Source organism: Streptomyces sp. NPDC002698, assembly GCF_042888945.1.
GTDB lineage: Bacteria > Actinomycetota > Actinomycetes > Streptomycetales > Streptomycetaceae > Streptomyces.
In genome coordinates, this window is record NZ_JBIAQM010000002.1 from 200,405 (window position 1) to 426,649 (window position 226,245).

Consider the following 226,245-nt stretch of genomic DNA (forward strand, 5'->3'; position numbering starts at 1 on the left):
GCCCCCCCCCGCCCCGGCGCGCCCCCCCGCGCCCCCCCCGCGGGCCCCCCCCCCGCCCGCCCCCCCCCCCCCCCCCCCCCCCCCCCCCCCCCCCCCCGGCCCGGGGCACTCCCACCCACCCACCGTCCCTTTAATGTCATTTACTGCATTGCGCCCTATATTGGGTCTGTGATCAGGCGGCTGGACCTACTCGACACCGCTGACGACGGCATCACGGAAAGCGAGGTCTTCCGGCTCGCCCTTCAGCACTCCATCGCGGAGCTGGGCTGCGTCGGCGGGGCCGTCTACCTGCGGGGCCCCATGTCGGCCCTGCGTCTGGTGTCCTCCACCGGACTGCCGTCGTCGGTCACGCGCGCATGGGAGATCGTCGACCAGGACGGGCCCACGGCGACCGCCCGGGCCGTACGCTCCGGTGAGCGCGTGTGGGTGGCCGCGCTCCCCGCCGACATGGCCGAACCCAGCGCGCCGCTGCTGTCGCGGTCCGGCTGGTTCTCCGTACCTCTGGCCTACGAGGGCCGTGTCATCGGTGCGATCACCTGTCTCACCGGTGACAACGAGGAGCCCACGTCCGAGCAGTGGACGTTCCTCACCTCGGTGGCCGAATGGACCACGAACCGGCTGAAGAAGATGCCGGCGCCCGAGCGCCTGCACACCGACCTCGACGCCACCCCGGTCGGCTCCTGGGAGTGGGACGTGCGCACCGGCGAGCTGATGTGGGACCAGGTGGCCATGGAGGTCTACCAGACCGAGCCGGGGGACTTCGTGCCCGGTGTCGAGACCTGGATGAAGGTGGTGCACCCCGACGACCTCGCGACCACCCTGGCCGCCGTCGAACGCACCATCCGCACCCACGCGCCGTTCGAGGCCGAGTACCGGGTCCGGCGCGGCGACGGGGGCTACACCTGGACCCGCGCGTCCGGTCACGTCGTGCTCGACGACGAGGGCCAGGTCGTGCGCGTCGTCGGCAAGGGCTGGGCGAGCGACGCCGCGCGCTCCAACCGGGACACGCTCAGCCGTGCCCTGCGGCACATGAGCGACGCCTTCCTGTCCGTGGACGACGACTGGCGGATCACCTTCGCCAACCTGGAGGCGGAGCGCATTCTCGGTTCGGCCGACGAGCAGCTCTTCGGCCGGAACCTGTGGCACCTGCCCGCCCTGCGCCATGTGCCCGACCTGGAGGAGCGGTACCGGCGCGGCGCCGCGCAGTCCACGGCGGCCGGCTTCGACATCGCGCTGGCCGACACCGGACGCCGTTACGACCTGCGGATCGTCCCCGTCCCCGGCGGCCTCACGGTGTACTTCACCGATGTCACCGATCGCCGGCGTCGTGAGGCCGAGGAGGCGGCGGCGGTCCGAGCGGCCGCCGAGCGCGCGAGCCGGACGGCGGAACTGACCACACAGCTCGCGGCGGCGACCACCTCCGAGGACGTGGTGACGGCCGTCGCCCAGCGCGTCCTGCCCCCGTTCGGCGCCCAGGGCCTGCTCGTCCTCGTCCTCGAGGACCAGAGGCTGGTGCACATCGGATCCGTCGGCTATCCGGGCTCCTTCCTTCAGCGGATGCACGGAGCCCACGGCAGGGACCTGTCGGACGCCGATCCCGCCGGGCAGGCGATCCTGACCGGCGAACCCCGCTTCTACTCGTCGCGCGAGGAATGGGCCACGGCCTTCCCCGACTCCGGCGGCCTGCCCACGACCGACAAGCAGGCCTGGGCGTTCCTCCCTCTGACGGCCTCCGGCCACACCTTCGGCGTGTGCGTCATCGCCTTCGACACCGCCCGGCACCTCACGGCCGAGGAACGCACGCTCCTCATCACCATCAGCGCCCTCGTGGCGCACGCGCTGGAGCGGGCCCGGCTCTACGAGGCCGAGCTCACCCGCTCCGAGGAACTCCAGCAGGCGCTGCTGCCCCGTGAGCTCCCCACCGTGCCCGAGGCGACCGTGACGGCGCGCTATCTGCCGGCCGGGGAGACCTCCGACGTGGGCGGGGACTGGTACGACCTGATCCCGCTGTCCGCGGGGCAGGTCGCCCTGGTCGTCGGTGACGTGATGGGCCACGGGCTGTCCGAGGCCGCGACCATGGGGCGCCTGCGCACCGCGCTGCACACGCTCGCGGCCCTGGAACTGCCTCCCGACGAGATCATGGGCCACCTCAACGACATCGTGGGCGGCCTCGGCGAGCACGCGTACGCGACCTGCCTGTACGCGCTGTACGACTCCACCGACGGATCGTGCACCATGGTGCGGGCGGGCCATCCGCCGCCGCTCGTCGTCCGGCCGGACGGAAGCGCCGACTTCCCCGAGGTCGCCGTCAACCCTCCCCTGGGCGCCGCGTTCCCGCCGTTCGAGACGACACAGCTGCAACTGCCGGCGGAGAGCCTCCTGGTCCTCTACACCGACGGGCTCGTGGAGTCACCGCAGCGGGAGATCGACCAGGGCATGGCCCAGCTCGCCGGTCTGCTCGGGGGTGAAGCCGGTTCCCCCGATCTGGAGGTCCTGTGCGACTCCGTGACCGCGGGGCTGCTCCCGGGTGGGCCCACGGCCGACGACGCCGCCCTGCTGATCGCGCGCCTGCACCACGTGGCCGACCGGCAGGTGGCTTCCTGGGCGCTGCCGGAGGGCCCGGAGGCCGCGGGCGAGGCCCGTCGCCATGTACGGGAGCAGCTCGCCCGATGGCATCTGGACGACCTGGTCATGACGACGGAACTGCTGGCCAGCGAGCTCGTCGGGAACGTCATCCGGCACGCCGGCGGCCCCATCGGTCTCCGCCTCCTGTGCAGCGGAACGCTCGTCTGCGAGGTGTCCGACGCGAGTCTGACGATGCCCCGTATCCGGCGTGCCACGGACACCGACGAGGGGGGCCGCGGGCTCCAGCTCGTCAACGCCCTCTGCGAGCGCTGGGGCAGCCGCTACACCCCGGAGGGCAAGGCCATCTGGACCGAGCAGGCCCTTCCCGACGCGGCGGAAGCGCCCGGCGAAGATCCGGATCAGGACTCCTCGAGCCGGTCGTGACGCCCGGAAAGCCCCCGCGGGCAGCGTATCGACCACGCCACGGGGGCACTACGGGGAGACTGCTGATCCGACGTCAGCTGCGCGCGAAGTCCAGCAGGTCGGCGTTGAACACCTCGGCGAACTTCGGCACCATGGCCAGGCCGTGGGGAGCGCCCGGGTACACCTTGTAGACCGCGTCCTTGACGAGCTTCGAGGACTTGTCCCCGGAGGCCACGATGGGAACGATCTGGTCGTCGTCGCCGTGCACGATGAGGGTGGGGACGTCGATCTTCTTGAGGTCCTCGGTGAGATCGGTCTCGGAGAACGCCTTGACGCAGTCGTAGGCGCCCTTGATGCCCACGGTCATCCCCCACAGCCAGAACTCGTCGCGCGTTCCCTGGGTGACGGTCGATCCGTCACGGTTGGCGCCGTAGAACGCGGCGCTGAGGTCCTTGTAGTACTGCGACCGGTCGGTCTCGACGCCCTTGCGGATCTCGTCGAACACCTCGACCGGCAGGCCCTCGGGGTTCTCCGCCGTCTTGAGCATGAGAGGCGGGATCGCGCCGACGAGGACCGCCTTGGCCACCCTGCCGGTGCCGTGCCGGCCGATGTAGCGGGTGACCTCGCCGCCGCCGGTCGAATGGCCGACCAGGATGACGTCCCGGAGGTCGAGTGCTTCGATGACCGCCGCCAGGTCGTCGGCGTAGGTGTCGAGGTCGTTGCCGTCCCAGGGCTGGCCGGAGCGTCCACCACCGCGGCGGTCGTGGGCGACGGCCCGGAAGCCGTTGTCCACCATCACCTTCATCTGGGCGTCCCAGGCGTCCGCGGTGAGCGGCCAGCCGTGCGAGAAGACGACCGGCTGACCGGATCCCCAGTCCTTGTAGAAGATCTGCGTGCCGTCCTTGGCGGTGGCGAAGGGCATGTACGGGTCCTCTCGAATCTGGTCCGGATCCCGGCGCTTCGCGCGCCGTCGGCGACCTCTCGGGTCCTGCCGACGATGCCGTCGGCCGCGCACGCCGTCGGGCACGTACACCGTCGGCCTCGTACGCTGTCCGCCCGTGCGACGGGGAGATCGGCAGCACGAATCGACCGGAATGAGTACGTTGTCCACCTCACACTAGCCCAGGTGCCACGCGGCGTCGCGGCGGGCGGACACCGCATCCGGGCCCTCGTGCGCCGCCGTCACGGACGCGGGTCCTCTCGCCGTCAGGTCGCGGGGCCACCCTCTCCCGGTCCGCCCTGCCCGAAGAGGCCGCGGGCCACCACGCCCCGGGTGGAGAAGGTGACGGGTTCGCCCGGCGGGAAGTCTCCCGGCGGGATCCCGGGGTGGTGTCCGTCGCGGGGTGACGGCTGCCCGGAGCGGGGACCGAGGGCCAGTCGGGAGACGATGCGGTAGCGGTCCCCGCGGTAGATCGAGTGGACGTACTCCACCGGCCGGCCCGAGGCGTCCGAGGTGAGGCGTTCGAACAGCAGGGCCGGGGACAGCTCCGGCACGTCGAGCAGACCCGCCTCGTCGCGGGTCAGGACCGTGGGCTCGATCGACTGGACCGCCTCGCTGACCTGGATCCCGTGCCGTTCGCCGAGGTGTTCGTACAGGTCGCCGTTCTCCAGTTCGTCACTGGTCAGGTCGGGCACGAGGCCGGCGGGGACGTGCAGGTACTCGATGGCCATGGGCGAGCCGTCGACGAGGCGGAGCCGTGCCACGTACCGGATGTCGGCAGCTGGAGAGACGCGCAGCCTGCGGCCCACCCGGGCACCGGCGGACACCGTGCTGAACTCCAGGAGCCTGCTGGTCCAGGTGCCCGCGGCCCGGGGCAGGCTGAACGTCCGCCGGTCCGGGACGAGTTCCTGCGTGATCTTCTCGGCGGCCACGAACATGCCCCGTCCGTGCTCACGCACCAAAAGCCCGGCCAGCACGAGTTGGTCCACGGCCGCCCGCAAGGTGGGGCGGGACACCCCGAGTTGCGCGCAGAGCGTGCGCTCGGAGGGGATGGCGTCGCCGGGACGGCGTTCCTCGATGAGTTCGAGGATCGTGTCCCGGACCCTTTCCCGCTTGAGTACCGCGCGGGAGGCGGCGGAGTCGATCTCCATGCGGGACCCTCTCTCGTCGTCGGTGCCGGCCAACTGGTATGGCCCCTGACCCTAACTGGTCCGCCGATTGCCGTGAATCGGTTCCGGCCCGCTTGACCCAACGGTGACGCGCGCTGCCACCTCCAGCCAACTTCCCTTGAATGCAAGGGGGTTGACGGACGCATTGGTCTATGCCACTTTTCAGGCGACGTCAACTGGTAAGGCCGATCGGTCAACTGGTCAAGCACGGCATGTCTCCACGTGTTCCTGAGCACCCCCACCTCCCGCGCCCCGCGGGGGCCCACCGGAAGGAACTCACATGAGAAACCGCCCGTCCACAGGCCGCCGCCGCGTGGCCCTCGCCCTGTCGGCCCTCCTGGGCGGCACCGCCCTGGTGGCCGTTCCGATGTCCGCTCCCGCCGCCGCGGCCGGAGGCCTCGCCGTCCAGTACCGCACCAGCGCGAGCGGTGCCACCGCCGACCAGAGCGAGCCCTGGTTCAAGGTGCGCAACACCGGTTCGGCGTCGGTGCAGTTGAGCCAGGTGAGGATCCGCTACTACTTCAAGGCGGACTCGGCGGGCGCCGCCTACCGCTTCGCCTGTTCCTGGGCCGTCAAGGGATGCGCGAACGTCACCGGCACGTTCGGCACCCTGGCCCACCCCACCGGAACCGCGGACAGGTACCTGGAGATCGGCTTCACCTCCACGGCCGGCGCGCTGGCTCCGGGCGCCGACACCGGTGACATGCAACTGCGCTTCTACCAGTCCACCTGGCAGTCCGTGAACCAGGCGGACGACTACTCCTTCAACGGGGCGCAGACCTCGTACGCGGACTGGAACAAGGTCACCGCCCAGCTCGCCGGAACCACCGTGTGGGGCACGGCGCCCGCGGGCAACGACCCAACGGATCCGACCGACCCCACCGATCCGACCGACCCGCCCGGCGGCGGCCAGGCGCTGTTCGACGACTTCACCTACTCGTCGTACACCGACCCCGCGATCTCCGCGCACGGCTGGAACGTCCGCTCGAACTCCGGCGGTCCCGGGGTTCCCGGCGCGACCTGGGATCCCTCCAAGGTGACGTTCCCCGTCGTGTCGGGCAACACGGTGATGAACCTCCAGACGTCGACCTCGGGCACCGCCGAGTCCACCCGGCAGACCGAGGTCGTCTCCAGGAGCACGAAGTTCAAGAACGGCACCTACGCGGCGCGGGTGAGGTTCGCCGACGCTCCCGAGTCCGGCCCCGACGGCGACCACCTGGTGCAGACGTTCTTCACCATCAACGACCTCACGGCGCCGATGGCCGACGACTACGCCGAGTACGACTTCGAGTACCTGCCCAACGGCGGCTGGGGCGAGACGGGCAACATCCTGTACACGACCTCCTGGGAAACGTACAACCCCGACCCCTGGCAGGCCGTCAACCAGCACACCGAGGCCCGCCGGAGCTATGCCGGCTGGCACGACCTGGTCCTCACGATCGACAGCGGCAGCATCAAGTACTACATCGACGGACAGCTCTTCGGCACCCACGACGCCCAGTACCTGCCCGAGCGGCCGATGTCGATCAACTTCAACCAGTGGCTGATCGACCTCGCCGGGCAGACCTCGACCGGGGCGCGCGCGTACAACGAGCAGGTCGACTACGTCCTGCACGTCAAGGACCAGGTCCTCACCCCGGCCCAGGTCGCCTCGAAGGTGGCCGCCTACCGCGGTGCCGGAACCGCGTTCGTGGACGAGGTACCGGCTCCCTGACACGGCCGGTCCGAAGGGCCTGCCGGCGAGCGCGCGGGCGCTCGCCGGCAGAGAGGTTCACACGGCGGGTGCGCCGACCGCAACCGGTCAGCCGCGGTGGCCCGCTCCCCGGCCCAGCCCGGCCAGCACCGCGCGCGCCATGGCCTCCTGGCCCTTGGCGTTGGGGTGGGCCGGAGCCGCGGGCGAGGTCGGGCGCAGCGGCTCGATCCAGCGGTCGGCGGGCGCCTTGCACATGTCGTGGCCCACGGTGGGCCTGTAGGTGTCCACGTACTCGGCCCGGTTCAGGAAGGCCACCGTGCGGAGCATCAGGTTGAGCCGCTTGCCGGTGTCGCGCAGATAGGGGAAGTCCTTCGCGGCGAAGGGCACCGTCGGGTAGCAGCCGCTGCCGTCGTCGGGCAGGAGGTCGGGGTAGCCGACGACGACCACGCGGGCGTGCGGCGCCCTGGCGTGTATCTCACGCAGCACCCGGGCGACCTTGGGAGCCGTCCGGAGGATGTTCACGGTGAGCTGGTCGTAACCCGCGGCGCCGTAGTACTGCTGACAGGGGTTGCCCGCGAGGTCCTTCGAACCGAGCCCGGCGCAGGTGGAGATGATCGGGCCGAAGCCCATGTCGTTGCCGCCGATCTGCAGGGTCACCAGGTCGGTGCCGTGCTTCACCGCGTCGAGCTGGGGTCCGTTGGTCCCCTGTGCCTTCCACATCTCGTCGGTCTTCGCGCCGCCGCAGCTGACGTCCGTGAAGGAGGCGACCTTGCGGGCGGCCGCGGTGATCGAGGGGTAGTTGTGGTCGGAGCGCGCGCAGTTCGCGTCGACCTGCTGAGGGATCAGGGGCCCGGAGGTGTACGAGTCGCCGAGCGCGACGTAGTCCACGCCATGGGCCGTGTGCCCTTCGCCCGCTTCGGCGGGGGCCGCCGCCGCGACGCCCGCGACGAGCGCGCAGCTGCTCAGCGCGGCCCCCAGCGCCAGTGCGCCCCGTCGCCCGGGACCGGCGTTTTCCGGACGCGTGTGATCGTTCATCGTGCCCCTCCCCTGAAGCCATGACAGCCTGCTGAACGGGTACCGGCGTCCCGCGGCGCACGGGTTTCGCGGCGCCGCGGCAGGCCGGACGGCTCCTGCCCGGCAGACCCAACCTGGTCTGTATACCGGCCGGTAGGCCGCCGGAACAGGGGTTGATCGCCCTCCACTTGTCCAACTCTCGTCCCCCGCGCACCGGTTCACCGTGCGTGCGTACGCTCGATGAGCACGGGGTGACGTTGGGCGACGGATCGCGCCGGATCGGGCGCGGTCCCGCGTGGCCTACGTCGTGGGTTCCTGCCGCGCGGACGCGCCGGGGGCGGCGTCGCCGAACCGGATGGTGAAGTCGTCCAGGGCCAGGCTGAGCAGGGGCGCGCGGCGGCCCAACTCCCCCAGCGGGCCGCCTTCTCGCCCGCTCCAGCGGGCCCGTGCCGTTCGGACGGCGGAACGCGACCGGACGGAGCTGGTCTTCAGCGTGCCGTCGAGGGTCTGCGTGACGCGGTAGGTGAGGGGCCAGCGGCCCGGCAGCCGGCGGCCGGGTTCGAAGGACGCGGTGGCCAGGACACCCTTGTCCGTCGACGCGCCGGCCCGGACGCCGGCGGTCCGGTCGATGTCGAAGTCCGCCATCTCCTTGGGGATGCCCCACAGTTCCCTGCCGCCGGCCATCGAGGCGGCGCTGTCCACCCAGATGTCGGTGACGCAGACCCGCGGGCGGCGGCCGTCCCGTACGAGGACGGCCCGGAGCAGTTCGTTGTAGTGCAGGACGCTGTCGTTCTCGTAGACGACCCAGGCGGCGCCGACCGCGCCGCGCCCGGCGACGGTGACCGGCCGGGTGCCGTCCGCCACCGGGGGCAGTTCGCGGGCCGGCACCAGCCACAGCGACAGGTACATCTGGCCCGCCAGGTGCCAGGGTTCCTCGGGGTAGGGCGTCACGGGGTGTCCTTTCCGGTGGGGGGTTCCAGCGACAGTGCCGCCGGTGCGCCCGTGGGCACGGCGGGGTTCCTCGGCGGTACCGGCCGCACCCGGCGGTAGGGCAGACCGGGTTCGGGCCGGGGGTCCGCCTCCCCCTGGTTGGGCCACAGGGCGACGGCCCGCTCGGCCAGGGCGGTGATGGTGAGGGAGGGGTTCACGCCGAGGTTCGCCGAGATCGTGGAGCCGTCGATGACGTGCAGACCCGGATGCCCGTGCAGCCGGTGGTAGGGGTCGACGACACCGGTCCCGGGGTTCTCGCCGACGGTGCATCCGCCGATGAGGTGTCCGGTGGTGGGGATGTCGAACAGATCGCCCCAGGTGCCGCAGGCCTGGCCGCCGATGCGCTCGGCCGCCGTGCGGGCCGCCCGGTGTCCGGCGGGTATCCAGGACGGGTTGGGCGTGCCCTCGCCGGGGCGGCTGGTCAGCCGCTTGCGCCCGGTCAAGGTGCGGCGGAGGTACGTCGTCACGGAGTTGTCGAGGGTCTGCATGACCAGCAGGACGACGGTCTGCTGGGACCAGCGGCGCGGGTTGTGCAGGCCGGGCAGGTCGCGCAGGCTGCGTGCCATCGCGGCCAGTCCGGTGAGCAGCCGGGAGCGGCCGCGGACGGGGTCGACGAGCACGGCGCCGAGCAGCCCGAGCAGATTGCTCCCGCGGCCGTAGCGGACGGCTTCGACGTGCGTGTTCTCGTCGAGGTGGACGGAGGAGGTGATGGCGACGCCACGGCTGAAGTCGGTGGCCTTGTCCCTGGCCCTGACACCGAGGATCGCCTCGGAGTTGGTGCGGGTCAGCCGGCCGAGGCGGGGCGACACCCGTGGCAGCGAGCCGCTCTCCCGCAGCCGGTGCAGCAGCCGCTGGGTGCCGAGGGCGCCTGCCGCGAAGACGACGTGCCGGGCGGTCAGGGTCCGTACACGGCGGCGCGGTCCCGCTCCGGTGCGTACCGAGGTGACGGCCCAGCCCTCGCCGCGCGGGGTGACGTCGGTGACCGTGCGCAGGGCCAGCACCTCGGCGCCGGCGCGTTCGGCCAGGCCCAGGTAGTTCTTGGGCAGGGTGTTCTTCGCGTTGTGCCGGCAGCCCGTCATGCAGGCGCCGCAGTGCAGACAGGCGTTGCGGTCCGGCCCCGCCCCGCCGAACCAGGGGTCCGCGACGCGGGCGCCGGGTGCCGTGCCGGGCGGCCCGAAGTACACGCCGACCGGCACGGTCCTGAAGGTGTCCGCGCGGCCGAGGTCGTCCGCGGTGTCCTTGAGGAGCCGGTCGGCTTCGGTGAACAAGGGGTTGTCGGTGACGCCGAGCATGCGGCGGGCCTGGGCGTAGTAGGGCGCGAGTTCGCCGCGCCAGTCGGTGATGGCCGCCCACGGGGAGCCCTCGTAGAAGGCCTCGGGCGGCTCGTAGAGCGTGTTGGCGTAGCCGAGGGAGCCGCCGCCGACGCCCGCGCCGGTGAGGACGAGGACGTCGCCGAGCAGGGTCATGCGCAGGATGCCCGTGCAGCCGAGGCGAGGGGCGAAGAGGTAGTCGCGCACATGCCAGGAGGTTCGGGGGAAGTCGGCGTCGGCGAAGCGGCGTCCCGCCTCCAGGATCCCGACGCGGTACCCCTTCTCGGTGAGGCGCAGCGCGGTGACGCTGCCACCGAATCCGGAGCCGATGACGAGTACGTCGTAGTCGGGTGTGTCCATCAGGGCCCCTTCGGTACGAAGTCGGCGAGGACCGGGCCGATCAGGCGGGCGATGTTCGCCCGGCGGACTTCCGGGTGTTCGCCCGCGAGGCGCACCGGCCCTTCGAGGCCCAGGGTGTGGGCCGCGAGCGCGAGGTGCGGCAGGAGGACGAGCAGCAGGGACAGCAGGGCGTCGACGTCGGCCCCCTTGCGCAGGTCGCCGGTCTCGACCGCCCGCTCGACCAGGGGGCGCAGACCGGCGAGGTACATGTCCTGCACCGGGGCGCGTACGGCGTTGCGGACGGCCGGGTCGAGCTCCATGTTGGTGGCCGCGGTGACCCCTCGTTCCAGCGGGTGGCCGGCGAAGTAGTCGAACCACGCCTCCAGGGCGTCGGTGAGATGGCGGGAGAACTCCGTGGAGCCGTCGTATCCGTCGAGCCAGGGCCGCATGGCGGCGTAGACGCGCAGGGAGGTCTGCTCGGCCACGTAGGCGAACAGGTCGAGCTTGCCCTCGAAGTACTGGAACAGCGAGCCCTTGGCCACGCCGGCCTCGCGGGCGATGACGTTGAGGCTTCCGGTGGAGTAGCCGTGGGTGCCGAACTCGTCCATCGCGGCGACCAGGACCCGTTCGCGCCGTACGGGTGACAACCGGGTCCAGGTGGAAGTGGGCATGCGTGCTCCTGCGTATGACCGGGCGGTCATGTGACCGCCCGGTCATCGTGGGCGCGGCGGACGCGCCCTGTCAACGAGTCCGGCAGGAAAGGGAGTCGACGGGCAAGGATCGCGGCGGCCGGCACCGCCGGGCCGCCGCACGCCCGAACTCCCGCTCACGTCGGGGTCATTGACACGGCGGCCCGACGGACAGCAGCCTGTGACCGGCCGGTCATGTGACCGGGTGGTCACCGGCGTGGGTTCAGGAAGGGGCGGACATGGACAGGGTCTGTGTGATCGGGGCGGGCTCGTCCGGGATAGCCGCCTGCCAGGTGCTGGCGGAGCGCGGGATCGCGTACGACTGCTACGAGACCGGCTCGGAGGTCGGCGGCAACTGGCGTTACCTGAACGACAACGGGATGTCGTCCGCCTACCGCTCGCTGCACATCAACACCTCGCGCCAGATCATGGAGTACGCGAGCTTCCCCATGCCGGAGGACTGTCCGGTCTACCCCAGCCACTTCCACATCGCCCGGTACTTCGACAGCTTCGTGGACCACTTCGGGCTGCGGACCTCGATCGCCTTCCGCACCGAGGTGGTGCGCGCCGAACCCCTGCCCGGCGGAAAGTGGCGCGTCACGACCCGCCGTCCGGACTCGGGTGAGACCGCCGAACGGGTCTACGGTGCCGTCCTCGTCGCCAACGGTCACCACTGGAAGGCCCGTTGGCCCCGGCCGTCCCTTCCGGGAGCCGAGGAGTTCACCGGCTCGCAGACGCACTCGCACGACTACCGGACACCGGAGCCCTTCGCCGACAAGCGCGTCCTCGTCCTCGGCATCGGCAACTCGGCCTGCGACATCGCGGTGGAGACCTCACGGGTGTCCCGGCGTACGGTCCTCGCCATGCGCCGCGGTGCGCACATCCTGCCCAAGTACCTCTTCGGCGTGCCCACCGACCACCTCACCGGCTCCTGGCTGTCACGGGCTCCGCTGTCCGTCCAGGAGCAAGGCCTGCGGCTCCTGCTGCGGCTCAGCCGGGGCCGGCTGGAGGACTACGGGCTGCCGACGCCCCGGCACCGCGTGCTGGGCGCCCATCCCACCATCTCCGACGACCTGCTCTCGCGCCTCGGCCACGGCGACCTCACGGTGAGACCCGCTCCCGTGCGGCTGGAGGGCGACCGGGTGACGTTCGAGGACGGAAGCGAGGAGGTGATCGACGCGATCGTCTACTGCACGGGCTACGACATCGCGTTCCCGTTCCTCGAGGACGAGGTGATCGATCCGTCCGACAACGACATCGAGCTCTACCACCGGGTGGTCGCGCCGGACCGTCCCGGCCTCTACTTCATCGGACTGGTCCAGCCCCTCGGCGCGATCATGCCGCTCGCGGAGGCGCAGGCGCACTGGGTGGCCGATCTTCTTCAGGGCCGCTGCGCGCTGCCCGGACCCGAGCGGATGCGCCAGGAGGCCGGCGCGTACCGCGCGAGGCTGGCACACCGCTACGTCACCTCGACCCGGCACACCATCCAGGTGGACGCGCAGGCCTATCTCCGGGAACTGCGGACGGAACGGCGCAGGGGCGCGGCCCGGGTCCGACGGGGGGCCACCAGCCGCTGAGAGCGCCACGCGCCACGCGCCACGCGCCGAGCAGTCCACAACCCCGCCCCGCCCGACGAGACATCGTCGACGCACGCCCACACCCCGACCCCACCCCGCGTGATCCAGATCACGTGACATCGGTGCATAGCGGGGCGCCCCCCAGCGTCTTTCCCCAGGTGTACGAGCCGGCAAGTGCGGGGACGGTGCGGATGGAACAGGCAAGAGCCGAAGGGACCGACGGCTTCGACGGGTTCGTCGCGGCCCGTTGGTCGGCGTTGTTCCACCTCGCGCGCCTGCTCTGCGCCGGCGACCGGCACCGCGCCGAGGATCTGCTCCAGGAGGCCCTGGTCAAACTCTGGTTCGCCTGGCCGAAGGTGGCCGACGGGGCGCCCGAGGCGTACGTACGGAAGGTCCTGGCCCGCGCCGCCGCCCGCTCCGCACGGCGGCGGTGGTGGGGCGAACGCCCCGTGGAGGCGCTGCCGGACGTCGCGCACACCGGCGACGAGTCCGCGGCCGTGGTGGAGCGCTCGCGCCTCGAAGCGGCCCTCGCCCAACTGCCGCCCCGGCAAAGGGCGGCCGTGGTGCTGCGCTACTACCAGGACCTGCCCGAGAAACAGGTCGCGGAGGTCCTGGGCTGCCCGCTGGGCACCGCCCGTTCCCACGCGTCACGCGGTGTGGCGCGACTGCGCCAGATCCTGGCGGATGTCATCGAGCCGGTGGGGTGAAGAGAAGAATGGATCAATTCGAGCGGGAGTTGGCGCGGATGATGCGCGACGCCCAGGAACACACCCCCTTCGAGCCCGCACAGCAGAACAGCCTCCGGGAGGGCGTCCGCGTCCGCCGCCGGATCCGCGCGGCGCAGAAGGCGGCGAGCTGCGTCCTGGCCGCCGCCGGGATCTGCGTCGGCATCTTCCTGCTGCCGCACGCCCCGGACCGCGACCGCCCCCTGGGTCCCGTGCCGCGGCCCACGATCACCCCCACCTCCCCGCACGTCACCCCGTCACCGACCCCGTCGTCCGGCGGGACACCCAGCGAGTCGGCCACCGGCACGGCCGGGAACACCCCCGGGACCTCCGGTCCTCCCGAGACGCCCACCACGACGGAGAGTTCGACCTCGGTCGCCTCCGAACCCGGCGACACGGCCACAGCCACGACCCGCGCGCCCGCCACCCAACCGGCGACGCCGAGCCAGACCCCGACGTCCTCGCCGCCTCCGTCGCACCTCGAACCCTCGTCGTCGGCCGAGACGAACACCGGCTAGGCCCCGGCACCGGTCCCGCCGGCGCCGTCACCGGCCGCACAACCCCCCATTCACACCCCCGTCGACGCGGTTCGGCCGCGAGCACCTCCGGCCTGCCTCACGACAGCGCACAGAACAGGACACACCATGACGAAGGTATTGCGGTCCGCGCCCACGGGCTTCCAGGACTCCGCGGATTCCGAAGGCCGCGATTCCGAAGGCCGCGAGAACGTGGAGGACTTCGGGGAACACGACAGCGGGCCGCCCCGGGAGCGACGGCCGGGCGAGCGAAGGTCCCCGGAAGGGCTTCCTCCCGACCGCACGCCCGCCGGCCGTGTGCTCGTGGACCGCCTGCCCGTCCGGCTTCCCCTGCCGGCGGACCACACCGAACCCGTTCTCGACGTGGTCGTCCCCGTGTTCAACGAGGAGACCGACCTGGAACCGAGCGTGCGTCGCCTGCACGCCCATCTGCGCGAGACGTTCCCGTACCCGTTCCGCATCACCGTCGCCGACAACGCGAGCACCGACGCCACCCCGCGGATAGCCGCCCGGCTGGCCGCCGACCTGCCCGAGACGACGTGGATACGCCTGGACGAGAAGGGGCGCGGCCGGGCTCTGCGCGCCGCGTGGTCGGGCTCGAACGCGCCGGTGCTCGCCTATCTGGACGTCGACCTGTCCACCGAGCTGAACGCGCTCCTGCCGCTCGTCGCCCCGCTGATATCCGGGCACTCCGACATCGCCATCGGCACCCGGCTGGCCCGCGGCTCCCGGGTGACGCGCGGCCCCCGACGAGAGATCATCTCCCGTTGCTACAACGCCCTGCTGCGCTCCGCCCTCGCCGTCGGCTTCTCCGACGCGCAGTGCGGCTTCAAGGCCGTCCGCCGCGATGTCGCCGAGCGCCTGCTGCCGCTGGTCGAGGACTCGGGCTGGTTCTTCGACACCGAGCTGCTGGTGATCGCCGAGCGCGCCGGGCTGCGGATCCACGAGGTACCCGTCGACTGGGTGGACGACCCCGACAGCCGGGTCGATCTGCTCTCGACCGCCGTCGCCGACCTGCGGGGCATCGCGAGGATCGGCCGTGCGCTGGCCCGCGGCACGCTGCCCATGGCGCGGCTCGGGCGCGCCTCCGAGAGCGCGCCGCGGACCTCCCTGACGGCTCAGCTGCTGCGGTTCGGCGCCGTGGGCGCGGTCAGCACGATCGGGTACGTCCTCCTGTACGCGGCTCTGCGCCCGATGACGGGCCCTCAGGCCGCCAACGCCTGGGCGCTGCTGGTCTGCGCCGTCGCCAACACGGCCGCCAACCGCCGGCTCACCTTCGGGCTGCACGGCAGGGGCGGAGCACTGCGCCACCAGGCCAAGGGGCTGGCCGTCTTCGGTCTCGGACTCGCGCTCACCAGCGGCTCACTGGCCGCGCTGCACCACTGGACGCACACACCAGGACGCTCCACCGAGATCGTGGTCCTCGTCACCGCCAACCTGGCGGCGACACTGCTGCGGTTCCTGCTCCTGCGCACCTGGGTGTTCGCCACCGCCGCCCGGGGCGACGGCACGGGAAGCGGGCCACGATGAACGGGCCCGGTCTCACGGCCACCCCGGCACCCCAGGGCGACAGGCCCCGGAACACGGTCCGCTGGCCCACGATCACACGGCCGGAGGGAGCGGACCCGGACAGTACGGCCCCGGACAGTACGGCCCCGGACGGCACGAGCCGGGGCGGTACCGACCCGGACGGCGGCCTCGCCCTGCGGCAACGGCTGTGCCGCGCGGCGAGGCGGCACGGTCCGGTCCTCGCCCTGTACGGCACGATGAAGCTCGTCGGCTTCTGCGTCTTCATGTACCTGCTCGACTCCTCCGGCGACTTCCGCCGGAAGAACCCCCGCTTCGGGGGCGGCGCCCACGCCTGGGACGTCCTGGCCACCTGGGACGGCTGGTGGTACCAGCAGATCGCCGCGCACGGCTACCACCCCGCCCTCGTACCGGTGCGCGGCGCCACCGGCCTGATCACCCTCGAAGGCAACTCCGCCGCGTTCTTCCCTCTGTACCCCGCCCTGATGCGCCTGGTCTCCTCCTGCACCGGGCTCGGTCTGCTCGGCGCGGGCCTGGTGGTCTCCGTCGCCGCCTCCTTCGTGGCCGCCCTGGCCATCTACGCCGTGACCGCCCACGTCAGCGGCCGGCGCGCCGGGCTGGCCGCCGCGGGGCTGTGGGCCGTGTGGCCCGGATCCGGTGTGGAGTGGTCCGGCTACTCGGAGTCCCTCTACGTCGCCCTCGCCGCCTGGGCCTGCTACGCCGTCATGCGCCGCAACTGGCTCACCGCGGGCCTGTTGACCTGCGCCGCGGGCCTCACCCGGCCGACGGCCACCGCACTGATCGGGGCACTCGCCCTCGTCGCGCTCGTGGACCTGGTCCGGCACCGGCGCGCGCTGCGCCGACCGGGCGACCGCCCCGCCCCGAAATGGGCACGGCCCCGGGGCGCGGTCCTGCGCCCGGTGACGGCCGTCCTGATCGCCCCTGTCGGTCTGGCCGGCTACCTCGGCTGGGTGGGACACCGGATGGGCGACTACGGCGGGTACTTCACGCTCCAGGACAAGGCCTGGGCCCACTCGTTCGACTACGGCCGGCACACCGTCAAGGTGCTCTCGTCCCTGATGGTCGGCCACTACGACTACCTCTTCGCCTACCCCCACGAAGACGTCATCGCCGCCGGCACCGTCCTGCTGGCCCTGATCAGCCTGCCCCTGCTGTTCCGGCTGCGCCCGCCGCTCGTGCTGACCGTCAGCACCCTGCTGACCATGGCACTCGTCCTGGGCAGCCAGCAGATCTTCGGCAACGTGTCCCGCTACCTGCTCCCGGCCTTCCCGCTCCTCATCCCCTGCGCCACCGCCATGCGCCGGCTCAGCCTTCCGGTCCTGTGCGCGATCCTCACGATCGCGGCACTCGCCTCGGGCTCCTACGCCGGGTACGTCCTGTTCGAGGTCGGCATCCCATGACGGAACGTGCCCCGCACCGGATCCTCGGCGCGGGGCACGTTCCCGCCGTGGCGGGTGTCAGGCGTTCTTGGGCGCCGCCTGCTGCACGACCTCGAACGACCAGACCGAGGACCCGCTCGCGGCGGGCTTCGGACGGTCGCCGCCGCCCTGGTGGGCCGCCTTCATGGGGCCCTCCATCCACGCCTGGAACGATGCCTCGTCACGCCAGCGCGTGTACACCAGGTAGTCGTCGGTGCCCTCGACGGGGCGGAGCAGCTCGAACCACTCGAAGCCGTCGGAGCTCTCCACGGCGCCGGCACGCGAGGAGAAGCGCTTCTCGAGGGTTTCCCGCTGTTCAGCGGGGACGGTCAGCACGTTGATCTTGACTACGCTCATGCCTCCATCCTGCCGCACCGCGAACGGCGCACGGCTCGGGGGCCGCCCGATGCCCCCGCCCGGACGGCCCCCTCGCTCCGGTTCCGGCTCAGCCGGCGGTGAGGAGCTGGAGCGTGTCGATGACGCGGTTGGAGAAGCCCCACTCGTTGTCGTACCAGGCGACCACCTTGATGTGGCGGCCGTCGACGCGGGTGAGGGCCGAGTCGAAGATCGACGAGGCCGGGTTGCCCGTGATGTCGGACGAGACGAGCGCGTCCTCCGAGTATTCGAGGACACCGGCGAGCGGGCCCTCGGCCGCGGCACGGTAGGCCGCGAGGACCTCGTCACGGGTCACGTCGCGGGCCACGGTGGTGTTGAGCTCGACGATCGAGCCCACCGGCACCGGCACCCGGATCGAGTCGCCCGACAGCTTGCCGTCGAGGTTCGGCAGCACCAGGCCGATCGCCTTGGCGGCACCGGTCGTGGTCGGCACGATGTTGACGGCGGCGGCACGGGCCCGCCGGGCGTCACGGTGCGGGCCGTCCTGAAGGTTCTGCTCCTGGGTGTACGCGTGCACCGTCGTCATGAAGCCGTGCTCGATGCCGGCGAGGTCGTCGAGCACGGCGGCCAGCGGGGCGAGCGCGTTGGTCGTGCACGACGCGTTCGAGACGATCGTGTGCAGGGCCGGGTCGTAGGCGTCGTTGTTGACACCGAAGGCGAGCGTCACATCGGCGCCCTCCGCCGGCGCGCTGACGAGCACCTTCCTCGCACCGGCGTCGAGGTGCGCCCCGGCCGCCTTGGCCGAGGTGAAACGACCGGTGGCCTCCAGGACGACGTCGACGGCGAGCTCGGCCCAGGGCAGCTGCGCCGGTTCACGCTCGGCCAGCACCTTGATGCGCTTGCCGTCCACGACAAGGGTGTCCCCGTCGACGGTCACCGGGCGGCCGAGCCGGCCCGACGTCGAGTCGTAGGCGAGCAGCCGCGCGAGGGCGGCGGGCTCCGTCAGATCGTTCACCGCGACGACTTCCAGGTCCGTGTCGCGTTCCAGCAACGCGCGCAGAACGTTGCGTCCGATGCGGCCAAATCCATTGATGGCGATACGAGTCATGAGTGATGTCCCTTCGGCTCCCTTCCAGGTTCGCGCGCCGTGCGGGGCGGTGACAGCGGCGAGATCGCCATGGTCCGCAAGGATCGCGCCAGCCCGCCGCGGTCGGTCCGCGGCGGCCTATTCGCCCTGGGTGAAGGTGCGCCGGTACTCACTCGGGGAGGTGCCGAGGATCCGGTGGAAGTGCAGCCGCAGGTTGGCGCCGGTGCCGAGGCCCACGCCCGCGGCGATCTGCTCGACGCTCCATTGCGAACGCTCCAGGAGTTCGCGGGCCATGTCGATGCGGGCCCGCATGACCCATTGCATCGGCGTGTACCCGGTGTCCTGCGCGAAGCGCCGCGAGAAGGTGCGCGGCGAGACGGCCGCGTGCTGGGCGAGCGTCTCCAGGGAAAGGGGTTCGCCGAGCCGGTGCAGTGCCCATTCGCGGGTGGCGGCGAACCGTTCGCCCAGCGGTTCGGGGACGCTGCGCGGGACGTACTGCGCCTGTCCGCCGCTGCGGTAGGGGGCCGCGACCAGCCGGCGGGCCGCGTGGTTCGACGCGGCCACTCCGAGGTCGCCGCGCAGGATGTGGAGGCACAGGTCGATCCCGGAGGCGGCGCCGGCCGACGTGAGCACACTCCCCTCGTCGACGAACAGGACGTTCTCGTCGACGTCGATGAGCGGGTGTTTCGCCGCGAGCGCCCGTGTGTAGTGCCAGTGCGTCGTGGCCCGCCTGCCGTCGAGCAGCCCGGTGGCGGCGAGCGCGAACGCGCCCGTCGAGATGGCCGCGAGCCGGGCGCCCCGCTCATGGGCCTCGATCAGCGCGTCGACGACGGCGGGCGGCGGGTCCTCGCGGTCCGGGGACCGGTAGCCGGGGACGAAGACGAGTTCGGCCCACGCGAGTTGTTCGAGGCCGTGGGCGACGTGGTACGACAGGCCGTCGCCGCCGGTCACGAGGCCGGGTTCCGCGCCGCACACCCTCACCTCGTACGGCATGCTCGCCCGGGTTGTGAACACCTGTGCGGCAATACCGACATCGAGTGGTTTGGCGCCCTCGAGGACGAGAACGGCGACGCGACGCAAGGGGGATGCCGGCACGGTGAAGAGGGTACGCGAGCGGGCGGATCCTTCCTGTTCGACGTGCTCGCGCGGACCGTCCACGCGGACCGTTCACGCGGGGCCCTTCGCACCGGCCGTTCGCGCGGACCGTTCGCACCGGCCGTTCACGCGGGACCGTTCGCGCGCAGGCTCCTCCAGCACCCCTTCTCACACCCGTACGTGATGCCCCGGCACCACAACCGGCGTAGGTCCGGCGCGACGGTCCCGGAGTCCCCGCGCGCGGCCGACGACCGCCGGCAGGACCGGTGGGCCGCCGGGATTGCCCTCACGAGCGCGGAGCTGCGGCTTTCCGTCTCCGTGGCTCGGTACCGCTTCGGCAACCCCCTTCACAGGAGGCACACACGTCGTGCGAGGATGCGGCTCCGGTATCGAATACCGGTGTAGAGGGGATCCCCATTGAAATCAAGGAAACTGAGCCGTAAGCGGCAACGCGCAACCATAGTCACCGCGGCGGCCGCCTCGGTCGTCGCCGGCGCGGCCCTGCTGCCCAACTGGTCCGCGGGCGCCGCGAGTGTCAACGCCGACCCCAAGGTGGACGCGGCCACCAAGGCGACCTTCCAGCGCCTGGCGGACGCGGTCTTCACCGACCGCACCGACGCCCTGGTGGGCGACGACGGAACGAAGCGGAAGACGTCCCGGTTCTCCGGCGAGGTCCGCCTGTCCTCGGCCCAGTCGCGTGCCGAGAAGTCCGCGCTGACGAAGCTGGAGAGCCGCAAGGCCCGTCTGGCGGAGCTCGGCGAGAAGTACCGTTCGGCCAACACCACGGTGTCGCTGGACCGTACGCGGGTGAAGGGCCGTAACGCCACGGTCGACGTCACCGAGACGACGACGCTGGCCTACGACAAGGCCACGGGCACCGAGCCGAAGACCACCGGCTTCGAGGCGCACCACACGCTGACGTTCAAGGCCGACCGCAAGGGCGACTGGCAGCTCACGGGCGTCCAGGACACGGACGACGGGGTCGCGGTCAACCAGGTCGAGGCCACGACGTTCGTCGCCACGCCCATGACCGGTGACAGCACGCCGCCCTCGGCGACCCGTGCCGCCATCACGAAGCCGGCGCCGGCCAAGCCGAAGAACTTCACGGCTTCCGGCTACGACTACAAGGCCATGGCCGCGTACGCCGCGAAGTACTGGAAGAACTACAACCCGGCGTACCCGAACTTCAACGGGGAGGGCGCCGGCGGGGACTGCACGAACTTCGTCAGCCAGGCCCTGAAGGCGGGCGGCTGGAAGCACGCTCCCGGTTACGTGTACGACTTCCACAAGTGGTTCGGCAACGCCGACATCCAGTCGGACTCGTTCGTCGGCGTCAACGAGTTCTCGTGGTTCGCCCTGTCCTCGAAGCGGACGACGAACCTCGCGAACGTCTATCAGGCCGACATCGGTGACGTCGTCCAGATGGACTTCAACAAGGACGGGTCCAAGGACCACACGATGATCGTCACGTACCGCAGCCCGCAGGGTGTGCCGTACCTGTCGTACCACTCCACCAACACCTACAACCGGTCGTTGGCGAGCATCATCGCGTCGTACCCGAACGCCGCGTACTACGCCTACCGCACCTGAGCGGTCGCGTTCCCGGGGCGGGAGTCCGGCACCACGTGCCGGGCTCCCGCCCTTTGCGTTCGGCGGGTGTCACACAGGGCGGTCCGGTCCGGTCAGAGCCAGGTGGTCCCCAGCCGGACGGCCGCCGCCGCGGCGGCCAGCAGGGCGATGTTGAGTCCGATCAGCCGTGCCTCGCCGCGCGAGAGGTGGAGGGATATCCCGCCTGCCTGGATCAGGACGAGACCCGTCGCGGCGGCGACGGCGAGCCAGGGCGCGATCCCGGTGAGCGGCGGCAGGACCAGGCCCGCCGCGCCGAGGACCTCCAGCGTCCCGATGAGCCTCACCACCGGCATGGGCACACGGTCGACCCATCCCATCATCGGCCGCAACTGCTCCTGGCTCCGCAGGATCTTGATGCCTCCGGCATAGAGGTAGAAGGCCGCCAGCAGCGCTGCGACGATCCAGTAGGCGACGTTCATGGGGCCCCTCACAATGGTTACCAGGCGTAAGTTGCCCCATGATGAGTGACCGTCGGGGGGCCTGCAAAAGGCACATGGATGTGCGCTACCCACAGGGAGCTGTCGTGTCGCAGTACGAGCGCACCTGCATGATCCGCGGTGACGGCGGTCGGACGATCCGCACCGTCCTCGACCGGATCTGCGACAAGTGGACGCTGCTGATCGTGACGACCCTCGAACGGGGCCGGCTGCGCTTCACGGAGCTGCAGCGGCAGATTCCCGGCATCTCGCAGCGGATGCTGACGCTGACCCTGCGGAACCTGGAGCGCGACGGCCTGGTGTCGAGGACGGTGCACGCGGAGGTCCCGCCCCGCGTCGAGTACGCGCTGACCCCCACCGGAGAGAGCCTCATTCCGCCTGCCCTCGCGCTGGCCGGCTGGGCGATCGAGCACATCGGCGAGATCGAGGCCAGCAGGGCCGCTTACGGGGACGGGGCGGGGTGACGCCGGTGGGGGCCGGGGACGGCGCGGCCGGAATCAGCGCTGGAAGGCGGCCCCCAGCTGTGCGCCCTTCTCGGGCGCGGCGAGGGTGTGCGGTCCGTAACTCACCGATCCGGTCGCGGTGATGCCAGAGGCCGTACCCGCGAAGACCCAGACGCCCCCGGAACCGGTGTTCTCCTTCGGCGCCGACACGACCACGTGGCCGCCGACGACGGCGGTGCGGCCGCCGAACGCGTCGCCGTTCTCCGCCGTGCCGGGCACCCCGGCCGTGTTCTGGCTGAAGACCTGGACCGCGCTGCCCGAAAGGCCTGTCCGGCTCCCGCGCAGGACGGCGAAGGTGCCGGCGTCGGTGCGTCCGGCGTGGTCCTCGCCGGGCACCCCGGTGACGACGTCGGCGTATCCGTCACCGGTGACGTCGCCGACGGAGACGTCGGTGCCGAAGCGGTCGCCGCTCTCCCCCGTGCCGGGGACTCCGGGAGTGTCCTGGCCGATCAGGGTGGCCCGCGCCGCGAATCCGTCCGGCGTGCCCCGCACCACGCCGACGAGCCCGCCGCCGGCGGCGGTACTGCGGCCGAAGACGACGTCCTGGTGTCCGTCGTGGTCGACGTCCCCGAGGGCGATGCTGTCCGCGGACACGGTGTCGGCGGCGGCGATGAGCGGGCCCGCCACGAGGCCGTCCGGGGTGCCCCGCAGCAGTTGCAGGCGGGGCGGCGGGACCGCTCCTCCGTCGTCGGAGTCCCACGATCCGCCGCTGACGACGAGGTCGGTCCTGCCGTCGCCGTCCACGTCGCCCGCCGCCATCGCGTAGACACGGACGTCCAGGTCCACGAGGGGGCCGGTACGGGCCGGGACACCGGTGCGGCTGATGGGCCCGTACCGCGTCTCGTACGCCGTCGCGAGGTCCAGATGGCCGTCCCCGTCGAAGTCACCGGCCCGGGTCGCCGCCCGTCCCTCGCCGACGACGGCGGCGGCGACGAGCCCGCCCACGCTGCCCCACAGCACGGTCCGCCGTCCGGCGTCACGGACGCCGCCGACGTCCTCGCCGGGAGATCCGACGACGAGGTCGGTGTAACCGTCACCGTCCAGGTCCGCCGCGGTGAGGTCGCTGCCGAAGCGGTCACCGGCCTCCGCCGTACCGGGAATTCCGTAGCGGTTCTGGCTGATCACCTGGCGCTTGACGCCGTCGGGGCCCTGGCCCATGCCGTAGACGACGGTGAAGTATCCCGCGCCGGCCCGGCCGTTTACGGTGCCGCCGGGGGCGCCGATCGCCACGTCGGGGTATCCGTCACCGTCGAAGTCGGCCCGCGCCGACCCCGGTGCGGCGGCGGTCGGGGCGCCCGAGGGGGCGTTCCCCGGGGAGGCCACGACGGGGGCGGCGCCCGTGGCGGACAGGACGACAGCGGCCGCTGCGGCCACTGGCAGGCGGAGCTTTCGCGAGGACAAGGCAGACCCCTTAAGGACGGTAGATCGCGCGACGGGCGTCCCGACGCCCGGTGTCCCACAAGACCCGCGCATGGCGCCAATGGTTGTACGCCGTCCCGTCACCCGGGATTCACCGTGACGCGACCGTCCGGTGGCGCTCCCCGCCTCGGTGGGTGCGGGCACCCCGATGGGCGCGGGCAGCCCGGGCGGGGCGCGGAGCGCTCGCACGCACCCGGCACACCCTGACGCGGGATTGCTCAGCCATTCAACGACTTGGCATTGTTCACCATTTCGTCGGCCCTCTTCCGCGCCGGGACGCCCGGCCCTCGGGAGAAACATCCTGCGGCTTCAATACGCGCGGGGACGCGCCGACCCTCACAACCGGAGGACGTGGGGTGCAATAACTCGCCAAGTTCTCCTGCTCCGTTGACGTGCCAAACAGTGGCTAAATATCATCGTTCTGAAGTTCGGTTAGAGGTCGATTGATCTGCAAGTCTCGCAATCCGGGTCGATCCGGCCCCTTGCCGTGACAATCGAACGTCACTGCTCAAACGGGGGAATCGTGGTATCAGTGATCGAGGTTGCCGGACCTTATCCGGTGCGTTCAATTTCGGGAGAATTACCGGAAGACAAACACAGGTATGTCCGTCCATCGATCTGCGGGCAGGTCGCAGGCAGCAGCTTTTTCGCGGCGAGGGGCATTCCGTGTTGTTTTTCTCCGTGCTAGGCCATGTCGAAGTACGGGCCCGTGACCGGGTGTTCCAGCTCGCCGGCGCCATGCAGCAGCAGTTGCTCGCGGCGCTTCTCGTCTCAAGAGGAGAACTCGTCACCGTCGACTCACTCATTCTCGAACTGTGGGGCGGCGAACCGCCGTCCAAGGTGCAGAACGCGCTCCAGGCACAGGTGAGCCGGGTCCGCAGGAGTCTGGCGCTGCTCGAACCCGAACGGCCCGGATCACGGGTGATCACAACACCCTCGGGCTATCTGTTCTCGGTCACCAGGCAGGAACTCGACGCACATGTCTTCATGGACACCGTCGACCGTGTCCGTCGCACCGCCGCGGGCGGTACCTCGGCAGACCCGGACCAGGACATCCGTGAACTGCGCAGGGCCCTGTCCTTCTGGAGCGGCCCGGTGTTCGGCGGTCTTCGCGTCGGACCGCTGTGCCAGGCCGTCGCGGCCCGGTACGTGGAGGCCAGGAACGCGGCACTCACCCTGCTCTTCGAGCTGGAGCTGAGGACCGGCCCGCCCGACCGCATCCTTCCGGAGCTCGCCGAGGCGTACGAACAGAACCCCACGAACGAGAAGCTCTGCATGCTCCTCATGGGGGCGCTCTACCGCTGCGGGCGCCAGCGCGACGCGCTCGACGTCTACCGGAAGTGCCGGCGCACCCTGGTCGACGACCTGGGAGTCGAGCCCACGCCCACGCTGCGCCGGTACGAGAAGGCCATCCTCACCCACGACCCCGAACTGCTCCGCGAACCCGTGGGACACGGCGGCCGGATGGGGATGTGAGCCACACCGCGTCACGGCGGCGTCGCCGTGACGCGCAGACGTGAACAGGCCTGATCGAAACGGTGGAGCACGAGGTCCGCCACCTCCGGGGCGTCGCCGAGAGCCGGTGCGACGACATCCGCCTGTGCGGCACCCCGCACGATGCGGTCGGCCAGGAACCCGGGGGCGAGGACGTACGAGGCGACGGCCACCCGGGCACAGCCGGAGGCACGCAGCCGGCGTACGGCCCAGGCCGTACCGGACGCGGCCGGGCGGGAACCACCCCCGGCCGGCGCCTCGTCGGGGGGCAGGGAGGCGAACGCGGGCCGCACGGCGCACCAACCGGTGTGCCGCCACTCCCGCGCGATGTCCGCGATCACCGCGTTCGCCTCCGGATCGGAGGTCCCCGCCGAGGCCAGCACGACCCCGGTCGAGGACGCGTCGCCGGGCGTCAGCCCGGCCTCGTACAGTCGGCGTTCCAGGGCCCGCGACAGCAGCGGCGCGGGCCCGAGGACGCCGGCCCGCTCGACCCGCAGCTCCGGCGGTGCCTGTCGCAGCAGCGCCGGGATGTCCGCCCTGGCGTGGACGGCACGGCTCAGCAGCAGGGGTACGGCGACGACCTCACGGACCGCCTCCCGTCGCCGTGACTCCGCGCGCCGTACGTCCGCCGCCAGCTCCGCCAGTACCCCGGGCACCGAGGGGACCGTGAAGTCCAGGAACCCGATCTCCACCCGCAGTCGCGGCCGCCGCGCGCGCACCCGCCGTACCAGAGCACGCAGTGTCCCGGCGTGCCGGGGATCGCGGCTGCCGTGCGCGACGGCGAGCAGCACCGGTGGCATCGGTGTCACCCCGCCCGCTCGGCCAGGCCGCGGCTGCGCAGGACGCGCCGCTCCAGCGGGGAGAAGACCAGCACATCGATGCCGATGCCGACGAGCAGGATGAGAATGATGGTGGCCAGCACTCCCGGCATGTCGCTGTAGGTGCGGAAGTTCTCCAGCAACTGACCGAGCCCGGTGCCGAGATCGGGTGAGCTGGCGATGAGTTCGGCCGCCATCAAGGAGCGCCAGGCGAACGCCCAGCCCTGTTTGAGCCCGGCGAGGAAGCCGGGGAGCGCGGCGGGCAGCAGCACATGCCGGACCGAGGCCAGCCCGGTGGCACCGACGACCCGGCCCGCGCGCAGATACAGCGGCGGGGTCTGGTCGACGCCCGCGACCAGGCCGTTGGCGATGGAGGGCACCGCGCCGAGCAGGACGACCGCGTACACGGTCGTGTCGGTGAGCCCGAACCAGATCATCGCGGCCGGCACCCAGGCCACCGACGGCAGTGACTGGAGCCCGGACAGGATCGGCCCGATCGCCGCCCGGACGGCTCTGATCCGCGCGACCGCCAGGCCCAGTGGTGTCCCGATGACGATCGACATGCAGAAGCCGAACGCGCCGCGGGAGACGCTCGTCCACACATAGCCGAAAAGGGTGCCCTCCAGCCACATCCGCCGGATGGACCGGGCCACGTCGAGCGGTCCGGGCAGGACGTGATCGGGCTTCAGGTCCATGGCCGCGGCGAGCTGCCACGCGCCGACGATCAGTACGACGGTGCACAAAGGCGGCAGCACGACGGCCAGGAGGCGGCCCGCGAAGGACGTCCGGGCCGCGGCGGCGGGCCTCTCCAGCGCGTCGAGTCCGGCTTCCAGCCCGGCCAGATCGCTCGTGTCCTCGGTGTCACTGCCTGCCATGGCGGCGGATCTCCCCTCGCAGTTCCTCGGTGATCTCCACGGAGAGTTCGGCGACGGCGGCGTCCTCGATGCGGCGCGGCTGCGGGATGTCCACGGTCCATTCGCGGGCGATGCGCCCGGGGCGGGAGGTGAGCAGGACGACGCGCTGGGCGAGCCGCACGGCCTCGCGGACGTTGTGGGTGACGAAGAGGACGGACAGTCCCGTCTCCGCCCAGACGCGGGTCAGTTCGTCGTGCAGGACGTCCCGGGTGATCGCGTCCAGTGCCGCGAACGGCTCGTCCATGAGCAGCAGCCGGCTGTCCTGGGCGAGTGCCCGGGCGAGTGCCACGCGCTGGCGCATACCGCCGGACAGCTCGTGCACCCGCTTGCCGTACGCGCCCTTCAGCCGGACGAGTTCGAGCAGCCGCTCCGTCTCGGGGCGGCGCTCCGCCCTGGTCATCCCCCGCATGCGCAGCGCCAGTTCGATGTTCCTGCCCGCGGTCAGCCAGGGGAACAGGGCGTGTTCCTGGAACATCAGGGCCGGGCGTCCGCCGGGCACGTCGATCGTCCCGAGGGTCGGCTCGTCGAGCCCCGCGACGAGGTTGAGGAGCGTCGACTTGCCGCACCCGGAGGCGCCCAGCAGGGTGACGAACTCGCCGGTCGCCACGTCGAGGGTGATGTCGTCCAGCACGGGCCGGTCCGCCGGCCGGCCGAACGACTTCGAGACCCGGTCCAGCCGCGCGGCGGGCGGCGTCGCGTCCCGGGCGGATTCGGGGGTCCGTCGGACGAGATGGGTGGCCATGACTGTCGCCTTCCGGTCAGTCGGCGCCGAGGCCGGCGTCGTCGACCGCGGGCCGTCCCGCGGCTTGGAGGGCCTTGTTGAGAGGCCGGAGGTCGTAGATGCGGTCGAGCAGCGGGTCCTGGAGCAGACCGGCCGCGACCGCGTGGGCGGCCTCGTCGCGCAGGGTCGCGGCGAGCGGGTCGTCGAGGATCTGGACGTGGGCGAAGGCCATGTCCAGGACCTTCGGCGGCAGTCGGGTGCCGGAGTCGGCCCGCAGTTTCCGGTCGACGGAGGCCTTCGCCTGCCGGGGATGGGCGTTGATCCAGGCATTGGTCCGTACGGAGCCGCGCAGCAGGGCCTCGACGACATCCGGGTGCTTCTTCAGGAACCGCTGGGACACGATCATGTTCGTGATGACGAACCGGCCGTCCTTCCACAGCTTCCTCTCGTCCACCAGGACCTTGCCGCCGGCCGCGACCAGCCGGGCCGCCGTGGGCTCGGGCACCCAGGCCCCGTCGAGATCACCGCGCTCGAAGAGGGCGGGGATCTCCTTGTTGTCGACGCGCTGGACCTTCACGTCACCCCGCCCGCTCCTGGCGTCGACCTTGTAGCCCTGGCGCGCGAGGTAGTCGAGGAGGGCGACGTCCTGGGTGTTGCCGAGCTGCGGTGAGGCGATCGTCCTGCCCTTCAGCGCGGCCGGGGAACCGATCTTCCGCGGATTCACCACCAGGGAGACACCGCCCGAGGCGGAGCCCGAAATGATGCGCAGGTTGGTCCCGTCGGACTTCGTGTAGCCGTTGACGGCGGGCGAGGGGCCGATCCAGCCGACGTCGATCGCGCCTCCGTTCAGCGCCTCGATCTCGGCCGGGCCGGCGTTGAACGCCTGTGTCCGGATCTTCGTCCCGCCCAACTCCTTCTGGAAGAAGCCCTCTTGCAGGCCGACCAGGGCCGTGGCGTGCGTGATGTTGGGGAAGTATCCGATCCGTACCTGGTCCACTCCGCCGGTCTTCGCTCCGGTGGCGAGGACGGCCGGCCGGCCCGTGTCCTTGGCCTGGGACCCGTAGCCGCAGCCCGCGGCGGCGAGCACGGAGAGTACGGAGAGCACGACGACCGGGTGCCGTCGTCCGGCGGAGCGGGTGGCGAGAGGGGCTGGCACGGCGATTCCCTTTCCTCACAGGCCTGTTGAGCTCGTCGGAGGGCGGTGCGGTGGTGTCGTGGAGTCCGGCCCCGCCATGCCTGCGGTGAGGGTGGTGCCGTCGGCGGGGTCGATGAGGATGAAGGCGCCGGTGCGGCGGGAGTCGGCGTAGGAGTCCAGGGGCAGCGGTTCGGCGGTGCGGATCTTGACGCGGCCGATGTCGTTGGCGGCCAGCCGGCCCGGGTGCGGGTGCAGCGAGAGGTCGTCCAGGGTGAGGCGGGAGGGGATGTCCTTGACGATGGCCTTGACGGTGCGGGTGCCGTGCTTGAGCAGCACCCGGTGGCCGACGGTGAGCGGTTCGTCGGCGACGTGGCAGACGGTCGCCTCGACGTCCTGGGTGGTCGGCGGCGCGTCCTTGCTGGGCACCAGCAGGTCACCGCGGGAGACGTCGATGTCGTCGGCCAGCAGCACGGTCACCGACTGGGTGGTCCAGGCCGCGTCGACCGGCGTGCCGAGCAGGTCGATGCCGGAGATGGTGGTGGTGCGTCCGGAGGGCAGGACGGTCACCCGCTCGCCGACGCGGAAGGTTCCGGCGGCGATCTGCCCGGCGTAGCCGCGGTAGTCGGGGTGCTCGGCGCTCTGCGGGCGGATCACGTACTGCACGGGCAGCCGGGCGTGGCAGTGTGCCAGGTCGTGGCTGACCGGGACGCTCTCCAGGTGTTCCAGGACGGTGGGGCCGCCGTACCAGTCCATGTTGGCCGAGGGTTCCACCACGTTGTCGCCGGCGAGCGCGGAGATCGGGATCGCGGTGATCTCGGGGACGCCCAGCTCGGAGGCGTAGGCGGTGAACTCCTCGGCGATCGCGGCGAAGACGGACTCCTCGTACGCGACGAGGTCCATCTTGTTGACGGCGAGGACCACGTGCGGGACGCGCAGCAGGGCGGCGACGGCGGCGTGCCGGCGGGTCTGCTCGATGACGCCGTTGCGGGCGTCGACGAGGACGACGGCCAGGTCGGCGGTGGAGGCGCCGGTGACCATGTTGCGGGTGTACTGCACGTGGCCGGGGGTGTCGGCCAGGATGAAGCGGCGCCGGGCGGTGGCGAAGTAGCGGTAGGCGACGTCGATGGTGATGCCCTGCTCGCGTTCGGCGCGCAGGCCGTCGGTGAGCAGGGCCAGGTCGGGGGTGTCCTGGCCGCGGTTGCGCGAGGCGTGCTCGACGGCCTCCAGCTGGTCGGTGAGGATCGACTTGGAGTCGTGCAGCAGGCGTCCCACCAGGGTGGACTTGCCGTCGTCGACGGAGCCGGCGGTCGCGAAGCGCAGCAGGGTGGTGGCCGTCAGCTGTTCGACCGACAAAGGCTCGGTGGGTTCGGTGGTGCTGGTCATGTCTAGAAGTACCCCTCGCGCTTGCGGTCTTCCATCGCGGCCTCGGACATCTTGTCGTCGGCGCGGGTCGCGCCCCGCTCGGTGAGCCGGGACGCGGCGATCTCGGTGATCACCTGCTCCAGCGTGGTCGCCTCGGAGTCGACGGCGCCGGTGCAGGACATGTCACCCACCGTCCGGTAGCGGACGAGGCGCTTCTCGACCGTCTCGCCGTCCTTCGGGCCGCCCCACTCGCCGGCGGTCAGCCACATGCCCGAGCGCTGGAAGACCTCGCGCTCGTGCGCGAAGTAGATGTCGGGCAGTTCGATGCCCTCGCGGGCGATGTACTGCCACACGTCCAGCTCGGTCCAGTTCGACAGCGGGAACACGCGGACGTGCTCGCCGGGCGCGTGGCGGCCGTTGTAGAGGTTCCACAGCTCCGGGCGCTGGCGGCGCGGGTCCCACTGCGAGAACTCGTCCCGCAGCGAGAACACCCGCTCCTTGGCCCGCGCCTTCTCCTCGTCCCGCCGGCCCCCGCCGAACACCGCGTCGAACCGCTCCGAGGAGATCTTCTCGGTCAGCGGCAGCGTCTGCAGCGGATTACGCGTCCCGTCCGGGCGCTCCTTGAGGACACCGCGGTCGATGTAGTCCTGCACCGAGGCCACGTGCAGCCGCAGCCCGTGCCGCTCCACCGTCCGGTCCCGGTAGTCGAGGACCTCGGGGAAGTTGTGCCCGGTGTCCACGTGCAGCAGCGTGAAGGGCACCGCCGCCGGGGCGAACGCCTTCAGCGCCAGATGCAGCATCACGATCGAGTCCTTGCCACCGGAGAACAGGATCACCGGCCGCTCGAACTCCCCCGCCACCTCACGGAAGATGTGCACGGCCTCCGACTCCAACGCGTCCAAGTGGGAGAGGGACAAGGTCATTTCAGCGGCGGGCGCGCTCACACCGGCCCCCGTTCCACGAGCAGGGTGTGAACCACGGCGGTGGACTCCCTCACGGTCTGCGCGGGCGACCCGGTCCGAAGGCCGGGCGACTCGGGCGCCTCGTACGCGGCGGGGGCCGTCATTCGTGCAGCCCGCACTCGGTCTTCGCGCGGCCCGCCCAGCGGCCGGCGCGCGCGTCCTCGCCCTCCAGCACCCGGCGGGTGCACGGCGCGCAGCCGACGGAGGCGTAGCCGTCCATCAGCAACGGGTTGGTCAGGACCCCGTGTTCGGCGACGTACGCGTCCACGTCGTCCTGCGTCCAGCGGGCGATCGGCGAGACCTTCACCTTGCGGCGCTTCTCGTCCCAGCCGACGACCGGGGTGTTCGCCCGGGTCGGGGACTCGTCACGGCGCAGCCCGGTCGCCCAGGCGCGGTAGCCGGTCAGGCCCTCCTCCAGCGGCTGGACCTTGCGGAGCTTGCAGCACAGGTCCGGGTCGCGGTCGTGGAGCCGCGGTCCGTGCTCGGCGTCCTGCTCGGCCACGCTCCGACGCGGGGTCAGCGTGATGACGTTGACGTCCATCACCGCCTCGACCGCGTCCCGGGTGCCGATCGTCTCCGGGAAGTGATAGCCCGTGTCGAGGAACACCACGTCCACACCGGGCCGGACACGCGACGCGAGATGGGCGACCACCGCGTCCTCCATCGAGGAGGTCACACAGAACCCGTCGCCGAAGGTGTCCACCGCCCAGCGCAGGATCTCCGGCGCGGACGCGTCCTCCAGCTCGCGCTCCGCCCACGAGGCGAGCAGCCGGAGCTCGGTGGACCGGCCCGTGTCAGCGCCCTTCATGTGCGGCTCCCTGGCCGACGCCCAGCGCCACGAGGCCGAGCAGCCGGAGGAACGAAAAGCTGAACGCGCGCTCGCAAGCGCCGCATTTCCAGGTGTCATGCCCCTCACCGGCCCTGAAGAGCCCTTTGTACTCGCAGTACGGGCAGGGGTGGAGCAACTCGCGTTCATTCATCGATTTCTCCTGTCCGGAAGCACTTTGACAAAGGGTCTTTCGGCGGCGGTAAACAACCGAAGAGAAAATTCCCTTTTCCGGAGTTCGGCAGTGCCGGTCACCCTAGCAACGGCCGCGGATGGGCCACTGACACGGCGCTGATATGTTCCGGATTCCGGCCCCGCAAGCGCCGTGTCAGCGCCCGGTCAGTGGTGTTTGAGATAGTCGCGGATGGATTTCGCGGTCCGCTGCGGGATCACAGGCAGCGAACCTTGATGATCCGGAGAAATCTCTTGCCCAGAGCCCCTCGGTCCGGGGCCATTGCGCATGCCTGCGACCGGGGGACCCGAACCGCAAGTTCCAGAAGAGGGGCATTGCACGATGAGACTATCCAGGCTCCGAAGAACAGGGTTCCCACGGCGTATGTCCGTGGTTCTCCTGACCTTGGGACTGACCACCGCCCTGCTCAGCGGAGCCGGTCAGGCATCACCGGAGGCCGCCAAGTCGTGGACCTCCCGGTTCACCGCGTCCAACGGAACCACCTACACCGCCACCAACAACCTCCTCCCCGCGGCGGGCGGACACGGGCGTGAGTGGCTGCTCGCCTGGGCGGGGCCGGCGGACCACACGACGCCCGACTTCCTCACCGTCATCGACGCGACGCCCGACTCACCGCACTACGGGGAGGTCGTCAACACGGTGACGATGGGGCCGGGCAAGGGCAACGAGCCGCATCACATGCAGTACCTCTGGCACAAGGGCGCCCGGCTGTTCGCGGGCGGCATCCTCACCGACACGACGTTCGTGTTCGACACGAAGGCCCTGCCGGCCGTGAAGCTCGTCGGCGTGAACGTCCCCACGGACACCCCGTGCGGCACGCTGCCGGACGCCTACCAGGTGCTGCGCGACGGCACCGCGTACGGCACGTACATGGGCGGACCCAACGTCACGGGGCCGTGCACGTACACCAACGGTGAGGTGCGTGAGGGCAACGGTGCCGCCGGGTCGCCCGGCGAGATCGTCTACTTCGGCAAGGACGGGAAGACCGTCTCCGAGATCCCCGCGGCCGTCAAGGGCGGCGAGGACCCGGTCCAGTGCGGCAACGTACCGGTGCTGACGGAGGCGAGCTGCGCCAACCCGCACGGCATCGCGGTCCGCGAGGACATGAACATCATGGTCGCCAGTGACTTCGTCGAGGCACGCAACTTCGTGACTCCCGAGGTCGAACTGCGTGAGGACCTCGCCCGGCAGACGGTCCGCGTCTGGGACATCAGCAACCGGGCCGACCCGAAGCTGAAGTCCGTGTCCAAGGTGGCGGACGGCCCCAGGGCCGCCCAGGAGTCGGATCCGATCTTCGGCGAGTCCCGGGTCCTCATGGAGACGGCGCTGCCCAACAAGCGCGGCCACAAGGGCGCGTTCGTGTCCTCGATGACCGGCGGCGCCGTCTACTACACGCCGGACATCACGTCCTCCAGGCCGAAGTGGAAGGAGGTGCTGGACGACACGACGCCGTACCAGACCTTCGCCCCCGACGGCTCGGTGACCGGTGGCGGCGACAACTCGAGCTGGCTGGCGGTCAGTCCGGACGACCGCTACCTGTTCCACACGGTGATGGGCGCGTCGAGGCCCTACGGGAAGCCGCTGGACCGGACGACCGGCATGGTCTACGTGCTGGACATCCGGAAGCTGCTCGCGTCGGGCGACGACCCGCGGTGCTCCGTCGACACCCTCGACGAGGCCTACAAGGGCGGCACGGAGAGCGACTGTCCCGGCCTGGTCGGCACCGTCCCGATCCGGGACACGACCGACGGCGGTCCTCACTGGGGCGCGATGGACAACTTCACGAAGGGGAGGGACGGCGACTACCGCGAGGCCACTCACGTCAAGCGGATCGCCACCGCCGACTACTTCCTGGCCGGCGCCTTCGGCGGCGACGGCGACCACCGGGTGTGCATGTTCGATCTCGGCGGGACGGCGGGCATCTCCCTGGACAAGCGGTTCCGTGACGAGGTCACCGGCGACCCCTGCGTCAGCTTCAACCGGAAGTCGTGGCCGCACGGCGACACCGGTGACGCCCGGCCCCACGGTGTGCTGTTCGTCGTGAGCGACGGCGCACTGCGGTGAGCAACACCTTCTCGATCCAGTTGTCCGCGGCGGCCGGCGGCCGCCGCGGGCACCTGGCCCAAGCCGCACAGGACTTCCGGCCGTTGTACGGCGTCCTGCTGGGCGCGCTCGTCCTGACCTGCGGGATCGGCCTGATCATGCTGCAACTGCGGTACGGGCGGATGCGGCGGCGGCGTACCGTGCTCGCGTCCTTCGCCGTCATCGTGATCACCTCGGTCCTGGTGGGCATGACGGTGTCGCACGACGCGGGACGGTCCGAAGCCGGCACGCCGGGCGTACCCCTGCTGCGTACCGCCGAGGCGGGGGCGCAGCGTGTACCGGTCCTCGTCGTTCCGAACCGTCCCGGGTTCAACCTGGTGGGCATCGCCGCGGACAGCGCCTCCGCCGGCACCGATCCCGCGCGGCTCACCGCCGGCCGACGGTACAGCGGTTCCGAGCGGACCTGGGTGGGAGTCACCCTGAAGTCCGGTGACCAGCGGCTGCATCTCTCCGTGAACGGTGCCCCGGCCTCGCTGGACGTCGACACCGGCCACGAGCCGTCCGCCGCGTCCGCCGCCCTGCGCGGCACGGACGGCCCCGAGTGCGCGTCCGCCGCCCTGGGCGCCCTGCTCGCCGGCAGCGCACGGCCCTGGTCCTCCTGTCCCGCCGACCGTCTCGGCACCGCCGACGCCGGGATGCTGCGGTCCACCGTGCGCTTCCTGGCGGCGCGCGGGGCACGGACCGTCGCCCTGCGCGCGGACGGCTCACCCCGTGACCGGGCCGCCGCGGCCGTGGTCCGCGAGGCCGCGGCCCGCGAGAAGGTCACCGTGGTGGCACCCGGCGAGGGTGCGGCTCCGCTGATCGTGGTCACGGGCTGGGCGGCCGCCGAGGCCCAGGTCAAGGAGGTCGGGACGGGCCGGGTCAAGGCCGAGGGCACCTACCTGGCCCCCTGGCTGCTCTCGCCGCCCGTGCTCGGTCCCAGCGCGGGCCAGATCATCCCGCTGCGCTACGACCCGCGGGGCCCCGCCGCCGAGCGCTATCTGTCGGCGCTGTCGAGGCGGTTCCCCGGCGAGGTGCCCAGCGCCGCCGGTTACGAGGCCTGGCAGCGGCAGTTGGGCGGCGACTTCGCCCCGGCCCTGATGTACGCGGCGGCCGAGGTGTACATCCCGGGCATGCCCGCGCACGAGCACCGGGGCGCGGACTGGCTCACCAGCGGAATGATCACCGCGGTCTCGGGACCGCTGAGACAGCCCGAGTCATGACGATCCGAGGCCGGCCCGCGATCCGCGGCCGGCAAGAGGCCGGAGAAGGGCAGCACACCATGACGGACACGGCGTCGGCGTCGCCCCCGCCGCGGGCGGGGCGCGAGGGCTCGCGCGACGAGGGCCAGTGGGCCCACGGGCGGCGCGAGCCCCTCAACAAGAACGAGGAGATCAAGAAGGACGAGGACCCGCTGCGGGTGCGGGAGCGCGTCGAGCGGGTCTACGCGCATCACGGCTTCGCCTCCATCGACCCTGACGATCTGCGCTCCCGCCTGCGCTGGTGGGGGCTGTACACCCAGCGCCGCCCCGGCATCGACGGCGGGCGCACGGCCGTCCTCGCCCCGGAGGAGCTGGAGGACGCGTACTTCATGCTCCGCGTCCGCATCGACGGCGGGCGCCTCGATCTGCGCCAGCTCCGCGCCGTCGCGGACATCTCGGTCCGCTGGGCCCGGGGCACCGCGGACATCACCGACCGGCAGAACATCCAGCTGCACTGGGTGCGTATCGAGGACGTCCCCGAGATCTGGCGCCGGCTCGAGGAGGTGGGGCTGTCGACCACCGAGGCGTGCGGTGACTGCCCGCGCGTCGTCGTCGGCAGCCCGGTCGCGGGAGTCTCGGCGGACGAACTCCTCGACGCCACCCCGGCGATCGAGGAGATCACCGCCCGCTGGATCGGCGACCCCACGCTGTCCAACCTGCCGCGCAAGTACAAGACGGCGGTGAGCTGGCTCCCCGACGTACCGTACGAGATCAACGATCTGGCGTTCCTCGGCAGCGTCCACCCCGATCACGGGCCGGGGTTCGACCCCTGGGTGGGCGGCGGCCTGTCCACCTCCCCGCGGCTCGCCGAGCGGCTGGGCGCCTGGGTGGCGCTGGAGGACGTGCCCGAGGTGTGGGTGGCCGTGACCCGGCTGTTCCGGGACTACGGCTATCGCAGGCTGCGCGGCCGCGCGCGGCTGAAGTACCTGGTGGCCGACTGGGGCGTGGAGCGGTTCCGCAAGGTGCTGGAGGACGAGTACCTGAACCGTCCGCTTCTCGACGGCCCGGCCCCGGTGCTGCCGGCCGCTCCCCTCGACCACATCGGGGTCCACCGGCAGCGCGACGGACGGTACTTCGTGGGTGCCGCCCCTGTGGCCGGACGGCTCTCCGGCGACGCGCTGGCCCGCCTCGCGGACCTCGCCGAGGCCCACGGCTCGGCACGGGTGCGGCTCACCCCGTACCAGAAGATCGTGGTGCTCGACGTGGCCGATCCGGCTCCGCTCGTCGAGGCGTTGCGCGCCGTCGGTCTGGAGGCGGAGCCGTCCTCCTGGCGGCGCGACACCATGGCCTGCACCGGCATCGAGTACTGCAAGCTGGCGATCGTCGAGACCAAGGAGCGCGCGGCCGTTCTGATCGGCGAACTCGAACGACGGCTCGCCGGTGAGGTGTTGGACATCAAGGTCAACGTGAACGGCTGCCCCAACTCCTGCGCGCGGACCCAGGTCGCCGACATCGGGCTCAAGGGACAGCTCGTGACCGGCGCCGACGGCACCCAGACCGAGGGATTCCAGGTGCACCTCGGCGGGGGCCTCGCCCTGCGGGAGGGGGCGGACGGCCGCTTCGGCAAGAAGCTGCGCGGCCTGAAGACCACGGCGGCCGAACTGCCCGACTACGTCGAGCGCGTGACCCGCGCCTATCTGGCGGGCCGGAAGAGCGCGGCGGAGACATTCGCCGAGTGGACGGCACGCGCCGGAGAGGACGAACTGAAGTAGACGGGTTTTCAGGTGTTCGCCTCGGCATCCGGTCGGGGTGAACACCGAAAGGCCAGGAACCGCACCTGAAGAATCCCAACTCTTGCACAGAGAAAGGACGGGCCGTGCGGATCGAACTGCTGGGACCGCTGGAAATCATCGACGAGGACGACATCCGCTTCCGCATACCGGGCGAGAAACTGCGCACCATTGTCGCGGCGCTCGCCCTGGCCGGAGGAAAGGTCGTCTCCCGGGACGAACTGATCGACGAACTCTGGGCGGAGAGGCCCCCCAGGGACGCGGTGAACTCGCTTCAGGGGCACATCGCGCGGCTGCGGCGCATTCTCGTGACCCGGATCGGCAGGGAACATCTGCGCGGGGTCGTGCAGACCACGCCCGCCGGCTACCGGCTCCAGCTCCCCGCCGACCACATCGACGCCCTGCGCTTCACCGCCCTCGTGGAATCCGCGGCACCGCTCCTCGAAGAGGACCCCGGAGCGGTCATCCGGACGCTGAACAGCGCCCTCGCCCTGTGGCGGGGGCCCGCCCTGTTCGACACCGGTCAGGGGATGATCTGCCGCATGGCCTACACCCACCTGGAGGAGAGCCGGCTGATCGCGCACGAGCGCAAGATCGACGCGCAGCTCGATCTCGGTCTCCACCAGGCGGTCATCCCCGAGGCCGAGCGCCTCCACATGCGCTATCCCCTGCGCGAGCACTTCTGCCGGCAGCTGATGGCCGCGCTGTGCCGCTCGGGCCGTCAGGGAGAGGCGATCAACGTGTACAGCCGTACCCGTCAGCGCCTTGTGCGGGAACTGGGCATCGAACCCTCCCCCCAGCTCAGGAGGGTCTTCCGCGAGATCCTCTCCCAGACCTGACCTCCGGTTCACCTCCGGTTCCGTGGACTGCCGAGCATGGCGGGTGCCCGGCCTCAGGCCCGGCCGAGGACCAGTACCGCGTTCTGGCCGCCGAACCCGAACGAGGTGCTCACCGCCAGCTCGCCCGTCAGATCACGGGGCCCCTTGGCCACGACGTCGATCTCGACCTCCGGATCCAGGCTCTGCAGGTTCGCGGTGGGCGGCACGAGCCGGTGTTCGAGGGTGAGCGCGGTGACGGCGGCCTCGATGGCGCCGGCCGCCCCCAGCGAGTGGCCCACCACGCCCTTGACGGACGTGACCGCGGGACGGTCTCCGAACACCCGGCGCAGCGTCCGGGCCTCCGTCACGTCGTTGAGGGGGGTGGACGTGCCATGGGCGTTGACGTGACCGATCTCGTCGGCGCCGACTCCCGCGTCCGCCAGGGCCGTACGGAGCGCCAGTTCGGCGCCGCGGCCCTCCGGATCGGGGGCCGTCGCGTGGTGGGCGTCGGCGCTGGCTCCGTATCCGCTGATCACCGCGTGCACCGACCCGCCGCGTGCCCGGGCGTCCTCCGGGCGTTCCAGGACGAGTACGGTCGCTCCCTCGGCGGGTACGAAACCGTCCCGGTCCACGTCGAAGGGGCGTGAGGCGTTCGCCGGTGCGTCGCGGCGGGCGGAGAGGGCGCCCATCTGGCTGAACCCGGAGACGATCGAGGGGATCAGGCAGGCCTCGGTCCCGCCGGTGATGACGATGTCGCAGGCGCCCGAGCGCAGCAGCTCGCGTGCCGTGCCGATGGCGGTGGTGCCCGAGGCGCAGGCCGTGGCGGTCACCAGGTTGGGGCCCCTGGCCCCGCACTCCATGGCGATGTAGCCGGCCGTCATGTTCACCGCGAGCATCGGGATCAGCATCGGGGAGACCTGGTCGAAGCCCTGGTCGAGCAGCACGTGGTGCTGCTTCTCCCAGGTGGCCGCTCCCCCGATGCCGCTGCCGATGACCACGCCGACCCGGGCGCCGTCCCATGCGGCCGTGTCCAGGCCCGAGTCGGCCAGTGCCTCGGCCGCGGCGGCCAGCGCGAGCTGGCTGCTCCGGTCCAGGCGCAGCGCCTTGCGCCGGCCCAGCGCCTTCGCGGGGTCGAAGGCGGGCACATGGCAGGCGAAGGCGGCGCGGGTGCCCGCGAGGGCGGGCACCTCGCTCGCTTCCGTCGTCTCGCCCCGCAGGATGCGCGTCCAGGAGGCGTGGGTGCCGATGCCCGCCGCGGTCACCATGCCGATCCCGGTGACCGCGGCGGAGAACGGCGGCCTGGCGTCCGGCATCAGCCCGTCACTCCCGACGCCTCGGCCAGCTTCCGCTCCAGCATCTCCGTCGCGTCGGCCACCGTGGCGTCCAGTTCCAGGTCGTCGTCCTTGACCGGGACGCCGAACTCCTGCTGGGCGGCGAGGCCGAGTTCGACCAGGGCCAGCGAGTCCACTTCGAGCTTGCGGAAGCTCACGTCGGGCGCGATCTCGTCGGCTTCCAGGCCGCAGACCCGTACCAGCAGGGCGACCAGACGATCGCTGGTGTCACTCATGGGATGTCTCTCCTCGGTTGTTCGTCGCGTAGTGCGAGTCGCGGTGTGCGGGACGGTCGGTGGTGTACGGGTGGCGCGGATCAGTACGCCTCGACGGCCGGCCAGCGGAGCGTGCAGGCGCCCCAGGTCAGCCCGCCGCCGAACGCGGTCATGAGCACCCGGTGGCCGGGGCGCAGGGTGCCGCTCGCGACGGCGTCGGCCAGGGCCAGCGGCACGGAGGCGGCGGAGGTGTTGCCGACGCGGTCGAGATGGATCGCGCAGCGCTCCCGGTCCAGGCCCATCCAGTCGGCCAGGGCGTGCATGATCCGTACGTTGGCCTGGTGGGCGACGAGCAGGTCGACGTCCTTCACCGTCCAGCCCGCGTCGTGCAGGGCCTGTTCGGAGGACTCGGCCATGGATTCCACGGCGTGCCGGAACACCGCCTGGCCGGCCATCCTGAAGTAGGGGTCGCCCTGCCCGGCCGTGGCCGGCCGCAGCGGGTCGCGGGAGCCCCCGGAGGGCACCTGGATCAGGTGGTCCGCCGATCCGTCGGAGCCCAGCCGGACCGGGCCGAGCGCGCCCGGTTCGTCCGGCCGGCCCGCCCGCAGGACGACCGCTCCGGCACCGTCGCCGAAGATGGCCCGGGTGGAGCGGTCCGCCGGGTCGAGGATGCGGGAGAACGCGTCCGCGCCGATGACCAGGACGGAGTCGGCCGATCCGGCGGCGATGAACCCGGCCGCGGTGGCCAGCCCGTAGAGGAAGCCCGTGCAGACGGCGGCCACGTCGAACGCCGGTACGGGGCCCAGTCCGAGCCGGGCGGCGACGCGCGGGGCGGTCGCCGGAAGGGGATGGTCGGGGGTCGCCGTGGCCAGTACCACCGCGTCCACCGCGATGTCCGAAGCGGACTTCAGGGCCCGTGCCCCGGCCTCGACGGCGAGGTCCGAGGTGGCGAGGCCGTCGTCGAGGATGTGCCGGGCGCCGATGCCGGTGCGGGTGCGGATCCAGTCGTCCGAGGTGTCGAGTTCCCGGGCGAGTTCGTCGTTGGTGACCGCCCTGGGCGGCAGCCAGGATCCGAGCCCGCACACGACCGCGGCCCGTGGGGTCACAGGGCTTCCTCCAGGCCCATGTACGCCAGTCGCGCGCGCTGCATCTTGTCGGCCCACTCGTGCGCCGTCCCGGCCCGCTCCTCGGCCGTGGTGTCGATCAGCCGGCGTCCGGGCCAGACCTCGTAGTCGCCGACGAGGTCGCCGTGCCGCTCCAGACCCTGCTGGAACAGCTCCTCGCGGCGCATCACGAGGTCCTGCGAGGGCAGCTTCTCCCACAGGCCGTAGCCCTCCTGGATCAGTTCCAGGATCCGCGGCTTGTCCTCGGGGTGGCGCAGCAGGTGTTCGCGGGCGATGGAGCTGCCGACGGTGAGGTGGCGGATCTCGTCGATGCCGGCGCCGCGCTCGATGTCGGCGGCGGCCGGGTCGAACATCCGCCACTTGCGCTCGCTGAGTTCCGCGGAGGGTGCGAGCACGCCTTCGACGAGCACCGTGAGGATCACGACGCCGCCGATGAAGTCCCGCCGGTCGCGCAGGGCGCGCAGGCCGAACTCCTCCAGGGGTACGAGGACGCGCTCGCTGTCGGCGGCGGCCAGCCGGTCGATCGCCGTCCACAGGTCGGCCTCGGCGACGCCGAGCGACAGCAGGTGACGGCGGAAGACCATGGCGTGCCGTGCCTCGTCGAGGAGTTGGGTCGAGTAGAACTCCAGCGAGGCGTTGTCGGGGGCGAGCGCCACCATGGAGGCGATGGCTCGGGTGGCCTTCTCCTCCGCGATGGACCGGAAGGCCAGTTCCTGGCTGAGCGCGCTGTTCAGGGGGCCGGGCTCGGACATCACCGGCAACGGGCGTACGTCGTCGGCGTGGCCGAGGGTGTGACCGCGCAGGGTGCCCTGCGGGACGGAGCGCAACCAGTAGCGCAGGTCGCAGGAGTCCGCGGTCAGTTCCAGGTTCATGGCGCCGTCGACGAGCGACGGGGCGTGCTCCCAGTCGGCTTCGGAGGGTGTGGTGGACACGGTCATCGATCCCTTTCCACGGACAGCGGTCGGATGGCGGCACGGCCGGGTCGCAGCTCGTCGGCGAAGTTGACCAGAGGAGTCCCGGCGCCCTGCGAGCCCCGCGACACACCGGCGAAGACGACCCGGTGGTCGCCGACGGCGGTGCTGCGGACGATGTGGCACTCCAGCCAGGCGACGGCGTCCTTGAGCCGGGGCACCCCGTGCGAGCTGAGGCCCGCCCAGGTCTCGGCGGGGAGCTGGGCCAGGCCGCGTTCACGCTTCTTCGAGGCGAAGTGGTCGGCGAGGAAAGCCTGTCCGGCGGCGAGCCCGTTGACGACGAAGCCGTCGTGCGCCAGGAGGGTGCGCAGGCCCCTGCTGTCCTCCCGCAGGGCCACGGAGATGATCGGCGGCTCCATCGAGGCGAGCGCCACCGTGCTCACCGTGACCCCTTCGACGGTCTCGGGGCCGCCGCAGGTCAGCACCGCGACACCGGTCGCCAGCCGGCGGACCGTGGACCGCGTCTGCTGCGTCCCCGCCGGGCCGCCGCGGCGCTCGGCGGCGAGGGCCTCCCTCATGAGGTCCTCGCATCCAGGTGGGCGGCCACCGGGGCCGGCCGTGCGCCCCGGCCCTCGAACTCGGCGCGGAAGCGAAGGTATCCGGGGTCCTCGACCGGCTCGAAGGGCAGCCTGAAACTCTTGAGGAAGTTCCCGAACAGCGCCCGGTCGCCGAAGAGGTGGATCGGCAGGGCGAGCAGCGCCCACTCGGCGCCGAACGCCCAGATCCACACCAGGGCCACCAGACCTTCGGTGACGAGGCTGTGCATCACGTTGTAGAGCACGTAGTAGACCTTGGAGATGTCCTTGGTCGTACTGCGGTGGTAGGCGATCGCGCCGGGGATGTAGCCGATCAGGTCGATGTAGAGGAACAGGCCGATGAAGACCGGCCAGGAGACGTCCCCGAGGTGGGTGAGGAACAGCACGCTGCTCACCGCCAGGCCCAGGGCGTACTCGGCGCGGTGCAGCTTCGAGGTGGCCGGCGTCTCGAAGAGGTTCTTGGCGTCCATCAGCGCGCTCCTCCCGCAGCGGCGGCCGCTTCCAGGACCGCGGCGAGCGCCTTGGCGACGGCCTCGTCGCCGATCACCTCGGCGTTCGGGAACAGTCCCCGGACCACGCGGGCGATGGTCTCCTTGAACACCCGCTCCGCGACCGGGTCGAGGATCCCCGCGAGCGAGGGGATGCCGAAGTCGAACGCGGTGTCGAAGGCGATCCGGCAGCCGTCGCCGTCGGCGGTGATGGCCCAGGTTCCGGAGAACTCCTCGAAGTCGCCCTCGGTCTGGGCGAACTCGATGGTCAGGCCCGCCGCGTCGAGCCGGTCGGTCTCCGTCCAGCGCAGGATGCCGTTGCGGAAGTACACCTCCCAGTCGCTGGACTCGTGCGTGCCGCTCGTCCGGCGGACCGTCACGGACCGTACGACGTCGACGAGATCCGGGTACGCCGCGAAGTCCTTGACCCGGGCGAAGGCGGCCTGGGGAGTCACCCCCGGCACGCCGAGGGTCACATGAGCACTACGCATGGCCGGTGCCACCTTCCGATGAGATTGCGTACGCGGAGGCCTGCCTGCCGCACGCGCGGTCGAAGGCCTCGTACAGGAAGCCGATGTCGGAGCGGGACAGCACGGCCGGCGGGGTGAGCCGCAGGACGTGGTCCGAGTTGAGCGAGTGGTTGGCGATGACGCCCTGTTCCGCCAGCTCGATCAGGAGGTCCCCGGCCGCGCCGGGCCGGGCGAACTCGAAGCCCAGCAGCAGGCCCCGGCCGCGCACCTCGCGCAGGCCGTCGCCGTAGTGTCCGCGGGCGATCTCCCCGAGCCCGACGAGCAGTTCGTCGCCGAGAACCCGGGCCCGTTCGACGAGTCCGTCCTCGTGGAGCGCGGCGAGCGCGCCCCGGGCCGCCGCCATCGCCAGCGGTGCCCCCGAGAAGGTGGAGGTGTGGAGGTAGGGGTCCCGGTCGAAGACCGCGAAGGCCGCCGGGGTGGCGACCACCGCCGAGACCGGGACGATCCCGCCGCTGAGCCCTTTGCCCACGAGCAGCGCGTCCGGGGTGAGCCCCTCCCGGTCGGCGCCCCACCAGGCGCCGAGCCGGCCGAGTCCGGTCTGCACCTCGTCGAGCACGAAGAACGCCCCGTGCAGGCGGCACAGTTCCTGTACCCGGGTGAGATAGCCGTCCGGCGGGAGGACCACGCCGGCCTCGCCCTGGACGGGTTCGACCACGACACAGCAGTCGCCCGGGTGGCGGAGCAGTACCTGCTCCAGGGCCGTGGCATCGCCGTACGGGACGTGCTCGACGTCCGGCAGCAAGGGACGGAAGGGCTCGCGGAAGACGTCACGGCCGGTCAGGCTGAGGGCGCCCATGGTCTTGCCGTGGTAGCCGCCCACGGTGGCGACGAGGTGCCGTCTGCCCTGGGTGCGGGCCATTTTGATCGCGCACTCGACGGCCTCGGCGCCCGAGCCCGCGAAGTGCACCCGCTCCAGGCCGGGCGGGGAGACCTCCACCAGTGCCTCGGCGGCCAGCGCGGCCTGCGGTTCGAGGAACACCCGGGTCGCGACGGGGTGCCGGTTCAGCTGCTCGGACACGTACCGCACCACCGTGGGGTGCCTGGCTCCCGTCAACAGCACTCCGTAGCCACCGCAGTTGAGGAACCGGCGGCCCTCGGCGGTGAACACCCAGGCGCCGAGCGACTCGGTCTCGATGTGCCCGCCGAACATCTCGCCCAGGACGGCCCGGCCCTTGTTGAGACGGCGCCGGTAGAGCCGGCCGAGTTCTTCACGGGTCAGGGGTGACGGTGCCGGGGCGGTCGGCGAGGGTGACGTCGCGGGTGTGGCGGAGGCCGGGGTGAGGGTCATCGCGGGCCTCACGCGATCCGCAGCGGCTTGCCGGCCAGGTGCTCCAGGAGCGGTCCCGCGATGCTCGACCTGGACGGCGGGTGGAAGGAAAGACCGTGCGAGGCCGCCGCGAGGTAGGCCACGTCCGGCGAGCCGATGAACGCCATCCCGCCGAGCAGTTCGACGGCCTGGTGCACCGACTCCGCCAGGGCGTCCTGCGCCGCGTACCGCGCGATGAGGGACTTCGCGAGCGCCTCGTCGCCGGTCTCCTCCTGCTCGATCATCCGCGCCATGCCCTCCAGCAGCAGCGCCGCGCTCTCCAGCCGGCACTGCAGCCGGGCCCGCTCGGAGTCGCTGCCCCGGCCGCGCTCCACGACGCGTTCGCAGAGGGCGCTCGCCATCCCGAGATACGAGCCGGAGATGAGCAGTTCGAACCAGATGAAGCCGACCGTCTGGAGGCTGTCCATGGCGCCCGGCTCGGCGTCCTCGGTCCGCATGAGCTGCTGCTCGCTGATGAACACGTCCTCCAGCCGGAGTTCGTCGCTCTCCGCGCCCGCGAGGACCGGGTTCCCCCAGAAGGGGTGCACGCTCAGACCCTCGACGCCCTTGGGGACCAGCAGGACGGCCGAGTTGTCGTCACCGGGCACGGCCACACTCGCGGTGAGCAGGTCCATCGAGTGCGACAGACTGCACGGCTTCTTCGCGCCGTTGATCCGGTAGCCGCCCTCGACGACCGTGGCCCGCATCGAGGGGGTCAGGATGCCCTGTCCGGTGCGGCCCTCCGCGAAGCCGGAGGCCACCAGCAGGTTCTGTTCCGCGATGCCCTCCAGCAGGGCCCACTCCGCGCCACTGGCCTGCAGACTCTCGGCCAGCGTGAACAGGGTGGCCACGGAGAAGTGGTGCATGGTCGTGGCGACCGCGAGCGACGGCGCGGCCGCGCCCAGGGCACGGGTGACCTGAAGCGCCTCCCGGGGACCCGCGCCGGAGCCGGCGTAGGTCTTGGGGATGACCAGCTGGGGTCCTCCGTGGCCGCGGAACAGCGCGATGGCGGGAGAGTCCGGGGACTCCAGTTCGCTCAGCGGGAACTCGTCCAGTTCGGCGAGCAGTCCGGGCATGAATTTCTCGCACGTCTCGCGCGCGGCATCCAGTGGGCGCATGGCAGCTCTCTCGTAGTGCGCGGACGGGGTGTTCAGGGCTCTCGCCGGTCCATGGCGCGCCAGGCGCCGAAGACCGCGTCGCGGGGACGGGATCCGGTGCTGACGCTGAGCCCCTGGACGTGCGAGGTGCGCAGGATCGGGTAGTTGGCCTCGCCGAAGACACCTCCGGTCAGGCCCGTACCGCCGTGCGTCGGCAGATAGGGCAGGAATCCGATGTGCGAGTCGTTGACCTTCAGGATTCCGCCGACGGTGATGCGGGTGACGAATTCGTCGACGACGGCCTTGTCGCCGGCCCATACGGAATTCCTCAGGCCGTAGGCGTTCGTGTTGACGAACTCGACGAAGCTGTCCATGAGTTCGGCGTCCGGGGCGGGGGCCGCGACCACGACCGGGATCAGCGGGAAGAACGTCTCGTCGCGTACGGCGTCGATCTCCCGGGCGTCCTTCAGACCGCGGACCACCACCACCGTCGGCTCAAGGAAGATGCCCGCCGCGTCGCGGGTCTCGTCGATCTGCATGGCGTGCCCGCCGCAGGCGATCTCCGCGCCGTTCTCGACGGCGTCCCGCAGACAGGAGAAGAACTTCTCGTTCCGCAGGACCGGGGTGAGGAGGACGTCCTCCTCCCAGGCGTATCCGGGACGGATGTGGCCGGCCAGGCGGACGATGTTCGCGATGAGCCGATCGGCGACTTCCGGGTGCACCAGCACCTGGTTCGGGATCATGCAGAGCTGTCCGGAACCGAAGAAGCTTTCCGTGATCGCCTCCGCCGCCAGTTCGAGATCGGCGTCCTTCCACACCACCACGGCGTCGTTCCCGGCCAGTTCGAGAATGGGCTTCTTGCCGGCGGTGACGCACTTCTCCTCGAAGGTGATGCCGTTCTCGCTGCTCCCGAAATACATGATGTCGTCGACCTTCGGGCTCCGCAGCCAGGCGGCGAGCATGGGCGCGGGGTCGCCGCACACCACGTTCAGCGTGCCGGGCGGGGCGCCGATCTCCTCCAGCGCCGGGATCACGATCTCGTGCAGGACGTACATCGCCCCGAGCGGGGCGCTGCGCGGCGCGCGGACCACCAGCGCGTTGCCCGCCATGATCGCGGTGGCGCCCAGCAGGGTGCTGGACAGCGGCGCGTTCTGCGGCGGGTTGAGACACACCACGCCGTCCGGGAGCCTGCGCACCGCCAGTTGCCGGTCGCCCTGCCGGAACTCCTGGAGCATCTGCGACCGGTAGAAACCCAGGGACTGCGGCCCGAAGCAGTCGAGCATGCCCGACACCTGCCAGCGGGCCAGCGGCAGCGGATGCCCCTCCTCCACCAGCACGTCGACGATCTCCTGGGCGCGCTCCACGATGCGCCGGTGGATCTGACGGCCCAGCCCGGTGAGCCGCACGTCGAGCGGGAACGCCGCCCAGCGCGGCGCGGCCCCGGCGGCGGCCTCCACGGCCGCCTCGACGGTGGCGCGGTCGGCCTTGGCCACCTTGGCGACGATGCTGCCGGGCAGTTCGGCCGGCTCCGCCAGCCCGCGCTCCAGCTTCCGTTTGAGGCTCAGGCTCGCGAACGCGTCGTCGAGCAACGCGTCGGCGCCGACGACATAGACCCACTCGCCGCCGTCCAGGCATTCTCCGTTCACATAGGACCGGTACGTACGCAACCGGCGTGCGGGCATCCCGCCGCGCCGCCGGCCGGCCGGAGCGGACAACTGAACGCTGGTCACCCCAGGTCCCCCGCCTTCTGTAGAGCGACTTCGATTCGTCGGCAACCTTCGCCAAGACCTCTGAGAAAGAGCTGAGACGGGTCTGAGACGGCTGTTTCAGCCGGCTTCACGACCCCGCTGAAAGAGTCCGTGCGTTCCTGTAGGTCTCTGGAGGGCGGTGCGGTGAATCGATCACGGACACGGCGGACGGCGACGCCCGCGGCGGACGCGAACGGCGATGTTCTCCCCGGGTTGCTGTCGGCCGTGGAGAAGCACGCCGACAATCCGAGCGCGTTCCTCGCGCTCAACGAGGGGAACCAGTACTTCCGTGAGGACGGCGGCGACGGTTTCGTCGTCTACCGGCGTTCCGGCCGCCATCTCGTCCAGTTCGGCGGGGTGTTCGCCGCTCCTGGACAACGGGCTTCCCTCCTGCGCGCCTTCCGCTCCTTCGCGCGCGAACAGCGCTGCACGATCGTCGGGATCCAGTTGCAGCGTGAGGACGTCGACCTGTTCCGCGAAGAGGGTTTCACCGTCAACCAGGTGGGCTCGTCGTACTCCCTCGACCTCTCCGCGTTCAGCCTGCGCGGATCGAAGTTCGTGAAACTGCGCAACAAGATCTCGCGTGCGCGGCGCAGCGGTCTGACGGTCGCCGAGACGGACTGGGAGACGTGCGCGCGAAACATCGAGCGGATCGACAAGGCCTGGCTGCGTTCCAAGGGGCGGCACGTCAAGGAGATCGAGTTCCTGGTGGGCCAGCTCGGCGGCCCCGCGCAGAAGCACCGCCGGCTCTTCGTCGGCACGCTGGACTCCGGGCCGGTCTCGTACATCTCGTACAGTCCCGCCCACGGCAGCAGGCCCGGCTGGCTGCACGACCTCAGCAGGCGGCTGCCGGACGCCCCGCCGGGAGTGATGGAGGCCGTCAACCTGCACGCGACGGAGACCTTCGTCAAGGAGGGCGCGGACTGGCTGCACTTCGGCTTCACCCCGTTCACCGGCCTCGACCCGCGGCACGAGCCGGCCGGGGCGAGCAGGCTGACGGGCCGGTTCATGCGGCTGCTCGCCGAGCACGGTCACGCGGTCTACCCGGCCTCGACCCAGCTCGCGTACAAGGAGAAGTGGGGCCCGCAGGTGGTGCTGCCCGAATATCTGGCCTTCGAGCGCGGCGCCAGCTTCGGGGCCATCTGGCAGGTCCTGCGGGTCACCAAATCGGTGTGAGGCGGAGACAGCATCATGAAAGCCGTACGACAGGCCGTACGACGCGAAAGTGCTGGACGGACGCCCGAATTCAGGGAGTACGGTGTGCACTCGCCGAACCACGGAGTGCGACACACGGGGGAAAACATGGGCACGGAGACGGCGCTGCGGCGCGAGAACGACGATCAACACTGTCTGAGCACCGCGCAGGCGGAGGAGTTACTGACGGGGGCGCCCTGGCGGCGCTTCCTGGTGATCGGCGACGAGGTCGCCGACGGACGGGGTGAGCCCGCGGAGGGCTACGGCCACGACGGCTGGGCGCATCGGGTGGCGGCCTGCCTGCGCCGGGTCCAGCCCGGCCTCGCGTATCTCAACCTCGGGAGGAAGGGCCGGCTCGCGGCGGAGATACGGTCGCGGCAACTGGGCCTCGTCCTGGAGTTCAAGCCGGATCTGACGGCGCTGACGTGCTGCGGCGCGGAACTGGTGCGCGATCCGTTCGACGCCGACAGCGTGGAGGCGGAGTTCGACCGGGTCGTCGCACCGCTGCGCGACAGCGGGGGCGATGTGCTGCTGGTGAACTGGTTCGACATCACCCGCTTCGGCCCCCGGCCGAGCGAGGAGGCCGAGCGTCTGCGGCTCCGGCTGCGCGAACTGGCCGAGCGCAAGCAGGCGGTGGCCCTCCGGCACGGAGCGATCTATGTGAACCTCGCCGAGCATCCGGCGGCCGCGGACCGGGATGTGTACGGCGCCGACGGCAGCGCCCCCACCATGCGTGGCCATGCCATCGCCGCCGCCTCGGTGATCCAGGGGCTCGGCGCCCATCTCACCGGCGCCGCGGACGAGTGCCGGTGAGTCTTCGGCCGGTTCCACCGGAGGGAGACACGCGGTACCGGGTCCGACGGACGGGAGGGTTCTCCCACCCGGCCCCACCAGCGGGGAGGTTCTCCCACCCGGTCCGCCGGGCGGGAGTGCCTTCAGGCCTTGGTGACGGAAGAGGCGATGGAGGAGAAGAGCTGGCGGAACTGGCGCAGCGTGGCTTCGAGCAGTTCGTCCGCGTCACCGTCGGCGTGGGCCAGCGCGACCGCGCTCTCGCAGGCGGCGCCGTGCACCATCGAGGCGACGGCGGTCACGTCGGCGCGGGGACGGTCCCTGCCGAGGAGCTGACCGAGACCGTAGGCGATCATGCGCCGGCAGTCCGAGCGGATCGCCCGCATCTCCGCCCAGCCCAGTGCCCCCGGCGCGTCGATGAGGGTGATCCGCTGCGTGCTCGGCTCCATCGACATGACCAGGAATTCGCGCATGCCCTCGTACAGACCGTCCCAGGGGTCCTCGTGGAGGGTGAACGTCTGCGCGATCGCGCTCGACAGCCGGTTCTCCTCCGCCTCGTAGACGGCGCGGAACAGGTCCCGCTTGTTCTTGAAGTGGTGGTAGAGCGCGCCCTTGCTCGCCCCGATCTCCTCACAGATCGCGTCGAGCGAGGTAGCGGTGTACCCGTCTCTGGCGAAGAGCTTACGAGCGGCGGAGAGGAGTTCGTTCGTCGTCGTCCGCGAACGCTCCTCCTGCGACCGGCGCACTCGCTGCTGACTGCCCATGGATCCGACCCGCCCTCCTGACCCCCCGACAACACCCACCGTTCGATCTTAGCGCTCCCCCTCGTACCAAGAGTTCACCGAACCTGGATCTCATAGACATACCATCGGTTGGAATGTAACATCACGGCCGCAGGGCGCCAACCCCGAGTCCAGGCCCGCGGCATGTCCCCAGCCCCTCTGGCCGTATCCGGCAAGGAGGTCATCAGCCATGCACAGCCCCGCACTTCCCGGCGTGGAGGTCCCCGCGGACCGGTGGGAACTGCTGCTTCCGCACCGTGAGCGCATCCACCGGCTCGCGCGGTCCCGCCTGTCCGGGGACCAGGAGGCCGAGGACTGCGCGCAGGAGGCCCTGATCCGCGCGGCGACCTTCCGCGACCTGGACGAGAGCCGGGTCGGCCCCTTCCTCACCACGGTGACGCTGCGGCTCTGCACCGACATCCACCGCCGCGACGAACGCGCCCGCCGGCTGCTGCGGGGCCCCTGGGCCGAGGTCATGGCGAGCCCGGAGGAGCTGATCTGCGCGGCCCAGGAGGAGGCCTGGGCGCTGGAGCAGGTCGACCGGCTCGCCGGGCGGGAGCACCAGGTGATCGTGGCCCGCCTCAACGGGATCAGCACCCGCGAGTTCGCCAGCCGGCGCGGTATCTCCCTCAAGGCGGCCGAGAGCGCCTTCACCAAGGCGCGGGCCAGGCTGCGCCGTTGGTACGAGGAGGCGCTGACGGGCTGAGGTGGCGGCGGGGACGGGCCCGGGCGGACGCGCCGCCCGGCCGCGGCCCGGGCGCCGCCGCCTCGCGCGGCTCACGACGGAGGACCGGATCACGGCGGAGGACCGGATCACGACAGGCGGGACGGCGGAGCAGTGGACACACACCGGGAGACAGACACCACCACAGCTCGCCGCCGTTCCACGCCGCGGTACCGGCCGTCGGACCACAAGGCGCCCCGTCACGGGCGGACAGCCCTCCGGACGCCCTGCCACGAGCCGACGGACCCCGCCGGGCCCCACCACGACTCGACGGACCCCGCCGGGCCCGACCGGGAGCCGGCCGGGCCGGCGGCGCTCGGCCTCGCGCCGGCCGAGTGCGCCACGCCCGGCCATGAGCCGGGAAGCCGTGTTCCGATGGACCCCCGTCCGCGGAGCCGTGTCCCGGCCGACCCCGGGAACCGTCGCCCGCGAGGCGGCCGGGGCCGGGGCCCGAACAGCCCCGGCCGCTCTCCCGCTCATGCGGTCGTCCGCTCCAGCGCCGCGTTCAGCAGCTTCGTGACCTCCTGGGCGGAGGCCGACTCCAGGGCGGCCAGCGCGTCCGCCGTGTCCGCGCTCCCCCCGGTGCCGAGGAACTTCTCGCGCACCAGGGCGGCGGCCGGGGGTCCGCCCACCGCCCCCACGGGGATGTCCACCCGCCGGCTCACCGAGCGGCCGTCGCGGAAGTCGACGGTCACGCGGGCGCCCGTCACCTTCCGCGCGGACCGGAAGTCCTCGCTCGGCGGCTCCAGTTCGCCCACCAGGTCCACGAGCCACTGCCCGTCGCCCTTCAGCCGCGCGCCGAAGGGCCGCAGCCACTCGGCGGCCCGGGGACCGGCCTGCCGGAGCGCCTCCCCGAAGGGAACCTCGCTGTGGAACAGGTCGTAGGTCATCGCGTCGTCGAGACGCGTGCTCACCAGGTCGGCGAGCCGCCACCGCTCCTCGTCCGCGACCCCGGGCGCGGCGAAGTCGCCGGTGGTCAGATCACCGGTGAGCAGGACGGTCGCCAGCAGGTACGGCAGGGCGAAGACGAGCGCGCTCACCGGCGAGTCGGCGCCCCGCAGATGCGCCCCCGCCTGGGCGTCCACCAGCACCGTGTACAGCGAGGTGTCCACGGTGATCCCGGTGACGTCCCGTGCCCGGACGGGCCCCAGCTCCCGGTGGAGTTCGAGTCCGCAGTCGACCGCCGCGTCCATGCCGGGACCGCCGGGGTGCACCTTGAACGACGTCGTGTGGGTGTGCCAGCGGCGCCCGAGCCCGGCGGTCACCGCTCCGGGCAGCGGTACGGCCGCGAAGCGGGACAGGAATCCCTCCGGATGCTCCAGGATCTCCCGGCTGCCCTCGAAGCCGGCCGCCGCGGCGTCGCACGCGTCCAGTCCGACGGACACGGGCGTCGAGGCGCTGAAGACCTTGGCGTCGCCGCCGAGGAACCCGATCGGCACGGTACGCGGCGGCAGCCCCAGGCCGAGACCGAGCGCGTCGGCCCAGCGCCGCGCGGGGGCGTTCTCACCGCGCAGCCGCCCCGCGACGGCGCCGACGACATGGGTGAAGGTGGCGCTCTGGCCGCGGAAGGGCCCCAGGGTGGCCGAGGCGGTGACGCGCGCGGCGCACTCGTTGGCCACGATCACCGAGGTCAGCAGAGCGCGCCCGTCCAGCTCCTGGCTCTGCGCGTACGCCATGGGCACGGCCACCGTCGAGTTGGACAGGTGCCCGGCGAACGCGGTGTCGTCGAAGTGCAGCCACGATCCGAGACCGGCGAGCACGAAGGCCGCGCGCCGGGGGTCGGGCTGCAACGGCGGTCCGAAGGCCTCGGCCAGTTTCCGGCCCAGGGGATGGGTCGCGCCGATGCGCATGGCCGCGCACTGGGACAGTATCTGCAGTTTCGCTATGTCCACGACATCCGGCGGTATGTCCTCGAACCGCAGGGCGTGGGCCCATTCCGCGAGTTCTTCGGTGAGGGTCATCGGTCTCCTTCACGGCGGCCGTTTCACGAATCGGCACCCATGGCGGCCCTCATGCGCCGCCCTGCTTCTTTCTGGTTACGCCGCGAGGGCCGGGAACCCTCGCAAACGACGGGAATATCCGGGCCCGGAAAACGGAACGCCCTCTTACTCAGGGGCGCGCCGGAGTGGACGCGTAAGACATTCGGCACGCGAACCGTCCTCGCTCGCCGGCTTCTTGCCGCGCCTGCCACGAGCCGGATTCCCGGAAAGGAATCACCATGCTGACACCGCACCAGCCCACCCGAATGCAATCGGGTCTGCCCAGCGACACCGCGTATCTCACCGCGCGCGCCCGCGCCGCCGACGCGGTCGTCGAACCCGCGCGCCGGCTGCTCGACGACCGCTTCGCCTCGCTGTTCGTCACCGAGCCCCCGCTCCCCCGGACGTCCGAGGAGGCGCTCGCGCGGCTGACCGCGATGGACTCGGCGCACGGCGGTTTCATCGCCGAGATCCTGCTGCGCCAGCGGTTCTTCGAGGACCAGCTGATACGCGCGGTCGCCACCGGCATCCGCCAGGTGGTGCTGCTCGGCGCGGGCTACGACACCACCGCGCTGCGGATGCCCGGCTACGACCGGCTGCGCTACTTCGAGGTGGACCACCCGGCCACGCAGCGCGCCAAGCTGGAGACGCTGGTGGAGGCGGCGGTCGACGCCCCGTCGGTCACGTACGTACCCGTCGACTTCGAGGCCGGCGACTCCCTCGCGAAAGCCCTCGACGGCGCGGGTTTCCAGCCCGGCAGCCCCTGTGTCGTGGGCTGGCTGGGCGTCACCTTCTTCCTGCGCCGCGACGCCTTCGAGCGCACCCTGCACCACCTCACGGACCTGTGCGCGCCGGGCAGCAGCCTCGTCTTCGACTACATGGACGAGAGCGTCATCGACGGCACCACCCCCTACGAGGGCGCCCTGTCGATGGCCCGCAAGGTGGGCGCGCAGGGCGAGCCGTACGTCACCGGCCTGACTCCGGAGGCGGCCTCCGAGGCCGTGCGCGAGGCGGGCTTCTGGCCCACCGAGGAGGTACGGGTCCCCGAGCTCGTACGGCGCTACGGAGGCGCCGACCCCTACTGCAAGGACGACGACTTCATGGGCCTGATCGCGGCCGAACGCGCCGCGCAGGAGAACGGAGATGCAGCATGACCACGACCGAAGGACCCACCGCCGAGCAGACCGACGCGCACGTCCTGTCCCCCGAGGACGCCGACCGGTTGCTGAAGGGCGCCCCCTGGACCCGCTTCGCGGTCATCGGGGACAGCCTCGCCGAAGGGCTCGGGGAGTCCTCGCCCGGCTACACGGACCTGCCCTGGGCGGAGCGGGTCCTGGAGGCTCTGCGGCGGGTCGGCCCCGGCGTGGAGTACCTGAACCTGGGGGTGCGCCATCTCAAGGCGGCCGAGGTGCGCTCGGGACAGCTCAAGGAGGCGCTGGACTTCCGGCCCGACCTCGCCTCGGTGGTGTGCGGCGGCAACGACATGCTCGCCCGTGACTTCTCGGCGGGCGCGGTGGAGGCCGAACTCGACGCGATGGTGAGGCCGTTGCGCGAGGGCGGCGCCGACGTCTTCGTCTTCACCATCCAGGACATCACCAAGGTCTTCCCCGAACAGCTCGGCGGCGGAGGCCTGAGCGGACGCATCGAGATCTTCAACGACCAGGTGCGCAAGGTCGCCGACCGGCACGGCGCCCTGGTCATCGACATGTGGGCCCACCCCACCAGCGGCTCCCGGAGCGTCTTCAGCGCGGACATGCTGCACGCCTCGATGCGCGGCCACGCCGTCCTGGCGTCAGCGGTGTTCGAGCGGCTCGGAGCGCATCTGGCGGCGCGGCCGGGCAACTGAGAGGGCCGTGTCAGAGAGATCTCAGAACGCCCTGGCACCTTGGAGACGTGCACCGGACCGCGAGCCTTCGAGGCAAGCGCTTCGGTGCACGAGGAGAGATTCCCGTAGCGGCCCAACGGGGATCCGGGAAGCATCCCGGATCGGGGCGTGAACGTCCTCGCAGGTTCGAATCCTGCTCTCTCCGCCACTCCGTGTCAGGTTCCGGACGTCTGCCCGTCGAGATACCAGGAGAGTAGGCATGCAGCCAGGCCGGTGGGCGGACTCCGGTGTACTGATCACCAATCCTGCCGCCGGGGCGGGACGTGCGGACGTCGTCGACGCCGGCACCCTGGCCCGGCGGTGCGCGGAACTGGTCGGGGACCTGACGGCGATCGGCACCCGCGACCGCGGTCACGCCGAGGAGATCGCCGGCAAGGCCGTGGCCGACGGGGCCGACGTGGTGATCGTGGCCGGCGGCGACGGCACCACCCGCGAGGTGGCCTCGGGGCTCGTCCGCGCCCGGCTGGAACGGCCCGGGGCGGCCCTGCCCGCGCTGTTCTGTGTACCGGCCGGTACCGCCAACTCCTTCTACCGCGAGCTCTGGTCGGACCTCCCGTGGCAGCGGACGCTGACCGAGGCGCTGTCCGGGGCCGCCCGCCGGGTGCGGCACATCGACATGGCCCACATCCAGGAGAGCGACACCTACGCCCTGCTCGGCACGGGCACCGGTGTCGTCGCGGAGGTCCTCGCGACGGCGAACCGCCTCACCGGCCTGGCGGGCCGCGACCGCTACCGGCAGGCGGTGGCCGATGTCGTGGCGGCGCACACCCCGTACCCCACACGGATCACGGTGGACGGCGAGATGGTGCACGAAGGCACCGTCCAGCTCACCAACATCGGCGGCGGCCGGTACCGCGCCGGGCAGTTCAGGCTGATGCCGCACTCCGTGCTCGACGACGGACTGCTCGACCTGTGCGTCTTCGACGGCACCTGCGACCTGATCGAACTGCTGAACCTGACCCGTGAGGGACGGCACGTCGAACGCCCCGGGGTGATCTACACCCGGGGCCGGCACTTCGTCGTGGAGCGCACCGACGGCGCGCCCCTGTCCCTGGAGTACGACGGTGAGATGGCCACCGGGGAGCGGGCCCGCTGCACAGTGGGCCTCCTGGCCGGCGTCCTGCCGTTTCTCGCACCGCCGCACCGGGCGTGAGCCAGGAAGGCGCGGCGGTCCCCGGATACCGAGGAGAACCCCATGCACGGCGCCGAGCGCACCGCCGACGACCGGTGGGTGCTGCCCACGGCCGGCGACACCTACTTCACCTGGAACTACGACGAGGGCCGCGACCGGCTGCTGAGCCTGTACCAGAAGGGCAAGGACAAGCAGTGGGACAGCACGGCGCGCATCGCGTGGGAGACCGAGGTCGACCCCTACGACGCGCTCGGCACTCCGGAGAACACGCTCGCCCTGTACGGCTCCCGGCAGTACGCGAAACTCAACGAACGCGAGCGGCAGGAAATGCGCCGGCACATGGCGTCCTGGGAATTCAGCCAGTTCCTGCACGGTGAACAGGGGGCGATGATCTGCTCGGCGCGGATCGTCGAATCGGTTCCCGATATGGATTCGAAGTTCTACGCCTCGACCCAGGTGATGGACGAGGCGAGGCACGCCGAGATCTTCTCCCGTTTCCTGAAGGAGAAGATCGGCATGGAGTACCCGATCAACTCTCATTTGCAGAGCCTGCTCGGCGATTCGCTCTCGGACTCGCGCTGGGACATGCCGTACCTCGGAATGCAGGTGCTGATCGAGGGGCTGGCGCTGGCCGCCTTCGGAATTCTGCGGGACAAGACGAACAAGCCGCTGCCGAAGCAGATCCTCGCGTACGTCATGCAGGACGAGGCCCGGCACGTCGCCTTCGGGCGGCTCGCCCTGCGGGACTACTACGCGCAGCTGACCTCCAAGGAGAGGGCGGAGCGCGAGGAGTTCGTCGTCGAGGGCTGTTACCTCATGCGGGACCGCTTCCGGATGCAGGAGGTCTGGGAGAACCTCGGCTTCGACATGGCCGAGTGCATGGAGTACATGGACAAGGGCCCCCGCATGCAGGCGTTCCGCTCACGTCTGTTCACCCGGATCGTCCCCTGTGTGAAGGACATCGGGCTGTGGGGGCCGGCGGTCAAGAAGGCCTACGCGGACATGGGTGTCCTCGACATGGCCAAGAGCGATCTGCTCGCCCTGATGGCCTCGGACGAGGCGCAGGCCGAACTGCTGGACCGGGAGCGCCGTGAGCAGCGCGAGCGTGAGGACCGCGAACTGGCCGACCGTGTCGCCGAGGTGGACGCGGCCGTCGCGGCGGGGGCAGACGACTCGCCGGACACCGGGAGTACGCCGGGGACCGGCCGGACGGCGTGAGGTGAAGGGCACGCCCGGGGAGATGTGCGACGAGTCGGCTGCGCTCGGTGACAACCCGATTGACGGCTGAGCACTCACACAGATACATTCCAACCATCGGTATGTTGGAGGTGTTAAGCGATGAGCGCTGGGCCCGCTGAAGCGGCGGCCAAGCGGGGGTACATGCCCCTGCTGCTCCTCGCGTCGAGTGCGACGTTCCTGGCCGTCCTCGACGTGACGATCGTCAATCTGGCCATCCCAGATCTGCACAAGGACTTCGAGGGTTCCGCCCTGGCGGACCTGTCCTGGGTGATCACCGTGTACGCCACGGTGTTCGCCGCCCTGCTGGCGCCGGCGGGCCGACTCGCGGACGTGATCGGCCGGCGTTCCCTGTTCACCGCGGGGATCGCCGTCTTCACCGCGATGTCCCTGATGTGCGCGCTGGCTCCGAATCTCCCCGTCCTGCTGACCGCCCGGGCCTTCCAGGGCGCCGGAGCCGCCGCGATGATCCCGGCGTCTCTCGCCATCGTCCTGATGGACACACCGCCCGAGGAACGCCGGGCCGCGATCGGCAAGTGGAGCGCGGCCTCCGCGTTCGCCGCCGCGGTGGGCCCGTCGATCGGCGGAGTCCTGGTCGACACCCTCGGCTGGCGGTCGCTGTTCCTGATCAACGTGCCGTTCGGTCTGCTGCTCCTGCTCCGCGCGCACATCATTCCCCGGACTTCCCGTCCGGAGGGCAGCAGGGTTCCGGACCTGATCGGGACCGTCCTGCTCGGGCTCGGCATCGGCCTGCTCAGCCTCGGCATCTCCAAGGGCGGGGACTGGGGCTGGGGTGACGCGTCGACGGTGGGCTGCCTGGCCGGAGGCGTCGTCGCCATGGCGATCACCCTGCTGCGCTCGCGGACCCACGAGGCCCCAGCCGTGGAGACCGGCCTCTGGCGCAGCCGGACCTTCGCCCTGGCGAACCTGTCCGTCTTCTTCTACGGCGCCTGCCTGTTCGCCTGGCTCCTGGTCGGCGTCCTGTACGTCACCTCGGTCTGGCACTGGTCGGAACTGAAGGCCGGCCTCGCGGTGACCCCCGGCGCCTTCGCGGCGACGCTGGTGGCCCTGTACTCGGGCAGGATCCAGACGAAGTACGGCCCGCGAGCCGTCGTGGTGGCCGGCGCGGTCGTCCTCGCGGGCACCGGCTTCTTCCTCGCCTTCACCCTGCCCGACGAGCCGAACTTCCTCGGCTACTGGCTGCCCACCGGCATCCTGGCGGGCGCGGGCATGGGCGCGATCACCACGGGCACGTCGACCGCCGCCGCGCTCTCGGTCTCCCCGCTGCGCTTCGCGGCGGCGACCGGGCTCAACCAGACGGCCCGGCAGGTCGGCGGCGCCTTCGGTATCGCGACGCTGGCCACGCTGCTCAGCAAGGCGAGCACCGACGCGTCCGACTACGGGCACGTCCTGCTCTTCTGCTCCATCGTCACCGCCCTGTCCGGGCTCGCGGGCCTGGGGCTCGTCATCAAGGCTCCGCCCGCCGCGCCCCAGACGCAGGCCGCCCAGAGCGCCACGGCCGATGCCACACAGCCGGCCGAGGCGAAGCCGGGCACCCACTGACCCCCGAGGGGCGGCGCACACCGGTCACCGCCCCTCGGGTCGCCGTCCATCCGATCCCGGCACACATAAAACCGACGGAAGGTACGCAAGAAATGCCCATCAAGACCAGTGAAGCTCTCTACACCGCAGTCGCCACCGCCGAGGGCGGGCGAGAGGGCCGTGTCTCCACTGAGGACGGCAAGCTCGACATCGTCGTCAGCCAGCCCAAGGAACTGGGCGGCACGGGCGGCGGCACCAACCCCGAACAGCTCTTCGCCGCCTGTTACAGCGCGTGTTTCCACGCCTCGATCGGGATCATCGCCCAGATGCAGAAGATCGACATCACCGGTTCCAGCGTGACGGCCCGCGTCGGCATCGGCCGCAACGACGCCGGATTCGGCATCGTCGCCGAGCTCACCGCCCACATCCCCTCGGTCGACGAGGCCACCGCCAAGACCCTGGTGGAGAAGGCCGACGAGATCTGCCCCTACTCCAAGGTGACCCGGGGCGACATCGAGGTCACGATCAAGACGGCCTGACCCGCGCGACGAGGACCCCGCCCCGGCGCGACTCCCGGCGGCGGGGTCTTCGCCCGTCCCGGCCCCTCCCGCCCCGGACGTCCGACGACCCCGGCCACGGCAGGCCGAAGGCGCCGCGTGGGACGGGTTCCGGAAGCGGCCGGGACCCGTCCCACGCGCCGGTGCGGGCCGCGTCAGGCGCCGACGTACGCCGCCAGGTGTTCGCCGGTGAGGGTGGAGCGGGCGGCGACGAGGTCGGCCGGGGTGCCCTCGAACACGAGCCTGCCGCCGTCGTGGCCGGCTCCGGGGCCGAGGTCGATGATCCAGTCGGCGTGTGCCATGACCGCCTGGTGGTGCTCGACGACGATGACCGACTTGCCCGAGTCGACGAGCCGGTCGAGCAGTCCGAGCAACTGCTCGACGTCGGCCAGGTGCAGGCCGGTGGTCGGCTCGTCGAGGACGTACACACCGCCCTTGTCGGCCATGTGCGTGGCGAGCTTGAGGCGCTGCCGCTCGCCGCCGGACAGGGTCGTGAGCGGCTGGCCGAGGGTGAGATAGCCGAGTCCGACGTCGGCGAGCCGAGCCAGGATCCGCTGCGCGGCCGGCGTGTGCGCCTCCCCGACGCCGAAGAACTCCACGGCCTCGTCCACCGACATCGCGAGGACCTCGCTGATGTCACGGCCGCCGAGGTGGTACTCCAGGACCGAGGCGTCGAACCGCTTGCCCTCGCAGTCCTCACAGGTGGTGGCGACTCCGGCCATCATGGCGAGGTCCGTGTAGATGACACCGGCGCCGTTGCAGGTGGGGCAGGCGCCCTCGGAGTTGGCGCTGAACAGCGCCGGCTTCACGTCGTTGGCCTTCGCGAAGGCCTTGCGGATCGGGTCGAGCAGACCGGTGTACGTCGCCGGGTTGCTCCGCCGGGAACCGCGGATCGGCGCCTGGTCGACCGACACCACGCCCTCGCCGGCCGGGATGGACCCGTGCACGAGCGAGCTCTTGCCGGAGCCCGCGACCCCGGTGACGACGACGAGCACTCCGAGCGGGATGTCGACGTCCACGTCCCGCAGGTTGTTCGCCGACGCGCCGCGGATCCGGAGCGTGCCGCTGGGCTCGCGCGATGTCTCCTTGACCTGGGCCCGGTCGTCGAAGTGGCGGCCGGTGACGGTGCCGCCCTTCCGCAGTTCCTCCACGGTGCCCTCGAAGCAGACGGAGCCGCCGCCCGTACCGGCTCCGGGGCCGAGGTCGACGACGTGGTCGGCGATCACGATGGTCTCCGGCTTGTGCTCCACGACGAGCACGGTGTTCCCCTTGTCCCGCAGCCGCAGCAGGAGGTCGTTCATCCGCTGGATGTCATGGGGGTGCAGACCGGCGGTGGGCTCGTCGAAGACGTAGGTGACGTCGGTGAGCGAGGAGCCGAGGTGGCGGATCATCTTGACGCGCTGCGCCTCTCCGCCGGACAGCGTGCCCGCCGGGCGGTCCAGCGCGAGGTAGCCGAGGCCGATCTCCACGAACGAGTCGAGGGTCTGCCCGAGCGCGGAGAGCAGGGGCGCGACCGAGGGCTCGTCGAGACCGCGGACCCATGCGGCCAGATCGCTGATCTGCATCGCGCAGGCGTCGGCGATGCTGATCCGCTCGATCTTCGACGAACGGGCGCCCTCGCTGAGCCTGGTGCCCTCGCACTCGGGGCAGGCGGTGAAGGTGACGGCCCGGTCCACGAACGCCCGGATGTGCGGCTGCATCGCCTCCTTGTCCTTGGAGAGCATCGACTTCTGGATCCGCGGGACCAGCCCTTCGTACGTCATGTTGATGCCCGCGATCTTCATGCGGGTCGGCTCGTGGTGGAGGAAGTCGTGGAGTTCCTTCTTCGTGTACTTGCTGATCGGCTTGGCCGGGTCGACGAAGCCCGACTCCTTGTAGAGGCGCATGTTCCAGCCGTCCGAGCCGTAGCCGGGGATGGTGATCGCGCCCTCGTCGAGGGACTTGGAGTCGTCGTAGAGCTGGGTGAGGTCGATGTCGGAGACCGCGCCCCGGCCCTCGCAGCGCGGACACATGCCACCGGTGCGGTTGAAGGTCGCCTTCACCGCCTTCTTGGCACCGCGCTCCACCGTGATGGCACCGCTCGCGCTGACCGAGGGGACGTTGAACGCGTACGCGCTGGGCGGCCCGATGTGCGGCTCACCGAGCCTGCTGAACAGGATGCGCAGCATCGCGTTGGCGTCGGTGGCGGTACCGACCGTGGACCGGGGGTCGGCGCCCATCCGCTGCTGGTCGACGATGATCGCGGTGGTCAGACCTTCGAGGACGTCGACCTCGGGCCGCGCGAGCGTGGGCATGAAACCCTGCACGAAGCTGCTGTAGGTCTCGTTGATCAGCCGCTGCGACTCGGCGGCGATCGTGTCGAACACCAGGGAGCTCTTGCCCGAGCCGGACACGCCGGTGAACACCGTCAGCCGGCGCTTCGGGATCTCGATGCTGACGTCCTTGAGATTGTTCTCGCGCGCGCCGAGCACACGGATCAGATCGTGGCTGTCGGCACCATGCGGCGCGGACGACCGCGGGTCCGTCCTCGTGGCCTTGCTCATCGTGTCTCCATCTGTCGGGCGGGGCCGCCTTCGCGGTCTCCGCCGGCATCGCCTGCCTCGATCCAACCAGCTTCGCGCGGCACGCCGGGTCCACCTTCGCCGACTCCGTCCACGCGGACGCGGGCACCGTCCACGGCGTACGTCGTCGGCGGTGCCGGCCACGTGAGGTGACGGCCTCCACGCGCCACGCTAGGCGAGGCGGGACCCTCGTCGCTTCTCGAATCCTGACCGGTCGGGCAGGCGGTCGTCTGGGGAAGTTCCGGGTCCGGGGCGAGAATCGGAGGGTGACCATGCCTTCCGACACGTCGCCCATGTCCGGCCGGACGCAGTGCGGCAACCGCGCTCGCAGTCCGCTGCACGCGTTCCTGCGGACGGAGACCGGCAGTGCCGCCGTGCTGCTCGCCGCCGCCCTGCTGGCGCTGGCCTGGGCCAACATCGGTCCTGACACGTACGAGACGGTGTGGAGCACGGAGCTGTCGATCCGCGTCGGGTCGGGCGGAGTGTCGATGGACCTGCGCGAGTGGGTGAACAGCGGACTGATGACGCTGTTCTTCTTCGTCGTCGGTCTGGAGGCGCGGCGCGAGTTCGACCTGGGCGAGTTGCGCGAGCGGCGCCGGGTCACCCTGCCGCTCCTGGCGGGACTCTGCGGCATGGTCGTCCCCGTCGTCGTGTACCTGGCCATCACCTCGGGCCATGGCTCGGCGGCGCACGGCTGGGGTGCCGCCATGTCGACGGACACCGCCTTCGCCCTGGGCATGCTCGCCGTCTTCGGCTCCCGTCTGCCCGGCACCCTCCGGGTCTTCATGCTCACCATCGCCGTCGTGGACGACTTCCTGGCCCTGGCCATCGTCGTCTTCGCCTACAGCGACACCATCAAGGTGCCCGCGCTGCTGACGGCGCTCGCCCTGTTCGCGGTCGTCCTGCTGCTGCGGCGCACGATCGGCGCCCGGGTTCCGTCCCTGTACGGCGTGCTGGGCGTGGCGATCTGGGTGGCGCTCCTGAAGTCGGGCGTCGACCCCGTGGTGACGGGGCTCGCGATGGGCCTGCTGACCTACGCGTACGCGGCCGAGCGCGGCGATCTGGAGCACGCCAGCCGGCTGTTCCGGCGTTTTCGCGAACAGCCGACGCCGGAGCTGGAGCGCACGGTGCGCCGTGGTCTCGCCTCGACGCTCTCGCCGAACGAGCGGCTCCAGCAGATGTTCCATCCCTGGACCAGCTACGTGATCGTGCCGCTCTTCGCCCTGGCCAACGCCGGGATCACCCTGGGCGCCGGTCAGCTGGCCGACGCCTTCACCTCGCCGGTCACCCTCGGCATCTTCTTCGGCTACCTGCTCGGCAAGCCCGTCGGCATCATCGGCGGCACCTGGCTCACCACGCGCGCCGGCCGGGGACGCCTTCACCCGCCCGTGGGCTGGGGCGCCATCACCGCGGGCGGCACCCTGGCCGGCGTGGGCTTCACCGTGGCGCTGCTGATCGCGTCGCTGGCCTTCGACGGCGACCGGCTGGAGCAGGCGAAGATCGGCATTCTGGCCGCGGTCGCGGGCTCGTTCCTCCTCACCTGGGTCGTCACCCTGGTGATCGGCAGGCTCACCGCGCGCTCGCGCGCGCAGGCCCTCCTCGGCACCGGCCAGACGATCGTCGATCTGAGCGAGCCCGTCGACGTGGAGCGCGACCATGTGCGCGGGCCCCTCGACGCGCCGGTGACGCTCGTGGAGTACGGGGACTTCGAGTGTCCCTACTGCGGTCTGGCCGAGTCCGTGGTGCGCGAACTGCTCTCCGACTTCGGGGACGTCCGCTATGTGTGGCGCCATCTGCCGCTCACCGATGTGCACCCCAACGCCCAGCTCGCCGCGCAGGCCGCCGAGGCCGCGGCCCGCCAGAACCGCTACTGGGAGATGCACGACCTCCTCATGGGACACCAGGGCGACCTGGGGCCGAAGGACCTGTTCCGGTACGCCGCCCGGCTCGGCCTCGACAGCGGCCGCTTCCGCGAGGACCTGAGGGGCGGAGCGGGCGCGGCCCGGGTGGCCATGGACGTCGAGTCGGCCGATCTCAGCGGTGTCTCGGGCACGCCGACGTTCTTCGTCAACGGCCGCCGTCACTACGGCGCCTACGACATCGCCTCCTTGACGGCGGCCGTGCGCGCCGCCCGCCAGCGGACGACGCTCACCGGAGCGGGCCAGGAGAACTGAGGGCCGCCGGACCCGGTTCAGGCCGCGCGGGCTCGCAGGCGGCGCAGCATGCGGGCGTCCTCGAAGCCCACGGCGCGGGCGGCGGCGTCGAGGGTGGCGCCGTGGCTGATGAGGTGCTCGGCGCGCTCCAGACGCAGGGACTGCTGGTAGCGCAGCGGTGTGAGGCCCTGCGTCGCACGGGCGAAGAGGCGGGTGAGGGTGCGTTCGCTGACGCCGACGGCCGCGGCCAGTTCGGGCAGGGGCACCGGCCGGTCGAAGCGGGCGTCGAGCAGGTCCTGGGCGCGGTGGACGGTGTCGTCGAGGTGGGACCGGTGCCGGAGCATCGCGCTGGCCTGGGGTTCGTGGCCGTTGCGCCGCGCGTAGACCACCATGTCCCGGGCCACCTGCGCGCCGACCGCCGGGCCGTGCCGGGTGGCGATCAGGTGCAGGGCGAGATCGATCCCGCTGGCGATGCCCGCCGATGTGACGACCCGGTCGTCCTCCGTGTAGAGGACGTCACGGACGACGGCAGCCCGTGGGTAGCGGCGGGCGAGTTCGTCCTGGACGTCGTGGTGGGTGGTGCAGCGTCGTCCGTCGAGCAGTCCGGCCCGGCCGAGCGCGTCGGCTCCCGCGCAGACACTGGCCACGGTGCCGCCGCGCGCATGGTGGTCCCGCAGGACCCGCAGGGCCGCCTCACCGATGGAAGGGCCGTCGCCGAGGGTGAGCGCGCGCCAGCCGGGCACGACGATCAGGTCCTCGGGGCCGAGTTCGGGCCAGTCGGGCGTGGTCACCAGCGGCAGCCCCTGGGCGGTGACGATCCGCGGCCCCTCGGCGACGTAGCCGAGGGTGTAGGGGTGCCCGAAGTCGCCGGCCGTGGAGAAGACCTGCGCGGGGCCGGCCAGGTCCAGCAGATGGACTCCGGGCACCAGGAAGAAGACGATGTGGCTCACGATCCGGTCATCATGCCCGAGACGCGGCGGCGGTCTCCAGCTCGTCGACGGTGGCAATGGTGGCGAAGCGTCCGGCCAGGGCGTACTCGGTGCGCCTGATGACGTCCTCGGCGCCGAGGGTGCGGGGGTCCGCGAGGAGTTCCGCCACGCTCTGCCCGGCGGGGGCGTCGCGGTGCGGGACGGGGTTGGTGGCGGTGGCGTCGGAGACGAAGGTGACCTGGTAGCCGAGGTCACTGGCGAGGCGGGTGGTGGTCTCCACGCACTGTTCGGTCCGGATGCCGCAGACCGTGAGCTCGCGGACACCGCGCTCGGTGAGGAGTTGCTGGAGGTTGGTGGTGGTGAAGGCGTTGTGCGAGGTCTTGTGGATCAGCGGCTCCCCGTCCTGGCGCTCGAGCTCGTCCATCAGCCGGACATGGCCGAGGGCGGGGTCGAAGACGTCGCCGCTGCCGGGCTCCGTGTGCAGCACCCACACCACCGTGTCGCCGGCCCGGCGGGCGAGCCGGACGAGCCGGTCCACCTGGTCGGTGATCTTCGGGTTGGAGATGGTGTCCCACAGGGGGTGGGCGCGGAAGGATTCCTGGACGTCGATGACGATCAGTGCTCGGGTCATGTCCCCACTCTGACCGGGGCGCGCGCCACGGGGACAGGCCTTATCGGGTCCGGGAGCGGACCGATCCGGTCACGTCCGGCGCCGGCCGGGGACGGGCCGAAAGACGGCTCCTCGATCCCGGCCGTCATGCGTGTCCCCCTGTTCCGGCGCCGAACGACGGGCACATGAACACGGGGGCGCCACACATGTACATGGGGACAGACATGAACACTGCACACCGGACAGACATGAACGTGCGAGAACAGTGAGACATGAACACGGAAGAACAAGGGACATGAACACGGAAGAGCTCGGGACATGAACACGGGAGGGCATGGGACATGGTTCCCGTGCCGCACCGGGCCCGGCGCCTGTCGTGGTTCCGGCCGCCCGGAGTCGGGCAGCCGGAAACCACGACAGGGCGATCACCCGCGTGACGCTCGCTCGGCGGCCTCGGCGGCCTCGGCGACGCGCTTGATGTGCGCGAGGCGCCGGTCCCAGTCGGCGGCGAGGGCGGACATCCACCGGGCGGTGGCGTTCAGCGCGGCCGGCCGTACCGCGTACCGCACCTCCCGCCCCACCCGGCTCCCGGTGACGAGCCCTGCGGCGTCCAGCACGGCGAGGTGCTTGACCACCGCCTGCCGCGAAACGGGCAGTTCCTCGGCCAGTCTCGTGGCCGTGACCTCACCCCTGGCCGCCAGCAGGTCGAGCACTTGACGCCGCGTCGGGTCGGCCAGCGCGGCGAGGACGCTGTCGACCTCCTCGGCCTCGCCTCGTTCCTCGGTCACACCGACGGCTGGGCGGCGCGCTTCTTGAACGCGTCCAGGACCTGGGGCCAGCCGTCGCTGTTGTCCTCGTGGGCCTTGTGCCGCAGTTCGGCGGAGCCGGCCAGCGCCGCGAAGCCGCTCTCGACGACCCGCAGGCGCGTGCTCGCACCCTCCGGGATCAGAGTGAACTCGACCAGCGTGCTGTTGCCGTCGCTCAGCGGGTCCCCGGGGAAGGCGCTGGTCCAGCGGTAGGCGACGTACGTGGGCGGCTCGACCTTCTCCACCCGCACCGGGAACTCGCCGTACCGGGCGTTCTTGACCACGGTCGACTCGCCCGCCCTGCCCTCCGTGGTGGGCAGGCTCTCCTCGTCGGCGACCCAGAACCCGGGCACGGCCACCAGCGGCCAGACCCGCTCCAGGGGCGCTTCGATCAGGGTTTCGCGTTCGATCCGGTCCTCGGACATGAGGGACTCCTTCACAGCGGCCAATGACGCAACTCCAGGGTTGCACGTCCCATCCTTCATCGCAACCCTGCGGTTGCACGTCAGGAACGGGGTGCGGGTGGAGGAAGGCGGGGTGCGCGAGGTGCCAATGGGATCCGACCAGGACACCCCTAACCCCAAGTAACACATCCAGCCATAGTCGGCCATGGTGGTCGCAGGCATGAAACATGACCCCCCAACTCCCCCGAGTTAATTGATTGTTGGGGTCATAGCTCTATGCAAGGAGGGTCGCGATGCCGATCATTCGTGTCATGAACCTGCAGCCCGACGGGCGGGTCGCAGCCTCATGGAGGTGTTGGGATGCACCAAAGACTCGCCACCGGCTTCGCCGCCTCGGCCATGGCCCTCGTGGCCGTCACGGCGACCGCTACAGCCGCTAGCGCCGCCCCGGCCGACAAGCCCCAAGTCCTGTCCAGCTGGACCCAGACCAGCGCGTCGAGCTACAACACCTGGGTCGCCGCACGCGCCAACCAGTCGGCCTGGTCGGCGTACGCCTTCGACTGGTCCACCGACTACTGCTCCACGTCACCGGACAACCCGTTCGGCTTCCCCTTCGCCACTTCATGTGCCCGCCACGACTTCGGCTATCGCAACTACAAGGCCGCCGGCGCCTTCGATGCCAACAAGTCCCGTCTCGACAGCGCCTTCTACGAAGACCTCAAGCGGGTCTGCGCCGCATACAGTGGAGCCACGAAGACCAGTTGCAACAGCACGGCCTGGACCTACTACCAGGCCGTCAAGGCCCTCGGCTGACCCTCCGCCCACCCACCGGGAGCCTCGACAGCGCGCAGACACACTTGCCATGTGTCCGCCCGCACCTCGGTGTGATTCGAACCAACCGCGCTCCGACCGGACATCAATGACGGGCTGTCAGCTCCCAGCCCATCACGGCGGGCGCTGTTTCCCGGTCCGCAGTCGGACCCGACCCACCCGCCCCGCACCCACCAGCCGTGCCTCCGTTACCTTGTGTCCACAGGACCGTAGGGGGAACACATCATGGCTGCAGGGATACGGGGCGGGTGGCGAGGGGCGGTGTACGTGGCCTTGTCGGCCGTCGTGGCGACGGGCTGCTCGACCACCGCCGACGAGAGTCCGAAGGCGGGCACGAGCGCGACGTCCACGGACCAGGCTTCCGGTGCCACCGGTACAACGGCCAAGAGCGGTGCCACACTCGGTCCCGCGGGCTCGGCCTGCGAACTGCCGGTCAGCTTCGACACGGCCGAGGACTGGAAGCCGCAGTCCGTCGACGCGGCGGCACAGGCCCCGACCGGAACGGACGGGACCGGGGACGTCACGGACACGCTGCTCCGGCAGGGACCGGTCACCCTCGTCTGCGAGATCGACGCCAAGCCCGCCGGGAACATCGGCTACCTCCGGGTCTGGACCGGGAAACCGGGCGCCGACGACGCCGCCACCGTGCTCAAGGCCTTCGTGGCCGCCGAGCACGGCGCGGGCAAGGCGGTCTACCGCACGTTCGACGCGGACGGCCTGTCCGGCGCCGAGGTGGAGTACGTCTACACCAGTGAGGCCTTCCAGGAGTCGAAGAAGGAGTCCGCCTTCGCCGTCACCACCGATGACGGCCCGGTCGTCGTGCACCTCGGCGGACTGGACACGGCGGAGCACACAGAGATGCTTCCCGCGTACCGGCTCGCCCGGCGGACGCTGCGCACCACCTGACCTCCGCGAGCGATCCGGCCTCCCCGAGCGACCGGGCGACGAACCGCCACCCGCCTCACAGGACCGGCCGCCACGCGGGCACCGCACGGGCGGATCGTCCGTGAGGCGGTTTCGACCGACCGGACCCAGAATGAGTGGGACGGCCTCGTGAACCCGGCCGTCGAGCCGTCCCGGGGCAGCCGGATCGTGACCGTTGGCCTTGCGGTCTCCGCCCCTTGAGGCTCGGGACTTGCGAGCGCGCGGGTGGTCGAACGATGAAGACGGACGAACCGGAAGCCACGGCCGACGAGAGCAGAGCGTCACGCGGGGCGAGTCGTGCTCCCGCCCCGCCCGCGGACCCTGTCACGACAGCGGCCCCGGCGGCTCCCGAGGACGCCCGCCCGGACGAGGCGGTCGCCCTCCGTCGTCTGGCCACGAGCCTGAAGGCCGCGTACCCCTCGGTGGACCCGTCCGTCGTGGACCAGGGGGTCGCGACGGCCCGCGGGTCCTTCCGGCAGGCGAAGGTCAGGACGTACGTCCCCATTCTGGTCGAGCGCCGGGTCCGCGCGCTGCTCGCCGGCCTCACCGCGGAAGAGGCCGCCCCCGATCCGGCTGCCGTCGGCGACACGGGTGCCGGGGGGCCGGGGACGGCCGGGACGGTGAAGCGGTCCGCCGAGAGCCCGCGGCACCCTCCCCTGCTGGGCCGGCTGATACCCGCCAGGCTGCGGCCCGCGCCCGCCTCCGCGACCGACCTGGGCGGTGCCGGTGAGGGCCCATGACCGCGCGGTACTCACCGTGACAGGAGAAGAGGCGGGTCGTCATGACGGATGCCAGGGCCGAACGCGTCGCGAGGCTCATCGAGCCGCTGCGGGTCGAGCCGGGGTCACGGGTGAACCTGGGCGAGGACTTCGACCCCCGGTACAAGGGCGGCCTGAAGAAGAAGCAGGGGGTGGATCTGCTGCGCACGGGCGTGTCACTGCTCGCCGAGTACCAGGAACGGCTGGCGGCCCAGGACACGTACGGCGTCCTGTTGTGTCTTCAGGCACTCGACGCCGGGGGCAAGGACGGCACGATCCGGCACGTCATGAGCGGGGTGAACCCGCAGGGCGTCAAGGTGAGCAGCTTCAAACAGCCCTCCGCCGAGGAGCTCGACCACGACTACCTGTGGCGGTACGCGGCCAGGCTGCCCGCCCGCGGCGACATCGCGATCTTCAACCGTTCGCACTACGAGGAGGTCCTCGTCGTCCGGGTCCATCCGGAGGTCCTCGACCGGCAGCGGCTGCCGGCGGACGCGCGCGGACCGGACATCTGGGACCGCCGCTACCGGGCCGTCAACGACTGGGAGCGCTACCTCACCGACAACGGGTTCAAGGTCGTGAAGATCTTCCTGAACCTGTCCAAGGAGGAACAGCGCACCCGTTTCATGAAGCGGCTCGACCTGCCGGAGCGGAACTGGAAGTTCTCCGCCGCCGACGTCCGGGAGCGCCGACGGTGGGACGAGTACCAGCGGGCGTTCTCCGAGATGCTCTCGCGGACCAGTACGCCGTGGGCGCCCTGGTACGTCGTCCCGGCGGACCGGAAGTGGTTCGCGCGCATCTGCACGGCGGCGGTACTGGTTCACACGCTCATGGACATCGACCCCGCTTACCCGGTGGTCGGCAAGGAGGCCCGCAAGGATCTCCGGGCCGCGAGGCGGGAACTGGAGGCCGACGCTCCCAAGGGTGCGCCGGCCGATCCGTACGCGGCCCGCCACCCGGTTCCCGGGGCGGGCGGGGGACAGCGACGTGACGGCCGTGGCGCGAAGGGGCGGCACGCATCCGGCGCGGACTCGCGGACCGGGAAGCACAAGCGGAAGTAGGTCCCTGACTTTCCCGAGGCGGGGACAGGGCCAGGACGGCGGGGACAGGGCCAGGACAGGGACGGCGGACCGGATCCAGATCGGAGTGCTGAGATGGCGATGCAGTCGAGCGGCCCGAAGGCTCCGGAGCGCGTCGCTCCGGAGCTCTGGTACGCGCGTGATCCACAGGACGTCGCGTCGGCTTTCGGCGTCGACCCCACGTCCGGACTCACCGCCGCCCGGGTCACCGAACTGCTGGCCGAGAACGGGCCGAACACGCTGCCGGAGGAGAAGCCGAAGCCGGCGTGGCGGCGGTTCGTCGAGCAGTACCGCAGCTATATGCAGGTCGTCCTCCTGGTGGCCGCGGTCGTCTCGCTGGCGATCGCCGAGTGGAGCACCGCGATCCTGCTCGTGCTGCTGACCCTGCTGAACGCGGTCGTGGGCCTGCGTCAGGAGGGGAAGGCCGAGAGCGCGATGAACGCGCTCCAGTCCATGCTCACGGCGACGGCCCGGGTGAGGCGTGACGGGAGCGAGTCGGAGATCCCGGCGGAGCAGGTGGTCGTCGGCGATGTCCTGCACATCTCCGCCGGGGACCAGGTTCCGGCGGACGGGCGGATCATCGAGGCGCACGCGCTCCAGATCGACGAGTCGGCCCTCACCGGTGAGAGCGTCCCCGCGTCGAAGGACGCCACGACCCTGCCGAAGATCCTGCTGGGGCCGGGGGATCAGTCGAACATGGCGTTCATGCACACCCCGGTCACCCACGGCAGCGGTCTCGTGATCGTGACCGGGACGGGTGAGGGCACCGAGCTCGGAAAGATCTCGGAGATGCTGTCGGCGACCGAGAGGGAGGAGGCGCCGCTCACCAAGGAACTCGACACGCTGACGCTGTGGATCACGGCCGCCGCGGGCCTGACCATGATCGTGATGTTCGCGCTCGGGTACCGCCGCGACCAGGCGTGGGACGCCCTGTTCGTCAGCGCGGTCTCGCTGGCCATCGCCGCCATTCCCGAGGCCCTGCCCACGGTGACCCAGGCGATCCTGTCCGTCGGCAGCCTCAGTCTGGCGAAGCGCAACGCGATCGTGAAAGAGCTGCCGTCCGTCGAGACCCTGGCGTTCACGTCGGCGATCAACTCGGACAAGACCGGCACCCTGACCATGAACCAGATGACGGCGGTGGAGGTGGTGACGCCCACCGACCGCTACACCGTCTCGGGCACGGGTTACGGCCTCGAAGGCAGGATCCACCATGCCGCGGGCTCCTCCGCGGGCATCGAGGAGGCGATCCTCCCGTACCTCGTGGCGAACGACGGCAAGCTGGTGGACGGCGAGGTCGTGGGCGATCCCACCGAGGGCGCGTTCCTGGTGCTGGCCCACAAGGCCGGGCTGGACATCGAGGCCACCCGCGAGCGGCTCCCCCGGCTCGCCACGCTGCCCTTCGACCCCGGCTACAAGCTCATGGCCACCTTCAACTCCACGGTGGACCCGTCCGGGCGTCCGGTGGTGCGCTGCTTCGTCAAGGGCGCGGCTCCGGCGGTGCAGGCCCGCGCGACGACCGCGCTGTCGGGCGGCGCGACCGTCCCGTGGGACGCCGAGCTCAGCCGGCGCGCCGACGAACAGGGCGAGCGCATGGGCGGGGAGGGGCGCCGGGTGATGGCGGCGGCGACCCGGGATCTGGACCCGGCCGAGTTCGATCCGGACGGGGACCTGCTCGGGTACGTCATCGGGCTGCGGATGACGAGTCTGGTCGGGATGGTCGACCCGCCGCGTGAGGAGTCCAAGGCCGCCGTGGCCAGCGCCCAGGCGGCCCACATCCGGGTCCGCATGGTGACCGGGGACGACGTCACCACGGGAGCCGCCATCGCCCGGCAGCTCGGCATTCCCGGCGAGGCCGTCCTCGGAGCCGACTTCGCCGCGCTGCCGGAGAGCGAGCGGCTGGCCCGTATCGACGGCATCGGTGTGGTGGGACGGGTCGCGCCCGAACACAAGGTGCTGCTCGCGGACACGCTCAAGAAGAAGGGCGCCGTCGTCGCGATGACCGGCGACGGGGTCAACGACGCCCCCGCCATCAAGGCCGCCGACATCGGCATCGCCATGGGCAGCGGCACCGACGTGGCGAAGAACGCGGCGCGGATGATCCTGTCCGACGACAACTTCACGACGATCGTCTACGCGGTGGAACAGGGCCGCAAGCTCTACGACAACCTCACCAAGTACATCCGCTTCGTGCTGCTGTTGCTGGTCACGTTCGTCCTGACCTTCCTCGGGGCGACCATCTTCAACATCGCGGCCGGTGAACCCTTCACCCCGCCGCAGGTGCTGTGGATCCACTTCGTGGTCAACGCCTCGTTCGGCTTCGCGCTGGGCTTCGACAAGGAGAGCGCGGGGCTCATGCGGCGCAGGCCGCGTCCCCGGGGCGAGTCGGTGCTGACCCGGCCCGTGATGGTGACGGTCGGGCTCAGCGGGCTGGCGATCACCCTGATCCTGCTCGGGCTGATCAAGCTGGGCGAATCCCGTTACGACAGCGTCGGCATCGGCAGTTCGATCGCGTTCACGGCGTTCGCGCTGTGCCTGATCGTGGCCGCGTTCGAATGCCGCAGCGAGACGGATTCGGTGCTGACGCCGAGCACTTTCGACAGCAAGCAGATGAACTGGACGGCGCTCGCGCAGTTCGTCCTCGCGGTCGCGGTGACGCAGATGGACGGGTTCCGCCGCATCCTCGGCACCACGGAGATCGACCTGCGGCAGTTCGGCTGGGCCCTGTTGTCCGCCGTCGCGTTCCTGGTCGTGTGGGAGGTGGGTAAGCTCCTGGCCCGCAGGGCACGGGCCACCGGCTGACCACGCGGGCCCCTGCCCATGACCCCGTCGGCGCGATCCGAAGGACTGGCCCGTGTCGAAGCACCACGGCATCCCGAGCGGAGGGTGGCGCCCTCCTGTGCCGGCGCTGCCCGGCCTCCCTGTGCTCAGGCACTACCGGCGGAGCTGGCTGCGCGGAGACCTGCTGGCCGGGGTGACGGTCGCGGCCTATCTGGTGCCGCAGGTGATGGCGTACGCCAGCGTCGCCGGGCTGCCGCCCGTCGTCGGTCTGTGGGCGATCCTGCCCGCCATCGTGCTGTACGCCCTCGTGGGTTCGTCCCGGCTCCTGTCGGTGGGGCCCGAGTCGACGACGGCGCTGATGACCGCGACCGTCGTGGGGCCGCTCGCCGGCGGCGATCCGGAGCGGTACGCGGTGCTGGCCTCGGCGCTCGCCGTCACCGTGGGGCTGATGTGTGTGGTGGCGTGGGCGGCGCGGCTGGGCTTCGTGGCCGATCTGCTCTCCCGGCCGGTGCTGATCGGGTATCTGGCGGGCGTGGCACTGATCATGATGGTGGATCAGCTCACGAAGCTGACCGGTGTGCCGACGGACGGTTCGGAGTTCTTCCCGAAACTGGCCTCCTTCCTCGGGAACCTGGACGAGGTCCATCCCGCCACGGTGATTCTCAGCGCGGCGACGCTGGTCGTCCTCTACCTGGCCACGCGTTTCCGCTGGCGCGTCCCCGGGCCGCTGCTGGTCCTGGTCGCCGGTACGGCCGTGGTCGCGGCCTTCGGCCTCGCGGACCACGGCCTCGCGGTGATCGGGGAGATCCCGGCCGGACTCCCCCGCCCGGACCTCCCCCCGCTCGACACCCTGCCCCAACTGCTGCTGCCCGCGGTCGGCGTCCTGCTCGTCGGGTACACCGACTTCATCCTCACCGCGCGCGCCTTCACGACCGACGACGGCGGTACGGCGATGGACGCGAACCAGGAACTGCTGGCCCTGGGCGCCGCGAACCTCGGCGCGGGCACCCTCCAGGGGTTCCCGGTGAGCAGCAGCGCCAGCCGTACGGCCCTCGCGCAGTCCGCGGGCGGGCGCACCCAGGTGTACGGGCTCACGGCCGGGCTCCTCGTGCTGGCCGTGCTGTTGTTCCTGAGTCCCCTGCTCACGGACACGCCCACGGCCGTCCTCGGCGCGCTGGTCGTCTACGCCGCGATCCGGATGATCGACCTGGCGGGCTTCCGGCGGCTGGCGGGCTTCCGGCTCCGGGAGCTCCTGCTGGCCCTCGGCTGTCTCGTCGGCGTCCTCGCTCTCGACATCCTCTACGGGGTGCTGGTGGCCGTGGGTCTGTCGGTGGCCGAGCTGCTGAGCCGGGTGGCACGCCCGCACGACGCGGTCCAGGGGCTGGTACCGGGCCTCGCGGGCATGCACGACGTCGACGACTTCCCGGACGCCCGGGTGATCCCGGGTCTGGTGGTCTACCGCTACGACTCCCCGCTGTTCTTCGCCAACGCGGAGGACTTCCGGCGCAGCGCCCTCGCCGCGGTGGCCGAACAGGAGGTCCCCGTCAGGTGGTTCGTCCTCAACGCGGAGGCCAACGTGGAGGTGGACATCACCGCCCTGGACTCGGTGGACGAGCTGCGCCGGGAACTCGGGGACCGGGGCGTCGAGTTCGCGATGGCCCGGGTCAAGCAGGATCTGCGGGACGATCTGGACGCCTACGGGCTGAGCGCGTCCGTCGGCGAGGAGCGGATCTTCCCCACCCTGCCCACGGCGGTCGCCGCCTACCGTTCCTGGTGCCGCGACCACGGCGTCGATCCGGGCGACGAGGACGCCGACCCCCAGCCCTAGGGCGCGTCCGCAAAGTCGCGCCTGCCCGGCGACGCCTGGCACGCCCTCCGGGCGGACGACGCGACTTTGTGGACACGCCCTAGGGGCTGTCGTTCGGAATGCGGCGGGAATCCTCAGGGGATCTCCTGTTCGGCCCAGATGATCTTTCCGTCCGCCGTGTAACGGGCGCCCCAGCGATGGGAGAGCTGGGCCACCAGGAACAGGCCCCGGCCGCCCTCGTCCGTGCTCCGGGCGTGTCTGAGCCGTGGGGCGGTGCTGCTGGCGTCGGAGACCTCGCAGGTCAGCCGGGTGTCGCAGAGCAGCCGTAGCCGGATGGGCGGTACGGCGTAGCGGATCGCGTTGGTGACGAGCTCGCTCACGATGAGTTCGGTGGTCATGGTCAGTTCCCCGAGGCCCCATGTCTCGATGACGTGGGTGGCGCGGGCCCGCATCTCGGAGACGGCGGCCGGGTCCACCGGCACCTCCCACGAGACGACGTGGTCGTCCCCCAGGGAGCGGGTGCGGGCCAGGAGCAGGGCGATGTCATCGGGCTGCGGTACGGGCACGAGCTGCCGTACCGCGGCCGAGCACAGCGCTTCGAGGTCGGGATCGGGCCGGGCGAGCAGCTCTCCCAGCTGCGCCATGCCGAGTTCCATGTCGTAGTGCGCTCCCGCCACGAGGCCGTCGGTGAAGAGGCCGATCAGGCTGTTCTCCTCGAGCTCGATCTCCCGGCTCTCGAAGGCCATCCCGCCGAGGCCGAGCGGTGGACCCGCGGGCAGTTCGGGGTAGGAGACGCGCCCGTCGGGGGCGACAAAGACAGGGGGCGGGTGTCCGGCCCTGGCCATCGTGCAGCGCCTGGTGACGGGATCGTAGACGGCGTACAGGCAGGTCGCTCCGAGGAAGGACGCGGTGGTGCTCCGGTCCGCGTCCTGTTCGGTGGTGGTCAGGTCGGCCCGCTGTTCCTGGCCGCGCTCCTCGCTGAGCCGGAGCACGAGGTCGTCGAGGTGCGCCAGCAGTTCGTCGGGGGGCAGTTCCATGTCGGCGAGGGTCTGCACCGCGGTACGCAGCCGGCCCATGGTGGCCGCCGCGGTGATGCCGTGGCCGACCACGTCGCCGACGACCAGGCCGACCCGGGCCCCGGACAGCGGGATGACGTCGAACCAGTCGCCGCCGACGCCGCCGCTCGGGTCCGCCGGCAGATAGGAGGAGGCCACCTCCAGGGCTGTCCCCCCTGACAGGGCGTGGGGCAGCAGACTGCGCTGGAGGGTGACCGCCGCCGTGTGTTCGCGGGTGTAGCGGCGGGCGTTGTCGACGCACAGCGCCGCGCGCGCCACCACCTCGCGTGCCAGCAGGACGTCGTCGGGCTGGAACGAGACCGGGTTGAGCGAGCGCAGGAACGTGGTGAGTCCGAGGGCGGTGTTGCGCGCCCGCATCGGCACGGAGATGAGGGAGTGCAGCCCGTACCGGCGGATGCTGGCCGCCCTCTCGGGCTCCTCGGCGATCCACAGGTCGTCGTCCGGGTCGAGGACCTGGATGAGGACGGGCTCGCCGTTGGTGAGCAGGTGCACGTCGTGGGGCGGCGGCAGGAAGTCCGCCCGGTCGCCGATCCGGGCCACGGCCTCCGGGCACCCCTCCCGCACCGAACTCATGCCCGCGCGCCGCATCATCGGCTTGGCGGGTGCGGGTCCCGCGTCCGACAGCCAGGCTCCGTGGCCCTCGGTGCTGAGGACGGATTCCAGCAGGTCGACGATGACGAAGTCCGCGAACCGCGGAACGGCGAAGTCGGCGATCTCCTGGGCCGTCCGCATGACGTCGAGGGTCCCGCCGATGGTGGTCCCGGCTTCGTTGACGAGCGACAGGATCTGCCGGGCGTTCCATCGGTCGGTGACGTCCAGGACCGTGTAGCACACGCCGGTGTAGGACTTGTCGACGCCGACCAGCGGGAAGAAGGAGGAGGAGTAGGCGTGCCGGCGGTGCGGGTCGGCCCAGCTCCATCCCAGGTACTCGTAGTCGATCATCGGCTCGCCGGTCGCCAGGACCTTGCGCATCAGTCCCTCGATGGTCTCCGCCTGGAGGCCGGGCAGCAGTTCGGTCAGCCGGCGTCCGAGCCGCTGCTCGCGGGGCACACCGCCGAGGTGTTCCAGGGTGTCGTTCATCCAGACGTAGCGCAGTTGCAGATCGAGCACCGCCATGCCGACCGGCGAGCGGGTCAGGAACCCGTCGAGGAAGGCCGGGCCCACCGTCCACGGCCGTCTGCGGTCCCGTGCCGAGATCAGGAAGCACTCGCTCCCGCCCATGCGGAACGACGCGGAGACGCGCAGGTCGGCGTCGACGCGCCGGCCGTCGCGGTGCCACAGGGGGATGTGTCCGCTCCAGCCCATTCCGCCGCGGCAGCGCTCGGCGACCGCCGCCACCCGCGAGGGGTCCCTGGGCATCGCGAGCAGACGCGCGGCCGGTGAGCCGACCATCTCGGCCGCCGGACGGCCGAGAAGGGCCTCGGCCCCCCTGGTCCAGGCCGTCACCAGCCCCTCGCCGGACACCACCGCCGCCGCGTCGGAGGACGCGTCAAGGGGATCGCCCGGTCCTTGGGACACGGGCGCGTCGGAACCTTCCTGCGAAGAAACCATGAAGCTCTCATCCTCTACACGACCATGTTCCTGCTTGTCCGCCGGATGTGCAGGCCCACCGGACGATCACCCCCCGGCACGGCACCGCACGGCACCGACCCCTCATCCTGAACATGCCAATGGGCGCTCTGGAGTGGGCAAGGCCGGGGGCAGGGCGCAGCATGGAAGGGCCGGAACCGGCACACACGTGCCCGGCGGCGGCCACGGAGCCCGGCACATCGCGCCGGCCGGTGGAGGAGGGTCAGGGATGACAGCCGAGTCCACGCAGTCCGACAGTGCGGGCGGTCTCGAACCCGCACGGTCCCGGCCGACCGGCCTGCTGGACGTCCTCAACGTGGGCGCACTGGTCCTCGACGCCGACGGGCGCATCGTGTTCTGGACCCCGCAGGCCGAGGAGCTCATCGGGTACTCGGCGGAGGAGGCCCTCGGCAAGTACGCGGCGCGCCTGATCATCCACCCCGAGCACATGCAGTCCGTGACCGAACTGTTCGCCGATGTCCTGGAGACGGGACGCAGTTGGGCGGGCGCGTTCCCCATCCGGCACAAGGACGGCAGCACCCGCCTCATGGAGTTCCGCAACATGCGGCTCCTGGACGATCTCGGGGACGTCTACGCCCTGGGCATCGCGGCCGACCACACGTTGCTCCAGCGCGTCGAGACCGACCTGGCCCTGTGCGAGCAGCTGATCAGCCAGTCACCCATCGGACTGGCCCTGATGGACCCCGACCTGCGGTATCTCATGGTCAACCCGGCGCTGGAACGGATCGACGGCATCCCCGCCGAGGACCATGTCGGCCGTCATCTGCGGGAGACACTGCCGTTCCCGGACGTGGACACCGTCGAGTCCGCACTGCGTCAGGTGCTCACCACCGGCACACCGCTGCTCGACCAGTACCACGTGGGCCGCCCGCCCGCCGATCCCGACCACGAACACGCCTGGTCCCTCTCCTTCTACCGGCTGGAGGACCCGGGCGGACGCATCCTGGGCGCGGCCGCCTCGGTCGTCGACGTCACCGAACGCCATCGCGCGGCCGCCGAGGCCGACCGCGCGCGGCGTCGTCTCGCGCTCGTCGCCAGCGCCTCCACCCGTGTCGGCACCACCCTGGAGGTGGAGCAGACCGCCCGCGAACTGGCCGACATCGCCGCCCCCGAACTGGCCGACGTGGTCGCCGTGGACGTTCTCGACTCCGTCCTGGCCTGCCGCCGCAAGCGCAGGCCGGACAACGGCCCGGAGTTCTTCCGCGCCCTGGCCCTCAAGGCCTCGCACCCCACCGTCGCCCTGCGCGCCGCCGACCCTCCCGGCGACCTGGCCACGTACGAGGGTGACCGCCTGGTGACCCTGTGCGTCCACACCGGCAGGCCGGTCCTGGTGCGGCACGTCGGCGAGCACGATCTGCCGCGCATCGCCCGCGACGCCGAGGGCACGGCCCTGCTGGCGCAGGCCGGTGTCCACTCGTACCTCGCGGTTCCGCTGATCGCGCACGGCGAGGTGCTCGGCGCCCTCGATCTCAAGCGCACCCGCAATCCGCTCCCCTTCGACGAGGACGACGTGGTGCTCGCCGGTGAGCTGGCCACCCGCGCCGCCGTGGCCATCGACAACGCCCGCTGGTTCCAGAGCGTGCGCAACACGGCCGTCACGCTCCAGCGCAGCCTGCTGCCCCAGCATCCACCCCGGCTCACCGGTCTGGAGGTCGCGTCCCGCTATCAGCCGGCGCAGGCCACCAGCGAGGTCGGCGGCGACTGGTACGACGTGATACCGCTGGCCGACGACCGGACCGCGCTGGTCGTGGGCGACGTCATGGGCAACGGAATCGACGCCGCCGCCACCATGGGCCGGCTGCGCACCGCCACCTGCGCGTACGCCGACCTCGACCTCGACCCCGGCGATGTGCTCCAGCACCTCGACAAGATCACGTGCGATCTGGAGCACTACATCGTGACGTGCATCTACGCCGTGTACGACCCCCACAGCGGGCAGTGCCGCATCGCCAACGCCGGGCACATGCCGCCCGCGCTGGTGCGTTCCGCCGCCGCCCCCGAACTGCTGGACCTGCCCCCGGGCGCCCCCCTCGGTGTCGGTGGCATCTCCTTCGGGACCACCACGGTCGAACTCGGCCCGGACGATCTGCTCGTCCTCTACACGGACGGTCTCGTGGAGACCAGGCTGCATCCCATCGACGACCGCCTGAACGTCCTTCTCTCCTTCCTCGACGAGGCGGACCGGCCGCTGGAGGAGATCTGCGACCTGCTCCTGTACGGACTGCGCAACTCCGACGACCACGACGACGTCGCCCTGCTCGTCGCCCGCGCGAAGTAGCCCGGCGAAGCAGCCCGTGCGAAGCGGCCCTACCCCTTGTCCGTGTCCTTGGAGTGCCGGCGGGAGGAGACCTGCTCGCGCGTGGTGTGCCACCGTGACCGGGCCTGTTCGACCACGCTGTCCCACTCGCGGCGGACCTCGTCGTCGGAGGGACGGTCGCCCGCGCGGATCCGGACGAGTTCATCGCGCATCTCGTGCCCGAGGGCCGCCGACGCGACGATGACGAACATCGCGGCGAAGAGCGCCGAGATCATCGCGAACACGGCGCCCACCGCCCCGTAGCGTGCGGCGTAGGAGTTGAACAGGCGCGGCAGGTACACGGTCGCGCCCACCGAGTAGAGCGCGGTCGCCACGCCCGCCGTGACACCGAAGGGCAGAAGATCGCGCCAGGGGATCCGCTTCGCGGACAGCGCCCAGCCGCTCCAGACGAGGAAGGCGACGCTCACCGGGATCTCGCACACCGAGGCCACCACGCCCAGCTTGCTCCCCCCGAGAACCGCGTGCATCCACCCGGTGACGGCCGCGTAGCCGGCGAGCCCGAGGATCCACCACAGGCCGTTCCTCGTGTTGCGGACACTCAGCGGGGGCAGTTCCCAGGTCTGCTCGAACAGCCGCTGCGAGGCGCGGGCGAAGCTCAGTACGGAGATGATCAGGAACAGGCTCCCGAAGACACCCACGCTCGCGCCCGCGCTCTCGGCGGGGGCCAGGAGCGACTTGACCGCCGCGGCGCCCTGACCGGTGAGGCCGTAGCGCTGGATGATCCGGTCGGCGGCGTCGTAGTCCGAGAAACTGCTCAGCACGGCGCCGATGAGAATAGTGAGGGGGATGAGCGCGGTGAGCGCGCTGGACGCCAGGGCCATCGAGCGGTCGAAGCCCACGATCTTCTGGAACCGGCTGACGACGCGCAGCGCGAACGCGGGACGCAGCCAGAACGTCAGCAACCTGACGAGGCGCTCGCGATTGATCCCCGCCGTCCTGTCCTCCATGTCATCAGGCCCGGTATGGCGCTGCGAGCGTAACGGACGGCCGTCGCGGGCGGGACGGCCGACACGGCCCGCCGTCCGCGTCCGGGCCGGGCGGCCCGTGCGGAGCCACCCGGCCGGCCGTCCCCCGCGGCCGGCAGGCGTTCGACGCGCTCACTCCTCCTCGGACAGGGCGATCTCCGCCCAGATCGTCTTCCCGCGGGACTCGGGCCGGGTTCCCCAGCGCCGGCTGACCTGCCAGGTGAGGTAGAGGCCCCGGCCGCCCTCGTCGACCTCCTCGGCGTGCCGGAGGTGCGGCACGGTGCTGCTGTCGTCGGTCACCTCGCAGGCGACCGCGGATCCGTCGAGAATGAGGCGCACGGAGATGGGACCGTCCGAGTACCGGACCGCGTTGGTGACGAGTTCGCTGACCACCAGGGTGACGGTGAAGGCGTACTGCTCCAGCCCCCAGTCCGCCAGCGCGCGCTCGGCGCGGGAGCGTGCCTCGCCGGCGGACGTGGGGTGGTTGGGCAGCGTCCACGAGGCGACCTGGTCCGGTCCCAGACCCCGGGTACGCGCCAGCAGCAGGACGGCGTCGTTCTCCATCTCCTCCGGTGCCAGCTTGTAGAGCACCTCGTCGCAGACCTCCTGAAGCGGCCGGTCGACCGGCTGCAGCGCGTCGCCGACACGCTCCAGTTGTTCCTGCGGGTCGTCCGAGACGGCACGCAGCATGGCGGTGTTGGACAGCAGGACGACGCTGCCCTCGGCGAGTTCGAACTCGGCGCTGCCGTACTTCGCCAGACCACGGCCCAGCGGCGGCCCGGCGGGCGCCACGGCGTATTCGACGGTCCCGTCGGGCAGCGCGAGCACCGGAGGCGGATGCCCCGCACTGGCGACCGAGCAGCGGCGGGTCACCGGGCTGTAGACGAGGTACAGGCAGGTGGTGTCCTGGCGCGCGTCGTCCAGTGCGGCGTCCGGACGCCGCGGCCGCTCTCCATGCAGCCGGGTCACCAGGGCGTGCAGCCGTTCCAGGACCTCTTCGGGAGCCAGGTCGAGGACGGCCAGGGCGCTGATCGCGGCCCGCACCTCGCCCATGGTGGCGGCCGCCTCCAGGCCCCTGCCCACCGTGTCGCCGGTCACCAGCGCCACCCGCGAACCGGACAGCGGGATCACGTCGAACCAGTCGCCGCCCGCGCCCAGCGGGCAGTAGCTGTAGGCGGTCTCGACCGCGTCGTGGCCGAGGACCCGGGCCGGCCGCAGACTGAGCTGCAGGACACGCCCGGCCGAACGCTCCCGTGCGTACAGCCGGGCGTTGTCCAGGCACAGGGCCACCCGGTCGGCGAGTTCGGCGGCCAGCGCGAGGTCGCCGTCGTCGAAGGCGTGCGGGGTGCGGTCCCGGTAGCAGTGGGCCAGCCCGATCACGGAGCCGCGGGCGACGAGCGGCAGCACGAGCAGCGAATGCGCCCCCGCCTCGGTGAGACGCCGCCCCCGCACCGGCTCCCTGCCCATCCAGTCCGCGTCCGGGGTCAGCCGCTGGACGGCGCGTGGCCGGAGGTCGGACAGGCACTGCACGAAGGGCGTCGCCACGGACAGGCCGATCACCTCGCCGATCGAGGGCAGGTACCGCTCGGCGTCCAGGGCGGAGGAACGACGGCTCGTGCACCGCAGGGCCCCGTACTCGAAGAGCGTGCCCGGAGCGCCGGCCTCGCCCCGCAGGACGGAGTCCAGGACCTCGACCACGACCGTGTCGGCCAGCGCGGGAACCATCTCGTCGGCGAACTCCTGCGCCGTACGGAAGATGTCCAGCGTCGTGCCGATGCGCCCGCCCGCCCGCTCCAGCAGGGCCAGTCGCGCCGCCGCCCGCTTGCGCTCGGTGATGTCCACCACCGCCGTCGCCAGCCCCAGGACCGCGCCCGTGGCGTCCTCCAGCCGGAAGCACGAGACCGACAGCACGATCTCGGCCTGGTCGGGACTCAGATGGCCGTGCACCTCCACGTCCAGCGAGGGCACACCCGTCTCCAGCACCTCGAGCAGCGTCGACTCGTAGTTTCCGGTGTAGAAGTCACCGGCCCACTCTCTCGGGTGGCGCCCCAGCGCCTCTTCCAGGGCGAACGCCTTGACGTAGCGGGCCGCCGTGTTGAAGCGCACCAGACGAAGCTGTGTGTCGAGGACGTGCAGACCCACGGTCGACTCGGAGAAGAGCGCGCCGAGAACGGCCTTGTCCAGCTCCGCGTCCGGCCGGCCATGTCCGTCCAGCGATGCACCCATGACACTTCCGTAGACCGTTGACCACCTATACATTCCGTTTTGTCAGAGTTCCACCATATTCGCTCACCGGCGACGCGCGACCGGAGCGCCGGTGCGGCCCCGCGGTCCCCCGTCCGCCCGCTCGGCCGCCGCGCTCAGTTCCCGCCCGCCTCCGGGTCCCCGCCCTCGGCCCCGGCCCCGGCCCCGGCCCCGGCCCCGGCCCCGGACGAGCGGTACACGAACGTCGGAAAGTCCTGCCCGGTCGCTCGGGTCCAGGCGGAGACGACCGCGTCCGGGTGTTCCGCGCGGGCGTCGGCGAACGCGGTGACACAGCGGGCGTGGACGTCCGTCCGGCCGGTGCGGCGGGTGAGCGAGAGCAGGGCGCGCAGCGCCGCGACGGCGTCGTCGGCCCGGCCCTCGGCCAGATGGGCGCGGGCCTCCTCGCCGAGCGCCAGGGCGAGACCTGAACGGGCGGCGGCCAGGGAGGCCGCGTACCGGCCGGTCTCGGCACCCGCCGCCTCGTCGGCGAGGATGGACTCCGACTCCGCGTAGCAGGCGACGGCCGCCCCGTGGTCGCCGGCGCGGCGGAGGGCACGGCCGAGCACCCGTAGACGGCGGGCCGTCACGGCGTGGTGGGCCGGCCGGTCCGACTCGGCCGGACGGCGTGTGAGAGCGACCGCCTCCCGTGCGGCCCCGACCGCGCCGCCGAGGTCTCCGTCGTCCAGTCGCAGCCGGCTCAAGTCCTCCAATGCACGCGCGAGTTGCGGCTCGTGCGCCATCGGGTCGAACTCCGCCGCACGCCGGTGCGCGGCCACGGCGCGTTCACCGGCCCGGACCGCTTCACCGCGGTCGCCCGCCGCCGTGTGGCAGGCGGCCAGCCGCTCCAGACAGACGGCGAGGAGGGAGTCGTGGGTGTCCGGCCGTTCGGCGACGAGCGTGGCACACAGGTCGACCGCCTCCCGTCGGCGGTTCAACTCCGTGTCCCGGTGCCCGAGTTCACCGAGCCGGTCGGCAAGGCAGTCCAGCGCCAGGATGAGCAGGGGTTCACCCGCCGTCCGGTCCCGGTCCGCCAGGGTCCGCGCTTCGGCCACGGACTCCTCCGCGGTCGTGCGCGCGGCGGACCGGTCCCCGGTGGCCGCCAGGCAACGGGCCAGGTCCGCGAAGAGCCTCACCCGCAGCGGCCGTACGACCTCGGGCGCGACCCGCAGCATGACCGGGTCGGCGGCGTCCCGGGCCTCCCTGCCGACGGACAGCGCCTCCTCGTGCCGGCCCAGTGCCACCAGCCCCGCGGTGAGTTCGCACAGCACGCGTACACGCACCAGGATCGCGTGGCTCACCTCGCGCAACGACATGTCCCGCAGCAGCCCGGCGCACTCCTCGTAGGCGGCCACGGACTCCTCCGTGCGGTTCAGGGCCGCCAGCACCAGGGCGTAGGTGCGCAACGCGCCCGGCAGGGTGCCCAGGGTCCGGTCCCGTCGGGTGAGGACGAGGCGGCGGTAGGCGGCCACGCACTCCCCCGCCGAGACCAGCGCGTCGTCCGGTCGCGCCAGGCCGAACTGCGCCTGTGCCAGGAGGTGCAGACGCAGGGCCCGCTGCGCCGGCGACCACCGGGCGCCCGGTACGGCCGAGGACGCGTCCAGCACCGTGCACGCCTGCTCGCAGCGGTTGACGAGCACCAGCGTGTAGGCGTGCCAGACCAGACTGCGCGCCAGCAGGTCACGGTCGCGCGGGCGGGCGCCCTTGCTCTCGGCCAGCGCCCGGTACACGGCCGTCGCCTCCTCGGCCCAGGCCAGCCGACGCCACGGCGGGGGCGGCCGCAGCAGCACCCAGCCGGGGACCACGCAGCGCGTCAGCGCGGCGCCGAGCAGCCGCCGCCCCGCACCGGGACCGAGCCGGGCCGCCGCGCGCGGCAACGGCAGCAGTACACGCACCAGCCCCATCGGCGCCCCCTTCCGGGATCCTCGTCCAAAGGACGGCCGGGCACCCGTATAGGTTGCCCGGAGAGCGCGGACACAGGCTGTCGCTCCGGTGGGAACACAGCTCCGATCCCCCATGCTTACGGAGGCTGTCGCCGCTCGGTCGCCGGTGGGGCGACCGGTGGTCCGGGGCGACAGCCTCCGTTCGCGGACTACTTCAGACCGTAGGCGCGGATCACCTCCTGGGTGATGCGGTTGCCCGCGTCGTCCCAGCCCTCGGCCTTCAGCGAGACGTAGCCGTGGTGCGGGGCGTCGTAGCAGGCCGTCCAGGTACCGGACCTGCCGGTGGCCTTGACCGGCTTCCACGTGGTGCCGTCGTCGTACGACACCGACAGCGTGGCGCCCTGGATCTTCCCGGCACCCGCCGCGCCCTCGAGGTGGTGCGGGATCAGGCGCAGCGCCTGCGGCCCGCCCCGCACCCTCGCCGGCTCCGGTCCCGTCAGGAGCCGGCGGCCGAGCCCGCCGGCTCCGTGGGGGCGGGAGCGGACGTGCTGATCCCGCCGGTCGAGCCCGGCTCCGGGGTCTCCGCGGAGCTGCTGTCGGGCGAGAACACCGCCACGCCCACGAGCACCGCCAGCAGGAAGACCACGGCTCCGGCGGCCGCGCCCACGACTCTTCGCCGGTCGGCGAGGAGTTCGCCGACCCCCGAGCGCGGGCGTCGGCGCGACCGGTGCCCGCCGCCCGCGGTGTCCCTCAGCACCGACGGCAGGGCGTACGTGGTCGCGGGGCCCGTGGCCCTGACGGCCTGCCGGTGGCGCCCCGGCTCCGGCATCACCGCCGGGAGCGGCTCGGCACGCCCCTGCCAGGAGCCCGAGCCGTACCAGGCGGCCGCCTCCAGCGCGGTGGGCCGGTCCTCGGGCTGCTTCGCGAGCAGGCCGAGCAGATGGTTCTCGAAGGCGGGCGGCAGATCGGCGCCGAGCTCGCGCGGCGGGGTGGGGGCGGTGTCGAGATGGTGGTGGAGGACCGCGACAGGGCTGCCCGCCTGGAACGGAGGCCGTCCGGTGAGGAGCTGGTACAGGACACAGCCCAGCGAGTACATGTCGGAGGGCGGCCCGGCGGTCTTGCCCAGGGCCCGTTCGGGGGCCAGGTACAGGCTGGTGCCGACGATCTGCCCGGTCGCGGTCAGACCGCCCGCCGGATCGTCCATGAAGCGGGCGATCCCGAAGTCGCCGATCTTGACACTTCCCTCGGCGTCCAGGAGCAGGTTGCCCGGCTTGATGTCCCGGTGCACGATGCCCTGCTGATGCGCGGCGGCCAGCCCCGCGGCGGCCTCGGCCGCGATCCGCGCGACCCGGTCGGCGGGAAGCCTCCCGGCGTCGGTGAGGACACCGGCGAGACTGTCGCCCTCGACCAGCTCCATCACGAGGAACAGCCGGTTCTCATAGGCCCCGAAGTCCAGAACACCCACCACGTGGCGATGGTTGAGCAGGCCCGCGGTCTGGGCCTCCAGACGGAACCGGGCCGCGGCCGTCGGGTCGGCGTCCTGGGAGAGAAGCAGTTTCACGGCCACGGACCGGCCGATCATCTCGTCGTGGGCCCGCCACACCTCCCCCATCGCACCCCGCCCGAGAGTGGCCTGCAGCCGATACCGCCCCGCTATCAGCACTTGTGCTTCATCCTCACGCCGTTGGGATTCCGTCGATCGCCACAGGTCGATTCCCTACCGAGCATGAGTGATCATCGGGGCGCCGCAGCAGGTTGAGCCTACTGCCAACACGAGGGTGATCAGACGCTGTTCACCCTCGGCCTCAAGATCACGGAGAACCGTTCGGTGCGCCACCGGACACTGACGGAAAGTGACTCCGAGAACCGCTCCAGGGGCGGGCCGGCGACGACCCGGGAAGCAGCCCCGGCGGGCGGACGCACGGAAGCCCCGCGCTTCGGACCGCCCCGGGCAAGCGGTCCGCGCATTGGTATGGACCTGGTGAGGACCTCCCACTACCCTCGTTCACGCAACTCTGAGAGCGCTCTCTCCTGCCCTTCGCCCCACTCACCGACCATCGGATCGACGAAAGGCAACTCCCGTGAGACGCACCACAGTTCTGCGTACCGCCTTATCCGCCGGCCTGCTCGTCAGCGCCGCGACGCTCGGACTCACCCAGGCCGCGGCCGACGAGGCCCCCCTCACCGCCACGACATCCCGGGCACCCGCCTCCTCGGCCCTCGTCTCGGCCATGCAGCACGACCTCGGACTCACCGAGCGGCAGGCGACCGCCCGACTCGCCCAGGAAACCGCCGCACGTGGCGTCGAGGCCACCGCCAAGCGCGTGGCCGGCGCCGCCTACGGCGGCTCCTGGTTCGACGCGAAGAGCGGCAAGCTCGTCGTGGCCGTCACCGAAGCCGCGTCCCGGGACGCCGTGGAGGCGACCGGCGCGCGCGTCACCCTCGTCGAACACAGCCAACGGCAGCTCGACGCCACCATGGCCCGCATCGACGCGCTCCACGCACCGGCCGGCGTGGGCAGTTGGCACGTCGACCCCCGGGCCGGCTCCGTCGTCGTCGACGTGGTGTCCGCGCACAAGGATGACAACGATGTCCGGTCCTTCGTCGCCCGCGCCCGGGCGGCCGGTCCCGTCGTCGTGCGGCAGACGGACAAGGCTCCGAGGACGTTCGCGGCCGGCACGGTGGGCGGTGACCCCTACTACACCGGCAACGTCCGCTGCTCCATAGGCTTCTCCGTGTACGGCGGCTTCGTCACCGCCGGGCACTGCGCCCAGCCGGGCGCCTCCGTCCGCGGCTGGGACGGCAGCTACATCGGCAACTTCCAGGGCTCCTCGTTCCCGGACAACGACTACGCCTGGGTCAACGTGGGCAGCGGGTGGTGGACGGTACCCGTCGTCCTCGGCTGGGGCACCGTGTCCGACCAGCTCGTCCGCGGCTCGGGCGAGGCGCCCGTCGGAGCGTCGATCTGCCGCTCCGGCTCGACCTCCCACTGGCACTGCGGCACCGTCCTCGCGAAGAACGAGACCGTCAACTACAGCCAGGGCGCGGTGCGCCAGATGACCAAGACGAGCGTCTGCGCCGAACCCGGCGACTCGGGCGGCTCGTTCATCAGCGGCGACCAGGCACAGGGCGTCACCTCCGGCGGCTGGGGCAACTGCAGCAGCGGAGGCGAGACCTGGTACCAGCCCGTGAACGAGATCCTGAACCGCTACGGGCTCAGGCTGCACATGGCCTGACCCGACCGCACCGGCCCGCTCGTCCGCCGAGCGGGCCGGTGCACCCGCGAGTCGTCCGGGACGCGCGGTGCGGCGCGTCGGCCTTCGGCCCCGGCCCCGGCTTCGGGCTTCGGGCTTCCGGCTTCCGGCTTCCGGCTTCCGGCTTCCGGCTTCCGGCCTCCGGCCGAGCGGGGCCGGAGGCCTGCCGGTGACGGCGTGCCCGCGTCGCCGCGACGGCGGCAGCCGTGCACCATGGGCGGGTACCTCTCCCAGCTTCGGAAGGGCTCCTCGTGATCAGCATCCCGGGCCGCACGGCCCACGACGGTACGAAGGTCCCGGCTGTCGGCCTCGGCACCTGGCCGATGGACGACGCGCAGGCCGAGGAAGCGGTGAGCCGCGCGCTCGGCATGGGCTACCGGCTCGTCGACACGGCGGCCAACTACCGCAACGAGACCGGCACCGGACGGGGCGTCGCCCGCTCCGGCGTCCCTCGTGAGGAGATCGTCGTCACCACAAAACTGCCGGGCAGGCACCACGGTTACAAGGAGACACTCGCCTCCTTCGAGGAGTCACGGGTCCGCCTCGGACTCTCCTACGTCGATCTCTACCTCATCCACTGGCCCCTGCCCCGCGTCGACAAGTACGTGGACTCCTGGAAGGCGATGATCGAGCTCCGCGCGGCGGGCCTGGTGCGGGCGATCGGTGTCTCGAACTTCACGGCCGAACATCTCGGCCGGCTGGAGGCGGAGACCGGAGTGGTGCCCGCGGTGAACCAGATCGAACTCCATCCCCTGCTTCCCCAGGACGAGTTGCGCGCCTTCCATGACGACAAGGGCATCATCACGGAGAGCTGGAGTCCCCTGGGCCGTGGCTCCGCCCTCCTGGACGACCCCGTGCTCGGGAAGATCGCCGAGACCCACGGTGTGACGCCCGGGCAGGTCGTGCTGCGCTGGCACACACAGCTCGGAGCGGTGCCCATCCCCAAGTCCGCCGACCCCGGGCGCCAGCGGGAGAACCTCGACATCTTCGGGTTCGAGCTGACTCCCGCCGAGATGACGGCCGTCGGCGACCGTCCGCACCGGCGCCTCGGCGGCGACCCCACGACACACGAGGAGTTCTAGAAGGCGCGAGGCTCCGCGAATCAGGGCCGCCTCAACACCTTGATGCCTCAAGGCCTCAAGGGCCCAAGCCCCTCAACGCCTCAACACCTCAACACCTCAACGGTTCAGTGGCAGTTGAGCGCTCGCACCGCGCGCCGGCCGGAGCCCCGGGTCCAGAGGACCCGGGTCCGGCCGGCGCGCGGGCCGGCGGCGGGCTACGTCGCGTCGCGCACCGTGCCGGTGAACTCCGGCCCGTCGTACCGCGTGCCGTTCTCCTCGTCGTAGACCCGCAGCCGCAGCCGTACCGTCTCCGCGGGCTCGGTCACCGTGTCCGCGACGACGGGAATGGTGATCTCGGTGCTCGTCCGGCCGGGCGGAACGTCGGGGTACAGGAAGAGTCCGCTCAGCCGGGACAGGGGCCGTGACGGCAGTGGTGCCTCGCCGGTGTTGTTCCGCAGCCACTGGGGATCGACGTCGGTGGTGGACAGTTCGGCGCCCGAGGCGACGGGCAGGACGACGACGTCGGCCGCGATCTCCACGTCGGCCGCCGCGGAGAGGGACATCCGCCAGGTCAGTCTCCCGCCCTCGACGGCACTGGCGGCGGCCGGGGTCACCTCGACGGTGGGCACCGGATCGTCGTTCAACGCGGTCACACCCCCCCGGTAGGCACCGGTCACGGCACCGTGGACCGCCTTCACGAAGATGTCGTGGGACACGTCGTAGCCGTAGCGCGCGTTGCCCCGGACCTCGACCGGCACCTCGGGGCTCTCGCCGCCGGGCCGTACGGTCACCTCGCGCGACGTGGTCCGGCCCGTGTCCGGATCGGCGACGAACAGCCGGACCGTGCCCTTCCCCTGCCCGGTGACCTTCACCGGCACGTGGTAGGTCCGCACGCCCGACTCGCCCTCCGCGACGCTCAGCCGGCCGATGTCGACGCGTACCAGGTCCGCCGCCCGGACCGCGGGGGTTCCGCCGCGCCATCCCCACGCGTCGATGAGCCACGCCTGTCCGGAGCCGGTGCGCGGGACGATCTCCAGGGACTTCACCCGGTGCGGATCGACCCCCGCGCGGAGTGCGGCGGCCAGCGGCAGCCTGACCTCCTGAGCCCAGAAGGAGGCGGTTCGGTCGGTTCCGGGCAGACCGTCGAGACGGACCCGCCCCAGGGTCGCCCGGTGGCCGGAGGTGTCGGTCAGGGCGATGTCGAACCGGGCGTCCCTGGTGTTCGGCGGAACGATCAGACGCAGCGCCAGATCCCGGGAGCCGGCGATCGAGACCGGCCGCGCCGAACCGACCCGGACCGCGTGACCGGCGGACGTCCATCGCAGTGCCACGGCACGCCGGCCCGGCTCCTGCGACGGCGCCCAGGTGGCGAAGTGCGGCGAGACACCGCTCCGGCCGGAGCCGAGGCAGGCCGCCGACACGGACTCGGTCACCTCCTCGCACAGCCTGCCGCCGTCGACGGAGACCTGTCCGTCCGGCAGGAACGCCGGAGTCCGGCGTCCGCCGACCGCGTGGGTGAGAACCCGGACGGGACCGGCGGAGGGCGCGCGCCGCCCCGAACCGTCGAGCAGCGGCCGTACACGGTCGTCACCGGCGACGAACAGCCGCGCGGCGGCGGCGATGTACGTCGCGCCGGCGGTCTGCTGCTGACGTGCCGTCAGTCTCGTGGCGGTGCCGGGCGAGCACACCCGGTCGCGCTCGTCCCCGTTCCAGAAGTCGTCCTCCGCCGGTGCCTGGGCCTGGCCCGGGGTCCACTCGGTGTTGAAGAAGTTGTGGTTGGCGCCGACCATGTAGACGGCGCTGTGCAGAGCGGCGCCGCGGCTGACTCCGCGTGTCGCGTCCACGTACATCTCGCCCTGGAGGTCGGACACATCGCCGTCGCAGCCGGGCAGGATCGTCGCGGAGGGGACGTCGGGCGCCGGGTTCTGCCCGAAGATCGTGGGGCCGATGAGGACGGTGCCGCGGATGCGCCAGCGCACCGGCCCGTGATAGCCGTCCTGGTCGGCCGGGGCTCCGTACAGGCTGTCCATGGCTGCCCGGTTCACGCCCTCGCCGCCGCGCGAGTGGCCGACCAGCAGGACACGTGACAGGTCCGCCGGAGCCGCCCGCCGTACGACCGGGGGCGCGGAGGCCGGGTCCGCGGACCAGCCCGCCCACCGGGCCAGGTGCTGCCGCACCAGCGACGACCGGGCCTGCGCGCCGCCGTCCTCCGCCGCGTAGTCCTGTCCGTTGACGCCGTTGGCGGCGATGGACACGGTCACGTATCCCTGCGAGGCCAGCAGCTTCTGGTCGGCGAGGTAACCCCGGTAGCTCGGGATGGGCCTGCTGCCCGCCGGGCAGGGCCATTCGCCACCCGGGTCGTGGCCACGGCCGTAGCAGGTGGCGTGGCGGCCGTGCAGGAACAGGGCCAGCGGCCGGTGTCCCGGGGCGTTCGTGGGCGCGACCACCACGGCGCGCATCTCCACGCGCTCGGCCAGGCCGGGCAGGCGGACCGAGGGGAGCTTGTAGTCACCGGTGGCCGTCCGGTACGAGCCCGGCCTGCCGGGGTCGACGGCGTTCACCGGCAGCCGGGTCGACGGCCGGTCCGACAGCCCGGACGGTTTTCCGGGCTCCTTCGGCCCGAGGGACCGGTTCCGCCCGGCGCCCACCGCGTCCAGGCGCCGTTCGCCGGTCCGTGCCTGGAGGCCGGACGGCTTCCCCAACCGTGCCGCACCCAGCGCGAGCCGGAAGGAACGGCCGTCCGGCGCGCCGACGGGACGGCCGAGGAAGCGGTCCCCGGAATAGAACGCGACGCCCGAGTCGCTCATGGGCACCGGCCCGGCCGAGCGCCAGACCAGCTGTCGCGCCGCTCCCCCTCCGGTGAGGCTCCACCCGGCGGGAAGTCCGCCGTCGGCGTCCTCGGCCGAGGCCGGTCCCACGGACCGCGCGGAGCCGGCGGTGTCGTACTGCGCCTGGGTCGATCCTGGCGATCCCGCGACCGCTGCGAGCAACACCGCAGCGATGACCCCTATTCGCCGGACACGGAACAAGGTTCTTCTCCTCCTGGTCGGCATGCGCCCCCGTCGCCACGTCGGTCCCGAAGGGCTCCCCCGTCCCACGAGGACGGAGGAGGAGGCCGGGGGGTTGCCTCGCGCCGGCGTGTTCTTCCTTCTCAACTCCCTTACGGCGAAGCCGATTCGAGCATTCCGGCGAGACGGAGGGTGCGCGTGGCGCTCTCTTTCGCGGCCACGCGTGCGGGCCCCGGCGCCGGGGATCGGCGCCGGGGCCCGCACGGGCAGGTCAGGGCTGGAGGGGCATCGTCCAGCAGTTGGAGAAGGCGTGCTTGCCGGAGAGACGGTCGGTCAGCCAGGAGATGGCGTCGCCCTGGTCGGTGAGGAGGGGCGCGACGTGGTTGAGGAGCAGTCCGTCGCCGAGGTTCGGCAGGACGATGGCGTCGTACGTGATGTCGGCGCCCTTGCGGCACCAGTCGACGGCGAGTTGACGGGCCTGGGCGTGCGGAACGATGTCGTCCTGGACGCCGGTGACCAGGCGTACCGGACTGGTCGGCTTGAGATTGCCGATGCGCTGGTCGGCGAGCGTGGCCTGGAGGGCCGGTGTGCTCGCGACGAGGTCGCTGACGGAGCGGCCGTCCGTCGTCCAGGAGGTGCTCTTCTTGAACGCGTATCCGAGGATCGCGTCGCCGACGCACATCGTGGAGAGGTCGTTCAGCGCGGCTTTCCCGGCGGCGTTGATGTGGGCGTCCGCGAAGTCCTGGAGATCGGGGTCGGACTGGAGGAAGCCGTTGAGGGACCAGCCCAGGGCGCCGGCGAGGGCGCTGCCGTCGATGCCCTTGATCACCTCGGTGAGGTTGGCGGGCGGTGCGCCGGCGTAGGTGCCGGCCAGGGTGATGTCCGGGGCGTAGGAGGGCTGGAGTTCGGCCGCCGACGCGCTGGCACCGCCGCCCTGGCTGTAGCCGAAGAGGCCGACGGGTGAGGCGGAGGTGACCGAGGTTCCGGCCAGCGCGCGGGCCGCGCGGACGGCGTCGAGCAGCGCGTGGCCGCCGTCGAGGCGGTCGACGTACGTGTGGAGCCGGTCGGTCGCGCCCAGCCCGACGTAGTCGGTGACGACCACCGCCACACCGGAGGCCAGGAGCCGGTAGATCGAGAGGTCTTCGTAACCGACCGAAACCGTCTCGTCGTTCAGGCTGATCGGGTGTTCGAGACCCATGGAGGCCGCGCACTGGTCGCCCTGGCCCATGGTGCCGGGGGCCACGGCCACCAGGGGGCGCGGACCGTCGCCCTTCCAGCGGGCCGAGGGCTCGATGTAGGCGCCGGTCACGGCGACGGGCCGTCCGTTGGAGTCGGTCGACTTGTACATCAGGCGGGTCGCGGTACCGGGGAGCGGACCGTCGAGGCCGGGCAGGCTGAGCGCGAGGGGGAGGGGTTCGCTGCGGATCAGGGCGCCGTTGGCCGCGGGGAGGTTCGCGGGCGGCGTGTAGAACGCGGGGATGGTCACGCCACGGGACACCACGTCGCCGGTGCCGGCTGCCGCCGCGGGGATCGCCTGGACGCTCAGACAGGCGAGTACCGCGAGTGCGGTGGCGAGGAGGCGGCCTCGGTTCCGTGCGACGGGCCCGGGGCGTGTGGAGGGCAGATCCCGTTCCGGACGTCGGCCGGACACCGGACGCGGCTGATGGGTGCTGTGGGGTCGTTCCATGCGGCTCACTCCCTGCTTCGTCAAAACGTGGGGGTCGTGCGGGCGGCCGACGGCGTCAATGGCGTGACGCCGGGTGTGGCTGGGGAGCCGGCCGGGGGCCGTCACCGCGGGACTGCCGGTGACGGTCACGGGTCGGTGAGGGGGGGGGAAGAGCGGTGCCGGGATGCGGAGTCGGGCAGGACGGGACCCCGCCCGGCCGCATCGCGGAGGTGGACAGGACGAAGACACCGTCGACGCGCCGTCGGCCGGGCGGCGCGTGGTGCGGCGTCCACCCGCACGTCGTCCGACGTGCGGGTGGGGCGGCGGGGCTCGGGGGTCGTGTTCGGCGGAGCCCGGGGGCTCGTGGCTGCGGCTCCGCCGTTCCGTACTGTGTCCCGCTGTCCCGTGCCGCCCTGTTCCTGTATCGGTTCCCGGCAGCGGCGGACGTCGAAGTCCCGTTCGACGTCCGCTAGTTACTCCCGAGTCACATCAGGAGAGTAGGAGTGGATGTCACTCAGTGACAAGATGTCTGCGTGCGCCATTTCCGAACGGCTCGCTATGCTGCCTCCGGTCGGACGGACAGGGATGGTGGGGCGACGGTGCGCGAAGCGGCACCCGCAGACCGGGCCACGAAGGCCGCGGCGGCCGCGCGGCCGTCACTGGGCGAACGGCGCAAGGAGGCTCTTCGTCTGGACATAGCCCGTGAGGCCGTGCGCCTGTTCGTCTCCCAGGGCGTCACGAACACCACGGGTGACCAGATCGCGGAGGCGGTGGGCGTCTCGACCCGCACACTGTGGCGCCACTTCCCGACCAAGGAGAGCTGCGTACGCCCGTTACTGACGGCGGGACTCGACGCGGCGACGGATCAACTGCGGCACTGGCCGCCGGAGACCGGCCTGCTGGACTTCCTCACCCGCTCCTGCCGCCACGGGACACTGCCGTCCGCCGACCCCGCGGTGCTCGACCTGATCCGCATGACCCCCACCGAGCCGGCGCTGCGCGCCGTCTGGCTCCAGGCCCATGACGACGCGCTGCCCGTCCTCACCGAAGTCCTCGCCCGGCGTTCCGGCGGGAGCACCGACGATCTGCGGGTCAAGGTGCACGCGGCCACCGTCAACGGCGCGCTGCGCGCGGCGGCGGAGGACTTCGCCGTACGTTTCGCCGACGAGGCGCGGGCCTCGGAGGAGGACCTCGCCGCGTGCATGCACGCCGCACTCCGCGCGGCGTCGGAGGGCCTGCCGTACTGACGCCGTCAACGGCCCGTCGGGACCCACCAGTTGGAGCCCCGGGCCGCGGGCGAACGGCCCGCGAACCGTCCGCGAGCCGCAGGCGAGCCGTGCGGGAACGACGGCCGGGTAAAGAGTTCACCTGGTCTAGTCCAAAGGTCCATTTGGTCTAGTCCAACATATTGACGTGATCGCGACAGGGCCCGGAAGCTGGGGACTCCCCCACCCCTCTGGAGGCACAGTGAGACGTCTTCGCGCATGTCTGGGCGCGGCTGCCGCCGTGAGCCTGGCCGCGGTCGGCACGACCGCTCTCGTCGCGGGCAGCGCCTCGGGCGCGACCACCGCGCTCGGCAACCGGTGGTACGCCGCCGCCCCCTACCTGATGCCGCTGGACAACGACCCGCCGGACGCGGGCGCCATCATGGACGCGACCGGCCTCAAGGCCTTCCAGCTCGCCTTCATCCTCGCTCCCAACGGTGGTGGCTGCACGCCGACTTGGGACGGAACGGCCGCGGTGTCCTCGGACACCGCCGTGCAGTCGGTCATCAACACCATCCGCGCCAAGGGCGGCGACGTCTCCGTCTCGATCGGCGGTTACGGCGGCACCAAGCTCGGCCAGGCCTGCTCGGACCCGGCCGCCACCGCCGCCGCGTACCAGCAGGTCATCACCAAGTACGGGCTGCACGCGATCGACTTCGACCTCGAGGAGCCGGAGTACGAGAACACGGCGGCCGTCAGGAACGAGATCGGCGCCGCCAAGATCCTCCAGCAGAACAACCCGGGTCTGTACGTGTCGGTCACCACGGCCGGAACGGCTGACGGAACCGGCTGGTTCGGCAAGCAGATGCTGCTGGAGGCGAAGGCGCAGGGCTTCACCCCGAACAACTTCTCCATCATGCCGTTCGACGGCGGCTTCAACGGCGCCACGGCCCAGACCGGCGCGCTCGCCAACTTCAACACGATCCTCCAGTCGACCTTCGGCTGGGACCAGGCGACCGCCTACGCCCACGAGGGTTTCTCCGGCATGAACGGGCGCAGTGACACCGGCGAGTACTTCCCCCAGGCCGACTTCCAGACGGTGCTGGACTTCGCCACGAGCCACAGGATGGACCGCTTCACCTTCTGGTCCCTCAACCGCGACCGTCAGTGCTCCCCCGCCGACAACGGCGGTCGTACGTCGGGCACTTGCTCCAGCGTGGCCCAGAACTCCTGGGACTTCGCGAAGTACTCGGTGAAGTTCGCCGGCGCGACCCCGCCCACCGGTACCCCGACGCCCACCCCGCCCCCGACTCCCACGCCGCCGAGCAGCGCCTGCAAGACGGCCTGGAACCCGGCCACGGTCTACACCGCCGGCAACGAGGCTTCGTACGACAACCACAACTGGAAGGCCAAGTGGTGGACCCAGAACGAGGCGCCGACCGGCGCCGAGTGGGGTCCGTGGCAGGACGAGGGCGCCTGCTGACCACCTGACCGGCTCCGGACGGGCTCCGGACGGGACGCCCCCACGGGCGCCCCGTCCGGCTCCGCCGGCCCTCGGCCCGCCGCAGGGCCGTACCCCTGAGGGGACGGCGTCACCCGGGATCCGGGCGGCTCCGTCCCCTCATCGCGTGACCCCGGGGCCGGCACGCAGTGCCTCCCTCATCGCCTTCGCGGTGGCCGCCGGGTCGTAGCCCTCGGGCACGCCCGGGACCAGGACGATGTCCCCTTCGATGTGCCGCGAGCGCAGCGGGGCGATGTCCCGGTACGCGGGTGAGTCCCACCAGGCGCGCGCCTCGGTCATGCCGGGGAAGCCGATCACGACGACGTGGCCGGGCCAGCCGCCCTCCACCACCTCGTGCCGCGTGGCGTGCACGAGGAAGCGGCCGCCGTACGGTTCGAAGGTGGCGCCGATCCGCTCGATGTACTCGGCGATCTCCGGGTGCGGTGCGGCTTCCCGCAGGTGGGCTATGGCGTACGCGGTCATGGCATCCCTTCCGGCCGTTCGGGCTCCGTACGCGGACGACCTTGCCAGGCGCGCGGGAGGGCGTCGATTACCCGGGAGGTAAGCGGTGACTCAGGCCGCGTGGCCGGGCCGCGTGAAATCCCCTGCCCCATCAGACCCCGCTCCTGGGGGCGAATGCCCTCTTTGCCCTCGGATTCCCGTCGGCCACGCGCGTTCTCCCTGTTCAGGGTCTTGTAGCTGCCGCCGATGCCTGGTCTTCTGTACGCCCGGTGGGCAAATGGCGCCTCGCCTCATCACGGTCTGCCCGCGGCCCGGGTGAGGAGGGGCCGGCAGGAGAGGCGAACGACGTGGACTCGGTGGCTGGGCAGGACGTGCGGAGGCAACTGCCCGAGGGACTGGGTGCGGCGCTGCACGAGACCGCCGAGGACATCGCCGCGCTGCTGCGGGCCGACGCGGACATGGAACGCCGGATCCCCGGGGCCACGTGGAGTGTCGGCGAGGCGGCCGCACATCTGGCGCTGGCCAACGAGCTGATGGCCCAGCTCGCGGCGGGACACGCGCGCCCCTACGGGGACGGCACCCCGCAGAGCCTCGCCGGGGCCAACGAACGGTCGCTGGCGGAGTTCGGGGAGCGGCGGGCCGAACCCCTCGCGGCGATGATCGTCGAACACGCCGACGCCTGTGCCGCGTCACTGGGCGAAGGCGTCCTGGAGGGCCCCGTGGTCACTCCGCTGGGCCCGATGAGTCCGGCGGAACTCGGGTCGTACCTGCTCACGCACATGCTCGGCCACGGCTACGACCTCGCCCGCGCGCTGGGGCGGCCGCACATGCTCGACCGGGCCCGGGTGGAGCTGACCCTGCCGTTCCTGCTCACGGCGATGCCGCGGGTGACCGAACCGCGCAACACCGCCGGCATGAACGCCCGGTACGTCATACGGCTGTGGGGCGGCGGCGCGTTCGGCGTGACACTGGCCGACGGCGTGGTGGCCGTCGACGAGCGGCCGCCGGCGGGACCGGACTGCACCATCTCCATCGAGCCGGTCACCTTCCTCCTGATGGCCCTCGGCCGCCAGGGCCAGGTGAGCCCCCTTCTCCGCGGCCGCATCCTCGTCCGTGGCCGCAAGCCCTGGCTCGCGCCCCGCTTCCCCGGCCTCTTCACCGCGCCCTGAGCGCACCGCCCCCGCACGGGCCCGCTCTCCGCGGTCCTCCCGCGGGGGTCAGCCGAGCCTGCGGTCGAGGTTGAAGGCGGCGCTGATGAGGGCGAGGTGGGTGAAGGCCTGGGGGAAGTTGCCGCTCTGTTCGCCGGTGTGGCCGATCTCCTCCGCGTAGAGGCCGAGGTGGTTGGCGTAGGTGAGCATCTTCTCGAAGGCGAGCCGGGCCTCGTCGAGACGGCCCGCTCTGGTGAGTGCCTCCACGTACCAGAACGAGCAGATCGAGAAGGTGCCTTCCTCGCCCTGGAGACCGTCGGGGCTCGTCTGCGGGTCGTAGCGGTAGACCAGGGAGTCGGAGACCAGGTCCTCGCCCAGGGCGTCGAGGGTGGCGAGCCATTTGGGGTCGGTGGGGGAGATGAACTTCCCGAGCGGCATCATCAGCAGTGACGCGTCGAGGATGTCGCTGTTCTCGCACTGGGTGAAGGCGTTGCGCCTGGTGGACCAGCCCTGGCTCATGATCCGCTGGTAGATCGTGTCGCGGGCTTCGCCCCAGCGCAGCACGTCGGCGGGCAGGCCACGGTGCCGGGCCAGCCGCATGGCACGTTCGATGGCCACCCAGCACATGACGCGGGAGTAGAGGAAGGGCTTACGGCCTCCGCGGGTCTCCCACACTCCCTCGTCGGGCTGGTCCCAGTTCGCGCACACCCAGTCGACCAGCCCGCGGATGTTGTCCCAGTGCGCGCTGGACAGGGGCTGCCCCCACTTGTCGTAGAGGTAGAGGCAGTCGACGAGGGCGCCGTAGATGTCGAGCTGGAGCTGGCCGACGGCGCCGTTGCCGATCCGTACGGGCGCGGACCCGCGATAGCCCTCGAGGTGGGTCAGCTCGCGTTCGGGCAGGTCACGACGACCGTCGATGCCGTACATGATCTGCAGCGGGCCCTCCGGGCCGATGTCCTCCGGTATACCGGTCTGGACGTGTTCGGACAGGAAACCCATGAAGGCCTCGGCCTCGTCGGTGAAGCCCAGGCGCAGCATCGCGTACACACAGAACGCGGCGTCGCGGATCCACACGTAGCGGTAGTCCCAGTTGCGCTCACCGCCGATCCGCTCGGGCAGGCTGGTGGTCGGCGCGGCGATGATGGCGCCGGTGGGGGCGTACGTGAGCAGTTTCAGTGTGAGGGCGGAACGGTGCACCATCTCCCGCCACCTGCCCCGGTAGCGGGACTGCGACAGCCAGTGCCGCCAGTAGCGCACGGTGGCCTTGAAGTCCCGCTCGGCCTCCGTCACGGCGCAGAACCGCGGAGCCACCTCGTCGGTGATCCGGTCGAGGGCGAAGACCGCGGACTCGCCCTCGCGCAGCTTGAACAGCGACCACACGTCCTGCCCCGCGGCCTCGACCGGCACCGTGGCCGTCAGGGCCAGCTTGAGCGCGGGTGTGGTGAAGACGGCCTGGCCGGAGTCGACGTGCACGGTGTGCGGGACCGTCCCGTAGGCGAAACGGGGGGCGACGCGCGCGCGAAAGGGCAGGGTGCCGCGGACGCACACCACACGGCGGATCAGGCGGTGCCGGCCGGCCTCGCGCGAGTCGTCGACGACCGGCATGAAGTCCTGGATCTCCCCGACCCCGTCGTCCGCGAAGAACCGGGTGATCAGCACATTCGTGTCGGGGAAGTAGAACTGCTTCGTCCGTGCCGGAACGTCCGCGGCGAGTTCGAAGCGGCCGCCCCGGTCGGCGTCCAGGATCGAGGCGAAGACGCTGGGCGCGTCGAAGCGTTCGCAGCAGTACCAGTCGATGGTGCCGTCGGTGCCGACCAGCGCCGCGCTGCGCAGGTCGCCGATCAGGCCGTGGTCGGCGATCGGCAGGTAGCGGGGGGTGCCCGTGCCGTACGGGCCACCGGGCGCGCCATGGGTCCCGCCGTCGGCTCCGACCCCGGAGTTCATGTCCGCCGTACTGGCCATACCGGCCTCCTCTGGGCCGTCACCCGAGCCTCCCCCTCCGCTCCAGGCTAACGAGTCGTCCGCGTTCGGGGGTTTTCCCGGGTGTTCACGGGGGCTCGCGCGGGTTCAGTGCAGGACGACCTTGGCGGCGACGATGATCAGGCCGAGGGCCAGGTTGACGAAGCCCTCGGCGACGACCAGCCCGCGCGAGGCGCCGGCGCGGACGGCTCCGAGGCACGCCCACATGATCTGCTGGGCCACGGCGATGCCCAGGGCGATCCACAGGCCCGTGCCCACGCTCGTCCCGAAGACGGCGCTGAGGGCCACGGCGACGGCGGGAAGGGTGGCCGCCTCGACGATGGACCACTCGTGCGTGCCGATCCGGCGGATCTGGCGCAGCGACCAGCGCTGGCCGACGATGCGTTCCCCGGCGATCTGCGCGTAGACATGCGTCGCCCAGAACACCAGGCCGGTGACCACCAGCAGCACGACGGCCTCGAGCCGCGGGTACTCCCCCGTCGTTCCGGCCGTGGCCACCACGGAGGCGGCCAGGATGGAGCCGTAGATGGCGCCCGCGTAGTCGGTCCGCTGGTGTTCCGGCCGGTACGCGCCATCCCCGCGCTCGGGCGGAACGCTGGAGCCACTCACCCGTTCACGATAGGCGGCGGGCCGGGGCCACGCCCGGCGGGCGGGGCCGTCCGGGCGGGCTCCGGCGGACTCTCGCCGTACGCGGTGCGGGGGGCGACAGGGAAAAGGCCAGGCTCAGCCGCCGTCACCGCGCCGCCGGGCGCCGGACGGGCGGAAACACGCCGTGACCGTCTTCCCGTGCCGCTGGCATTTCATGTCCCACTCGTCGGCGAGCATCCGCACGATGCCCACCCCGCGGCCGGACAGCGCTCCCGGCTCCGGGTCACGCTGGAGCGGCGGTGTGGAGTCCTCGTCGTGGACACTCACGTGCAGGCAGTCGCCGTCCCAGGTGAGGACGAGACGCGCGTCGCTCCGGGCGTGGATGTGGGCGTTGGTGAGCAGCTCGGACACCGTCAGCACGACGGCGTCCACCGTCTCGGGCTCCTCCGCCGTCCACGCCAGGGACTCCAGGTGCGCACGGGTCCAGCGCCGTCCGGCGCTCACCCCTCCGGAGACCGGGAACGAGTGCGCCCAGCCCATCGCCTTGACCGCCATGACGCGACCTCGCTTCCGTCGGTGTCGTCCGTGCCCCTCGTACGGGTCGTGTACCCACGGGACATGCGTACAGTCGGCACCGTCACCGATCGCCTCGGCACATCCCGGCGGCCCTCCGCGCCCGCCCCGCCGAGGAGTTCGGGCAGGGCACTCATGTGCCCGGAACGGAGCCCGGACGGCACGGAGGGAGTCGGTCCCGCGGAACGGCCCGAACTCCCCTTTGGGGCGAACCCGCACGCGAAAGGAACAACGGGCCAACACTGTCCGTACTATCTGTAAGCCGGGGCATACGCACCACGTGCGGTCGCCCAGCCATGCAGCCCGGTCGACACCAACACGCCCTGCCCCACGGCACCTTCCCGGTGTGTTCATGTGCGACCGCGCGTCGAAGAGAGGTCCCATCGTGCCCGACACCAAGACTCCCACCGAACTGACATCGCAGTACACGGCCCAGGTGGTCGCCGACCTGGAGCGCAACGCCAAGGAACAGGAGCGCATCGGCGGGGAAATGGAGGCGCTTCAGGAGCAGTTGAACGCCCTGCGCCACGACCACGCCGTCCTGACCAACCTGCATCAGGCGCTGGGGGCCACCACCGCGCCCGTCGAGACCGGCCCCGAGCCGACGGCGGCGACCTCGGTGCCCCGCCAGAAGACTCCCGGCAAGTCCGCCGAGGGCAAGCGCGCACGGACCAGGAAGGCCGGCGGCGCGAAGGCCACGACGGCGCGGACGTCCGCGGCCAAAAAGCCCGCGGCCGAGGCCGCCTCCACGCAGCCCACCCTCATCGAACTCATCCGCCGCTATCTCACGGAGCAGCGGGAACCGCGCTCCGCCGCCGAGGTCTCCACGGCACTGGGCCAGACCCACCCCGAGCGTCGCATCCAGACCAATGTCGTCCGGACCACCCTGGAGAACCTCGTGGCCAAGAGCCACGCGCACCGCGCCAAGCAGGGCACTTCCGTGTTCTACACGGCCGTCGACACCGAAGAGCCGTCGCCCGGCACGGACCAGCCGGCGAAGGCGGAGGCGAAGGTCAAGGCAGAGGCGAAGACGGACAGCGCCTGAACGGATCGACCCCGGTTCGCCGTGCGGGACCCGCGCGTCCACCCGGCCTCCCGGGCCCTGCGGGCGAACGGCCGGGCGCTCGCGAGGACCCTCGGCGTGTGTCCCGCGCGACCACGCGTCCCACCCCTTGACGCGCCCTCTCCCGAAGGCGGTCCCCGCCGCCGCGAGGACCTGACGAGGTTCCGCGGGAGCCGGTGAAGTCCGGTGCCGCGGCCGCGGCGTTCACGCCGCGGCCCGCCGCCGTCCGGCGCACGGGTCAGGCCGTCACCTTGGCGATGAACGCCGCGAGGTTCGCCACGGTCCGCCGGATCTTCTCCTCCAGCGTCAGCGACTCGTGCATCCGCCCTCCGGCGCCCGCGTCCCGCTTGCCCCGCACATACAGCGAACAGGCGAGGTCGCTGCAGATGTAGGCACCGACCGAGTTGCCCTGCTGCCCGGCCTTACCCGCCTTGGGCGCGACCATCAGGGAGACGCCTCCGGTGTGGGTGGTCACACACATCGAGCACATACTGCGCCGCAACTGCCCCACCGTCGCGCCGGGGCAGCGCAGCACGATGCCCTTCAGGCCGTCACCCGACTCGGCCACGACGTAGGCGCGGTCGGGTGCCTGGGGGTCCCGCCAGCCGAGGTAGTCCAGGTCGTCCCAGGGCCGTTCCGCCAGGTCGCGCGGGACGGAGAGGCGCTTCGCCTCACCCTTGCTGCAGTTCACGAACGCGGTGCGGATCTCTTGCTCGGTCAACGGCTTCATATAGCTCACGGTAATTTGCCTAAAAGCTTTAGGCAAATGCATAATCGGTTACGCCGAGGGAGAGGAAGGACATGGGCCGCGCGGGACTGAACACCGAACGCCTCACACGGGCGGGGGCGGAGCTGGCCGACGAGGTCGGCTTCGATCAGGTGACCGTCTCGGCGCTGGCCAGGCGGTTCGACGTCAAGGTGGCGAGCCTGTACTCGCACGTCAGGAACTCACAGGACCTCAGGACCCGCATCGCCCTGCTCGCCCTGGACGAACTCGCCGAGAGGGGTGCCGCCGCGCTGGCGGGCCGGGCCGGCCGGGACGCGCTGACCGCCTTCGCGAACGTCTACCGCGACTACGCCAGGGAACACCCCGGCCGCTACGCCGCCGCACAGCTCAGGCTCGACCCCGAGACCGCGGCGGCGAGCGCGGGCGTCAGGCACGCGCGGATGATGCGGGCGATCCTGCGGGGCTACGACCTCACGGAACCGGACGAGACTCACGCGGTCCGGATGCTGGGCAGTGTGTTCCACGGCTATGTGAGCCTGGAGTCGAGTGGAGGCTTCAGCCACAGCGCCCCTGACTCGGGGGAAAGCTGGGCGCGCGTCCTGGACGCCCTCGACGCCCTGCTGCGCAACTGGCCCGCGCCCTGAGTCCGGCGCCCGGCGGCCCGCGTTTCCCGTTCCCGTGCCGGACAACCGTCGACACCGCCGGTGTCCGGCACAGGAGCATCCGCCCGCGGTCCGTGCCTCAGCGGTAGTCGGGATTCGGGGCGTCCGGGCGGCAGCCCGCGTCCCATCGCGAACGCTGGTTGCCGTGGGCGGGGATGCCGCCGGACCGCTTCAGCAGGGCCGCCATGTGCATCAGGTTCCAGGTCATGAAGGCGGTGTTGCGATTGGTGAAGTCGTTCTCGGGACCGCCCGAGCCCGGGTCGAGATACGAGGGGCCGGGTCCCGCCGGCCCGATCCAGCCGGCGTCGGCCTGCGGCGGGATGGTGTAGCCGAGGTGCTGGAGGCTGTAGAGGAGGTTCATCGCGCAGTGCTTCACACCGTCCTCGTTGCCGGTGATCAGACAGCCGCCGACGCGCCCGTAGTAGGCGTACTGACCCGCGGAGTTGAGCAGTCCCGAGCCGCTGTAGAGCCGCTCGACGACCTGCTTGGTGACCGAGCTGTTGTCACCGAGCCAGATCGGCCCGGCGAGGACGAGGATGTCGGCGGCCATCACCCGCTCCTGAATGGCGGGCCAGTCGTCCACGGCGAATCCGTGTTCGGTCATGTCCGGGTAGACACCCGGGGCGATGTCGTGGTCGACGGCGCGTACGACCTCGGTCGTGACTCCCTGCGCCTCCATGATCGCGCTGCTCCTGTCGACCAGGCCTTCGGTGTGGCTCAGCCGGGGCGCCGGCTTGAGGGTGCAGTTGATGAACAGCGCGCGCAGGTCCTCGAAGCGGTACGCGTCGTCGGCTGCCGAGGTCGAAGGTGACTCGGTCACGGGTGACTCCTTGGTGCGGGGCCGCGGCGGTGCGGGCCGGGAAACGGAGGCGACCCGGTTGCCGGGTCCGGACGGTGCTCAGGGGAAGCGTCTCGCGTACGCCCCGGCTCGTCCTCGACCGACTCACGGGAACACCTCGCACAGGGCGCGCACCGGAGTGTCGCGCGCCGTGCGGATACGGCCGGACGCGGCACTAGTGTGAAGGTCGTGATGACTGAACGATGGGAACTCGGCGGCGACTTGGGCGTCGCGCGCATCGGCTACGGCGCGATGAAGCTGACCGGCTGGCCGCGCGGCGAGCGGCCGGACCGGGACACCTCACTGGGCATCCTGCGCCGCGCCGTGGAACTCGGGGTGAACCACATCGACACCTCGTACTACTACGCACGTGACGGTGTGTCGGCGAACGAGCTGATCCGGGAGGCGCTGCACCCCTATCCGGACGACCTGGTGATCGTGACCAAGGTGGGCGCCCTGGTGGAGGGCGCCGACATCGCCCTGCCCGCGGACCGGAAGACGGGCCTGACCGCCGGCAATCTGCGCCGCGGTGTCGAGGCGAACCTCCGCTCGCTCGGAGTGGACCGGATGGACGTGGTGAACCTCCGGATGGGTGATGTCGGCGAAGCCGGCGGGGCCTTTCTGGCCGAGCCGCTGGAAGCGCTGCTGGCGCTGCGGGACGAGGGCCTGATCCGGCATCTTGGTGTTTCCAACATCTCGGCCGACCAGTTCGCCGAGGCCCGCAAGATCGCGCCGATCTCCTGTGTCCAGAACCTCTACAACCTGTCGCGGCGCGATGACGATCCCCTCGTCGACGCCTGCGCCGAGGCCGGTGTCGCCTACGTGCCCTTCTTCCCGGTCGGCGGCTTCCAGCCGGTCACCGCCGAGCACCTGGAGGCCGTGGCCGCCCGCCACCGGGCGACCACGCCCCAGGTGGCCCTGGCCTGGCTGCTGGCCCGGTCGCCCAACATCCTCCTCATCCCCGGCACCGGCTCCCTGGCGCACCTGGAGGAGAACATCGCCGCCGGAGCACTCGAACTGACCGCCGAGGACCTCGCCGAACTGGGGTGACCGACACCGGGCGATCCGTTCCGCGCCGCCTGCAACCGAAGCGGCCCCGATCGTGTCTCACAGCACACGACTGGAGCGCGGGGGCACCGGAATGCCTCACGGGCCCCACGTCCCGGGGAGGCATGGGTCATGAGCGGTTGGGCGGTACCGGGCTACACCGAGTCCCGCGAGCTCGGTTCGGGGGCGAGCGGGCGCGTCGCGCTGGCCGTGCACGAGGAGACCGGCCATCCGGTCGCGGTCAAGTACCTCAGCGAGTCGCTGCGCACCCGTCCGGGCTTCGTGCGGGAGTTCCGGGCGGAGGCGCGGCTGCTCGGCGGGCTGCGCAGCGACCATGTGGCCGGTCTCTACGAGTACGTGGAGGGGCCGGAGGGCGCGGCCATCGTCATGGAACTGGTGGACGGGGTGTCCCTGCGGACCCTGCTCGGCCGGCAGGCCCCCCTCGAACCGGAAGCCGCTCTCGTCCTGCTCAAGGGCTCACTGCTCGGCCTCGCCGACGCCCACCGCCTCGGCGTGGTCCACCGCGACTACAAGCCGGAGAACGTCCTCGTCCGCACCGACGGCACGTCGAAGCTCGTCGACTTCGGGATCGCCGCCACCGACGGCACCACGGCCGGCATCGCGGGCACGCCGTCGTACATGGCTCCCGAGCAGTGGACCGGCGCCCCCGCCTCACCCGCCGCCGACGTGTACGCCGCGACCGCGACGTTCTTCGAGTGCCTGACCGGCCGCAAGCCCTACACGGGCGAGAACCTGGCCGAACTCGCCCTCCAGCACGTGGACGGGGTCATCCCCGCCGACGAGGTCCCCGAGCCGGTCCGCTCCCTCGTCCAGCGCGGCCTCGCCAAGGCTCCCGACCAACGGCCCGCCCACGCCGAGGACTTCGTCGCGGAACTCGAGGCCACGGCTGGCGGCGCGTACGGCCCGGACTGGGAGGAGCGCGGCCGCCGGCGACTCGCGGCGCTCGCGGCCCTGTGCCTTCTGCTGGTCCCCTCCGCCCCCTCCGTGCCGCGCCACGCCACGGACGCGGCGCGCACGGTCCTCGGCAGGGCACCCGACTGGCTCCGGGCCTGGCAGCCGAGTCTGCGCGCGCTGCTCGTGTCCGGGGCCGCGCTCGTCGCGGCCCTCCTGCTGACGTACGGCGTCGACCGGCACGCCCCGGACTTCGGCACACCCCGAAGGGCCGCGGAGGCACTGGCCACCACCAGCGCGCGGCCGGCCGGTGACAGCGGCCCCACGGCGACGGCGGACCCCGGGTCCTCGACACCGTCCTCCTCGTCGTCCGCGTCGGCTCCGCCCTCGCCCTCCGGTTCGGCCACGGACACCACCGCGGAACCGTCGGCGTCGGCCTCGGCGTCCGGTTCGGCGTCCGCGCCGGCCACCGTGGCGCCTCCGACACCGCCGGCCACGACGACGTCCGAGCCCACCACGACATCTCCGTCGCCCACCCTCACCGTCAACGTCAAGTCCGTCACCTTCGGCGAGTTCCGGCAGACGGGCACGGCGACCGCGGCGGCGACGGCCACCGTCACCACCGACGGCACCGGGCCGGTCACCCTCACGGTCGCGTGGTTCACCGGTGAGGTCAGCGGGCAGGCCGGAACCCAGGACGGGGCGGCGGAGACGTACCGGCGCAGCGGTTCGACCCAGTACACCATCGTCCTCGACCACACGTTCCAGGGAGCGGGCTGCTACTGGGGAGTCCGGGCGGGCACCCAGCCGGCCTCCGCCGACGGCGGCGCCTGGCAACAGCTCCTGACCCGGCGGTGCTCCCTGCGATGAACGACGACTCCGGCGCCCCGGGCGCCCACTCCCCCGACGACGACTACAGCGCGACCGTGCTGGGCAGCCACTGGATCCAGCGGCCGGACTCCTCCGACACGCTCGCCCTCACCGGGAGTCCGCCCACCGTCGCGCTGTCGGGCGCCGAGGCCGGGGCCGTCGCGCCCGACCGGGTCGAGGGCACCCTGCTGCGTTTCGGCCCCGGCGTGAACGCCGACACCGTGCGCCGGGTCGCCGTGACTCCCGCGGCCGTGCCGGTACGCCGCCGGACCTGGCGCCGGCACGTGCTGCCGGCCGTGGTGCTGCTGGCCGTCGTCGCCCTTCTCCTGTGGCATCGCTCCGAGCCGTCCCTCGGGGTGGAAAGCGTCGCGGTCGCCGCCGTGTCGCCCTCGCCCGGATGCGACGAGACCGCCGACATCACGGGCGTCGTCACCACCAACGGCAGTCCCGGCGAACTCACGTACCGCTGGGTCCGCAGCGACGGCACCTCCTCGGACGTCCTGCACGAGGATCTGACGCGTCACCAGAAGCGGGCGCGACTGCACTTGCTGTGGACGTTCCAGGGCAACGGCCGCTACGCGGCACGCGCCGAGCTGCACCTGTTGTCGCCGGTGCGCCGCACGGTGTCGACGAAGCTCACGTACCACTGCCCGTGACAGGGCCGGGCACCCGCCCGGGCCGGCCGGGCGTGCGGCGCCCTCACACGCTCGACGGTGTGCAGGCGCTCAGACCGGTGACGTAGTTGAGCTGGGGGCCGTAGCCGGCGAAGGTGGCGATCGCCCGGGGCAGCAGGGTGCGGCACGGGGCGCCCTGGCCGTCGGTGTACTGGACGGTGACGTCGACGGTGGTGTCGCAGTCGTTGACGACGGTCGTGTAGCGCCAGTCGCTGTAGTGGTGGACGCAGTCCGGAACGGGGGTCGCGTCGACGGCATCGCCCGCGAGGGCCCCCTGAACGGCGTCTCGCGCGACGGCGGGCGCCTCGGCGGCACCCATCAGGCCCACGATCGCGACGGACAGCCCCAGAGCCGTCCTGAGCCCGCGCGGATGGATGAGGCGGCTGGTGGTGAACATGGAGGCGTCCTTCGGGTCGGCGGGAGCGGCGGCCGTGGAGCCGCGCCGCGTGCCACCTTGCAACGCCTGCAAGAATTGCGCAAAGCCATGCAACGCCTTTCAGTCGATGATGAACTCTCAACCGAACAGGTGCCGTTCACGAAAATGTCCCGACCTGGGCCTTGCGCCCCCTCCGGTACGACCTGTGCGCGGGGCCGGCCCGGTGACGGCGGGACCGCGGGTCGGCCCGGTGCGGGCCGGCCGGGCGGTCAGCCGCGAGATCTGCCCTGGTCCCGCCGGCCCTGCCGGGGCTGGGGGCGGCCATGTCCGCCGGCACGGCGACGTGACGGTGCCGGGGGTGCGTCCGCGCTGTTGAAACCGGGGCCGCTCGGGGCGCTGAATCCGCCGGGGACCGCAGGAGCGGCCGCGGGGGCACCGGCGGCGGCCGTCGGCGCGGAGGGCGCGGACGGCGTACGGGTGCGCGGCACCGCGCGGCCCAGGACGCGGGTGTGCGTCATCAACGGGGCGCAGGCGGCGCAGACTTCCATCAGGTTCCACACCTGGGCAATGGCCGGATCATGGCGCAGCACCAACAGCACACTGCCCATGCAGTGCACCTGGCTGCCCTCGTGGGAGGCGCACTGCGTCTGCCGGCAGGCGCAGGCGGCGTCCGCGTGCACGGTGGCCGCGCGGGCGTGGGCCCCGATGTGGGCCTCGGCGAAGCGGCGCAGCGCGGCGAGGTCACGGGACCGCGGCGGCATGGCGCAGGGAGAGGAGCAGGTGACCGAAGCGGTGCGGTCGCTGTGGCCGGAGATGCGGACGGTCCACGTGCGTCCCGGACGTCGCGCGGCAGGAGATTCTGAGTATGGGAGGTCCAAGACCGGCAGTCCTTCGGCAGTGGGATGTTCGCGCAGATGCGCATGGAGTTTCTTTACCCGCGCGGGCCGGTCCGTCATTCACCGGTGGGCCGCGAGCGTCCTCGAATCTTCGAGCGATGGCGTGCGCGGGCCCGGACTGCTGTCGTGCGGGGTTGCGATCTTCCCACAGCGGCGCGTCGGACGAGTTCGACCCGCCTGGGGCCCTTGAGGATAACCCCGCCGTGACGTGCGGGTCATCAGGGGTGGGCGCGTTCCGCGCCCGCGATACCGGCCCGCCGGGTCAGCGTCCGGGGCGGCCGCCCGTGACGCGGCTCCACCAGGAGCGGGTGGCACCGAATCCGGTCTCGTGGGCCCAGACATGGGTGCACGAGGGGCACTGGAGGTGGAGCAGGCTTCCGGTGGTGGAGAGCAGGTAGCGCCAGTGGTCGGAGCACGACCGCCGCTGCTCGCAGGAGGCGCATCCGCGGCTGTCGGCACAGTTCGGGCAGGTCACCCAGGCGCGCCGCCCGATGTCCGCCTGCGGGTCAAGCGGCAGCACGGCCGTCTCCGCGACGGGGAAGCACGCCGGCCGCGACGAGGTCGTCGTACACGCGCTGCTGCCGCTCGTCGAGACCGGAGTACAGAAGCGCGTACGCGGCCTCCTCCTGGCGCATCACCTCCATGGGGTCCCAGTCGGGACCGAGAGCGGCCAGGACCTGGGCCTGCCGCAGGACCTCCTGGGCGGTGAGATCGACGAAGAACTCGACCGGCCCGGAGGCGGGGCCGCTGGGAAGCGAGGGGTTCTGTGGGGCCATGGGAGAGAACTTAGGTATGCCTTTCTTGTCGGGACAAGGGGAGGTGTGCGAAGTCACAGCGAGCTCAAGGCCGGCGGGTGCTTACGAATCCCACACATCTCCGCCATCCGCTGATCACATCATCGGTATGCTCCTGGAGCTTCATCCGCACCACTGAGGGGGGATTCCTCATGCGTATCCGCAATGCCCTGGCCGTCACCGCCGCCGCTGCCGGCGCGCTCGCCGCCATCGCCACGGCTCCGGCCCAGGCCACGGAGTACTCGTCCGCGCTGAAGATCAAGGGCGTCCAGTACGACGCGCCCGGCCGGGACTCCAACAGCTGCTCCAGCGGCAACACGAAGAGCGAGTACCTGACCATCAAGAACTACTCGCACGGCACGACCGTCAACCTCAAGGGTTACGTCGTCAAGGACGCGACGGGCAACAAGTTCACCTTCCCGGCGAACCACTACCTGGAGCCCGGGGACTCGGTGAAGCTCCGCGGCGGCCACGGCACGGACTCGGACGCCGGCAACGTCGTCTACCGCCAGAACTGCAACTTCATCTGGAACAACGACAAGGACAGCATCTACCTGTACAAGTCGTCCGGCGCCCGTGCCGACGTCCACTCGTACACCAAGTCGGCCAACGACCGTGACGGCAACGGCTACATCTCGTACCACGGCTGAGCCGAGGGCCGGTGCCCGCCGACCGGTCCCGTGAGGCCGCCGGGCACCGTCCGCCCGGAGACGACCGTCCCGGGCGGGGCGACCGCGTGGTCGCTCCGCCCGGGACGGGACGACCGCGTGGACCGGGGGCTTTCGTCCCGGTCCACGCCGTGACAGGCCTGTCCGGGGACATCGGGGGCAGACGGCCGTGGACCCGGGGAGGAAGCGCGTCCCGGGCGGAAACCAGCCGTAGCGCGCTGCCCCTGGGAGTCCCCGATGCCGACCGCCGTACCGGACGGAGCCGCCGAAGTGACCGGCGGCCGCACCGAAGCCGTGGGCTCCGCCCGCTCGTTCGCACTGCCCCGGGGCACCGGCCGGACCGCCGCCCGCATCGCCGCGCTGACCGCGTGCCAGGCGGCGTCGATGGTGGGCCTCGGACTGCTGATCACCGGTCCCGCCCGCGGATGGTGGCCGCTGACGGCCGAGGACACCGTGAACGAGCGCCTCGAACAGGTCCGCACGGGCACCCTCACCACGCTGTCGTCCATCGCCTCGGAAGCCGGCAACACCCTCACGATCGTCGCCCTCACGCTTCTGGTCTGCCTGGGGCTGGTCCTGATACCCCGCCTCCCCATGTGGCGTCAGGCGATCTTCCTGGCCGTGGCCGTCTCGCTCCAGTCGCTGGTGTTCCTGGCCATCACCGAGTCGGTGGACCGCAACCGGCCGGACGTGGACCGTCTCGACGCGTCGCCGCCCACGTCGAGTTACACCTCCGGGCACACCGGGGCGGCGACCGCGCTCTACACGGGGCTGGCGGTTCTCGCGCTGTCCCGGGTCCGCGGGCCGTGGCGCAGGGTCGTGGCCGGGCTGCTGCTGCTCCTGCCGCTGCTCGTGGGCGCCGCCAGGCTCTACCGGGGCATGCACCACCCCACGGACGTCCTGGGCGGCCTCGTCAACGGCGGGCTGTCCCTGCTGATCGTGGGGCGCGCCCTGCTCGTCGGCCCGTCCGTGACCGCCGTGCCGTCCGGCACACGCTCCGCACCGACCGTCGCCGAGCGTCCCGCCGGTACGACCGCCGTGATCCTCAACCCCACGGTGACCGACGAGTCCGACCGCGACGAACTGCGGCGGACCCTTGAACGCCATGGTCACCGCGAACCCGTGTTCCTGGAGACCACCGCGGACGATCCCGGGGCCGGACAGAGCGTCCGCGCGGTCCGCGAGGGCGCGACACTCGTCGTGGTCTGCGGTGGGGACGGAACGGTCCGCGCGGTCGCCGACGCCCTGGCCGGCAGCGGCGTCCCCCTGGCCGTCGTCCCCTGCGGCACCGGCAATCTGCTGGCCCGCAATCTCGGTCTGCCGCTCTCCCCGGTCGCCGCGCTCGAAGCCGCGCTGAGCGGCGGTCCGCACCGGCTCGACCTCGGAAGCATCGAGGGCGACGGCCTGCCCGCCACCCGGTTCGCCGCCATGGCCGGGGCCGGGCTCGACGCCGCGATGATGGAGCACACCGATCCTCGCGCCAAGGCCGCCCTCGGCTGGCCCGCCTACGCGCTGGCCGGGTTCGGAACGCTGCGCACACCCCGTATGCGGGTGACCATCCGGCTGGACGGCTCCCCCGCCTTCCGCCGCACGGCCCGCATGGTGCTCGTCGCCAACGTGGGAACCGTCCAGGGCGGGGTCACCCTGCTGCCCGCCGCCCGTCCCGACGACGGGCTGCTCGACCTCCTGGTCCTCGACCCGCGGGGACCCGGCGGCTGGCTGCGGGCCGTCCGGACACTGCTGCGCAAACGCGCCACACCCCGGCGGCCGTCCACCGCGAGCACCCTCACGGCCGAGGGCGACGACCGTCACGGGCTCCCCGTGGAGTTCTTCACCTTCCGGCGGGCCGAACTCACCTTCGACGCGCCGCAGTCCAGGGAGCTCGACGGGGATCCGGTGGGCCCCGGCCGGCGCCTGACCGCCGAGGTCCGGCCCGGCGCCCTGACCGTCCTGCTGCCCTCCCGGGAGAAGTGAATGGGCACCGCGACGAAGGTCCCGGAGACCCGTGCCATGTCCGGCGACGAGCTCTCGGCCGACGAGGCCCTGGCGTCGCTGCGCCGGTACGGCGGCTGGCCCCTGCTGCGCGACGCGTTCATCCGGTTCCGCTACGCCGACGGGTTCAGTCATTCCCGTGCGCTCGCCCTCCAGACGGTACTGGCCCTGATCCCGCTCGCCATCGCGTTCGTGGGCCTGTCCTCGGCCCTGCACACCGAGAACATCGGCAGAGTCGCCGAACTGACGATCCGCAGGCTCGCCGCGGGCCCGAGCGCCGACGTCGTCGACGACGCGCTGCGCCGCAGCCGGCACACGGCGGGCGACGGGGCGCAGGTCGCCCTGTGGTTCGGGCTGGCCTTCTCCCTGGTCAACGTGACCACCGCGATGTGCCAGATCGAGCGCGGTGCCAACCGGATCTACGGGAACGAACGCGACCGCGTGTTCCACCGGAAGTACCTGCGCGGCCTGCTCATGTCCCTGAGCGCGGGCATCCCGCTCGGCCTCGGTTTCGTCCTGATGGTGGCCGGCGGCGACCTGGCGTCCGCCGTCGTGACGGTCTACCACATCGACGGAGGCGCCAAGACCGCCTGGGACATGCTGCGTTGGCCCTTCGGCCTGCTCCTCGCCCTCATCTCGGCGAGCGCGATCTTCCGCCGCTCGCCCCGTCGCCGCCAACCCGGCTACACCTGGCTGGCCTTCGGGGCGGCCGTGTACCTCGTGCTGTGGACGGCACTGACCTGGCTGTTGAGCCTCTATCTCGGGCTCAGCGGCACCTTCGACACGGTCTACGGCCCTCTCAGCGCCTTCATGTCGCTGCTGCTGTGGGCCTATCTGACCTCGATCGCCCTGTTCCTCGGACTGTCCTTCGCCGCCCAGTTGGAGGCCTCCCGCGCGCGGCGCCCCGGTCCGGTCCAACCTGATCCGGGAGTCTGAATGGCGGCGCGCACAACGGTCCGGAACCTGAGGGACCGCCGCCGGGCGGCCGACCGGCGGTTCGGCGCCCGGCTGCTCGGCTCGGCCGCGGTGGCCGCGATCACGGCGGTGCCGTTCGGCCTGCTCCTCGTCCTGGTCGAGGGCCGGTGGCAACCCCTGCGCCGGCTCGACGCGGGCGCCGCCCGCCGGCTGCACGAGATCGCCCTGGAGCATCCCGCCTGGACGAGTACGCTGCGTTTCCTCTCGGACCGGGTCTGGGATCCGGTCACCCTGCGCACGGCTGTGGCGCTGCTGACCGTCTGGCTGGTGCACCGCCGGGCCTGGCGTCTGGCCGCGTGGGCCGCGGTGACAGCGGTGGCCGGCGGGTTCATCGGGCTCCTGGTGAAGACGGTCGTCGAGCGGGCACGTCCATCGCTGGAGGATCCGGTGGCACGGGCGCCGGGGTTCTCCTTTCCGTCGGGCCACGCGATGACGGCCACCACCTCGTTCGCCATCCTGCTGCTGGTCCTGCTGCCGCTGGTACCGCGCTCCTGGCGCGCGCTGTGCTGGGGCGCCGCCGTGCTCTCGGTCCTCGGCGTCGGCTTCACCCGCGTCGCGCTGGGCGTTCACTGGTTCAGCGACGTGCTGGGCGGCTGGCTGCTCGGTCTGACCGTCGTCACCCTCACCGCCTGGGCGTTCGAGGCCTGGCGGGCCGACACGGGCAGGCCGCCCGCCGACGTCGGCGAAGGCCTGGAGCCCGAACTCACCGACGAACGGCCCGAAGCCGCGGCCCCCGGAGAAACCGGGGAACGGGCCACCACATGACGCTCCGTCCGGACGCGCTGCGCCTCGGCGCGGGGAGGTTCCCCCGATCGGCCTACAGGCCCCTGGTGTTCACCCGCCGGCGGCGGCGCAGAATGGCTCGACACCGATCCGAGGAGCCCTCATGATCTTCATCACCGTCAAGTTCAGCGTCCGCCCCGAGGACGCGGAGAAGTGGCCGGAGATCACGGCCGACTTCACGGCGGCCACCCGCGCCGAGCCCGGCTGCCTGTGGTTCGACTGGTCCCGGAGCCTCGACGATCCGACGGAGTACGTCCTGGTCGAGGCCTTCCGGGACGACGAGGCCGGGGCGTCCCACGTCCAGTCCGCCCACTTCAAGGCCGCCCAGCAGGCCCTGCCTCGCCACCTGACCACGACGCCCCGCATCGTGAACATGAAGGTCCCCCAGGACGACTGGTCCCTCCTGGGCGAGATGGTCGTCGAGGAACGGCCCTGAGGCCTGTCCGGCAGCCGCCGCGGCACCGGGCGGTGGTCCCGCACCGGGCGGTGGTCCCGGCCTACGGATTGAGGACGACCTTTCCGGCGACGGTGCCGGACTCGGCCAGTCGCAGCGCCTCGGCAGCCTCGCTCAGCGGCAGCCGGGCGGCGATCCGGGCGGTGACGTCACCGCGCTGGAGGGCGCCGAAGACCTGGGTGAGGTCGGCGCGCAGCCGGGCCCGGAACCGGGTCCGGGACAGGGACCGCCCGGCCCAGATGTTGAAGAAGTACGCGTGGCGGCCGTTGGGCAGGGCGTTCCACAGCCAGACACGGCCGAGCAGCTTGAGCACGGGCCACTGCTTGGACCCCGTGTCGTCCCGGGTGGAGGCGCTTCCGTAGGAGACGAGCGTGCCGCCGGGAGCCAGCAGGTGCCACGAGTCGACGGCGCTGCGGCCTCCGACGTGGTCGAACACGGCGTCGACCCCGCCGGGCGCGAGTTCGCGTACGCGCGCCGCGACGTCCTCGGTGCGGTAGTCGACGGGGATGACGCCCTGTTCGCGCAGGGAGTCGTGGTGACGTGCCGAGGCCGTACCGATCACCTTGGCGCCGGCGGCGCGCGCGAGCTGGACCAGGACCGAACCGACGCCGCCGTTGGCGCCGTGCACGAGAACGGTCCGGCCCGCGCTGATCCGTGCCTTGCGGTGCAGCATCTGCCAGGCCGTGATGCCGTTGACGACCACGGTCTCCGCCTCCGCCGCCCCGACGCCGTCGGGCACCGGTACGACGTCGGCCGCCTCCACGCGCACATGACTGGCCCAGCCGCCGACCTTGACCAGCGCGGCGACCCGGGTTCCGGTCAGGCCCGGGTCGACCCCGTGGCCGGTGGTGAGAACCGTGCCGACCAGGTCGTAGCCGGGAACGAAGGGGAACGGCGGCTGGTCGTAGTACCGCCCTCGGCGCATCTGCTGTTCGGCGAAGGAGACGCCGGTCGCCTCCATCCGGACGACGACCTGGCCGGGGCCCGCGACCGGCACGGCGCCGTGCCGGATCTCCAGCCCTTCCGGCTCCACCTTGCCCGGCAGGACGACCTCGACGAGCCCTTCGGCGTTCATGACGACCTCCACTGCGCTCCGCGCGAGTTATCTGCTATCGCTTTAGTTAGAAGCTATAACGCACAGACGTGAGCGTCAAGAGCTTTCGTTATAGGTTCTAACTCGGAGCGTGTCGGAGCGCGCCGGAGGGCGCCGTCCGGGCCGCCACCGCCTCGGGTACGCGCGGGGACTACGGGGCGGATTCGGCCGTCCACTCGATGTCCGGCGGCACGACACGCGCGCACCGCGGGTTCCCGAGCGCGTCGGTCAGCCCCAGCCGCCCGACGAGGAGACCTTCGCGCGCGGCGGCGTCGAGCACGTCCGCGGGGACGGCGTCGAGCATGAGCTTGGCGCGACGGAACATGCTGAAGACACCCGCCTCGTCGACCGTGCCCCACGACAGATAGATGAACCGGTGCCCCAGGCGGTCCTGTACATAGGGGCCCTTCAGTTCGATCCCCGTCGGCGAGGGCTCGGCCGTACAGGGGAGGGTCCAGGTCGCGAGGGTGCCGTCGCCGGGCTGGGGATCGAGCAGTTCGGCCGGACGGTCACGGCGTTGCACCGCCACGTGGATGTTGTCGTACGCCGCGACGGTGCCGCGGCCTTCGGGAGCCGGGCAGGTGAGGCCGGGCAGGTCGTCGGCGTCGATACGGATGTGCATGCGGGCCATCATGCCGTCGAACCGCCGGGGGGCACCCGTCGCGCCCGCAGCGGTTCAGTCGTCGGCCGGCACCCACGGACCGGGCGGGCGGCCCGAACGGACCGCCGCTTCGATCTGGTCGAGCTGGGCGGTGAGGATCTCCTCGAACGCGGCGCGGCGGTCCGTCCCGAGCGGGCGGATGTCACGGGCGAAGTGGGCCAGGGCCGGGAAGCGTTCGGGGTCGGCCTGCATCCGACGGAGGGTCCCGGCCAGGCCGCCTTCTGGGGCCACGGCGGCACGGTCTGGGGTGGTGGGGCGCTGGCCATGACCCGTGCCGACGGCGGGCGGCAGTTCGCGGTCGCGGTGAACACACAGCGCTGGAACAGGCTCGACTCCTCCGGCCTGCCGCAGCCCCACCCCATCGACGAGGCCCTCGCGGCTCTCTCCCGGGTGGCGATGTACGGCTGACGGCGCCGTGTCGCGGTGACCACGGCGCCTCCGGCCCGAAGCGCGTGTCAGCCGGACAGGGCCGCCGAGACCACCGCCTTCGCCTCGTCCTGCACCCGGCGCAGATGGTCGGCACCGAGGAACGACTCCGCGTAGATCTTGTAGACGTCCTCGGTGCCCGACGGACGGGCCGCGAACCAGGCGCTCTCGGTGGTCACCTTGATGCCGCCGATGGGCGCGCCGTTGCCCGGCGCCTCGGTGAGGACCGCGGTGACGGCCTCCCCGGCGAGCGTGTCGGTCGTGATCTGCGCGGGCGACAGCTTGGCGAGGAGGGCTTTCTCCTCGCGCGACGCCGGGGCGTCGATGCGCTCGTAGGCGGGCTCCCCGAAGCGGGAGGTGAGTCCGGCGTAGTGCTCGGAGGGCGTCTTCCCCGTGACTCCCGTGATCTCCGAGGCGAGCAGGGCCAGGATGATGCCGTCCTTGTCCGTGGTCCACACCGAGCCGTCGCGGCGCAGGAAGGAGGCGCCCGCCGACTCCTCGCCGCCGAACCCGAGGGAGCCGTCGGCCAGCCCGTCCACGAACCATTTGAATCCGACGGGCACCTCGACCAGCCGGCGGCCGAGATCGGCGGCGACCCGGTCGATCATCCCGGAGGACACCAGGGTCTTGCCGATCCCCGTCCCGGCGGGCCAGCGCTCGCGGTGGGAGTAGAGGTAGGCGATGGCGGCGGCGAGGTAGTGGTTGGGGTTCATGAGCCCGCCGTCGGGGGTGACGATCCCGTGGCGGTCGGCGTCGGCGTCGTTGCCCGTGGAGATCTGGAAACGGTCGCGCCGCTCGATGAGCGAGGCCATCGCGTACGGCGAGGAGCAGTCCATCCGGATCTTCCCGTCCCAGTCCAGCGTCATGAACCGCCAGGTGGGATCGGTGAGCGGGTTGACGACGGTCAGGTCCAGCGCGTGCTGTTCGGCGATGCGCCCCCAGTAGGCGACCGAGGCCCCGCCCAGCGGGTCGGCGCCGATGCGGACCCCGGCCTCCCGGATCGCGTCCAGGTCCAGCACCTGCGGCAGATCGGCCACGTAGGTGCCGAGGAAGTCGTGACGGCCGGTGCCGGGTGCGGCGAGCGCCCGGGTATAGGGGACGCGCCGTACGTCCTTGAGGCCGTCCCTGATGAGTTCGTTGGCCCGGTCCTGGATCCAGGAGGTCGCCTCGGAGCCCGCCGGGCCGCCGTTCGGCGGGTTGTACTTGAAGCCGCCGTCGGCCGGCGGATTGTGGGACGGGGTCACCACCACACCGTCCGCGAGACCCTCTGAACGTCCGCGGTTGTACGTGAGGATGGCGTGCGACACCGCCGGGGTGGGCGTGTAGCCGTCCGCGCTGTCGAGGAGCACGGACACGTCGTTGGCCGCGAACACCTCCAGGGCGGTGACCTTCGCGGGTTCCGAGAGCGCGTGGCTGTCGGCGCCCAGGAAGAGCGGGCCGTCGATGCCCCGGCCGTCGCGGTACTCGCAGATGGCCTGGCTCGTCGCGGCGATGTGGTCCTCGTTGAACGCGGTCGCCAGGGACGAACCGCGGTGTCCGGACGTACCGAAGGAGACGCGCTGGCCGGGTTCGGCCGGGTCGGGGTGGAGCGCGTAGTACGCGGTGACCAACCGGGCCACGTCGACGAGATCCTCGGGGCCGGCCGGACGGCCCGCTCGCTCGTGCTGCATGTACCCGCACCTCCGCATCGGTGGTTCTTCGCTGGTGGTCTCATCTTTCCCCACCGGGCCGGGCGGCGGCACCGGGCCGGGCGGCGGAAGCGTGCCGCCGTCAGGCGTGGCCGTCCTCCTCCAGGGGAGGCGGTCTGGGCGTGGGATTCCCCGCGGTCAGATGTTCGAGGACCTCCACCAGTTCCTGGCAGGCCCGTTCCACGGAGCGTCTGGTGTTGCGCTGTTCGGTGATGACGGCGGACAGGAGGAGGGCCGTCAGGGCCATGGTCCCGTTGAAGGCCTGGAGCTTGATCATGACCTCGGTGTGGCTCAGCCGGTAGAACGGGCCCACCTCCTGCGTGGCCGCGACGGTGGCCATGACCGAGGCGAACAGGGCGCACACCACACTGCCCGGGAGCTCGAATCGCAGGGCCGCCCAGATCAGCAGCGGATAGATCAGGAACAGCATGCTGATGGAACTGCGGGTGGCGACCGGCACCATGACGACGGCCGCGGCGAGGATCACGGCGGCCTCCTTCCACCGCGTCAGCCGCACCGGGGCTCGTATGGCGTACAGCATCAGGATGACCGGGGTGACGATCAGGACGCCCATCGCGTCGCCCACCCACCACGCCAGCCAGACCGGCCAGAAGCCGCCCGGGGCGAGTTTGTCCGTGACCACCAGCAGGCCGACGTCCACGGTCGCGCTGATCGTCATGGCGCCCAGGGCGGCCAGGAACACCAGGGCGAGACCGTCGCGGAACCGGCTGAGATCGGTGCGGAAGTGGACGGCGAGCAGCAGGAGGTAGGCGCAGACCGGAGCGACGGTGTTGCCCGCGACGATGCCCGCCGCGGAGGGCTGGAGCGAGGTGAACGAGGAGAGGGACAGGACGACCAGGAGGGCCCCGATCGCGATCCCGAGCCACGCCTGGATCCCCAGGAGCAGCAGGGCGGCGAGGGCCACGCCGGTGGGCGGCCAGATGGGTGTGAACACCGCTCCTTCGACGGTGAGCCGCCGCATGAGTCCCAGCCGCCCTGCTCCGTAGTAGCAGGCGGCGATCACCAGGGTCTGAAGGGCGACGACGGCCGGTCGGCGCATCTTCTGTGCAGCCACCACAGAGTCATCAGACACCGTCGGAGCCCTGTCGGCGAGGCGAGCGCCGGTGTGCGGCGAGCGGCGGCGGGCGCGTCAGCGGTACCGGACGACGGCCGCGTCAACGGAACCGGACGGTGGGCGCGTCACCCGGAAGCGGACGACGGCCGAGTCCGGGAACAGGAAGGCGGCACGTCACCGGAACCGGACGGTGGGCGCGCCGTGGCGGACCACGAGTACGGCCGCGTCGTCCTCGTGCCCCACGCGCTCGGCGCCCTTGATGACCGCGGCGGCCAGCGAACCGGCCGACAGACCCGCGACGGCGGCGACTCCGGCGAGCCGGACGACCTGGTCGAGTCCCTCGTCCACGTTCATCGACGGGCCCTCGACGACGCCGTCGGTCAGCAGGACGAAGACTCCGCCGGTGGTGAGGCGGTGCCGGGTCACCGCGTACCGCATCCCGGCCTCGATGCCGAGCGGTGGCCCGCCCTCGTCCTCGGTGATGCCGGACTTCCCGTCCGCCGTCGCCCAGACGCAGGGTATGTGCCCGGCCCGCGCGCTCTCCAGTACGCCGGTGACCGGGTCGAGCCGCATGAAGGTGCAGGTCGCGAAGAGGTCGGAGCCGATGGACAGGATGAGGTCGTTGGTCCGGGCGAGCAGTTCCCCGGGGTCGCTCGTGACGGAGGCGAGGGCGCGCAGGCCGACCCTGACCTGCCCCATGAAGGCGGCGGCCTCGATGTTGTGGCCCTGCACGTCGCCTATGGACAGGCCGATGCGCCCGTCGGGCAGTCTGAAGGCGTCGTACCAGTCCCCGCCCACGTTGAGGCCGTAGCAGGCGGGCGCGTACTGGACGGCCACGTCGAAACCCGGGGCGGAGGGCAGGTCTCCCGGAAGCATGCCGCGTTGCAGCGCGATGGCCAGTTCGACCTGGGAACGCTGGAACTCCGCGCGTTCACGTGCCTGGGCGGTCAGCGATCCGAGCCTGGCGAGCAGCTCGTCGTCGTCGGCCGTCGGCAGCTTGCGGGACATCGACCACCCCGGAGGAAAAGCCACGCATGAATGAAATGGTAAGAAACCACCACTATCGGATGATACGACCATGACGGCACGTCCGAGGCGGGCGGCGTGCCACGACATTAGGGTCGGCGGTATGACTGACGACAACCTGCGCCGCGTCACCGTCGAGCGGACCGGCACCGGACACTTCACCGCGACGAACACGCGGGGCGGGACGATCGCCTTCGGTACCGGTTCCGGACCCGGCGGGGAGGACGAGTTCACCCCGGTCGAGCTGCTGCTCGCGGCCATCGGCGGCTGCACCGCGGCCGATGTCGATGTCGCGACCGGCCGTCATGCGGAGCCCACGCGGTTCACCCTGACCGTGACCGGCGACAAGATCAGCGACGAACTCGGAAACCGGATGACCGGCCTCGCGGTCACCTTCTCCGTGGCGTTCCCGGACGGCGAGCCCGGCGACCGCGCCCGCGCCATCCTCCCCCGCGCCGTCAAGACCTCGCACGACCGGCTCTGCACGGTCAGCCGCACGATCGAGGCGGGCACCCCCGTCGCCGTGACGGTCGCCGACGCCTGACCTCGGCGGCACCCCGTCGCGGTGCCCCGCGGACGAATGCGCGGCCGGGTGGAGTGAAGCCGGATTTCCGGGGCAGACGCCGAACGTCGAAGAGGTGGACGCGGAACGGATCTCATGGGTCAGCAGGTGAGCGAAGCGGGACAGCAGGAACAGCGGGGTGCACTCATCGAGGCCTCAGTCGCGTACGACGGTGACTCCGCGTGCATCGCTCAGGCGCGGGCGTTCGCCCGTGACTTCCTGACACGGGTGCAGGCGGTCGCCGGACTGCCCGTCTCCGGACGGGTGATGGGCATGGTCCCCCTGGTCGTCAGCGAGCTGGTGACCAACGCGGTCAAGTACGCGGGCGGACCGTGCCTGTTGTCACTGGAGGTCGACCAGGGCACCGTCCGGGCGACCGTGTGGGACTCCGACCCGACCCTTCCGGTGGCACGCGCGGCCGACGCCGGCCGCGTCGGCCAGCACGGACTGGAGATCGTCATGGCCGTGTGCCACGCCTTCGAGGTGCACCGGGAACCCGTCGGCAAACGGATCACCGCCGTGGTGACGTTGGCCGACACGCCGGACAGTGACATGAGCCACTCCGCCACCTGACGCCGGCTCCCGCCCCCGGTGCGACAGCGGGGGCGCGGCAGCGCGCGTGAAGTCCCCTCGGCCGCCCGCCCTGCGCCGCCGTGGCACCCTGGAGGTCCCCGACAGGCTCCTGACGAGCCGAAACGAAATCGTGTCGCGTCACCACGGCCGCCGTGCGGGACAATGGTGAGTTCGCGGGGTCCTCTTCAGCGGGAAACGGGTGGTTAACACAGTGCGTCAGGCAGGTGTACTAGACGTCGGGTGCCACAGCGCTCTGCTCACCGTGGCGCGGCGCCGCGCCGGAGTCGCCATGGAGGAGGTGCTGTCCCGAAAGGTACGGCTCCAGTTGCACGAGACACTGGACGCCACGGGACGGCTGGGCAAATCAGGCGTACGGAGCGTGCAGCGGGCCGTGGCCGAGACACTCGCCGAGAACCGGGGAGCCCTGCCGGAGGTGTACGCGTTCGCCACCTCGGTGATTCGCGACGCGCCCAACCGCGACGAGGTCCTCGCCCAGGTGGCCAGCGCCACCGGCACCCGGCTGCGGGTGATGTCCGGCGAGGAGGAGGCCCGTCTGGCCTACGTGGCCGCACGCCACTGGGCGGGCGAACGGGCCGGCTCCCTGCTGGTGCTCGACATCGGCGGCGGGACCGTGGAGGTCGCGTCCGGGTCGTCCCGGCAGCCCCGGACGACCCATTCCCTGCCGCTGGGCGCCCGTACGGTCACCCGCGCCTGGAAGCTGGACGAGGCCGTGTCCTCGAAGCGGCGGCTCGCCGAGGTGCGCGACCATCTGAGCGACCGGCTCGCCGAGGTGGCCGACCTGCCGCGCGCCGATCCCGACGGGCGCGTGCTCGCCTGTTCCAAGACCTTCACCCAGCTCGCCCGCTACACCACCGCCGGCCGCGACCGCTCCCGGGCCCCGCAGCGGCTGACCCTCGACGAGGTACGGGCCGCGGTGGGCGTCCTCGCCAGGAACGGAGCCGCGGGCCGCGGCCGTCTGCCCGGCATCTCACGTCACCGGGCCGGACAGTCCCTGGCCGGGGCGCTGGTCGCGGAAGCCCTGATGGAGGCCTGCCGGGCCACGAGTGTGGAGGTCTCGCCCTGGTCCACCCGGGAGGGCCTGCTCCTGGAACGCCTCGGGGCCCTGCGCGCCAAGGACTCCGCCCCGCGCTGACGCGGGCCGGTCGCGGGCCGCCCGGTCCGCCGGGCGTTCCCCGTCCACGTACCGAGCGGGGATCTCGTCAACCGCGTGAACACCGCCCCGTGTTCGGGGCCCACGGGACCGATGGCCGGCCCGCGGGACGCGGTCGCGAGGGGACGTGGCGCGCGGGGACCGGGAACAAACCGGTACCACTCGACGCTGACCTGAACAGTCCGGCAGATGCCGGAGCGCGGAGTTCCACCGAGTGCGGTGGACCCACCGGCGGTTCTGCTCGTGGAAAGGCGTGAGAGCGATGACGGCGTCCGGACAGCGGCGGCTACACGCGGCCGGGGCGGGCGAGTTGCCCCTGGTGACCTCCTGCGGCCGCAGGATCTCCGTGAAGGAGCTGAGGCTGCCCACGCCGGGCCGGACGATCGGCCGCGTGACGCTGGACGTGGGTCCCGACCAGGGCGACGAGCACGGGGTGTGGGCCTCGCTCACCCCCGCCGAGGCACGTGAACTCGCCCGTCGCCTCCTCGCGCACGCCGCCGGGGTGGAGCCGGCGGGGCCGCCCGACCAGGAAGCGCCCCGGGCCCATGACACGCGGCTCGACACACCTCGCGGCACGACGGGGGCCGCTACGGGCTTCGGTTCGGGACACCGCTCCGTCTGAGCGGGCGGCCGGGGCCGGCGACAGCTGTCGGCGGCGCCTGCACCGGAGGCATGACGCGGAACGCGCGGGTGCCGGCGCTCCCCCGGACCAGGGGGAGCGCCGGCACCCGCTTGTCTGTCAGCCGGCGCCGTCCGGGATCACGGGAACTGCGTGATCTTGGACGGGACGGTGTCCGTCCCCGAGGTGGGTGCGCCGGTGCTGTTGACGACGTGGGCGTACTGGCCCTTGCCGCCCAGGGAGATCACCTGGATGTCGTGCAGCTTGATCCCCGTCTTCACCGGGACCTGGAAGCCGTGGGCCTGCACGATCGACGGGTCCGAGGTGAAGTTGCAGTAGCTGCCCAGTCCCCATGCCTCGTGCACGGCCACGGAGTCGGCGACCTTGTAGGCCGCGTATCCGACGATGCCGTCGTGGGTGACGGCGGCGGAGTTGGGCACGTCGTACGCCTTCTCGTTCTGGTAGAAGATCGTGCGCCCGTTCTCGCCGTTCCACAGGACGTCGTACTTGTTGAAGTGCTCGACGAACAGGCCGGTCGCCAGGACGTCGTCGCCGTTGACCACGAGCCCGTAGTCGGCGCGGTTGGTCTCCCAGCCGACTCCTTCGCCGTGGTCGGCCCGCCAGATCCAGGTGTGGTCGATCACGACGTCGTCGCTGTTGACCACGACCGAGTTGGTGGCGAGGCCGGGGCCCGCACCGCCGATCCGCACGAACACGTCCTGCATGGTGGTCGGGTTGGCGGAGTGGTCGGCCGAGGCGCCCGACGAACCGATCTGCAGCAGGGTGTCGGACTTGGAGCCGCCCGCGTCGATGAGGAATCCGGCGAGCCTGACGCCGTCCACGTCCGCCACGTGCATCGCGTCGATACCGTTGTCCGGCACGACGGTCGCGAGCCCGAGACCGAGGACGACGGTGTTCGCCCGGGTCACGTTGATCGTCTGGTCGAGGTGGTAGACACCCGGGGTGAACAGCAGGTTGAGACCCTGGGCGAGCGCCGCGTTGATGGTCTGCGCGGTCGCGCCGGCCTTGACGACGTAGAACTGGTCGAGCGGGATCGACGTACCGGCCGTGTTGGGCCACGAGACGCCGCGGGAGTTGGTCCGCTTGGAGGGCACGAACACCTTGTAGGTGCTGCCGTCCAGGTAGAGGTAGGGCTTCTCTCGGGAGACCGGGGTGGTGTCCAGGGTGGTGTACGGGCCGGAGTCGAAGTTCGTCGCCGGTGCTCCCTGGACGCCCGTGAAGGTCATGTTCCAGACACCGTTGGTCCAGCCGCCGACGGAACTGTCACGGGTGTACCACTGCTGTTGGGAGTACGGGCCGACCGTACCGTCGATCTTGGAGTCGGCGATGTAGCCGCCGGAGGCCCAGCCGTAGCCGTTCGGGGCGAGGTTGAGGCCGCCCTGTACGTGGATGCGGCGGAAGGGCGCGGCCTGGGCCACGGCCCAGCGGTCGGTGCCGTTGACCGGGGTGATCGACAGGTTCTCCGCCGAGCGCCAGAAGTTCTGGGTGGCGTTGCCGTTGAACCAGCCCGCGTCCACGGTGATGTCGCCGTTGATGTGGGTGTCGTCGGGGTTCAGGCCGAGGCCCGAGATCGAGGTGTAGAAGCCGACTTGCGCGTTGATGCCGTTGTACGTGCCCGGCTTCATCAGGAACTGGTAGCGGGCGGAACCGAACTGGTTCGACTCCTGCTGGGCGAAGACCTGGTCGAACTTGCCCTGGAGATCGGGCGTCGAGGGGTCCACGACGATGACGTTGGGCCCGAGGTCCCCGCCGCCCTGTACGGGCGGGACACTGGTCCCTGTGCCGGTGTGGACGGCGACCTCCCACAGCGAGTACCCGTACGCGGTGCCCCGGGTCGTCCCGTAGATCCGTACGTAACGGCCCTTGCCGGAGACGTCGTAGGAGGCGGTGCCCCCGGTGCCGTCGGTGACCGACTTGAGGACGGTCCAGTTCTGGCCGTCCGTGGAGGACTGGATCTGGAAGGCCCTGCCGTACGCCGCCTCCCAGTTGAGGTCGACCCGGCACAGGTCGCTGGAGGATCCGAGATCGACCTGGACCCACTGCGGGTCGGAGAAGGCGCTCGCCCAGCGCGTTCCGGTGTTGCCGTCGAAGGCCGCCGAGGCGGGGCTCGCCGCGTTCTCGGTGGAGGAGGCGGTGGCCGTCTTGCCCCGTGCCGCGTTGGCCGTGTCACAGGTCGACGGCGTGCCGCTGGTGCCGAAGACCTGGAACTCCCAGAGGGAGTAGCCGTACGGGGTCGCGCGGTGGACGCCGTTCATCCGGACGTAGCGGCCCCGGCCCGAGACGTCGAGGGTGTCGGTGCCCCCGTCACCGCCGGTCACCGTCTTGATGTCGGTCCAGGTGCTGCCGTCCGGTGACGTCTGGACGCGGTAGTCGCTGCCGTACGCGGCCTCCCAGTTGAGGACGACCTTGGTGATCGTGGCCGAGGTGCCGAGGTCGACCTGGAGCCACTGGGCGTCCGTGGCGGCCGAGGACCACCGGGTGGCGGTGTCGCCGTCGACGGCGTAGGCGGCGGGAGTGCCCCCGTTCTCGTCCGACGAGGACGTGGCCGTCTTGCCCTGGGACAGCGGGAGTTCGGCCGCGGCGGCCGGTCTCTGCAAGGGCAGGGTGACGAGCGCGGCCATAGCGGCCAGCGCGACACCCAGGGTTCTGAGTTTCATGCCGTGACTCCATGCGGGTGGGGTGACGAGCGGAGCGGACACAGTGGATCGAGAGCTGTGGACACAGCTCTGCCATGTACGTGGGAACACTGTGAACTGGCCTTCCGGCGCTCTTAGTTCACGGTTTGATTTAAGTAATGAACCATCAGGGTGGCAAGTCCCGTGACACGGGTTTCTTCAACTCGTGTGCGTCGGGCCCGTGTTGGTGGGCCACTTCAAGGGGTTTGACCTGGATGGGGCTCGACGCGGACAGGCGGGAGGCCGCCCGGATCCGTCAAGGCTTGAAGGCGCGGAGGACTCGGACGGCCCGGAAGACGCGCGGGGACCGAAGCGGAACGTGATCGAGAACAGAAAGAAGCCGAGTGTCCTGGGGCGTCGCGCCGTTGTGGCGGCGGACGCCCCCGGACACTCGGCGGGGGCAGCTCGCCCGTCCGGTCCGCGAGGCGGTCCGGACGGGCACGGGTCAGCGGAGGATCAGGGGGTGATCCTCCACTCCTGGATGTAACCCACGTCGATCGACGCGAGGTCGCGGACGCGCAGCTTCCACGTGCCGTCGACCGGCTGCGCGGAGGCGTTCACCGTGAACGTCTGGTCCACGTTGTCGGCCGAGCCCCCGCTGCGGTTCAGCAGCGAGTAGACGGTGCCGTCGGGGCCGACCAGATCGACCGTCAGGTCACCGCGGTAGGTGTGCACGATGTTGACGTAGACCTCGGTGGTCGCCGAGGCGTTGCCGGGGCGGCCCGTGATCGTGACGGGCGACTCGACCGCCGGGCCGACGTCGGGGATGTCGACCCGGGTGCTGTTGGCGTAGACGTACGCGATCCGCCAGTGGAAGGCCACCGACACGGCCGCGCCGGTGCTGTCGGTCACCGTGACCGTCGTGTCGCTGGTCCCCGGGGTGACGGGGATCCCCGAGATCAGTCCGGTGTCACCGATGGACAGGCCCTCCGGCAGTCCGGTGGCCGTGTAGGCGAGGCTCGCGTCGGTGTTGGTGGTGTACGCGTTCACCTGGAGGGACACTCGCTGGCCGACCCCCGAGGTCTGGTCGGCGACCGGGGCGACGTTGACACCCAGGGCGATGCGGTCACCGACGTTGATGCCCGCCCAGGCGTCGGCGACGGCGAGGTAGGTGGGGCTGTAGGTCCCGAAGAGGTCGCCCGCGGCTCGCAGGGTCGCGGTCCTGGCACCGGCGTAGTTGGTCGTGGACGTCATGTACGTCGTCAGCGCGCGGTACCAGATCCGGGCGGCGTTCTCGATGCCGATGCCGGCCACCGGAAGACCGTCACGGGTCGGGCTGTCGTACGACACCCCGTTGACGGTCTTCGCGCCGCTCCCCTCGGAGAGCAGGTAGAAGAAGTGGTTCGCCGGTCCCGAGGAGTAGTGGACGTCGATGCCGCCCAGTGAGGAGTCCCAGTAGTCGCGGGAGGAACCGTCCTTGGAGGGCTTGTCCATGTAGCGCAGCGGGGCGCCGGTGCCGCGGATGTCGATCTTCTCGCCGACCAGGTAGTCGGGCACGTCGGCCGCCAGGTTCTCGTGGAACTCCACGGCCGCGGCGAAGATGTCCGACGTCGCCTCGTTGAGACCGCCGGACTCCCCCGCGTAGGTGAGGTTGGCGGTGGCCGCGGTCACACCGTGGCTCATCTCGTGGGCGGCGACGTCCAGGGCCGTCAGGGGGTGCGTGTTGCCCGCGCCGTCGCCGTAGGTCATGCAGAAGCAGCTGTCCTGCCAGAAGGCGTTGACGTAGTTGTTGCCGTAGTGGGCCCGGCTGTAGGCGGCCACACCGTCGTTGCGGATCCCGTTGCGGCCGAAGACGTCCTTGTAGTAGTCCCAGGTCGCGGCCGCTCCGTAGGCGACGTCGACACCGGCGGTCTGCCGGTCGCTCTGGGCGCCGCTGCCCCAGACATCGTTGTCGTCCGTGAACAGGGTCCCGGTGCCGGAGGTTCCCTGGTTGAGGTCGTAGGTGCGATGCCCGGCACGGTCGCCGTCGACCAGTTGGTACGACGAGCCGGACGGGGTGGTGGACAGCGGCACCGTCCCGACGTACTGGCCGGTCCCCGTGCCCGTGTCGACCCCCTGATACCGGGAGGCGACCTTGCCGGAGGCGGCGTCGGTGATGACGTGCAGCTCGCTCGGTGTGCCGTCGCGCTGGACGCCGCCGATCACCGATTCCCAGGCCAGGACCGGGCGGGTGCCGGCGGCCCAGACGACGAGCCGGGGCGCCCCGTCGACGTCCGCCCGCCGGACGGCCGCCGCTCGTCCCACCGCGAGGGCCCCGGCCGCGGCGTCACCGGCGGAGATCCCGGGCTTGACGCTCGGCACGGTGACGGCGGCCCGGCTCGCCTCGGACACGGTGCTCCGGCCGCTCCTCAGGTGCTCGACCAGATCGCCGCCGAGCACCGGCAGTCCCGCGTAGGTGCGCTCGTACCGCGTATGGGTCGTACCGTCCGCGTCCTTGGAGACGTCCTTGACGACGAGTCGTTCCCGGGCGCCGAGGCCGAGCCGCTTCGCGGTGGCACCCGCCGCCGCTCCCGCGCTCTCGACCAGCGCCGCACGCCGGGCGGGCGACAGCGGAACCTGGCGGGCACCGGACCTGGGCTCGGCGACGATCCGGGCGAGGGCCCTGGCGGGAACCGGGTTCCCGGAGGCGGCTATCCCGGTGACGGATCCGGCGGGAACGAGGTCCGCCGCGACGGCGGACGCGGAGTCGGGCCGGACGGCCAGGGCCAGTAACGAGCTCGCGGCGGTGAGAGCGAGGACGGTTGCGCGTCTGCGCCGACGGGCGGAAGGGGGTTGCCGGTTCAAGGTCATCTCCATCTGCGAGGGGGGTGGCCCGGGCGGGCCGACCGTCGGGTACGGCCGGTCCGTGGTGAGCCGGGCGGGGAGCAGCGCCGCGGTGACCGCCGCACGAAGGCGCTCGCGGAGTCGGCGGCGCGTGAATCGTCGGGGTGCGGGTGCACCGGAAGGGGGTGATGTGGAGGGGATGAGCCGGAGGGGATGAGGGCACCAGCGTGTGCACGAAGCGTGCCTGGTCGACAGCAGCGTGACATCGACCCGATGACCTTGTCATGGAGCGGACAAGACTTCGGCTTGAACTTGCCATGACCTACTGCGAGTTCATCCGCCCGTCACATCTTTTCGGCCGCTGTGCGCCGACTGTGAGCATGGCCGGCCGCACGGCCTTCCACCCGGCCGGTTTCCCGCGTATGCGCTCAGGGCCGACTCACGTGGGTGTGTTCGTGCGGCGTCCCGGAAGGGCGGCGCGGCGGCCGGGGCTCACGGTCGCGCAGCCAGTCGTGAACAGCCAGGGCGAGGGCGCACAGGACGGCCACGATCCCGGAGCCCACGGCGATCGCCAGGGCGGAGCGGAAGTCATGCCGTCCCGTGCCGAGCACCACGTAGAAGAGTCCCGGCAGGGCCGCCGTACCGACCGCGCCGCCCAGCCGCTGGGCCGTCTGCAGGGCGCCGCCGGCCGCGCCCGCCATCCGCACCGGCACGTCCCGGAGCGTCATCGTGACGTTCGGCGAGATGACGCAGCCGCTGCCCAGCCCGCCGAGGAACAGGGCCGGAGCCGAGTACCACACGGCCGGATCCCCGGGCGCGAGGCGCAGGATCAGCACGGCACCACCCAGCCCCAGGGCGACGGCGGCCAGACCGCAGACGGTCAGGAGCCGGCCCAGCCGCTCGACGAGCCGTCCGGCCACCACGGCCGCCGCGGCCGAACCGATGGCGAAGGGGGTCACCGCGAGCCCCGAGCGCAGCGGGGAGAAGCCCTCACCGTTCTGGAAGTACAGCGCGAACACCAGCCACACGCCGCTGAACCCCACGAAGTACAGAGCGGCGATGGCCGCTCCGGCCGCGTAGCCTCGCGTGCTCGTCACCAGGCGCGGATCCAGGAGCGGCTGCCCGCCGACCGCCGTCAGGCGCCGCTCCCACCCGGCGAACACCGCGAGAAGGCCCGCCCCCAGCGGGAAGAGCCACCACAGCCTTCGCAGGCCGCCGGACTCGGCCAGGATCAGGGGAAGCATCAGGGCGAGCACCCCGCAGCCGAGCAGCAGGACGCCCCGCAGATCGAGCCGTTCCCGGCGACGCGGAGCGACCTTGGGCAGCAGGCGCAGGCCCAGCAGGAAGGCTACGGCTCCGACCGGCACGTTCACGTAGAAGATCCAGCGCCAGCCCTGGGGCCCGTCGGCGAGCATCAGGATCATGCCGCCGATGACGGGGCCCACCGCGCTGGAGATGCCGACGGTGGCACCGAAGAGGCCGAACGCCCGCCCCCGTTCGGCTCCCCGGAACAGTTGCTGGATGAGGGCGGAGTTCTGCGGTGCCAGGCACCCCGCGGCCGCGCCCTGGGCCAGTCGCGCCACGACGAGGAGAGTGATCGTCGGCGCGGCGCCGGCCGCGGCGCTGCACAGGACGAAGGCGGCCAGGGCGAGCAGGAAGATCCGCCGTCGGCCGATCGCGTCGCCCAGGCGTCCGGCCGTCACGAGGACCAGCGCGAAGGTGAGGGCGTAACCGGAGACGACCCATTGGATCGACGGGGCGGAGGTGTGCAGGGCGCGCTGCATGGAGGGCAGCGCGACGGCGACGATGGTGACGTCGAGCAGGCTCATGAACCCGGCGGTCAGGGTGACCCACAGGGCGCGCCACCGCCGCGGATCGGCTCCCTCGGCCGGCCCCTGCGCGCGGTCCCCCGGCCCCTCTGCCTGCGCGTCCGGTTCCACGCCGGGGACTCCTCTCCGCCACCCCCACCATCTTCGGCCCGCGGGGGCGTGGGGCAACACGAGGTCCGGCCGGTCGCCGCGTGCACGACCGTGCCGGACGCGTGCATGACCGTGGGGCCCGTTCCCCGGAACGGGCCCCACGTGGTCGGCCTGGCGGCCGCGCCGGCTTCCCTGGACCTGGGACCTGAGCGATCGGCCCTTTCAGATCTTCGGCGGTTCAGTTCAGCCCCATCGGTCCTTCTCAGCCCTTGAAGACGTCCTTCGTCTTCTCCTTGGCCTGCCGCGCGTCGCCCTTGGCCTTTTCGGCCTGGCCCTCGGCGGTCATCCGCTCGTTGCCCACGGCGCGCCCGGCCGCTTCCTTCGTTTTGCCCTTGGCCTGTTCCATCTTGGCCTTGGCCTTCTGCTCGCCACTCACGATGTCTCACTTCCCATCACGATCGGCTTCGAGTGTCGACTCATCGGGTGACCCTTCCCGCGGGTGCCAAACGTGGAGATCGAGAATCATCACCTCGCTACCGGTGACTCTCTGTGATCGCGTGCCGTTCCGGCATGCCGGAACCGGTGTGCTGGGTGAGCCTGGAGACATGGGCCGATGACACTCGGATCCGTCCGGAGGTCGCGCCCATCTTGGGCAGCCAGAGCGAGGACGGCGTCATGGGTGATGAGGTCTACCAGCCGGGAGGTCCCGACATACGCGAGGACGAAGGCATCCTCGACCCCGAGGACACCCTGGAGTACCGGGGCTCGGACCCCTTCGACGACGGGTGGTCCCCGCCCGAGCGCCCGTTCGCGGTGGACCATCCGGGCACCACGGCGCGTGAACAGCGCGAGGGGGAGAGCCTGGACGAGAAGCTGGCCGAGGAACGGACGGATCCGGCCCTGCGGGACCCCGGTGAGGACGACGGCGAGGACGACCTGACGGCCGACGGGGACGAGCTCCTGGACGGCGAGGTGGACACGGATCCCGCGGAAAGGATCCTGGCCCTCGACGTGGGCGCCCATGAGGACGCCGAGCACGACATGATCGCCGAGGACATCGGTGCCGACGGCGGCCCCGACCCCGCCGAGCAGGCGGCCGTTCACCTGATCCCGGACGACGACATGCCCGAGCGCCTGGTGGACGAGGGCCTGCGCCGCCCTCCGGAGGACGAGATCCGCCGGCTGCGCTCCGAGACGGACTCCGCCTCCTGAGGCTCACCCGTGACGGCGCGGCCCCGGACGGAGAAGTGACGGCCGGTCAGTCCTCACCCCTGACGATGTTCCACTCGGGGGAGGTCCGGTCCTGGCGGGCCGACGCGCCGGCCGTCGCCGGCAGACAGGTCCTCGGCCCTGTCTGCCGCCGACGACGTGCCTTCGCCCATCCCGTCTCCGGTCGCTGGGTGCTCCTGGTCCCGATATCGGCAGCCATGGCTCCTTCTCGTCACTTCTCTGTCCGGCCCCGGCTCCCACCGCGTCCGGCTCCATCGGATCCGGTCCCTTTCGCTGGTCCCGGGCTTTCGGCATCGGGTCCCCCTCCGGCGCGCGGGGAAACCGGCCGGGCAGCACGAGGTGGCCGACGTGGCCGGTTTGCGGTGCCGCCCGCCAGGTCACACGGTGAGAAGGGGACGAGCGACCCGCCGCGTCGCGGCACGGCGCGCACCCGAAGGACGGTGGCGATGATGTTCCAGGGCAACGCGAAGGCCAAGCAGATCAAGGGCAAGGTGAAGGAGTCCGTCGGGAAGGCGCTGGGCGACACGTCGGTCCAGAGGGCGGGCCGGCGTGAGCAACTGCGGGGCAAGGCACAGGAGATGACGGAGAAGGCCACGGCACGGGCGCGTCAGTGGACCAAGCACTGACCATGGCCTTTCAGCACCCCGCCGACCGCGGTGGCGACGAACGCGGCGGATTCGAGCGACTCGCCGAGTCCGGGTCGAGGTTCACCAGCTCGCCCGTCTTCTTCGCGTTCTGCGTCGGACTGGTCGCCCTGACGGTCGCCGTCCACATCGCCGGCCTCGCCGGAGAATGGCTCCTTCTCGCCGGCGACGCGATGACCGCGGTGACGCTGCTGCTCCTGGCACTGCTGAAGAACTCCGAGCTACGGTCCGAGCGGGCGATCCAGCGCAAGCTGGACGCCATCGCCTCGGCACTGCTGGAGGCGCAGGAAGGTACCCCCGGCAAGGCGCATGAGGATCTCAGGCGGGTGATCCGCATGGAGGAGGAGACCTGACGGGGCTTCGTCAGCCGGTGAGCGTGACGTGGCGCCGGAAATTCCCGGCGCCGGAAATTCCCGAAGTCCAGCCGCGTTCCTTGGTGGCCATGGCCTATCTCCGGCGTCCGGAAGTACCCTTGGCCGCCCTGGACGAAGATCTCTTCGCGGGGGTCTTCTTCGCGGGGGCCCTCTCAGCCGCGGTCTTCTCAGCCGCGGTCTTCTTCGCCGCGGTCTTCTTGGTCGCCGTCTTCTTCGCTGCCGTCTTCTTCGCCGGGGGCGGGGTCTTCTTGGCTGTCGCCTTCGTGGCAGGCGTCTTCTCGGCAGGCGTCTTCTCAGTCGGCGTCTTCTCGGCCACAGCAGGAGCCGTCAGGGCCTGGTGGCCGGCGTTCATCAGTTCGCCCCGTACCCGTTCCTGGAGCTCCGCCACAGCCGGAACCTCCGAGAGCCGCTTGAGCCCTTCCGTGGCCAACTGCTGAGGGTCGAGCCCGAATCGGCGCCCGGCGAGATACGTGGCCACCGCGAACGTGAGGCGGCCCTTCTTCATACGTCCGAGCAGATAGCCCCCGGCGACAGCCGCGGCCAGAGCAATCTTGGTCGTCACGTTCATGAGCCTTTTCCCTTCGGACCACGCGGCCCCGCCTCCCCTGAACCCGCGTGCTCCACCGGGCCGGCTCGGAGAAGGCCGTCCACATCTGACTCTCCAAGTACCCCTATATGATGGGATTGCATATTTACATGGGAATACGGCGTCCGTTTCGATGACCGGAGACACCATGGCCGCAGCAGAACCCGCCAAACGGCGGCCGAGCGCCGACCGCGGTACCGCGCGCCGGCGGCCCGCCGGTGACAGTGCGGCCCCATCACGCTCCGGAGGCCTCGCCCGGGCCATCCGCTCGGCGGTGAAGCAACTCGGCTCGTTGCTCGGCCGAGCCCCCGAATCCGTTTCCGCGATCAGACCCACGGACGACGGTTGGGAAGCGGATGTGGAGGTACTCGAACTGGAACGCGTCCCCGAGACCACCAGCGTGATGGCCACCTACCGAGTGATCCTGGACAAGGAGGGCGACCTGGTGGCCTACGAGAGGAAGCGGCGCTATACACGTGGACAGATCGACCGGCGCTGACACATCACAGCCGGTGAAGGGAGGCACCATGACTATGGTGCCGCAGAATAGTGGCAATCTCGCCCGGAGCGGCGGATCATCCGGCACTCTCTACGACGTTCTGGAACTCATTCTCGACCGCGGGCTCGTCATCGACGTCTTCATCCGTGTATCCCTCGTGGGCATCGAGATCCTGAAGATCGATATACGCATCGTCGTGGCCAGCGTCGACACCTATTTGCGCTTCGCCGAGGCGTGCAACCGCCTCGACCTGGAATCCGGCAACAAGGCACCGTCCAAGCTCACCGACATCGTCGGCGACACCCTGGAATCCGGCGCGAAGGGCAAGTCCAAGGGAGCCCTCAGCGGCGCCGCCGAAGCCGTCACCGAAACCATCCGGGGAGTGACGGGCAAGGACAGCGACGACGAGGAGGACGAGTCGGAGGAAGCAGAGGAGCCGGAAGAAGAGGAGACGGAGGAAGAGCCGGTGCAGCGACGGCGGCGGCCGGCCCGGCGCTCCCCCCGGCGGGAGAGAAGCGCGTCTCGCGCGGAGGAATGAGCCATGGCGGTATACATCTACTCGATCACGTTCAAGGACCATCCACTGCGCCTCGACGGTCTCGACGGGGTCGGCGCCTCGCCCTCCTCGCTGCGCACCGTGACCGCGGGCCCGCTCTGCGCGGTCGTGAGCGACGCGCCGGAGGAACTGCGCCCCAAACGCCGGGACATCGGCCGTCACCAGGAGGTCCAGCAGCGTCTGCTGGCGGACGGCACCGTGCTGCCCCTCAGGTTCGGCTACACCGCCCCGGACGAGGACACGGTCCGGCAGGCGCTGGAGGAACGCGGCGACGAGTACGCCGAACGCCTGCGCCTGTTGGAGGGCTGCGCCGAGTACAACCTGAAGGCGTCGCAGGACGAGGAGATGCTGCTGCGGGAGATCCTCACGCAGTCGGAGACGGCCCGGCAGCTCAACGACGACATCCGCGCCGGCACGGCGGCCCCCGACACGCCCGTGCGGCTCGGCGAGTTGGTCGCCAACGAGGTCCGGACCCGCCAGGAGGCACTGGCCTCCGGCGTGATCGAGGCGCTCCGCCCGTTCGCCCGGGAGATCGACTCCTCTCCGCCCACCGGAACGGACTTCCTCAACGTCTCGTTCCTGGTGAGCGACGAGCAGGACGAACTCTTCCTCGCCACGGAGCTGAGTCTCGCCCACCAGATGGGCGAGGGATTCGAATTCCGGCTCAACGGTCCGCTCCCTCCGTACAGCTTCAGCTGATGGAGACGTCATGGGACTGTTCACAGAAATCGTCATGCTTCCCCTGGCACCCGTGCGCGGAGTCTCCTGGGTGATGGACAAGGTCCTGGAGGCCGCGGAGGACGAGTACTACGACCCGGCGCCGATACGGCTCCAACTCGCCGAACTGGAAAGAGAGTTGATCGCCGGCGAGATCGACGAGGAGACGTTCGACCGGATCGAGGACCAACTGCTCGACCGGCTGGACGAGATCAGGATCCACGGTCAGGGCGGACCGCCCTGACCGGCCCGGTCACCCGAACGAACCCCGACCGGATCCGAGAGAACTCGAGGCCCCCGTCGTGAGTCAACCGCTCTCCAACCGCCTGGGCGACTATCCGTCCCGAGCCGCTCCGCCGTACGCGCAGGGCTCCTCCGCCAGTCTCGCCGACATCCTGGAACGCGTCCTCGACAAAGGCATCGTGATCGCGGGCGACATCCGGATCAACCTCCTCGACATCGAACTGCTCACCATCAAGATCCGGTTGCTCGTAGCCTCGGTCGACAAAGCCAGGGAAATGGGCATCGACTGGTGGGAACACGATCCCTCCCTCACGTCGAGCGCCGGGGACGAGCGATCGCTGGCCGAACAGAACCGCAGGCTGCGCGCCGAGTTGAACGCTCTGCGCCGGGACAGGGACATCCCCGAGGTGGACGCGGAACCGCACGGCACCACCCGCCGAAGAGCTGATCGCGATGACGACGAGTACGAGTGAAACGGTCACCTACGCGTACGTCGTGGCACGCGCGCACCCGGATCTGCCACGGTCCCTCACCGGGCTCACGGGAGTGGCCGGTGCCCCGGTGCACCTGATCGCCGAAAGCGGGAAGGAGCACGGCGACGCGGACATCGTTCTCGTGGTGAGCCCGGTGCCGGCGGCGGACTTCCGTGAGGAGGGACTCAGACGGCACCTGGAGGACCTGGACTGGCTGGAGGCGGTCGCACGGGCGCACCACGCGATCGTCGAGGAAGTCGCGGCCCTCGCCCCGGCGCTGCCGCTGCGGCTCGCGACCGTCTACCTCGACGACGGCAGCGCGCGCGACATGCTGCGCTCCGCGGTACGGGTGTTCGCCGAGCGCCTGGACCACCTGGCCGACCAGGTCGAATGGGGGGTGAAGATCTATGTCGAGGCGACCGCCCCTCCCACCCCCGCGGCCCCGGAATCCGTCCCGTCCGCGGACATCTCGCCGGGGCGGGCCTACCTGAGTGCCCGAAGACGACAGCGCGGCGACCGGGAGGCCGTCCACCGAGCGGCCCAGGAGGCGGCCGAGCGTGTGGGGAACGTGGCACGCGCGTACGCGACCGACCGGGCGGCGCACCGGCCCCAGCAGGGCGCCCTGGCCGGCGACGCGGGCGAGAACGTGTTCAACGACGCCTTTCTGGTGCCCCGCGGGCGCGGCGAGGCCTTCCGCACCGAGGCCGCCCGCGCGGGGCAGGGGCTGGCGGGGATCCGCGTCGAGGTCACGGGCCCGTGGGCGCCGTACTCCTTCGCGATGCCCGTGAACGACACGGACGACCCCGGCGGCACGGACGGCGGGGACGACTCGGTCCGGGGTGCCGGGCCATGACCGGGCCCGGCCGTCCGACCGCTCTGGAACCGCTGCCGGACCGTCAGGTCGCGCTCGTCGACCTGCTGGACCGGCTGCTCGCCGGAGGAGTGGTCCTGACCGGTGACGTGGTGCTGTCCGTCGCCGACATCGATCTCGTGCGGATCTCGCTGCGCGCCCTGATCGTGTCCGTCAGCGCGGAGAACCCGTCACCCTGGGAACAGTCCGCTCCCCCGCGAGGCGGAGATGACGGCTGACGACGACGGCACCCCGGGCGCCGCGGATCCCCTGGAAGAGGCGGCCGAGGCCGCGGCACGGGCTTTCCGGCTGCTGCCGGCCGAGCCCTCGGACCGGCCACGGCCGGGTGCGCGGGGCCGTGCCGCGGCCAGGCGGATCAGCACCGACCCGGACACGGTCGAGCGCGACCTTCTGCGGCTGGTTCTGACGCTGGTCGAACTGCTGCGTCAGGTCATGGAACGGCAGGCGCTGCGCCGGGTCGACCAGGGTGATCTCAGCGAGGAGGACGAGGAGCGGCTGGGCGCGACGCTCATGGTCCTGCACGACCGGATGAAGGACCTGTGCGCGACCCACGGTCTGACCATGGAGGACCTCAACCTCGACCTCGGCCCCCTGGGCCCGCTGCTGCCGCCGCCCGACTGACCGGGGACCCACCGGCTGCTCCTCGGCCCGCGTCCTGGCGTGGCGGGCGGTGGCGGGGCCGGCCTGGATCCGCCCCCGCCACCGGCCGTCACCGCCCGCGGCTACACGCCCGCCGCACGCGGCTCCCGTACCACCGCGATCTCGCCGGGATCGACCCTCACCGAGCCCGACAGGGTTTTGCCGGTGAGGAGTTCGGTGGCGCCCGGCGGGACGGGGATCTCCGCGCCCCGGCCCGCGTGGTCGATGAGGAACACGTAGTCGGCGTCCCGGCCGCGCCGACGGACCGTCTCGACTCCCGGTGGTGGGTCACCGGCGCCGGCGACCCCCGCCTCGGCGCGGACGCGGTCCAGCAGGGCGGTGAGCGTGTCCGCGTCGGGGAGGGTCGCCACGTACCAGGCGGTGCCCCGTCCGTGGGTGTTCCTCGTCACCGCCGGGACACCGGCCAGGGGTCCGTCCGTGTACGTGGCGACCGCCTCGGCGCCGTTCAGGCGCACCCGTTCCGACCACAGGGTGGCCGTGGCGCCCGGGGGCACCTGGCCGGTCAGGCCGGCCGACTCGCCGGGGAGCAGGGGGAAGAGTTCGTCGCCGCGGATGCCGAGGATCTCGCGGAACGCTCCCGGGTAACCGCCCGGTCTGACGTGGCAGTTCTCGTCGACGGCGCCGCTGTGGAAGCCGATCGCGAGGGTGCCGCCGCGCTCGACATGGCCGGCCAGGTTCGCCGCGCCCGCCTCGTCCACCAGGTAGAGGCTCGGGGCGAGGACCAGGCGGTAGGCCGAGAGGTCCGCGTCCGGGCGTACGAAGTCGACGGCCGTGCCGGAGCGCCACAGCGGCTCGTACCAGGCACGGACCAGATCCTTGTACCGGAGGTCGCCGCTGGGCTGGGAGGGCAGCTCCAGTGCCCAGCGGGCGTTCCAGTCCCAGACGACGGCGACCTCGGCCGTGCCCGTGCTGCCGCGTACCTCGGCCAGGGCCCTGAGGTCGGCGCCGAGGCGGACGACGTCCTGCCAGATGCGGCTGTCCGTGCCCGCGTGCGGGAGCATCGCCGAGTGCCACTGTTCGGCGCCCGCCCTCGCGGCCCTCCACTGGAAGTAGGCGATGCCGTCGGCACCGTGGGCGACATGGGCGAGGGCGTTGCGGCGCATTTCCCCGGGGGTCTTGGCTCTGTTGACGGGCTGCCAGTTCACGGCGCCGGTGGAGTGCTCCATGAGCAGCCAGGGTCCGCCGGCCAGCGACCGTGTCAGGTCGCCGCAGAGCGCGACGTCGATCTCGGAGGCCGGGTCGGTGGACATCAGGTAGTGGTCGTTGGAGACGACGTCGAGTTCCGGCGCCCACCGCCAGTAGTCGAGCGCGTCGAAGGTGTCCATCACCATGAAGTTGGTGGTGGCCGGTGTCGAGGGGGCGGCCGCGCGCAGGACGTCCCGCTCCGCCGTGTACAGCGACAGCAGTTCGTCGGAGCAGAAGCGGCGCCAGTCGAGCCGGTGCGTGGGGTTGGGGACGGCGCCGGTGGCGCGGGGCGGCAGGACCTCCTCCCAGTCGTGGTACCACTGGCTCCAGAACGTGGTGCCCCAGGCGTGGTTGAGGGCCGCCAGGTCGTCGCCGTAGCGGGCGCGCAGCCAGCCACGGAAGGACCGGGCGCTGGTGTCGCAGTAGCAGGCCGCGTTGTGGCAGCCGTACTCGTTGTGGACGTGCCACATCACCACGGCCGGGTGGGCGGCGTAGCGCTCGGCGAGGGCTGTCGTGACGCGCAGGGCGGCCTCGCGGTAGGCGGGGCTGCTCGGACAGAACGTCTGCCTGCTGCCGTAGCTCAGTGTCCGGCCGTCGCGGTCGGCCGGGAGCGCTTCGGGGTGTGCCCGGAAGAACCAGGCGGGCGGAGCGGCCGTCGGGGTGGCCAGGTCGGCGGCGATGCCGTTCTCGTGGAGGAGGTCGAGGATCCGGTCCATGCGAGTGAAGTCGTACCGGCCCTCGGAGGGCTCCATGAGGGCCCAGGAGAAGATGCCGACGCTGACCATGGTGACGCCGGCCTCGCGCATCAGGCGCATGTCCTCGGCCCAGATCTCCTCGGGCCACTGTTCGGGGTTGTAGTCGCCGCCGTAGACGATGCCGGGGACGGACAGGGTGCGTTCGTGGGTCATGCGGCTCCTCCCGAGGCCGGCGCGTGTCCCGGGGACAGCAGGCGGCGGGTGGTGGCCACGCCCCACTCGTCGAGGGACAGCAGCCGGTCGCTGGAGGCCATCAGGCCGTCGGTGGCCTCGACATGGGCCGCCCAGCGTTCGCGGGTCTCGACGGCGGGCCGGGCCATCAGGCAGTCGGGGTCGTTGATCCACAGGCGCCGGTGCTGCCATTGGCGGCCGGTGCCGGTGAACTCGGCGGCGTCCTGGCCGGGTTGGCTGTAGTCGTCGGCCTCGGGGCGCCGGTGCGGTGCCGTGTCGGGGCTGACCCGCATCGCGTCGAACAGGCCGATGGACGGGAGGATCGGGGCTCCGCAGCCGAGGAGGTGGGCGTCGGGGCCGATGGCTTCGCGGATCAGGGCGATTCCGGCGCGGTAGGCGGTCAGCGCGTCGGCTCCGGAGTGCCGGGCGCCGTCCAGGGCGCCCGCGTAGAGGAAGTCGGTCTTGAAGTAGTCGTATCCCTCGGCGCGCAGGGTGGCGTAGACGTCGGTCAGGTAGGACCGGGCCTCGGGGTGGGTGACGTCGAGGGCGTACAGGTCGTGGTTCCAGTTGTGGCCCGCGTGCAGGGGTGCGCCCGCGGGGTCGCGGACCAGCCAGTCGGGGTGCCGGCCGGCGAGTTCGCTGTGCGGCGCGACGAGGAACGGCGCGGTCCAGATTCCCGCGCGCCGGCCGCGCGCGCGGATGGCTTCGGCGAGGGCCGCGCGGGAGCGGAAGCGGCCGGAGAGGGTGAGCCAGTCGCCGAGTGCGCTCTGGTAGCCGTCGTCGATCTGGACGACGTCGACGGGGAGGTCGAGGGTGTCCATGGCGCGGAGGTTCTCGTGGATGTCGTCCTCGGTGACGGCGGTGAAGTACTCGTACCAGGAACACCACACCGTGGGTGCCGGCCGTGGGGCGGGGGTCGCGAGGGCGTCGGCCCAGGCGGCGAGCGCGCCCTGGATGCCGTCCGGTCCGGAGTACGAGGACTCGGTGACCGGGCCGTCGGCGCTGATCCCGGCACGGCCGTCGTGGACGGCCAGCCGGATCGAGGGGACCTGGGCGGCCGGGTCGGGCGCCGCCCACAGCCGGACCGGGGAGCCGTCGCCGGGGTCCAGAGCGAGCAGTCCCTCGCCCTGGAAGGTCCCGGGCGGCGCGGTGCGGCCGGGCCGGTAGCAGACGGTCGCCCAGTTGGCGTTCGCCGGGCGGTAGGGGGTGTCGTCGAGGGCGTAGGAACCGCTGGGGCTCCAGGACTGCCAGCCCTCCTCGTGGACCCGTGCGGTGCGCGGGTCCACGGGTACGGAGGCTACGGGGGTGAAGGCTTGGGGCACGTCGGTCTCTTTCACGTGGAGCCGCCCGAGTCTTTCGGGTGGTGTCGTCTCAGCTCTTGTTGGCGCCGAGGGTCAGACCGCTGACGAACTGCCGCTGGAGCGCGAAGTACACGACGAGTGTGGGGATCGCGGTGAGCAGAGCGCCGGCGGCGACCAGGTTGGGGTCCGTGAAGTACTGGCCGGAGAGGTTGTTCAGGGCCGAGGTGATGGGCATGTTCTCGCCGGTCGAGATCAGGACGAGGGCCCAGAAGAAGTCGTTGTAGATCCAGATCGACAGCAGGGTCGCGAGGGCCGCCATCGCGGGCTTGCACAGCGGCAGGGTGATCTGCCAGTACAGCCGCCACACCGAGGCTCCGTCCACGAGCGCGGCCTCGGTCAGTTCGTCCGGCAGGGAGCGCATGTAGTTGCTCAGCACGAACGCGCAGAACCCGGACTGGAAGGCCACGTGGATCAGCACCAGACCGAGCGCGGAGTCGTACAGCTTGCCGCTCTCCGTGATGCCGGGCAGGTCGGTCAGCAGGTACATCCGGTACAGCGGGGTGATGATGACCTGCTGCGGAAGCAGGTTGCCCGCCGTGAAGACCAGCAGCAGCGCGAGGTTGAGGCGGAAGTCGAAGCGGCTGACGTAGAAGGCGACCATCGAGGACAGGAACAGGGTGAGCAGCACGGCCGGCACCGCGATCAGCAGCGTGTTGACGAAGTAGTGCGTCATGTCCGACTGCTCGAAGGCGTTCGTGAAGTTGTCGAGGTTCAGCGTGTCCGGCCAGGACACATAGCCCTTGTCGCTGGTCTCGCCGTACGGGCGCAGGGCCGAGAAGACCGCCCACAGCAGCGGGGCGAGCCAGGCCAGGGCGGTACCGGCGAGGAAGACGTGCAGCAGCACGCGGGCGGGGCGGACGGGCGCGCGCCGCTTGCGCGCGCCGGCCGCGAGGGTGGGGGCGCTCACGATCGCCGCTCCTTCCGGAAGGTGGCCACCAGGTACGGGACGATCACGACGAGTGAGATGACCAGCAGGACCACGGCGATCGCGGAGCCGTAACCGATGCGGCTCGACTCGCCGATGATGTTGTTGGTCACCAGGATCGAGAGCAACTCGGTCCCCTGGGCACCCTTGTTGAAGACGAAGACGAGGTCGAAGGCGCGCAGGGCCTCGATGATGGTGACGACCAGCACGACGGTGTTGGTGGGGCGCAGCGTGGGGAAGACGACGTTCTTGAACGTCTGCCACTCGTTGGCGCCGTCCAGGGCGGAGGCCTCCCTGAGGGAGGGGTCGACGCCCTTGAGGCCGGCCAGGTACAGGATCATCATGTAGCCGGTGTGCCGCCAGGAGGCCGCGACGAGGACGGCCCACAGATTGAGGTCGGGGTCGCCGATCCAGTCGATGTAGTGGCCGGGCGTGTTGGCGCCGATGAGGCTGTTGATCAGGCCCGTGTCCGGGTTGTAGACGAGCTGCCAGACGAAGCCGATGCAGGCCATCGAGATGACGACCGGCAGGAAGAACGCGGTCTGGTAGACGCGGCTGAAGCGGATCCTCTTGTCGAGCTGGACGGCGAGGAAGAGGCCGAGTGGCGTCGGGATCAGGATGAGGACGGCGAACCAGACGATGTTGTGCTGGACGGCGGGCCAGAACTGCGGGTTGTCGTTGAAGAGCTGCTCGAAGTTCTGGAGGCCGACCCATCTGATCGAGTCGAACCCGATGCCGTCCCAGGTCGTGAAGGCGAGCGCGATGGAGGCGAGGGCGGTGACCCAGACCAGGGCCACGTGCAGGACCGTGGGCACGCCCGCCATGAGGGCGAGGGTGAACCGGTCGCGGCGGGTCAGCAGGCGGCGCTTGCCACGTGCGGCCCGCTTCGGCGCGGAGGCGGCGCCCCGGGGCGGCTCGGTGGCCGCCTCCGGGGACTTCGTCGTGGTGTCGGTGGTCATGATGTCGTTCACGAGGTCGCGAAGATCTGCTTCTTCTGGCGCTCGATCGACGCCAGCAGGCCGTCCACGCCCTTGGGGTTCTGGAGGAACTTCTGGAGTCCGGGCTGCATCACCGTCGCGGTGAAGTCCGGCCGGGAGTCGCGGTCCATGAACTGCGTCAGGGTCTTGGCGCCGCCGATCATGTCGAACGCCTTCTTCTGGAGCGCCGAGTACGCGGAGGTGTCGGCCTTGCTGGAAGCGGCCACGACGCTCGGGTCGCCCTTGAGGTAGAGCTCCTCCGCGGCCGGGCTGCCCATGTACTCCAGCAGCTTGAGGACTCCGGCGTGGTTCTTGGGGGCCTTGCTGACCATGAGGCCGTCGGTGGGCGCCTCCACGGTGTCCTGGCCGTACGCGGAGTCGATCTCCGGGAAGGGGAAGAAGTCGAGGTCGTCCAGGTCTTCCTTCTTGGTGAACTGCTGGGCCACGAAGGTGCCGAGGAGGTACATGCCGGCCTTCTTGGCGACCAGCGTCTGCGCGGCGTCCTGCCAGGTGCGGCCCATGAAGCCGTCCTGGTGGTACGGGAGGAGTTCGGCCCAGTGGTCGAAGGTGGCCTTGACCTTGGCGTCGGTCCAGGAAGCCTTGCCGGCCATGAGCTGGACGTGGAAGTCGTAGCCGTTGAGACGGAAGTTGATCTGGTCGAAGGTGCCCATCGCGGGCCAGGCGTCCTTGTCCCCGAAGGCGATGGGGACCAGCTTGTCCTTCCTCATCCGCTTGCACAGGGCGATCAGTTCGTCCCAGGTGGCGGGGACCTCGTAGCCGTACTGCCGGAACACGCTCTTGCGGTAGAAGACGGCCCACGGGTACGTGGTCATCGGGACGAAGTAGTACTTGCCGTCCTCGCCCTTGCTGAGCTTCTTCATCGCCTCGGGGAAGTTGTCCCCGATCTTCGCCCACACGTCGTCGATCGGGGAGGCGAGCTTCTTGGCCGCGAAGAACTGCATCCGGTACCCGGCGAACCAGTTGAACACGTCGTCGGGCGTGCCCTGCAGATACGAGTTGATCTGCTCCTGGAAGGTGTTGTGGTCCTTCGTGTTGACGTCGACCGTGATGCCGGACCGCTTCTTGAAGTCCGCGTAGACGTCGGCGAAGGCCTTCTTCGGCACGGCGTCGGACGCGTTGGAGCCGACGGTGACCGTCTTGGGGTCCGACGCCGTGCCGCTGCCGCCGCAGGCGCTCAGCAGGGGTACGCCCGCGCCGAGGGCGACCGCGCCGCCGATTCCACGGATGAGGGTGCGACGGCTGGGCGTCGGGGCGGACAGACCCGAGAGGGGAAGGTGCATGACGGCTCCTGAGGGCAGGGTTCGGTCAGGCTGGACGGCGGGGAGGCCGGAAATCGATCAGAAACCAACCTGACCGAACAACGTGGGCGTAATGACAGCCTCATGTCGGCACGGCGTCAAGACCTCGCACGCGCCTTGCCCGAAACGTGACCGACACACCACGGACCACCCACACGGGCCTCGGAAAAGGGGCGAGCCCGACCGGAACCGGCCGTCGGGCCCATCACCTCGCCCGGTCCGCGAACCGCACACGACGGGCCGCACGACCGCATCGACGATGTTGGCTTTCGCGACGCAGCCACCCAAAAGCAAACAGTCGCTGATTGAATTTGTTTACAGGCAGCGCAAACCGGCGAGCGGACCATTCCCTGCCAAATGCGGCAGACTGATGACGAGTCAGGGGGCTACGGACCCCCGGTCGGCGTTCGGCCGCCCCTCAGTCTCGCGCAACGTAATCGATTACGCCACAGGCCTCGACTATCGATCCGGCAAAGGCGTACAGAGGAACAGGCGTGCCGGAGACGGCGGTTCACCGCTTTCGGACGGCCGCGCGCGGTCGGGGAGGCCGCGGCCGTCAGACCGACGCGCGCGCCACGAACGTCGTGCCGACCCGCACGGTCCTGCGCCGCGTCCGACCGTCGATCTGCTCCAGCAGGAGCCCGGCCGCGACGCGGCCGACCTCGCGCGCCGGGTAGCGGATGGTCGTCAGACGCGGGCGGACGAGCGAGGCGAACTCGATGTCGTCGTGCCCCACCAGCGACACATCGCCGGGGATGTCGAGCCCCAGACGCTCGGCCGTGTCCATGGCGCCGACGGCCGTGATGTCGTTGCCGCACAGCACCGCCTCGGGCCGGAGCCGCGCGCGCATCAGCCGTTCGAAGCCCTCCGCCCCCGCCTCGCGCGTGTGCTCGCCGTGGACGATGTGCTCCCGGGCGATGCGCAGCCCCGCCTCGGCCGCGTGCTCCCGTACACGTTCCAGGCGCGGATCACCGCCGGCGGCGTCCAGCGGCCCGGCGAGCACACCGATGCGCCGCCGGCCGGTGGCCGCCACGTGCGCCAGCGCCGCACGGACCGCGTCGTCGGCGTCGGGAGTCACCAGGTCGACGTCACCGAACGGGACGTCGGCGCTGACCACCGCCGGGATCCCGGCGGCGCGCAGCACGTCGAAGGCGTCGGTGGCGAGCCGGAACGGTGTCATCACCACACCGGCGAACCTCTGGTGCACCGCTTCGTGCAGCAGCGCCTCCTCCTCGTCCCGCCGCGCTCCCGTACTGCTGACCAGCACGTGGTAGCCCCGGCCGCGCAGCTCGTCCTGGATCGAGCGGGCGAGCAGCGCGTAGAAGGGGTTCGCGATGTCCGGTACGACGAGGGCGACCATGGTGGACTTGCCCGTACGAAGGCTCCGGGCAACGGGGTTGAGGGTGAAGCCGAGCCGCTCGATGGCCGATTCGACCGCTTTGCGCGTTTCCTCCGTGACCGGCCGTTTTCCGCTCAGCACATACGAGACGGTGGCGGACGAGACTCCCGCGGCTCGCGCCACGTCACTCATGGTCACCCGCTGCCGCATCCGCGTCCGCCCCTTCTCCGACCGCAACCCTACCGGCGCCCGCCGGCCGACGGGTTCCGGCCGTTCACGACCCGCATCGCGTCCTCGCAGGTCCGCACCCTCCGCGGACCGGACGCCCGTCGTCGCCGCGCCCGGGGACGTACGTCGCGACCCCGGCGGCACGGGCCACCCCCGCAGGCCGCCCCCGCACCCGGGGCCGCTCGTTTTCTTCGCGATGACCCCAATACGGTCAATCGTCAACGAAACGTGCATAGTCACCCGATGGCGGAGGTCTGTGATCCCAAGGGGCCTCGCCTCCCGGCTCTCGGCCAAAGGTGACCATACTGGGAGGGCACACCGCACCCCACCAGCAAAGTGACTCATGCCGAAGTCCTCAGAGCGTCTCACCGCCCCGGAAACGGTCTGGCTGGCCGCCGGGCGCCATACCGGTCCCGCCCCTCAGACGGCTCTCCGGGAGCACCTGCGGGAACTGAAGAACAGTGAAAGGATCCAGGACTTCCTGGAGAAGGAGAACGACACGACGCCGGACGGGCACGTCTTCGAGGCGCGCTGGTTCGTCGACGGCGACGTGACCGTACGGGCGCGGCTCACCACCGACGGACGTGCTCAGGCGGACGGCGAACGGCGCTGGACACTCGCGGCCGAGGCCGAGCGGCCCTGGGATCCCGGGTGGCCCTCCCCCGCCGCCCTGCTCTGGCCCGAGCGGAGCGACCTCTCCTGGGACCGTGACGCCGCGGCAGGGCTGCTGCTCCAGGACATCAACCCGCTGCCGAAGGACGACGCGGCGCTGCGCCGCCTGCTCAAGGACATCGCCCGGCACAGCTGGAGCATCAACGTCGTCGTGCACGAGGCCATGACCCCCGACGCCGAGGGCCGCCTCCCGCTGGTCCGGCTGCTGCCGCCCGCGCTGCGGCACCGCGTGGTGGAACACCGGGCCACGCCCGAGCAGTTCCACGCCGTCAACTGGGCGCTCGGCGACCTCGGGACGTCCGTGCCGCGCGGCGGCGCCGTCATCCTGTCCGGCACCCCCGCCCGGACCGGGTTCGACGAGCAGGCGTTCAGGGTGCGCAGCGTCTTCCTCGACGGCTCCGAACCGACGGAACTCCTCGACAAGGTCGTACAGTTCGCGGCGCTTCCCTGGCCGCTGCCGGACGAGGCGGCGGCGGCCTTCACGGCGCTGCGCGAGGAGTGGAGTCTGCTGACCCTCGAAGAGGAACTCACGCACGCACGCGCTCTGGTGGCCTCGTACTCCGAGGCCCTCGACGCGATGACGAAGTCGCGCGACCTGTACCGCGAGGCGACCGAGCTCGCGCACGCGGCGCTCTCCGAGATGGCCGAGTACCGCGACGCCGCGTCCGCCGCGCGGGGTTCCGCTCAGGGGCAGGACAAGCACCCACTGGCGAAGACGCTTCAGCGCGTCACGGACTCGCTGCTGCCCCGACGGGCACAACGCGTCGACGCCCACCTCCAGGAGGCACGTGAGAGCGAGCGGCGGGCCCGCGAGGCTTCCGAGTGACCTCCGGCGTGGGGGAAACGGCGTGTCCGCCACTCCCCCACGCCCCTCACCGATCACACCCCGCGGCCCACGCCCCCTCCCCCGTTCACACCCGGCGCTCGTCGCGGCGGACCCGGCCCGCGCACTGCCGGGGCGGGCGCACGCACCGCCGGGGTCGGCGCACGCACCGCCGGGGTCGGCGCACGCACCGCCGGGGCGGGCCGCTCGCGGCCGTCGGACGACGGGCCGCTCGCGTCGGCGAGGCTGTCCGTCGCCCGGGAGGCCGCCCCTGGCACGGGTTCCGTCAGGCTCCGCGCCAGATGTTGGCGAAGGCCGCGTTCTCGATGGCCCGGCGCTGGCGGACGGCTTCCAGTTCCATCACCGCGTCGTGCACGGCGACCAGGACGGTCGTCACCGCCTCGTCCTCGACCGTCGAGCTGTCATCGCTCTCCTCGGCGGGGATTCCGACCACGTCGGCGAGCGCGGCGAGGACGGGCTCGTCCGCCGCCCAGCGATGCATCGCCCGGCTGCGGGCCGGTGAGTCCACCAGTTCCATGCGCTCACCGCCGAACGGCAGTCGGCTCCGCCGTTGCCGGGTGAGCTGGCCCGCCTGTTCGAGGTCTGCCTGATAGGCCTTGGCCAGATCGCGGCCCCTGCGCCAGAGCCAGTCCTCGACCCGCTCGTACGGGACCTGCCGCACGAGCGAGGACGCCGCCTCGCCCAGAAGACGGTCGTCCGTCGCGGGCTGCCTCGCCGGTGTCATCCGGTCACCGTCCAGCGTGATGACCTCACCGGCGAGAAGATCGATCACCTCGGCTCCGGCGAGGGCGAGCGACAGATCGCCCTGCCCGACATTACGTTCCGGCTCCTTGTCCATCGTGATGATGAACAAGTCCCTGGCCGTGGTCACGAACGGCTCCCTTCGGAGTACTTCGCCCGGCGCGACCCTCACGCATCGGATCCAGCGTGTCCACCGCACCACCCTCCGCGGGCGATCCGTCGTCCGCGGAGGAAGGGCACGTCACGATCGTGATCGTAACTCCCGGCACACATCACGCGCGGCCGGTCCGGCCGACGCGCGATGCGTCCGCCGGACCGGTCACCCTCGGCCTGATGCGCCGTCAGCCCTGACGGGCCTTCAGTCGCGGGTTCTTCCTGTTCACGACGAAGACCACACCGCGCCTGCGGACCACCTGGGCCCCGGGCTTGGACTTCAGCGAGCGCAGTGACGCCCGTACCTTCATGGTTCTGTCCTCCTTCTGCCGAACTCGGCGCGCTCCGGCGGTCAGTGCCGGTTCGACGCCGTGCGGCCGTAGCGGCGCTCGAAGCGCTCCACCCGGCCGGCGGTGTCCAGGACCCGTGAGGTCCCGGTGTAGAACGGGTGGCTCGCCGACGAGATCTCCACGTCGACGACCGGATGGACGGCCCCGTCCTCCCACTCGATCGTCCGGGCGGAGTGCGCGGTGGACCGCGTCAGGAACGCGACACCGGCGGCACGGTCCCGGAAGACGACCGGACGGGATTCGGGGTGGATGTGAGGCCTCATACGGTTCCCTCCTCGGTTACGGCAGGTTCGTCCGCGGATACGACGGTGATACGACGAACGCGTCCGCCGGGTACGCCCGGCGCGCGGTCAGCGCTCCTCGCGGAACGTGACGTGCCGGCCCGCCGTCGGGTCGTACTTGCGCAGGACCAGCCGGTCGGGGTCGTTTCCGCGGTTCTTGCGCGTCACGTACGTGACGCCGGTCCCGGCCGTCGACCTCAGCGTGACGACGGGGCGCGCGGTGCTGCGTGCCATGAGGCCCTCCTTCTCCCACCATGCACGAGCCTTGACTCGCGCATGCCAATCAGTTACGTGAGCTGTAACAGCGCACCCGGTGCCGGCATTCCCGGACCCCGGACACAGCGGGAGGCGGTCACCGCGCCGAGGGCCGCGTCGAGGGCCCGTCGATGTGACCGGCCCCGCCCGTTCCGCAGGTCCGGGCCGGATCCGTTCCACAGGTCCGGCCCGGCAGGCGCCTCCGTTCGCCGCCCACAGGGCCCTGACCCGCACGGCACGGCTCCGGCAGCCTATGGACGGCTTCGGAGGAACACCCACTCTGCGGCCCCCGTCGCAACCCGCCCCCTGGTCACGGCCACCCCGGCGACGGCTGTGACAGCGCGCCGGTGACGGCCAGGTCAAGTCAGGTCAGGTCAGGTCAGGAGGGCTTCGTCGCGGTGACGGCGATGACCGTCACCTTGTTGTCGCACTCGGCCAGCACGCCGTCTTCGAGAGCGAGCTGGTGCGCTCCGCTGGAGGGGAGACCCACCACCAGGGTCGGGTAGGTGACCGGAGTGGTCCCGGACACGCAGTAGCCGTCGGCCTCGCCCTGCACCTGGACGAAGGTCATCTTGACCCAGGCCTTCGCGGCGGGTGCGAGCGTCACCTTGGACGAGGAGCCCGTCCTGGTCACGGTCAGCGGGTGGTTCTTCTCGGGGGTGCCGTTCGCCGCCCCGGCCACGGTCGGATACCCCTCGAGGGCGCACGTCGCTCCGGACATGTTGGTGAACTCGACGATCGCGGCGCCCGTTCCGGTGCCCGGGGGCCGTACGTCGGCCTGGTACATGAACGCCTTCATGGACTCCGCCGCGCACGTCCTGGTCTTCGTCGCCGGTGTCGTGGTGGCGGTGGCGGTGGCGGGGACCGATGCCGGGGCCTTGGGGGTGGAGTCGCCCGCGGGTTCGGCCGAGGCTCCCGCCCCGCCGGACGGCGCGGTGGGAGCCGGGGAGCCGGAGGACGGGGCCGTCGGCTTCTTCGCCGTGCCCGACGGCGAGGCGCTGGAACCCGCGCTGTCCGGGCCCGGCTGGCACGCGGTCATGAGGAGGGCGGCCGCGGACATGGTCGCCATGGACAGTGCGGCCCCGCGGACACGCGACCCGAAGTGCATCCCATACAGCATGAAGTCCCCCGATTGCGATGTTCAGGTGCCGGACGTTCACCGGCACTCGTCGCTGTAGATCGCCGGACGGCCTCCGTGGTTCACGCGCGCACAGGCCTGTGACACGACGGTGACGCCGCGGGTACCGGTCACCGGGGCCGCTCGCCCGGACGGGACTTCTCGTCGTTTCCCAAGGTCAGCGACAGGCGCTGCGCGGTGGTCGACGTGGAGGCGAACTCCCGGCAGCCGACCACGGCCCGCGTGACCCCGGTCGCGGCCCTGATGAGGTCCAGCCGGGCCGTCGGGCCCGCGCCGGTGACGAGACGGGCCTCCGTCCATGTCGTGGTCGCGCTGACGTCCGTGCGCCGGGTGCGCTTCCCGGTCAGCAGACGTGTCGTGGCGTCGACGGACGTGGTGCGCAGGACCGGGACCTCGGGCAGGTCGGCCGCCAGCGTGCCGTCGTCGCGCAGTGTCCAGCGGGCCCCGCGCAGGCGGTCGGCCACCTCCTGGGCCTGGGAGCGGGTTCCCGAGAGGGGATCGGCGGAGGTGACACCGAGCGTGCGGAAGGTGCGTGATCCCCGCGCGTGGTCCGGGTCCCCGCCGGACGGCGACGGCTTCCCGGGCGTGAAGGCCGGGAGCCCCGTCGGACGGCTCGGATCGCGCGGTGCGGCACGGCTGGGGCACGCCGCTGTCGCCCCGGCCCCGGCCCCGGTTCCAGACCCGGTGCCGGCACCGGCACCGTTCTCGGTTCCGGCACCGCCACCTGTTCCGGTTCCACCAGCGCCCGGTACCCGCGTGGCCGGGGCGGTCGGCCCCGCCGGGTCATCGGCGAAGACTCCGCCGGCCGGGCGGGAGGCGAGGGGCAGCAGCCCGACGAGCAGCAGGACCGCCGGGAGGAGAACGGCCGCCGCGTACACCACCGCGGACCGGGCCGGTGCGGGCCCGACCGGCTCAGGCTCGACCAGCTCAGGCCGAACCGTCGCGGACCGGGCCGACGCCGACCGGTCCCCCCGTGCCGGGCGCGCTCGTGTCGCCGTCGGCCAGACCAGCGCGACGGCGAGCGTCGCCCACCAGGCGGGCTGCCCGGCCAGCGACTCATGGGCCAGCGCGAGGACCTGGCGGGCGGCCCGGTCACCGGACGCGCCCAGCAGCACGTACGCGGGAAACGCGCCCAGCGTCGTCAGCAGGAGCTGGGCGAACAGGGCCAGCGGCCACAGCAGGGTCGACAGGAGCCGGCCCCGGGTGGTCTCCGCTCGCGACACACACCAGACGCGCATCCTGACGGGCGGGTGGTAGAGCCGCGCGAGGCCTCCGTGATCGCCCTTCTCGAGGTGCCGCAGGGCGCGTACGACGGTGTCGGCGCCCGCGGCCCGAGCCGCGAAGCGGTCCGCGGCGAGTTCCGCGGACCACAGCGCCGCCACCACGAGGAGCAGCACCTTCGGCACGCTCTGGAGGACCAGCACGACCTCGGCGAGCGTCAGGACGGCGGTCGCGTGGCCTGTGACGAACAGCAGCGTGACCGGCAGGACGACGAAGCCCGCGAGGACGTACGGCCAGACCCGGACCAGGGCGGTGAGGGGGCTGCCGAGCCCGGTGACGTGCTGCTCGCCCCGGCGCAGATGGCCGAGTTCGTGCAGGAGCACCGCTCGGGCCGCCTCGGTGTCCGTGTGCCACAGATGGACGAGCGGGGCGAAGACCCCGATCCGAGTGGTGCGCCGGCCACCCGGGTAGACGCGGGCGGAGAGTCCGTCCAGCGTGCTCAGGCGCAGCCGGGTGCCCGGGGCGTGCGCGTGGACGAACTCCGTCATCGCGGTGGCGAAGTGCGGCTCGGTGATCCCGTCCCGGCTCCCGGGTGCCGCCGGAGGCGCCATCAGCGGGTCGTCGGGGGCCAGGAGCCCGTAACGGCGCTCGACGCGACGGCAGCGTGCCCGTGGGGCGAGGAGCGCGAGGACCGCGGCGAGCAGGAAGAACTGGGGCAGGAGCTGGACCAGGCTGAGCACCGCGGTGACGAAGCGGCCGCGTCCGGCCTCACCGAACCGGCCGAGACCGGTGCCCACACCGAGGCCGTGCCCGATCAGCGCGGGAAGCTGGGCGAGGAAGAGCGCCAGGGTCAGCCACAGCCAGGGCGGCGGCCCCCACGACCGGGCGGGCCCGAGCGGCGGCGGCCTCGTCATGACGCCGTACGGGACCGGCCCGCGCGCCGGGACGATCGGCGGACCGGTGCGGCCGACGGCGTACTCACCCCTGGTTCGTCCCCTCCGGACCGGGCCGCGGCCCGTGGGGGGTCGTACGGGGCCGGCCCGCGCGAAGGAGCAGGCCCGACGCCGCCGAACGCAGTCGGCGCAGCTTCCCGCACCGGGTGCCCGGGCCGCGCAACGGCGGGGGCGGCTCGTCGCCGACCAGTACGTCGAGGAAGGCCGCGGCTTCCTCCGGATCGTCCTCGGTGACCAGCCGGGCGATGAGCCGCGCCGTCAGTTCGTCGGCTTCGGCCGGGGCCAGCCCCCGGGCCCGGAGCCGCCCGCTCATGCGCAGGGCGGCCCGTACGACGTCCGCGGTGGGAGCGGCCGAACCGGGGGCCGCGCCGCCCGAGGGAACGGCCGTCCCCGGCAAGGCTCCGGATATCGCTCCTGGCGACGCCGCCGGCACATCCTCGTCGTCGCCGTCGGCCCCGCCGTCCCGGTCGCCCCCACCGTGCCGGTCGTCGCCCGGCACGACCCGCGGCGACGGCGGTGGTCCCGGTGACGGCGGCGATGACGGTGGTCCAGGCAACGGCGCCGGTGGCGGTCCGGCCGTCCCGTCGCCATCCGGTAAGGCCGTGCCGTCGTCCTCCCCCTGCCGCCCGGTCACGGCCTCGGCGCGCCGCTGGGCCCGTAACCCGACCAGCAGTCCGGTCGCGGACAGGAGGTTGTTCAACTCGGGGCTGCCCAGGGCCGATTTGAGGGACTCGGCGGCGTACGCGAGCCCGTCCAGCACGGCGGGAAGGACGGCGACCGCTCCGCCGCCCATGCCTCCGGGGGCCTGACCGGGCGAGGAGAAGAGGTTGCTGCGGGGAGCGCCGCCCGCGGCGTACGCGCGAGCGGTCTGCGCCGCGAACCCGCTCTCCCCGGGGGCGGCCCGTTCGGCGATCCGTATGCTCCAGGTGTCCAGCCGGTCCGGTGTCGTCATCCGGACTCCCCCGGTGCGGTCGCCCCGCTCTCCCGCCGTCCCGTCATGGCCGTCCGCGGGAAGGGGGCCGACAAGGGGGTCACGAGGCCGTGCCGTCGAAGGTGAACTTGAACGCGACCACGCCGTCGGTGGTGCTTCCCTCGGCGGTGAGCGACGCCCCGGAGCTGTCGAGGCGGCCCGTGAACGTGGTGCCGGCGGCCAGCGCGTGCGGGAAGCCGCCGGGCATCTGACCGAGGTCGGAGCGGCAGGCGACGAGCAGGCCAGGCCAGTTGAGCAGGTTCAGGACGACGGCTTCCCGGGCGTGCGGATCCGTGAGCCGTGCGTCCAGCTCGCCGTCGGACCAGTCGATGTTCCAGTACGTCAGCAGGAGATGGGGATCCCGGTAGTTGCCCGCCAGGTCCTGGCTCGAGACGGTGCTGACCGACGACGACCGGAAGGACACCGCGCCCGCCTGGGAGGCGTAGCCCGCCGCGAACAGCATCGAGAACGGGTTGCTCTCGGTCTGGTCACCGCCGGACTCCGGCCGGCCCAGATCGAGGGTGCTGTTCATGGAGTAGGTCTGGCTGCCCGCCAGGCGCCGGGACCCGTCGGTGGAGCAGTAGTCGTAGATGTCGACCGTGATGCTCGCGCTGCCGCTGTACGCCTTGCCCCACAGCGCCGACGCCTCCGAACCGCCGGCCGGCACCGGTTCCTGGGAGGTGGCCGTCGTGGCCTCCTCCGTGGTGGGTGTCTCCGTCGGCGTCGCCGCCTCGCTCGTCGAGGGCGTCGCCTCGGGCGTGGACGCGGCCGCGGACGACGGCGCCGCGGACGCCAATGTGCCGGCGGACGCCGTCGAGGCGCCGGCCGTCGCCGTGCCGTCGTTCCCGCATCCGGCCAGGGACGTGCACAGGAGCCCCGCGCAGACCGTCGCGACCAGCCGGACCCGGACAGTTGTGGGCACTCTTCGAACCCGCGTCATGGCAGCCATGACACTCCCCTCCCCGCACCGGGCAACCCCCCACGAGCACCCGGACATGCGGGACATTACGCTGCGGGGCCACGCCCTCAACCGCCACGAAGTCCTTCGTTACCGTTTCGTGCCTGGCCGCAGTTTCGCACCGGGCGACCCTCGCCGGACCTGGCCCCGCGGTCGCCGCCGCCGCCGGGCGCCGATCAGGTCCCCGAGCCCCCTGCCGCACCGGCGAACGGCCACCCCGCGCCGTAGAATGATGATTTTGTGGACCAAAAGGATCGAAAAGGACACAGTCCGCGACATGACCTCCGCCGGTGACTCAGCCGTCGACGGCGCCCCCGGACACGGGGGTGCCCGTCCGGAGACGCGGAGGTGATGGCCGGTGACCGCCCCCACTCCGCTGATGGTCGTCGACGGCACGGGAGTCGTCCTCCGGTGGAGCCCCCGGGCGCGCGAGATCTGGCTGCGGTCGGACTCCGAGGCCGTGGGACGGACGGCCCTCGCCCTGGTGGCACCCGACATCGGGAACTCCGGCGGCGACTCCGGCTACGGCACGAGCCCCGGGGCGGGCCCGCTCGTCATCCATGACGTCGACGGAAACCCGGTCGACCTCCGCGTCCAGGTGGTGCCGCGCTCCGACGGCACGGTCGCCTGGGGCGTCTTCGAGGCGGACGGCGATGCCGCCCGCCTCGACACGCCGACCGCGGTCTTCGACATCCTGCACGCGAACACGCACGAGGCGTTCTTCGTCCTGGACCCCGCGCTGCGCGTCCTCAGCGTCAACGAGGCGGCCCGCGCGCTGGCCGGCGTCACGGCGGACAAGGCTCTCGACCGGCCGGTCGGCGATGTGATCCGCCCGACCCGTCCCGAGGAGTTCGAGGACCTCCTGCGGGGCGCCCTCACGGAGGGCACCTCGGTCACCGACCACTCCGTACGGCTCGAACCGGCGGACGCCTCGTCCCGGGAGCGCTTCGCGGACATCTCGGCGTTCCCCCTGAGGGACGCGCGGGGCGTGGTCGTCTCCATGACCGACGTCACGGAGTCCGTGCGGAACAACAGACGTGTCCAGGCCCTCGGTTCGGTACGAGAACGGGTCGGCCGGAGCCTGGACGTCGTCACGACCTGCCAGGAACTGGTGGACGCGCTGGTGCCCGGCTTCGCCGACATCGCGGTGGTCGAAGTGGTCGACGCGGTGGTGCGGGGCGAGGATCCTCCGCTCAGCCCCCTCGGGCGCGACATCCCGCTGCGCCGCGCGGCCTTCCGTATCGAGGGCCCCTCCCACAGGGCGCAGGCCCACCCCGTCGGCGACGTGCGGGCCGTGCCGTCGCCGACCCCGTACTCACAGGTGCTCAGCGATCTCCGGCCACGAACCGTCACGCTGGACAGCGGCACCCCCTGGCTGGACGCCGACCCGGAGCGGGCCCGCGCCATCCGCGCCTCCGGCGCCCGCGTGCTGCTCACCGCCCCGTTGACGCTGCGGGGCACCGTACTCGGGCTGCTGAGCCTCTATCGCGTACGACCGTACGACGACTTCGACGAGAACGATCTCGCCGTCACCGAGGAACTGGCCGCGCACACCGCGCTGAGCCTCGACAACGCGCGCCGCTACACCCGCGAGCACACGATCGCGGCGGCGCTGCAACGCCATCTGCTGCCGCCGGAGCCCCCGTCGCAGACGGCCGTGGAATTCGCGCCGCTGCACATCCCGGCCGACGCGGGAGCGGGCACCTGGTACGACGCCTTCGGTCTGCCCGGCGCCCGTACGGCCCTGGTGATCGGGGAGGTCAGCGGAAGCGGCATCGACGCCGCCACGGCCATGGGCCAGATCCGGACGGTGATCCACACGCTCGCGGCGCTCGACCTGGACCCCGACGAACTGCTCGCCCGCCTCAACGACGCGGTCGTACGGCTGGCCCACGAGCGGGAGGCCCTGCCGGCGAGCGATCCGCTGCACCAGCAGCCGCTCAGGGCCGGCTGTGTCTACGCGATCCACGACCCGCTCCAGGAAGCCTGCGTCATGGCCTCCGCCGGCCATCCCGCGCCCGTCGTGGCCCACCCCGGCGGTGTCGTGCACGTCCCGCAGATCCCGACGGGCCCCCTTCTGGGCAGCCGGGACGGGCCTCCCTTCGCCACCGCCTCCGTCCCCGTGCGGGACGGCAGCGTACTCGCGCTGCGCACGACGTCGTTCCCGGTCCCCGAGGGCCCGGACGGCGACCGGGCGAAGGACGCGCTGCGCGTCGCGCTGGGCCGCCTGGACCGCCCCCTCGGCGAGGTCCGGGACGACGTCCTGTACCGGCTGCGCGACACGACGGGCCATCACGACGTCCTTCTGCTGCTGGCCCGCACCCGGGCCTTCCCGCCGGACCGCGTCGCCACCTGGTCCCTGGACTTCGCGCCCACGGCACCGGCGACGGCACGGCACCACACCCAGGAACTGCTCCGCAGGTGGCGGGTGGGCGAGGAGACCGCCTTCGCCACCGAACTGATCGTCAGCGAGCTGGTGACCAACGCCCTGCGGTACGGAGCGCCGCCGATCCGGTTGCGGCTCATCAAGGACGCCACGATCACCTGCGAGGTCAGCGACGCCGGCGGAGCGGCTCCGCGCCTGCGCCACGCACGCACGGCCGACGAGGGCGGACGCGGCCTGTTCATCTGCGCGCAGATGAGCCACAACTGGGGCATCCGCTACTCGGCGCCGGGCAAGACGATCTGGACGGAACAGACGCTGCCCTAGGGGCTAGGGCTCCCCAGGGCCGGACAGCCAGCCGTCCGGAACGGGTCGCCGGACGCGGGGTTCGGGATGCGGGGTACGGGGGCGGCTTGCGGCGTCTACCGTGCCGCCAGGTCGGCCGCGACCTCGCGGGCCGCGCGGGCTCCCGACGCCAGCGCGCCCTGGACCGAGCCCGTGGCCCGGTGGTCCCCGCACACATAGCGGCCGGGAGCCACACGGGCGGTCCGGCTGAGCGGCTGCGGGGGCGGCATCGCCGGCAGGGCGTCGGGAACGGTACGGACGGTCAGCAGGTCCCACCGCGCGGTGTCGGTGCCGTACACCTCGGCGAGCGCGTCGCGCAGCCAGGTCTCCCGGCCCTCCTGGTCGTACCCGAGGACCGAGGTGGCGATCAGCGACATCCCGGGCGGGGCGTACCCGCGGACCACCTCGCTCAGGACGCAGGTGTTGAGGAAACGCCTTCTGGTGTCCGTCAGCAGGACGGGTTCGGCCAGCGGTGAACGGGTCGCGGCGTGGTAGTACGTCGTCACGACGCGGTAGCCGGGGAGGCCCAGCCCGGGCAGCAGCCGGGCGGCCGGTCCCGGCCCCGTGGCCACGACCACCGCCCGCGCGGCGAGTTCGCCCCCGGCGTCCACCTCGACCCCGTCGTCCGTGAGCCGTGCGACCGGGGTGCCGAGACGTACGGCGTCCGGGGGCAGCGCCTCGGCCAGCAGGCGCGGCACCGCCCCGATGCCGGCGCCGGGCAGGCACAGGGTGCCGCGCAGCATGCTGCGCCAGACGAGATGGAACACCCGGCCGGAGGTCTCCAGCTGGTCCTCCAGGAAGACCCCGGACAGGAAGGGCCGGAAGAACCGCTCCACGAACTCCTCGGAGAATCCGGCCGCAGCCAGCGCGGTGCGGGTCGTACGGTCCTCTCCGCGCCGGAGCCATCCGGCGGGGGCGAGCATGTCCCGGCCGGACAGGGCGGCCAGCGCGATCAGGTCACGGGTTCCCGCGAGGCGCCCCGGGCGCAGGTCGCCCGGCCGCCGCCGGCCACGGGTCGGGTCCTCGAAGCGCAGCGGCCCGTCCTCGGTGTGGACGAGGATGCCGGGCGTGAAGGGCCGCAGTCTCAGCTCGCGCAGGGCGAGCCGGCGCCGGACCTGTGGATAGGACGTGTTGAAGACCTGGAAGCCGCGGTCGACGACGAAGCCTTCGTGCGAGTCGGAACGCATCCGGCCGCCCACCCCGTCCGAGGCCTCCAGGATCCTGACCCCGAAGCCGTACCCGGCGAGATCGCGGGCGCACGCCAGACCGGCGAGCCCGCCTCCGACGATCAGGACATCGGGCACACCGCGCTTCGCGGTCATGGGCACCATCCTCCGGGCAGCCGGTCCGTCCGCGCGCCGGTGGGCACGCGGAGGTGGTCCGGGCACAGGACGGCGGCCCCGCGCCGTCGCACGCGCCCTCCTGAACCGATCTTCCCGCCGGGCCCGCCCCGCGGATGCGGGGCCACGCCGGTGCCCCGCCCATTCCGGTCACCCTGGGTGGAATAGATGGATATCGCCCGATGTTCCCCTCATGTGGAGCGGAGCGGCCTCCGCACACAAGCGGCCCCGGCTGGTCTCCCCCGTCCAGCCGGGGTCTCCCGCTTTTCCCGGTCGCCCGGAGACAGCGGAAACCGCCGGTGCCCCCGGGCAGGGGGCACCGGCGGCCGGCGTCGCGTCAGTGTCCGGAGCCGTAGTGGCCGCCGAGCTGGTCGCGGTAGTGCGGATCGCCGAGATGCTTCTCCTTGTCGAATTCCGGAGCCGCCTTGATCTCGTCCTTGGTCCGGGAGACATGGATCGTCTTGTCCTCGTGACTGATCGCCGTGATCGTTCCGGCGGGCAGCAGGACCTCCTTGCCGAAGATCCAGACGCCGGTGTCGACGACGATGTACTGAGAACCGACCTCGTCGGAGTGCTTGTCGACCTTCCCGATATGACCGTCGGCGGCCTCCACCCGGTAGCCGGAGAGATCGTCGTCGGGCGTGTGCCCGCTGGTCGGGCCGTAACCCCAAAGGTTCTCGTTCACGAAGAAGTCCTCCAACTCGTCCACGGATACGCGCCGCGATCCGGAAGGATCCACGGGCGCGTCCTTCGGTGACCGGATCCCGGCCACCGTTTCCCGGCGCGCTTTCCGCCGGAGGTCGACGGGTGTCCCCTTCCGGGCCGTCGACACCCGCTCACCGGAAATTCCCCGAATTCCCTTCGCGTCCGCGGACAGCTTCGCGCCACCCCCGCCTCGCGCTCCGGGGGACGGAGCCACGGGCGCGGCGTCGGCACACGTTCTTCACAGACGCGGTTCGCGGTGGCCTGAAACCGACGACTCAGCCGAAAGTCGTCTCGGCTCGGAGCACCGACACTCCGGCGGGGCGGACCAAGGCGCTCCGGATGCGGTCGACCCCAGGCCGCGCAAGCACAGGAACGTTTCACTGGGTAGTCGATCGAACACCTGAAGTGACGATCGCATCGTCATCGCCGCATTCAATGATCACCCGTTCGGTGGACGCGCTTTTCCGTCATGTCTCGCGGCAAGCGCACGAAAGCTCCACAGAGACACCACTATGTGACCCGACGAACGCGTCGACGACCACGTCTGAGGGGGGCTGTGGCGTCGCGCCAGGGGGTGGTCGGCTCCATGGGAGCGGCACTCACCCCTGCCCGGGGAGGGGACTTCACCGCATGAAGCGGACCATTCGCGCGACCGCGCCCATCGCAGGCGCGCTCATCGCGTCCGGCCCACCGGCCGGCACCGCGCACGCGAACACCGCGCACGTACCCGACAACCACGACCTGCCGACGGGCGTACCCGAGCAGGTCCCCTACAGCCCGGACAACTGAGCCGCGCACCGACCGAAGATCCCGTCCGCGCCTCGGCGGACGGGACGGGCCCGACCACCCCAACCTCGGCCGTGGAGCACATCCATGCACGTTCCCCGCGGCGCGCGCAGCCTCAGCACGACGCGCGTCACCCTGCTCACCGAAGGCACCTACCCGCACAGTCACGGCGGCGTCAGTGTCTGGTGCGACCAACTCGTCGACGGGATGCCCGACTTCGACTTCGACGTCATCGCCGTGACCGGCACCGGACGTGAACCGGTCGTGTGGGACATCCCCGCGCAGATCACGGACATCGTCACGGTCCCCATGTGGGGGCCCGCGCCCGGAGGCCGCCCTGCGCGCGGGCGGCGCCGCAGGCAACTGGCCTCCGTCTACGAACAGTTCCTGACCGCTCTGGTCGATCCACGCGCCGAGGACGGGTTCGCCACCGCCCTGTACGCGATGGCGCGGGCCGCGGCGGACGGGACGCTGAGTCCCTTCCTGCGCGGCGACCGGGCGATCGGCGTCCTGACCGGAGTGTGGAACCGCCCGGGTCTGGCCGTCCGCGAGGCCCGGCCGACCCTGCACGACGCCATCACCGCGACCGCTCTGCTGGAGCATGCGCTGCGCCCGCTCACCGCACCGCTGCCCGAGCACGGGGTGGCGCACGCGGTCAGCGGCGGCGTCGCCGTGCTGCCGGGTCTGGCCGCGCTCGAACGGCACGGCGTCCCGCTGCTGTTGACCGAGCACGGCGTCTACCTGCGCGAGCGCTACCTCGGCTACCGCACCGCCCCGTACCGCTGGCCGGTCAAGGCGGTCGTGCTGGGCTTCTTCCGGCTGCTCGCCGAGGAGACGTACCGGCGCGCGGCCCTGATCACCCCGGGCAACCGCTACAACCGGCTGTGGGAGGAGCGGGGCGGTGCCGCGCCCGAGTCGATCCGTACCGTCTACAACGGCGTGGACCCGGCCGCGTTCCCGCCGGCCGGTCCCGAACCGGAGCGGCCGACACTGAGCTGGGCCGGGCGCGTCGACCCGATCAAGGACCTGGAGACCCTGATCCGGGCGTTCGCTCTCGTGCGGGACCGACTCCCGGACGCGCGGCTGCGGTTGTTCGGCGGCACCCCGCGCGGGGGCGAGGCCTACCGCGAACGCTGCGAGGCGCTGGCCGCCGAGCTGGGGCAGGCGGAGGCGGTCACCTTCGAGGGCCGTGTGGACGACATCAAGGACGCCTACGCCGCGGGCAGCGTCGTGATGCTCTCCAGCATCAGCGAGGGCTTCCCGTTCACCCTGATCGAGGCCATGTCCTGCGGGCGGGCGACCGTGTCCACGGACGTGGGCGGGGTGAGCGAGGCCGTCGGGGACAGCGGTCTCGTCGTCCCGCCGCGCGATCCTGCCGCCATGGCCGCCGCCGCGCTGGACCTGCTCGGCGATGCCGGGCGGCGCGCCTCGATGGGCGAGGCGGCCAGACTGCGCGTCATCGACCAGTTCACCCTGCGGCAGACGGTCGACACGTTCCGGACCATCTACCGGGAACTGTCGGCGCTCGGCGGGCTCGTCCCGGGCGTCCCCGCGACGGCCGACGCCCCGCTCGCGGTCCCCGGCGGCCTGGCGACCACGTCCACGTCCACGTCCACGTCGAGGAGCCTCGCCGGATGAGCGGACCCATGGCGCTGGAACCCGGCGGCACGGCGGGTGACGCGCTGTCCCTGCGGCTCGCCGACGCCCGTACGCCCGCCAGGTCCGCGTCCGGCCCCGGCGCGGACGGGGAGGCCGTCGACCGGCTCGCCGCCGAGCTGGCGGAGGGCATCGGACCGGCGGTCCACCCTTACGAGGTGGCGGCCCTGCTGGAGTCGGAGGGGCTGACCGCCGAGATCACCCAGGAACGGTACGGGCACACGGACCTCTTCTCGCTCGCCTCCGCGCTGTACGAGCGGGTACCTCGCACCTTTCCCGAGCCGCCGCGACCGGCCGATCCCTGGCGTCCGGACGCCGTTCGCTGCGGATTGCGCGGGGCGCTGTTCGCCCTGCCGGGCCTGGCCTATCTGCTGACCGGGCGGCTGTGGCACGCGGGCCGGGATCTCGACGTCCTGGTGGTGGCCGGCCTCGTCTCCTGGGCGCTCGGCCAGGCACTCGGGCACCGTGCCCACGTGCGGATGGCCACGGGCCGTCGCGAAGCGGGCCGGACCCTGCTCAAGGGGGCACCGCTCTGCGCGCTCGCCGCGACGGGGGCCGGGGCGCTGGTCGCCGGGTCCGGCACCGCGATCGGGGTCGCCGCGGCACAGTCGGTGTATCTCGCGGCGGCCGGAGTGCTGCTCGTCCTGGGCGGGGAGCGGCTGCTGCTGGCCGCGCTCGCCCCGCTGGTCGCCGGTGCGGCGGCGCTGCCCTGGTGGGACCCGGGGACCGCGGGGCGCGTCGCCCCGGTGCTGCTGTCCGTGCTCGGCGCGGCCGCCGCGGCCGGCTGGGCGCTGCGGTCCGCGTTCGGCGCCTCACCGGTCCCGGACACGTCCCGTCCGTCGCTGCTGCGGTCGCTGCCGTACGGCCTGTTCGGACTGTCCGCCGGGGTGCTGGTGCTGTTGGAGGGCCGGCAGCACCCGTACGCCGTGGTCGTGCTGACCGTGAGCATGGGACCGGCGGAGTGGCTGCTGTACCGGTATCGCGGGATGTCGGTGTCGGCGCTGCGGGCGACCGCGACTCCGGCCGCCTTCCTGTTGCGTTCGACCGGCGTCCTCGGCCTCTGTCTGCTGCTCTACGTGCTCCCGCTGCTGCCCGCGGCCCTGCTCACCGGCGCGGAGCCGGTCCCGCTGCTGCTGCTCGCGGCCACGTTGTGGACCGCGTTGCTGCTCCAGGCCTTCGGGGCGGCCTGGCAGCCGGCCGTGGTCTGCCTGGCGGCGGCCTGCGGCGCCGCCTCGGCCATCACGCTCCGTTCCCTGCCGGGCGCCCTCGTGCTGCCCCTGTCCTGCGGCACGGCCTGCCTGTGTCTGGCGGTCTGTGCCGTGCGGCTGCTGGGGCGACCGGCCCCGCACGCCTGAACCACCACCCCGCACGGCCCTTCCGGACGGATCCGGAGGGCCACCGTGCCTTCGTCCGCCTCACCCAACACCCAACACACGAACAACCAACCGGAAGGATCCACGAGTTGACTACCCAACCGCTCGCCGCCGTCACCGGGGCCGAGGGTTTCATCGGCTCCCACCTCACCGAAGCGCTGGTCGCCTCCGGGCACCGGGTGAGGGCCATGGCGCAGTACAACTCCTTCTCCTCGTACGGCTGGCTGGAGACCCTGCACCCCGATGTCCTGGACCAGGTGGACATCGTCCTGGGCGACGTCCGGGATCCGGGTTCGGTCCGCGCTCTGGCCGAAGGCGCCGACACCGTCTACCACTTGGCCGCGCTCATCGCGATCCCGTACTCCTACCAGGCACCGCACAGCTATGTGGACACCAATGTCACCGGCACCCTCAACGTGCTGGAGGCGGTGCGCGCGCTCGGCACCCCCCGGCTCGTGCACACCTCCACCAGCGAGACCTACGGCACCGCCCGGACCGTGCCCATCACCGAGGACCACCCCATCAACACCCAGTCCCCGTACGCCGCTTCGAAGGCGGGCGGGGACCGGCTGGCCGACAGCTACCACGCGAGTTTCGGCACACCGGTGGTGACGTTGCGGCCGTTCAACACCTTCGGTCCGCGTCAGTCGATGCGCGCGGTCATCCCCACCGTCATCGGCCAGGTGGCCGCGGGCGAACGCACCATCACCCTCGGCGATCTGCGGCCCACTCGCGACTTCACCTTCGTCGAGGACACCGCGCAGGCGTTCCTCTCCGTGGGCACGGCACCCGCGGACCGGGTCGTGGGCAGGACCTTCAACGCCGGTACGGGCGGGGAGATCTCGGTCGGCGACCTGGTGGCGCTGATCGGCAAGGTGATGGACACCGCCCTCGACGTGCGCGAGGACGCGGGGCGCGTCCGGCCGGCCAACTCCGAGGTGATGCGGCTGGTCGCCGACGCGACCCGGCTGACCGAGGCGACCGGCTGGATCCCCGCCCACGAACTGGAGCAAGGGCTCGCGCGGACCGTCGAGTTCTTCCGCGAACCGGCGAACCTGGCCCGCTACAAAACCGGCATCTACAACATCTGACCCCGACCGGCACGTCCCACGAAGGAAGAACCCCATGCACGCAGTAATCCTGGCGGGAGGCAAGGGCGTCCGGCTGCGGCCCTACACCACCGCCCTGCCCAAACCGCTCGTTCCCATCGGCGACCAGCACGCCATCCTGGAGATCGTGCTCCGCCAGCTCGCCACGTCCGGCTTCACGAGCTGCACCATCGCCGTGGGCCACCTGGGCGAGATCATCCGCGCCTACGTCGGCGACGGGGCCCAATGGGGCCTGGCCATCGACTACTCCACCGAGGAGAGCCCGCTCGGCACCATGGGCCCGCTGCTGACCATGCGCGACCGGCTGCCCGAGTCGTTCCTCGTGATGAACGGCGACGTGCTCACCGATCTCGACTTCGGCGACGTCCTGCTGCGGCACCGCGATTCGGGCGCGCCGCTGACCATCGCGACGTACGCGCGCAAGGTGCGCATCGACTTCGGTGTGCTGACCACCGACGACCGCAAGGTGGTCTCCTTCACCGAGAAGCCGAGCATGGACTACCGCGTCTCCATGGGCGTGTACGGTCTGTCGCGCTCCACGCTGGAGGACTACACACCGGGGCTGCCGCTGGGCTTCGACGAGCTGGTCCTCGACCTGCTGCGGAAGGGCAGCGAGCCGCACGCCTACGCGTTCGACGGGTACTGGCTCGACATCGGCCGCCCGGACGACTACGACCGGGCCAACGCCGAATTCACCACGCGCAAGTCGCTGTTGCTCAAGGGAGCCTGACCACCGCATGCGCATTCTCGTCCTGGGCTTCACCGGCTATCTGGGCGGCCATGTCGTCGAGCACCTGCGCGCCCTCCCGGGCGTGCGGGTGCTCGGCGGCGGGCGTTCGCCCGCCGCCGAGTTCGGCATCGACCTGGCCACCGCCCGCCGCGAGCGGCTGGTTTCGGCCCTGGCCTCGGCCGCACCCGATGCCGTCATCAACTGCGCCGGTGCGACCGGCGGCGACGCCGTGACCCTTTCCGAGGTCAACTCCCGTGGCCCGGCGGCCCTTTGCGCCGCGCTGCGCGAGGCGGCGCCGTCCGCCCGGCTGGTCCATCTGGGCTCGGCCGCCGAATACGGTCCCGGCGTCCGGGACACCGCCGTGACCGAGTCCGCGGCCACCTGTCCGCTCACCACGTACGGGGCCACCAAACTCGCGGGCACGGTCACCGTCACCACGTCCGGCCTCGACGCGGTGGTGCTGCGGGTGGGCAACCCCGTGGGTCCGGGAGCACCGTCCACGGGGCTTCCGGGCCGGATCGCGGGACTGCTCCGCGAGGCCGGGACGGACCCGGACGCGGTCATCCGGCTGGGCGATCTCTCGGCGTACCGCGACTTCGTGGACGTACGCGACGTGGCACGGGCGGCGGCCGCTGCCGCGACCACCCCCGGGCAGCTGCCGCGGGTCCTCAACATCGGGGGCGGCAAGGCCGTCCCGGTGCGTGACCTGGTGTACGGCCTGGCGCGTGTCGCCGGGTTCCGGGGGCGCATCGAGGAGAACGGCGGCGGTTCGGCCCGCTCGGGCGACGTGTCGTGGCAGTGCTCCGACATCACCGCCGCCGGGGAGGCAATCGGCTGGCGGCCGGAACTGACGCTCGACGACTCGCTGGCCGCCCTCTGGACGGCCACGACGGGGACCGGTCCCGCCCCGCGGGGAGAAGGCGGACGGACCCCATGAGCCTGCTGATTCCGCTGTACGTCCACCCGGGCGCCGACCCCGACGCCTGGCGGCGGCTGACCGAGACGGCCGACCGGACGTACGGGGTCGTCATCAACCCGGCCGACGGGCCGGGCGAGGGCCCGGATCCCGCGTTCGCCGCGGCGGCCGACGCGCTGTGCTCGGCCGGTGCCCGGCTGCTCGGCTATGTCGACACCGGCTACGGCACGCGCGATCCGGACCTCATCGCGGACGAGGTCCTGCGGCACCGGGACTGGTACGGAACGCAAGGGTGTTTCCTCGACCGGGTGGCGCCGACCCCGAAGGCGCTTCCCGGCTGCGAGCGGCTGGTGCGGAGTCTGCGCGGGCTCGGCGCGGCTCCGGTCGTACTGAACATGGGAGTCCACCCGGCGCCGGGGTACGCCCGCTGCGCCGATCTGCTCGTCACGTTCGAGGGCCACTGGTCCACCTACGTCGCGGCGTTCAGCAGACCGGCGTGGACCGTGCGGCACGCGCCCGAGCTGTTCTGTCATCTGGTCTACGGCGTCCCCGAGGCGCTCGTCCCGCTGGCCGTTCGCACCGCGCGTGACCGCGGTGCGGCGGTGGCCGGACCCGTGACGGGCGAACTCCCCAACCCCTGGTCGCGGTTGACGCCCGCCCTGAGCCGGCCGGGTCCCTGAGCGGCCCCTGCCCCGACCGCCTTCCGGCGCACCTCTCTCCTTCCCCGGTTTGATGGCATGTCTAGGTCAAATCTGCGAGGCTTTCCGATGCCGTCGCCCTGACCCCAGGGTGACGGCACGGAAATCTCACCAAGCGACCGCGCGCACCCGTGCGCGGCCCGCGGCCACCCAGCGGCGCACCCCAGTCGTCCCGGGCGGCCACCGAGCAGGCCGGAATCCCGGCCGCCTCAAAGGAGTTTCGTGTGAGACCGACCCCCCTCAAGGCCCTGGCGGCGCGCGTTCTCGCCGCCGCCGCCCTGGCCGCAGTCTCGCTCCCCGGCACCCCCGCGGGGGCCTCGCCGAGCACCGCGCCGGCCGCCGCGGCCGCCTGCACCCCCGCCCAGGTGGTGACCAACGGCGGCTTCGAGAGCGGCACTTCGCCCTGGACCCAGTCCTCGACCACCGTGATCACCAGCCGGACCGGCCAGAGTGCCCACGGCGGCACCACGTTCGCCTGGCTGGACGGAGTGGGCAGCACCCACACGGACACGCTGTCGCAGAGCGTCACGATCCCCTCCGGGTGCGGCAGTGCCAGCCTCACGTTCTGGCTGCACATCGACACGGCGGAGACGACCTCGTCGACGGCCTACGACAAGCTGACGGCGAAGATCGGCAGCACGACCCTGGCGACGTACTCGAACCTCAACAAGGCGTCCGGGTACGCCCAGAAGACGTTCGACGTCTCGGCGTTCGCGGGCCAGACCGTGACCGTCGCGTTCACCGGCACCGAGGACTCCAGCCTCCAGACGAGCTTCGTCCTCGACGACATCGCCCTCAACACCTCGGGTGACACGACCCCGCCGGCCGACTCCACCCGCACGCCCGCCGCCCCGGGGTACACGGTCAGCCTGACCAGCAACACGAGCGGCACCGGCTGGACCGGTCACGAGAGCGTGACCTTCACCAACGCCTCCTCCACCGCGCTCAGCGAGGTGTACCTGAGGCTGTGGGACAACTACCACGGCACCTGCTCCGCGATGCCCATCGTCGTCAGCAACGTCAGCGGCGGCACCGCCGGAGCCCTCTCGGTCGGCTGCACGGCCCTCCGGATCAGCCTGGCGTCACCGGTGGCCCAGGGCCAGAGCGCGACGATCGGCTTCGACCTGGCCATCACCGTGCCCAGCGGCGCCGACCGCTTCGGCTACGACGGGGCGTTCAGCTTCATCGGCAACGCGCTGCCCGTGCTCGCGGTCAAGGACGGTGCGGGCTGGCACCTGGACCCGTACACGAACAACGGGGAGTCCTTCTACTCCCTGGCCTCCGACTTCAAGGTGGCCCTCGACCACCCGACGACCCTGCTCGTCCCGGCGACCGGCACCTCGGTCGACACCCCCGGTTCCAGCGGCCGCACCGTCACCACGGCCACAGCGTCCAAGGTCCGTGACTTCGCCTGGGCGGCGGGCCCGTTCAGCAAGATCACCGGTACCTCCACGGCCGGCACACCGATCAACGTCTACTCCGTCTCGGGCATCAGCTCCGCCAACGCCCAGTCGATGCTCACCACGGCCAAGTCCGCCGTGGATGCCCACGCCGCACGCTTCGGCGCGTACCCGTACGGCGAACTGGACGCCGTGATCGACAACAACTTCTGGTTCGGCGGCATGGAGTACCCCGGCTTCGTCCTCGACCTGGTCAGCACCACGGCGCTCACCCACGAGATCGCCCATCAGTGGTTCTACGGGATCGTCGGTGACGACGAGTACACCAGCCCGTGGCTCGACGAGTCGTTCACGGACTACGCCACCGACCTGGCCCAGGGCAAGACCGGAACCAGCTGCTGGAGCAGCGTCTCCTGGGCCTCGACCGCGGAGAAGATCACCAACTCGATGGCGTACTGGGACGCGCACTCGTCCCGCTACTCCACCGTCGTCTACGGCTACGGCAAGTGCGCGCTGCACGACCTGCGGCGCGTGCTCGGCGACACGGCCATGGCCAACCTGCTGAAGAGCTACGCCACTTCGCACTGGTACGGGGTCTCGACCACGGCCGAGTTCAAGGCGGCCGCCCAGGCCGCCACGACCACGGACCTGACGTCGTTCTGGACGACGCACCGCATCGACGGCTGACCCCGCCTCCCGACAGCCGGTTCCCCTGTCCGCCGCGGTGACGCCTTCAAGCGTCAGCGCGGCGGGCATGGCCGGCCGGGTCGGGGGCAGGTTCCGCCGTACGGCGGCTCCCGGTCCGGGAGCACGGCGCCCGATCATGGGATCAGGGAGCCGCCGTGCTCGGTGCGAGGAGACGTCATGGTGTTGGTACCGCCCCCGTTCGACCCCGAACTGGGTATCGCCCTCGCGGCGGTCGGCCCGTCCGACCCCTCCGGGCCGAGCCCGGCGGACATCGCCGCCCTGCGCGGGGTGCAGGAGTCCGCCGTGCCCGCGTACGACCTCACCGACGGCGGCGCCTTCACGACCGCGGACCTGACGGTGCCGGGGCCCGAGGGCGCTCCCGACATCTCGCTGTTCGTCGTCAGGCCCCTGGCGCCGCCCGGGAACGGGCCGCGCCCGGTGATCTACCACTCCCACGGCGGCGGAATGGTTCTCGGCAACAGCCGGGCCGGGGTGGAGGTCGTCCTGGAGTGGGCGAGGGAACTGGACGCGGTCGTGGTGTCCGTGGAGTACCGGCTGGCGCCCGAACACCCCTATCCGGCCGGGGTGGAGGACGTCTACGCCGGTCTGCTGTGGACGGCGCGGCACGCCGGGGAGCTCGGCGGCGATCCGGAGCGGATCGTCGTCGCGGGCGCCAGCGCGGGCGGGGGCCTCACCGCGGCGCTCGCCCTGCTCACCCGGGACCGCGAGGGGCCGCGGCCGCTCGGGCAGGTCCTGATGTATCCGATGCTCGACGACCGCAACGACACTCCGTCCGCGCACCAGATGGCGGGCGTCGGTGCCTGGGACCGTACGGCCAACGAGACCGCGTGGACCGCCGTGCTGGGCGAGGCGCGCGGCGGCCCGGACGTGCCCGCCTATGCCGCCCCGGCGCGGGCCACGGACCTGTCCGGGCTGCCCCCGGCCTTCCTCGACGTCGGCTCCGCGGAGACCTTCCGGGACGAGGTCGTCGACTACGCCTCCCGGATCTGGCGGGCCGGCGGGGTGGCCGAGCTGCATGTGTGGCCCGGCGGCTTCCACGGCTTCGACGCCTTCGCCCCGCACACCGTGCTCGCCCGGACCGCCCGCGCGGCCCGGATCGCCTGGCTGCGCAGGCTCCTGGCCCGGTGACGGCCGGCACCTGTCTCGCCCGCGGGTGTTTCAGACGGGCAGCAGCCGGCCGATCAGCGCGCTGAGCTGCTGGGCGTTGCGGCACTCGTGCATCTCCACGAGCTCGGCGTAGGCGAGGGCGGCCGAGTCGCCCGTGCCCCACTGCGAGCGCGCCTCGGGGTTCAGCCAGTAGAAGCGGCGGGCCTGCCGGGTGAGCTGCCGGACGGCGGGCAGGTTGGGATCGCTCATGTTCGTACGGGCGTCTCCGAGCACGAAGACGGTCGTCCGGGAGCCGACCGCGCCGGTGTACCGCTCGGCGAACTCGCCGAACGCGACGCCGTAGTCGCTGCTGCCGTGCCAGCCCGTGATCGCCGCCTCCGCGCGGATCCGGGCGCTCAGCCCCTCGGGGTCGGCCGAGCCGGGCCCGATCAGCCCGGTCACCTCGTCGACCCGGTTGACGAAGGCGAACACCCGCACCTTGCTGAACTGGTCGTGCAGCGCCTGCACGAGCAGCATCGTGAAGTCCGAGAACCCCGACACCGATCCCGACACATCGCACAGCAGCACCAGTTCGGGCCGTACGGGACGGCGTCTGCGCAGCACGGGGCGCATCGGCACCCCGCCCGTGGACAGCGATCCTCGCAGGGTCCGGCGCAGGTCGATGGTGCCGCGCCGGGCCCGGCGGCGGCGCGCGGCGAGGCGGGTGGCCAGTTTGCGCGCGAGCGGCTGCACGGCCTTGCGCAGTTCGGCGAGCCGGTCGCGTCCGGCGAACAGGAAGTCGACGCGGTCGGCGGTCGGGGCCACCGCTCGCCGGGCGATCTCGTCGCGGTCGCGCCGCTCGGCGATCCGGCGCCGTGCCTCCGTCGCGACCTGTCCGCGGAACACCTCGATGCGCCGGCGGATCTCGTCCTCCAGCAGCCGGTCGGTGAATCCCTCCGCGCCGCCCCGCGCGCGGACGGTGTCCCGCACGCGGGCCAGCAGCGTCTGCGGCCGCAACCGGTCGAGCGTCTGGTACGACGACCAGCCGTCCGTCGCCGTCGTACCGCCGTAGCCGCCGAATCCGTCGACGGCCTCGATCGCCAACCGCCCCATGAGGGCTTGGTCGTCGGCGGCCAGAGCGGCCGCGAGACGCGCCCGCAGTTCGTCCCGGTCCGCGGGCGCCGCGCTGTCCGGCGCCCCTGTGCCCCGCGGGAAGTACACGTCGAAGACGGGGTCGAACACCCGGCGCTGTCCGGGGTTGTGGAGGAGGGTGGCGGCCAGCCCCTCGCGCAGCCGGTCACGGTCGGCGAAGCCCAGCGCCGCCACCGCCCGCGCGGCGTCCACGGTCTCGCCGGTGCCGATCCGCACACCGTGCGAGCGCAGTGCGCCGACGAGTCCGGTCAGCCGGTCCGCGATCCCGTCCGCCGGCGCGGCGGCGTTCACACGGCGCCCAGGTCGAGCTTGGCCGCCGCCTTCAGTACGTCGTCCTGGTGCTTGAGGATCACGCCGAGGCTGTCGCGTACGACGTTCTCGTCGAGGGTGTCGGCGCCCAGCGCGAGCAGGGTGCGGGCCCAGTCGATGGTCTCGGCGACGGAGGGGACCTTCCGCAGGTCCATCTCCCGCAGCGCCCCGACGACCCGCACCACGGACTCGGTGAGCGCCTCGTCGAGTCCGGGCACCTTCAGCGTCACGATCCTGCGCTCCAACTCCTCGTCTGGGAAGCCGATGTGGAGGAAGAGGCAGCGGCGGCGCAGGGCCTCGGACAGCTCGCGGCTGGCGTTCGAGGTGAGCACCACGAACGGGCGGCTGGTCGCCTTGATCGTGCCCAGCTCGGGGACGGTGACCTGGAAGTCGCTGAGCACCTCGAGCAGCAGGCCCTCGACCTCGATGTCGGCCTTGTCGGTCTCGTCGATCAGCAGGACCTTCGGGTCGTCGCCGCGGATGGCGGTCAGCAGCGGGCGCGGCAGCAGGAACTCCTCGGAGAAGATGTCCGTGCGTGTCTCGTCCCACGACTCGTCCCGGCCGGCGGTGATGCGCAGCAGTTGCTTGGCGTGGTTCCACTCGTACAACGCCCGTGACTCGTCGACGCCTTCGTAGCACTGGAGGCGGACGAGCCGGGCTCCGGCGACCTGGGCGACGGCCTTGGCGAGTTCGGTCTTGCCGACGCCGGCGGGCCCCTCCACCAGGAGGGGTTTGCCGAGCCGGTCGGCCAGGAAGACCGTGGTCGCGACGGCGGGCGACGCCAGATAGCCCGTGTCGGCGAGGCGTGCGCAGACGTCGTCGACGGATGTGAACAGCAACGGGGCCTCCAGCACGCGCGAGCGAGGTCGGACTCACTATCTAAGCGCTTGTTCACCCTCGCTGTCACGTGTGACGGCCCCCACGCGACAGCGGTGCCCGGCAGGGGCGGCACCCCGGCTCCGGGGCTCCGGAAGCGGGCCGGACCCCAGGACATCCTGCCTAGGACACCCTCAGTACGACCTTGCCCCGCCGGTGCTCGCGTTCGAGGGCCGCGTAGGCGCCCGGGGCGCTCTCCAGGGGAAGGATCCGGTCGACCTGCGGGATCAGCCGTCCCGCCTCGACGAGGGCCGTCAGCTCCTCCAGGCCGGAGCGGTCCGGCTCGACCACGAAGAACACCGCGCGGGCGTCCGCCCCCTGCGGCGGCGTCGGCGGCGCGACGACACTGACCAGGACTCCGCCCGGACGCAGCACCTCCCAGGAGCGGGCCTGGGTGTCCCCTCCGACGGTGTCGAAGACGGCGTCCGCGTCCTTCACCTCGGTCTCGAAGCGCTGCCCGGCGTAGTCGATCACGGTCTCGGCCCCCAGGCCCCGCACGAAGTCCGCGTCCCCGGCCGAGGCGGTGGCCGTGACCTCGGCCCCCAGCGCGGCCGCGACCTGGACGGCGAGCGAGCCCACGCCGCCCGCGCCGCCGTGCACCAGCACGCGCTGTCCCGGCGCGAGGCCCGCGTGGCCGACCAGGCCCTGCCACGCCGTGAGGCCCGCGAGCGGCAGCGCCGCCGTCCGTTCGTGGTCGAGCGACCCCGGCTTCGCGGCGAGCACCGCCGCGGGAACGGTCACGTACTCGGCGGCCGCTCCGTCCCGGGTGAAGGGGATCAGGCCGTAGACCGCCTCGCCGGGCCGGAAGTCCGTCACGCCGTGGCCGAGCTCGGCCACGACCCCGGAGACCTCCTTGGAGGGCACCACCGGCAGCCGTGGGCTGCCGCCGTCGAAGTCGTCGGTCCAGGTCGCGTCCCAGTCCAGCTCCCCCGGCGTGACGGACGCCGCCCGCACCTCGACCAGCACGTCACCGTGACCGGGGACCGGCTTCGGCGCGTCCTCGTAGACCAGTTCCTCGGGCCCGCCCCGCCGATGACCGCGTACCGCCCGCATCGTGCCGTTCATCCGGCTCCTCCTCCTCGGGACGGCACAGGGCCGCCGTCGAGTCGGTCCCGTCGGGTCCTCGGGCTCCGGCGCGGACCGGCCGCTCTTCACGATAGTTCCGGGACCGGCGGCTTTCCTGCCGGACGGCAAAGAGGTCTGACCCGTCACCACGGGGGGAGCGACGGGCCAGACCCTGGGTCCACGGTGCCATGCCCGGCCCGTGTCGCGCAGTACCTTCGCGAAGTCCCGTACGGCGGTCAGTCCCTGAGCCGGTCGATCTGGCGGATCTTGTTGGTCGCGTCCAGTGCGGCGACCTTGTAGGACTCGGCGAGCGTCGGGTAGTTGAAGACGGCGTCGACCAGGTAGTCGACCGTTCCGCCGCAGCCCATCACGGACTGGCCGATGTGGATGAGCTCCGTCGCGCCGGTGCCGAAGCAGTGGACGCCGAGGAGCTTGCGGTCGTCGGGCGAGACCAGCAGCTTCAGCATGCCGTGCGAGTCGCCGATGATCTGCCCCCGGGCCAGTTCCCGGTAGCGGGAGATGCCCACCTCGAACGGCACGCAGTCCTCGGTGAGCTGGTCCTCGGTGCGGCCGATGAAACTGATCTCCGGAATGGTGTAGATGCCGATGGGCTGCAGGTCGTGCATCCGGTTCACCGGTTCACCGCAGGCGTGGTACGCCGCCGTACGGCCCTGTTCCATCGAGGTGGCCGCGAGTGCCGGGAAACCGATGACGTCACCCACGGCGTAGATGTGCGGCACCTCGGTGCGGTAGTGCTCGTCGACGGTGATCCGGCCGCGCGGATCGGCGGACAACCCCGCTTTGCCGAGGTCCAGTTCGTCGGTGAGACCCTGTCGTCCCGCCGAGTACATGACCGCGTCGGCGGGTATCTTCTTGCCGCTCTCCAGGACCGTGAGCGTGCCCCGGGCATGGCGCTCCACGGCGGCGACGGTCTCACCGAACCGGAACGTCACGGCGAGGTCCCGCAGGTGGTACTTCAGCGACTCGATCACCTCGACGTCACAGAAGTCGAGCATCGCGGACCGCTTCTCGACCACCGTGATCTTGGAGCCGAGGGCGGCGAACATGGAGGCGTACTCCATGCCGATCACACCGGCGCCGACGATGACCATGGAGCGCGGCACCTGCTCCAGGTTCAGGACATTGTCCGAGTCCATGATCGTCCGGCCGTCGAACTCGACGGTGCCCGGCCGCGCGGGACGCGTGCCGGTGGCGATGACGATGTGGTCGGCGCTCAACCGCTTCTCGTTGCCGTTCGCCTCGGTCAGGGCGACCGTGTGGTCGTCCACGAAGCGGCCGACGCCGGCGAACAGGGACACGTGGTTGCGCGAGAGCTGGCTGCGGATGACGTCCACCTCGCGGCCGACCACGTGCTCGGTGCGAGCGGTCAGGTCGGCGACGGTGATGTCCTCCTTCAGCCGGTAGCTCTGGCCGTACAGATCCCGCTGGCTGAGGCCGCTGAGATACAGGACCGCCTCGCGCAGCGTCTTGGAGGGGATGGTTCCGGTGTGGATGGAGACCCCGCCGACCATGTCGGGGCGGTCGATGACGGCGACCCGACGGCCGAGCTTCGCCGCTGCGATGGCGGCTTTCTGTCCACCCGGGCCGGATCCGATGACGAGCATGTCGAAGTCGCGCACCAGCGGAGTCTGTCAGCCCGGGACCGCTTCCCGATAGGGCGGACGGGGGATCCGTCGCCCGAGTGACGGATGAAGCGCCGGCTCGCGGTGCCACCGGTGCCGGGGGCGGTGTCCGGGCGGCGACCGACGGGTTTCGGCCGGGCCGGGGGGCACGACGGGGAACGGGGAGTCAGCGGCGGGCGAACGCATGCCGGAACAGGACACGGAACGCTCCCCAGTGGGCTACATTCGGTAATCCTTGGCATCGGCGCCTCCGGGGGTGAGGTCGCGTCGAGGAGAATCCCGGAGCGGCGAATGCATCAGTCCCACCTTTCCGCACCGCCGACCGCGCCCACCCAGGGGGGACTCGCCGACAGCCTCCGCGAAACCGCGCTCAACACCCCTGATCTGCCGCAGCTCGCGCGCCGCGCCGAAGACCGGTCGGGCGGCTGGGTCCAGGTGACGGCGATCGAGCTGTGGGACGAAGTCGTCGACGTGGCACGGGGGTTCGTCCGGTCCGGCATCCGGCCGGGCGACCGTGTGGCCATCATGGCGCGCACCCGGTACGAGTGGACGGTGCTCAGCTACGCCCTGTGGTCGGTGGGCGCCGAGATCGTGCCGGTCTACCCGACGTCGTCGCACGAACAGGTCGCGTGGATCCTCCAGGACGCGCACTGCGTGGGAGTGGTGGTCGAGGACGAGCAGGGCATCATGACGGTCGGCTCGGCGTGCGCCGCGCTCCCGTTCCTGCGCCACGTCTGGCAGTTGGACGCCGGGGCGGTGGCCCAACTGGTGGAGCGCGGCCGGGCGATACCCGCGACCGCGGTCGACTCGCTGCGCCGGATCGTGCTGGCCGACTCCACCGCGGTCATCGCGTACACCTCCGGCACGACGGGACAGCCCAAGGGCTGCGCCCTGACCCACCGCAGCCTGGCGAGCCCCTGCGACACGCTGCTCGAAGGCTGGAGGCAGACGGCGGCGCCGCCGGACACGCAGCCGGCCGTGCTCGCCTTCCTGCCCTTCTCCCACGCCTACGGACTGATGATCCAGGGGATCTGTCTGCGCGGCGGCATCCTGATGGGCCACGAACCGGATCTGCGGGAGGAGACCCTCTCCGAGGCCATGCTCTCGTTCCGGCCGACCTATCTGTACGCCGTCCCGTCCGTGTTCGAGCGGATCTACAAGAACTTCATGCGGGCGTCCCAACGAGCCGGTCGTGGCGTGCTGTTCGAGCGTGCCGTGCGCACGGCACGGGACTTCGCCCTCGCCGAGGAGAAGCAGCGGCTGGGCACGGGTCCGGGCCCGGGTTTCGATCTGCGGCTCCAGCACTCCCTCTACGAGAAGACGGTGTACAAGAGGCTGCGCGCCGCGCTGGGCGGACGGGTGTGCGGCGCGGTCTCGGGCGGCTCCCCGCTGAACCGTGAACTCGCCCTGTTCTTCGCGGGAATCGGCATCTTCATCCACGACGGATACGGGCTCACCGAGACCAGCGGGGGAATCACCGCCCAGCCGGTCGGCCGGGAGAAGTTCGGCACCGTCGGACGCCCCCTGCCGGGCACGGAGATCCAGGTGTCCGACGACGGGGAGATCCTCGTGTGGGGGCCCTCCGTGTTCCAGGGCTACATCAACGACTCCGCGGCGACGGCGGCCTCGTTCCGCAACGGCTGGCTGGCGACCGGGGACCTCGGCCGGGTGGACTCCGACGGCTATCTGACCATCACCGGGCGCAAGAAGGACATCATCATCACCAGCGGGGGCAAGAGCGTGGCCCCCGCGGCTCTGGAGGAACGCCTGCGGGTCCATCCGCTCATCCATCAGGCGGCCGTCGTGGGCGACAACCGGCCCTGTGTGGGCGCTCTGATCACCCTGGACCCGGAGTTCGTGACGCACTGGCGCGCCGCCCGGGCCAAGGGGGAGACACCCGCCCGGGACGCGCGGGAGGAGAACGAGCTGCGCGAGGAGGTCAGGCGCGCGGTCGCGGCGGCCAACAGCACCGTCTCCCGCTCCGAGTCCATCCGGGTCTTCCGTGTCCTCCCGGAGCCCTTCGACCTGTCCAACGGGCTGCTGACGCCTTCGCTGAAACTGCGCCGGGACGCGATCGCCCAGCGGTACGCGGCCGAGATCGAGGCGATGTACCAGACCTCGTCGCGGGTTCCGCGGGAGGCGATGATCGGCGACCCGTCGATCCTGGACGACTCCGACAACGTGTTCCGATGACCGGAATCCCCGTGCCCGGATTCACGACGAGGGGAATCCGGGCGCGCGGACGCGGGTGACCGGAATCCGGGCGCGCGGGCTCCGGGCACCCGGAGCCGGGTGACCGGCTGAAGCGGTCCGGATGCCCGGCCGAAGCGCCTCCGGTTCCTCAGCCGGAGCCGGTGGCCGAGGCCGGCGGCCGGGGGCCGGGCAGCCGCAGGGTGAAGACCGAACCGGCGCCCACCTCGCTGGTGACGGAGACGGTTCCGGCGTGGGCGGCGACCAGCTGACGGACGATGGCCAGGCCCAGACCGCTGCCGCCGGTACGCCGACTGCGGGACTTCTCCGCCCGCCAGAACCGGTCGAAGACGCTGGCCAGGTCTCCGGGAGCGATGCCGCCGCCGGTGTCGGCCACCTCGAACACGACCTCGTCCTCCTCGCGGCGCGCGAAGAGCGTGACCGTGCCGCCGGGCGGGGTGTGGCGGGTCGCGTTGGACACCAGATTGCCGAGCGCCTGCCGCATCCGTACGGGGTCCGCGTCCAGCCACGGCGCCCCGGCCACCTCGGTCACCAGCCGGATGCCGGCGGCCCGCGCACCGACCCGGTGTGCCGCGGCGACCTGTTCGAGGAGTTCGTCGGCGCGCACCTCCTCGCGGTGCAGCCGCAGCGTGCCCGCGTCGGCGGCCGCGAGGTCCTGGAGGTCGTCGATGACACGCTGGAGCACCACGGCCTCCTCGTGCAGGGAGGACAGCAGTTCCGGGTCGGGGTCCACGAGGCCGTCGCGGGCCACCTCCAGCCAGCCGCGGATGTTGGTGAGGGGTGTGCGCAGTTCGTGCGCGATGTCGCTGACCATCGCCTTGCGCTGGGCCTCCATCCGCTCGCGGCGCTCGGTCAGTTCGTTGAAGGCGAGGGCGAGGATGCCGGTCTCGTCCCGGGTGGTGACGGGCACGCGTACGTGCCGCTCCAGGGGCTGCCGCGCGGCCTGGGTCAGCGCGCGCAGGGGGCGCACGAGCCGGGTGGCGACCAGCGCGGTCACGGCCACGGTGAGGGCGAGGACGAGTCCGGCGACACCGAACACCTTGGCCTTGTTGGCGGCCGACATGTCGAAGCGGGGAACGGGCCTGTCCCCCGTGCCGAGGAAGAGTTCGGCGGCCGGGGCGACGTAGGGGTCGAGCTGGCGGAGCCGGGCCTCGGCGACGCAGGCGTTCGCCGTCCGGGCCAGCGGCCCGTCCTGGTCGCCGAGCCGCTTGCCCGTCAGGTAGGGGACCGGGGTGGCTCCGCTCGCGGCCTCCAGCGGCAGCGCCACGAAGTGGTCGAGGTGCACCTTGTGCCGGTCCAGACAGGTCCGGGTGAGTGCCGACAGGGCGTCCAGGGCCTTCCGCTCGGTCGGGGTGGGGGTGTTGAGCCTGCCGTCGGCGCATTCGTCCGGCACATAGCCGGGGTCGGCCGTCCCGTCCACGCCCTTCAGTACGGTCCGGCCGCTGGGCATCCGCTCCGTGCGGGTCCGTACGCCGTTGCGGGAGAAGCAGAGTTGACGCACCATGGCCAGCTTGTCCACCGACAGGCGCTCGGTCGTGGTCAGCCGGTACGGCCCGACGACACGTGGGTCGACCCCGGTGAGCTGTGCGCCGGGTTCCGTGTAGGTGTCGGTGCGCAGCGGGTCGACGGTGGCGGCGGCCCGGGGCGGGAGGGAGGTCCCGCGGGCCGCGGAGTCGGCGAAGGGGACGCGGTCTCCGGCGGTCAGCGCGATGCGCCGGCCCGTCCGCTGCGAGATCGCACGCAGCGTCGCGGCGACATGGGACCAGTCGTCGTGGGTGGCCGCGTATCCGCTGAGCCGCCGGAGGATGTCCATGTCCTCGGCGAGCACCTGACCCTGTTCCTCCTGGATGGCCCGGGTGGTGGTCTGCACCGCGAGCCAGGCGGTCGCGGCCACGGAGCACACGGCGATGAGCACGGACGTGATCAGCAGTCTGACCAGCAGGCTCTTGCGCAGGGGCACGGCACGGCTCACGCCCTCGCGCCCCTGAGCTTGTACCCGACGCCGAACACGGTGACCAGACGTGCCGGTCTGCGCGGGTCCGCCTCGATCTTCTTGCGCAGGTTCATGATGTGCACGTCGATGGCCCGCTCGGTCGAGGCCCGGTCGATGCCCCGGGTGTGATGCAGCAACTGCCGCCGGGAGAAGACCCGTTCGGGTTCGGCGGCCATCGCGAGCAGGATCTCGTACTCGCCCGGGGTGCAGTCCACCGGCGAGCCGTCGCACAGGACCGTGTGCCGCCGCGGGTCCACCGCGATCCCCCCTGCCCTGACGACCGGATCGGCCTCCCGTCCGCCCGCGGGCCGTCCGCCGCGTCTGAGCACCGTACGGATACGGGCCATGAGCTCGCGCGGGCTGTACGGCTTGGTCATGTAGTCGTCCGCGCCGAGCTCCAGGCCGAGCAGGACGTCGTCCTCGGTGGAGCGGGCGGTCAGCATCAGGACGGGGATGTCGTCGTTCTCCCGCAGCGCCCGGCACACGCCGAAGCCGTCGACCACCGGGAGCATCAGGTCCAGGACGACGAGGTCGGGCCGGTGCCGCCGGACCTCGGCGAGGGCGGCCGCGCCGTCGTGGACCACGGCCGCGGTATGCCCCTCGCTCAGCAGCGAACGGCGTATCAGCTCCGCCTGCTTCTCGTCGTCCTCCGCGACCAGCACATATGCGCACACGCGGCCGATGCTAGGGCCTGCCGGCCGCGCGGCGGCCGGTGAGAGGGGCTTCCCACACCCTGACACCTTCCTGACAACCTCGAAGGACACTGCGGCCGGGGCCCGGCGCGGGCCGGGGGGATCGCGTGACAGCCCTGAGGGCTCCGGCGGGCGTCAGCGTGCCAGGGAGGCGGCGTCCCCCATGACGACCACGGGGTGCCGGGCGGGGTCCAGGGCGCGCATCAGCTCCACCAGGTCGTCCTCGCGCAGACCGACGCATCCGTGTGTGGGGCCTCCGTGGTCCACGTGCAGCCAGATGCCCCCGCCGCGGCCCGCGCCCAGCGGCCGGGTCCAGTCCAGGGGTGTGGTGCCGGGCCTGCGGTTGTAGTTGACGGCGACGACGTAGTCGAAGGAGCCGGCCAGCGGCTCGCCCTCGAAGCCGGTGCCGGGTGAGGTGAAGGCGCGCGAGCGGTCGTAGGGGAGCCGGGTGCCGGGATCGGCCAGCAGTCCGCCGGCGTCCGTCAGGGTGAAGACGCCTATGGGGGAACGCAGGTCACCGGCGCGATGGTGGCCGGTCCAGCCCTTGAGGGCGTTGTGCGCGGGCCGGCCCGGGCCGGCCCGCCAGCCCGCCTCCGTGCGCTCGTACAGCACCACGGTGGACCGCGAGGAGTTCCTGCCCCGGCCGGTCACCACGACGGCCTGACGGGTCCGCGACGGGATCGCGGCCAGAGTCCTGGGGCCGAGTCCCGGCAGCCGCCCCGGCGCGGCCGCGCGCGAGGCCGCCGGCCCGGGCGCCGGTGTCGCCTCGCCGTGACGCGACGGTGAGCCGCCGGCCCCGGGGCCGAGCCTCTCGGCCGGGCCGCCGCCGCAGCCGGCGAGCAGGAGGGAGACGGCGACGACCGTCGCCCGGACACGGTGTGCGGAGTTGATCATGTATCGACCCTGGCCGACACATATGAGGAACTCGTCAGGTCATCCACGGTTCGCCGCGTACCCGGGATGCGGCGGATCACCGGTCCTCCGCCGGATCATCCGCGGTCCACGCGACGCCGGCCGGCACCGGGCTCGTCCCCGGGCGGGCTCATCGCCGAAGGCCCCGCGCCGTCACGCGTGCTCCACCCGCTCCGGCGGGCCGACGGCCTCCCGCCCGTTCACCCAGCCCAGCAGGGTCACCGAGACGACCGCGGCGCACGCGCACCACGTGGAGACGAACTCCAACTCCCACAGGGACCAGCAGATCACCGCGCCCGCCCCGGTCAGGACGCCGAGCAGCACCAGCCCGCGGTCGCCGGAGACCAACAGCGCGCCGACGGTGGCGACGAGATAGCCCGCGATGACCAGTCCGGGCCGGGGCAGGTCGACGACATAACCCATGGTGTGGCCGCGGATCTCGGCCCTGACGGGACGGACGGCCATGGAGTGCGCGAGCACGGCCGCGGTCGCGACACCGGCGGCGAGCGGGAGCAGCGCCCGGCGCCGGGCGCTGCGCGGCACCGCGCACAGGACGCCCGCCGGCACCCACACCGCCAGCAACGGGAGGGCGATCACGGCCCAGGCCACGGTGGCGGGACCCGTACCGCCGCCGGTGTCCCAGACCCGGGCCTCGACGATCTGGTGGGCACCGAGCAGCAACGGCAGCGCGGCCAGCGGGAGATCCGTCCCGCGCCGTGCCCGGACCACACAGGCGACGCCGACCGCGGCCACCCCGGCACCGGCCGCCAGATCGGCCGTCGCACTCCAGCACATCGAGCCCCCTGCGTCCGCCGTCACCGTTCCCGTCGACCCGCGTCCACGCTACGACGTCCGGGCCCGGCTCCTCTTCCGGCCTGCCGTCAGGACGCCTTCCCGGCACGGCACTTCATGAAGTTTCAACAAAGGTATGGCTACCGTCCGGTTCGCCCCTGTGCCGCGGCCGCGAAGAGTGATTGGGTGGGCCCGGTCATACCGTCCAACACGCAGGAGAGCTCCGCAACCATGAGCACCCCGTACGCCTTCGAATACAAGGTCGTCACGTTCCGTGAGTCGCTGATCGGCGACGCGCTGGACAGCGACAAGCTGGAAAAGGTCCTGAACAAGCATGCCGAGGACGGGTGGGCGCTCAAGGCGATCACGGCCGCGGACGTCAAGGGCCGCATAGGCCCCGGCGCCGTGGAAGGCCTGCTGCTCACCCTGGAACGGCCCCGCGTCTGACCTTCGCGTGGTGCGCGCGGCGCCGAAGCGGGAGATGCTGTTGGTGATGGGACAGCGGATCCGCAGGTGCTGCTGACGCCGTCGGGGGCCTTCCGACCCGGAGGGCCTCTCACGGCTGAACTCACGTCCGGGAGCCCGACGAGGGCCCCGCACCCCGCGAGACCGCTGTCGGCCGATCGCGTCAGGACGGGCGGCGATGAAGAGCGACGGAACTCTCGACACCGATGTCGTCACCAGCCAGGCGGTCTTCGGAGCGCCGTGCTGGGTCAGTCTCACCACCCGCGACTTGAGGGCCGCCCAGAGCTTCTACACCGCGGTTCTGGGCTGGAGGTGGGCCCCGGGCACCAGGCTGGGCGAGCAGTACCGCATCGCCAGTGTCGCCGGGGTTCCGGTCGCGGGGGTCTCCGAGATCAACTTCGTGGCGAACACCGCGGTCGCCTGGACCGCGTTCTTCGCCGTGTCCTCCGCCGACGAGGCCGTCTCGCGCAGCCAGGAGCGCGGCGGCACGACCGCGGTGGGCCCGATCTCGCTGCCCCCGGGCCGGGCCGCGCTGCTGGCCGACCGGGACGGCGCGGTCTTCGGGATCTGGGAGGGCGAGCTGGTGTCCGGCTGGGAACGCTGGCGCAACGCGGCCCCCTCCTTCATCCGCCTGCACACCCGCGACGCCTTCGACGCCGCCATCTTCTACGGCGAGGTGCTGGGCTGGGCCTCCTCCGTCCCCGGCTGCTGCGAGGTCGACTACGAGGAGAACGAGGTCGTCCTGCGCAGCTTCGGCGACGTGGTGGCCCGGATCCACTCCGGCGCGCTGGGTGCCGCCCCCGACCCGAGCCTGCGGCCGCACTGGCAGATCCACTTCGCGGTCGACGACGTGGAGGCCTGCGTCCGCGCGGCGCGCGCCCACGGAGGCGCCGCGCACCAGCAGGGCATCGGCTCGGTGGAGGCGCTCATCATCGACCCCGACGGGGCCCGCTTCTCGGTGACCTCCCGGGCCGCCGGATGACGCCACGGACGACGCGCGCACGACCGCCCCGCGGCGGACGCGACCGTCCCACGGCGAACCCGGCCGTCCCACGACGCGACGGATTACGCCGTTCGGGCTCCAATAGAGGATGACGGGATACCACCGGTACGACAGGCGCCGCCAGCCCCCTCGGCCGTGCGGCGACCCGATGGAGGTCCGCGATGCCCACTGCTCTCCGGCTCCTGCACGCGCTCTCCCCCGAACACCGCGATCGGCTGATGAGCGTGGCCCGCGAGGTGTCCTTTCCCGCGGACGGGCCGATCTTCGAGGAAGGGGGCACCGCCGACCGCTTCTGGGTGGTCCGCTCCGGAACGGTCTCGCTGTACCAGCGGGTCATCGCCGACCGGCGGATCACCGTCGCCCAGCTCGGGCCCGGCGACCTGCTCGGCTGGTCGTGGCTGTTCCGCCCGCACACCTGGGACTTCGGTGCCGAGGCCTTCAGCCCGGTGCGCGCCTACGAGTTCGACGCCTCCGAGGTACGCACGCTGTGCGACCAGGATCCGACGCTGGAGCTGTCGCTGACGCGGACGATCGGCGCGATCCTGGCCCATCGTCTGGAAACGACCCGGGCGGCGCTCATCGAGCACTACGCGCGCCGCGGGGGCGGCTGAGCACACACGGTGAGGCCGTCGGGTGCCGCCCATTGTCAGACCCGGCTGCGACAGTGATCTCTTATGAACGACATCCCCGGTTCCCCGGACTCCTTCGCGCTCCTGCCCGGAGCGGTCCACTCGCCCGTGATCCTGCACGTGCCGCACTCCTCCCGGGAGATCCCCGCGCCGGTCCGTGCCGGCATCCTCCTGGACGACACGGCGCTGGACGGCGAGTTGGACCACATCACCGACGCGCACACCGCCGAACTGGCCTCGGCCGCGGCCGAGGCGGCCGGTCTGACGCCGTGGCGGTTCGTCAACCGGCTGTCCCGGCTGGTCGTGGATCCCGAGCGCTTCCCGGACGAGCGGGAGGAGATGCTCACGGTCGGCATGGGCGCGGTCTACACACGGACGACGCACCGGGCGCCGCTGAGGCCCGCGGACGTCGATCCGCGGCCGCTGATCGACCGCTACTTCCACTCCTACGCGCGGGCGATGACTGCCGCGGTGACCGACCGGCTGGCCGCCACCGGGCGGGCCGTGATCATCGACGTCCACTCGTATCCGACGGCCCGGCTGCCCTACGAACTGCACGGTGACGGGCCCCGGCCGCCGGTGTGCCTCGGGACGGACTCCTTCCACACACCGCCGGAACTGGTCGCGCTCGCGGAGAAGGCGTTCGCCGGGCTCGGCGGTGTGGGGATCGACAGTCCGTTCTCCGGCGCGTACGTCCCGCTGCGGTACTACGAACGCGAGCCCGGGGTCACGGCGCTGATGGTGGAGATCCGGCGGGACACGTACATGAAGGAGCCGGGAGGCCCGGTGAGTACGGGATTCGCGCGCCTCGCCGCGGCCCTCACCACGCTCGTGGACGCGGTGGACGAGTGGACCCGCAGCGTCGACACCCCGGGCAGGTAGCCACGGAGCGCCGGGCGCCCTAGGGTTGAGGTAAGCAAGCGCTCAGCCATCGACTCGGGGAGGCACAGGACCATGCCGGTCGTCGACGCGTGGATGCAGCACCCCACTCTCCGCCATTCCCACCACGAGATGTTCGAGTCCCTGCGCCGCTGGACCGGCATGAAGGTGCTGGAGGAGGAGCTGCCGGTCGAGGTCACGCTGACCGCGCTGGCGGCGGCCGGCGTGGACACCGGCCTGGCCTCGGCCTGGTACGGACCTCAGGGCGCCCTGATCACCAACGACGAGGTCGCCGGATTCGTGGCGCGGTCGGACGGGCGGCTGCGCGGGGTGGCGGGCGCCGACCTCACCCGCCCCGTCGCCGCGGTGCGCGAACTCCGGCGGGCCGTCGAGGAGCTGGACTTCGTGGCCCTGCGGATCATCCCGTGGCTGTGGCAACTGCCGCCCACCGACCGGCTCTACTACCCGCTGTACACCGCCTGCGCCGAACTCGGCGTCCCGTTCTGCACCCAGGTCGGGCACACCGGACCGCTGCGCCCCTCCGAGACCGGCCGTCCCATCCCGTACATCGACCAGGTCGCGCTGGACTTCCCCGAACTGACCATCGTCTGCGGGCACATCGGCTACCCCTGGACCACGGAGATGATCGCGGTCGCGGACAAGCACGCCAACGTGTACATCGACACCAGCGCCTACACCGCCCGCCGCTATCCCCCGGAGCTGGTCGCGTATCTGCGCGGCCGGGGACGGCGCAAGGTTCTCTTCGGCTCCAACTACCCCATGATCGAGCCGAGCCGGGCCCTGGAGCACCTCGACGAACTGGGCCTGGACGAGGAGACCACCGGGCTGTTCCTGTCGGGCAACGCCCGGCGCGTCTTCCGCCTGGGCGATCATTCGTAGATGCTGGGGCCCCGACCAGCGTTCGACCTTGAGGTGAGGGCGGCCCGGCCATGGCTCTGCAGTTCAGTGCGACCAACCCGGAGCACCCCGCGCTCCTGCTCGAACTGCCGTGGCACCTGCCCCTGGAGGAGTGGCCCGAGCACCATCTGGTGCCGCTGCCGCGCGGCATCTCCCGGCACGTCGTGCGCTACGCGCGCGCCGGTGACGAGGTGGTGGCGGTCAAGGAACTCGCCGAACGGCCCGCGGTGCGCGAGTACGGACTGCTGCTCGGCCTGGACCGGCTCGGGATACCCGCGGTCGACCCGCTCGCCGTGGTCACCGGCCGCACGGACGCGGCCGGAGAGCCCCTGGAGTCGGTGCTGATCACCCGGCACCTGGGCGGATCGCTGCCGTACCGGTCGATGTTCGAGACGACCATGCGGCCGGCCACCATGCACCGGCTGATGGACGCGCTGGCCGTCCTGCTGGTGCGGCTGCACCTGGCCGGCTTCGCCTGGGGCGACTGCTCGCTGTCCAACACGCTGTTCCGGCGCGACGCGGGAGCCTACGCCGCGTATCTCGTGGACGCCGAGACCGGTGACCTCCATCCGCGGCTCAGCACCGGCCAGCGGGACTACGACCTCGATCTGGCCCGGGTGAACATCAGCGGCGAACTGCTCGACCTGGAGGCGGCCGGCGCCCTGCACCCCTCGGTGGACCCGATCGAGTTCGGCCGGGAGATCTGCGCCCGCTACCAGGGGCTGTGGGAGGAGCTGACCCGCACCTCCGTGTACCCGGCGGGCAAGTACCACTACATCGACCGCCGCATACGGCGCCTGAACGACCTCGGTTTCGACGTCGCCGAGATGCAGATCGCGAGCTCCTCCAACGGTGACACCGTCACCTTCGTGCCCAAGGTCGTCGACGCGGGCCACCACCAGCGCCAGCTCCTGCGGCTGACCGGACTCGACACCGAGGAGAACCAGGCCCGCAGGCTCCTGAACGACCTGGAGAGCTGGATGGCCACCCAGGACGACTACGCGCCGGGCTCCGCCGCCCCCGGCCCCCGGCCCGGAGGGCATCCGCACCCCGCCCGCCCCGAGGTGCTCGCCCACCGCTGGGTGCGGGACGTGTTCCGGCCCGCGGTCCGGGCGGTGCCCCAGGACCTCCGCGGCTCCATGGAGCCGGCCGAGCTGTACCACGAGCTCCTCGAACACCGCTGGTTCCTGTCCGAGCGCGCCCAGCACGACATCGGCCTGGACGCGGCCGTGAAGGACTACGTCACGAACATCCTCCCGAAGGCCCGCGACCCCCTGCCCGCCCCCGCGGACAGCCCGGAGGCGCCCGGCGGGTATCCGGTTCCCGAGCAAAGGTGACCGATCGTACATACGATTGGCTCTGTACCGGCCCCGCGGCGCCCCCGGTGTCCGCCCGGCCGGAACGCAACTGACCTGCTCGGGGTGGGAGAGGTATGACCCAGGCCGCCAGTCCGGCGCGGACCGTCATTCTGACCGTCGACGACGACCCCGGGGTCTCGCGGGCCGTCGCCCGTGACCTCCGGCGCCGCTACGGCGAGGGGCACCGGATCGTGCGCGCGGAGTCCGGGGACGCCGCGCTGGAGGCCCTGCGCGAGCTGAAGCTGCGCGGTGACCAGGTGGCGGTGATCCTCGCCGACTACCGCATGCCGCAGATGAACGGCATCGAGTTCCTGGAGCAGGCCCTCGACGTGTACCCGGGCGCGCGCCGGGTGCTGCTGACCGCGTACGCGGACACCAACGCGGCCATCGACGCGATCAACGTGATCGACCTCGACCACTACCTGCTCAAGCCCTGGGATCCGCCGGAGGAGAAGCTCTATCCGGTCGTCGACGACCTCCTGGACGCGTGGCGGGCCAGCGACTACCGGCCCGTGGGTGCCTGCAAAGTGGTCGGGCACCGGTGGTCGGCCCGCTCGTCGGGGGTCCGGGAGTTCCTGGCCCGCAACCAGGTGCCGTACCGGTGGTACTCGTCCGACACGCCCGAGGGGCAGCGGCTGCTGAGCGCCGCCGGGCAGGACGGCGACCGGCTGCCGCTGGTGGTCACCCCGGACGGCACCCCGCTCGTCGAGCCCCAGGATCCGGAGATCGCGGCGCACGTGGGACTCGCCACGACGCCCACCTCGGAGTTCTACGACCTCGTCGTGATCGGCGGGGGCCCGGCCGGACTCGGGGCCGCCGTCTACGGGGCGTCCGAGGGGCTGCGCACCGTGCTCGTGGAACGCTCCGCGACCGGCGGACAGGCCGGCCAGAGTTCACGGATCGAGAACTACCTCGGCTTCCCCGACGGCGTCTCCGGCGGACAGCTCACCGACCGGGCGCGACGGCAGGCGGCCAAGTTCGGCGCCGAGATCCTCACCGCGCGGGAGGTGACCGGGCTGGAGGTCACCGGGGCCTCGCGCACCATCCGCTTCTCCGACGGCTCCGCGATCTCCGCGCACGCGGTGATCCTCGCGACCGGAGTGTCGTACCGCCAGCTCCAGGCTCCGGGCATCGCCGAGCTGACGGGCTGCGGCGTCTTCTACGGCTCGGCGCTGACCGAGGCCGCCGCCTGCCAGGGCCACGACGTGTACATCGTGGGCGGCGCGAACTCGGCCGGCCAGGCGGCGATGTATCTGGCCCGGGGCGCCAAGTCCGTCACCATTCTGGTGCGCGGTTCCTCGCTGTCCGCCTCGATGTCGCACTACCTGATCGAGCAGATCTCCGACGCGCCGAACATCTCGGTGCGCACCGGCACGGTCGTGGAGTCCGCGCACGGCGACGGCCATCTGGAGCAGCTCACCCTGCGCGATGTGGCGAGCGGCCACACCGAACTCGTCGACGCGCAGTGGATGTTCGTGTTCATCGGCGCGGCCCCGCTCACCGACTGGCTGGAGGGCACGGTCCTGCGGGACGCCCGCGGATTCATCGTGGCGGGCCCGGACATGACACCCGACGGGCAGCCGCCCCGCGGCTGGGAGCTCGACCGGCCTCCGTACCACCTGGAAACCAATGTGCCCGGCGTGTTCGTGGCCGGGGACGCCCGCGCCGAGTCGGCGAAGCGGGTCGCGTCCGCGGTCGGAGAGGGAGCCATGGCCGTCATGCTCGTCCACCGTTATCTGGAGCAGTCGTGAGCGGGCGGCCGGTGCCGTGCGACGCGGCCGAACTGAGCACCCTGTTCCTGTTCGAGAAGCTCGACAACGACCAGCTCGACCGGTTGTGCCGGGAGGGCCGGACCGAGCAGTTCGACCCCGGGCCGGTCTACACCGAGGGTGATCCGGCCACCTGCTTCTACGTGCTCCTCGAAGGCACGGTCGTGATGTCGCGCAAGGTCGGCGCGGACGACGTGGAGATCAGCCGCACCTCGCAGCGCGGGGTGTACGCGGGAGCGATGCAGGCCTATCTCAGCGCCCCGGGGGACGCGCAGTACAAGGGTTCCATGCGGGTCACCGAGCTGTCGCGGTTCTTCGTGCTGCCCGCGGCGACGTTCGCCGCCATTCTGCGGGACTGGTTCCCTATGGCCGTCCATCTGCTGGAGGGCATGTTCTTCGGCAGCCAGAACGCCCAGCGCACCGTCGGGCAGCGCGAGCGGCTGCTGGCGCTCGGCTCGCTGTCGGCCGGGCTCACACACGAGCTCAACAACCCGGCCGCGGCGGCGGTACGGGCCACCTCGGCGCTGCGCGACCGGGTGGCCCACATGCGGCAGAAGCTGGGGATGATCGCCTCCGGACCGTACGCGCGCGACGCCCTGGAGACGCTGGTCGAGATCCAGGAGCGGACCGCCGAACAGGTCGCCAAGGCCACCCCGCTGAGCCCGCTGGAGGCCTCCGACCGGGAGGACGCGCTGGCCGACTGGTTCGACGACCACGACATCGCGGGCGGCTGGCAGCTCGCCCCGACGTTCGTGCAGGCGGGTCTCGACACGGACTGGCTGGACCAGGTCGCGGCGGCCGTGGACGGGCCGACCCTCGAAGGCGCGGTCCGGTGGCTGAACTACACGGTCGAGACCGAGCTGCTGATGAACGAGATCGAGGACTCCACCACCCGTATCTCGCATCTCGTGGACGCGGCCAAGCAGTACTCGCAGATGGACCGCGCGCCCTACCAGGTCGCCGACGTGCACGACCTGCTCGACAGCACCCTGATGATGCTCGCCGGCAAGATGGGCTCCGGCATCAAGGTCGTCAAGGAGTACGACCGTGCGCTGCCCCGGATCCCCGCCTATCCGGGCGAGCTGAACCAGGTGTGGACGAACCTCATCGACAACGCCGCCTCCGCGATGGCCGGGGAGGGGACGCTGACGGTGCGGACCGCGCCCGACGGCGACCATGTGCTCGTCGAGTTCCGCGACACGGGTCCCGGAGTGCCCGAGGAGATCCGCGACCGGATCTTCGACCCGTTCTTCACCACCAAGCCGGTGGGCGAGGGGACCGGGCTCGGCCTGGACATCTCCTGGCGGATCGTCGTCAACAAGCATCACGGCAGTCTGCTGGTGCAGTCCGTGCCCGGGGACACCCGCTTCCAGGTGCGCCTGCCCCTGACCGCGGCGGAAACCGCCGCGGAATCCTCCGAGGAGCCGTCATGACCACGCCGAACGGAATCGACCCGTCCGTACCACCGAGCGGCACCGGCTGCACCGAGTGCGACGCCGCGGGCGGATGGTGGTTCCACCTGCGGCGCTGCGCCCGGTGCGGTCACATCGGCTGCTGCGACGACTCCCCGGCCAAGCACGCCACCGCGCACGCGCGCGGCACCGGGCATCCGGTCATCCAGAGCTTCGAACCGGGAGAGAACTGGTTCTGGGACTACGACACCTCGGAGCTCTACGAGTCCGGTCCCGAGCTCGCTCCCCCGGTGAGCCACCCGCTCGACCAGCCCGCACCCGGCCCCGCCGGGCGTGTTCCGGACAACTGGGCCGAGACCCTGCGCTGAACCGCTGAACCGCTGAGCCGCTGAGCCGCTGAGCCGCTGGGCCCGGGGCCGCAGTCCCTGGCCCGGGGCTCAGAGGACCTTGTTGCCGTACATCTCGCCGAGCGGATCGGCGAGGAGTTCGATCCGGGCGCCGTCAGGATCGCGGAAGTAGATCGAGGTACCGCTCTCCTCCATGTACTCCACCCCGGCGGCGTCGAGCCGGTCGCGCAGTTCGCGCCAGGTGGCGGGGTCGACCGAGATGGCGAGGTGGTGCAGTCCGCCGAGCACCTCCGCGTAGGGGCCGAGGTCGAGGCCGGGGAAGTCGAAGAAGGCGAGCAGGTTGCCGTTGCCGAGATCGAAGAAGAAGTGGGTCGAGCCCTTGTAGTCCCGGTTCTCGATCATCTCGGTGAGGGGGAAGCCCAGGACGTCCTGGTAGAACCGTACGGTCCGCTCCACGTCCGCGGAGAGCAGCGCGACATGATGCACGCCGCGGGCCGTGCTCCCCGCCCTCTCCGGCCTCAGATGGGCGTCCCTGATCCGCTGACGCTCCGCTTCGATCGCCGCCAGGTCCGTCGCGCCCATCGAAAGCTCCTCACCGAGAACCGGTACCGCACTCAGTACCGAATACAACCACTTCCCCACCGTACGGCGACCGGTGTTCGCCCGTGTCCGTCCGCCGGGATGCGCGGCGCGGCCGGAAGGACGATCCTGGATACATGTCCGGACGGGCTCCTTTGGTTGTGCATCCGGCCCTGGATACCAGTGGCCGTGAGGTGACCGCGCGGGGCGAGAACCTCGGCGTGGCGTTCTCGGACGAGGATCTTCTGGAGTTCCTCGGCCGGGCGGGACTACCTGACGCGGAGGATCTGCTGGACGATCCCGCGTGGGTGAAGTGGCGCGGAGGCCAGGCGCACTTCTACGGGACCGGATAGGTCTCCCGGTTCCGCGGGTGGCCGGGGCTGCTCGCCGGCCGGGTCTACTCGCCGGCCGGCGGTGCCAGGACGGCGAGTGTTCCGTTGGCCTGGCGCAACGCCAGTTCCAGGGAGACCGCGGGGTGCAGCGCGCCCGTCCCGTCCGGCGGCACGATCCACTCCAGCGGTCCCGCCGAACGGTACGGCGGCGGTACGGCGACCCACGATCCCCTGCCGAGGTGGCGGAGCCCCGACCCCTCCCACCGGCTCGCGGGGTCGGGCGGAAGGAAGAAGCCCACGCGCTGCGCCGCGCAGTCGACCAGCGTGGGCCCCGGTACCTGGACCGGGTCGGACCACAGGATGTCGAGGGCGAGCAGGCCGAGCTGTTCGGGCACGCTCAGCACGTCCCAGTAGCGCCCGGCCTCCAGAAGCACGCCACCGCTCCCCTGGTCCCACTGGCGTTTGCACGCCCTCGGATTCGTGGCGGCCGCCGCCAGCCACTCCACGCTCCGCGTCCACATCAGGTTCGTCATGCGTCACCCCGGAGTCGGTTCCGGTTCCCTCCGCCCGTCAGGACCTCGGCATATGCATGGTGATGGATATTTCTACGTGGCGGAAGGGGTGGCGAGGTGTGGCGTTTTCCGGGGTCCGGTTGACGGCTGTCGCGACGGTGCCCGGAGGGACTCCAGGGAGCGGATGTGGAGCGGGGTCGTGTGCCAGCGGGCGGTGAAGGTGCGATCGGCGAGGACGCACTCCACGGTCAGCCGGTGCGGGGTCTCCAGGAAGAGCACGTCGACGCGCAGGGTGCCCGGGGCGGTCCAGCCGCCGCTCACCGCCGTCGGCGTCGGGCCGGGATCGACGCTCCAGCCGGTTCCTCCGATCCGCAGCTCCAGTCGCCGGTCCCCCTCGGCCAGGGTGACACGGGTGCCCTGGTCGTCCTCGTCGACGGTCACGCCCGTCAGGGTCCGCTGGGCCGCGCAGACGCCTCCGGCGGGAACGAACCCCGCCCGCGACCAGACGCCCCGGGGCTCCGTGGGCCCGGCCGCGGCCTCGACGGGCGGCAGGGCGAGCCGGGCGAGCCGTCGGCGCAGCGCCTCGTCGCGCTCGCCCGCGGCCGGCAGCGGTGCCGGCCCGAACGCGGGCAGCAGATGCCGCCACATCAGGTCCAGCAGTTCCTGCATCCGGTCGGTCGCCGCGGTCGTCGCGATCACGGCGTCGTGTTCGGGCAGTACGACGCAGAACTGTCCGAACGCCCCGTCGCCGCGGTATCCGTGCCGTCCCCGCCAGAACTGGAGTCCGTAGCCCTGCTGCCAGTCCGACCGGGCGCCCTCGGGAGTGCCGTCGGCGTTCGCGACGTGCGCGCGGGTCGCCTCCGCGATCCAGGAGGCCGGCAGGAGCCGCTTCCCCTCCCAGACGCCCTCGTCCAGATAGAGCTGCCCGAGCCGGGCGATCGCGTCGGTCGCGGCGTGCAGTCCGCTGAAGCCGATCTCCCGGCCGGCCCGGTTCCGCGTCCAGTCGGTCTCCCCGATGCCCAGCGGGTCGAACAGACGGGGCCGCAGGTAGTCGGTCAGCGACAGACCGGTCACGCGCTGGAGGATCGTGGCGAGCGTGTAGGTGGCGGACTGGTTGTACGCGAAGACGGTGCCGGGGTCGCGGTCCGGCGGGATCAGCAGGAAGCCGCGTACCGTCTCGGCCCGGTCGAGCCGGAGCGCGTCGGCCCAGGTCTCGGTGAGATGGCCGCTGGCCATGGCCGCGACGTGCCGGACGAGCATCGCGCGGCTGCGCGGATCGGTGATGCCGGCCGCGAACTCGGGGAAGTACGAGATCACGGGCCGGTCGAGGTCCAGCAGCCCCTCGGCCACGGCGAATCCGGCGGCCGTGGAGGTGAAACTCTTGCTCAGCGAGTAGAGGAGCTGGAGACGCTCCGGCGTGTACGGCGCCCACCAGCCGGAGGCGACGAGGTGCCCGTGGCGCAGGATCATCAGGCTGTGCGGTTCGATGTCCGGGTCGGCCTCGACGGCGTCGAGGAACGCGGTGATGCCCGAGGCGTCGACTCCCTGCTCGGCGGGCGGGCTCTGGGGCAGTGGTCGGACACTCATACGGACGGCCTCCGGGTGGCTCGGGCGGCGGGCGACGACTGGACACGGCGGGCGGGAGCATTGTGTGCATCTGGCATCTTTCCCGGGCGGCCCGCCGGTGTCCATGTCCCGGCGGCACCGGCACACCCCTGTTCCAAGCCACATCACAACTCCCCTCGCTCAAAGGCGAGTTGGTGTTCTCCGTGCACTCCGGAGCCCCGTCCCGGCCAAACGTCCGGTCGGTGAACCGGCGGGAAACAGGGGCCTGAACTGTTCGTACGGGCGCGCGACGGCCGGGCGTCCGGGTAAAAACACTCATCTCCAGCCGTCTCCCGTTGAACACTCTTCGTCACATCCCGCGTACTTCTGGGAAAGGCGAATGTCCGGTACACGACGAGGGATGACGATGGCCAAGGCGCATGACTCCGCGGGCGAGTTGATCGCCGGGAGATACCGGATGCTCGACGCCTTCCTGCGCGAGGAGGGCCGGGTCCTGTGGCACGGCGAGGACACCGCCTTCGGACGGCCCGTCGTCCTGACCCGGTCGCGTGCCGCCGGGCACGAAGGCGAGGAGACGCCGGAGCCCGCCGCCGACCGGATCCTGCGTACGGCCAAGATCCTCGGGCCGGCCTGCCACGGAGGGGTGGCCGCGGTCCTCGACGTGGTCGAGGAGCCGGGCTTCCTGTGGACCGTCACGGAGCGGCCTCCGGGTGCCCCGCTGTCCGAACTCCTCCTGCACGGTCCCGTCGATCATGTGCGGGCCGCCGGAATCGGGCTCGGCGTCCTCGACGTCCTCACCGCCGCGCACCGCGAGGGAGTCGTGCACCGCGAACTCGGCCCGAGCCAGGTGTGGTCCGACGAGCACGGCACGGTCACCGTGACCGGGTTCGGCCTGACGGCGTCCGCCGACGCGCCCCGCGTCACCGCGCCCTCGTACGCCTCCCCCGAACAGGCCCGTGGCGAGGGCGGCGCACCCGCGGCCGATCTCTGGGCGCTGGGCGCGATGATGTACGCGCTGGTCGAGGGGCGGCCGGCCGTACGGGACCGGGGCGAGGCGGAGGCCACGCTCCGGGCGGTGGACCGGCTGCCGGTCAGGGCCCCGCGCGGCGCGGGCCCGCTCGCTCCCGCCATCCTGGGCCTGCTGCGCTGGGACCCCGTGGAGCGGGTGCCCGAGGCTGTCGTGCGGGAGTCGCTGACGCGCATCCTCCAGCAGAACTTCGAGGAGGTCACGCCCCCGGAGCCGCTGCCCGATCTCCTCGATCCCGCCGGGGACCACCGCGACGGGCGTGCGGAGGGCGAGGGCAAGGGGCAGCCGGGACGCGGCCGCGGGGGCCTGCCCGTGGGCCGGCCGGTTCTGCTGGGCGCGGCCCTCGCCGTCACCGTCGCCGGCGCTCTGGTGTTCGCCTCGATGGACGGACCGTCGGGCGGGAACGGCGCCTCCGCTTCCGGCCCGGCGGCGTCACGGGCTGCCACGCGGACGCCGTCCGCGCCCCCCACCGGCACCGGCGCGCCCGCCGGCCGGGAGACGCCCACGGCGTCCGCGAAGCCGTCCCCCTCCCCCTCGGCCACCGCCGGCGCGGCACTGCCGTCCGGCTTCTCCCTCTACCGGGCACCCCAGGGCTTCGCCGTCGCCCTGCCGTCGGGCTGGAAACCCGTGGAGACACAGTCCTCCGACGATCTCGCCTACCGGGTGACGTTCGGGGCGAGCGGCGATCCGCGCACCCTGGCCGTCACCTACAGCACCCAGCTCGGGCCGGACCCGGTCGCCGTCTGGAGCGACCTGGAGCCGTCCCTGCGCGCCGTGTCCACCGGCTACGAACGGGTGGGCGCCATCCGGCCGGTGACCTATCGCGGCATGAAGGGCGCCGACATGGAGTGGTACTCCGTGTCCCAGGGCGTACGGGTGCGCACCCTCGGCCGCGGTTTCCTCATCGGCGGAAGCCGGGGCTTCTCGCTGCGCTGGACGACCCCGGCGGACGACTGGGACACCGCCGCCAACCGGCAGGCGCTGAAGGCCTTCTTCGACTCCTTCCGGACCGGAACGCGGTGACGGGCCAGAAGGAGTGACGGGCCGTCACCGGGCGTTCATGTCAGTGCCCTTCCGGAATACGGAGGCCGGGCCTTCGCTGCGCCAGCCACACGGCGACCTCGTCGGCGATGGGCTGTCCGGTCTCCAGCTCGATGAAGCCGAACTGGCCTCCCTGGTTGCACTCCAGGAACCACCAGATGCCGTCCGCGTCCTCGGCGAAGTCGAAGGCCGCGTAGGCGAGTCCGGTGAAGGCGAGGTAGTCGTGGACCGAGCGGGCGATGCGGTGGGGCACCGGTGTGGGTTCCCAGCCGTTGTCCGTCTCGCCGAACCGGCCGTCGACCTGACCGGGCTCGGCGGCCTTGCGGGCGGCGAACAGCCGGGTGCCGATGCCGGTGAGCCGGATGTCGGCACGTCGGGGAATGTAGCGCTGGAGCAGGGCGGGACCGGCCGCCACGCCGGAGAAGTCCGTGCCGGGTCCGACCAGCGTGGTGGGCAGGGCCGCCGGAGGCTCACCCGGCGGAGGCCCCGAGGCCGATTTCACCACCACGTCCCCGTGCTCCTCCACGAACTGCTGTGCCACCCGGGGAGCGGTCGTGATGACGGTGGGCGGCACGGCGAACCCACTGCTGTGCGCCACCCTGAGCTGCCAGGGCTTGTGCCGGGCCTGCTCGGCACGACGCGGGTGGTTCATCCAGCGGGTCGAGGCGGAGTAGAGCATGCCGAACAGGGCCTGCCTGGTCTCGGCGGTGAGCCATGCGGAGGGTTCCGCGGCATGGGCCGCGGGCTCGCCCGGCCTGCGCACCCACACGGAACGCAGGCCTCCCATGCTGAGCACATGGCCGTTGACCGACAGATAGCCGTCGAAGTCACCGTGGGCGTAGTCGGCTGACAGCACCGCCTTGCCGGGCACGTCGGCGGGATCGAGGCGCACCATGGGCACACCGCGCTCATGCAGTCTGGCCACCACCATGTCGGCGGTGACGTCCTGTTCGGCCGTGAGTATGAGAACCGTCATGCGCGCGGCATCCGTCAGTCGTCGAAGTGCGTCTGAGAACCGGCCGTCGAGGTCGTGGTGCCGGTCGCCATCAGCAGCGCGCGGTCACTGACGGCCGGACGGCCGTCGGGCAGCACGTTCAGTTGCAGGGACACGTCGAAGTGGTACGGGGGTACAGCGGCCGACTGCCCTGAGGGCCGGGCGTAGTTGAGAGTGAACGGTCGCACGAAAGATCCTCCCGCGGTCGCGCGATGGCCAATACACACCCGTACGTGACACGGCCGTAAGGAATTCATCACTTTCTGCCACATCGGGGTGAAGGTCATCACATCGCGTCGTTTCTGGCTTGCACATTTCGGATTTACTGGAGTGTCCGCCGTGGTCACGGTCTCCGCGTGTCTCCTTGATTCCACGCAGACCTTAGGCCATAGCTTCATCCTCTGTGACATCAACGCCCCACCACCCCAGGAGAGTTCCCGGTGACCGCAGCCATCACCTCGTCAAAAGACGACGCCACGCAGACCGGGGTTCCCGGCCTCATCGAGCGCGACGCGCATGACTTCGGCGCCTACGCGCGAAACGGTGGCTGGGCCTTCGCGCTGAAGGTGGCGCGCAGCGTCCGTCCGGGCGGGCAGTCCGCCGAGGACACGCAGAAGGTGTCCGCGAAGGAGTTCGCGGAGCTGGCCGGCTGCTCGCCCGAGCGGGTCATGCGCTACTACAAGGCCTGGGACAGGGCCGCCGACGACGGTCTGGTCCCTCATTTCGAGGCCCTGCCGCCCGGCGCGGACGTCGAACTGCCGGACGGGGACGCCTGGTCGGCCTACTACGCCGCCCGCTCCAGTGCCTCCTCGGAGCGCGGCGCCGCCATCACCGGGGCCGCCGAGGCCGAGGGCATCCGTCCCACCAAGGCCCTGGAGGTGGCCGAGAACCCGACCGCGCTGCGGGCCGCGATCCTCGCCGACCCCTCCACGGCGAAGGCGGCGCGGGCCGCGCTCCTCGACCGGGTGAAGGAAGACCCGGCGCTCCAGACCGAGTTGGCCCGCGACATCGCCCGCACGGACGAGCTGAAGAAGGCGGTGGCCACCGAGAACAGGGCGGCCGACCGCATCGGCTACGTGCGCCAGATCGCGGAGAAGGGCCAGATCAGGACGCCGGCCGGACAGACGCTGGACGCTCCGGCGGAACTGCGCTCCGAGGCCGAACGGCACCTGTCCCTCCTCGACGAGCTCGACGAGGGCGAGGACGCGGGCGAGTGGGCCGCCGAGGCGTACGACACGATGAAGAACCTCGTCGTCGAGACGGTGGAGGCGGACCCCGAACTGCGCGTCCAGGAACGCCGGACGAAGTTCTACAGCAGCCTCCAGAAGGCCACGAAGGTGTTCGAGGAGCTGACCTTCGACGACGCCGACGACATCTACGAGGACGACATGGTGCAGCGCCTGGAGGAGCTCCAGCAGGCGATCGGTACGGCCATCGCGGCACTGCGCGGGGCGGCCGGCGGGGAGTGAACGGGCCAAGTGGCCCTGCGGGAACGGGCGTTCCCCCACGGCCGCGCGGTCACCCCGGAGGGCCGCCGGCCGCTCCCGGCGGTCACCGCGGTGGACAGCCGGAGCGGCGACCGGCCTGACGAGCTGTCATGTCAGCATCTCCGTACGGCAGTCGGCCTCGCCCCGGTACTGGTCCACCAGGTCGACCGGACTCTGCGGCGCGCCCGTGCGCACCCGGGTCACAGGCCCGGATCGCCACGGGTGAGCATCCGGGTCACAGGCCCGGGTGAGTACCCGTACTCATGCCACCCTCCCCGGCCCTCCACCACCATGGGGCCACCTGGACGAAGGAGCCCGCCATGCCCGGATCAGCCGTCGCGCCACCCGGTCCGCACCCCGCCTTCCCCGAGCGCGCCCCGCGCAAGGCCCTCCCGGCCGTGCTCCTGGCGGTGGTCGTGACGGGCATGGCGCTCTCCGCGTGGCACGCGCACGACCCGATGACCTGGCTGCTGGAGACCGTGTGGGTGCTCGTGGGGCTGCCGCTGGTGGTGCTCGGCCGACGGCGGTTCCCGCTGACGAGCCTGCTGTACTGCCTCCTCGCGGCGCATGCGCTGGTGCTCGCGGTGGGCGGCCATTACACCTACGCGCAGGTGCCGTTGGGCGACTGGGCGCGCGACGCGTTCGGGCTCGACCGCAATCCGTACGACCGGTTCGGACACCTCATGCAGGGCTTCGTACCGGCCGTCCTGGTGCGGGAGCTGCTCAGCAGGACGTCACCGCTGCGCGGCAGCAGGTGGCTGGCACCCCTGACCGTGTGCGCGTGTCTCGCCTTCAGCGCCCTCTTCGAGATGTTCGAGTGGGCGGCCGCGGTGATCGGCGGGCACGGAGCGGACGCCTTCCTGGCGACCCAGGGCGATGTGTGGGACACCCAGTGGGACATGTTCTGCGCCCTGATCGGCGCGACCGTCTCGGTACTGGTGCTCAGCCGGGTGCACGACCGCCGGCTCGACGCGCTCGACGCGGTGCGGCCTTCCGGGGGCTGAGACGCGGGAACCGATGGCGGGACCGTGTGGCCCGGGCGGCGCGGGACCCGGTGGCGCGGGGCTCCGGGGAACCCGGTGCGGTGCGACCGCGGGTCCCGCGCCGGTGTCACCAGCGGCTCTCCACCTGCTCCTTGATCCGCCGCTCGTAGAGCTCGTCGACGGCGTCCAGCGTCACCCGGGACAGCTCCGGCAGCTTCGCGGCCTCCGCGTTGGCGCGGGCCTGTTCGGGCGACCGGGCTCCCGGGATGACGGTGGTGACGCCGGGCTGGGCGACGATCCAGCGCAGGGCCAGCTGGGCCGGCGTGTACCCCTCGGGGGCGAGGGCGGAGAACTCGGCCGCCGCCTCCACGCCCGTCGCGAAGTCGACCCCGGAGAAGGTCTCGCCCTGGTCGAAGGCCTCGCCGTGGCGGTTGTACGTCCGGTGGTCGTCGGCGGCGAAGACCGTGTCCTTCGTGTACTTGCCGGAGAGCAGCCCGGAGGCCAGCGGGACCCGCGCGATGATGCCGACGCCCGCCTCCCGGGCCGCCGGCAGGACCTGGCGCAGGGGCTTCATGCGGAAGGCGTTGAGGATGATCTGGACGCTCGCCACGTTCGGACGGGCGATGGCGGCCAGTGCCTCGTCGCACGTCTCGACGCTCACCCCGTACGCCGCGATCCGCTCCTCCTCGACCATGGTGTCGAGGGCGTCGTACACCGCGTCCGAGGAGTACACGGATGTCGGCGGGCAGTGGAGCTGCACCAGGTCGAGGCGGTCGACCCCGAGGTTGCGGCGGGAACGGTCGTTCCAGGCACGGAAGTTGTCGAGGACGTAGTTCTCCGGGATCTGGTCGACACGGCGGCCCATCTTGGTGGCGACCATGACGTGCAGGTCCGGCCGGCCGCGCAGGAAGCCGGCGATGGTCTCCTCGCTCCGCCCGTCGCCGTACACATCGGCGGTGTCGAAGAAGGTCACCCCCGTCTCCGCCGCCGTCTCCAGCACGGCCAGGGCGTCCTTCTCGCTCACCTCGCCCCAGTCGGCCCCCAGTTGCCAGGTGCCCAGACCGATGACGGAAGCATGCTGGCCCGACCTGTCGAATGCGCGCTCGTCCATGGCGCCAGTCTGTCACCTCCCCCGGACCGGACCGGACGTTCCCGCTCCGCGCGTCCTCGCGCGACGGCTGGGCCGTCGAGGCCGGCGGATCGCGCGCCGGGCCGGCCGGCACCCGTCCGCGCGACACGTCCGGTGAACGCCAGGCCGACGGGTCCGACAGGCCCGACGGGTCGTGTCACCGCCCGTGTCGCGGGCCTCCTCCAGGGCGAACAAGCACACATGAGCGGCATGTCGGATAGTGAAGATGCCTGGATCCTCGAGATTGGATCGCCATGGACCGCTATCCGCCCATCGCCGACCACGGCCTGGTGGGGGATCTCCAGTGCTCCGCCCTGGTCTCCGCCAAGGGCGTCGTGGACTGGTTCGCCGCCCCGCGCTTCGACTCCCCCAGCATCTTCGCCGCGCTGCTCGACCACGACCGCGGCGGCTTCTTCCGGCTGGCGCCCTCCGGCCCGAAGGGCACCTGGAAGCAGCTCTACTACCCGGACACGGCGGTGCTCGTGACCCGGTTCATGTCACCCGACGGGGTGGGCGAGGTCCTCGACTGGATGCCGCCCGACCGCTCCGGGACCGCTTCCGCCCGGCACCGCCTCGTCCGTACCGTGCGGACGGTGCGGGGAACGATGGAGTTCGCCCTGGAGTGCCGTCCGCGCCTCGACTACGGGCGGGCCGGTCACGAACTCACCCTCGGTCCCGACGGCGCCGCGTTCCGCGGCCCGGGGATCAGCGCGTTCCTCCAGAGCACCTTCCCCCTGGAGCGGGACGGCCGGGACGTCCGCGGCACGGTCACCCTGAAGGCCGGTGAGACGGCGGCGGCCGTGTTCACCGTGGACGGCCCGGACGCCACGGCACCGCCGCCGCCCACCGTGCCGGAGGCCGAGGAGAACCTGGCGCGGACCCTCGACTTCTGGCAGGGCTGGGTACGGAACTCCAGGTACCGGGGCCGCTGGCCCGACATGGTGCACCGCTCCGCGATCACCCTCAAGCTCCTCACCTACGCGCCCACCGGCGCCCCGGTCGCGGCGGCCACCATGGGACTGCCGGAACAGATCGGCGGCGAACGCAACTGGGACTACCGCTACACCTGGGTACGGGACGGATCCCTGTCGCTGCGCGCCCTGATCGACCTCGGGTTCGCCGAGGAGGCGACGGCGTTCACCCACTGGTTGCGCGAACGGCTGGTGGAACGCCTGGGCCAGGAAGGCGAAGCGCTCCGGATCATGTACAGGGTGGACGGCACGCCCCTGCCGGGCGAGGAGATCCTGGAGCACTTCGAGGGCTACCGCGGCTCCTTCCCCGTACGGGTCGGCAACGCCGCCTCCGACCAGCTCCAGCTCGACATCTACGGCGAGGCCCTCTACGGCATCTCGGAGGGGCGTGAGCTCGTCGTCCAGGCCGACTACGCGGGATGGAAGGCCGTCTCCCGCACCCTGGACTGGCTCGCCGACAACTGGGACCGCCCCGACGAGGGCATCTGGGAGACCCGCGGCGGACGCAAGGACTTCACGTACAGCCGCGTGATGTGCTGGGCCGCGTTCAACCGCGGTCTGCGGCTGGCCCGCGACTGGAGCCGGCCGGCGGACACCGCGCTGTGGACCCGGGCGCGGGACACGATCCTCGAGCAGGTGATGGACCGCGGCTGGAACGAGCGGGAGAAGGCGTACGTCCAGCACTACGACGGCGGCGTCCTGGACGCCTCGCTCCTGCTCGTCCCCCGGGTCGGCTTCCTGGGCCCGAAGGACCCGACCTGGCTGTCGACGCTCGACGCGATGGGCCGCACGCTGGTCTCCGACAGCCTCGTCCACCGCTACGACCCCGCCGCCTCCCCGGACGGCCTGCGCGGCTCGGAGGGCACCTTCAGTCTGTGCACCTTCCTGTACGTCGACGCGCTGGCCCGCTCCGGCAGGCTGGCCGAGGCCCGCTACACGTTCGAGAAGATGCATACGTACGCCAACCACGTCGGCCTCTTCGCGGAGGAGGTGGGCCCCAGCGGCGAGCAACTGGGCAACTTCCCGCAGGCGTTCACCCATCTGTCGCTGATCATGGCCGCCACCACGCTCGACGAGGCACTCGACCGGCAACGCGGCTGAACGAGGACCCGGGCCCGCTACACCCGCACCCCGTGCACATGCTTCGGCTCCGCCAGCAGGCCGTAGATGACCAGCAGGGAGACGAGCATCGTGAACAGCGACCACCACGGGTAGACCGGCAGAAAGATCATCTGCGCGACCAGGCCGAACACGGCCAGGCAGATACCCGCCAGCCGCGCTCCCCTGGATCCCACGAGCACACCGAGACTCAGCACGGCCATAACGATGCCGACGGCGACGAAGATCCAGCCCCAGGCCGTGTAGTTGAGGATCAGCAACCGGTTGCCCTGGGAGTACACCTTCGAGTAGTAGCCGTGGTTGAAGACCGCCACGAAGCCGGTGAGCAGGTTGAACAGAGCGCTGACCATCAGCAGGATCCCGGCGAAGGCCACCCAGTGCGAGCGTTCCATCGGCGGTACGAGGTCGTCGGGCTCGGAAGCTTGTCGCTGCATGGAAACCATGAGATCCATCCGGCGGGCGGACCGCAATCCGCGCTGGACCGTTGGTGTCGGAGGGAAGGAGCGGGTCCTCGCGCGCCGGGACGCCGTGCCGGGCGCCGTCAGCCAGCCCGCACCGGGCCCCGTGTCCGGACCGGACCGAGCAGGATCGCGGTGTCCCGGGCCCCCGGCAGCGGGGTACGGGTGTCGGTGACCGGGTCCAGCCGGCCGTCGGGACGCACGAGGAACAGCAGCGCGTGTCCGTCCGGGATGCCGTTCCCGGCCGGGCGGGAGACGATCCGGGCGCCGTCCTCGTAGCGACGGGCCAGTTCCGGTCTGCTCAGGCCGGCCCCGAACAGGGTGTCCCCGGTCGTGTAGGGGGCCACCACTCCATGGCTCAGGCCGGGCGGCCCCAGCCGGTGCACGAACCCGTCGACCGCGCCGCGCAGGGTCTCCGAGGCCAGCGCGTTGAAGTCGTCCTCCTCGGTGAGCAGCAGAACGCCGGTGATGCCTTCGAGCTCGGCTCCCTCGCCGGTGGCCGCCGCCAGCAGCTCACCCGGCGCCAGGCCCAGTCCGGCGTCCCGGATCAGGTCGCGCTGCTCCTCCCGTCCGGCCCACATCAGCACGTCCAGGCCGGCGGAGCGCAGCGCGCGGCCCAGGTCGATCGCCCAGGGGTCGCCGCCCACGAGCAGTGGACGGGCCCGGGCCGGGCGCAGCACGCCGAGGCGCCGGGCCACGGGGTGCGCGCTCAGCCCGTACAGCGTCACCGTGGCGACGATCACCAGGAAGGTGGCGGGCAGGATCTTCTGGGCGCCCCCGACGTGGTCGGCGACGAGCGTGGCGGAGAAGGTCGAGGCGGTGGACGCGGCGACGATTCCGCGCGGTGCCATCCAGCCGAGGAACGCCCGCTCGCCGCGGGTCAGGTCCGTGCGCACGGTCGACAGCAGCGCGACCAGTGGTCTGACCACCAGGACCAGAGCGGCGACGAGAGCGAGCGTGGGCAGGACGACGCCCCGCAGGGACGCCGGGGTGACCGTGGCCGAGATCGAGATGAACAGCAGCCCGATGATCAGCGAGACCAGGGTCTCCAGAAAGGGGCGGCGTGCCGGGAGGGAGACGCCCGGCAGATTGGCGAGGGCCATCCCCATCACGACCGCGGCGATGAGCCCGGTGTCGTCCCGGATCGCGTCGCAGAGGGCCGCCATGCCCACCGCGGCGGCGAGCTGCGCCGTCGTCCCCAGAACCTCGCCCAGGTGGAGCCGGCCGAGGAGGAGCCACAGGACGGCGGCGCCCACCACGCCTCCGGCCAGTCCGACGGCCGAACTCGCCGCGAACTGACCGATCTTGCCGGGCAGACCGTTGCTGTCGTCGGCGACGACCGCGTGGAACACGAGCGCGCCGAGGATGCCGCCGACCGGGTCGATCAGCGACCCCTCCCAGATCAGGATGCGCTGGATCCGCTCGGTCGGCCGCACGAAGTGGAGCAGCGGGCCGACGACGGTGGGCCCAGAGACGACGAGGATCACGCCGAGCATGACCGCCGAACTCTTCGACATGCCCAGCAGCGGCACCGCGAGAACGGCGGCGGCCCCCCAGGTGATCAGGACGCCGATCCAGATCAGTCGTGCCACGACCCGGTGCATGTGTCCGTGCAGCCTGCTGATGTCCAGGCCGAGCCCGGCTTCGTAGAGGATCACCGCGACGGCGAGCGAGACCATCGGGGAGAAGGCGTCCCCGAGCAGTTTGTCGGGGTCGACGATGTCGGTCAGCGCGCCCGCCGTGAAGCCGACCGGCAGCAGGACGATCAGGGCGGGGATCCGCAGCCGGCTCGCCACGATCTGGGATCCGACGGCCAGGACGGCGATCAGGCCGAGGCCCTGGAAGATCTGGTTCTCCGTCACGGCTGTCTCCCTGCCGGTCATCGGGGACCGGAGGGTGTCGTCCCGTCCTGGGCGTGGCCGCCCGGGACGGCGCCGGTGCCTTCGGAGGTGGACGGGCCCGTCCGCCGCGGACGGGCCGGCTCCGGGATCGGCGGTCCCCCACCGAGGCAATCACTCCCGCCGGAGGCCGGCGACGGCGGACTCGCCGCGCTCGGCCGTTGGAAGTAGCCGGGCCCCCCGGGCGGAGCAACCGTCCGGCTCCGGCGCACCGCCGAGGGGCGGCGCGGCCGGGACCCTGAGCCCGTCGCGGAACACGCACGGCGCCCCGGAGGTGCTCCGGGGCGCTGTTCCGCGGCAGCCGCTTCCCTTGCCGCGGGACACGAACCGGCGGTGCCGGTCGGCGCGGTGGCCGGCGGATTTCCGTGCCTCTCCAGGACAGGAGTCACCGACCCGGAACCAGAGTGCCCTGAGATGCGGGTGAGGCGGGTGTGGTTCGCCACCATGTCATCACCTTGTAAGGAACCCCACACCGGGAACGCCGGCCCGCAACTGCCGCTCGAGCAGAACCGAGTTCAGGGGTGTCCAGCATGTTCCCGGAAGGAAACGGCCGGCCCCGGGCACTCGCCGGACACCCGGCCGGCGCCGGGGCGGCGAAAGGCTGGTGTGCGGGGCCGACGGAACCGGGTAACGTCTTTGCCATGTTCTTCCAGACGCCGATCTACGAGTGAGAGCGTGATGGACCCCCGCTGACGTTCTTCGACGGCGCCGCCCGTCCCCACCGCCGAATCCGTAGATCACTTCATTACCGGGAGAACCCGTGACCGTGAGCAAGAACATCAACAACCCCGTGGGCATGGGCGGCGGCAAACGCAAGAGGCTGTCCCGCGCCGAACGGCAGAACAACGGTCCGCACCGCAACCTCGACCGCCGGGTCGCGGCCGACCAGAAGGCGGAGCTGGTGCGCAAGATGCGCGAGAAGGCGGGCGCGGCCGAGGGCTCCGGGCAGGCGGGCGACGACACCGCACAGGGCTGACGCACCGCCGCCGCAGGGCGGCACCGCGGCTGGGGCTCGTCCGTAACCGGCCTTCGAACCGGTGCGGGCGGGGTGTGGCCCGTGTCCGCGGACCGGACCGCGACGGTCGTGTTCGACGAGGCGGTCGGCGGCCTGGGCCTGGCGCACCGCGGCAGCGGTCGGCCCGGTGGCGGCATCGTGATCGAGGCGGCGGAGCTGACGGCCGCCGTCCCGGCTGCCGCCACGGCGCGGATCGCCGGACTCCCGGAGGACGAACCCGCATGACCGTCCGCGACGCCGCAGCCGCGGACGCCGAAGACATCTACCGTCTGCTGAGCGGGTTCGTGACGAGCCACCGGCCCGACCGGACGGTCTTCGACGACGTCACGTTCCCCGGAGTCATCGAGGCCGCCGCAGGGGGCAGAGCCGAGTTCCTGGTCGCCGAGCAGGACGCGCGCGTGGTGGGGTATCTGCTCGCGCTGCGCCTGCCGACCCTTTTCGCCGGGGGAACGGTCCTCGAACTGCTGGAGCTCACCGTGGACGCACCCGTACGCGGCCGCGGTACAGGTTCCGCGCTGATCCGGGCCGCGCAGACGAGGGCCCGAGAGGCGAACGACGTCGAGGTGACCGTGCCGACCCGCAGGGCGGCCGCCTTCTACCGGGGGCTCGGATTCCACGAGACCGCGGTCCATCTCAAGTGGTCCACCACCTGATCGCACCCCTGCGCCGGATCTCCGCCATGTGACGAGCCTTCAAGAAGTGAATCGCCCGACGAAGCGGCAACACGTCACATCTCGCCGGTGAACAGGACTGCCACAGAGCCGAGTTCAGGGGCTCTCCGGCCAAGACCTCTTCAACTCCGTTTGAGGACTGGCCATTTGAGAGGGTTCTTTGCTTCATGTCTTGACGTCTTTGGTGCAGACCTTTAGGTTCACCGATCACCACAACTCCATGAATGCATTCGATGTTCACGGACATGAACCCCCCACCAGTCCAGGAGTGTCCAGCATGTCCAGATTCCCCCTGTCCGGGTCCCGAAGAGAATCCGGGCGCCGTCGAGCGGCCAGGCTGCTCACGGTGACCGCGCTCGTGGCGACGGCGGTGCCGGGCCTGACGGCCACCGCGCAGAGCGCCGCCGCCCGGAACGACGCACTCGCGCAGGCGGCCGCGGTGCCGACGGGCTGGGCGACCGTCGTCAACGCCGGCAGCGGCAAGTGTGTCGACGCCCGCGCCGCCGCGACGGCGAACGGCACGGCGGTCCAGCAGTACGCCTGCAACAGCAGCCAGGCCCAGCAGTGGCAGTTCGCCGCCACGTCGGGCGGGTACTCCCAGGTCGACAGCCGGGCCGACGCCACCAAGGCCTGGGACGTCACCGACGTCTCGGCCGCGGACGGCGCGGCCGTCCAGCTGTGGGCGTACGGCGGCGGCACCAACCAGCAGTGGCAGGCCGTGGCGGAGGCCGGCGGCGCCTACCACTTCGTGAACCGGGGCAGCGGCAAGTGCCTCGACGTACCGAGTGCCTCCACCGCCGACAGCGTGCAGCTCCAGCAGTACACCTGCAACGGCACGGCGGCCCAGTCCTTCCTTGTCAACGCGGTGGACACGCAACAGCCCCCGGGGACACCGGACCTGGGCCCGAACGTCACCGTCTTCGACCCGTCGACCCCGGCCGCGACCATCCAGAGCAGCCTCGACGCGGCCTTCTCCCAGCAGCAGACCAACCAGTTCGGCACCGCCCGCAAGGCCTTCCTCTTCAAGCCCGGCACCTACAGCGCCGACGCGAACGTCGGCTTCTACACCCAGGTCGCGGGCCTCGGTCTGTCCCCCGACGACGTGAACATCCGGGGCGCGGTGCACGCGGAGGCGGACTGGTTCCAGGGCAACGCGACCCAGAACTTCTGGCGTTCGGCGGAGAACCTGTCGGTGACTCCCCCGTCCGGCACGGACCGCTGGGCGGTGTCGCAGGCGGCGCCCTACCGGCGCATGCATCTGCGCGGCAACCTGGCGCTGGACGACGGCGGCTGGTCCAGCGGCGGCTACATGGCCGACACGAAGATCGACGGCCAGGTCAACTCCGGTTCGCAGCAGCAGTGGCTGTCGCGCAACACCGAATGGTCGAACTGGACCGGCTCCAACTGGAACATGGTGTTCGTCGGCGCGAAGAACGCCCCCGCGAACAGTTTCCCGAACCCTCCGTACACGACGGTGGGCCAGACACCGGTCTCCCGCGAGAAGCCCTTCCTGTACGTCGACGCGGCGGGCGCCTGGAAGGTTTTCGTCCCGTCCGTACGCACCAACTCCACCGGTACGACATGGAGTTCGGGCACTCCTGCGGGCTCGTCCCTGCCGCTGTCCGACTTCTTCGTGGTGAAGCCGGGCGCGACGGCGGCCCAGCTGAACGACGCGCTGGCCCAGGGCAAGAACCTGCTGGTGACGCCGGGCGTCTACCACCTCGACCAGACGCTCAGGGTCACCCGGGCCGGCACCGTGGTCCTGGGCCTCGGTCTGGCCACCCTCGTCCCCGACAACGGCATCACCGCCATGACGGTCGCCGACGTGAACGGCGTCCGGCTCGCCGGGCTGCTGATCGACGCGGGCACCACCAACTCCGCGCAACTGCTGGAGATGGGACCGAGCGGCTCCTCCGCGGACCACAGCGCGGACCCGAGCTCCCTGCACGACGTGTTCTTCCGCGTCGGCGGCGCGGGCGTCGGCAAGGCCACCACCAGCCTGACCGTCAACAGCGACGACGTCATCGGCGACCACCTGTGGCTGTGGCGCGCGGACCACGGCGGCGGGGTCGGCTGGACCAGCAACACGGCCGACACCGGCCTGGTCGTGAACGGCGACGACGTGACCATGTACGGCCTGTTCGTCGAGCACTACCAGAAGTACCAGACCGTCTGGAACGGCAACGGCGGCCGCACGTACTTCTACCAGAACGAGATGCCCTACGACCCGCCCAGCCAGGCGGCGTGGATGAACGGTTCGACGCAGGGCTACGCCGCCTACAAGGTCGCGCCCTCCGTGACCAGCCACGAGGTGTACGGCTTCGGCAGCTACTGCTACTTCAACGTCAACCCCGGCGTCGCCGCGGAGCGCGCCATCGAGGCGCCCGTCAACGCCGGCGTGCGCTTCAAGGACATGGTGACCGTCTCCCTCGGCGGCACGGGCACCATCCGGCACGTCGTCAACGACCGGGGCGGCCCGTCCAACTCCTCCACCAACGTCGCGAACCTCGTCAGCTACCCGTGACCACCACCCCTGACACGTACGGGAAGGAGAACCGGATGCGCATCAGCCAGTCCCCACCGGCGCGCGGTGTCCTGCGGGTCCTCGTCCTGCTGGCGACCCTGCTCGGCCTCGCCGCTCCGCCGGCCGCGCACGCGAGCGCCACGGCGGCCCCGTTCAAGGTGCTCGCCCTCTACAACGGCACCTGGGACGCGGCCCACATCAGTTTCGTCCACGAGGCCAACGACTGGTTCCCCAAGCAGGCCGCGGCGAACGGCTTCACCTACACGGCCAGCAACAACTGGGACCTGCTCGGCAACGGGGGCGTGAACGCGTACCAGGTCGTCCTGTTCCTCGACGACCTCCCGCAGACCGCGGCCCAACGCACCGGTTTCGAGCAGTACATGCGCGCCGGTGGCGGCTGGATGGGCTTCCATGTCTCCGCCTTCACCACCGACGCGCAGAGCTGGCCCTGGTACCACGACCAGTTCCTGGGCAGCGGGAACTTCAAGTCCAACACCTGGGGGCCGACGACCGCCGTCCTGAAGGCCGAGGACCGGACGCACCCCTCCACCGCGAACCTGCCGGCCACGTTCACCTCGTCGGTCAGCGAGTGGTACAGCTGGTCGAACGACCTGCGGCAGAACCCGGACATCCGCGTCCTCGCCTCGGTCGACCCGAGCAGCTTCCCGCTGGGCACGGACCCGAACCAGACCTGGTACAGCGGTTATTACCCGGTTCTGTGGACCAACACGAAGTACCGGATGCTGTACGCGAACTTCGGTCACAACGCGATGGACTACGCGACGAACACCACGCTGTCGTCGACGTTCGCCAGTACGGCCCAGAACCGGTTCCTGCTGGACGGGCTCAAGTGGCTCGGCGGGGCGGACACACCGGTGCCACCGGCGGACCCGATCTCGGAGACCGCCTGGTACTCCCTGGCCGGTTCGGGCAACGGCACCTGCGTGGACGCCCGTTCGGCCGGCACGGCGAACGGGACCGCGGTCCAGCAGTACGCCTGCAACGGCACACAGGCGCAGCAGTTCCAGTTCCGTTCGACGGACAGCGGCTACACGCGGATCGCGCTGCGGATGAATCCTCAGCAGGTCGTCGATGTCACCGGCCGTTCGACGGCCGACAACGCGCCGCTGCAGCTGTGGAGTTGGTCGAACGGCCAGAACCAGCAGTGGCAGCCGGTGAAGGAGAGCAGCGGGCGCTATCACTTCGTCGCCCGGCACAGCGGCAAGTGCCTGAGCGCGGCGGCATCCGCCGCGAACAGCGTGCAGCTCACCCAGCGCGGTTGTGACGGGTCGGCCGCCCAGAGCTTCGCGCTCACCGCGCAGCCCTGAGCGTTCCACCTCGGGGTGCCTCCGTCGCGCGGCGGCGGAGGCACCCTCGCGGCGCCGGCCGGACACGCGACCCGGCCCGTCCGGTGCCTCACACCCTGCGCCACCGTGCCATCGCGAACGAGAACAGCCCGAACAGGACGAGGCCGGCGGCGACGCAGGCCAGCAGCCACGGGCCCATCGGCGTTCCGGCGAAGGACCGCAGCGTGCCGTCCATCCCCTTGGCCTGGTCGGGCCGGTACTCCACGGCGGCCCGGACGGCGAAGGCACCCGCCGCCGCGAACACCACACCGCGCGCGGCCCCGCCGCCGACTCCCGCCGTGTCGACAGCCGCCCGGGCCCGCCGCGACATCTCACCGAGCTTGAGGTGCTTGTGGTACTTGCGCATCACGGCCCGGGCGCCGATCCAGACGCCGGCGACGACCAGACCCGCCCCGGCGGCACCGACGATCCACTGGCCACCGGGCATGCCCAGTGCCTTGGCCGTGACGTCCCGGGACTGCCGGTCGCCCGAACCGCTGCCGCGCGAGCCGGCCGCGAAGGCCAGCACGGAGTAGGCGACGAATCCGTAGAACACGCACCGCCCGGCCGACATCAGGCGCTTGCCCGCCTTGCCGCCGTCCTGTCCGGCGGCGCCGAACAACGCCTCGGACAGCCGCCACAGCGCCATGCCCACGAGCCCGGCGCCGAGAGCCCACAGCAGGGCCGCGCCGAACGGCTTCGTGGCGATCTCCTGAAGGGCACCGCCCCGGTCCGCCTGCCGCCCGCCGCTGTCGCCGAAGGCGATACGCAGGGCCAGCAGGCCGACCAGGGCGTAGATCACCCCACGGGCGACCAGCCCCGCGCGGGCCGCGCCGTCACGGGCGGAGCCGGTCGCCGCACGGCGGGCGCCGATCTCTCCGTCGCGGGCCACCGACCCGGCGTTCACACGGACCGCGTCTCGTGCGCCGTACTCGAATCCAGTCGCAACCTCATCTGAACCTCCTGGTCACCGGCCTCCGTGCCCAGCTCGTGCACGGAGAAGGCGGCACCGAGAGCCTCCCGCAGACGCTGTGTCGCCCGGGGGCCACCCTGTGCCTCCACGATCGGCTGCCCCGAAAGTTCCACGACAGGCCCGGCCCTGCCGCTGGGATCACCGGCGGTGTCGAACAGCACGGTCCACACCGTCGGCCTGCCGCTCTCGGACTCGTGGGGCTGGTCCGCCCCTTCCCGGTCCGCGGCGAAGCGGCCGCACAGGACACCGAGCACGCTTTGGGCATCGGCCGCGGAACAGTCCCCGAGCATCACGTGAACCGTTGACGCGGGCAGTTGTTGCACGCTCATGAAAACCCTCTCCCTCGCGTCGGCGAAACAGGCACGCGCGCCCGCGAACGAGCACGTCGTGACAGTGGTGCGAGTACCCCGCGGTCCCGCGCGAAACGGGGAACGCACGCATTGGTTGCGCGCATACCGGCCCAGGTCAGAAAGGTCCGTGAGCTATGTTGAGTTCTCGTGGGACATGAAGGAGGACGCGCACCGGTGCCATCGCCGCAGCAGGCACGCGCACAGGCATCCGCGATCACCTCGGGAAAGACGGCACCCGAGGCCGGCGTGGCGCCGACGTCCCAGCTCAGGGAGCTGTTCGACGGCCCCCGGCTCTCCCCGGGCCAGCGGCGCATCGCCCAGTACCTGATCGAGCACCTCACCGAAGCCGCTTTCCTGTCGATCACCGACCTCGCCGAGCGGGTGGGGGTGAGCCAGCCCTCCGTGACCCGCTTCGCGGCGGCCGTGGGCTTCAGCGGTTACCCCGCCCTGCGCGAGAGCCTCCAGGCCATCGCGCTCAGCACCCTGGGCAGCAGCACACCGGGAACCCCCGCCGAGGTCACGAGCAACGAGCTCCAGGCCGCGGTGGACGCCGAGATCGAGAACCTGGAGAACCTGCGGCGGGACTTCACCGACCCCGACCAGATCATCCGCGTCGGCCGGGCCCTGTCGGAGTCGGCGCCGCTGACGGTCCTCGGGCTGCGGATCTCCGGCTCGCTGGCCGAGTACTTCGCCTACGCGGCCCGCCGCATCCACCCGGACGTGCGGGTGGTGACCCGCGGCGGCTCGGTCGCCTACGACGCGCTGCTCCAGTCGCGAGAGGCGGGCGGCACGTGGGTCCTGGCCTTCGGGATGCCCCGCCACGCCCAGGAGACGCTCACGGCCATGCGGGTCGCGCGCAGCGCGGGCCTGCGGGTGGCCCTGGTCACCGACCTCGGGCTGGGCCCGCTGGCCGACGAGGCCGACGTGACCTTCGCCACCGGGACCGGTTCCCGGCTCGTCTTCGACTCCTACGCCGCGCCCGTGGTGCTGTCGGCGGCCCTGCTCCAGGCCATGACCGACGCCGATCCCGAGCGCACCCAGGCGCGCCTGGAGGAGTACGAGCAGGTCGCCGAGCAGCACCAGTTCTTCCTGCGGGACTGACCCCGGGGCCGGGCCGGACAAGGCCCCGGTACCGGCGGAGGAAGCCCCCGCTGTCACGAGGGGGGCTCCGGTCTCTCACGCGGCGGTCCCTCCCGTACCCGCTCTCACCACGGCATCACGGGATCATTCACAACAAAGCACGCATGAATGTTTTCATGTCCTTGCGCTTCTGGCGGCATATATAAATACTTCTTTCGGATCGTGCCCCGGAGGATTCCAGGTCACGACCCATGAGCACCGGGGGCCGTCCGCTCCTACCCGCACCGGGTCCCGGGTGTTCGAGCGGGTCTCGACTGCGAGACCCGTGGTGGCGGCCCCGGTCCCCCTATGCCGGGGCCGCCCCCAGAGTCCCCCGCCGACGTAATCCGGAAGCGATGAACATGGCCCTGACGTACTCACCGATCACCTCGGACTGGCCGTGCCAGGTCAAGACCCCCGGCAGCTTCGACTGGGAGCGATCGGCGGTGAAATGGCTGCGCGAGCTGGTGCCGAGCCGCTACGCGAGCTACCCCGTCCTGCACAAGCACCCCGTCCTGCTCGCCCGCCACGCGCACCTCCAGGTGCAGCAGGAGATAAGGGTCGCCCGTACGGCGCTGCAGACCGCCCGTTCCGAGCTGCCCGGCCTGGGCCTCCAGGAGAGCGTCATCGAGCACTCCATCAAGATGTACGCCGCCGAGGTGATGCAGCTCCAGCACATCGCCCGGAGCATCCGTGCGGTGTCCCAGGCGCTCGTCGACCACGCCCACCCGCGAAACTGAGGTCCCGGGCCCTGCCGCGGCCCGGCAGGACCGAGTCCCAGGGAGACAGCGTGGACAGTGCCGGGCAGCAGACCGACGACGCCTTCGGAGGCGACGACTCCGCGGCGGCCGCACCGCTCGACGTGCGGTGGATCCACGGATCACCCTCGGCCAAGCACAACACGGACCCCGACATCCAGGTCCACGCCTACGACGAGCACACGGTGATCCTTCGCCAGAACATGGCGATCGACTACGAGGCGCCCTTCATGTTCCTGCTGTTCGGGACCGCGCGAGCCGTCCTGATCGACACGGGCGCCACGGCCTCGGCCGACCACTTCCCGCTGCGCCGGGTCGTCGACCAGGTGATGGACTCCTGGCTGGCCGCCCACCCCCGTGACGACTACGGGCTGCTGGTGCTGCACACCCATCCGCACGGCGACCACATCGCCGGGGACGGCCAGTTCACCGGCCGTCCCGGCACCGAGGTCGTGGACGCGGCCCTGGACAGTGCCTGGGACTTCTTCGGGTTCCACGACGATCCCGACGCCGTCGCACGGGTCGACCTCGGCGGCCGGGTGCTGGAATGCCTGGCCACACCCGGGCACCACGAGGCCGCGGTGACGTACTTCGACCCCTGGACCGGGATCCTGCTCACCGGCGACACGGTCTATCCCGGACGCCTGTACGTCGAGGACTGGCCGGCCTTCACCCGCACCGTCGACCGGCTGATCGACTTCTGCGGGCGCCGCCCCGTCACCCACGTACTCGGCTGCCACATCGAGATGACCCGGGAACCGGGACGGGACTACCCCGTGCGCACCACCTACCAGCCCGACGAGCCGCCGCTCCAGATGACCACGGACCAGCTCATGGACGTCCGACGGGCCGTCGGGTCCGTCGGCTCACGTCCCGGCCGGCATGTCTTCGACGACTTCGTCATCTGCCGGCGCGACACCCGGCGGTGAGAGAACGCGTGCCCGGACAGCGCTGCCCGGGGCGGTAGCCTGGGCGCGAGCGGGCACACGGGAGGAAAGCGCACCCGACGACATCTCTGGACGGACACATGGATTCGACCTCGTGGACCGTGGTCCTCGTCATCGTCGCCGTACTCGCGGCCGCCGCACTCGCGGCGGCCCTGGTGCTCCTGCTCCGGCTCGTACGCGCCCGCCGTGACCTGCGGCGGGCCGGACTGCCGACCGGATCCCGCTGGGTGTTCTGGGGCGCCGTCGCCTACCTCGTGCTGCCGACCGACCTGCTGCCCGACCCCGTCTACCTGGACGACATCGGCGTCATGCTGCTCGCCCTGCGCTCGCTGCGCGCGGCGGTGCCCTCCGGGTCGCTCCGCCCGCCCTTCGCCTCCGTCAAGGGCGACCCCGGCCCGGTCCCGCGCCGGTCGCGGGAACCGTAGGCCGCACGCGGTCCGTTGAGCGGTCGACGGCCCGTACTCCGCATCGCCGGCGCGGGGGGCACGGATCACGACCTCGACGGGCGGCGGCATGAGCGAGCTGGTTCCCGGGGGCAACACGCCCCTGCCGGACGGGACCCTGACCTTCAGGGTCCCCGGCCCCTTCGACGTGTCCGCGCTCATCACCGACGACAGCGGCAAGGTGCGCGGCGACGGCGACTTCGTGTTCTACAACCAGCCCGGCGCACCCGGAGTCCGTCTCGACGGCGGCCGGCTCACAGTCGATCCGCCGCGGCTGAGGACCGGAGCGTCCCGCGTCACCGTCGTCGTCAGCCCCACCGACCTCACGACTCCCCTGGGACGGCTGCCCTCCCCCACGATTCAGGTCACCTCGGCGGACGGCCGCGTCCTCGCCCGGTTCACCCCGCCCCGGCCGGAGCGGGAGACCGTGCTGCTGCTCGCCGAGCTGTACCGGCGCGGTACGGCCTGGAAACTCCGTGCCCTCGGGCAGGGGTACGCCGACGGACTGGCGGGCGTCGCGCGGGATTTCGGGGTCGATGTCACCGAGGACAGCGCGCCGTCGGGCGGCGCGGCGGCGAACACCGCGCCCCACGGGGTGCGCGATGGTCGGCCCATGAGGGCGCCGAGGGTGCCGAGTCCGGGGCCGGCCTTCGCGCGGGGCTCCGCGCCGAACACCCGGCGGCCGGACGCGGCCGCCCGGGGCGGATCGCCGGGGGCGCCCGGAGGCGGCCCCGACCCCGACGGATTCCTGGGACCGGTGAACTCCGCGCGTGCCGCCGCCGGCTCCCCGCCCGTCCGCCTCGACCCCCGGCTGACCGCCGCCGCGCGCGGCCACGCCGCCGCCATGGCGGCCCGCGGCACGCTCGCCTCGGAGGGCCCTGACGGCGTCTCCGTCTACCAGCGCGTCATCGCGGCCGGCTACCCGTACCTGACCATCGGCGAGCATCTGGTCTCCGGCCCGCGCACCCCGCACGAATTCGTCGAGTACTGCCTCTCCACCGAGCCGTCACGGCGCACGCTGTGCGATCCCGCCTTCGACCAGGCGGGACTGGCCCGCGTCCCCGACGCCCGCACGGGTGACCTGTACTGGACGGCGCTGTGGGCCCGGCCGTTCAGCCCGGCGGGCCTGGACCGGACGACACGCGAGGTCATCGCGCTCACCAACACCGAAAGGGCCTCGGCCGGGCTGCCGCCCCTCGCCGCCGACGCGACGCTCACCGCCGCGGCCCAGGCCCACAGCGCCGACATGGTGGCCCGCGACTTCTACGCGCACACCTCCCCCGAGGGGAGCAGGCCGTGGGACCGCGCCGCCGCGGCGGGCTCCGCCCACCGCGCCATCGGCGAGAACATCGCCTGCGGACAGCGCTCCCCCGCCGAGGTGGTCCGGGGCTGGATGGACAGTCCCGGCCATCGCGCCAACATCCTCAAGCGGGACTTCACCCACATAGGCATCGGCCTGGCCGGCGGCGGCAGGGCGGGCACGTACTGGACCCAGCTCTTCGGCGGCTGAACCGGCGTCAGCCCGCTCCCGGGCTCGTCCGGCACTTCCCGTCCGCCGTACGGACCGGGCGGGCCCGGCACGCCGCTTTCCGCCAATTCGCCGATTCCGCCGCCCCGTTTCCGCTGCATCCCCATGGCGTTGCAACCCGCGTGCCCCGTCAGCGCGTACAGATGGTGCCGTCGCCCGCGTCCGCGGCGCGGTCCGGGCCGGGACGTCGGACCGGCAGATGGCACTCGGGAGAAGCAGATGGTCTCAGCAACGGCGGTTACGGGGACGGCGCTGGGCGCGGTCGTGGCATCCCTGCTGGCGGCCCCGGCCCAGGCCGTGGCGCCGGCGGGAACGCACCGCTCCGGCGGCGAACGGACCGCGGTGGCCGCCGCCGCGGCGCCCGACGAGGCGGGCCTGCGGACGATCCTGCGGACGGCACGCTCGCAGGGGGCACCGGGCGCGATGGCCAGAATCGACGACAACGGCACGGTGCACCGGCTGGTCGAGGGGGTCGACGACCGGGCCACCGGACGGACCATCAGCACGAACGACCGGTTCCGCGTCGGCAGCGTCACCAAGTCCTTCTCCGCCGTGGTGCTGCTCCAGCTCGTCGACGAGGGCAGACTGAAGCTCGACCAGCCGGTCGACACCTATCTGCCGGGCCTGCTGCCCGACGACAGGATCACCGTGCGGCACGTGCTGAGCCACCGCAGCGGTCTGTACGACTACACCAACGACATGTTCGCCCGGTCCGTCTCCGGCTTCGAAGCGGTCCGCAACAAGGTGTTCGGCTACCGCGACCTGGTGAAGCTGTCGCTGGCGAAACCCCGCACCAACGCGCCGGGGGCCGCCTACTCGTACTCGAACACCAACTTCGTCGTCGCGGGCATGCTGATCGAGAAGCTGACCGGGCACACCGTCGCCGCCGAGTACCAGAAGCGCATCTTCACCCCGCTGAACCTGACCGGCACCTTCTACGTCCACCCCGACACCGCGATCCCGGGCCGCCACGCCAACGGCTACCTCACGCCCGACACGGCCGGGGCGGCGCTGGTGAACTCCACCAAGCAGACGGCGTCCTGGGCGCAGAGCGCGGGCGCCGTCATCTCCACGCCGCACGACCTGGACGTCTTCTTCTCCGCGCTGCTGCGCGGCAAGCTCACCTCCGCCGCCCAGCTCACCCAGATGACGAAGTGGACGCGGGTCAACAGCACCACGTCCTACGGCCTCGGCCTGCGCCGCCGCGAGCTGTCGTGCGGGATCTCGGTCTACGGGCACACCGGCACCGTGCAGGGCTACTACACGTACGCCTTCACCACGAAGGACGGCAGGCGCAGCCTCACCGCCCTGGCCAACACCTCCAACAACACCACCGTGCTCAACACCATGTACCGCGCCCTGGAGCCCGCGTTCTGCGGCAAGCCCACGACCAGGGCCGCCGCACGGGCCGCCGCACCCGGCGTGGCGCCCATGGAGCGGCACGAGGACATCGCGCCCTCCGTCCGCCGCGACTGACCCGCCGAGGGCCCGCGCCGCGCCTCACCCCCGGGAGTTCGGCCGCCGGTGCCGCGGCTGGTCGGGGGCGGGGCGCAGCCTCGGCGCCGGGATGGGCAGGCTGCGGGGCTTGTCGGCGTCGACGGTGAGGGTCTCGCTGTGGTGGCGGATCTCCAGCGGGCCGCCGGACGCGAGCGTGTAGGTGGCGACGTCCTGCCCGATCTCCACGCGCAGCCGGTGTCCGAGGACCTGGAGGGAGAAGGCGAGGCGGCTGAGCCGTTCCGGCAGCCGGGGTGCGAACTCCAGGGTGTCCCCGTGGTGGCGCAGCCCGCCGAAACCGGCGACCAGAGCCGTCCAGGTCCCGGCGAGCGAGGCGATGTGCAGACCGTCCCGGGTGTTGTGCTCCAGGTCCTGAAGATCCATCAGCGCGGCCTCGACCAGATAGTCGTAGGCGAGGCCCGGATGACCGGTCTCGGCGGCGATCACGGCCTGGCAGCAGGCCGACAGGGAGGAGTCGCGGACGGTGAGGGGTTCGTAGTAGGCGAAGTTGCGGGCCTTGTGCTCCTCGTCGAAGAACGGGCTGCACTTGTAGAGGGCGAGCACCAGGTCGGCCTGCTTGACGACCTGCTTGCGGTAGATGTCGAAATAGGGGAAGTGCAGCATCAGCGGGTACTGGTCGGGGCGCGTGGAGGTGAAGTCCCAGCGCTGGTAGCGGGTGAATCCGGCGTGCTGCTCGTGGACCCCGAGTTCGTCGTTGTAGGGGATGTGCATCGCGTCGGCCGCGTCGCGCCAGGCCGCGCTCTCCTCCTCGTCGACGCCGAGCTCCGCCGCCCGCCGGGGGTACCGCTCGACGGCGTCGGCGGCGGCCAGCAGGTTCGCGCGGGCCATCAGGTTGGTGTACGTGTTGTCGTCGGCGACGGCGCTGTACTCGTCGGGCCCCGTCACCCCGTCGATGTGGAACCTCCCCTGGTGGTCGTGGTGTCCCAGGGAGCGCCACAGCCGCGCCGTCTCGGTCAGCAGCTCGACGCCGGTGTCGCGTTCGAAACGCGTGTCGCCCGTGGCGGCGGTGTAGCGGACGGCGGCGTCGGCGATGTCGGCGTTCACGTGGAACGCGGCGGTGCCGGCCGGCCAGTACGCCGAGCCCTCCGATCCCGCTATGGTCCGCCACGGGAACGCGGCTCCCCGCAGGCCGAGTTGGGCGGCCCGTTCACGCGCCGCCGGGAGGGTGTTCTGGCGCCAGCGCAGCGCCTCGGCGACGGCGCCCGGGGCGGTGTAGGTGAGCAGCGGCAGGACGAAGGTCTCGGTGTCCCAGAAGGCGTGGCCGTCGTAGCCGGAGCCGGTCAGGCCCTTGGCGGGGATGGCGCGCTGTTCGGCGCGGGCGCCCGCCTGGAGCACGTGGAAGAGGGCGAAGCGGACGGCCTGCTGGATCTCCTCGTCGCCGTCCACCTCGACGTCGGCGCGGGCCCAGAAGTCGTCGAGGTAGGCGCGCTGTTCGTCGACGAGCCGGCGCCAGCCGCTGTGCCGGGCGGCGGCGAGGGCCGCGTCGACCTGGTCGCGCAGGGCGGGCAGGGAGCGGTTGGCGGACCAGCCGTAGGAGACGACCTTCTCCAGGCGCAGGGTGTGGCCCGGCTCCAGCACGGAGGTGACGGTGAGGCGGGCGAGGTCGTCGCTGCTCTCGCCGCTCAGGCTGGTCCTGTCGGGGCCGCTGACCGCGTGGTCCGCGGCCGCCGCGACCCGCAGGGCGCTGTGCCGGGTGCGGTGCACGAGCCGCAGCCGGCCTCCCGCCGCGAAGTGTTCCTCCGGCTCCAGCGGCGACTGAAGGGCGATCGCCGCCCGCGGATCGCCGTCGCGGCCGGGCAGTTGCTCGTTGGCGACCAGCTCCGACTGGACGACCACTCTGATCCGGCTGTCGACGGCCTCCACCTCGTAGGCGACGGCCGCGATCGCCCGCTGGGTGAAGGAGACGAGCCGGGTGGAGCGCACCCGGACCGTGGAGCCGGCCGGTGAGGTCCACTCGCAGGTGCGGGTGAGCAGCCCGGTGCGCAGGTCGAGGACGCGCTCGTGGGAGCGCAGCCGTCCGTAACGCAGGTCGAACGGCTCGTCGTCGACGAGCAGCCGGACGAGTTTGCCGTTGGTGACGTTGATGACGGTCTGCCCGGACTCCGGATAGCCGTAGCCCGCCTCCGCGTAGGGCAGCGGGTGCGTCTCGTGGACTCCGCCCAGGTAGGAGCCGGGCAGACCGTGGGGCTCGCCCTCGTCGAGGTTGCCGCGCCAGCCGATGTGGCCGTTGGCGAGGGCGAACACGGACTCGCTCTGCGGCAGCAGACCGAGGTGCAGCTCGCTCTCGCGCAGGCTCCAGGGTTCGACTCCGTACGAGGAATGAGTGATCACGCGCGTTCCCCCAGTTCGTCGAGATCCTGTACGACGATGTCGGCGCCGTGGGCGCGCAGGGCGGCGCTCTGGCCCACGCGGTCCACGCCGACGACGTACCCGAAGTGGCCCGAGCGGCCCGCGTCCATGCCGGCGAGCGCGTCCTCGAAGACGGCCGCCTCGGACGGCTCGACGCCGAGGTCCTTCGCCGCGGCCAGGAAGGTGTCGGGGCGCGGCTTGCCCGGCAGGTGCCGCTCGGCGGCGACGACGCCGTCGACGCGTACGTCGAAGAGGTCCTCCGCCCCCACCGAGCGCAGGACGTCCCGGCAGTTGGCGCTGGAGGAGACGACCGCGGTCCGCAGGCCGTGCGCCCGGACCGCTTCGATGTAGCGCAGCGTGCCGTCGTAGGCCTCGACCCCGTCGTTGCGGATCATGTCGAGAAGCAGGTCGTTCTTGCGGTTGCCGAGTCCGTGGACGGTGGTCCGGTCCGGCGGGTCGTCGGGGGTTCCGTCGGGGAGTTCGATGCCGCGTGAGGCGAGGAAGGACCGTACGCCGTCGGCTCGGGGCAGGCCGTCCACGTACGCGGCGTAGTCGGCGTCGTCGAAGGGACGGAATCCGTCGCCGTCGCGTTCTCGCAGGAAGTCGTCGAACGTCCGCTTCCAGGCGGCCGCGTGGACCACCGCGGTTCTGGTGATGACCCCGTCGAGGTCGAAGAGGCAGGCCAGGATCTGTTTCGGCAGGCCGAGCTCAGTCATACGGGGAGTCTGCCCCCGGGAACCGTCTCCACCGGGTGGCGAGCGCCACATCACCGCCCTGGCTCAGGAACCGTCGCCGCCGTTGCCGGCCCTTCCCGGCGGTCGGCCCGTCCGGTACGGGACTTCCCCCGCGCCCCGCGTCGCCGATACTGGAGGGCATGGAGACCGCTGCCCCCGCGCCCTTGCCGGGGCTCGTATGACCGAGGTGAGTCCGTCCTTCGACGACCTGGTGGAACGGGCCGCCGCGCTCGTACGGCCCGGCCGGCGCGCCCTTCTCGGGATCGCCGGCAGTCCCGGGGCGGGCAAGACGACGCTCGCCGAGCGACTGGTCGGGCGGCTCGACGAGGTCGGGGCCTTCCGTGTCGCGCACGTGCCGATGGACGGGTTCCATCTCGCGGACGCCGAGCTGGACCGGCTGGGGCGCCGGGACCGGAAGGGGGCTCCGGACACGTTCGACGCGGCGGGGTACGCGGCGCTGCTGCGCAGGCTGCGCGAGGACGAGGAGGAGCTCGTCTACGCGCCCGGTTTCGAGCGGGTCCTCGAACAGCCCCTGGCGGGAGCCCTCGCGGTTCCCCGGGCCGCGCGTCTGATCGTCACCGAGGGGAACTACCTGCTGCTGCGCGAGGACGCGTGGGCGCGGGCCCGGGCGCAGCTGGACGAGGTGTGGTTCTGCGAGCTCGACGAGGCCGACCGGATCCGGCGGCTGGTCGCGCGCCACGAGGAGTTCGGGAAGGACCACGACACGGCGGTGGCGTGGGTGCTCGGAACGGATCAGCGCAACGCCGAGCTGGTCGCCGCGACCCGGGACCGCGCCGACCTCGTCGTCGGACCGGCGGTCGTCGGGACTGCCTCCGGCGGGACGGCTGCCTGCGGTACGGCTGTCGGCCGTGCCCGGGAACGGCGGGTGTAGGGGGCCGGGGCGGAGGGAGCGAGCGTCACCGCGCGGCCCCGCCCCGGCCGTCTCAGGGGGCCGCCGTCCTGGATTCCAGGTCGGCCCGGGTGTCGTTGCCGTAGACGCCGGACTCGTCGCCCCGGATTCCGTACCAGAGCTGGAAGCGGGCGACGGCGGCCGTGAGCGCGGCGTCGTAGGTGCCGCTGGTGCTGCCGTGGTCGTACACGTTCGGGATACGGAGCAGGCGTTGCTGAAGAGCGGTCACCTCGGGGCCGCTGTCGCCCTCCCGGAGCGTGCCGGCGCCGTCCGGATCGGAGGCACCGTCCGCCGCCCGGTCGGCCGGTGCGGTCGAGGAGTGTTCTCCTGCCGCCCCGGACGCGTCACCCGGGGCCCCGCCCGGCACCAGGAGGGCGAGGGCGAAGCCGGTCAGGCCCGCCGCCGTGATGGCGAGCGTGATCGCGGCCCGGCGCAGACCCGCGCCACGGGCCGGGCCGTGGGCGCCTTTGGCCCTCTTCTCGTGCGGGCGTCCGCCTCCGGGGGGTGTCCCCTCGGCCGGGCCGGCCGCGTACACCGGCGGGGTGTCGGCCGTGTAGTCCTCGCCTCCCGGGACCGGGGGAAGCTCCTCGGTCTCGTCCTCCTCCACCAGGACGGGCAGGAGCCGTACGGGGGGTGCCGGCTCGGAGACGGGACCGAAGTCGTCGTCCGCGTCGGTCATCCCCTCCTTCTCGCGCACCTGCCGGAGCAGCTCCGCCAGGGACTCGGAGCGGCGGCTGCGCTCGACGTGCGTGGGTTCGATCACGGAGCGCCCGGTGGACCTCCCGCGTTCGGGCCGTGTCGGCACACTGCTCTCCTTCCGTCCACGCGGTCTCCCGCCGTCCCTGTGCAGTGATACGCGGACGCGGGCCGGGACGTTCACCGCCCCCGCTCCTCGGTGATCACCGGCGGGTCGCCCTCGCCGTGGACGGGTGAACTCGGTTGCCCTCGGACGCCGTTGACGTCGCGGGGCGCGCACGCTTCCTCGCGCGGACGCCGGGCTGCCGGTCTTGGCCAATCCATGAACCGAGTTGGCGGAAGGTTGACCGGTTCCCTGGAGATCGCTGACGGACGCGTCCATAGGGTCGGCCGCATGCCCCCACAACCTCCCATGCCACCGGCGTTGCCGGTCCTGCCGTACCGGAAGCCCACGCGCGACCGGGACTACTGGGTCTTCGACGACGTGCTGCCCGACCCGGATGCCGTACGAGCCCGGTGCGTCGCGAGGAACGACTGGGCCGAGGGCCATCCGTACACCTCGGAGAGCTGGCCGGGCCTGCGGACGATGCCGGGGCTGGAGCGGGACGAACTGGCGTGCGTGGAGCGGCTGGTGAGGAAGGCCACCGGCGCCCGGGAACTGTGGCAGCAGTCGACCCCGTCGGGCGCCACGCTCAACCACAACTGCGTCCAGGTCGTCGGCAAGGACGAGGGCGAGCCCCGCCCGCACACGGATTCCCGCGCCCTGTGCCGTTACGCGGCGGTGCTCTATCTGAACCCGAACGTCCCCAAGGACTGCGGAACGGCCTTCTTCCGGCAGTCCCTGCCCGGGGGCCGGCTCGGCGGCAACGTCGTCGTCGCACCGCACAACAATCTGGTCGAGGCCCTCGGTACGCGGTTCGTCCCGCCGGACTCCTTCGCCGAGGACCTCCGCGTCCCGCACCGCTACAACCGGCTGCTCCTCTACAACGCCAACCTGATGCACAGCGCCACCGGCTACTGCGGGACCACCATGGAGGACAAACGGATGACCGCCGTCTTCTTCTGGATGGCGTGACCAGGACAGACCCTCGTCAATTACCAGGCGAAAACCGGACATTCTTCGACGGCAGAGGGATTACATCCGCGCCAAGTTCTGGTGGCCGGGAAGTGTGCTCGTCATGATGGGCGCATGACCTTGGCCTCCAGAGCCATGACGCGACTGGCCGGCTGGCCGGACCTCGCGGAGTCCCTGCCGAGCTGCGGCACGGGACGCGCACTGTGCGCCGCGCAGTGCGAGATCGTCCACTTCCATTCCGAACACGACGTCGACCTGCACCTCACCGACCGGGCCATCCGGCGCTTCGAGGACCAGCTCAGGACCTCGACGGCGATCCGCGTGGTGCCCGGTTCCCGCTGGGTGACCATCCATCTCGAAGTCGAGTCGGACATCGATCTCCTGCTGACCCTGGTGAGCGTCGCCCTGCAGGCCCATCGGAACGGGCACTTGGCGGGCGACGACATATTCTCGACGGCCTGCAACGACCGCTGACCGCGGCGCGGACAGGAGGACGGCGAGCCTCGGCACTCGTGCGGGAACGAGTGCCGAGGCTCTTCTCGCCGCGTCGTCCGGGGGCGACGACGCGGCGGGGCGGGGGCGGGCGTCCGTCGCGCGCCTACGGCGGGCGGCGCACGCCGCCCGTGGTCGTCCCGGGAGCGAGTGGCCGAAGAACACCGGGCCCTCGGTCAGGCGGGCCACGGCTCGACCACATAGTCGATCACTGCTTATGGACTGTCAACTTCACTCTCCGCACGCGGAGTTCACCCGCGAGCACACAACGGCCGCATCAGGAACCCCGCACTCCGAGGAGCGATAACACCGGCACCGAGTGCCACCACCTCGGCTTCGATACCGGCTCCCTGGAGCGTGACCCAGGAGATCGAGTCGGCCTTCGCGCGGAATTGAGCGCGGATCGGCCGCCCGCACCCTTCTTCACGGAAGGTACGGAGTTTCATTTGGAAGGTACGGAGTACTTTACGAGGTGGCACTCAGTGCCATAACCTGTGGTCGTGCACGGCGATCCGCGCACATCAGATTCCGGCCGAGCGCAGGGAGATGACATCGTGTATTACCCAGGAATCGCCCTTCACCCGGGCCTGAACGCCTCGGCGGACGTGCTCGACGCGGGATCCGTGGAACGCCTCGACACCGCTTCGGCGCAACGCCCCGGGGACGTACTGCTCTTCCAGCGGTGCCACTGGTGCGCCACCGCCATGTACAACCGCCTTCTCTGTCCCGTGTGCGCGGGCAGCGACCTGCGTACGGAGGCGAGCGCGGGCACGGGCGTCGTGCGCCACTCCACGGTGATCCACCGCAACACCCCGGCCGCCCGCAACGTCTCCCTGATCGAGATGGCGGAGGGCTTCACGGTCCGGGGCCGGGTCATGGGTGCGCCCGCCACCATCCACAGCGGCGACCGGGTCCAGCTCTCCACCGCCCAGGACCCGGTGCGCCGGCAGCCGGTGTTCCAGCTCGTCGACGGCCCGTACAGCGCCTGGAGCTGACGGCCCACCTGGCGACGGCAGGACCCGGAGCCCGCCTCCAGCGGTGATCTCTTTGTCGTTCGGGCCTGGCATTCAGGTGATTTCGGTACGAGCGGAGATTTGACGCTCCTTAGTATCGGGTTCCGTGACAGACCGGAACAGTCAGCGGCGACCGGCCGGCCGTACGACCGATGTGCTCGTCCTCGGGGCCGGTCCGGCCGGGCTCGTGCTCGGCAACATCCTCGTGGACCGCGGGATCGACTGCGTCGTCCTGGAGCGGGCCGAGCGCGCGCACGTACAGACGCGGGCACGTGCCGGGTTCCTGGCCGCCAGCGCCGTACGGATCCTGGACCGGCACGGTCTCGCCGAGGGGTTGCACCGGCGCGGGCGGCTCCACAGCACCTGCGAGTTCCGTACCGAGGACGGCCGGTTCCGTCTTGACTACAGCGGTCTCGGACGGCGGGAGCGGCACACCGTATACCCCCAACAGGAGCTGGTGACAGACCTGTTGGCGCGGTTCCTGGAACGCGGCGGACAGATCCGTTTCGGCACCGAGGCCGTGACCGTGCGCGGCGCCGACGGCGAACGGCCCGAGGTGGCCGTGCGCGAGGCCGACGGACGGCCCGGACTGTGGCGGGCGCGGTACGTGGCCGGCTGCGACGGCCGGCACGGCGCGGCCCGGCGTTCCCTGCCGGCCGGCACGGTCCGCCACCACCGCGATCACGGCGTGACCTGGCTCGGTCTGCTCGCCGAGGCACCGCCCAGTCTGGACGCCGTCGGATACGCGGTGCACGAGCGCGGGTTCGCCGGGCACATGGCCCGCACCAGCGAGGTCACCCGCTACTACCTGCAGTGCGAGCGCGGCACCCGGGCCGACACCTGGTCCGACGAGCGGATCTGGGACGAGCTGGAGCTGCGGATGCGGGCGCGGGACTTCGGCCCGCTGCGCCGCGGGCGCGTCGTACAGCGTTCCGTCGTCGGCCTGGAGTCCGACGTGCTCGAACCGCTGCGCCACGGCGCGCTGTTCCTCGTGGGCGACGCCGCCGCCCTGATCAGCCCGTCCGCCGCGAAGGGCGCCAATCTCGCGGTCCTCGGAGCGTCGGTCCTGGCCCGCGCCCTGATCGACGACCTCACCGCCCAAAACCCCGAGGGCCTCGACGCCTACTCGGCGCGGTGTCTGACGCACATCTGGCGTGCGCAGGAGTTCTCCCACTGGATGATCGGGCTGCTGCACGGCCCGTCCGGCGCGGACGGCGAGTCACTGTTCCACAACTCCCTGCGCCGGTCCCGCCTCACCTCGCTGCGCACCTCGCGCAGCCACCAGGACTGGTTCGC

General features: G+C 71.7%; 205 protein-coding genes, 1 tRNA gene and 1 pseudogene (1 of these 207 running past the window's edge). 105 read left to right on the forward strand and 102 right to left on the reverse strand.

The window, feature by feature from the left end; translation table 11 throughout:
• Nucleotides 1-168 precede the first annotated feature (168 nt).
• Entirely contained in the window at nt 169-3,009 is a 2,841-nt protein-coding gene (locus ACFYW9_RS03240; RefSeq protein ID WP_389144023.1) for a SpoIIE family protein phosphatase, read from the forward strand.
• Nucleotides 3,010-3,082: 73 nt separating this feature from the next.
• Here ACFYW9_RS03240 and ACFYW9_RS03245 read toward each other — a convergent pair whose 3' ends face one another.
• Nucleotides 3,083-3,910: an alpha/beta hydrolase gene (locus tag ACFYW9_RS03245; protein WP_351864353.1), complete on the reverse strand. Its 828-nt coding sequence runs from the start codon at nt 3,908-3,910 to the stop codon at nt 3,083-3,085.
• Between the two features lie 284 nt (nt 3,911-4,194).
• A complete protein-coding gene (locus ACFYW9_RS03250; RefSeq protein ID WP_389144027.1) occupies nt 4,195-5,079 on the reverse strand; it encodes a GntR family transcriptional regulator in 885 nt (294 codons plus the stop codon).
• 298 nt (nt 5,080-5,377) lie between these two features.
• On the opposite strand from ACFYW9_RS03250, the gene ACFYW9_RS03255 reads away from it, so the two are divergent.
• Nucleotides 5,378-6,811, forward strand: coding sequence for a cellulose binding domain-containing protein (locus ACFYW9_RS03255; protein ID WP_389144030.1), 1,434 nt, complete (start codon nt 5,378-5,380; stop codon nt 6,809-6,811).
• 87 nt (nt 6,812-6,898) lie between these two features.
• On the opposite strand, the gene ACFYW9_RS03260 is transcribed toward ACFYW9_RS03255, so the two are convergent.
• From ACFYW9_RS03260 to ACFYW9_RS03275, 4 genes are all read right to left on the reverse strand, one after another.
• Nucleotides 6,899-7,825 carry an SGNH/GDSL hydrolase family protein gene (locus ACFYW9_RS03260; RefSeq protein ID WP_389144033.1) on the reverse strand — a complete coding sequence of 309 codons (927 nt, stop codon included), beginning with the start codon at nt 7,823-7,825 and terminating at the stop codon, nt 6,899-6,901.
• Between the two features lie 279 nt (nt 7,826-8,104).
• Complete coding sequence (locus ACFYW9_RS03265; RefSeq protein WP_389144036.1) at nt 8,105-8,755, reverse strand: acetoacetate decarboxylase family protein; 651 nt, start codon at nt 8,753-8,755, stop codon at nt 8,105-8,107.
• Nucleotides 8,752-10,464 (reverse strand): GMC oxidoreductase, encoded by a 1,713-nt coding sequence (locus tag ACFYW9_RS03270; protein ID WP_389144039.1) that lies wholly within the window; start codon nt 10,462-10,464, stop codon nt 8,752-8,754. The genes ACFYW9_RS03265 and ACFYW9_RS03270 overlap by 4 nt, the downstream gene beginning before the upstream one ends.
• Nucleotides 10,464-11,114 (reverse strand): TetR/AcrR family transcriptional regulator, encoded by a 651-nt coding sequence (locus ACFYW9_RS03275; RefSeq protein ID WP_329303372.1) that lies wholly within the window; start codon nt 11,112-11,114, stop codon nt 10,464-10,466. The genes ACFYW9_RS03270 and ACFYW9_RS03275 overlap by 1 nt, the downstream gene beginning before the upstream one ends.
• Before the next feature lie 257 nt (nt 11,115-11,371).
• On the opposite strand from ACFYW9_RS03275, the gene ACFYW9_RS03280 reads away from it, so the two are divergent.
• From ACFYW9_RS03280 to ACFYW9_RS03300, 5 genes are all read left to right on the forward strand, one after another.
• Complete coding sequence (locus tag ACFYW9_RS03280) at nt 11,372-12,709, forward strand: NAD(P)-binding domain-containing protein (protein WP_389144043.1); 1,338 nt, start codon at nt 11,372-11,374, stop codon at nt 12,707-12,709.
• 191 nt (nt 12,710-12,900) lie between these two features.
• On the forward strand, nt 12,901-13,416 hold the full coding sequence (locus ACFYW9_RS03285; RefSeq protein ID WP_326783739.1) for a SigE family RNA polymerase sigma factor: 516 nt from the start codon (nt 12,901-12,903) through the stop codon (nt 13,414-13,416).
• Nucleotides 13,417-13,424: 8 nt separating this feature from the next.
• Nucleotides 13,425-13,952 (forward strand): hypothetical protein, encoded by a 528-nt coding sequence (locus ACFYW9_RS03290; protein ID WP_389144047.1) that lies wholly within the window; start codon nt 13,425-13,427, stop codon nt 13,950-13,952.
• A gap of 321 nt (nt 13,953-14,273) precedes the next feature.
• A complete protein-coding gene (locus tag ACFYW9_RS03295; protein WP_389144770.1) occupies nt 14,274-15,500 on the forward strand; it encodes a glycosyltransferase in 1,227 nt (408 codons plus the stop codon).
• A gap of 236 nt (nt 15,501-15,736) precedes the next feature.
• Nucleotides 15,737-16,918 (forward strand): hypothetical protein, encoded by a 1,182-nt coding sequence (locus ACFYW9_RS03300; protein WP_389144772.1) that lies wholly within the window; start codon nt 15,737-15,739, stop codon nt 16,916-16,918.
• 57 nt (nt 16,919-16,975) lie between these two features.
• Here the strand turns inward: ACFYW9_RS03300 and ACFYW9_RS03305 are convergent, their stop codons facing one another.
• From ACFYW9_RS03305 to ACFYW9_RS03315, 3 genes are all read right to left on the reverse strand, one after another.
• Entirely contained in the window at nt 16,976-17,293 is a 318-nt protein-coding gene (locus ACFYW9_RS03305; protein ID WP_389144050.1) for an antibiotic biosynthesis monooxygenase family protein, read from the reverse strand.
• Nucleotides 17,294-17,381: 88 nt separating this feature from the next.
• A complete protein-coding gene (gene gap, locus ACFYW9_RS03310) occupies nt 17,382-18,380 on the reverse strand; it encodes a type I glyceraldehyde-3-phosphate dehydrogenase (protein WP_389144053.1) in 999 nt (332 codons plus the stop codon).
• 117 nt (nt 18,381-18,497) lie between these two features.
• Nucleotides 18,498-19,454 (reverse strand): GlxA family transcriptional regulator, encoded by a 957-nt coding sequence (locus ACFYW9_RS03315; protein ID WP_389144056.1) that lies wholly within the window; start codon nt 19,452-19,454, stop codon nt 18,498-18,500.
• 417 nt (nt 19,455-19,871) lie between these two features.
• Here ACFYW9_RS03315 and ACFYW9_RS03320 point away from each other — a divergent pair, with 417 nt between their 5' ends.
• On the forward strand, nt 19,872-21,044 hold the full coding sequence (locus ACFYW9_RS03320) for an amidase domain-containing protein (RefSeq protein WP_389144059.1): 1,173 nt from the start codon (nt 19,872-19,874) through the stop codon (nt 21,042-21,044).
• Nucleotides 21,045-21,136: 92 nt separating this feature from the next.
• Here the strand turns inward: ACFYW9_RS03320 and ACFYW9_RS03325 are convergent, their stop codons facing one another.
• On the reverse strand, nt 21,137-21,502 hold the full coding sequence (locus tag ACFYW9_RS03325; RefSeq protein WP_389144062.1) for a DoxX family protein: 366 nt from the start codon (nt 21,500-21,502) through the stop codon (nt 21,137-21,139).
• 104 nt (nt 21,503-21,606) lie between these two features.
• Here ACFYW9_RS03325 and ACFYW9_RS03330 point away from each other — a divergent pair, with 104 nt between their 5' ends.
• The gene (locus tag ACFYW9_RS03330) at nt 21,607-21,984 is read left to right on the forward strand and encodes a winged helix-turn-helix transcriptional regulator (protein WP_389144065.1); all 378 of its coding nucleotides are present in this window, start codon (nt 21,607-21,609) and stop codon (nt 21,982-21,984) included.
• 33 nt (nt 21,985-22,017) lie between these two features.
• Here the strand turns inward: ACFYW9_RS03330 and ACFYW9_RS03335 are convergent, their stop codons facing one another.
• A complete protein-coding gene (locus ACFYW9_RS03335; protein ID WP_389144068.1) occupies nt 22,018-23,424 on the reverse strand; it encodes an FG-GAP-like repeat-containing protein in 1,407 nt (468 codons plus the stop codon).
• 684 nt (nt 23,425-24,108) lie between these two features.
• On the opposite strand from ACFYW9_RS03335, the gene ACFYW9_RS03340 reads away from it, so the two are divergent.
• Nucleotides 24,109-24,918, forward strand: coding sequence for a BTAD domain-containing putative transcriptional regulator (locus ACFYW9_RS03340; protein WP_389144072.1), 810 nt, complete (start codon nt 24,109-24,111; stop codon nt 24,916-24,918).
• 11 nt (nt 24,919-24,929) lie between these two features.
• Here the strand turns inward: ACFYW9_RS03340 and ACFYW9_RS03345 are convergent, their stop codons facing one another.
• The 8 genes from ACFYW9_RS03345 to ACFYW9_RS03380 form a co-directional block, all read right to left on the reverse strand.
• Entirely contained in the window at nt 24,930-25,736 is an 807-nt protein-coding gene (locus ACFYW9_RS03345; protein WP_389144075.1) for a sirohydrochlorin chelatase, read from the reverse strand.
• A gap of 5 nt (nt 25,737-25,741) precedes the next feature.
• Nucleotides 25,742-26,629, reverse strand: a complete 888-nt coding sequence (locus tag ACFYW9_RS03350; RefSeq protein ID WP_351860437.1) for an ABC transporter permease — start codon at nt 26,627-26,629, stop codon at nt 25,742-25,744.
• Nucleotides 26,616-27,410: an ABC transporter ATP-binding protein gene (locus tag ACFYW9_RS03355; RefSeq protein ID WP_389144079.1), complete on the reverse strand. Its 795-nt coding sequence runs from the start codon at nt 27,408-27,410 to the stop codon at nt 26,616-26,618. The genes ACFYW9_RS03350 and ACFYW9_RS03355 overlap by 14 nt, the downstream gene beginning before the upstream one ends.
• 16 nt (nt 27,411-27,426) lie before the next feature.
• Nucleotides 27,427-28,551 (reverse strand): ABC transporter substrate-binding protein, encoded by a 1,125-nt coding sequence (locus tag ACFYW9_RS03360; RefSeq protein WP_389144774.1) that lies wholly within the window; start codon nt 28,549-28,551, stop codon nt 27,427-27,429.
• A 9-nt stretch (nt 28,552-28,560) separates the two neighbouring features.
• On the reverse strand, nt 28,561-29,907 hold the full coding sequence (locus tag ACFYW9_RS03365) for a sulfate adenylyltransferase subunit 1 (protein WP_389144082.1): 1,347 nt from the start codon (nt 29,905-29,907) through the stop codon (nt 28,561-28,563).
• A gap of 2 nt (nt 29,908-29,909) precedes the next feature.
• On the reverse strand, nt 29,910-30,809 hold the full coding sequence (cysD, locus tag ACFYW9_RS03370; protein ID WP_389144085.1) for a sulfate adenylyltransferase subunit CysD: 900 nt from the start codon (nt 30,807-30,809) through the stop codon (nt 29,910-29,912).
• A 139-nt stretch (nt 30,810-30,948) separates the two neighbouring features.
• Complete coding sequence (locus tag ACFYW9_RS03375) at nt 30,949-31,656, reverse strand: phosphoadenylyl-sulfate reductase (RefSeq protein ID WP_389144088.1); 708 nt, start codon at nt 31,654-31,656, stop codon at nt 30,949-30,951.
• Nucleotides 31,643-31,828, reverse strand: coding sequence for a hypothetical protein (locus ACFYW9_RS03380; RefSeq protein ID WP_351860448.1), 186 nt, complete (start codon nt 31,826-31,828; stop codon nt 31,643-31,645). Before ACFYW9_RS03380 ends, ACFYW9_RS03375 begins: the two co-directional genes overlap by 14 nt.
• A gap of 402 nt (nt 31,829-32,230) precedes the next feature.
• On the opposite strand from ACFYW9_RS03380, the gene ACFYW9_RS03385 reads away from it, so the two are divergent.
• The 4 genes from ACFYW9_RS03385 (at nt 32,231) to ACFYW9_RS03400 (ending at nt 37,780) form a co-directional block, all read left to right on the forward strand.
• Nucleotides 32,231-33,931, forward strand: a complete 1,701-nt coding sequence (locus ACFYW9_RS03385; RefSeq protein WP_389144093.1) for a hypothetical protein — start codon at nt 32,231-32,233, stop codon at nt 33,929-33,931.
• Entirely contained in the window at nt 33,928-35,172 is a 1,245-nt protein-coding gene (locus ACFYW9_RS03390) for a hypothetical protein (protein ID WP_389144096.1), read from the forward strand. Before ACFYW9_RS03385 ends, ACFYW9_RS03390 begins: the two co-directional genes overlap by 4 nt.
• 59 nt (nt 35,173-35,231) lie before the next feature.
• Nucleotides 35,232-36,923 carry a nitrite/sulfite reductase gene (locus ACFYW9_RS03395; protein WP_389144099.1) on the forward strand — a complete coding sequence of 564 codons (1,692 nt, stop codon included), beginning with the start codon at nt 35,232-35,234 and terminating at the stop codon, nt 36,921-36,923.
• 104 nt (nt 36,924-37,027) lie between these two features.
• On the forward strand, nt 37,028-37,780 hold the full coding sequence (locus tag ACFYW9_RS03400) for an AfsR/SARP family transcriptional regulator (protein ID WP_351860456.1): 753 nt from the start codon (nt 37,028-37,030) through the stop codon (nt 37,778-37,780).
• Between the two features lie 53 nt (nt 37,781-37,833).
• On the opposite strand, the gene ACFYW9_RS03405 is transcribed toward ACFYW9_RS03400, so the two are convergent.
• The 10 genes from ACFYW9_RS03405 to ACFYW9_RS03450 all read right to left on the reverse strand — a co-directional run bounded on the left by ACFYW9_RS03405 (nt 37,834) and on the right by ACFYW9_RS03450 (nt 47,039).
• Nucleotides 37,834-39,072: a beta-ketoacyl-[acyl-carrier-protein] synthase family protein gene (locus ACFYW9_RS03405; protein WP_389144103.1), complete on the reverse strand. Its 1,239-nt coding sequence runs from the start codon at nt 39,070-39,072 to the stop codon at nt 37,834-37,836.
• Complete coding sequence (locus ACFYW9_RS03410; protein WP_389144106.1) at nt 39,072-39,326, reverse strand: acyl carrier protein; 255 nt, start codon at nt 39,324-39,326, stop codon at nt 39,072-39,074. The genes ACFYW9_RS03405 and ACFYW9_RS03410 overlap by 1 nt, the downstream gene beginning before the upstream one ends.
• A gap of 80 nt (nt 39,327-39,406) precedes the next feature.
• Nucleotides 39,407-40,411, reverse strand: a complete 1,005-nt coding sequence (locus tag ACFYW9_RS03415) for a beta-ketoacyl-ACP synthase III (RefSeq protein ID WP_389144109.1) — start codon at nt 40,409-40,411, stop codon at nt 39,407-39,409.
• Nucleotides 40,408-41,367, reverse strand: coding sequence for a VlmB-like protein (locus ACFYW9_RS03420; RefSeq protein ID WP_389144112.1), 960 nt, complete (start codon nt 41,365-41,367; stop codon nt 40,408-40,410). The genes ACFYW9_RS03415 and ACFYW9_RS03420 overlap by 4 nt, the downstream gene beginning before the upstream one ends.
• Nucleotides 41,364-41,918 carry a flavin reductase family protein gene (locus ACFYW9_RS03425; RefSeq protein ID WP_351860466.1) on the reverse strand — a complete coding sequence of 185 codons (555 nt, stop codon included), beginning with the start codon at nt 41,916-41,918 and terminating at the stop codon, nt 41,364-41,366. The genes ACFYW9_RS03420 and ACFYW9_RS03425 overlap by 4 nt, the downstream gene beginning before the upstream one ends.
• Entirely contained in the window at nt 41,915-42,406 is a 492-nt protein-coding gene (locus tag ACFYW9_RS03430; RefSeq protein ID WP_389144116.1) for a hypothetical protein, read from the reverse strand. Before ACFYW9_RS03430 ends, ACFYW9_RS03425 begins: the two co-directional genes overlap by 4 nt.
• Nucleotides 42,406-42,915, reverse strand: a complete 510-nt coding sequence (locus ACFYW9_RS03435) for a type II toxin-antitoxin system RatA family toxin (protein ID WP_389144119.1) — start codon at nt 42,913-42,915, stop codon at nt 42,406-42,408. Before ACFYW9_RS03435 ends, ACFYW9_RS03430 begins: the two co-directional genes overlap by 1 nt.
• The gene (locus ACFYW9_RS03440; RefSeq protein WP_389144122.1) at nt 42,908-44,242 is read right to left on the reverse strand and encodes an aspartate aminotransferase family protein; all 1,335 of its coding nucleotides are present in this window, start codon (nt 44,240-44,242) and stop codon (nt 42,908-42,910) included. Before ACFYW9_RS03440 ends, ACFYW9_RS03435 begins: the two co-directional genes overlap by 8 nt.
• 8 nt (nt 44,243-44,250) lie before the next feature.
• Complete coding sequence (locus tag ACFYW9_RS03445; protein WP_389144125.1) at nt 44,251-45,378, reverse strand: acyl-CoA dehydrogenase; 1,128 nt, start codon at nt 45,376-45,378, stop codon at nt 44,251-44,253.
• Between the two features lie 32 nt (nt 45,379-45,410).
• Nucleotides 45,411-47,039: an aldehyde dehydrogenase family protein gene (locus tag ACFYW9_RS03450; RefSeq protein WP_389144776.1), complete on the reverse strand. Its 1,629-nt coding sequence runs from the start codon at nt 47,037-47,039 to the stop codon at nt 45,411-45,413.
• Between the two features lie 291 nt (nt 47,040-47,330).
• On the opposite strand from ACFYW9_RS03450, the gene ACFYW9_RS03455 reads away from it, so the two are divergent.
• Together ACFYW9_RS03455 and ACFYW9_RS03460 are read left to right on the forward strand one after the other, a co-directional pair.
• Nucleotides 47,331-48,281 carry a bifunctional lysylphosphatidylglycerol flippase/synthetase MprF gene (locus ACFYW9_RS03455; protein WP_389144128.1) on the forward strand — a complete coding sequence of 317 codons (951 nt, stop codon included), beginning with the start codon at nt 47,331-47,333 and terminating at the stop codon, nt 48,279-48,281.
• A gap of 126 nt (nt 48,282-48,407) precedes the next feature.
• Complete coding sequence (locus ACFYW9_RS03460) at nt 48,408-49,112, forward strand: SGNH/GDSL hydrolase family protein (RefSeq protein WP_389144131.1); 705 nt, start codon at nt 48,408-48,410, stop codon at nt 49,110-49,112.
• 122 nt (nt 49,113-49,234) lie between these two features.
• On the opposite strand, the gene ACFYW9_RS03465 is transcribed toward ACFYW9_RS03460, so the two are convergent.
• The gene (locus tag ACFYW9_RS03465) at nt 49,235-49,852 is read right to left on the reverse strand and encodes a TetR/AcrR family transcriptional regulator (protein ID WP_389144134.1); all 618 of its coding nucleotides are present in this window, start codon (nt 49,850-49,852) and stop codon (nt 49,235-49,237) included.
• A gap of 208 nt (nt 49,853-50,060) precedes the next feature.
• Between ACFYW9_RS03465 and ACFYW9_RS03470 the strand changes: the two genes are divergently transcribed.
• Nucleotides 50,061-50,576, forward strand: a complete 516-nt coding sequence (locus ACFYW9_RS03470; RefSeq protein ID WP_351860484.1) for a sigma-70 family RNA polymerase sigma factor — start codon at nt 50,061-50,063, stop codon at nt 50,574-50,576.
• A gap of 494 nt (nt 50,577-51,070) precedes the next feature.
• Here ACFYW9_RS03470 and ACFYW9_RS03475 read toward each other — a convergent pair whose 3' ends face one another.
• Nucleotides 51,071-52,555, reverse strand: coding sequence for an MmgE/PrpD family protein (locus tag ACFYW9_RS03475; protein WP_389144138.1), 1,485 nt, complete (start codon nt 52,553-52,555; stop codon nt 51,071-51,073).
• A gap of 257 nt (nt 52,556-52,812) precedes the next feature.
• Between ACFYW9_RS03475 and ACFYW9_RS03480 the strand changes: the two genes are divergently transcribed.
• The 7 genes from ACFYW9_RS03480 (at nt 52,813) to ACFYW9_RS03510 (ending at nt 58,907) form a co-directional block, all read left to right on the forward strand.
• Nucleotides 52,813-53,727, forward strand: a complete 915-nt coding sequence (locus ACFYW9_RS03480; protein WP_389144141.1) for a class I SAM-dependent methyltransferase — start codon at nt 52,813-52,815, stop codon at nt 53,725-53,727.
• On the forward strand, nt 53,724-54,419 hold the full coding sequence (locus ACFYW9_RS03485) for an SGNH/GDSL hydrolase family protein (protein ID WP_389144144.1): 696 nt from the start codon (nt 53,724-53,726) through the stop codon (nt 54,417-54,419). Before ACFYW9_RS03480 ends, ACFYW9_RS03485 begins: the two co-directional genes overlap by 4 nt.
• A 92-nt stretch (nt 54,420-54,511) precedes the next feature.
• Nucleotides 54,512-54,606 (forward strand) — tRNA-Ser (locus ACFYW9_RS03490).
• A 51-nt stretch (nt 54,607-54,657) separates the two neighbouring features.
• Nucleotides 54,658-55,611: a diacylglycerol/lipid kinase family protein gene (locus ACFYW9_RS03495; RefSeq protein ID WP_389144147.1), complete on the forward strand. Its 954-nt coding sequence runs from the start codon at nt 54,658-54,660 to the stop codon at nt 55,609-55,611.
• 42 nt (nt 55,612-55,653) lie between these two features.
• Nucleotides 55,654-56,808 (forward strand): diiron oxygenase, encoded by a 1,155-nt coding sequence (locus ACFYW9_RS03500; RefSeq protein ID WP_351860495.1) that lies wholly within the window; start codon nt 55,654-55,656, stop codon nt 56,806-56,808.
• A gap of 120 nt (nt 56,809-56,928) precedes the next feature.
• Nucleotides 56,929-58,389: a DHA2 family efflux MFS transporter permease subunit gene (locus tag ACFYW9_RS03505; protein WP_389144152.1), complete on the forward strand. Its 1,461-nt coding sequence runs from the start codon at nt 56,929-56,931 to the stop codon at nt 58,387-58,389.
• A 92-nt stretch (nt 58,390-58,481) separates the two neighbouring features.
• Complete coding sequence (locus ACFYW9_RS03510; protein WP_351860498.1) at nt 58,482-58,907, forward strand: organic hydroperoxide resistance protein; 426 nt, start codon at nt 58,482-58,484, stop codon at nt 58,905-58,907.
• Between the two features lie 173 nt (nt 58,908-59,080).
• On the opposite strand, the gene ACFYW9_RS03515 is transcribed toward ACFYW9_RS03510, so the two are convergent.
• The gene (locus ACFYW9_RS03515; RefSeq protein ID WP_389144156.1) at nt 59,081-61,468 is read right to left on the reverse strand and encodes an ATP-binding cassette domain-containing protein; all 2,388 of its coding nucleotides are present in this window, start codon (nt 61,466-61,468) and stop codon (nt 59,081-59,083) included.
• Between the two features lie 290 nt (nt 61,469-61,758).
• On the opposite strand from ACFYW9_RS03515, the gene nhaA reads away from it, so the two are divergent.
• The gene (gene nhaA / locus ACFYW9_RS03520; RefSeq protein ID WP_389144779.1) at nt 61,759-63,660 is read left to right on the forward strand and encodes a Na+/H+ antiporter NhaA; all 1,902 of its coding nucleotides are present in this window, start codon (nt 61,759-61,761) and stop codon (nt 63,658-63,660) included.
• Nucleotides 63,661-63,677: 17 nt separating this feature from the next.
• Here nhaA and ACFYW9_RS03525 read toward each other — a convergent pair whose 3' ends face one another.
• The 4 genes from ACFYW9_RS03525 to ACFYW9_RS03540 form a co-directional block, all read right to left on the reverse strand.
• The gene (locus ACFYW9_RS03525) at nt 63,678-64,589 is read right to left on the reverse strand and encodes a GlxA family transcriptional regulator (protein WP_389144159.1); all 912 of its coding nucleotides are present in this window, start codon (nt 64,587-64,589) and stop codon (nt 63,678-63,680) included.
• Nucleotides 64,590-64,599: 10 nt separating this feature from the next.
• Complete coding sequence (locus ACFYW9_RS03530) at nt 64,600-65,199, reverse strand: isochorismatase family protein (protein ID WP_328673418.1); 600 nt, start codon at nt 65,197-65,199, stop codon at nt 64,600-64,602.
• Between the two features lie 404 nt (nt 65,200-65,603).
• Nucleotides 65,604-65,966: an ArsR/SmtB family transcription factor gene (locus ACFYW9_RS03535; protein WP_389144164.1), complete on the reverse strand. Its 363-nt coding sequence runs from the start codon at nt 65,964-65,966 to the stop codon at nt 65,604-65,606.
• On the reverse strand, nt 65,963-66,409 hold the full coding sequence (locus ACFYW9_RS03540) for an SRPBCC domain-containing protein (RefSeq protein ID WP_389144168.1): 447 nt from the start codon (nt 66,407-66,409) through the stop codon (nt 65,963-65,965). Before ACFYW9_RS03540 ends, ACFYW9_RS03535 begins: the two co-directional genes overlap by 4 nt.
• A 339-nt stretch (nt 66,410-66,748) precedes the next feature.
• Between ACFYW9_RS03540 and ACFYW9_RS03545 the strand changes: the two genes are divergently transcribed.
• The 6 genes from ACFYW9_RS03545 (at nt 66,749) to ACFYW9_RS03570 (ending at nt 74,586) form a co-directional block, all read left to right on the forward strand.
• Nucleotides 66,749-67,201: a phospholipase gene (locus ACFYW9_RS03545; RefSeq protein ID WP_389144171.1), complete on the forward strand. Its 453-nt coding sequence runs from the start codon at nt 66,749-66,751 to the stop codon at nt 67,199-67,201.
• A gap of 243 nt (nt 67,202-67,444) precedes the next feature.
• Nucleotides 67,445-68,125, forward strand: a complete 681-nt coding sequence (locus ACFYW9_RS03550) for a lipoprotein (protein ID WP_389144174.1) — start codon at nt 67,445-67,447, stop codon at nt 68,123-68,125.
• Between the two features lie 254 nt (nt 68,126-68,379).
• Nucleotides 68,380-68,883, forward strand: a complete 504-nt coding sequence (locus tag ACFYW9_RS03555) for a three-helix bundle dimerization domain-containing protein (protein WP_389144177.1) — start codon at nt 68,380-68,382, stop codon at nt 68,881-68,883.
• A 41-nt stretch (nt 68,884-68,924) separates the two neighbouring features.
• A complete protein-coding gene (locus ACFYW9_RS03560) occupies nt 68,925-69,962 on the forward strand; it encodes a polyphosphate kinase 2 family protein (RefSeq protein ID WP_351860513.1) in 1,038 nt (345 codons plus the stop codon).
• Nucleotides 69,963-70,055: 93 nt separating this feature from the next.
• A complete protein-coding gene (locus tag ACFYW9_RS03565; protein ID WP_351860515.1) occupies nt 70,056-72,779 on the forward strand; it encodes an HAD-IC family P-type ATPase in 2,724 nt (907 codons plus the stop codon).
• Nucleotides 72,780-72,831: 52 nt separating this feature from the next.
• The gene (locus ACFYW9_RS03570) at nt 72,832-74,586 is read left to right on the forward strand and encodes a SulP family inorganic anion transporter (protein WP_389144182.1); all 1,755 of its coding nucleotides are present in this window, start codon (nt 72,832-72,834) and stop codon (nt 74,584-74,586) included.
• 113 nt (nt 74,587-74,699) lie between these two features.
• On the opposite strand, the gene ACFYW9_RS03575 is transcribed toward ACFYW9_RS03570, so the two are convergent.
• Entirely contained in the window at nt 74,700-77,192 is a 2,493-nt protein-coding gene (locus ACFYW9_RS03575) for a SpoIIE family protein phosphatase (protein WP_389144185.1), read from the reverse strand.
• A 247-nt stretch (nt 77,193-77,439) separates the two neighbouring features.
• Here ACFYW9_RS03575 and ACFYW9_RS03580 point away from each other — a divergent pair, with 247 nt between their 5' ends.
• Nucleotides 77,440-79,509, forward strand: coding sequence for a SpoIIE family protein phosphatase (locus ACFYW9_RS03580; protein WP_389144188.1), 2,070 nt, complete (start codon nt 77,440-77,442; stop codon nt 79,507-79,509).
• A 29-nt stretch (nt 79,510-79,538) separates the two neighbouring features.
• Here the strand turns inward: ACFYW9_RS03580 and ACFYW9_RS03585 are convergent, their stop codons facing one another.
• The 5 genes from ACFYW9_RS03585 to ACFYW9_RS03605 form a co-directional block, all read right to left on the reverse strand.
• Nucleotides 79,539-80,495 (reverse strand): YhjD/YihY/BrkB family envelope integrity protein, encoded by a 957-nt coding sequence (locus ACFYW9_RS03585; protein ID WP_389144191.1) that lies wholly within the window; start codon nt 80,493-80,495, stop codon nt 79,539-79,541.
• 150 nt (nt 80,496-80,645) lie between these two features.
• The gene (locus ACFYW9_RS03590; protein ID WP_389144194.1) at nt 80,646-82,739 is read right to left on the reverse strand and encodes a SpoIIE family protein phosphatase; all 2,094 of its coding nucleotides are present in this window, start codon (nt 82,737-82,739) and stop codon (nt 80,646-80,648) included.
• 134 nt (nt 82,740-82,873) lie between these two features.
• Nucleotides 82,874-84,658, reverse strand: a complete 1,785-nt coding sequence (locus ACFYW9_RS03595; RefSeq protein ID WP_389144197.1) for a hypothetical protein — start codon at nt 84,656-84,658, stop codon at nt 82,874-82,876.
• A 188-nt stretch (nt 84,659-84,846) separates the two neighbouring features.
• Entirely contained in the window at nt 84,847-85,113 is a 267-nt protein-coding gene (locus ACFYW9_RS03600) for a hypothetical protein (RefSeq protein ID WP_389144201.1), read from the reverse strand.
• Between the two features lie 20 nt (nt 85,114-85,133).
• Nucleotides 85,134-86,249 carry a serine/threonine-protein kinase gene (locus ACFYW9_RS03605; RefSeq protein WP_389144204.1) on the reverse strand — a complete coding sequence of 372 codons (1,116 nt, stop codon included), beginning with the start codon at nt 86,247-86,249 and terminating at the stop codon, nt 85,134-85,136.
• A 469-nt stretch (nt 86,250-86,718) separates the two neighbouring features.
• Between ACFYW9_RS03605 and ACFYW9_RS03610 the strand changes: the two genes are divergently transcribed.
• Nucleotides 86,719-87,873 (forward strand): S1 family peptidase, encoded by a 1,155-nt coding sequence (locus ACFYW9_RS03610; RefSeq protein ID WP_389144207.1) that lies wholly within the window; start codon nt 86,719-86,721, stop codon nt 87,871-87,873.
• A 269-nt stretch (nt 87,874-88,142) separates the two neighbouring features.
• Nucleotides 88,143-88,973 carry an aldo/keto reductase gene (locus ACFYW9_RS03615; RefSeq protein WP_389144210.1) on the forward strand — a complete coding sequence of 277 codons (831 nt, stop codon included), beginning with the start codon at nt 88,143-88,145 and terminating at the stop codon, nt 88,971-88,973.
• A gap of 194 nt (nt 88,974-89,167) precedes the next feature.
• Here ACFYW9_RS03615 and ACFYW9_RS03620 read toward each other — a convergent pair whose 3' ends face one another.
• Both ACFYW9_RS03620 and ACFYW9_RS03625 read right to left on the reverse strand, forming a co-directional pair.
• Complete coding sequence (locus ACFYW9_RS03620) at nt 89,168-91,981, reverse strand: hypothetical protein (RefSeq protein ID WP_389144213.1); 2,814 nt, start codon at nt 91,979-91,981, stop codon at nt 89,168-89,170.
• A gap of 250 nt (nt 91,982-92,231) precedes the next feature.
• A complete protein-coding gene (locus ACFYW9_RS03625) occupies nt 92,232-93,647 on the reverse strand; it encodes an alpha/beta fold hydrolase (RefSeq protein WP_389144216.1) in 1,416 nt (471 codons plus the stop codon).
• Nucleotides 93,648-94,225: 578 nt separating this feature from the next.
• On the opposite strand from ACFYW9_RS03625, the gene ACFYW9_RS03630 reads away from it, so the two are divergent.
• A complete protein-coding gene (locus tag ACFYW9_RS03630; protein ID WP_389144219.1) occupies nt 94,226-94,873 on the forward strand; it encodes a TetR family transcriptional regulator in 648 nt (215 codons plus the stop codon).
• Nucleotides 94,874-95,093: 220 nt separating this feature from the next.
• Complete coding sequence (locus ACFYW9_RS03635; RefSeq protein WP_389144222.1) at nt 95,094-96,314, forward strand: carbohydrate-binding protein; 1,221 nt, start codon at nt 95,094-95,096, stop codon at nt 96,312-96,314.
• A 138-nt stretch (nt 96,315-96,452) separates the two neighbouring features.
• Here the strand turns inward: ACFYW9_RS03635 and ACFYW9_RS03640 are convergent, their stop codons facing one another.
• Nucleotides 96,453-96,815, reverse strand: coding sequence for a DUF1330 domain-containing protein (locus ACFYW9_RS03640; RefSeq protein WP_389144225.1), 363 nt, complete (start codon nt 96,813-96,815; stop codon nt 96,453-96,455).
• Between the two features lie 326 nt (nt 96,816-97,141).
• Here ACFYW9_RS03640 and ACFYW9_RS03645 point away from each other — a divergent pair, with 326 nt between their 5' ends.
• Nucleotides 97,142-97,963, forward strand: a complete 822-nt coding sequence (locus ACFYW9_RS03645) for a maleylpyruvate isomerase family mycothiol-dependent enzyme (protein WP_389144228.1) — start codon at nt 97,142-97,144, stop codon at nt 97,961-97,963.
• Between the two features lie 48 nt (nt 97,964-98,011).
• Here the strand turns inward: ACFYW9_RS03645 and ACFYW9_RS03650 are convergent, their stop codons facing one another.
• From ACFYW9_RS03650 to ACFYW9_RS03660, 3 genes are all read right to left on the reverse strand, one after another.
• On the reverse strand, nt 98,012-99,904 hold the full coding sequence (locus ACFYW9_RS03650) for a glycoside hydrolase family 15 protein (protein WP_389144231.1): 1,893 nt from the start codon (nt 99,902-99,904) through the stop codon (nt 98,012-98,014).
• Between the two features lie 105 nt (nt 99,905-100,009).
• A complete protein-coding gene (locus ACFYW9_RS03655) occupies nt 100,010-100,531 on the reverse strand; it encodes a hypothetical protein (RefSeq protein ID WP_389144234.1) in 522 nt (173 codons plus the stop codon).
• A gap of 114 nt (nt 100,532-100,645) precedes the next feature.
• Complete coding sequence (locus ACFYW9_RS03660) at nt 100,646-101,065, reverse strand: ATP-binding protein (protein WP_389144237.1); 420 nt, start codon at nt 101,063-101,065, stop codon at nt 100,646-100,648.
• Nucleotides 101,066-101,468: 403 nt separating this feature from the next.
• Between ACFYW9_RS03660 and ACFYW9_RS03665 the strand changes: the two genes are divergently transcribed.
• The gene (locus tag ACFYW9_RS03665; protein WP_389144240.1) at nt 101,469-102,128 is read left to right on the forward strand and encodes a hypothetical protein; all 660 of its coding nucleotides are present in this window, start codon (nt 101,469-101,471) and stop codon (nt 102,126-102,128) included.
• Between the two features lie 256 nt (nt 102,129-102,384).
• Here the strand turns inward: ACFYW9_RS03665 and ACFYW9_RS03670 are convergent, their stop codons facing one another.
• Complete coding sequence (locus tag ACFYW9_RS03670) at nt 102,385-102,876, reverse strand: FBP domain-containing protein (RefSeq protein WP_389144244.1); 492 nt, start codon at nt 102,874-102,876, stop codon at nt 102,385-102,387.
• 71 nt (nt 102,877-102,947) lie between these two features.
• Here ACFYW9_RS03670 and ACFYW9_RS03675 point away from each other — a divergent pair, with 71 nt between their 5' ends.
• Complete coding sequence (locus tag ACFYW9_RS03675; RefSeq protein WP_351860554.1) at nt 102,948-103,517, forward strand: WHG domain-containing protein; 570 nt, start codon at nt 102,948-102,950, stop codon at nt 103,515-103,517.
• Between the two features lie 97 nt (nt 103,518-103,614).
• On the opposite strand, the gene ACFYW9_RS03680 is transcribed toward ACFYW9_RS03675, so the two are convergent.
• Nucleotides 103,615-104,355: a flavodoxin family protein gene (locus tag ACFYW9_RS03680; RefSeq protein WP_351860557.1), complete on the reverse strand. Its 741-nt coding sequence runs from the start codon at nt 104,353-104,355 to the stop codon at nt 103,615-103,617.
• Between the two features lie 210 nt (nt 104,356-104,565).
• Here ACFYW9_RS03680 and ACFYW9_RS03685 point away from each other — a divergent pair, with 210 nt between their 5' ends.
• From ACFYW9_RS03685 to ACFYW9_RS03695, 3 genes are all read left to right on the forward strand, one after another.
• Nucleotides 104,566-105,423, forward strand: coding sequence for an oxidoreductase (locus tag ACFYW9_RS03685; RefSeq protein WP_389144249.1), 858 nt, complete (start codon nt 104,566-104,568; stop codon nt 105,421-105,423).
• A 129-nt stretch (nt 105,424-105,552) separates the two neighbouring features.
• On the forward strand, nt 105,553-107,202 hold the full coding sequence (locus ACFYW9_RS03690; protein WP_389144252.1) for a serine/threonine-protein kinase: 1,650 nt from the start codon (nt 105,553-105,555) through the stop codon (nt 107,200-107,202).
• Entirely contained in the window at nt 107,199-107,858 is a 660-nt protein-coding gene (locus tag ACFYW9_RS03695) for a hypothetical protein (RefSeq protein ID WP_389144255.1), read from the forward strand. The genes ACFYW9_RS03690 and ACFYW9_RS03695 overlap by 4 nt, the downstream gene beginning before the upstream one ends.
• 43 nt (nt 107,859-107,901) lie before the next feature.
• On the opposite strand, the gene ACFYW9_RS03700 is transcribed toward ACFYW9_RS03695, so the two are convergent.
• From ACFYW9_RS03700 to ACFYW9_RS03715, 4 genes are all read right to left on the reverse strand, one after another.
• Nucleotides 107,902-108,273, reverse strand: coding sequence for an alpha-amylase (locus ACFYW9_RS03700; RefSeq protein ID WP_351860565.1), 372 nt, complete (start codon nt 108,271-108,273; stop codon nt 107,902-107,904).
• 248 nt (nt 108,274-108,521) lie between these two features.
• Nucleotides 108,522-109,013, reverse strand: coding sequence for a hypothetical protein (locus ACFYW9_RS03705; protein WP_389144259.1), 492 nt, complete (start codon nt 109,011-109,013; stop codon nt 108,522-108,524).
• Between the two features lie 397 nt (nt 109,014-109,410).
• Nucleotides 109,411-109,668, reverse strand: coding sequence for a hypothetical protein (locus tag ACFYW9_RS03710; protein WP_328444843.1), 258 nt, complete (start codon nt 109,666-109,668; stop codon nt 109,411-109,413).
• Nucleotides 109,655-109,924 carry a DUF6400 family protein gene (locus ACFYW9_RS03715; protein ID WP_389144262.1) on the reverse strand — a complete coding sequence of 90 codons (270 nt, stop codon included), beginning with the start codon at nt 109,922-109,924 and terminating at the stop codon, nt 109,655-109,657. The genes ACFYW9_RS03710 and ACFYW9_RS03715 overlap by 14 nt, the downstream gene beginning before the upstream one ends.
• A gap of 170 nt (nt 109,925-110,094) precedes the next feature.
• Here ACFYW9_RS03715 and ACFYW9_RS03720 point away from each other — a divergent pair, with 170 nt between their 5' ends.
• The 5 genes from ACFYW9_RS03720 (at nt 110,095) to ACFYW9_RS03740 (ending at nt 114,796) form a co-directional block, all read left to right on the forward strand.
• Nucleotides 110,095-110,592 carry a lamin tail domain-containing protein gene (locus ACFYW9_RS03720; RefSeq protein WP_389144264.1) on the forward strand — a complete coding sequence of 166 codons (498 nt, stop codon included), beginning with the start codon at nt 110,095-110,097 and terminating at the stop codon, nt 110,590-110,592.
• 255 nt (nt 110,593-110,847) lie between these two features.
• A complete protein-coding gene (locus ACFYW9_RS03725; RefSeq protein WP_389144266.1) occupies nt 110,848-112,584 on the forward strand; it encodes a diacylglycerol kinase family protein in 1,737 nt (578 codons plus the stop codon).
• Nucleotides 112,585-113,538, forward strand: a complete 954-nt coding sequence (locus tag ACFYW9_RS03730; RefSeq protein WP_389144269.1) for a YihY/virulence factor BrkB family protein — start codon at nt 112,585-112,587, stop codon at nt 113,536-113,538.
• On the forward strand, nt 113,539-114,342 hold the full coding sequence (locus ACFYW9_RS03735) for a phosphatase PAP2 family protein (protein ID WP_389144272.1): 804 nt from the start codon (nt 113,539-113,541) through the stop codon (nt 114,340-114,342).
• 121 nt (nt 114,343-114,463) lie between these two features.
• Entirely contained in the window at nt 114,464-114,796 is a 333-nt protein-coding gene (locus tag ACFYW9_RS03740) for a putative quinol monooxygenase (protein WP_328673357.1), read from the forward strand.
• Nucleotides 114,797-114,857: 61 nt separating this feature from the next.
• Here the strand turns inward: ACFYW9_RS03740 and ACFYW9_RS03745 are convergent, their stop codons facing one another.
• From ACFYW9_RS03745 to ACFYW9_RS03755, 3 genes are all read right to left on the reverse strand, one after another.
• A complete protein-coding gene (locus ACFYW9_RS03745; RefSeq protein WP_351860580.1) occupies nt 114,858-115,889 on the reverse strand; it encodes a medium chain dehydrogenase/reductase family protein in 1,032 nt (343 codons plus the stop codon).
• 169 nt (nt 115,890-116,058) lie between these two features.
• Nucleotides 116,059-116,529, reverse strand: coding sequence for a DUF5990 family protein (locus ACFYW9_RS03750; protein WP_351860582.1), 471 nt, complete (start codon nt 116,527-116,529; stop codon nt 116,059-116,061).
• Between the two features lie 54 nt (nt 116,530-116,583).
• Nucleotides 116,584-116,799, reverse strand: a complete 216-nt coding sequence (locus ACFYW9_RS03755; protein ID WP_389144824.1) for a hypothetical protein — start codon at nt 116,797-116,799, stop codon at nt 116,584-116,586.
• Here ACFYW9_RS03755 and ACFYW9_RS03760 point away from each other — a divergent pair.
• Nucleotides 116,743-116,976: pseudogene (locus ACFYW9_RS03760) on the forward strand (hydrolase); the annotation flags it as partial. The gene ACFYW9_RS03755 and the pseudogene ACFYW9_RS03760 sit on opposite strands and share 57 nt — an antisense overlap.
• Before the next feature lie 47 nt (nt 116,977-117,023).
• On the opposite strand, the gene pgm reads toward ACFYW9_RS03760, so the two are convergent.
• The 3 genes from pgm to ACFYW9_RS03775 form a co-directional block, all read right to left on the reverse strand.
• Nucleotides 117,024-118,664: a phosphoglucomutase (alpha-D-glucose-1,6-bisphosphate-dependent) gene (gene pgm / locus ACFYW9_RS03765; RefSeq protein ID WP_351860584.1), complete on the reverse strand. Its 1,641-nt coding sequence runs from the start codon at nt 118,662-118,664 to the stop codon at nt 117,024-117,026.
• A gap of 100 nt (nt 118,665-118,764) precedes the next feature.
• A complete protein-coding gene (locus tag ACFYW9_RS03770) occupies nt 118,765-119,760 on the reverse strand; it encodes an MASE1 domain-containing protein (protein WP_389144279.1) in 996 nt (331 codons plus the stop codon).
• Between the two features lie 171 nt (nt 119,761-119,931).
• A complete protein-coding gene (locus ACFYW9_RS03775; protein WP_389144282.1) occupies nt 119,932-120,765 on the reverse strand; it encodes a PP2C family protein-serine/threonine phosphatase in 834 nt (277 codons plus the stop codon).
• 121 nt (nt 120,766-120,886) lie between these two features.
• On the opposite strand from ACFYW9_RS03775, the gene ACFYW9_RS03780 reads away from it, so the two are divergent.
• The 4 genes from ACFYW9_RS03780 (at nt 120,887) to ACFYW9_RS03795 (ending at nt 123,711) form a co-directional block, all read left to right on the forward strand.
• Entirely contained in the window at nt 120,887-121,327 is a 441-nt protein-coding gene (locus ACFYW9_RS03780; RefSeq protein WP_389144285.1) for an OsmC family protein, read from the forward strand.
• Between the two features lie 114 nt (nt 121,328-121,441).
• The gene (locus ACFYW9_RS03785) at nt 121,442-121,918 is read left to right on the forward strand and encodes an ATP-binding protein (RefSeq protein WP_389144288.1); all 477 of its coding nucleotides are present in this window, start codon (nt 121,442-121,444) and stop codon (nt 121,916-121,918) included.
• Nucleotides 121,919-122,129: 211 nt separating this feature from the next.
• Nucleotides 122,130-123,071, forward strand: a complete 942-nt coding sequence (locus ACFYW9_RS03790; protein WP_389144291.1) for a Ppx/GppA phosphatase family protein — start codon at nt 122,130-122,132, stop codon at nt 123,069-123,071.
• 280 nt (nt 123,072-123,351) lie between these two features.
• A complete protein-coding gene (locus ACFYW9_RS03795) occupies nt 123,352-123,711 on the forward strand; it encodes a hypothetical protein (RefSeq protein WP_389144294.1) in 360 nt (119 codons plus the stop codon).
• 137 nt (nt 123,712-123,848) lie between these two features.
• Here the strand turns inward: ACFYW9_RS03795 and ACFYW9_RS03800 are convergent, their stop codons facing one another.
• The 4 genes from ACFYW9_RS03800 to ACFYW9_RS03815 all read right to left on the reverse strand — a co-directional run bounded on the left by ACFYW9_RS03800 (nt 123,849) and on the right by ACFYW9_RS03815 (nt 131,522).
• Nucleotides 123,849-126,386, reverse strand: a complete 2,538-nt coding sequence (locus tag ACFYW9_RS03800; protein WP_389144299.1) for a discoidin domain-containing protein — start codon at nt 126,384-126,386, stop codon at nt 123,849-123,851.
• Nucleotides 126,387-126,860: 474 nt separating this feature from the next.
• The gene (locus ACFYW9_RS03805; protein ID WP_389144782.1) at nt 126,861-129,194 is read right to left on the reverse strand and encodes a M4 family metallopeptidase; all 2,334 of its coding nucleotides are present in this window, start codon (nt 129,192-129,194) and stop codon (nt 126,861-126,863) included.
• A 401-nt stretch (nt 129,195-129,595) separates the two neighbouring features.
• Nucleotides 129,596-131,107 carry an MFS transporter gene (locus tag ACFYW9_RS03810; RefSeq protein ID WP_389144302.1) on the reverse strand — a complete coding sequence of 504 codons (1,512 nt, stop codon included), beginning with the start codon at nt 131,105-131,107 and terminating at the stop codon, nt 129,596-129,598.
• Between the two features lie 241 nt (nt 131,108-131,348).
• The gene (locus tag ACFYW9_RS03815; RefSeq protein WP_326783820.1) at nt 131,349-131,522 is read right to left on the reverse strand and encodes a CsbD family protein; all 174 of its coding nucleotides are present in this window, start codon (nt 131,520-131,522) and stop codon (nt 131,349-131,351) included.
• A gap of 239 nt (nt 131,523-131,761) precedes the next feature.
• On the opposite strand from ACFYW9_RS03815, the gene ACFYW9_RS03820 reads away from it, so the two are divergent.
• The 3 genes from ACFYW9_RS03820 (at nt 131,762) to ACFYW9_RS03830 (ending at nt 133,313) form a co-directional block, all read left to right on the forward strand.
• Nucleotides 131,762-132,298: a DUF5709 domain-containing protein gene (locus ACFYW9_RS03820; RefSeq protein WP_389144305.1), complete on the forward strand. Its 537-nt coding sequence runs from the start codon at nt 131,762-131,764 to the stop codon at nt 132,296-132,298.
• Nucleotides 132,299-132,762: 464 nt separating this feature from the next.
• Nucleotides 132,763-132,942, forward strand: a complete 180-nt coding sequence (locus ACFYW9_RS03825) for a CsbD family protein (RefSeq protein ID WP_389144307.1) — start codon at nt 132,763-132,765, stop codon at nt 132,940-132,942.
• A 2-nt stretch (nt 132,943-132,944) separates the two neighbouring features.
• Nucleotides 132,945-133,313, forward strand: a complete 369-nt coding sequence (locus tag ACFYW9_RS03830; RefSeq protein ID WP_389144309.1) for a low affinity iron permease family protein — start codon at nt 132,945-132,947, stop codon at nt 133,311-133,313.
• A gap of 94 nt (nt 133,314-133,407) precedes the next feature.
• On the opposite strand, the gene ACFYW9_RS03835 is transcribed toward ACFYW9_RS03830, so the two are convergent.
• Nucleotides 133,408-133,902 carry a hypothetical protein gene (locus ACFYW9_RS03835; RefSeq protein WP_389144311.1) on the reverse strand — a complete coding sequence of 165 codons (495 nt, stop codon included), beginning with the start codon at nt 133,900-133,902 and terminating at the stop codon, nt 133,408-133,410.
• A gap of 166 nt (nt 133,903-134,068) precedes the next feature.
• On the opposite strand from ACFYW9_RS03835, the gene ACFYW9_RS03840 reads away from it, so the two are divergent.
• From ACFYW9_RS03840 to ACFYW9_RS03875, 8 genes are read left to right on the forward strand one after another with little or no spacing between them, the layout of a single operon-like run.
• Complete coding sequence (locus ACFYW9_RS03840; RefSeq protein ID WP_389144313.1) at nt 134,069-134,419, forward strand: gas vesicle protein; 351 nt, start codon at nt 134,069-134,071, stop codon at nt 134,417-134,419.
• Nucleotides 134,420-134,447: 28 nt separating this feature from the next.
• Nucleotides 134,448-134,957 carry a gas vesicle structural protein GvpA gene (locus ACFYW9_RS03845; protein ID WP_389144316.1) on the forward strand — a complete coding sequence of 170 codons (510 nt, stop codon included), beginning with the start codon at nt 134,448-134,450 and terminating at the stop codon, nt 134,955-134,957.
• A 3-nt stretch (nt 134,958-134,960) separates the two neighbouring features.
• Nucleotides 134,961-135,674 (forward strand): GvpL/GvpF family gas vesicle protein, encoded by a 714-nt coding sequence (locus ACFYW9_RS03850; RefSeq protein WP_389144319.1) that lies wholly within the window; start codon nt 134,961-134,963, stop codon nt 135,672-135,674.
• Nucleotides 135,675-135,684: 10 nt separating this feature from the next.
• A complete protein-coding gene (locus ACFYW9_RS03855; protein WP_389144322.1) occupies nt 135,685-135,936 on the forward strand; it encodes a gas vesicle protein GvpG in 252 nt (83 codons plus the stop codon).
• Between the two features lie 58 nt (nt 135,937-135,994).
• Entirely contained in the window at nt 135,995-136,408 is a 414-nt protein-coding gene (locus tag ACFYW9_RS03860; RefSeq protein WP_389144325.1) for a gas vesicle protein, read from the forward strand.
• Nucleotides 136,389-137,261, forward strand: coding sequence for a GvpL/GvpF family gas vesicle protein (locus ACFYW9_RS03865; protein ID WP_389144328.1), 873 nt, complete (start codon nt 136,389-136,391; stop codon nt 137,259-137,261). Before ACFYW9_RS03860 ends, ACFYW9_RS03865 begins: the two co-directional genes overlap by 20 nt.
• Entirely contained in the window at nt 137,258-137,497 is a 240-nt protein-coding gene (locus ACFYW9_RS03870; protein WP_351860619.1) for a gas vesicle protein, read from the forward strand. Before ACFYW9_RS03865 ends, ACFYW9_RS03870 begins: the two co-directional genes overlap by 4 nt.
• Nucleotides 137,487-137,900 (forward strand): gas vesicle protein K, encoded by a 414-nt coding sequence (locus ACFYW9_RS03875; RefSeq protein ID WP_389144331.1) that lies wholly within the window; start codon nt 137,487-137,489, stop codon nt 137,898-137,900. The genes ACFYW9_RS03870 and ACFYW9_RS03875 overlap by 11 nt, the downstream gene beginning before the upstream one ends.
• A gap of 101 nt (nt 137,901-138,001) precedes the next feature.
• Here the strand turns inward: ACFYW9_RS03875 and ACFYW9_RS03880 are convergent, their stop codons facing one another.
• The 6 genes from ACFYW9_RS03880 to ACFYW9_RS03905 all read right to left on the reverse strand — a co-directional run bounded on the left by ACFYW9_RS03880 (nt 138,002) and on the right by ACFYW9_RS03905 (nt 146,163).
• The gene (locus tag ACFYW9_RS03880; RefSeq protein ID WP_389144334.1) at nt 138,002-140,032 is read right to left on the reverse strand and encodes a beta-galactosidase; all 2,031 of its coding nucleotides are present in this window, start codon (nt 140,030-140,032) and stop codon (nt 138,002-138,004) included.
• Nucleotides 140,029-141,372, reverse strand: coding sequence for a glycoside hydrolase family 36 protein (locus tag ACFYW9_RS03885; protein ID WP_389144337.1), 1,344 nt, complete (start codon nt 141,370-141,372; stop codon nt 140,029-140,031). The genes ACFYW9_RS03880 and ACFYW9_RS03885 overlap by 4 nt, the downstream gene beginning before the upstream one ends.
• Nucleotides 141,373-141,421: 49 nt before the next feature.
• Nucleotides 141,422-142,318: a carbohydrate ABC transporter permease gene (locus ACFYW9_RS03890; protein ID WP_387307967.1), complete on the reverse strand. Its 897-nt coding sequence runs from the start codon at nt 142,316-142,318 to the stop codon at nt 141,422-141,424.
• The gene (locus tag ACFYW9_RS03895) at nt 142,315-143,295 is read right to left on the reverse strand and encodes a sugar ABC transporter permease (protein WP_351860630.1); all 981 of its coding nucleotides are present in this window, start codon (nt 143,293-143,295) and stop codon (nt 142,315-142,317) included. Before ACFYW9_RS03895 ends, ACFYW9_RS03890 begins: the two co-directional genes overlap by 4 nt.
• A gap of 8 nt (nt 143,296-143,303) precedes the next feature.
• Nucleotides 143,304-144,614: an ABC transporter substrate-binding protein gene (locus tag ACFYW9_RS03900; RefSeq protein ID WP_351860633.1), complete on the reverse strand. Its 1,311-nt coding sequence runs from the start codon at nt 144,612-144,614 to the stop codon at nt 143,304-143,306.
• 574 nt (nt 144,615-145,188) lie between these two features.
• Nucleotides 145,189-146,163, reverse strand: a complete 975-nt coding sequence (locus tag ACFYW9_RS03905; RefSeq protein ID WP_389144787.1) for a LacI family DNA-binding transcriptional regulator — start codon at nt 146,161-146,163, stop codon at nt 145,189-145,191.
• 379 nt (nt 146,164-146,542) lie between these two features.
• On the opposite strand from ACFYW9_RS03905, the gene ACFYW9_RS03910 reads away from it, so the two are divergent.
• A complete protein-coding gene (locus tag ACFYW9_RS03910; protein ID WP_389144342.1) occupies nt 146,543-147,697 on the forward strand; it encodes a hypothetical protein in 1,155 nt (384 codons plus the stop codon).
• Nucleotides 147,698-147,980: 283 nt separating this feature from the next.
• Here the strand turns inward: ACFYW9_RS03910 and ACFYW9_RS03915 are convergent, their stop codons facing one another.
• The 8 genes from ACFYW9_RS03915 to ACFYW9_RS03950 all read right to left on the reverse strand — a co-directional run bounded on the left by ACFYW9_RS03915 (nt 147,981) and on the right by ACFYW9_RS03950 (nt 154,699).
• Nucleotides 147,981-148,586, reverse strand: coding sequence for a GPP34 family phosphoprotein (locus ACFYW9_RS03915; protein ID WP_351860639.1), 606 nt, complete (start codon nt 148,584-148,586; stop codon nt 147,981-147,983).
• Between the two features lie 211 nt (nt 148,587-148,797).
• Nucleotides 148,798-148,920 (reverse strand): 50S ribosomal protein L36, encoded by a 123-nt coding sequence (locus tag ACFYW9_RS03920; protein ID WP_351860641.1) that lies wholly within the window; start codon nt 148,918-148,920, stop codon nt 148,798-148,800.
• 41 nt (nt 148,921-148,961) lie between these two features.
• Entirely contained in the window at nt 148,962-149,222 is a 261-nt protein-coding gene (locus ACFYW9_RS03925; RefSeq protein WP_326783840.1) for a type B 50S ribosomal protein L31, read from the reverse strand.
• Nucleotides 149,223-149,309: 87 nt separating this feature from the next.
• Entirely contained in the window at nt 149,310-149,474 is a 165-nt protein-coding gene (rpmG, locus tag ACFYW9_RS03930; protein WP_351860644.1) for a 50S ribosomal protein L33, read from the reverse strand.
• A gap of 400 nt (nt 149,475-149,874) precedes the next feature.
• Nucleotides 149,875-150,603, reverse strand: a complete 729-nt coding sequence (locus ACFYW9_RS03935) for a DUF4232 domain-containing protein (protein ID WP_389144349.1) — start codon at nt 150,601-150,603, stop codon at nt 149,875-149,877.
• A gap of 140 nt (nt 150,604-150,743) precedes the next feature.
• Nucleotides 150,744-152,768, reverse strand: a complete 2,025-nt coding sequence (locus tag ACFYW9_RS03940) for a M48 family metalloprotease (protein WP_389144352.1) — start codon at nt 152,766-152,768, stop codon at nt 150,744-150,746.
• A 64-nt stretch (nt 152,769-152,832) separates the two neighbouring features.
• Complete coding sequence (locus ACFYW9_RS03945; protein WP_389144355.1) at nt 152,833-153,759, reverse strand: hypothetical protein; 927 nt, start codon at nt 153,757-153,759, stop codon at nt 152,833-152,835.
• Between the two features lie 79 nt (nt 153,760-153,838).
• Nucleotides 153,839-154,699, reverse strand: coding sequence for a hypothetical protein (locus ACFYW9_RS03950; protein WP_389144358.1), 861 nt, complete (start codon nt 154,697-154,699; stop codon nt 153,839-153,841).
• A gap of 394 nt (nt 154,700-155,093) precedes the next feature.
• Here ACFYW9_RS03950 and ACFYW9_RS03955 point away from each other — a divergent pair, with 394 nt between their 5' ends.
• Nucleotides 155,094-157,445 (forward strand): SpoIIE family protein phosphatase, encoded by a 2,352-nt coding sequence (locus ACFYW9_RS03955; protein WP_389144361.1) that lies wholly within the window; start codon nt 155,094-155,096, stop codon nt 157,443-157,445.
• 95 nt (nt 157,446-157,540) lie between these two features.
• Here the strand turns inward: ACFYW9_RS03955 and ACFYW9_RS03960 are convergent, their stop codons facing one another.
• Both ACFYW9_RS03960 and ACFYW9_RS03965 read right to left on the reverse strand, forming a co-directional pair.
• The gene (locus tag ACFYW9_RS03960) at nt 157,541-158,785 is read right to left on the reverse strand and encodes an NAD(P)/FAD-dependent oxidoreductase (protein ID WP_389144364.1); all 1,245 of its coding nucleotides are present in this window, start codon (nt 158,783-158,785) and stop codon (nt 157,541-157,543) included.
• A gap of 355 nt (nt 158,786-159,140) precedes the next feature.
• Nucleotides 159,141-159,488, reverse strand: a complete 348-nt coding sequence (locus ACFYW9_RS03965) for a PRC-barrel domain containing protein (protein ID WP_351860659.1) — start codon at nt 159,486-159,488, stop codon at nt 159,141-159,143.
• Between the two features lie 650 nt (nt 159,489-160,138).
• On the opposite strand from ACFYW9_RS03965, the gene ACFYW9_RS03970 reads away from it, so the two are divergent.
• The 9 genes from ACFYW9_RS03970 (at nt 160,139) to ACFYW9_RS04010 (ending at nt 170,012) form a co-directional block, all read left to right on the forward strand.
• Entirely contained in the window at nt 160,139-160,297 is a 159-nt protein-coding gene (locus ACFYW9_RS03970) for a hypothetical protein (protein ID WP_326783854.1), read from the forward strand.
• An 84-nt stretch (nt 160,298-160,381) separates the two neighbouring features.
• Nucleotides 160,382-161,932, forward strand: a complete 1,551-nt coding sequence (pelF, locus tag ACFYW9_RS03975) for a GT4 family glycosyltransferase PelF (protein ID WP_389144368.1) — start codon at nt 160,382-160,384, stop codon at nt 161,930-161,932.
• Nucleotides 161,929-163,305 carry a hypothetical protein gene (locus ACFYW9_RS03980; protein WP_389144371.1) on the forward strand — a complete coding sequence of 459 codons (1,377 nt, stop codon included), beginning with the start codon at nt 161,929-161,931 and terminating at the stop codon, nt 163,303-163,305. The genes pelF and ACFYW9_RS03980 overlap by 4 nt, the downstream gene beginning before the upstream one ends.
• Nucleotides 163,306-163,412: 107 nt before the next feature.
• Entirely contained in the window at nt 163,413-164,414 is a 1,002-nt protein-coding gene (locus ACFYW9_RS03985; RefSeq protein ID WP_351860665.1) for an SDR family NAD(P)-dependent oxidoreductase, read from the forward strand.
• A 34-nt stretch (nt 164,415-164,448) separates the two neighbouring features.
• Nucleotides 164,449-165,162: a sugar phosphate nucleotidyltransferase gene (locus ACFYW9_RS03990; RefSeq protein WP_351860667.1), complete on the forward strand. Its 714-nt coding sequence runs from the start codon at nt 164,449-164,451 to the stop codon at nt 165,160-165,162.
• Nucleotides 165,163-165,169: 7 nt separating this feature from the next.
• Nucleotides 165,170-166,099, forward strand: a complete 930-nt coding sequence (locus tag ACFYW9_RS03995) for an NAD-dependent epimerase/dehydratase family protein (RefSeq protein ID WP_389144376.1) — start codon at nt 165,170-165,172, stop codon at nt 166,097-166,099.
• Entirely contained in the window at nt 166,096-166,758 is a 663-nt protein-coding gene (locus ACFYW9_RS04000) for a spherulation-specific family 4 protein (RefSeq protein WP_389144379.1), read from the forward strand. The genes ACFYW9_RS03995 and ACFYW9_RS04000 overlap by 4 nt, the downstream gene beginning before the upstream one ends.
• Before the next feature lie 242 nt (nt 166,759-167,000).
• On the forward strand, nt 167,001-168,863 hold the full coding sequence (locus ACFYW9_RS04005; protein WP_389144382.1) for a M1 family aminopeptidase: 1,863 nt from the start codon (nt 167,001-167,003) through the stop codon (nt 168,861-168,863).
• 177 nt (nt 168,864-169,040) lie between these two features.
• Nucleotides 169,041-170,012 (forward strand): alpha/beta hydrolase, encoded by a 972-nt coding sequence (locus ACFYW9_RS04010; protein WP_389144385.1) that lies wholly within the window; start codon nt 169,041-169,043, stop codon nt 170,010-170,012.
• Between the two features lie 30 nt (nt 170,013-170,042).
• Here ACFYW9_RS04010 and ACFYW9_RS04015 read toward each other — a convergent pair whose 3' ends face one another.
• The 4 genes from ACFYW9_RS04015 to sthA all read right to left on the reverse strand — a co-directional run bounded on the left by ACFYW9_RS04015 (nt 170,043) and on the right by sthA (nt 175,012).
• Complete coding sequence (locus tag ACFYW9_RS04015; RefSeq protein ID WP_389144388.1) at nt 170,043-171,413, reverse strand: VWA domain-containing protein; 1,371 nt, start codon at nt 171,411-171,413, stop codon at nt 170,043-170,045.
• Complete coding sequence (locus tag ACFYW9_RS04020; protein ID WP_389144791.1) at nt 171,410-172,267, reverse strand: AAA family ATPase; 858 nt, start codon at nt 172,265-172,267, stop codon at nt 171,410-171,412. Before ACFYW9_RS04020 ends, ACFYW9_RS04015 begins: the two co-directional genes overlap by 4 nt.
• Before the next feature lie 163 nt (nt 172,268-172,430).
• The gene (locus ACFYW9_RS04025; RefSeq protein WP_389144391.1) at nt 172,431-173,372 is read right to left on the reverse strand and encodes an NADP-dependent oxidoreductase; all 942 of its coding nucleotides are present in this window, start codon (nt 173,370-173,372) and stop codon (nt 172,431-172,433) included.
• Between the two features lie 236 nt (nt 173,373-173,608).
• Complete coding sequence (gene sthA / locus ACFYW9_RS04030) at nt 173,609-175,012, reverse strand: Si-specific NAD(P)(+) transhydrogenase (protein WP_389144394.1); 1,404 nt, start codon at nt 175,010-175,012, stop codon at nt 173,609-173,611.
• A gap of 294 nt (nt 175,013-175,306) precedes the next feature.
• On the opposite strand from sthA, the gene ACFYW9_RS04035 reads away from it, so the two are divergent.
• A complete protein-coding gene (locus tag ACFYW9_RS04035) occupies nt 175,307-177,208 on the forward strand; it encodes an AMP-dependent synthetase/ligase (RefSeq protein WP_389144397.1) in 1,902 nt (633 codons plus the stop codon).
• A 148-nt stretch (nt 177,209-177,356) separates the two neighbouring features.
• Here ACFYW9_RS04035 and ACFYW9_RS04040 read toward each other — a convergent pair whose 3' ends face one another.
• The 4 genes from ACFYW9_RS04040 to ACFYW9_RS04055 form a co-directional block, all read right to left on the reverse strand.
• Complete coding sequence (locus ACFYW9_RS04040) at nt 177,357-179,198, reverse strand: HAMP domain-containing sensor histidine kinase (protein ID WP_351860685.1); 1,842 nt, start codon at nt 179,196-179,198, stop codon at nt 177,357-177,359.
• On the reverse strand, nt 179,195-179,893 hold the full coding sequence (locus ACFYW9_RS04045; RefSeq protein ID WP_389144400.1) for a response regulator transcription factor: 699 nt from the start codon (nt 179,891-179,893) through the stop codon (nt 179,195-179,197). Before ACFYW9_RS04045 ends, ACFYW9_RS04040 begins: the two co-directional genes overlap by 4 nt.
• A gap of 153 nt (nt 179,894-180,046) precedes the next feature.
• Nucleotides 180,047-180,805: a L,D-transpeptidase family protein gene (locus ACFYW9_RS04050; RefSeq protein ID WP_389144403.1), complete on the reverse strand. Its 759-nt coding sequence runs from the start codon at nt 180,803-180,805 to the stop codon at nt 180,047-180,049.
• Between the two features lie 171 nt (nt 180,806-180,976).
• A complete protein-coding gene (locus ACFYW9_RS04055; RefSeq protein ID WP_389144406.1) occupies nt 180,977-181,618 on the reverse strand; it encodes a DUF6629 family protein in 642 nt (213 codons plus the stop codon).
• Nucleotides 181,619-181,846: 228 nt separating this feature from the next.
• Between ACFYW9_RS04055 and ACFYW9_RS04060 the strand changes: the two genes are divergently transcribed.
• The 9 genes from ACFYW9_RS04060 (at nt 181,847) to ACFYW9_RS04100 (ending at nt 190,416) form a co-directional block, all read left to right on the forward strand.
• On the forward strand, nt 181,847-182,062 hold the full coding sequence (locus ACFYW9_RS04060; RefSeq protein WP_326783871.1) for a DUF4177 domain-containing protein: 216 nt from the start codon (nt 181,847-181,849) through the stop codon (nt 182,060-182,062).
• A 196-nt stretch (nt 182,063-182,258) separates the two neighbouring features.
• The gene (locus tag ACFYW9_RS04065; protein WP_389144409.1) at nt 182,259-183,062 is read left to right on the forward strand and encodes a VOC family protein; all 804 of its coding nucleotides are present in this window, start codon (nt 182,259-182,261) and stop codon (nt 183,060-183,062) included.
• Between the two features lie 182 nt (nt 183,063-183,244).
• On the forward strand, nt 183,245-183,694 hold the full coding sequence (locus ACFYW9_RS04070) for a cyclic nucleotide-binding domain-containing protein (protein WP_351860696.1): 450 nt from the start codon (nt 183,245-183,247) through the stop codon (nt 183,692-183,694).
• A 63-nt stretch (nt 183,695-183,757) separates the two neighbouring features.
• The gene (locus ACFYW9_RS04075) at nt 183,758-184,594 is read left to right on the forward strand and encodes an N-formylglutamate amidohydrolase (protein ID WP_389144413.1); all 837 of its coding nucleotides are present in this window, start codon (nt 183,758-183,760) and stop codon (nt 184,592-184,594) included.
• A 72-nt stretch (nt 184,595-184,666) separates the two neighbouring features.
• Nucleotides 184,667-185,491: an amidohydrolase family protein gene (locus ACFYW9_RS04080; protein ID WP_389144416.1), complete on the forward strand. Its 825-nt coding sequence runs from the start codon at nt 184,667-184,669 to the stop codon at nt 185,489-185,491.
• Between the two features lie 50 nt (nt 185,492-185,541).
• Nucleotides 185,542-186,846, forward strand: a complete 1,305-nt coding sequence (locus tag ACFYW9_RS04085) for a DUF4032 domain-containing protein (protein ID WP_389144419.1) — start codon at nt 185,542-185,544, stop codon at nt 186,844-186,846.
• A 95-nt stretch (nt 186,847-186,941) separates the two neighbouring features.
• Nucleotides 186,942-188,618 carry an FAD-dependent oxidoreductase gene (locus tag ACFYW9_RS04090; protein ID WP_389144422.1) on the forward strand — a complete coding sequence of 559 codons (1,677 nt, stop codon included), beginning with the start codon at nt 186,942-186,944 and terminating at the stop codon, nt 188,616-188,618.
• On the forward strand, nt 188,615-190,069 hold the full coding sequence (locus ACFYW9_RS04095; protein ID WP_389144425.1) for an ATP-binding protein: 1,455 nt from the start codon (nt 188,615-188,617) through the stop codon (nt 190,067-190,069). The genes ACFYW9_RS04090 and ACFYW9_RS04095 overlap by 4 nt, the downstream gene beginning before the upstream one ends.
• Complete coding sequence (locus tag ACFYW9_RS04100; RefSeq protein WP_389144428.1) at nt 190,066-190,416, forward strand: UBP-type zinc finger domain-containing protein; 351 nt, start codon at nt 190,066-190,068, stop codon at nt 190,414-190,416. The genes ACFYW9_RS04095 and ACFYW9_RS04100 overlap by 4 nt, the downstream gene beginning before the upstream one ends.
• 69 nt (nt 190,417-190,485) lie before the next feature.
• Here ACFYW9_RS04100 and ACFYW9_RS04105 read toward each other — a convergent pair whose 3' ends face one another.
• Complete coding sequence (locus tag ACFYW9_RS04105; protein ID WP_351860825.1) at nt 190,486-190,977, reverse strand: VOC family protein; 492 nt, start codon at nt 190,975-190,977, stop codon at nt 190,486-190,488.
• 134 nt (nt 190,978-191,111) lie between these two features.
• Between ACFYW9_RS04105 and ACFYW9_RS04110 the strand changes: the two genes are divergently transcribed.
• A complete protein-coding gene (locus tag ACFYW9_RS04110; RefSeq protein WP_037617573.1) occupies nt 191,112-191,327 on the forward strand; it encodes a hypothetical protein in 216 nt (71 codons plus the stop codon).
• Between the two features lie 44 nt (nt 191,328-191,371).
• On the opposite strand, the gene ACFYW9_RS04115 is transcribed toward ACFYW9_RS04110, so the two are convergent.
• Nucleotides 191,372-191,839: a hypothetical protein gene (locus ACFYW9_RS04115; protein WP_351860828.1), complete on the reverse strand. Its 468-nt coding sequence runs from the start codon at nt 191,837-191,839 to the stop codon at nt 191,372-191,374.
• 72 nt (nt 191,840-191,911) lie between these two features.
• On the reverse strand, nt 191,912-193,405 hold the full coding sequence (locus tag ACFYW9_RS04120) for a serine hydrolase domain-containing protein (RefSeq protein WP_389144433.1): 1,494 nt from the start codon (nt 193,403-193,405) through the stop codon (nt 191,912-191,914).
• A gap of 385 nt (nt 193,406-193,790) precedes the next feature.
• On the opposite strand from ACFYW9_RS04120, the gene ACFYW9_RS04125 reads away from it, so the two are divergent.
• Nucleotides 193,791-195,434 carry a serine/threonine protein kinase gene (locus ACFYW9_RS04125; protein WP_389144436.1) on the forward strand — a complete coding sequence of 548 codons (1,644 nt, stop codon included), beginning with the start codon at nt 193,791-193,793 and terminating at the stop codon, nt 195,432-195,434.
• A 40-nt stretch (nt 195,435-195,474) separates the two neighbouring features.
• On the opposite strand, the gene tgmB is transcribed toward ACFYW9_RS04125, so the two are convergent.
• Entirely contained in the window at nt 195,475-196,428 is a 954-nt protein-coding gene (tgmB, locus tag ACFYW9_RS04130; protein WP_351860833.1) for an ATP-grasp ribosomal peptide maturase, read from the reverse strand.
• Between the two features lie 14 nt (nt 196,429-196,442).
• Complete coding sequence (gene tgmA, locus ACFYW9_RS04135; RefSeq protein WP_103547447.1) at nt 196,443-196,634, reverse strand: putative ATP-grasp-modified RiPP; 192 nt, start codon at nt 196,632-196,634, stop codon at nt 196,443-196,445.
• 252 nt (nt 196,635-196,886) lie between these two features.
• On the opposite strand from tgmA, the gene ACFYW9_RS04140 reads away from it, so the two are divergent.
• Both ACFYW9_RS04140 and ACFYW9_RS04145 read left to right on the forward strand, forming a co-directional pair.
• Nucleotides 196,887-197,915, forward strand: coding sequence for a hypothetical protein (locus ACFYW9_RS04140; protein WP_389144441.1), 1,029 nt, complete (start codon nt 196,887-196,889; stop codon nt 197,913-197,915).
• 338 nt (nt 197,916-198,253) lie between these two features.
• Nucleotides 198,254-198,937: a DUF2238 domain-containing protein gene (locus tag ACFYW9_RS04145; protein WP_389144444.1), complete on the forward strand. Its 684-nt coding sequence runs from the start codon at nt 198,254-198,256 to the stop codon at nt 198,935-198,937.
• A 106-nt stretch (nt 198,938-199,043) separates the two neighbouring features.
• Here the strand turns inward: ACFYW9_RS04145 and ACFYW9_RS04150 are convergent, their stop codons facing one another.
• Nucleotides 199,044-200,027 carry an aldo/keto reductase gene (locus ACFYW9_RS04150; RefSeq protein WP_389144447.1) on the reverse strand — a complete coding sequence of 328 codons (984 nt, stop codon included), beginning with the start codon at nt 200,025-200,027 and terminating at the stop codon, nt 199,044-199,046.
• Nucleotides 200,028-200,299: 272 nt separating this feature from the next.
• On the opposite strand from ACFYW9_RS04150, the gene ACFYW9_RS04155 reads away from it, so the two are divergent.
• On the forward strand, nt 200,300-202,117 hold the full coding sequence (locus ACFYW9_RS04155; protein WP_389144450.1) for a glycoside hydrolase family 15 protein: 1,818 nt from the start codon (nt 200,300-200,302) through the stop codon (nt 202,115-202,117).
• Nucleotides 202,118-202,134: 17 nt separating this feature from the next.
• Here the strand turns inward: ACFYW9_RS04155 and ACFYW9_RS04160 are convergent, their stop codons facing one another.
• Together ACFYW9_RS04160 and ACFYW9_RS04165 are read right to left on the reverse strand one after the other, a co-directional pair.
• Nucleotides 202,135-202,569: a hypothetical protein gene (locus ACFYW9_RS04160; RefSeq protein ID WP_351860840.1), complete on the reverse strand. Its 435-nt coding sequence runs from the start codon at nt 202,567-202,569 to the stop codon at nt 202,135-202,137.
• 107 nt (nt 202,570-202,676) lie between these two features.
• Nucleotides 202,677-204,455: a cation:proton antiporter gene (locus ACFYW9_RS04165; RefSeq protein ID WP_351860842.1), complete on the reverse strand. Its 1,779-nt coding sequence runs from the start codon at nt 204,453-204,455 to the stop codon at nt 202,677-202,679.
• A gap of 796 nt (nt 204,456-205,251) precedes the next feature.
• On the opposite strand from ACFYW9_RS04165, the gene ACFYW9_RS04170 reads away from it, so the two are divergent.
• The 5 genes from ACFYW9_RS04170 (at nt 205,252) to ACFYW9_RS04190 (ending at nt 210,029) form a co-directional block, all read left to right on the forward strand.
• Nucleotides 205,252-205,467 (forward strand): DUF6243 family protein, encoded by a 216-nt coding sequence (locus ACFYW9_RS04170; protein ID WP_389144455.1) that lies wholly within the window; start codon nt 205,252-205,254, stop codon nt 205,465-205,467.
• 81 nt (nt 205,468-205,548) lie between these two features.
• Nucleotides 205,549-205,731 (forward strand): hypothetical protein, encoded by a 183-nt coding sequence (locus ACFYW9_RS04175; RefSeq protein ID WP_389144458.1) that lies wholly within the window; start codon nt 205,549-205,551, stop codon nt 205,729-205,731.
• Nucleotides 205,728-206,159 (forward strand): GNAT family N-acetyltransferase, encoded by a 432-nt coding sequence (locus tag ACFYW9_RS04180; protein ID WP_389144461.1) that lies wholly within the window; start codon nt 205,728-205,730, stop codon nt 206,157-206,159. The genes ACFYW9_RS04175 and ACFYW9_RS04180 overlap by 4 nt, the downstream gene beginning before the upstream one ends.
• Before the next feature lie 295 nt (nt 206,160-206,454).
• Nucleotides 206,455-208,701: an RICIN domain-containing protein gene (locus tag ACFYW9_RS04185; RefSeq protein WP_389144464.1), complete on the forward strand. Its 2,247-nt coding sequence runs from the start codon at nt 206,455-206,457 to the stop codon at nt 208,699-208,701.
• Between the two features lie 35 nt (nt 208,702-208,736).
• Nucleotides 208,737-210,029, forward strand: a complete 1,293-nt coding sequence (locus ACFYW9_RS04190; RefSeq protein ID WP_389144794.1) for a ThuA domain-containing protein — start codon at nt 208,737-208,739, stop codon at nt 210,027-210,029.
• 88 nt (nt 210,030-210,117) lie between these two features.
• Here the strand turns inward: ACFYW9_RS04190 and ACFYW9_RS04195 are convergent, their stop codons facing one another.
• A complete protein-coding gene (locus ACFYW9_RS04195) occupies nt 210,118-210,939 on the reverse strand; it encodes a DUF1206 domain-containing protein (RefSeq protein ID WP_389144467.1) in 822 nt (273 codons plus the stop codon).
• 11 nt (nt 210,940-210,950) lie between these two features.
• Nucleotides 210,951-211,349, reverse strand: a complete 399-nt coding sequence (locus ACFYW9_RS04200) for a hypothetical protein (protein WP_351860857.1) — start codon at nt 211,347-211,349, stop codon at nt 210,951-210,953.
• Nucleotides 211,350-211,544: 195 nt separating this feature from the next.
• Between ACFYW9_RS04200 and ACFYW9_RS04205 the strand changes: the two genes are divergently transcribed.
• The 6 genes from ACFYW9_RS04205 (at nt 211,545) to ACFYW9_RS04230 (ending at nt 217,641) form a co-directional block, all read left to right on the forward strand.
• A complete protein-coding gene (locus tag ACFYW9_RS04205; RefSeq protein ID WP_351860859.1) occupies nt 211,545-212,471 on the forward strand; it encodes a MurR/RpiR family transcriptional regulator in 927 nt (308 codons plus the stop codon).
• Between the two features lie 374 nt (nt 212,472-212,845).
• Nucleotides 212,846-213,229, forward strand: coding sequence for a hypothetical protein (locus tag ACFYW9_RS04210; protein ID WP_387296971.1), 384 nt, complete (start codon nt 212,846-212,848; stop codon nt 213,227-213,229).
• Nucleotides 213,230-213,279: 50 nt separating this feature from the next.
• A complete protein-coding gene (locus ACFYW9_RS04215; RefSeq protein WP_389144472.1) occupies nt 213,280-214,176 on the forward strand; it encodes an MBL fold metallo-hydrolase in 897 nt (298 codons plus the stop codon).
• A gap of 98 nt (nt 214,177-214,274) precedes the next feature.
• Nucleotides 214,275-214,619, forward strand: coding sequence for a YkvA family protein (locus tag ACFYW9_RS04220; protein WP_389144475.1), 345 nt, complete (start codon nt 214,275-214,277; stop codon nt 214,617-214,619).
• A gap of 88 nt (nt 214,620-214,707) precedes the next feature.
• Nucleotides 214,708-216,147, forward strand: a complete 1,440-nt coding sequence (locus ACFYW9_RS04225; protein ID WP_389144478.1) for a CAP domain-containing protein — start codon at nt 214,708-214,710, stop codon at nt 216,145-216,147.
• 237 nt (nt 216,148-216,384) lie between these two features.
• The gene (locus tag ACFYW9_RS04230; RefSeq protein WP_389144481.1) at nt 216,385-217,641 is read left to right on the forward strand and encodes a serine hydrolase domain-containing protein; all 1,257 of its coding nucleotides are present in this window, start codon (nt 216,385-216,387) and stop codon (nt 217,639-217,641) included.
• 24 nt (nt 217,642-217,665) lie between these two features.
• Here ACFYW9_RS04230 and ACFYW9_RS04235 read toward each other — a convergent pair whose 3' ends face one another.
• Nucleotides 217,666-220,011 (reverse strand): glycoside hydrolase family 65 protein, encoded by a 2,346-nt coding sequence (locus ACFYW9_RS04235; RefSeq protein ID WP_389144484.1) that lies wholly within the window; start codon nt 220,009-220,011, stop codon nt 217,666-217,668.
• Nucleotides 220,008-220,745 carry a beta-phosphoglucomutase family hydrolase gene (locus tag ACFYW9_RS04240; RefSeq protein WP_389144487.1) on the reverse strand — a complete coding sequence of 246 codons (738 nt, stop codon included), beginning with the start codon at nt 220,743-220,745 and terminating at the stop codon, nt 220,008-220,010. The genes ACFYW9_RS04235 and ACFYW9_RS04240 overlap by 4 nt, the downstream gene beginning before the upstream one ends.
• Nucleotides 220,746-220,950: 205 nt before the next feature.
• On the opposite strand from ACFYW9_RS04240, the gene ACFYW9_RS04245 reads away from it, so the two are divergent.
• On the forward strand, nt 220,951-221,655 hold the full coding sequence (locus ACFYW9_RS04245) for a nucleoside/nucleotide kinase family protein (protein ID WP_389144798.1): 705 nt from the start codon (nt 220,951-220,953) through the stop codon (nt 221,653-221,655).
• 52 nt (nt 221,656-221,707) lie between these two features.
• Here ACFYW9_RS04245 and ACFYW9_RS04250 read toward each other — a convergent pair whose 3' ends face one another.
• Nucleotides 221,708-222,478 carry a peptidoglycan-binding protein gene (locus ACFYW9_RS04250; protein WP_389144490.1) on the reverse strand — a complete coding sequence of 257 codons (771 nt, stop codon included), beginning with the start codon at nt 222,476-222,478 and terminating at the stop codon, nt 221,708-221,710.
• 285 nt (nt 222,479-222,763) lie between these two features.
• On the opposite strand from ACFYW9_RS04250, the gene ACFYW9_RS04255 reads away from it, so the two are divergent.
• From ACFYW9_RS04255 to ACFYW9_RS04270, 4 genes are all read left to right on the forward strand, one after another.
• Nucleotides 222,764-223,444 carry a DUF6445 family protein gene (locus ACFYW9_RS04255; RefSeq protein ID WP_389144493.1) on the forward strand — a complete coding sequence of 227 codons (681 nt, stop codon included), beginning with the start codon at nt 222,764-222,766 and terminating at the stop codon, nt 223,442-223,444.
• A 114-nt stretch (nt 223,445-223,558) separates the two neighbouring features.
• Complete coding sequence (locus tag ACFYW9_RS04260) at nt 223,559-223,918, forward strand: luciferase family protein (RefSeq protein ID WP_389144496.1); 360 nt, start codon at nt 223,559-223,561, stop codon at nt 223,916-223,918.
• A 641-nt stretch (nt 223,919-224,559) separates the two neighbouring features.
• A complete protein-coding gene (locus ACFYW9_RS04265; protein WP_351861045.1) occupies nt 224,560-224,931 on the forward strand; it encodes an OB-fold domain-containing protein in 372 nt (123 codons plus the stop codon).
• A gap of 172 nt (nt 224,932-225,103) precedes the next feature.
• Nucleotides 225,104-226,245 carry the 5' portion of a 4-hydroxybenzoate 3-monooxygenase gene (locus tag ACFYW9_RS04270; RefSeq protein WP_389144802.1) on the forward strand. Its footprint extends 22 nt past the window's final position, so 1,142 of the gene's 1,164 nt are visible here — the first part of the coding sequence; its start codon is at nt 225,104-225,106; its stop codon lies off the right edge, out of view.

What these genes read in the sequence shown, in the direction of transcription:
- ACFYW9_RS03245 (WP_351864353.1), bottom strand. Translation starts at nt 3,910, where the DNA reads ATGCCCTTCGCCACCGCCAAGGACGGCACGCAGATCTTCTACAAGGAC.
- ACFYW9_RS03250 (WP_389144027.1), bottom strand. Translation starts at nt 5,079, where the DNA reads ATGGAGATCGACTCCGCCGCCTCCCGCGCGGTACTCAAGCGGGAAAGG.
- ACFYW9_RS03255 (WP_389144030.1), top strand. Translation starts at nt 5,378, where the DNA reads ATGAGAAACCGCCCGTCCACAGGCCGCCGCCGCGTGGCCCTCGCCCTG.
- ACFYW9_RS03260 (WP_389144033.1), bottom strand. Translation starts at nt 7,825, where the DNA reads ATGAACGATCACACGCGTCCGGAAAACGCCGGTCCCGGGCGACGGGGC.
- ACFYW9_RS03270 (WP_389144039.1), bottom strand. Translation starts at nt 10,464, where the DNA reads ATGGACACACCCGACTACGACGTACTCGTCATCGGCTCCGGATTCGGT.
- ACFYW9_RS03275 (WP_329303372.1), bottom strand. Translation starts at nt 11,114, where the DNA reads ATGCCCACTTCCACCTGGACCCGGTTGTCACCCGTACGGCGCGAACGG.
- ACFYW9_RS03280 (WP_389144043.1), top strand. Translation starts at nt 11,372, where the DNA reads ATGGACAGGGTCTGTGTGATCGGGGCGGGCTCGTCCGGGATAGCCGCC.
- ACFYW9_RS03285 (WP_326783739.1), top strand. Translation starts at nt 12,901, where the DNA reads ATGGAACAGGCAAGAGCCGAAGGGACCGACGGCTTCGACGGGTTCGTC.
- ACFYW9_RS03290 (WP_389144047.1), top strand. Translation starts at nt 13,425, where the DNA reads ATGGATCAATTCGAGCGGGAGTTGGCGCGGATGATGCGCGACGCCCAG.
- ACFYW9_RS03300 (WP_389144772.1), top strand. Translation starts at nt 15,737, where the DNA reads ATGAAGCTCGTCGGCTTCTGCGTCTTCATGTACCTGCTCGACTCCTCC.
- ACFYW9_RS03305 (WP_389144050.1), bottom strand. Translation starts at nt 17,293, where the DNA reads ATGAGCGTAGTCAAGATCAACGTGCTGACCGTCCCCGCTGAACAGCGG.
- gap (WP_389144053.1), bottom strand. Translation starts at nt 18,380, where the DNA reads ATGACTCGTATCGCCATCAATGGATTTGGCCGCATCGGACGCAACGTT.
- ACFYW9_RS03325 (WP_389144062.1), bottom strand. Translation starts at nt 21,502, where the DNA reads ATGAACGTCGCCTACTGGATCGTCGCAGCGCTGCTGGCGGCCTTCTAC.
- ACFYW9_RS03345 (WP_389144075.1), bottom strand. Translation starts at nt 25,736, where the DNA reads ATGCCACCGGTGCTGCTCGCCGTCGCGCACGGCAGCCGCGATCCCCGG.
- ACFYW9_RS03350 (WP_351860437.1), bottom strand. Translation starts at nt 26,629, where the DNA reads ATGGCAGGCAGTGACACCGAGGACACGAGCGATCTGGCCGGGCTGGAA.
- ACFYW9_RS03355 (WP_389144079.1), bottom strand. Translation starts at nt 27,410, where the DNA reads ATGGCCACCCATCTCGTCCGACGGACCCCCGAATCCGCCCGGGACGCG.
- ACFYW9_RS03365 (WP_389144082.1), bottom strand. Translation starts at nt 29,907, where the DNA reads ATGACCAGCACCACCGAACCCACCGAGCCTTTGTCGGTCGAACAGCTG.
- cysD (WP_389144085.1), bottom strand. Translation starts at nt 30,809, where the DNA reads ATGACCTTGTCCCTCTCCCACTTGGACGCGTTGGAGTCGGAGGCCGTG.
- ACFYW9_RS03375 (WP_389144088.1), bottom strand. Translation starts at nt 31,656, where the DNA reads ATGAAGGGCGCTGACACGGGCCGGTCCACCGAGCTCCGGCTGCTCGCC.
- ACFYW9_RS03380 (WP_351860448.1), bottom strand. Translation starts at nt 31,828, where the DNA reads ATGAATGAACGCGAGTTGCTCCACCCCTGCCCGTACTGCGAGTACAAA.
- ACFYW9_RS03385 (WP_389144093.1), top strand. Translation starts at nt 32,231, where the DNA reads ATGTCCGTGGTTCTCCTGACCTTGGGACTGACCACCGCCCTGCTCAGC.
- ACFYW9_RS03395 (WP_389144099.1), top strand. Translation starts at nt 35,232, where the DNA reads ATGACGGACACGGCGTCGGCGTCGCCCCCGCCGCGGGCGGGGCGCGAG.
- ACFYW9_RS03405 (WP_389144103.1), bottom strand. Translation starts at nt 39,072, where the DNA reads ATGCCGGACGCCAGGCCGCCGTTCTCCGCCGCGGTCACCGGGATCGGC.
- ACFYW9_RS03410 (WP_389144106.1), bottom strand. Translation starts at nt 39,326, where the DNA reads ATGAGTGACACCAGCGATCGTCTGGTCGCCCTGCTGGTACGGGTCTGC.
- ACFYW9_RS03420 (WP_389144112.1), bottom strand. Translation starts at nt 41,367, where the DNA reads ATGACCGTGTCCACCACACCCTCCGAAGCCGACTGGGAGCACGCCCCG.
- ACFYW9_RS03425 (WP_351860466.1), bottom strand. Translation starts at nt 41,918, where the DNA reads ATGAGGGAGGCCCTCGCCGCCGAGCGCCGCGGCGGCCCGGCGGGGACG.
- ACFYW9_RS03430 (WP_389144116.1), bottom strand. Translation starts at nt 42,406, where the DNA reads ATGGACGCCAAGAACCTCTTCGAGACGCCGGCCACCTCGAAGCTGCAC.
- ACFYW9_RS03435 (WP_389144119.1), bottom strand. Translation starts at nt 42,915, where the DNA reads ATGCGTAGTGCTCATGTGACCCTCGGCGTGCCGGGGGTGACTCCCCAG.
- ACFYW9_RS03440 (WP_389144122.1), bottom strand. Translation starts at nt 44,242, where the DNA reads ATGACCCTCACCCCGGCCTCCGCCACACCCGCGACGTCACCCTCGCCG.
- ACFYW9_RS03445 (WP_389144125.1), bottom strand. Translation starts at nt 45,378, where the DNA reads ATGCGCCCACTGGATGCCGCGCGCGAGACGTGCGAGAAATTCATGCCC.
- ACFYW9_RS03450 (WP_389144776.1), bottom strand. Translation starts at nt 47,039, where the DNA reads ATGCCCGCACGCCGGTTGCGTACGTACCGGTCCTATGTGAACGGAGAA.
- ACFYW9_RS03460 (WP_389144131.1), top strand. Translation starts at nt 48,408, where the DNA reads ATGGGCACGGAGACGGCGCTGCGGCGCGAGAACGACGATCAACACTGT.
- ACFYW9_RS03465 (WP_389144134.1), bottom strand. Translation starts at nt 49,852, where the DNA reads ATGGGCAGTCAGCAGCGAGTGCGCCGGTCGCAGGAGGAGCGTTCGCGG.
- ACFYW9_RS03470 (WP_351860484.1), top strand. Translation starts at nt 50,061, where the DNA reads ATGCACAGCCCCGCACTTCCCGGCGTGGAGGTCCCCGCGGACCGGTGG.
- ACFYW9_RS03475 (WP_389144138.1), bottom strand. Translation starts at nt 52,555, where the DNA reads ATGACCCTCACCGAAGAACTCGCGGAATGGGCCCACGCCCTGCGGTTC.
- ACFYW9_RS03480 (WP_389144141.1), top strand. Translation starts at nt 52,813, where the DNA reads ATGCTGACACCGCACCAGCCCACCCGAATGCAATCGGGTCTGCCCAGC.
- ACFYW9_RS03485 (WP_389144144.1), top strand. Translation starts at nt 53,724, where the DNA reads ATGACCACGACCGAAGGACCCACCGCCGAGCAGACCGACGCGCACGTC.
- ACFYW9_RS03495 (WP_389144147.1), top strand. Translation starts at nt 54,658, where the DNA reads ATGCAGCCAGGCCGGTGGGCGGACTCCGGTGTACTGATCACCAATCCT.
- ACFYW9_RS03500 (WP_351860495.1), top strand. Translation starts at nt 55,654, where the DNA reads ATGCACGGCGCCGAGCGCACCGCCGACGACCGGTGGGTGCTGCCCACG.
- ACFYW9_RS03505 (WP_389144152.1), top strand. Translation starts at nt 56,929, where the DNA reads ATGAGCGCTGGGCCCGCTGAAGCGGCGGCCAAGCGGGGGTACATGCCC.
- ACFYW9_RS03510 (WP_351860498.1), top strand. Translation starts at nt 58,482, where the DNA reads ATGCCCATCAAGACCAGTGAAGCTCTCTACACCGCAGTCGCCACCGCC.
- ACFYW9_RS03515 (WP_389144156.1), bottom strand. Translation starts at nt 61,468, where the DNA reads ATGAGCAAGGCCACGAGGACGGACCCGCGGTCGTCCGCGCCGCATGGT.
- nhaA (WP_389144779.1), top strand. Translation starts at nt 61,759, where the DNA reads ATGCCTTCCGACACGTCGCCCATGTCCGGCCGGACGCAGTGCGGCAAC.
- ACFYW9_RS03530 (WP_328673418.1), bottom strand. Translation starts at nt 65,199, where the DNA reads ATGACCCGAGCACTGATCGTCATCGACGTCCAGGAATCCTTCCGCGCC.
- ACFYW9_RS03540 (WP_389144168.1), bottom strand. Translation starts at nt 66,409, where the DNA reads ATGTCCGAGGACCGGATCGAACGCGAAACCCTGATCGAAGCGCCCCTG.
- ACFYW9_RS03545 (WP_389144171.1), top strand. Translation starts at nt 66,749, where the DNA reads ATGCACCAAAGACTCGCCACCGGCTTCGCCGCCTCGGCCATGGCCCTC.
- ACFYW9_RS03550 (WP_389144174.1), top strand. Translation starts at nt 67,445, where the DNA reads ATGGCTGCAGGGATACGGGGCGGGTGGCGAGGGGCGGTGTACGTGGCC.
- ACFYW9_RS03555 (WP_389144177.1), top strand. Translation starts at nt 68,380, where the DNA reads ATGAAGACGGACGAACCGGAAGCCACGGCCGACGAGAGCAGAGCGTCA.
- ACFYW9_RS03560 (WP_351860513.1), top strand. Translation starts at nt 68,925, where the DNA reads ATGACGGATGCCAGGGCCGAACGCGTCGCGAGGCTCATCGAGCCGCTG.
- ACFYW9_RS03565 (WP_351860515.1), top strand. Translation starts at nt 70,056, where the DNA reads ATGGCGATGCAGTCGAGCGGCCCGAAGGCTCCGGAGCGCGTCGCTCCG.
- ACFYW9_RS03575 (WP_389144185.1), bottom strand. Translation starts at nt 77,192, where the DNA reads ATGGTTTCTTCGCAGGAAGGTTCCGACGCGCCCGTGTCCCAAGGACCG.
- ACFYW9_RS03580 (WP_389144188.1), top strand. Translation starts at nt 77,440, where the DNA reads ATGACAGCCGAGTCCACGCAGTCCGACAGTGCGGGCGGTCTCGAACCC.
- ACFYW9_RS03585 (WP_389144191.1), bottom strand. Translation starts at nt 80,495, where the DNA reads ATGGAGGACAGGACGGCGGGGATCAATCGCGAGCGCCTCGTCAGGTTG.
- ACFYW9_RS03590 (WP_389144194.1), bottom strand. Translation starts at nt 82,739, where the DNA reads ATGGGTGCATCGCTGGACGGACATGGCCGGCCGGACGCGGAGCTGGAC.
- ACFYW9_RS03595 (WP_389144197.1), bottom strand. Translation starts at nt 84,658, where the DNA reads ATGGGGCTGGTGCGTGTACTGCTGCCGTTGCCGCGCGCGGCGGCCCGG.
- ACFYW9_RS03605 (WP_389144204.1), bottom strand. Translation starts at nt 86,249, where the DNA reads ATGGGGGAGGTGTGGCGGGCCCACGACGAGATGATCGGCCGGTCCGTG.
- ACFYW9_RS03625 (WP_389144216.1), bottom strand. Translation starts at nt 93,647, where the DNA reads ATGGAACGACCCCACAGCACCCATCAGCCGCGTCCGGTGTCCGGCCGA.
- ACFYW9_RS03640 (WP_389144225.1), bottom strand. Translation starts at nt 96,815, where the DNA reads ATGACCGCGTACGCCATAGCCCACCTGCGGGAAGCCGCACCGCACCCG.
- ACFYW9_RS03650 (WP_389144231.1), bottom strand. Translation starts at nt 99,904, where the DNA reads ATGGCCAGTACGGCGGACATGAACTCCGGGGTCGGAGCCGACGGCGGG.
- ACFYW9_RS03660 (WP_389144237.1), bottom strand. Translation starts at nt 101,065, where the DNA reads ATGGCGGTCAAGGCGATGGGCTGGGCGCACTCGTTCCCGGTCTCCGGA.
- ACFYW9_RS03670 (WP_389144244.1), bottom strand. Translation starts at nt 102,876, where the DNA reads ATGAAGCCGTTGACCGAGCAAGAGATCCGCACCGCGTTCGTGAACTGC.
- ACFYW9_RS03675 (WP_351860554.1), top strand. Translation starts at nt 102,948, where the DNA reads ATGGGCCGCGCGGGACTGAACACCGAACGCCTCACACGGGCGGGGGCG.
- ACFYW9_RS03685 (WP_389144249.1), top strand. Translation starts at nt 104,566, where the DNA reads ATGACTGAACGATGGGAACTCGGCGGCGACTTGGGCGTCGCGCGCATC.
- ACFYW9_RS03690 (WP_389144252.1), top strand. Translation starts at nt 105,553, where the DNA reads ATGAGCGGTTGGGCGGTACCGGGCTACACCGAGTCCCGCGAGCTCGGT.
- ACFYW9_RS03695 (WP_389144255.1), top strand. Translation starts at nt 107,199, where the DNA reads ATGAACGACGACTCCGGCGCCCCGGGCGCCCACTCCCCCGACGACGAC.
- ACFYW9_RS03700 (WP_351860565.1), bottom strand. Translation starts at nt 108,273, where the DNA reads ATGTTCACCACCAGCCGCCTCATCCATCCGCGCGGGCTCAGGACGGCT.
- ACFYW9_RS03705 (WP_389144259.1), bottom strand. Translation starts at nt 109,013, where the DNA reads ATGCCGCCGCGGTCCCGTGACCTCGCCGCGCTGCGCCGCTTCGCCGAG.
- ACFYW9_RS03715 (WP_389144262.1), bottom strand. Translation starts at nt 109,924, where the DNA reads ATGGCCCCACAGAACCCCTCGCTTCCCAGCGGCCCCGCCTCCGGGCCG.
- ACFYW9_RS03720 (WP_389144264.1), top strand. Translation starts at nt 110,095, where the DNA reads ATGCGTATCCGCAATGCCCTGGCCGTCACCGCCGCCGCTGCCGGCGCG.
- ACFYW9_RS03725 (WP_389144266.1), top strand. Translation starts at nt 110,848, where the DNA reads ATGCCGACCGCCGTACCGGACGGAGCCGCCGAAGTGACCGGCGGCCGC.
- ACFYW9_RS03730 (WP_389144269.1), top strand. Translation starts at nt 112,585, where the DNA reads ATGGGCACCGCGACGAAGGTCCCGGAGACCCGTGCCATGTCCGGCGAC.
- ACFYW9_RS03735 (WP_389144272.1), top strand. Translation starts at nt 113,539, where the DNA reads ATGGCGGCGCGCACAACGGTCCGGAACCTGAGGGACCGCCGCCGGGCG.
- ACFYW9_RS03740 (WP_328673357.1), top strand. Translation starts at nt 114,464, where the DNA reads ATGATCTTCATCACCGTCAAGTTCAGCGTCCGCCCCGAGGACGCGGAG.
- ACFYW9_RS03745 (WP_351860580.1), bottom strand. Translation starts at nt 115,889, where the DNA reads ATGAACGCCGAAGGGCTCGTCGAGGTCGTCCTGCCGGGCAAGGTGGAG.
- ACFYW9_RS03750 (WP_351860582.1), bottom strand. Translation starts at nt 116,529, where the DNA reads ATGCACATCCGTATCGACGCCGACGACCTGCCCGGCCTCACCTGCCCG.
- pgm (WP_351860584.1), bottom strand. Translation starts at nt 118,664, where the DNA reads ATGCAGCACGAGCGAGCGGGCCGTCCGGCCGGCCCCGAGGATCTCGTC.
- ACFYW9_RS03775 (WP_389144282.1), bottom strand. Translation starts at nt 120,765, where the DNA reads ATGTCCCGCAAGCTGCCGACGGCCGACGACGACGAGCTGCTCGCCAGG.
- ACFYW9_RS03780 (WP_389144285.1), top strand. Translation starts at nt 120,887, where the DNA reads ATGACTGACGACAACCTGCGCCGCGTCACCGTCGAGCGGACCGGCACC.
- ACFYW9_RS03785 (WP_389144288.1), top strand. Translation starts at nt 121,442, where the DNA reads ATGGGTCAGCAGGTGAGCGAAGCGGGACAGCAGGAACAGCGGGGTGCA.
- ACFYW9_RS03795 (WP_389144294.1), top strand. Translation starts at nt 123,352, where the DNA reads ATGACGGCGTCCGGACAGCGGCGGCTACACGCGGCCGGGGCGGGCGAG.
- ACFYW9_RS03800 (WP_389144299.1), bottom strand. Translation starts at nt 126,386, where the DNA reads ATGAAACTCAGAACCCTGGGTGTCGCGCTGGCCGCTATGGCCGCGCTC.
- ACFYW9_RS03805 (WP_389144782.1), bottom strand. Translation starts at nt 129,194, where the DNA reads ATGACCTTGAACCGGCAACCCCCTTCCGCCCGTCGGCGCAGACGCGCA.
- ACFYW9_RS03820 (WP_389144305.1), top strand. Translation starts at nt 131,762, where the DNA reads ATGGGTGATGAGGTCTACCAGCCGGGAGGTCCCGACATACGCGAGGAC.
- ACFYW9_RS03825 (WP_389144307.1), top strand. Translation starts at nt 132,763, where the DNA reads ATGATGTTCCAGGGCAACGCGAAGGCCAAGCAGATCAAGGGCAAGGTG.
- ACFYW9_RS03830 (WP_389144309.1), top strand. Translation starts at nt 132,945, where the DNA reads ATGGCCTTTCAGCACCCCGCCGACCGCGGTGGCGACGAACGCGGCGGA.
- ACFYW9_RS03835 (WP_389144311.1), bottom strand. Translation starts at nt 133,902, where the DNA reads ATGAACGTGACGACCAAGATTGCTCTGGCCGCGGCTGTCGCCGGGGGC.
- ACFYW9_RS03840 (WP_389144313.1), top strand. Translation starts at nt 134,069, where the DNA reads ATGGCCGCAGCAGAACCCGCCAAACGGCGGCCGAGCGCCGACCGCGGT.
- ACFYW9_RS03845 (WP_389144316.1), top strand. Translation starts at nt 134,448, where the DNA reads ATGACTATGGTGCCGCAGAATAGTGGCAATCTCGCCCGGAGCGGCGGA.
- ACFYW9_RS03850 (WP_389144319.1), top strand. Translation starts at nt 134,961, where the DNA reads ATGGCGGTATACATCTACTCGATCACGTTCAAGGACCATCCACTGCGC.
- ACFYW9_RS03855 (WP_389144322.1), top strand. Translation starts at nt 135,685, where the DNA reads ATGGGACTGTTCACAGAAATCGTCATGCTTCCCCTGGCACCCGTGCGC.
- ACFYW9_RS03865 (WP_389144328.1), top strand. Translation starts at nt 136,389, where the DNA reads ATGACGACGAGTACGAGTGAAACGGTCACCTACGCGTACGTCGTGGCA.
- ACFYW9_RS03870 (WP_351860619.1), top strand. Translation starts at nt 137,258, where the DNA reads ATGACCGGGCCCGGCCGTCCGACCGCTCTGGAACCGCTGCCGGACCGT.
- ACFYW9_RS03875 (WP_389144331.1), top strand. Translation starts at nt 137,487, where the DNA reads ATGACGGCTGACGACGACGGCACCCCGGGCGCCGCGGATCCCCTGGAA.
- ACFYW9_RS03880 (WP_389144334.1), bottom strand. Translation starts at nt 140,032, where the DNA reads ATGACCCACGAACGCACCCTGTCCGTCCCCGGCATCGTCTACGGCGGC.
- ACFYW9_RS03895 (WP_351860630.1), bottom strand. Translation starts at nt 143,295, where the DNA reads ATGACCACCGACACCACGACGAAGTCCCCGGAGGCGGCCACCGAGCCG.
- ACFYW9_RS03900 (WP_351860633.1), bottom strand. Translation starts at nt 144,614, where the DNA reads ATGCACCTTCCCCTCTCGGGTCTGTCCGCCCCGACGCCCAGCCGTCGC.
- ACFYW9_RS03905 (WP_389144787.1), bottom strand. Translation starts at nt 146,163, where the DNA reads ATGAGTGACGTGGCGCGAGCCGCGGGAGTCTCGTCCGCCACCGTCTCG.
- ACFYW9_RS03910 (WP_389144342.1), top strand. Translation starts at nt 146,543, where the DNA reads ATGCCGAAGTCCTCAGAGCGTCTCACCGCCCCGGAAACGGTCTGGCTG.
- ACFYW9_RS03920 (WP_351860641.1), bottom strand. Translation starts at nt 148,920, where the DNA reads ATGAAGGTACGGGCGTCACTGCGCTCGCTGAAGTCCAAGCCCGGGGCC.
- ACFYW9_RS03925 (WP_326783840.1), bottom strand. Translation starts at nt 149,222, where the DNA reads ATGAGGCCTCACATCCACCCCGAATCCCGTCCGGTCGTCTTCCGGGAC.
- rpmG (WP_351860644.1), bottom strand. Translation starts at nt 149,474, where the DNA reads ATGGCACGCAGCACCGCGCGCCCCGTCGTCACGCTGAGGTCGACGGCC.
- ACFYW9_RS03935 (WP_389144349.1), bottom strand. Translation starts at nt 150,603, where the DNA reads ATGCACTTCGGGTCGCGTGTCCGCGGGGCCGCACTGTCCATGGCGACC.
- ACFYW9_RS03940 (WP_389144352.1), bottom strand. Translation starts at nt 152,768, where the DNA reads ATGACGAGGCCGCCGCCGCTCGGGCCCGCCCGGTCGTGGGGGCCGCCG.
- ACFYW9_RS03945 (WP_389144355.1), bottom strand. Translation starts at nt 153,759, where the DNA reads ATGACGACACCGGACCGGCTGGACACCTGGAGCATACGGATCGCCGAA.
- ACFYW9_RS03960 (WP_389144364.1), bottom strand. Translation starts at nt 158,785, where the DNA reads ATGACCGCGAAGCGCGGTGTGCCCGATGTCCTGATCGTCGGAGGCGGG.
- ACFYW9_RS03970 (WP_326783854.1), top strand. Translation starts at nt 160,139, where the DNA reads ATGAAGCGGACCATTCGCGCGACCGCGCCCATCGCAGGCGCGCTCATC.
- pelF (WP_389144368.1), top strand. Translation starts at nt 160,382, where the DNA reads ATGCACGTTCCCCGCGGCGCGCGCAGCCTCAGCACGACGCGCGTCACC.
- ACFYW9_RS03980 (WP_389144371.1), top strand. Translation starts at nt 161,929, where the DNA reads ATGAGCGGACCCATGGCGCTGGAACCCGGCGGCACGGCGGGTGACGCG.
- ACFYW9_RS03990 (WP_351860667.1), top strand. Translation starts at nt 164,449, where the DNA reads ATGCACGCAGTAATCCTGGCGGGAGGCAAGGGCGTCCGGCTGCGGCCC.
- ACFYW9_RS03995 (WP_389144376.1), top strand. Translation starts at nt 165,170, where the DNA reads ATGCGCATTCTCGTCCTGGGCTTCACCGGCTATCTGGGCGGCCATGTC.
- ACFYW9_RS04000 (WP_389144379.1), top strand. Translation starts at nt 166,096, where the DNA reads ATGAGCCTGCTGATTCCGCTGTACGTCCACCCGGGCGCCGACCCCGAC.
- ACFYW9_RS04010 (WP_389144385.1), top strand. Translation starts at nt 169,041, where the DNA reads ATGGTGTTGGTACCGCCCCCGTTCGACCCCGAACTGGGTATCGCCCTC.
- ACFYW9_RS04025 (WP_389144391.1), bottom strand. Translation starts at nt 173,372, where the DNA reads ATGAACGGCACGATGCGGGCGGTACGCGGTCATCGGCGGGGCGGGCCC.
- ACFYW9_RS04035 (WP_389144397.1), top strand. Translation starts at nt 175,307, where the DNA reads ATGCATCAGTCCCACCTTTCCGCACCGCCGACCGCGCCCACCCAGGGG.
- ACFYW9_RS04050 (WP_389144403.1), bottom strand. Translation starts at nt 180,805, where the DNA reads ATGATCAACTCCGCACACCGTGTCCGGGCGACGGTCGTCGCCGTCTCC.
- ACFYW9_RS04055 (WP_389144406.1), bottom strand. Translation starts at nt 181,618, where the DNA reads ATGTGCTGGAGTGCGACGGCCGATCTGGCGGCCGGTGCCGGGGTGGCC.
- ACFYW9_RS04060 (WP_326783871.1), top strand. Translation starts at nt 181,847, where the DNA reads ATGAGCACCCCGTACGCCTTCGAATACAAGGTCGTCACGTTCCGTGAG.
- ACFYW9_RS04065 (WP_389144409.1), top strand. Translation starts at nt 182,259, where the DNA reads ATGAAGAGCGACGGAACTCTCGACACCGATGTCGTCACCAGCCAGGCG.
- ACFYW9_RS04070 (WP_351860696.1), top strand. Translation starts at nt 183,245, where the DNA reads ATGCCCACTGCTCTCCGGCTCCTGCACGCGCTCTCCCCCGAACACCGC.
- ACFYW9_RS04075 (WP_389144413.1), top strand. Translation starts at nt 183,758, where the DNA reads ATGAACGACATCCCCGGTTCCCCGGACTCCTTCGCGCTCCTGCCCGGA.
- ACFYW9_RS04080 (WP_389144416.1), top strand. Translation starts at nt 184,667, where the DNA reads ATGCCGGTCGTCGACGCGTGGATGCAGCACCCCACTCTCCGCCATTCC.
- ACFYW9_RS04085 (WP_389144419.1), top strand. Translation starts at nt 185,542, where the DNA reads ATGGCTCTGCAGTTCAGTGCGACCAACCCGGAGCACCCCGCGCTCCTG.
- ACFYW9_RS04090 (WP_389144422.1), top strand. Translation starts at nt 186,942, where the DNA reads ATGACCCAGGCCGCCAGTCCGGCGCGGACCGTCATTCTGACCGTCGAC.
- ACFYW9_RS04100 (WP_389144428.1), top strand. Translation starts at nt 190,066, where the DNA reads ATGACCACGCCGAACGGAATCGACCCGTCCGTACCACCGAGCGGCACC.
- ACFYW9_RS04105 (WP_351860825.1), bottom strand. Translation starts at nt 190,977, where the DNA reads ATGGGCGCGACGGACCTGGCGGCGATCGAAGCGGAGCGTCAGCGGATC.
- ACFYW9_RS04110 (WP_037617573.1), top strand. Translation starts at nt 191,112, where the DNA reads ATGTCCGGACGGGCTCCTTTGGTTGTGCATCCGGCCCTGGATACCAGT.
- ACFYW9_RS04115 (WP_351860828.1), bottom strand. Translation starts at nt 191,839, where the DNA reads ATGACGAACCTGATGTGGACGCGGAGCGTGGAGTGGCTGGCGGCGGCC.
- ACFYW9_RS04120 (WP_389144433.1), bottom strand. Translation starts at nt 193,405, where the DNA reads ATGAGTGTCCGACCACTGCCCCAGAGCCCGCCCGCCGAGCAGGGAGTC.
- ACFYW9_RS04125 (WP_389144436.1), top strand. Translation starts at nt 193,791, where the DNA reads ATGGCCAAGGCGCATGACTCCGCGGGCGAGTTGATCGCCGGGAGATAC.
- tgmB (WP_351860833.1), bottom strand. Translation starts at nt 196,428, where the DNA reads ATGACGGTTCTCATACTCACGGCCGAACAGGACGTCACCGCCGACATG.
- ACFYW9_RS04145 (WP_389144444.1), top strand. Translation starts at nt 198,254, where the DNA reads ATGCCCGGATCAGCCGTCGCGCCACCCGGTCCGCACCCCGCCTTCCCC.
- ACFYW9_RS04150 (WP_389144447.1), bottom strand. Translation starts at nt 200,027, where the DNA reads ATGGACGAGCGCGCATTCGACAGGTCGGGCCAGCATGCTTCCGTCATC.
- ACFYW9_RS04155 (WP_389144450.1), top strand. Translation starts at nt 200,300, where the DNA reads ATGGACCGCTATCCGCCCATCGCCGACCACGGCCTGGTGGGGGATCTC.
- ACFYW9_RS04160 (WP_351860840.1), bottom strand. Translation starts at nt 202,569, where the DNA reads ATGCAGCGACAAGCTTCCGAGCCCGACGACCTCGTACCGCCGATGGAA.
- ACFYW9_RS04180 (WP_389144461.1), top strand. Translation starts at nt 205,728, where the DNA reads ATGACCGTCCGCGACGCCGCAGCCGCGGACGCCGAAGACATCTACCGT.
- ACFYW9_RS04185 (WP_389144464.1), top strand. Translation starts at nt 206,455, where the DNA reads ATGTCCAGATTCCCCCTGTCCGGGTCCCGAAGAGAATCCGGGCGCCGT.
- ACFYW9_RS04190 (WP_389144794.1), top strand. Translation starts at nt 208,737, where the DNA reads ATGCGCATCAGCCAGTCCCCACCGGCGCGCGGTGTCCTGCGGGTCCTC.
- ACFYW9_RS04200 (WP_351860857.1), bottom strand. Translation starts at nt 211,349, where the DNA reads ATGAGCGTGCAACAACTGCCCGCGTCAACGGTTCACGTGATGCTCGGG.
- ACFYW9_RS04210 (WP_387296971.1), top strand. Translation starts at nt 212,846, where the DNA reads ATGAACATGGCCCTGACGTACTCACCGATCACCTCGGACTGGCCGTGC.
- ACFYW9_RS04220 (WP_389144475.1), top strand. Translation starts at nt 214,275, where the DNA reads ATGGATTCGACCTCGTGGACCGTGGTCCTCGTCATCGTCGCCGTACTC.
- ACFYW9_RS04225 (WP_389144478.1), top strand. Translation starts at nt 214,708, where the DNA reads ATGAGCGAGCTGGTTCCCGGGGGCAACACGCCCCTGCCGGACGGGACC.
- ACFYW9_RS04230 (WP_389144481.1), top strand. Translation starts at nt 216,385, where the DNA reads ATGGTCTCAGCAACGGCGGTTACGGGGACGGCGCTGGGCGCGGTCGTG.
- ACFYW9_RS04240 (WP_389144487.1), bottom strand. Translation starts at nt 220,745, where the DNA reads ATGACTGAGCTCGGCCTGCCGAAACAGATCCTGGCCTGCCTCTTCGAC.
- ACFYW9_RS04255 (WP_389144493.1), top strand. Translation starts at nt 222,764, where the DNA reads ATGCCCCCACAACCTCCCATGCCACCGGCGTTGCCGGTCCTGCCGTAC.
- ACFYW9_RS04260 (WP_389144496.1), top strand. Translation starts at nt 223,559, where the DNA reads ATGACCTTGGCCTCCAGAGCCATGACGCGACTGGCCGGCTGGCCGGAC.